136 protein-coding genes and 3 tRNA genes are annotated in these 169,869 nt (G+C 71.4%); 51 read left to right on the top strand and 88 right to left on the bottom strand.

The features are described from left to right. Positions 1-318 precede the first annotated feature (318 nt). Both ABZT47_RS31210 and ABZT47_RS31205 read right to left on the bottom strand, forming a co-directional pair. On the bottom strand, positions 319-672 hold the full coding sequence (locus ABZT47_RS31210) for a YciI family protein (RefSeq protein ID WP_354850029.1): 354 nt from the start codon (positions 670-672) through the stop codon (positions 319-321). A gap of 157 nt (positions 673-829) precedes the next feature. After that, entirely contained in the window at positions 830-1,159 is a 330-nt protein-coding gene (locus tag ABZT47_RS31205) for a hypothetical protein (RefSeq protein ID WP_354850010.1), read from the bottom strand. 139 nt (positions 1,160-1,298) lie between these two features. Between ABZT47_RS31205 and ABZT47_RS31200 the strand changes: the two genes are divergently transcribed. Further along, complete coding sequence (locus ABZT47_RS31200) at positions 1,299-1,799, top strand: carbonic anhydrase (protein WP_354850007.1); 501 nt, start codon at positions 1,299-1,301, stop codon at positions 1,797-1,799. Positions 1,800-1,949: 150 nt separating this feature from the next. Here the strand turns inward: ABZT47_RS31200 and ABZT47_RS31195 are convergent, their stop codons facing one another. Next, positions 1,950-4,022 (bottom strand): DNA topoisomerase IV subunit B, encoded by a 2,073-nt coding sequence (locus tag ABZT47_RS31195; protein ID WP_354850004.1) that lies wholly within the window; start codon positions 4,020-4,022, stop codon positions 1,950-1,952. A gap of 243 nt (positions 4,023-4,265) precedes the next feature. On the opposite strand from ABZT47_RS31195, the gene ABZT47_RS31190 reads away from it, so the two are divergent. Next, entirely contained in the window at positions 4,266-4,490 is a 225-nt protein-coding gene (locus ABZT47_RS31190) for a hypothetical protein (protein ID WP_354850001.1), read from the top strand. 140 nt (positions 4,491-4,630) lie between these two features. Here the strand turns inward: ABZT47_RS31190 and ABZT47_RS31185 are convergent, their stop codons facing one another. After that, entirely contained in the window at positions 4,631-5,359 is a 729-nt protein-coding gene (locus ABZT47_RS31185) for a GNAT family N-acetyltransferase (protein ID WP_354849998.1), read from the bottom strand. A 92-nt stretch (positions 5,360-5,451) separates the two neighbouring features. On the opposite strand from ABZT47_RS31185, the gene yaaA reads away from it, so the two are divergent. Further along, positions 5,452-6,216, top strand: a complete 765-nt coding sequence (gene yaaA / locus ABZT47_RS31180; RefSeq protein WP_354849995.1) for a peroxide stress protein YaaA — start codon at positions 5,452-5,454, stop codon at positions 6,214-6,216. Here the strand turns inward: yaaA and ABZT47_RS31175 are convergent. The 4 genes from ABZT47_RS31175 to ABZT47_RS31160 all read right to left on the bottom strand — a co-directional run bounded on the left by ABZT47_RS31175 (position 6,203) and on the right by ABZT47_RS31160 (position 11,594). Beyond that, positions 6,203-7,177 (bottom strand): hypothetical protein, encoded by a 975-nt coding sequence (locus ABZT47_RS31175; RefSeq protein ID WP_354849992.1) that lies wholly within the window; start codon positions 7,175-7,177, stop codon positions 6,203-6,205. The two genes, yaaA and ABZT47_RS31175, sit on opposite strands and share 14 nt — an antisense overlap. 130 nt (positions 7,178-7,307) lie before the next feature. Next, positions 7,308-9,026, bottom strand: a complete 1,719-nt coding sequence (locus ABZT47_RS31170) for an RNA polymerase sigma factor (RefSeq protein WP_354849989.1) — start codon at positions 9,024-9,026, stop codon at positions 7,308-7,310. 237 nt (positions 9,027-9,263) lie between these two features. Further along, the gene (locus tag ABZT47_RS31165; RefSeq protein ID WP_354849986.1) at positions 9,264-11,363 is read right to left on the bottom strand and encodes a SpoIIE family protein phosphatase; all 2,100 of its coding nucleotides are present in this window, start codon (positions 11,361-11,363) and stop codon (positions 9,264-9,266) included. 78 nt (positions 11,364-11,441) lie between these two features. After that, on the bottom strand, positions 11,442-11,594 hold the full coding sequence (locus tag ABZT47_RS31160; RefSeq protein ID WP_354849983.1) for a hypothetical protein: 153 nt from the start codon (positions 11,592-11,594) through the stop codon (positions 11,442-11,444). A gap of 431 nt (positions 11,595-12,025) precedes the next feature. On the opposite strand from ABZT47_RS31160, the gene ABZT47_RS31155 reads away from it, so the two are divergent. Together ABZT47_RS31155 and ABZT47_RS31150 are read left to right on the top strand one after the other, a co-directional pair. After that, positions 12,026-12,178 carry a hypothetical protein gene (locus tag ABZT47_RS31155; RefSeq protein ID WP_354849980.1) on the top strand — a complete coding sequence of 51 codons (153 nt, stop codon included), beginning with the start codon at positions 12,026-12,028 and terminating at the stop codon, positions 12,176-12,178. Positions 12,179-12,347: 169 nt separating this feature from the next. Further along, entirely contained in the window at positions 12,348-14,159 is a 1,812-nt protein-coding gene (locus tag ABZT47_RS31150; protein ID WP_354849977.1) for a hypothetical protein, read from the top strand. A 39-nt stretch (positions 14,160-14,198) separates the two neighbouring features. On the opposite strand, the gene ABZT47_RS31145 is transcribed toward ABZT47_RS31150, so the two are convergent. The 7 genes from ABZT47_RS31145 to ABZT47_RS31115 form a co-directional block, all read right to left on the bottom strand. Beyond that, on the bottom strand, positions 14,199-15,908 hold the full coding sequence (locus tag ABZT47_RS31145) for an ABC transporter family substrate-binding protein (RefSeq protein WP_354849974.1): 1,710 nt from the start codon (positions 15,906-15,908) through the stop codon (positions 14,199-14,201). 40 nt (positions 15,909-15,948) lie between these two features. Next, on the bottom strand, positions 15,949-18,054 hold the full coding sequence (locus ABZT47_RS31140) for an ABC transporter ATP-binding protein (protein ID WP_354850026.1): 2,106 nt from the start codon (positions 18,052-18,054) through the stop codon (positions 15,949-15,951). A gap of 206 nt (positions 18,055-18,260) precedes the next feature. Then, positions 18,261-19,175, bottom strand: a complete 915-nt coding sequence (locus ABZT47_RS31135) for an ABC transporter permease (RefSeq protein ID WP_354849972.1) — start codon at positions 19,173-19,175, stop codon at positions 18,261-18,263. Continuing rightward, the gene (locus ABZT47_RS31130; RefSeq protein WP_354849969.1) at positions 19,172-20,158 is read right to left on the bottom strand and encodes an ABC transporter permease; all 987 of its coding nucleotides are present in this window, start codon (positions 20,156-20,158) and stop codon (positions 19,172-19,174) included. The genes ABZT47_RS31135 and ABZT47_RS31130 overlap by 4 nt, the downstream gene beginning before the upstream one ends. A 220-nt stretch (positions 20,159-20,378) precedes the next feature. Then, positions 20,379-22,730, bottom strand: a complete 2,352-nt coding sequence (locus ABZT47_RS31125) for an AAA family ATPase (protein ID WP_354849967.1) — start codon at positions 22,728-22,730, stop codon at positions 20,379-20,381. A gap of 209 nt (positions 22,731-22,939) precedes the next feature. Next, a complete protein-coding gene (locus ABZT47_RS31120; RefSeq protein ID WP_354849964.1) occupies positions 22,940-23,374 on the bottom strand; it encodes a CBS domain-containing protein in 435 nt (144 codons plus the stop codon). A gap of 192 nt (positions 23,375-23,566) precedes the next feature. Continuing rightward, a complete protein-coding gene (locus ABZT47_RS31115) occupies positions 23,567-25,429 on the bottom strand; it encodes a hypothetical protein (RefSeq protein WP_354849962.1) in 1,863 nt (620 codons plus the stop codon). 401 nt (positions 25,430-25,830) lie between these two features. On the opposite strand from ABZT47_RS31115, the gene ABZT47_RS31110 reads away from it, so the two are divergent. From ABZT47_RS31110 to ABZT47_RS31100, 3 genes are all read left to right on the top strand, one after another. Continuing rightward, complete coding sequence (locus ABZT47_RS31110) at positions 25,831-27,342, top strand: MFS transporter (protein WP_354849959.1); 1,512 nt, start codon at positions 25,831-25,833, stop codon at positions 27,340-27,342. Positions 27,343-27,516: 174 nt separating this feature from the next. Further along, a complete protein-coding gene (locus ABZT47_RS31105) occupies positions 27,517-28,347 on the top strand; it encodes a DoxX family protein (protein WP_354849956.1) in 831 nt (276 codons plus the stop codon). 84 nt (positions 28,348-28,431) lie between these two features. Continuing rightward, positions 28,432-29,604: a low temperature requirement protein A gene (locus tag ABZT47_RS31100; RefSeq protein WP_354849953.1), complete on the top strand. Its 1,173-nt coding sequence runs from the start codon at positions 28,432-28,434 to the stop codon at positions 29,602-29,604. A 99-nt stretch (positions 29,605-29,703) separates the two neighbouring features. Here the strand turns inward: ABZT47_RS31100 and ABZT47_RS31095 are convergent, their stop codons facing one another. The 3 genes from ABZT47_RS31095 to ABZT47_RS31085 all read right to left on the bottom strand — a co-directional run bounded on the left by ABZT47_RS31095 (position 29,704) and on the right by ABZT47_RS31085 (position 35,022). Beyond that, positions 29,704-30,759, bottom strand: a complete 1,056-nt coding sequence (locus ABZT47_RS31095; RefSeq protein ID WP_354849951.1) for a LacI family DNA-binding transcriptional regulator — start codon at positions 30,757-30,759, stop codon at positions 29,704-29,706. Further along, complete coding sequence (locus tag ABZT47_RS31090; RefSeq protein WP_354849949.1) at positions 30,756-33,593, bottom strand: glycoside hydrolase family 3 C-terminal domain-containing protein; 2,838 nt, start codon at positions 33,591-33,593, stop codon at positions 30,756-30,758. Before ABZT47_RS31090 ends, ABZT47_RS31095 begins: the two co-directional genes overlap by 4 nt. 217 nt (positions 33,594-33,810) lie before the next feature. Further along, complete coding sequence (locus ABZT47_RS31085) at positions 33,811-35,022, bottom strand: ROK family transcriptional regulator (RefSeq protein WP_354849946.1); 1,212 nt, start codon at positions 35,020-35,022, stop codon at positions 33,811-33,813. Positions 35,023-35,337: 315 nt separating this feature from the next. On the opposite strand from ABZT47_RS31085, the gene ABZT47_RS31080 reads away from it, so the two are divergent. The 4 genes from ABZT47_RS31080 to ABZT47_RS31065 all read left to right on the top strand — a co-directional run bounded on the left by ABZT47_RS31080 (position 35,338) and on the right by ABZT47_RS31065 (position 40,731). Beyond that, a complete protein-coding gene (locus tag ABZT47_RS31080; RefSeq protein ID WP_354849943.1) occupies positions 35,338-37,050 on the top strand; it encodes an extracellular solute-binding protein in 1,713 nt (570 codons plus the stop codon). Between the two features lie 84 nt (positions 37,051-37,134). Continuing rightward, complete coding sequence (locus ABZT47_RS31075) at positions 37,135-38,190, top strand: ABC transporter permease subunit (protein WP_354849940.1); 1,056 nt, start codon at positions 37,135-37,137, stop codon at positions 38,188-38,190. Then, positions 38,187-39,092 (top strand): carbohydrate ABC transporter permease, encoded by a 906-nt coding sequence (locus ABZT47_RS31070; RefSeq protein ID WP_354849937.1) that lies wholly within the window; start codon positions 38,187-38,189, stop codon positions 39,090-39,092. Before ABZT47_RS31075 ends, ABZT47_RS31070 begins: the two co-directional genes overlap by 4 nt. Before the next feature lie 10 nt (positions 39,093-39,102). Then, complete coding sequence (locus tag ABZT47_RS31065) at positions 39,103-40,731, top strand: alkaline phosphatase family protein (protein WP_354849934.1); 1,629 nt, start codon at positions 39,103-39,105, stop codon at positions 40,729-40,731. Positions 40,732-40,782: 51 nt separating this feature from the next. Here ABZT47_RS31065 and ABZT47_RS31060 read toward each other — a convergent pair whose 3' ends face one another. Then, a complete protein-coding gene (locus tag ABZT47_RS31060; protein WP_354849931.1) occupies positions 40,783-41,031 on the bottom strand; it encodes a hypothetical protein in 249 nt (82 codons plus the stop codon). Positions 41,032-41,332: 301 nt separating this feature from the next. Between ABZT47_RS31060 and ABZT47_RS31055 the strand changes: the two genes are divergently transcribed. Then, the gene (locus ABZT47_RS31055; protein ID WP_354849928.1) at positions 41,333-43,393 is read left to right on the top strand and encodes a protein kinase; all 2,061 of its coding nucleotides are present in this window, start codon (positions 41,333-41,335) and stop codon (positions 43,391-43,393) included. Between the two features lie 5 nt (positions 43,394-43,398). Next, complete coding sequence (locus tag ABZT47_RS31050; RefSeq protein WP_354849925.1) at positions 43,399-45,459, top strand: protein kinase; 2,061 nt, start codon at positions 43,399-43,401, stop codon at positions 45,457-45,459. Between the two features lie 102 nt (positions 45,460-45,561). Here the strand turns inward: ABZT47_RS31050 and ABZT47_RS31045 are convergent, their stop codons facing one another. Together ABZT47_RS31045 and ABZT47_RS31040 are read right to left on the bottom strand one after the other, a co-directional pair. Next, positions 45,562-45,762, bottom strand: coding sequence for a DUF397 domain-containing protein (locus ABZT47_RS31045; protein ID WP_354849922.1), 201 nt, complete (start codon positions 45,760-45,762; stop codon positions 45,562-45,564). Further along, positions 45,753-46,583 carry a helix-turn-helix transcriptional regulator gene (locus ABZT47_RS31040; RefSeq protein ID WP_354849919.1) on the bottom strand — a complete coding sequence of 277 codons (831 nt, stop codon included), beginning with the start codon at positions 46,581-46,583 and terminating at the stop codon, positions 45,753-45,755. Before ABZT47_RS31040 ends, ABZT47_RS31045 begins: the two co-directional genes overlap by 10 nt. Before the next feature lie 345 nt (positions 46,584-46,928). On the opposite strand from ABZT47_RS31040, the gene ABZT47_RS31035 reads away from it, so the two are divergent. After that, a complete protein-coding gene (locus tag ABZT47_RS31035; protein WP_354849916.1) occupies positions 46,929-47,231 on the top strand; it encodes a hypothetical protein in 303 nt (100 codons plus the stop codon). A gap of 385 nt (positions 47,232-47,616) precedes the next feature. On the opposite strand, the gene ABZT47_RS31030 is transcribed toward ABZT47_RS31035, so the two are convergent. The 11 genes from ABZT47_RS31030 to ABZT47_RS30980 form a co-directional block, all read right to left on the bottom strand. Continuing rightward, positions 47,617-49,188: a fused response regulator/phosphatase gene (locus ABZT47_RS31030; RefSeq protein WP_354849913.1), complete on the bottom strand. Its 1,572-nt coding sequence runs from the start codon at positions 49,186-49,188 to the stop codon at positions 47,617-47,619. Beyond that, positions 49,181-50,851, bottom strand: a complete 1,671-nt coding sequence (locus ABZT47_RS31025) for an ATP-binding protein (protein ID WP_354849910.1) — start codon at positions 50,849-50,851, stop codon at positions 49,181-49,183. The genes ABZT47_RS31030 and ABZT47_RS31025 overlap by 8 nt, the downstream gene beginning before the upstream one ends. Continuing rightward, positions 50,848-51,843, bottom strand: a complete 996-nt coding sequence (locus ABZT47_RS31020) for an ATP-binding protein (RefSeq protein ID WP_354849907.1) — start codon at positions 51,841-51,843, stop codon at positions 50,848-50,850. The genes ABZT47_RS31025 and ABZT47_RS31020 overlap by 4 nt, the downstream gene beginning before the upstream one ends. Then, entirely contained in the window at positions 51,840-52,241 is a 402-nt protein-coding gene (locus ABZT47_RS31015) for an anti-sigma regulatory factor (protein ID WP_354849904.1), read from the bottom strand. The genes ABZT47_RS31020 and ABZT47_RS31015 overlap by 4 nt, the downstream gene beginning before the upstream one ends. Further along, positions 52,238-52,603: an STAS domain-containing protein gene (locus ABZT47_RS31010; protein ID WP_354849901.1), complete on the bottom strand. Its 366-nt coding sequence runs from the start codon at positions 52,601-52,603 to the stop codon at positions 52,238-52,240. Before ABZT47_RS31010 ends, ABZT47_RS31015 begins: the two co-directional genes overlap by 4 nt. After that, positions 52,603-53,439, bottom strand: coding sequence for an STAS domain-containing protein (locus ABZT47_RS31005; RefSeq protein WP_354849898.1), 837 nt, complete (start codon positions 53,437-53,439; stop codon positions 52,603-52,605). Before ABZT47_RS31005 ends, ABZT47_RS31010 begins: the two co-directional genes overlap by 1 nt. Positions 53,440-53,656: 217 nt before the next feature. Then, entirely contained in the window at positions 53,657-56,617 is a 2,961-nt protein-coding gene (locus ABZT47_RS31000; RefSeq protein WP_354849895.1) for a glycoside hydrolase family 3 C-terminal domain-containing protein, read from the bottom strand. Between the two features lie 51 nt (positions 56,618-56,668). Further along, positions 56,669-57,559 (bottom strand): carbohydrate ABC transporter permease, encoded by an 891-nt coding sequence (locus tag ABZT47_RS30995; RefSeq protein ID WP_354849892.1) that lies wholly within the window; start codon positions 57,557-57,559, stop codon positions 56,669-56,671. Then, the gene (locus ABZT47_RS30990) at positions 57,556-58,497 is read right to left on the bottom strand and encodes a sugar ABC transporter permease (RefSeq protein ID WP_354849889.1); all 942 of its coding nucleotides are present in this window, start codon (positions 58,495-58,497) and stop codon (positions 57,556-57,558) included. Before ABZT47_RS30990 ends, ABZT47_RS30995 begins: the two co-directional genes overlap by 4 nt. Before the next feature lie 115 nt (positions 58,498-58,612). Further along, entirely contained in the window at positions 58,613-59,932 is a 1,320-nt protein-coding gene (locus tag ABZT47_RS30985; protein WP_354849886.1) for an extracellular solute-binding protein, read from the bottom strand. Between the two features lie 18 nt (positions 59,933-59,950). After that, a complete protein-coding gene (locus ABZT47_RS30980) occupies positions 59,951-62,236 on the bottom strand; it encodes a TIM-barrel domain-containing protein (protein WP_354849883.1) in 2,286 nt (761 codons plus the stop codon). A gap of 588 nt (positions 62,237-62,824) precedes the next feature. Here ABZT47_RS30980 and ABZT47_RS30975 point away from each other — a divergent pair. The 5 genes from ABZT47_RS30975 (at position 62,825) to ABZT47_RS30955 (ending at position 67,915) form a co-directional block, all read left to right on the top strand. Next, complete coding sequence (locus ABZT47_RS30975) at positions 62,825-62,998, top strand: hypothetical protein (RefSeq protein WP_354849880.1); 174 nt, start codon at positions 62,825-62,827, stop codon at positions 62,996-62,998. 162 nt (positions 62,999-63,160) lie between these two features. Beyond that, complete coding sequence (locus ABZT47_RS30970; protein WP_354849878.1) at positions 63,161-63,571, top strand: hypothetical protein; 411 nt, start codon at positions 63,161-63,163, stop codon at positions 63,569-63,571. Positions 63,572-63,604: 33 nt separating this feature from the next. Next, complete coding sequence (locus ABZT47_RS30965; RefSeq protein ID WP_354849876.1) at positions 63,605-63,775, top strand: hypothetical protein; 171 nt, start codon at positions 63,605-63,607, stop codon at positions 63,773-63,775. A gap of 19 nt (positions 63,776-63,794) precedes the next feature. Then, positions 63,795-64,646 (top strand): cupin-like domain-containing protein, encoded by an 852-nt coding sequence (locus tag ABZT47_RS30960; RefSeq protein WP_354849873.1) that lies wholly within the window; start codon positions 63,795-63,797, stop codon positions 64,644-64,646. Further along, positions 64,589-67,915 (top strand): lantibiotic dehydratase, encoded by a 3,327-nt coding sequence (locus ABZT47_RS30955; protein WP_354849870.1) that lies wholly within the window; start codon positions 64,589-64,591, stop codon positions 67,913-67,915. Before ABZT47_RS30960 ends, ABZT47_RS30955 begins: the two co-directional genes overlap by 58 nt. On the opposite strand, the gene ABZT47_RS30950 is transcribed toward ABZT47_RS30955, so the two are convergent. Beyond that, entirely contained in the window at positions 67,863-68,519 is a 657-nt protein-coding gene (locus ABZT47_RS30950; RefSeq protein WP_354849867.1) for a class I SAM-dependent methyltransferase, read from the bottom strand. The two genes, ABZT47_RS30955 and ABZT47_RS30950, sit on opposite strands and share 53 nt — an antisense overlap. Before the next feature lie 150 nt (positions 68,520-68,669). Between ABZT47_RS30950 and ABZT47_RS30945 the strand changes: the two genes are divergently transcribed. Genes ABZT47_RS30945 through ABZT47_RS30925 form a run of 5 tightly spaced genes read left to right on the top strand, consistent with a single transcriptional unit; the run spans position 68,670 to position 74,753 of the window. Next, the gene (locus ABZT47_RS30945; RefSeq protein WP_354849865.1) at positions 68,670-70,643 is read left to right on the top strand and encodes a radical SAM protein; all 1,974 of its coding nucleotides are present in this window, start codon (positions 68,670-68,672) and stop codon (positions 70,641-70,643) included. A gap of 58 nt (positions 70,644-70,701) precedes the next feature. Continuing rightward, positions 70,702-70,893, top strand: a complete 192-nt coding sequence (locus ABZT47_RS30940) for a hypothetical protein (RefSeq protein WP_354849862.1) — start codon at positions 70,702-70,704, stop codon at positions 70,891-70,893. After that, positions 70,890-72,401 (top strand): hypothetical protein, encoded by a 1,512-nt coding sequence (locus ABZT47_RS30935; protein WP_354849859.1) that lies wholly within the window; start codon positions 70,890-70,892, stop codon positions 72,399-72,401. The genes ABZT47_RS30940 and ABZT47_RS30935 overlap by 4 nt, the downstream gene beginning before the upstream one ends. Positions 72,402-72,411: 10 nt before the next feature. Further along, entirely contained in the window at positions 72,412-74,481 is a 2,070-nt protein-coding gene (locus ABZT47_RS30930) for a prenyltransferase/squalene oxidase repeat-containing protein (RefSeq protein WP_354849856.1), read from the top strand. Further along, complete coding sequence (locus ABZT47_RS30925; RefSeq protein ID WP_354849853.1) at positions 74,481-74,753, top strand: ester cyclase; 273 nt, start codon at positions 74,481-74,483, stop codon at positions 74,751-74,753. Before ABZT47_RS30930 ends, ABZT47_RS30925 begins: the two co-directional genes overlap by 1 nt. 15 nt (positions 74,754-74,768) lie before the next feature. Here ABZT47_RS30925 and ABZT47_RS30920 read toward each other — a convergent pair whose 3' ends face one another. Both ABZT47_RS30920 and ABZT47_RS30915 read right to left on the bottom strand, forming a co-directional pair. Then, positions 74,769-75,569 carry an MBL fold metallo-hydrolase gene (locus ABZT47_RS30920; RefSeq protein WP_354849850.1) on the bottom strand — a complete coding sequence of 267 codons (801 nt, stop codon included), beginning with the start codon at positions 75,567-75,569 and terminating at the stop codon, positions 74,769-74,771. A gap of 245 nt (positions 75,570-75,814) precedes the next feature. Then, positions 75,815-76,333: a helix-turn-helix domain-containing protein gene (locus ABZT47_RS30915; protein WP_354849848.1), complete on the bottom strand. Its 519-nt coding sequence runs from the start codon at positions 76,331-76,333 to the stop codon at positions 75,815-75,817. Between the two features lie 79 nt (positions 76,334-76,412). On the opposite strand from ABZT47_RS30915, the gene ABZT47_RS30910 reads away from it, so the two are divergent. Then, a complete protein-coding gene (locus ABZT47_RS30910; protein WP_354849845.1) occupies positions 76,413-77,780 on the top strand; it encodes an MFS transporter in 1,368 nt (455 codons plus the stop codon). A gap of 17 nt (positions 77,781-77,797) precedes the next feature. Here the strand turns inward: ABZT47_RS30910 and ABZT47_RS30905 are convergent, their stop codons facing one another. After that, positions 77,798-78,271, bottom strand: a complete 474-nt coding sequence (locus ABZT47_RS30905; RefSeq protein ID WP_354849843.1) for an Lrp/AsnC family transcriptional regulator — start codon at positions 78,269-78,271, stop codon at positions 77,798-77,800. A 198-nt stretch (positions 78,272-78,469) separates the two neighbouring features. On the opposite strand from ABZT47_RS30905, the gene ABZT47_RS30900 reads away from it, so the two are divergent. The 4 genes from ABZT47_RS30900 to ABZT47_RS30885 are packed head-to-tail and all read left to right on the top strand — an operon-like array spanning position 78,470 to position 83,077. Next, positions 78,470-79,813: an amino acid permease gene (locus ABZT47_RS30900; protein ID WP_354849840.1), complete on the top strand. Its 1,344-nt coding sequence runs from the start codon at positions 78,470-78,472 to the stop codon at positions 79,811-79,813. Between the two features lie 48 nt (positions 79,814-79,861). After that, entirely contained in the window at positions 79,862-80,557 is a 696-nt protein-coding gene (locus ABZT47_RS30895) for a helix-turn-helix domain-containing protein (protein WP_354849837.1), read from the top strand. Further along, positions 80,550-81,470, top strand: a complete 921-nt coding sequence (locus ABZT47_RS30890) for an ABC transporter ATP-binding protein (protein ID WP_354849834.1) — start codon at positions 80,550-80,552, stop codon at positions 81,468-81,470. Before ABZT47_RS30895 ends, ABZT47_RS30890 begins: the two co-directional genes overlap by 8 nt. Continuing rightward, positions 81,467-83,077, top strand: coding sequence for an ABC transporter permease (locus ABZT47_RS30885; RefSeq protein ID WP_354849831.1), 1,611 nt, complete (start codon positions 81,467-81,469; stop codon positions 83,075-83,077). Before ABZT47_RS30890 ends, ABZT47_RS30885 begins: the two co-directional genes overlap by 4 nt. A gap of 49 nt (positions 83,078-83,126) precedes the next feature. Here ABZT47_RS30885 and ABZT47_RS30880 read toward each other — a convergent pair whose 3' ends face one another. From ABZT47_RS30880 to nrdR, 3 genes are all read right to left on the bottom strand, one after another. Further along, positions 83,127-84,059, bottom strand: coding sequence for a diacylglycerol kinase family protein (locus ABZT47_RS30880; protein WP_354849828.1), 933 nt, complete (start codon positions 84,057-84,059; stop codon positions 83,127-83,129). Between the two features lie 129 nt (positions 84,060-84,188). Beyond that, the gene (locus tag ABZT47_RS30875) at positions 84,189-87,047 is read right to left on the bottom strand and encodes a vitamin B12-dependent ribonucleotide reductase (RefSeq protein ID WP_354849825.1); all 2,859 of its coding nucleotides are present in this window, start codon (positions 87,045-87,047) and stop codon (positions 84,189-84,191) included. A gap of 122 nt (positions 87,048-87,169) precedes the next feature. Then, entirely contained in the window at positions 87,170-87,631 is a 462-nt protein-coding gene (gene nrdR, locus ABZT47_RS30870; RefSeq protein WP_354849823.1) for a transcriptional regulator NrdR, read from the bottom strand. A 638-nt stretch (positions 87,632-88,269) separates the two neighbouring features. On the opposite strand from nrdR, the gene lexA reads away from it, so the two are divergent. Beyond that, positions 88,270-88,986: a transcriptional repressor LexA gene (lexA, locus tag ABZT47_RS30865; protein WP_354850023.1), complete on the top strand. Its 717-nt coding sequence runs from the start codon at positions 88,270-88,272 to the stop codon at positions 88,984-88,986. Positions 88,987-89,094: 108 nt separating this feature from the next. Here the strand turns inward: lexA and leuS are convergent, their stop codons facing one another. After that, positions 89,095-91,560, bottom strand: a complete 2,466-nt coding sequence (leuS, locus tag ABZT47_RS30860) for a leucine--tRNA ligase (protein WP_354849820.1) — start codon at positions 91,558-91,560, stop codon at positions 89,095-89,097. A gap of 521 nt (positions 91,561-92,081) precedes the next feature. On the opposite strand from leuS, the gene ABZT47_RS30855 reads away from it, so the two are divergent. Then, on the top strand, positions 92,082-93,719 hold the full coding sequence (locus ABZT47_RS30855; RefSeq protein ID WP_354849817.1) for a hypothetical protein: 1,638 nt from the start codon (positions 92,082-92,084) through the stop codon (positions 93,717-93,719). A 15-nt stretch (positions 93,720-93,734) separates the two neighbouring features. Here ABZT47_RS30855 and ABZT47_RS30850 read toward each other — a convergent pair whose 3' ends face one another. From ABZT47_RS30850 to ABZT47_RS30835, 4 genes are all read right to left on the bottom strand, one after another. Beyond that, the gene (locus tag ABZT47_RS30850; protein WP_354849814.1) at positions 93,735-95,231 is read right to left on the bottom strand and encodes a hypothetical protein; all 1,497 of its coding nucleotides are present in this window, start codon (positions 95,229-95,231) and stop codon (positions 93,735-93,737) included. Between the two features lie 135 nt (positions 95,232-95,366). After that, positions 95,367-96,647 (bottom strand): cytochrome P450, encoded by a 1,281-nt coding sequence (locus tag ABZT47_RS30845; protein ID WP_354849812.1) that lies wholly within the window; start codon positions 96,645-96,647, stop codon positions 95,367-95,369. Positions 96,648-96,715: 68 nt separating this feature from the next. Further along, the gene (locus tag ABZT47_RS30840; RefSeq protein ID WP_354849809.1) at positions 96,716-97,975 is read right to left on the bottom strand and encodes a cytochrome P450; all 1,260 of its coding nucleotides are present in this window, start codon (positions 97,973-97,975) and stop codon (positions 96,716-96,718) included. A gap of 1 nt (position 97,976) precedes the next feature. Then, entirely contained in the window at positions 97,977-99,521 is a 1,545-nt protein-coding gene (locus ABZT47_RS30835; protein WP_354849807.1) for a GMC family oxidoreductase N-terminal domain-containing protein, read from the bottom strand. A 170-nt stretch (positions 99,522-99,691) separates the two neighbouring features. Between ABZT47_RS30835 and ABZT47_RS30830 the strand changes: the two genes are divergently transcribed. Together ABZT47_RS30830 and ABZT47_RS30825 are read left to right on the top strand one after the other, a co-directional pair. After that, positions 99,692-101,245: a long-chain fatty acid--CoA ligase gene (locus tag ABZT47_RS30830; protein ID WP_354849804.1), complete on the top strand. Its 1,554-nt coding sequence runs from the start codon at positions 99,692-99,694 to the stop codon at positions 101,243-101,245. A gap of 162 nt (positions 101,246-101,407) precedes the next feature. Further along, a complete protein-coding gene (locus ABZT47_RS30825; protein WP_354849801.1) occupies positions 101,408-102,718 on the top strand; it encodes a M14 family zinc carboxypeptidase in 1,311 nt (436 codons plus the stop codon). A 166-nt stretch (positions 102,719-102,884) separates the two neighbouring features. On the opposite strand, the gene ABZT47_RS30820 is transcribed toward ABZT47_RS30825, so the two are convergent. Beyond that, entirely contained in the window at positions 102,885-104,144 is a 1,260-nt protein-coding gene (locus tag ABZT47_RS30820; protein WP_354849798.1) for a cyclopropane-fatty-acyl-phospholipid synthase family protein, read from the bottom strand. A gap of 13 nt (positions 104,145-104,157) precedes the next feature. Continuing rightward, positions 104,158-105,507, bottom strand: a complete 1,350-nt coding sequence (locus ABZT47_RS30815) for an FAD-binding oxidoreductase (protein WP_354849795.1) — start codon at positions 105,505-105,507, stop codon at positions 104,158-104,160. 600 nt (positions 105,508-106,107) lie between these two features. Here ABZT47_RS30815 and ABZT47_RS30810 point away from each other — a divergent pair. After that, the gene (locus ABZT47_RS30810) at positions 106,108-107,205 is read left to right on the top strand and encodes a CaiB/BaiF CoA-transferase family protein (protein WP_354849793.1); all 1,098 of its coding nucleotides are present in this window, start codon (positions 106,108-106,110) and stop codon (positions 107,203-107,205) included. A 280-nt stretch (positions 107,206-107,485) separates the two neighbouring features. On the opposite strand, the gene ABZT47_RS30805 is transcribed toward ABZT47_RS30810, so the two are convergent. Further along, the gene (locus ABZT47_RS30805; RefSeq protein WP_354849790.1) at positions 107,486-107,992 is read right to left on the bottom strand and encodes an effector binding domain-containing protein; all 507 of its coding nucleotides are present in this window, start codon (positions 107,990-107,992) and stop codon (positions 107,486-107,488) included. 194 nt (positions 107,993-108,186) lie between these two features. Between ABZT47_RS30805 and ABZT47_RS30800 the strand changes: the two genes are divergently transcribed. From ABZT47_RS30800 to ABZT47_RS30780, 5 genes are all read left to right on the top strand, one after another. Beyond that, positions 108,187-109,626, top strand: coding sequence for a GuaB1 family IMP dehydrogenase-related protein (locus tag ABZT47_RS30800; RefSeq protein ID WP_354849787.1), 1,440 nt, complete (start codon positions 108,187-108,189; stop codon positions 109,624-109,626). A gap of 624 nt (positions 109,627-110,250) precedes the next feature. After that, entirely contained in the window at positions 110,251-111,441 is a 1,191-nt protein-coding gene (locus ABZT47_RS30795; protein ID WP_354849784.1) for a general stress protein, read from the top strand. A gap of 255 nt (positions 111,442-111,696) precedes the next feature. Then, a complete protein-coding gene (locus ABZT47_RS30790; RefSeq protein WP_354849782.1) occupies positions 111,697-112,071 on the top strand; it encodes an FKBP-type peptidyl-prolyl cis-trans isomerase in 375 nt (124 codons plus the stop codon). A 439-nt stretch (positions 112,072-112,510) separates the two neighbouring features. Further along, positions 112,511-114,046 (top strand): ATP-dependent DNA ligase, encoded by a 1,536-nt coding sequence (locus ABZT47_RS30785; protein ID WP_354849779.1) that lies wholly within the window; start codon positions 112,511-112,513, stop codon positions 114,044-114,046. 507 nt (positions 114,047-114,553) lie between these two features. After that, positions 114,554-115,396 carry a septal ring lytic transglycosylase RlpA family protein gene (locus ABZT47_RS30780; RefSeq protein WP_354850019.1) on the top strand — a complete coding sequence of 281 codons (843 nt, stop codon included), beginning with the start codon at positions 114,554-114,556 and terminating at the stop codon, positions 115,394-115,396. Between the two features lie 67 nt (positions 115,397-115,463). Here ABZT47_RS30780 and ABZT47_RS30775 read toward each other — a convergent pair whose 3' ends face one another. Then, positions 115,464-116,072, bottom strand: coding sequence for a DUF1707 and DUF4870 domain-containing protein (locus tag ABZT47_RS30775; protein WP_354849776.1), 609 nt, complete (start codon positions 116,070-116,072; stop codon positions 115,464-115,466). Positions 116,073-116,217: 145 nt separating this feature from the next. On the opposite strand from ABZT47_RS30775, the gene ABZT47_RS30770 reads away from it, so the two are divergent. Beyond that, positions 116,218-116,562: a hypothetical protein gene (locus tag ABZT47_RS30770; RefSeq protein ID WP_354849773.1), complete on the top strand. Its 345-nt coding sequence runs from the start codon at positions 116,218-116,220 to the stop codon at positions 116,560-116,562. A gap of 286 nt (positions 116,563-116,848) precedes the next feature. On the opposite strand, the gene ABZT47_RS30765 is transcribed toward ABZT47_RS30770, so the two are convergent. The 6 genes from ABZT47_RS30765 to ABZT47_RS30740 all read right to left on the bottom strand — a co-directional run bounded on the left by ABZT47_RS30765 (position 116,849) and on the right by ABZT47_RS30740 (position 123,475). Further along, entirely contained in the window at positions 116,849-117,931 is a 1,083-nt protein-coding gene (locus ABZT47_RS30765; protein WP_354849770.1) for a DUF4192 domain-containing protein, read from the bottom strand. Between the two features lie 388 nt (positions 117,932-118,319). Beyond that, a complete protein-coding gene (locus ABZT47_RS30760; protein ID WP_354849767.1) occupies positions 118,320-119,111 on the bottom strand; it encodes an EI24 domain-containing protein in 792 nt (263 codons plus the stop codon). Positions 119,112-119,151: 40 nt separating this feature from the next. After that, on the bottom strand, positions 119,152-119,781 hold the full coding sequence (locus ABZT47_RS30755) for a nucleoside triphosphate pyrophosphatase (protein ID WP_354849764.1): 630 nt from the start codon (positions 119,779-119,781) through the stop codon (positions 119,152-119,154). Between the two features lie 139 nt (positions 119,782-119,920). Beyond that, positions 119,921-121,042, bottom strand: a complete 1,122-nt coding sequence (locus ABZT47_RS30750; protein WP_354849762.1) for a hypothetical protein — start codon at positions 121,040-121,042, stop codon at positions 119,921-119,923. Between the two features lie 250 nt (positions 121,043-121,292). After that, positions 121,293-122,000, bottom strand: a complete 708-nt coding sequence (locus ABZT47_RS30745; protein WP_354849759.1) for a peptidyl-tRNA hydrolase — start codon at positions 121,998-122,000, stop codon at positions 121,293-121,295. 62 nt (positions 122,001-122,062) lie between these two features. Further along, a complete protein-coding gene (locus tag ABZT47_RS30740; RefSeq protein WP_354849756.1) occupies positions 122,063-123,475 on the bottom strand; it encodes an MFS transporter in 1,413 nt (470 codons plus the stop codon). Between the two features lie 72 nt (positions 123,476-123,547). On the opposite strand from ABZT47_RS30740, the gene ABZT47_RS30735 reads away from it, so the two are divergent. Further along, positions 123,548-124,531 carry a helix-turn-helix domain-containing protein gene (locus tag ABZT47_RS30735; RefSeq protein WP_354849754.1) on the top strand — a complete coding sequence of 328 codons (984 nt, stop codon included), beginning with the start codon at positions 123,548-123,550 and terminating at the stop codon, positions 124,529-124,531. Between the two features lie 108 nt (positions 124,532-124,639). Beyond that, complete coding sequence (locus ABZT47_RS30730) at positions 124,640-126,520, top strand: propionyl-CoA synthetase (protein ID WP_354849751.1); 1,881 nt, start codon at positions 124,640-124,642, stop codon at positions 126,518-126,520. Positions 126,521-126,689: 169 nt separating this feature from the next. Here ABZT47_RS30730 and ABZT47_RS30725 read toward each other — a convergent pair whose 3' ends face one another. The 12 genes from ABZT47_RS30725 to ABZT47_RS30670 all read right to left on the bottom strand — a co-directional run bounded on the left by ABZT47_RS30725 (position 126,690) and on the right by ABZT47_RS30670 (position 139,667). Continuing rightward, positions 126,690-128,099, bottom strand: coding sequence for an amino acid permease (locus ABZT47_RS30725; RefSeq protein WP_354849748.1), 1,410 nt, complete (start codon positions 128,097-128,099; stop codon positions 126,690-126,692). A 214-nt stretch (positions 128,100-128,313) separates the two neighbouring features. Then, a complete protein-coding gene (locus ABZT47_RS30720; protein ID WP_354849746.1) occupies positions 128,314-128,655 on the bottom strand; it encodes a hypothetical protein in 342 nt (113 codons plus the stop codon). Positions 128,656-128,764: 109 nt separating this feature from the next. Next, a complete protein-coding gene (locus ABZT47_RS30715; RefSeq protein WP_354849743.1) occupies positions 128,765-129,733 on the bottom strand; it encodes an amino acid ABC transporter substrate-binding protein in 969 nt (322 codons plus the stop codon). After that, positions 129,730-131,040: an MFS transporter gene (locus tag ABZT47_RS30710; RefSeq protein WP_354849740.1), complete on the bottom strand. Its 1,311-nt coding sequence runs from the start codon at positions 131,038-131,040 to the stop codon at positions 129,730-129,732. The genes ABZT47_RS30715 and ABZT47_RS30710 overlap by 4 nt, the downstream gene beginning before the upstream one ends. Before the next feature lie 30 nt (positions 131,041-131,070). Beyond that, a complete protein-coding gene (locus ABZT47_RS30705) occupies positions 131,071-132,357 on the bottom strand; it encodes an ATP-grasp domain-containing protein (protein WP_354849737.1) in 1,287 nt (428 codons plus the stop codon). Then, positions 132,357-133,613 (bottom strand): aminotransferase class V-fold PLP-dependent enzyme, encoded by a 1,257-nt coding sequence (locus tag ABZT47_RS30700; RefSeq protein WP_354849734.1) that lies wholly within the window; start codon positions 133,611-133,613, stop codon positions 132,357-132,359. The genes ABZT47_RS30705 and ABZT47_RS30700 overlap by 1 nt, the downstream gene beginning before the upstream one ends. Further along, the gene (locus ABZT47_RS30695) at positions 133,610-134,512 is read right to left on the bottom strand and encodes a tryptophan 2,3-dioxygenase family protein (RefSeq protein WP_354849732.1); all 903 of its coding nucleotides are present in this window, start codon (positions 134,510-134,512) and stop codon (positions 133,610-133,612) included. The genes ABZT47_RS30700 and ABZT47_RS30695 overlap by 4 nt, the downstream gene beginning before the upstream one ends. After that, complete coding sequence (locus ABZT47_RS30690; protein WP_354849729.1) at positions 134,509-135,156, bottom strand: DUF6875 domain-containing protein; 648 nt, start codon at positions 135,154-135,156, stop codon at positions 134,509-134,511. The genes ABZT47_RS30695 and ABZT47_RS30690 overlap by 4 nt, the downstream gene beginning before the upstream one ends. 82 nt (positions 135,157-135,238) lie before the next feature. Continuing rightward, positions 135,239-136,495: a diaminobutyrate--2-oxoglutarate transaminase gene (gene ectB, locus ABZT47_RS30685; protein ID WP_354849726.1), complete on the bottom strand. Its 1,257-nt coding sequence runs from the start codon at positions 136,493-136,495 to the stop codon at positions 135,239-135,241. Between the two features lie 84 nt (positions 136,496-136,579). Further along, positions 136,580-137,695 (bottom strand): hypothetical protein, encoded by a 1,116-nt coding sequence (locus tag ABZT47_RS30680; protein ID WP_354849723.1) that lies wholly within the window; start codon positions 137,693-137,695, stop codon positions 136,580-136,582. A gap of 192 nt (positions 137,696-137,887) precedes the next feature. Beyond that, positions 137,888-138,298: a hypothetical protein gene (locus ABZT47_RS30675; protein ID WP_354849720.1), complete on the bottom strand. Its 411-nt coding sequence runs from the start codon at positions 138,296-138,298 to the stop codon at positions 137,888-137,890. Between the two features lie 1,296 nt (positions 138,299-139,594). Continuing rightward, positions 139,595-139,667: transfer RNA gene (locus ABZT47_RS30670), tRNA-Ala, on the bottom strand. A gap of 401 nt (positions 139,668-140,068) precedes the next feature. On the opposite strand from ABZT47_RS30670, the gene ABZT47_RS30665 reads away from it, so the two are divergent. Then, positions 140,069-140,617 carry an EF-hand domain-containing protein gene (locus ABZT47_RS30665; protein WP_354849717.1) on the top strand — a complete coding sequence of 183 codons (549 nt, stop codon included), beginning with the start codon at positions 140,069-140,071 and terminating at the stop codon, positions 140,615-140,617. 108 nt (positions 140,618-140,725) lie between these two features. Here the strand turns inward: ABZT47_RS30665 and ABZT47_RS30660 are convergent, their stop codons facing one another. Further along, on the bottom strand, positions 140,726-142,270 hold the full coding sequence (locus ABZT47_RS30660) for a von Willebrand factor type A domain-containing protein (protein ID WP_354849714.1): 1,545 nt from the start codon (positions 142,268-142,270) through the stop codon (positions 140,726-140,728). Positions 142,271-142,435: 165 nt separating this feature from the next. After that, the gene (locus ABZT47_RS30655; RefSeq protein WP_354849711.1) at positions 142,436-143,089 is read right to left on the bottom strand and encodes a class I SAM-dependent methyltransferase; all 654 of its coding nucleotides are present in this window, start codon (positions 143,087-143,089) and stop codon (positions 142,436-142,438) included. A gap of 408 nt (positions 143,090-143,497) precedes the next feature. Here ABZT47_RS30655 and ABZT47_RS30650 point away from each other — a divergent pair, with 408 nt between their 5' ends. After that, positions 143,498-144,907 carry a cellulose binding domain-containing protein gene (locus ABZT47_RS30650; RefSeq protein WP_354849709.1) on the top strand — a complete coding sequence of 470 codons (1,410 nt, stop codon included), beginning with the start codon at positions 143,498-143,500 and terminating at the stop codon, positions 144,905-144,907. A 108-nt stretch (positions 144,908-145,015) separates the two neighbouring features. Here the strand turns inward: ABZT47_RS30650 and ABZT47_RS30645 are convergent, their stop codons facing one another. The 7 genes from ABZT47_RS30645 to ABZT47_RS30615 all read right to left on the bottom strand — a co-directional run bounded on the left by ABZT47_RS30645 (position 145,016) and on the right by ABZT47_RS30615 (position 151,834). Continuing rightward, on the bottom strand, positions 145,016-145,837 hold the full coding sequence (locus ABZT47_RS30645) for a GNAT family N-acetyltransferase (protein ID WP_354849706.1): 822 nt from the start codon (positions 145,835-145,837) through the stop codon (positions 145,016-145,018). A gap of 51 nt (positions 145,838-145,888) precedes the next feature. Then, positions 145,889-146,563 carry a UTRA domain-containing protein gene (locus ABZT47_RS30640; RefSeq protein WP_354849703.1) on the bottom strand — a complete coding sequence of 225 codons (675 nt, stop codon included), beginning with the start codon at positions 146,561-146,563 and terminating at the stop codon, positions 145,889-145,891. 106 nt (positions 146,564-146,669) lie between these two features. Next, positions 146,670-146,742: transfer RNA gene (locus ABZT47_RS30635), tRNA-Ala, on the bottom strand. Between the two features lie 191 nt (positions 146,743-146,933). Further along, positions 146,934-148,160, bottom strand: a complete 1,227-nt coding sequence (locus ABZT47_RS30630) for an MFS transporter (protein ID WP_354849701.1) — start codon at positions 148,158-148,160, stop codon at positions 146,934-146,936. Between the two features lie 202 nt (positions 148,161-148,362). Beyond that, positions 148,363-149,133 (bottom strand): SRPBCC family protein, encoded by a 771-nt coding sequence (locus tag ABZT47_RS30625; RefSeq protein WP_354849698.1) that lies wholly within the window; start codon positions 149,131-149,133, stop codon positions 148,363-148,365. Between the two features lie 181 nt (positions 149,134-149,314). Then, the gene (locus tag ABZT47_RS30620; RefSeq protein ID WP_354849696.1) at positions 149,315-150,181 is read right to left on the bottom strand and encodes a hypothetical protein; all 867 of its coding nucleotides are present in this window, start codon (positions 150,179-150,181) and stop codon (positions 149,315-149,317) included. Positions 150,182-150,547: 366 nt separating this feature from the next. Continuing rightward, positions 150,548-151,834 (bottom strand): MFS transporter, encoded by a 1,287-nt coding sequence (locus tag ABZT47_RS30615; protein WP_354849694.1) that lies wholly within the window; start codon positions 151,832-151,834, stop codon positions 150,548-150,550. Positions 151,835-151,933: 99 nt separating this feature from the next. Here ABZT47_RS30615 and ABZT47_RS30610 point away from each other — a divergent pair, with 99 nt between their 5' ends. Beyond that, positions 151,934-153,019: a helix-turn-helix domain-containing protein gene (locus tag ABZT47_RS30610; RefSeq protein ID WP_354849691.1), complete on the top strand. Its 1,086-nt coding sequence runs from the start codon at positions 151,934-151,936 to the stop codon at positions 153,017-153,019. Positions 153,020-153,073: 54 nt separating this feature from the next. On the opposite strand, the gene ABZT47_RS30605 is transcribed toward ABZT47_RS30610, so the two are convergent. Further along, entirely contained in the window at positions 153,074-154,000 is a 927-nt protein-coding gene (locus ABZT47_RS30605) for an alpha/beta hydrolase (protein WP_354849688.1), read from the bottom strand. A 152-nt stretch (positions 154,001-154,152) separates the two neighbouring features. Between ABZT47_RS30605 and ABZT47_RS30600 the strand changes: the two genes are divergently transcribed. Both ABZT47_RS30600 and ABZT47_RS30595 read left to right on the top strand, forming a co-directional pair. After that, on the top strand, positions 154,153-155,028 hold the full coding sequence (locus tag ABZT47_RS30600; RefSeq protein WP_354849685.1) for a helix-turn-helix transcriptional regulator: 876 nt from the start codon (positions 154,153-154,155) through the stop codon (positions 155,026-155,028). Next, a complete protein-coding gene (locus ABZT47_RS30595) occupies positions 154,940-155,494 on the top strand; it encodes a GntR family transcriptional regulator (RefSeq protein WP_354850016.1) in 555 nt (184 codons plus the stop codon). The genes ABZT47_RS30600 and ABZT47_RS30595 overlap by 89 nt, the downstream gene beginning before the upstream one ends. Positions 155,495-155,728: 234 nt before the next feature. Here ABZT47_RS30595 and ABZT47_RS30590 read toward each other — a convergent pair whose 3' ends face one another. From ABZT47_RS30590 to ABZT47_RS30575, 4 genes are all read right to left on the bottom strand, one after another. Next, complete coding sequence (locus ABZT47_RS30590) at positions 155,729-156,541, bottom strand: hypothetical protein (RefSeq protein ID WP_354849682.1); 813 nt, start codon at positions 156,539-156,541, stop codon at positions 155,729-155,731. 131 nt (positions 156,542-156,672) lie between these two features. Further along, positions 156,673-157,944, bottom strand: coding sequence for a D-arabinono-1,4-lactone oxidase (locus tag ABZT47_RS30585; protein ID WP_354849680.1), 1,272 nt, complete (start codon positions 157,942-157,944; stop codon positions 156,673-156,675). A gap of 195 nt (positions 157,945-158,139) precedes the next feature. Beyond that, positions 158,140-158,697 carry a GNAT family protein gene (locus tag ABZT47_RS30580; protein ID WP_354849677.1) on the bottom strand — a complete coding sequence of 186 codons (558 nt, stop codon included), beginning with the start codon at positions 158,695-158,697 and terminating at the stop codon, positions 158,140-158,142. A 117-nt stretch (positions 158,698-158,814) separates the two neighbouring features. After that, on the bottom strand, positions 158,815-159,732 hold the full coding sequence (locus ABZT47_RS30575; protein ID WP_354849674.1) for a LysR family transcriptional regulator: 918 nt from the start codon (positions 159,730-159,732) through the stop codon (positions 158,815-158,817). Between the two features lie 100 nt (positions 159,733-159,832). Here ABZT47_RS30575 and ABZT47_RS30570 point away from each other — a divergent pair, with 100 nt between their 5' ends. After that, the gene (locus ABZT47_RS30570) at positions 159,833-160,198 is read left to right on the top strand and encodes a nuclear transport factor 2 family protein (RefSeq protein WP_354849671.1); all 366 of its coding nucleotides are present in this window, start codon (positions 159,833-159,835) and stop codon (positions 160,196-160,198) included. Between the two features lie 35 nt (positions 160,199-160,233). Continuing rightward, positions 160,234-161,763 (top strand): MFS transporter, encoded by a 1,530-nt coding sequence (locus tag ABZT47_RS30565; RefSeq protein ID WP_354849668.1) that lies wholly within the window; start codon positions 160,234-160,236, stop codon positions 161,761-161,763. A gap of 84 nt (positions 161,764-161,847) precedes the next feature. Here ABZT47_RS30565 and ABZT47_RS30560 read toward each other — a convergent pair. From ABZT47_RS30560 to nadD, 4 genes are all read right to left on the bottom strand, one after another. Continuing rightward, a tRNA-Ala gene (locus ABZT47_RS30560) sits at positions 161,848-161,920 on the bottom strand. A gap of 124 nt (positions 161,921-162,044) precedes the next feature. Further along, on the bottom strand, positions 162,045-162,701 hold the full coding sequence (locus ABZT47_RS30555) for a histidine phosphatase family protein (RefSeq protein WP_354849665.1): 657 nt from the start codon (positions 162,699-162,701) through the stop codon (positions 162,045-162,047). Then, positions 162,694-163,101, bottom strand: a complete 408-nt coding sequence (gene rsfS / locus ABZT47_RS30550) for a ribosome silencing factor (protein ID WP_354849662.1) — start codon at positions 163,099-163,101, stop codon at positions 162,694-162,696. Before rsfS ends, ABZT47_RS30555 begins: the two co-directional genes overlap by 8 nt. 50 nt (positions 163,102-163,151) lie before the next feature. Further along, a complete protein-coding gene (gene nadD / locus ABZT47_RS30545) occupies positions 163,152-163,757 on the bottom strand; it encodes a nicotinate-nucleotide adenylyltransferase (protein ID WP_354849659.1) in 606 nt (201 codons plus the stop codon). Between the two features lie 141 nt (positions 163,758-163,898). Between nadD and ABZT47_RS30540 the strand changes: the two genes are divergently transcribed. Next, positions 163,899-164,915 carry a M48 family metallopeptidase gene (locus tag ABZT47_RS30540; RefSeq protein WP_354849656.1) on the top strand — a complete coding sequence of 339 codons (1,017 nt, stop codon included), beginning with the start codon at positions 163,899-163,901 and terminating at the stop codon, positions 164,913-164,915. A gap of 181 nt (positions 164,916-165,096) precedes the next feature. Here ABZT47_RS30540 and ABZT47_RS30535 read toward each other — a convergent pair whose 3' ends face one another. The 4 genes from ABZT47_RS30535 to proB all read right to left on the bottom strand — a co-directional run bounded on the left by ABZT47_RS30535 (position 165,097) and on the right by proB (position 169,865). Next, positions 165,097-167,010, bottom strand: a complete 1,914-nt coding sequence (locus ABZT47_RS30535) for a protein kinase (RefSeq protein WP_354849653.1) — start codon at positions 167,008-167,010, stop codon at positions 165,097-165,099. Between the two features lie 178 nt (positions 167,011-167,188). Then, positions 167,189-167,368, bottom strand: coding sequence for a hypothetical protein (locus ABZT47_RS30530; protein ID WP_354849650.1), 180 nt, complete (start codon positions 167,366-167,368; stop codon positions 167,189-167,191). Positions 167,369-167,479: 111 nt separating this feature from the next. Then, positions 167,480-168,763, bottom strand: a complete 1,284-nt coding sequence (locus ABZT47_RS30525) for a glutamate-5-semialdehyde dehydrogenase (protein WP_354849647.1) — start codon at positions 168,761-168,763, stop codon at positions 167,480-167,482. Next, positions 168,756-169,865: a glutamate 5-kinase gene (proB, locus tag ABZT47_RS30520; protein ID WP_354850013.1), complete on the bottom strand. Its 1,110-nt coding sequence runs from the start codon at positions 169,863-169,865 to the stop codon at positions 168,756-168,758. Before proB ends, ABZT47_RS30525 begins: the two co-directional genes overlap by 8 nt. Positions 169,866-169,869: the final 4 nt, after the last annotated feature.

The following is a 169,869-nucleotide window of genomic DNA, read 5'->3' as shown; positions in this document are numbered from 1 at the left end:
TATCGGTCAGCTTGATCTCCACCGCAGACGGCCCCGAAGACGACATGCGGCAATCATAGAAATTTAAGTGACGAATTTCAGGCGCATGACACTAGCACGCTGTCCACGAACGTTCACCGGTTCGGGCGCCGTAACAGGCGCCGGCATCGCCGTACCACGACCCGCCGACCCGGCGCCGATCACTACAGCCCGTGGCCGGGGATGGAGAGCCGCGCCCGGGGATCGTAGGCGGTCACCGCACCAGGTGCGGCCCGGGGTGGAGAGCCGCGCCCGGGGAACGTACGCGGTCACCGCACCAGCGGGCCGGGACGGGCGTCTTCAGGCCTCCGGCCCTGACTGGTGGACGACGGGCCGGACCTCCATGGCGAAGTATCGGGCGTCGGGCCAGCTCGCGGCGATCTCGACGGCGCGCTCGGGCGTCTCGCACTCGACGAGCAGGTAGCCGGCGAACTGCTCCTTGGCCTCGCTGAACGGCCCGTCGGTGATCGCCGGGACGCCGTCGCGGACGCGCACCGTCTTGCTCTGGGACGGGTCGGCCAAGGCCTCGCCGCGCAGCAGCTCGCCGGTCTCGGTCAGCTCCTTCATGATCGAGTCGACCGCGCCGAACAACGCCTCGCGGTCGGCCTCGGACAGCTCGTCGACGTAGCCGGGACGGTTATGGATCAACAGCATGTACTTCACGATCGGCTCCTTGCGGTGTGCGGCGACCCCTGCGGGGTCCGTCGTAAGGGAGTCGGAGCCGGCCCGGCCCGCTCTACGTCACCCTCGCGATTATCTTCCCGGACTTTCCCGGCGGCCCGTGCGGCCGCTCCCGCGCGAACGCCCGTGGTCAGGAGGGGGAGGGCGTGGCACCGGCCTTGGCCGCGACGGGGATGGCCGTCAGCAGCTCCCAGGGCTCGCCGTCGTGCCAGGAGTCGATGAGCCGGGCCACGGCCTCCTGCGGCTCGAACTCGCCGCAGCCGTACGCCCCGAAGCAGCCGGCCTCCTCCAGCGCGGCGATCAGCGGGTCGTCGTCGGGAAGGGACTGCGTGTAGGACGCGGCGTCGAGCAGGGCGAGCGCGCAGCGCGCGTTCCAGCCGCCGTCCCGGGCCTGCACCCGGTCGAGCCGCCACCTGGCCCGCGCGCGTAGATGGCCTGCGAGCGAATCGGTCGTCCCCACCACGAACCCTCTCCACGATCTTCACTAAGAGTGGGAACATCATCACCCATCGTGACGCGTGATCGTGGGATCTTTACGAACCCTCGTATCGGGCCCCCCGGAGGTATTCGCCGAACCGACATCCGGGAATATGGGCATCATGACGGAAGCCTTCGACGATCTGCTCACCGCCAACGAGGATTTCGCCAGATCCTTCCAGCAGGCGGACCTGACCGGTCAGGCCAGGCGCGGGCTGGCCGTGGTCACCTGCATGGACTCACGGATCGACCCGCTCAAGCTGCTCGGCCTGTCGGCCGGCGACGCCAAGATCCTGCGCAACGCCGGGGCGCGCGTGACCGAGGACGTCCTGCGGACGCTCGTGCTCGCGGTGTACCTGCTCGGGGTCGATCGCGTGCTGGTGATGCCGCACACCGACTGCCGGATGGCCAAGTCGACCGACGAGGACGTCCACGAGCTGATCAGCCGCCAGTACGGCGTGGACACCCGCAGCCTGGAGTTCCACACCGTCCCCGACCAGGACGCCGCGCTGCGGCGTGACATGGTGCGCATCCGCACCTACCCCTACCTGCCCGACCGCCTGGCCGTCGGCGGAGCGGTGTACGACGTCCACACCGGCAAGCTGATGCCGGTCGAACTCTGACCCCTGCCCGTACCGCCCGCATACCGTGAAGGCCGGGATCTCTCCCGGCCTTCACCTCATCAACGGCGATCTCGTGAGCGCCGGCGCCAGGCCGGCGCCCGCACGCCCTGAACGGCCTCACGCCCCGCCACCCCCGAGGAGCCGCAGGCGTCAGGCGTCGATGGCGTCGCGGTCGACCTCGGCGGCGCTGCTGACGATGAACTCGCGGCGGGGCGCCACGTCGCTGCCCATGAGCAGCGAGAAGATCTGCTCGGCCGCCTCGACGTCCTCGATGCGGACCCGGCGCAGGGTGCGGTGGCGCGGCTCCATGGTGGTCTCGGCCAGCTGGTCGGCGTCCATCTCGCCCAGGCCCTTGTAGCGCTGGATGGGGTCCTTCCAGCGCTTGCCCCGCCGATCGAGGTCGCGCAGGGTGCGGTGCAGCTCGGCGTCGGAGTAGGTGTAGAGGTACTTCTCCTTGCCCTTGCCCGGGTTGGTGATCTCGATGCGGTGCAGGGGCGGCACGGCGGCGAAGACGCGCCCGGCCTCGACCATCGGCCGCATGTAGCGGTGGAACAGCGTCAGCAGCAGGCAGCGGATGTGCGCGCCGTCCACGTCGGCGTCGGCCATGAGGATGACCTTGCCGTAGCGGGCGGCGTCGAGGTCGAAGCCCCGGCCGGAGCCGGCGCCGATCACCTGGATGATCGCGGCGCACTCGGCGTTCTTGAGCATGTCGGCCACCGAGGCCTTCTGCACGTTCAGGATCTTGCCGCGGATGGGCAGCAGCGCCTGGAACTCCGAGTCGCGGGCCGCGCGGGCGGTGCCGAGGGCGGAGTCGCCCTCGACGATGAACAGCTCGCTGCGGTCGACGTCGTCGCTGCGGCAGTCGACCAGCTTGGCGGGCAGCGCGGAGTTCTCCAGGGCGCTCTTGCGGCGCTGGTTGTCGCGGTGCTCGCGGGCGGCGATGCGGGCCTTGGCGGCCGCGACGATCTTCTCCAGGACGGCCCTGAGCTGGAGCTTGTTGGCCTTCCTGGTGCTGGCGAACAGCTCTTTGAGCTCCCGGGAGACCACGTGGGCGACGATGCGGCTCGCCGCGGAGGTGCCGAGGACCTCCTTGGTCTGGCCCTCGAACTGCGGCTCGGGCACGCGCACCGTGACCACGGCGGTGAGGCCCTCGAGGAGGTCCTCCTTGGTCACCGGGTCGTCGCCGTTCTTGAGCAGGCGGGTCTCTCTGAGCTGCTCGTTGATCGTGCGGTGCAGGGCGCGCTCGAACCCGCTGATGTGGGTGCCGCCCTTGGGCGTGGCGATGACGTTCACGAAGGAGCGCACGGTCGTCTCGTAGCCCTTGCCCCAGCGGACGGCGACGTCGACGGTCAGCTCGCGCTCGACCTCGGTGGAGGTCATGTGGCCCTGCTCGTCCAGCACGGGCACGGTCTCATGGAAGTGGCCGACGCCCTGCAGCCGCATGACGTCGCAGACGGCCTCGTCGCGGGCCAGGAACTCGGTGAACTCGGAGATGCCGCCGTCGAAGCGGAACTCCTCGTCCAGCGGCTCCTCGCCCCGGCTGTCGCGCACGGCGATGGTGAGGCCGGGGACCAGGAAGGCGGTCTGGCGGGCGCGGACGTGGATCTCGTCCAGCGAGACCTCGGCCTCGGGCAGGAAGATCTGCTTGTCGACCCACCAGCGCACGCGCGTGCCGGTGGCCTTGCGGCCCAGCGCGCCGCCGTCGCGCAGGCCGGACTTCTTCTTGAACTTGGCGCCCGGCCCCTCGCCGTCGAACACGCCGGGCACGCCGCGCCGGAAGCTGATCTCGTGGACGCGCCCGTCGCGGTCGACCTCGACGTCCAGCCGGGCGGACAGGGCGTTGACCACCGAGGCGCCGACGCCGTGCAGGCCGCCGGAGGCCGCGTAGGAGCCGCCGCCGAACTTGCCGCCCGCGTGGAGCTTGGTGTAGACGAGCTCGACGCCGGCCAGGCCGCTCTTGGGCTCTATGTCGACCGGGATGCCCCGGCCGTCGTCGCGGACCTCGATGGAGCCGTCGGGGAACAGCTCGACCTCGATGCGCTTGCAGTAGCCGGCGAGAGCCTCATCGACGGCGTTGTCCACGATCTCCCAGAGGCAGTGCATGAGACCGCGGCTGTCAGTGGACCCGATGTACATTCCGGGGCGCTTACGGACGGCCTCCAGGCCCTCCAGCACCGACAGATGACGGGCCGTGTAACCCGTCTCCGTGCTGACTGCGGTCACTCCCACTCCCACCGAGCATCGAACATGTGTGCGTAGCCTACCGTTTCCGATGGTCCACCGCGCCTAAGCGTGCCACCAACAGGGGGTTCTGCGTCAGACGGCGGCCGAATCACGTCACTTAACGAGACATTCTGCTCTCGGCGTATCCGTAAGGCGATTGGGAACGTCCGCATCGGGTTAGATGTTGAGCCAAGTGACTGACGCCAAATCCCCACGTCAGTGGGGTGAACGGAAAGGCGATACGTGACTGGAGCCCTCGCCCCCACCAAGCCGCTGACCGCCATCGACCGATGCGACCGGTGCGGCGCCCAGGCGTACATCCGCGCGTCCCTCCCCATGGGCGGGGAGCTACTGTTCTGCGCCCACCACGGGCGTCGGCACGTTGCGGCTCTGCGCGACAAGGGCGCCGACATCCAGGACGAGTCGGCGCGTCTCAGCGAAACCCCTACGAACACCAGCGAGCGGTGAGCCCAGGCCCGTCGCTCTGACCTAGATAACCGAGCACAACCTCATAACGGTGAACCGTGAACGCGGCGATCCGAGGAGGCGTCCCCCCGGACACCTCCTCGGCCTCGCCGCGTCGCGCTGTCAGGGCCCGCGCGCCGGTGCTACCTCACGCGATAGTGGTAACGCCCCGCCGGCGTGAAGCCCTCGGCGGCGTACATGGCCATTGCCGTGGTGTTGCGCCACAGGACGACCAGGTAGGCCCCGGTCGCCCCGCGAGCGCGTCCGTGCGCCAGCAGGCCGCGCAGCACGCCGCGCCCGAGGCCCCGCCGCCGGGCGGCGGGCACCGTCGCCATGCAGTAGATCCCCAGCATGCCGTCCTTGAGCACCGATCGGCCGACGGCGAGCGGCGCGCCATCCCCGTGCACGGCGGCGTAACTCGCGGGCACCCCGCGGACGATGCGCTCGGCGGTCGCGAGGCCCCTGTCGAACCTGCCGTCGACCTCCCACCAGGTGGTCAGCCAGCCGGGCCCGGGCTCATCCGTGATCGTCACCGGGTGGGCGGCCGGCGGGGTCGCACCGTCCAGTGGGGCGGTCATGTAGGCGGCCTCGTCCACCAGGCGGTAGCCGCGCCCGGCGAGGTGGCCGTCCAGCCATGACGGCGCGCGCGGGCCCACGGAGAACACGCACGGCAGCCCCCGGGCGGCGTAGAACCTCTCGGCCGCGTCGAGAGCCTTGTCCGGATCGTCCGGCTCTCCCCATGGCAGCACGGAGTTGGCGCGTTTGGTCACGCCGTCCGCCGCGCGCAGGATCCAGTCGCCGACCACCTCCTGGTGCGTCGCCGGCCAGGCATGGTGCACAAGAGCCTCGATGTCCGCACATTCCTCGTTCATCAGCGCAGACTCTAGCCGATCTTCCCGCCTCCCGGCCGGGCCGCAGGAGGCCGCGCGACCCGGCTGACCTGCGGAGGCTAGGATCGGGAGCCGTGCTCATCCTGCTGCCGCCCTCCGAGGGAAAGGCCGCCCGCGGCACCGGGCGCCCCCTGGACCTCGGCGCCCTGTCCTTCCCCGAGCTGACCTCGGCCCGCGAGAAGGCCCTCGACGCGCTCGACGCGCTGGTCAGTGGCCCGCAGGAGGAGGCGATGACGGTGCTCGGCCTGTCCCCCGGCCAGGCCGGCGAGCTGGGCAGGAACCTCGCCCTGCGCACCGCCCCCGCCCTGCCGGCCTCCAAGCTCTACACCGGCGTGCTGTACGACAATCTCGGCCTGGCGACGCTGGACGCCCGGGCGCGCCGGCGCGCCGGCAGCCGGATCATCGTGTTCTCGGGGCTGTGGGGCGCTCTACGGCTCGGCGACCGCGTGCCGCCCTACCGCCTGTCCATGGGCGTGCGGCTGCCTCCCCTGGGCGGCCTGGCGGCCCACTGGCGCCCGAGCCTGCGCGAGGCCCTGGACGGGGGGAAGGGCCTGATCGTCGATCTGCGGTCCTCGACCTACGCGCAGGCGTGGCAGCCCGGCTCGCGCGCGGTCACGGTGCGCGTGCTGCGCGAGTCGGGCGGGTCGCGCACGGTGGTCAGCCACATGGCCAAGGCCACGCGCGGCGCGGTCGCCCGCTCGCTGGTGGAGTCCGCCGCCGACCCGCGCACACCGGGCGAGCTGGCCGACCTGCTGACCGGCCTCGGGCACACCATCGAGCTGGGCGCCGCGCCCTCGCGGGGGCGGCCCTGGACCATGGACGTCGTTATCCGTTCGTGATCACATTCAGCCGCGAGCACGCCTTGTGGAACTCCCTGGCCGGGTCGCCCAGATGCGACCACGGCATGTCGCTGAAGCGGCCACCGGTGCGCGACAGGTGGCCCCTGGCGGGCCGGCGCATCTCCGCCAGGTAGAAGGCGGCCCCGAACGCGTTGTGCGCCTCCACGGCCCGCGGATGCGGCCGCGAGCCCCTGCCGTCGTGCCAGCGCCCGGACGCCGCGCTGATCTCCCGCTGCACGTCGAAGGTGCCCCACGCGCGCGACCGTCCCGAGCGCTCCCCCGCGACGTGCTCGAAGTGGGCCAGCGGCAGCAGGGCCCAGAGCGGGTCACCGACCGGCGCGAACCGCCCCGCGCCGCGGGCGAACTCGAACATCTCCTGGCTGGTGCCGCCCCACCCGGGCGACAGCGTCATCAGCCGGACGACGTGGGCGGCGTACAGCGAGGGATGACGGCGCCAGGCCTCGGCCCACAGGGAGTCCTTCTCCTCCCTCGGGCTCTCCAGGGCCAGCGCCATCCACAGCAGGCAGGTCCAGGGCACGGGGTCGCCCGGCAGCAGCTGGGCCGCCGCCAGCAGCGGGGCCCGCGCCGACTCCATCGCCTGGTGGAAGGTGCGCAGGCGGCCGGCCTGCACCGCCCGCGCCCGCACGTCGGGCTTGATCTCCCATGCCTCCTCGACGCGCGCGCGGCCGAGCCACAGCCACAGGTCGGGGTTGACCCGATCTCGCTCGAGCAGGGCCTCGATGCCGCCCGTGACTCCCACGGCGGCCTTGGCCAGCGCCTCCACGCGCAGCGCGCGCAACTCCGGATCCGCCCGGGTCGCGACCAGCGCGGGGATGGCGGGTTCCAGGAATCCACGTCCGAGAGCGGCCACCGCGTCGTCCAGCACGGTGTCCGCCCAGGGACGGCCTGCGATCAGTCGTGGCCCCCGAGCACGCGCCCGATCCACTTCGATCACACCCATGCCGCGTGAGCCTAGAAGCCGTCGAGACGTTGCTCACTACCGGCATGTTACGGATGCGTTAAGCACGCCTCACCGCATCCGGGCACAGAACGGCCCCCGCCCGGTGACCGGGCGGGGGCCGTTCGGCGGGTCAGTCGAGGTAGTCGCGCAGGACCTGCGAGCGCGACGGGTGGCGCAGCTTCGACATGGTCTTGGACTCGATCTGGCGGATGCGCTCGCGCGTCACCCCGTAGACCTTGCCGATCTCGTCCAGCGTCTTGGGCTGGCCGTCGGTCAGGCCGAACCGCATGGAGACCACGCCCGCCTCGCGCTCGGACAGCGTGTCGAGCACCGAGTGGAGCTGCTCCTGCAGCAGGGTGAAGCTCACCGCGTCCGCGGGGACGATCGCCTCGGAGTCCTCGATGAGGTCGCCGAACTCGCTGTCGCCCTCCTCGCCGAGGGGGGTGTGCAGGGAGATCGGCTCGCGCCCGTACTTCTGGACCTCGACGACCTTCTCAGGGGTCATGTCCAGCTCGCGGGCGAGCTCCTCGGGGGTGGGCTCGCGGCCGAGATCCTGCAGCATCTGCCGCTGGACCCGGGCCAGCTTGTTGATCACTTCGACCATGTGCACCGGAATGCGGATGGTGCGCGCCTGGTCGGCCATGGCGCGGGTGATCGCCTGGCGGATCCACCACGTGGCGTAGGTGGAGAACTTGTAGCCCTTGGTGTAGTCGAACTTCTCCACCGCGCGGATCAGGCCCAGGTTGCCCTCCTGGATGAGGTCCAGGAAGAGCATGCCGCGGCCGGTGTAGCGCTTGGCCAGCGAGACCACCAGGCGGAGGTTGGCCTCCAGCAGGTGGTTCTTGGCGCGGCGGCCGTCCTCGGCGATCCACTCGAGCTCGGCGCGGACGTCGACGGGCAGGCGCTCGCCGTCGTTGGCAAGCTGCTCCTCGGCGAACAGGCCGGCCTCGATGCGCTTGGCGAGCTCGACCTCCTGCTCGGCGTTCAGCAGGGGGACCTTGCCGATCTGCTTGAGGTAGTCCTTCACCGGGTCGGCGGTGGCCCCGGCGGCGGCGACCTGCGCGACCGGCGCGTCGTCGTCGTCATCGGAGAGGATCAGCACCTCGTCGTCGCTCTGGACCTCGGGGCCGGCCTTGGGCTCCTCTTCGACCTCGGCCTCCGGCTCGACCTCTACCTCGGCTTCCGCCTCGGTGTCGGCGTCGGCTTCCGCCTCGGGCTCGGCCTCGGCGTCCACCTCCACGTCGATGTCGAAGTCCTCCAGTTCGAGGTCGCCCTCGATGTCGAGGTCCTCGTCGTCCTCGGAGGCGACCTTGGGCTTGGTTTCGATCTTGGGCGATGGCGACGCGGGCACGGCGACCTCCGGCTTGGCCTTCTTGGCGAGGGCTGCAGGGGTTGCGACCTTGGCGGGAGCGTCAGGGGCGGGTGCGGCCTTCTTCGCCGGCGCGGCCTTCTTGGCCACGGGCTTCTTGGCGACCGGATTCTCACCGGTCGCCGCGGCCTCGCCCCCGGCACCGCTCACCACGGCCGTGACGGTATCGGGCTGCTCCTTGGCCGCCGCGGTGGCGGTCTTGGTCTTCTTGACGGGGGCGGCGGTGCGACGCTTGGCCGGGCCACGAGACTTCTTGGGCGCCGCCGAGTCCGCAGCGGTCACCACGACGGTCACACCCTCTTTGCTGAGGTTCCGCAGGAACACCGCGGCGTGCGACATCGGGATGTCCGCCTCCTCGAAGGCCTTGCGGACATCCTCAGACTCGAGGAAACCCTGCGAGCGCCCACGCTCGATGAGCCGCTGAATGACGGGCTCGTTCAGCTCAGACGGCTTCGAGCGAGTCGAACTTGCAGGCGACACGAACACCTCTCGAACGAACGCATGGTGAGAATGGACCCAGGTGCCCGCTAGGGGCTCTTGCTTCTTTTCGGTGGTGGGCCGTGCGAACCGCGACGTGCCTGTCCAGCATTGTGGCATGACCCCGCAGTCCATACGGCCGCCTCACAGCGGTTGCCCTCCACCCTAGGCCGACCGGAACAGTAGTGCGTACGGAAGCGGGTCACCGATACCCGAAAGCAACCCTTATGACTGTTTCATTCAGTCACTCTTTGTGGCGGCCGGCACGTGGACGGCGAGCACCGTGACGTCATCGTCCTGCTCATACCCCGCCAACATGCGATCCACCAGGAAGTCAAGCAACATGTGCGGATTTCCTAGGACTTCGGGGGGCGCTTCGGCCACCACCGACGAAAGTTCCGCGAGTCCCGCGTCCAGCCCGCGCTTGCGGTTCTCGACGAGCCCGTCGGAGTAGAGCACCGCGGTGTGCCCCGGCGGCACGCAGAACCGGAACTGCTTGCGGGTGGTGGGCCAGCCGAGCGGCGTGCCGGGCTCGCCGTCGGACAGCACGGCGGTGCCCTGCGGGGACACCAGCAGGGGCGGCGGGTGGCCGGCCAGCGCGAGGGTGCCCTCGCCGGTGGCGGGCTCGACGACCATGTACGCCAGGGTGGTGACCTGCTCTTCCTCCTCGGTGGCGTCGAAGACGCGGTCAAGGCCGGTGAGCACGGCCGCGGGCGGCGGGTTGGTGAGGGCCAGGGCGCGCATGGCGTTGCGGATGCGGCCCATGCCGGCCGCGGCCTTGACGCCCTTGCCCATGACGTCGCCGACGACGGCCGCGACCCGGGCGTCCTGCAGGACGAACGCGTCGTACCAGTCGCCGCCGACCTGGACGTGCCTGCTGCCGGAGCGGAACCGCTGGGCCAGCACCAGGCCGGGGATCACCGGCAGCCGGTCGGGCAGCAGGCTGCGCTGGAGGGTCTCGGCCGTGCGGTGCTCGCGCTCGAACAGCGTGGCGCGCTCGACCGCCAGGGCGCACTGCCCGGCCAGGGCCTCCAGGAAGACGCCGTCCTCCTGGGAGATCTTCTGCGGGCGGGTGAAGGCGAACCTGAGCGCGCCGAGGGCCCGCCCGGCGGCCAGAAGCGGAAGACCGACCCAGGCCCGCTCGTCGCTGCCGGCGAGGAACCCGTCGATGACCGCCTCGTCGGCGCCGGCCTCCACGAGCTGGGCCTTCAGGCTCTCGGGCGACTCGGCGAACACCGGCCTGCGGCTGTTGACGGCCATGGTCATCAGGCTGGACTGGGAGAGCGGGATCTCCTCGCCCGTGCCGCCCGGAACATCGGCCACGCCGCCGTTGTTGGTGAGCTTGAGCGCGGCCCGGTCGGTGTCGAGCAGCGCGACCGAGGACTTGTCGGCGGCCAGCGCGGTGCGGCCGACGTCGATGATGACCTGGACGACCTGCTCGACCGTGAGGGCCTCGGCGAGCTGGGCGGTGGCGCCCTGCAGGCGCGCGGTGCGCAGGGCGGCGGCGCCGAGCTGGTCGGTGAGCCGTCCCCGCATCTCCTCGGCCTCGCGCTGCGGCGTCACGTCGCTGTTGGCGCCCACCCACTCGACGACCCGGCCGTGCCGGATGATCGGGACGGCGCGCACCTCGAAGTGGCGGTAGCCGCTGGCCCGGGTGCGGACGCGGTAGCTCCACTCGAACAGCGTGCGGCCGCGCAGGGCCTCGCGCCAGGCCTCCTCGGCGGCCGGGCGGTCGTCGGGATGGACGGCCTCCAGCCAGCCGTAGGCGAGGTACTCCTCCAGGCTCTGGCCGGTGATGGCCCGCCACTGCGGGGCGTCGTCGACGACGGCCCCGGTGGGCGAGGCGATCCACACGAGCTGCTGCTGGGACTCCACCAGCGAGCGGTAGCGCTCCTCGCTGCGGCGCAGCTCCTCCTCGGCGAGCTGGCGCTCGGTGACGTCCACGCCGAACATCGCGACCCCGGCGAGCGCCCCCTTGTCGCCGTGGATCGGGTAGAACGACAGGCTCCAGTGGCGGAGCTCACCGGTGGCCGACATGCTGCGGTAGCGCTGGTCGTCGTGGACGACGGCGCGGTGCTCCTGGACGACCCTGCGCAGGGCGGCCTCGATGAGGGCCGACAGGTCGGCGGCGACGATCTCGGACGCCAACCGGCCGACGTGCTCCTCGGCGGCCACGCCGCTGGCGTCGGCGAAACTCTGGTTGACCCGCTGGATCCTGCCGGTGGCGTCGAAGAACGCGAAAGCGAACGGGGCCTCCGCCAGCAGGCCTGCGAACAGGGCGGGGTCTGAGATGTCCACACCCGACTCCCGGGGACGGGGCACGGAGGTTTCGGCGCTCATGGTCGGCACCTCCGTCGCGTGCCAGGGTCTCCCACGAGGCACATCTCCATAACTGTGATTGGTAGCGCGGAATCTGCACTACATCATCGGCGATGGGCACGCGCGGACGGAAGCCCCGGCCGCGATGCGGTCAACGCATCCTGTCAAAAACGCGCCGCGGTGTGCAGCAAGATCGGCCGACTTTCTCACCACGCGCATCGTGGCCTGGTCGGTCCGCAGCACCTCGGCCAAGCCTCCACCTCTCCGGCATCCGCGACCCTGACGGCGGCGCGAGGCGCCGCGACGGCACATGGCGCGCCCGGGACCGGACGCGTTTCGAAGACAGCTTCCCACAGGAGCGGCTCCGGGGTGCCCGATGTGCCGAACCCTTACGGCGACAGGGGTTGACACCATCGCGAGAAAGGGTGGAATGGGAACCGCACGCCCCCTCAGAGCACTGGTCCGGGGGATGGATGTCCCCCGGCTCATCGGAGGATGCGAAACCGCCCATGCCTGCTCTAGCAACGCGTTTCACCGAAGGGACCGCCGACCGGCGGGGGACCGGCTCACAGGCGACCGCACCGCGTGAGCCCCGTTCTCCCGCGTCGGGGGACGAAACGGCCGTCAGTGCCCGTCTCCAGGACGAGTTCCTCGGAGTGCCCGTCGAAGTCGTGGACCGCTGTGTGGAGGACGTCGAAGCGTGCGCCGCGCATCTCGGCGTCGATGTCACCACGGCCGTCGTCGAGCGCATCGCCCGCGAGCATCTGCTGGCGGTGGCGAGCTCGGTGCCGCTGACCGACCGCCCGCCGAGCGGCGCGCACGAGCCCCGCGGATGACCTTCGCCGGATCGGCGGGGTGACAACGCGGCCCTGACGGTAACAGCGGGGTCACCAGGGCGCGTTCCGTGCACCTTTCGGGCGCGGAATGCGAGAGGGTAAGGGCGTGAGCCGCCGACGACGACGAGACCCCCGGGGGACCCAGCCGCCGGACGACGTGTTCGCGGAAATGCTTACGGCGGCCCGCGAACTGCTCGCCGTCCGCAGTCCTCTGGACGCCGAGCTGATGGTCTCCGACATGCTGGGCGCTTGGTGGGGCCGCAGGCTGCGCCGGGGCGACGTGGAGGAGTTCCTCGGCGAGGGGCTGGTCGACTACGCCGCGAAGGCCGGCACGCCCGCCGCCCTCACATTGCTGGTCGCCGTCGCCTATCTCGGCACCGCCCGTCAGGCCGCCAAGGCCGAGGGCGCCGCGCTGGCGCTCATGGAGTCCGACGTCGCCCGGCCCCGCTGGGCCGAGCGCGTTGGAGCGGTCAAACCGCGCGGCTGTTACGTCTCCAGGGACGCCTACGGCGACCAGGACACCGTGGTGTGCACCTTCGCCTACCGCGGGGCCCCTCCGGCCTTCCAGGGCCGCGACAGCGCCGCCTCCGCCGTCTCCGCCCACGCCTCCTCCCACGGCGCCGCGGCCCCGGCCGGCTCGTCCCAGGGCACGGGCGCCGCCGCCCACGGGGCGTCCGCCGCCCAGAGCACGGGCGCCGCCGCCCAGGAGGCGCCCGCCGCGCAGGGGGCGCCGGCCACTCAGGAGACCGCCGCCCAGGAGGCCGCCGGCCGAGCGACGGCCGGCCAGGGGGCGGTCGCCTCCTCCGGCCAGGACGCCGCGACCGCGCCGCAGGCGCCGGCCCCTCCGGTGGAGCATCCCGAGGACGCCCACGCGCTGGTGGTGGTCGTCGACTACAACATGCGCGGCATGGCCCGCGACGCCTGGGTCTCCTCCCACGTGGACGAGCTGCTGCGCAAGGCCGCCGTCGAGGCCGCGGGCAACCCGATGCTGTCGTTCGAGGAGATCGAGCCGAAGCAGGCCAGGGCGCTGCTGGAGTTCGCGATGAAGGCCACCGCCGCGTCCCTGGGCCGCCGCAAGGGCCCGAAGCTCGTCAGCGACGGCTACAGCGCCTTCCACGCCTTCGCCAGGGCCCGCATCAAGGCGCTGCCCCCGGGCCGCAAGCGCCCCGCCCCGCTGCTCAGCGAGGCGCCCTACAGCCGCGACCGCCGGGCGATGCTGGCGGCGGAGTTCCTGGCCTCCGACGCCGCCGAGCACCTGTCGGACCCCTCGGCCGCCTCCCGGTGCGCCGACCACATCATCGACTACGGCTGCGACGAGGACTTCAACCGGCCGCTGCGGGTCAGCCCGACCAAGTGCGAGACCTTCCTGCTCGACTGGCTGCCGCGCAAGGTGCTGCTCAGCCCGGCCGAGCAGGAGGCCATGCCGCACGTCCTGCTGTCGTGGGTGCGCTTCGCCGCCGCCAGGACCGGCCTTCCCGAGGAGGGCGTGCGGGCGACGCTGGACGCCGTCTGGGAGGCCACGGGGCGCTTCACCGAGGCCTACCGCGACCCGACGACCTTCGGCCTGGACCGCTCCCTCGTGGAACGTCTCCTGCCCGACGGCGACCTTTCGGCCCTGGCGCGGCGGGCCTTCGCCTTCCCGTTCCTGGAGGGCACGCACGGCGACGTCGAGCTGTGGCGGCTGCGGCCCTCGGAGGACGCCGACCGCCGCATCCTGCTGGAGATCGACCACGCCGACGAGCGCGACCGTCCTGACTTCGCCGAGCACCTGGCCTGGCACGAGGAGATCGCCAAGCGGCTGTGGGACGGCGAGCCCAAGCAGCTGTGGGAGGCCGCGCAGCGCCTGCTCGACCTCGGGCACGACCGGCACGACGTGCTGCACGTCCTGATGGAGATCGCCGAGCGCATCGGCGACCACCCCGACGAGCTGGCCGCCGCCCTGGACGACATCGCCGACATCCCCGACGAACCGCCCGCCTGACCGGGGTGCGTCCCGGCCTCGGGAGCCGGGACGGGGCGATCAGCGCGTGAAGCCGATGTCGGCGTACCTGAGGGTGTAGAAGCCCGGGGCGCCGATGTTGGCCAGGGTCGCCTTGACCCCCCAGTTCTGGGGGCGCTGGTAGAGCGGCAGCACGTTGACCTCGCGCCAGATCAGCTTGTCGGCCTCGTTGGCGTCGCGGCGCGCCCGCACCGGGTTGAGGTCGGAGGACGCCCGGCGCATCGCCGCGTCGATCTCGGGGCTGCCCGACCTGCCGAAGTTGGCGTTCCAGCGCGCCTTGCCGTCGGAGGCCCTGGTGCGGTCGGCGTAGGTGGCGTAGCTGCTGGAGATCGGGAACGGCGTGCCGATGTAGGAGAACGGCGCGATGTCGAAGTTGCCGGGGATGACGTACTTGGAGAAGAAGTCGTCGCTCGGCACCGACTGGATGGTGACCGTGACCCCGATGCGGCGCAGCATGGCCTGGGCGAGCTCGGCCTCCGACTTGCTGAGCTGCAGCCCGGAGGGGATGACGAAGCGCACCGCGAGCTCCTTGCCGTCCTTGCGGCGGGTCGGGCTCGCCCTGCGCCAGCCCGCGGCGTCCAGCAGGCGCTCGGCCTTGGCCGGGTCGAAGGCGCCGAGTTCACCGGAGTTGTCCTGGTAGCCGACCTGGGTGTTCATGAACAGGTGGTTCTGCAGCGGCGTGCCCTTCCAGCCGAGGCCCTGCAGGTCGGACCGGGTGATCGCCGAGCGGTCCAGGCCGAGGACGATGGCCTGGCGCACCCGGGCGTCCGAAAGCGCGGGGCTCTCGGCGTTGAGGGTGAGGTGCCGGAAGTCGGGCCCGGCGGCCTGGCGGATGACCGCGCCCCTGGCCTGCGCCGCCCTGGCGAGGTCGGGCGCCGACGGGCCGACGTCGAAGACGTCCAGCTCACCGTTGGTGAACGCCCCGACGAGGGAGTCGGTGGCCAGCGACCGATAGATGATCTTGCCCAGCTTGGCGCGCCCGCCCCACCACCGGTCGTCGCGGACGATCGTGATCGTCTTGGCGGTCAGGTCGAACGCCTGGAACCTGAACGGCCCGGCGGTCACCGGCACGCGGTTCAGCCAGCCGGTGTTGAAGGCGTCCGGCGTCGCGTTGGCCGACTTCGGATACAGCGGCCAGAACAGCGACTGCCACTCCGAGAACGGCGTCTGGAAGGTGACCTGCACCTCGTAGTCGTCCTTGCCCCGCGCGACGCTCGCGATGTCCTGGTAGCCGGTCGTCGAGGCGACGTGGAAGTCGGGGTTGCGGCCGTTCATGGCCTTCCACTGGGCCTCGTAGTCCTGCCAGGTGATCGGCCGGCCGTCGGACCAGCGGGCCCGGCGGTTGAGGGTGTAGGTGACCACCTGGCGGGGGTTGGTCGCGGTGACCCGGGCGTCGGTGACGTAGTCGGTGTTCGGGGTGGGCGTGGCGTTCTCGTCGGCGCGGAAGGCGGCGGGCATGAGCGCGTCGACGACCTTCTTGACCTCGGCCAGGTTGCCGTCGACGTGGTTGATGTTCCACTGGGTGGGGAACTCGGTGAGCCCCCAGCGCAGGATGCCGCCGTCCTTCACCCGCTCGCGGGGCACCGGGTTGACGTCGAAGGCCTTCATGGACGCGGGCGCGCCCCCGGCGGCGCGGTGGCCGCCGTCCGCGCCGCCCCCGCAGGACGCGGCCGTGAGCGGCACGGCGACGGCCAGGGCGGCGGCCAGCGCCCGCCTGCGGACTGTTGTCACGTTTCCTCCCGATCTACAAGCTCTCGATACCGGCGCCGCCTCAGACGACGCCCAGCCTCTCCGCGTGGTGGCACGCGGCCCCGTGGTCGCCCTCCACCGGGCGGACCTCGGGCTCCTCCTCGACGCAGCGCGCCCGCGCCGGGCCGGCGAGGGTCGCGAACTTCGGGCAGCGGGTGCGGAACCGGCAGCCCGACGGGGGGTCGGCGGGACTGGGGAGGTCGCCTTCCAGCAGGATCCGGCGGCGCCGGCGCTCCTTGTCGGGGTCGGGGATGGGGACGGCGGACAGCAGGGCCTGGGTGTAGGGGTGCGCCGGGCTGCCGTAGACCCGCTCGACCCGGCCGATCTCGGCGATGCGGCCGAGGTACATGACTGCCACGCGGTCGGCGATGTGCCGGACGACGGCCAGGTCGTGGGCCACGAAGAGGTAGGACAGCCCGAGGCGCCGCCCGAGGCCGGACAGCAGGTTGAGCACCCCCGCCTGGACCGACACGTCCAGCGCGGACACCGGCTCGTCCAGCACGACCAGGCGGGGCGAAAGGGCCAGGGCGCGGGCGATGGCGACCCGCTGGCGCTGGCCGCCGGAGAAGTGCTGCGGGTAGCGGGCGGCGTCGGCGGGGTCGAGGCCGACGAGCCCGAGCAGGCGCCGCACCCGCGGGCCGGTGTCGCGGTGATCGTGGGTGACCAGCGGCTCGGCCACGATGTCGTGGACGGTCATGCGCGGGTCGAGGGAGGCCAGGGGATCCTGGAAGACGACCTGCAGGCGCCGCCGGACGGCCATGCGGTCGCGCGGGGTGAGCGTCGCGGTGTCGCGGCCGAACACCGCGACGCGGCCCGCCTCGGGACGGGACAGTTCGAGGATCTCCATCAGCGCCGTGGTCTTGCCGCAGCCGGACTCCCCCACCAGGCCGAGCGTCTCGCCCTCGCGGATGTCGAAGCCGATGCCGTCGACGGCCCGGACGGTGCCGACCCGGCGCCGGAACACGGCCCCCTTCATCAGAGGGTGGTGCTTGACCAGCCCGGCGACCTCCAGCACCGCGGCCCGCCCTTCTCGCGGCTCCGCCGGCGCGGCCTCGACGCGCGCGGGGGCGGCGTCGCCCGCCTCGGGCCGGGCGGCGGCCTTCACGAGCGGGGCGCCGGAGGTCCCGTCGAGGTCGCCGGAGCGGTGGCAGGCCGCGCGGTGCCCGGGGGCCACCTGCGCCGGCGCGGGCTCGCTCCGCGCGCACGCGGCGACCGCCATCGGGCAGCGCGGCTCGAACGGGCAGCCGGGCGGCAGCCGGGACGGGCAGGGCGGCGCGCCGTCGATCGGGGTGAGCGGCAGCCGCTCGCCCGCGTCGAGGCGCGGCACCGAGCCGAGCAGGCCGATGGTGTACGGCATGCGGGAGCGGTGGTAGACGTCGCGGACGGTACCGGACTCGGCCTCGCGCCCGGCGTACATGACCAGCACCCGGTCGGCGAAGCCGGCGACGACCCCGAGGTCGTGGGTGATCAGCACGATGGCGGCGCCGGTCTCGCGCTGGGCCTTCTTGAGGACCTCCAGCACCTGGGCCTGGATGGTGACGTCCAGGGCGGTGGTGGGCTCGTCGCAGATGACGACGTCGGGGTCGTTGGCGATCGCCATCGCGATCATCGCCCGCTGCCGCATGCCGCCGGAGAACTCGTGCGGGAACGCCCTGGCCCGCCGCCGGGGGTGGGGGATGCCCACCAGGTCGAGCAGCTCGACGGCCCGCTCGGCCGCCTGCCGGCGGCTCACCCGCTGGTGGACGCGCACGGCCTCGGCGATCTGGTCGCCCACGCGGTAGACGGGCGTCATGGCCGACAGCGGGTCCTGGAAGACCATCGAGATCGCCCGGCCCCGGTAGGCCGCCAGGCGCTTCTCGGGGACGCCGAGCAGCTCGCGGCCGTGCAGCAGCACCGAGCCGGACACCGTGGCGTGGCGGGGCAGCAGGCCCATCACCGCCAGGCAGGCGGCGGACTTGCCCGCGCCGGACTCCCCCACGATGCCCAGCACCTCGCCGGTCCGGACGTGGAACCCGACGCCGCGCACCGCCCGCACGCCGCCGAAGGCCACCTGGAGGTCGCGTACGCGCAGGACGGGGTCGTGCACGGCGGGCTCCGACTCGCCCGCCCGCGAGCCCGGGTCGTCCACGGCCGGCTCGTCCTCGCCCGCCTGGCCCGCCCGCTCGCGCAGGCTGGGCTCGGCGTCATCGGCGTCCCGCGCCCGCTCTCGCACGGCCGGCTCAGCGTCGCGCACGCCCCGCGCCCGCTCTCGCACGGCCGGCTCAGCGTCGCCCACGCCCCGCGCCTGCTCTCGCAGGGCGGACTCCGCGTCGCGCACGCCTCGCGCCCGCCCGCTCACGTGGACCTCCCCGCGCCGGGGTCGAACGCGTCGCGCAGCGAGTCGCCGACCAGGTTGACCGACAGGATCGTGATGATCAGCCCTCCGGCCGCGAACCAGAACGTCCAGGGCGCGTACAGCGCCGTCTTGGACCCGTCGGCGATGAGGCCTCCGAGGGAGACGTCAGGCGGCTGAACCCCGAACCCGAAGTAGGACAGACTCGTCTCGGTGAGGATGGCGGCGCTGACGTTCAGCGTCGCGTCCACGATCAGCAGAGACGCGAGGTTCGGCATGACGTGCCGGAAGATGATGGTGCGGGGCGGCACGCCCATGAACCGCGCCGCCTTGACGTACTCGCGTTCCTTGATCGTCTGGGTCATGCCGCGCACGATCTTGGAGGTGACCATCCACAGGAACAGCGCGAGCATGACGACGAAGAGCATCCACCGCCCGCCGGCGAACAGCGGCGACATGACCGCGAGCACCAGGAACGCGGGCAGCACCAGCAGCAGGTCGGCCACCCACATGAGCGTGCGGTCGGTCCAGCCGAGGAAGTAGCCGGCGAAGGAGCCGGCGACGGCCGCGAGGCCCGTCGAGAGCACGGCGACGAGCAGGCCGACGACCAGCGACTTCTGGGCGCCGCGCATGGTGACGGCGAACACGTCCGCGCCGGTCTGCAGGGTGCCGAACCAGTGGCCGGGCGAGGGCGGCTGCATGAAGGCCGAGAAGTCGAGCTCGCCGGCCGACCAGGGGCAGGCCAGCGGCCCGGCGAAGGCGAGCAGGAACATCGACGCCAGCAGCGCGAAGCCCGCGGCGCCCTGCCTGGTGCGGAAGAACCGCCCGGCCACCACCCGGCCCCGTGAGGGCGCGCGGACCCGCCCGGCCCCGGCCTCCCCCTCGGCGAACTCCTCCTCGCTCAGCGTGGTGGTCATCGGCCCACCCGCACCCGCGGGTCGAGGACGGCGTGCAGCACGTCGGAGGCCAGGGCGGCCAGCAGCACGGCCAGCGCCGCGAAGCAGCTGATCGCCGCGACGGTGTTGACGTCGTTGGTGCGGATGGAGGCCACGAGCTCCTCGCCCATGCCGTGCCAGCCGAACACCGACTCGGTGATGGTGGCGCCGACCAGCAGCGCGCCGAAGGTGAACGCGAAGTACGTCGCGGCGGGGATGAGGGCGGTGCGCAGGGCGTGCTTCACCAGGGCGGTGCGCCTGCGCAGCCCCTTGGCCATCGCCGTGCGGACGAAGTCGGCCTCCAGCACGTCGAGCATCATGTTGCGCTGGTAGCGGCTGTAGACGGCGACCTGGCCGACGGCGAGCGAGAGCGTCGGCAGGGCCAGGTGCTGAACCCGGTCGAGCAGCCCCGCGCCGGGGCCGCCCGCGAGGCCGGGCGTGGCCTCGCCGCTGACCAGGAACACCTGCGCGCCGAGGTGGTCGTTCAGCCAGATGGCGCCGATGATCAGCATGTTGGCGAGCACGACCGTGGGGATCGCGAGCACGGTGAAGGCGGCGATGGTGGACAGCCGGTCGAACCAGCCGTACTGCCCGACGGCCGCGGCGGCGCCGACGAGCACGCCGGCGACACTGCCGAGCAGCAGGCCGAGCACCACCAGCCGCAGCGTCACGCCGAGGCGCCGCCCGAGCTGGGCGCCGACCGGGTCGCCGTTCCAGGTGCGGCCGAGGTCGCCGTGCAGCACTCCCCCGGCCCAGGTGAGGTAACGCCGCAAGAGCGGGGTGCGGTCGTCGAGGTTCTGCGCGCGGAGCCGGGCGTCGATGACCGCGGCGGGCGGCCGGGGATTGCGGCCCTCGTAGTTGGACCGCGGGTCCAGCGCGACGGCGGCCAGCATGTACGCCAGGCTCGCGGCCACGGCGATCAGCACCACGTAGTTCACCAACCGGCGAAGCAGGAATCCCGCCATCGCCCCCCTTCCGCCGACTGCCCAGGCGTGCCGGATCGCGCACCGTGAGGGACGTTCCGCGTCCCTCCGTGCCCATCCTGCTACATCGCGTAACCATCTGGTGACAAGAAAGTCGTCAATCGGACCAGGTGTCGGCCGCGGGCCACGGCGGGCGAGCCGTCAGGACGGCGCGCGCGGCGGTGAACCAAGGACGCGGACCCCGCGGGCAGGCCCGCGGGGATCAGCGGTCGGCCAGCTCGTCGACGGCGGTGCGCACGTCGGCGCTGGTGATGGTGGTGAGCTCCTCGGCGCTGGCGGTGCCGCCGCGTCCCGCGAGGCGGACGTCGCGGCCCAGCGCGGCCCGCTCGAACAGCGAACGGGCGAAGCGGCCGTTGCCCAGACCGTCGATCAGGCCCTCGGCGCAGACCCACGCGAACACCTCGGCCAGGTCGCGCCGCGCGGAGTCGTCGAACCGGTCGCCCGACTCCTCCGCCAGCAGCGCCGCGATCTCGGTGAGCTCGGCCGCGCTGTAGGAGGGGAAGGTCACGCGCTGGTTGAACCTGCTGGCCAGGCCCGGGTTGGTGGCCAGGAGCCGCTCCATCTCGGAGGCGTATCCGGCCAGGATGACGACCAGCCGGTCGCGGTCGTCCTCGGCGCGCTTGAGCAGGGTCTGCACGGCCTCGGCGCCGAAGGCGTCGCCGCCCTGATAGCCGCTGTTGACCAGGCTGTAGGCCTCGTCGATGAACAGCACGCCGCCGAGCGCCCGGTCGACCAGCTCGTTGGTCTTGATCGCGGTGGCGCCGAGGTGCTGGCCGACCAGGTCGGCGCGGGAGGCCTCGACCACGTCGGGCCGCGAGAGCAGGCCGAGCGCGGCGAAGACGCGGCCGAGCACGCGGGCCACGGTGGTCTTGCCGGTGCCCGGCGGGCCGACGAACACGAAGTGCCGCATCTGCGGCGGCGCGGGCAGGCCCTGCTCCTGGCGCATGCGGGCGACGCGCAACTGCGCGGCGATGGCCCGCACCTGGCGCTTGACCGGCTCGAGGCCGGCCATGCGGTCGAGGTCGGCCAGGGCGTCGGCGAGGGTCGGCGTGGCCTGGTAGCCGCGGAACCGGGCGGTGATCTCGTTGAACGCCTTGGTGAGGTCGGCCGTGGTGGTGGTGAGGAGATCATCGCGGCTGGGCGAGCCGCCGGCCCCGACCACGCGCACGTCGCGGGCCTGCGCCGCCGCCTCGACCAGGCTGCGGGCGAAGCGGGCGTTGCCCAGTTCGTCGATCAGGCCGCGCCGGTGAACGTCCTCGAACAGCCCGTGCAGCGCCGCGGGGGCGTCGGCCTGCAGCCGCTCGCCCCGCCTGGCGCGCAGCAGCTCGACGATGCCGACCAGCTCGGCCGGCGAGTAGGTGGGGAAGTTGACGCGGGTGGAGAACCGGGACGACAGACCGGGGTTGGAGGCCAGGAAGGCGGACATCTCCTTGTCGTAGCCCGCCAGGATGATGATGAGCCGGTCGCGGTCGTCCTCGGCTCGCTTGAGCAGGGTCTGCACGGCCTCGGCGCCGAACCGGTCGTGCTGGCCCTCCCCGGAGTTGACCAGGCTGTAGGCCTCGTCGATGAACAGCACGCCGCCGAGTGCCCGGTCGATCAGCTCGTTGGTCTTGATCGCGGTGGCGCCGAGGTACTCGCCGACCAGGTCGGCGCGCTGGGCCTCGACGACGTAGGGGGTCTCGAGCAGGCCGAACGCGTAGAAGATCTTGGCGACCGTGCGGGCCACGGAGGTCTTGCCGGTGCCGGGCGGGCCGAGGAACACGAAGTGGCGCATGGGCTGCTCGGAGGCGTACCCCGCCTCGGCGCGCAGCCGCGAGGCCTCGATGGACGCCGCGATCGAGCGCACCTGCTCTTTGACCGGGTCGAGGCCGATCATGCTCTCGAGCTCGCCGAGGGCGTCGTCGACCGAGATCGGCGGCGGCGCCGAGCGCTCGGCGCCGCCGTCGCGCTCGGCCGCGCCGTCCCGCACGCGCTGGCGCGCCTGAGCAGGGGCCTCGGGGCGCGCCGCCGCCAGCCGCTTGCGCGCCTGCCCGGCCTGGACCAGGCGGTAGGCCAGCACGGCCACGGCGACGCCGTACGCCGCCCACGTGGCGGCGTCCGCCGAGAAGGTGGCCACGGCCAAACTCACGAGGGCGGCGGCGCCGAGGGCGGCCATGGTGGTGATCCACGGCGTCACCCACCTGATGAGGTGGGCCGCCACGCCGGTCAGCACGGCGAGCAGGACGAACAGGGTGGGCAGCAGGGAGTGCGGGCTGACGTACTCGGCGGCGACCATCATCAGGGACGACCACGCCACCACGACCAGGACGGTCGCGGCGGCGCGGGGATAGCGGAGCGTCAGCTCGCCGTAGCCGAGAAGTAACAGAGTGGTGGCGAAGGTGGAGAACGGCGACCAGCCGAGGAAGACGGCGAGGACCATGGCGCCTACGAGGACAGCGCCGAAGATGACCCGTCTCGTAGCACGGGAAAGCTGGAAATAACGGAGCCGGACGTGCTCGAACGCATCACGGGCCGCGGCGCGCCCCGCCGGCCGGGCCCTGTCGGAGTCCCGCATTTTGCCTCCCCGGTCGCCTCCCGGTTATACCGCACCGGGGCCCCGAGCGCGCGTCCCGCGCCGCGCCCGCCACGACGCGCCGCGTTCACGCCCCCGCACATGGCGGCGCGCCCCCGTCGGCGCGTCGCGGTGCTCGCGACGGCACGCCGGCGGAGGCGCGCGGGCGGTCTTCCGCCCGGCCGGGGCCGGGCGTTCTCGGGGCGGGGCGGTCAGGCTCCCGCGTAGAGGCGGTGCACGAACTCGGCGAGCTTGCTGTCGGGCAGTTCCTTCGCCAGGTCGGCCTCGCTGATCATCCCGACGATGCGGTGGTTCTCGATCACGGGCAGGCGCTTGATCTGGTGCTGCTCCATCTTCATCAGGGCTTCTTCGATGTCGCTGTCCGCGGACACCCACACCAGCCCGTGTGCCAGTTCGCCGGTCGTCGTCCGGTCGAGGTCCCTGCCCTCGGCGCAGCACTTCACCACGATGTCCCTGTCGGTGATGATGCCCTTGAGCCGGTCGTCTTCCCCGCAGATGGGCAGCGCGCCGACCGCGAGATCGCGCATCATCTGCGCGGCCGTGCGCAGGCTGTCGTGCTCGCCGACGCACTGGGCGCCCGGGTGCATGACGTCCTGAGCCCGCTTGTCGCTTTGCGGTGTGCTCATCGGTACCCCCGAAGGATGCTGGATTTCTACCTATAAGTAGGTATATGTCCAGATCTCGAGACCGTCCCAACCCTGCGCACGGGTAACTTAACGGAAACTTCGTCCCCCGCGAACACCCGGACGGCCCCGAGCCGGGCGGACGCCGACCACGCCCAGGAGGTCACAGCCCCTGCGGCGTCGGGGGGCCTGGGGTCACGGACGCCGAGGAGCGGGCCTGGCCTCGTGGCGGCCGGGGTACTCGCCCACCATGACGTGCTTGGGCGTCACCCGGAGCACGTTCTCGGCCGGGTCGGCCAGGGCGATGCCGCGCACCTCGGTCCAGAACCGCCGCCCGATCGGATCGGCCACGAAGACCGCCACCCGCGGGTCGCGCTCGGCCGCGGCCCAGGCGTCCTCGGCGGCGATCAGGCGCAGTTCCCCCGACCGGGTGACCGAGGTGACCGCCCCGACGGCGAGAGTGCGGGGGCCGCCCGCGTCGGTGTAGGACAACACGACGCCGCGGGAGTAGGTGAACGCCCGCCGCACCTCCGGGCTCAGCGCGACCGACGGGCCCGCGTCCCCGGGCAGGCGGGGGCCGCAGCCCTCGCACAGGATCAGCGAGGCCCGCCACGGCCCCGCCGACCCCCGCCACCACGCCCGCGCGGCCCGCGCCGCGAACGCGAGCACCACCACGACCAGCGCCGCGGCGACCGACCACCACGCCCACGCCCCGGCCGATGGCCGCAGGCCCAGGACGGGCACGGCTCCCGCCAGGACCAGGGCCGCGGACGCCGCGAGCAGGAACGCGAGCGCCACCGCCAGCCCCCGGTCCTCGCGCAGGATCTCCCTCAGGCGCGAGCGCAGGCCGCCGCGCCGGCGCACGTACAGCATGGCGATCGGCACGCATGCCCCGGCGAGCGCCGCGCGCGGCTCGGCCGCCACCGCGGGCAGCAGGGCGAGCAGGACCACCAGGAACCACAGGCGGGCGGCGATGATCCACAGGGTCACGTCCGTGTCGCGCCGGCCGACGCGCTCGGGGGGGACGGCGGTGAACTCGGCCAGCGCCCGCACGGGCCGGCCCTGCCAGGTCTCGGCGAACGCGCGCAGGCTGGTCACCGCCACCCCGTTGAACAGCACCAGCCCGAACAATCCCGCCCAGAAGCCACCGACGACGTCGTCCCAGCGGACCATCTCGGGCGCGCCGGCCGCCGCGACCAGGGGGACGACCTCGTCGGCGAGCGTCCACGCCGGCAGGGTGAGCAGCGCGGCGGCGTACGCGGCGACCGCGAGGACCGTCACCGACACCGCGACGCACAGCCACAGGTCGCGGGCGAGCATGCCCGGCACGTACCGCCACACCGTGATCTGGCGGGCCCGCCGCACGGTGAGGGCGGCCGCGAGGAGCAGCACCGCCGCGCCGCCGATGCGCGCCTGGTCGCGCAGGTCGTACCAGAAGGCGAGGACGGCGACGGCCGCGAGGCAGAGCGCCAGGAGCAGGCGCACCTGCCTGGCCCACAGCTCCAGGGCACGGCGGGCCAGGCCGGTCTCGCGGGGGTCGACGCTCCACACCGGGTCGTGGTGGTCGCGCGGGCGGCCCCAGCGCAGGTGGGCGAGCCCGAGGTTGACCCGCGCCCCGGGGTGCTCCTCCTCCCTCCGCAGCGCGGCGTGGTAGGCCGCGGCGGCCTGCCGGTGGTCGCCGCGCAGCAGGGCGAGGTCGCCGATCAGCACGTGCGGGTCGGGTTGCTCGGGGGCGAAGCGCACGGCGTGCTGGGCTTGGCTCCAGGCGTCGCGCCATCGGCCGGGGAGCCTGCGCAGCACTGAGCCGAGCCGTAGCCGTGCGGCCCAGGAGCCGGGTGCGAGCCGGACGGCGTCCTGAGCCGCTACGACCGCCTCGGAGTCGCGGCCGAGGCGTTCATGGGCGAGACTCACCAGCCGATGCCCCCACTCGCCGTCGGGGTCGCGCGCGACCGCCTCGCCGGCGGCCTCCAGCGCTCCCTCGGGCAGGTCGCGCGCCAGCCGGGCGACGGCGACGACGCACCAGGCGCGGGGATCGGAGCGATCTCGCGGGGATGGCACCGGTAAGGGATCTGACTCGCTGGCGTTCCCCACGCCGTCATGGTCCGTTGCGGATCACCGATTGCCTAGATGCCGGACATATACCTATAGCTCTCTAGAGAGGTCGGCGCCGCCCCACCTTGATCACCAACCCCAGGGGCACCTCCAGGGCGGAATGTCGCGAAGGTCGGCATAGTCCGATAGCCACCGTTTCACCGCGACCCGTTCAGCGACCGGCGGTCCAGGACGCGGTGAGTCAGGGCCATTGTCACAACCCGCTGAACTATCAACCGAGATGGCCTAAGCTGCCTCGCATGTTCTGCGGGCGAGAACCTTTCGGCTGATCAATGACCGTTCTGGGCACCCGGCCAGGGAGCCGCGTCAGAGGCACGACCATAGACCATCAGGCGAACCGGTGGTCGGTGCTCGCGTTGCTCTCTTTCAGCCTCCTGTTGATCGCCGTGGACGCCACGGTCCTGCACATCGCCGTCCCCGCCCTGACCGCAGCCCTGGAGCCGTCCGCGGTCGAGCTGCTGTGGATCATCGACGTGTACTCGCTGGTCGTCGCCCCGCTGCTGGTGACCTTCGGCACGCTCGGCGACAGGTACGGCAAGCGGCGGTTCGTGCTGGCCGGTTATGTCGTCTTCGGCGTGGCGTCGCTCGCGGCCGCCTTCTCGGGCGGCCCGCTCGCCCTGATCCTGTCGCGGGCGCTGCTCGGCGTCGGCGGCGCGATGATCATGCCCGCCACGCTCTCGATCATCCGGCAGGTGTTCACCGACCGCCGCGAGCGGGCCATCGCCCTCGGCGTCTGGAGCGCGGTCGCCGCCGGGGGCGCCGCCCTCGGCCCGCTGGTCGGAGGCGTCCTGGTCGAGCACTTCTGGTGGGGCGCGGTCTTCCTGATCAACGTCCCGCTGCTGGTGGTGGCGCTGCCGCTGGCCACGCGCCTGCTGCCCCGCTCCGACGGCGACCCCGGCCACGGCTGGGACGTGCCGAGCGCCGCGCTGTCCACACTGGGCGTGCTGTTCCTCGCCTTCGGGCTGAAGGAGCTGGGGCACGGCGGGACGGTCGGGACGGCCCCGGCGGTCGCCATCATGATCGCCGGCGTCGGGCTGCTGGTCTGGTTCACCGCGCGCCAGCGCCGTCTGGCCCGGCCGTTCCTGGACATCGGGCTGTTCTCCGAGCGCGGCTTCGCCATCGGCGTCCTGTGCGTGCTGCTGGCCGTCTTCTCCCTGGTCGGGCTCCAGCTGATGCTGGCGCAGTACCTCCAGCTCGTGCTCGGCGACAGCCCGCTGCGGGCGGGGGCCCGCATGCTCCCCCTCATGATCGCCGCCATCGCGGGCGGCCTGTGCGCGGCCCACCTGCTGCAGCGGTTCGGCCTGCGGGCCACCATGACGGGCGGCCTGGCCCTCGCCGGGCTGGCCCTGGCGCCGACCCTCCTCTGGGGGGCCGAACAACACCCGGTGATGCTCTGCGTGTGCTTCGCCGGCATCGGCTTCGGCGTGGAGGTCGCGCTGCTCGCCGCCTCCGACACGATCATGGCGTCCGCGCCGGAGTCACGCGCCGGCGGCGCGGCGGCGATCGAGGAGACCGCCTACGAGCTCGGCGCCGGGCTCGGGGTGGCCGTCCTCGGCACCGTCACCACCATCGTGTACGCGCCCGGCGTGGCCGCCGTGCCGGGGGTCGCGCCGGCGGCCATGGGCCAGGCCAGGGAGTCGCTGGCCTCGGCCGCGCACGTCGCCCGGGAGGTGGGCGGGCCCGCGGGCGACTCGCTCATGGACGGCGCCCGCGCGGCCTTCGTCACCGCCCTGCACTCCACGATCCTGGTGAGCGTCGCCCTGCTGGCGGTCACCGCGATCACCGCCCTGGTCCTGCTCCCCCGCCGTCCCTCTCGCTCCCCGGTCCCCGGCCCCGACCGCGAACGCATCCCCCTCTGACCCGGCCGGCCCGCGACCCGGCGACCGGCCCACGGCCCCGCCGTCCCGCGCCCCGTCCCGCGCCCGCTTCCGCGTTCCGTCCAGCCCGTCCGTGCGCCACTCCGGCGCGCATGTCGGGGGCGATACAGGGCAATTGTCTGTGCAACGCCGACCGACCCCAGGAGAATGGCTACCGTGAGACGAACCCTCCAGGATCTCGCCGCGCTGGCCGCCCGGCTGGGCGTCGGCGGCATCTTCTTCGCCAACGGCTGGCACAAGCTGGAGTTCGGGCTGACCGCCACCAGTGAGCAGTTCGCCCGGATGGACGCCCCGGCGCCGGGCCTGTGGGCCGCCACCACCATGCTCATCGAGCTCATCGGAGGAGCCCTCCTGGTCGCGGGCCTGGCCGTCCCGGCCTGCGGGCTCATACTCTTCGCCGAGGCGCTGGCCGTGTTCGTGCTGGTCAGCGGGGACACCGGCCTGCCGCTGACCGGCGGGGACATCAACCTCATCGTCGCTCTCGGCTCGGCGTCGGTGCTTCTCGCGGTCGTCGGAGCCGGGCGCCTGTCGGTCGACCACCTGGTCGTGATCCGCAGGCGCGAGGCCGAGGCCGCCGACGAGATGGCCGCCGACGCCGAGGCCGACCACGTCATCGCCTCCTGGCGCGAGACCGGGCGCCCCGCCTCGTCCTCCGGGGACGACCCCGCCCCCACCGCGTCCGGCACGGGCGGCGACGCGGGGGGCGCCAAGCAGGCCCCCGTCCAGCGCCCGGCCGTCAAGGACGCGAGCGCCAAGGGCCCGGTGACCTTCCCCGAAGGCCGTACCGGCGCCGGCGACACCGGCGGCACCCGCGACGCCGGCGGCGCCGGCGAGGTGACCGCGCCCCGCAAGGCCCGGCCGCGCCGCCCGGCCAAGCCCTCCGACGACGCCGAGGACATCACCACCGACGCCCCGTCCACCTCCACCAGAACCGACCGCCTGGTCGCGGGCGGCAGGAAGACCACCACTCCTTCCGACACCGACTAGCGTGACCGCGAACCTTAAGGGCGGATGATCAGCCTCGGGCGAACTCTGCGGCCATAAGAGGCGAATGGGGGCGAGGATGGGCGCATGCGCCTGCCCGGCTGGTTCGCCGAACGTGTCGAGCCCACCTCCCCCCATCAGGAGCTGCGCGTCTCCACGCTGGAGCTCTTCTTCGACCTGGTCTTCGTCTTCACCGTCACGCAGCTCACCACGCTGCTCGTCGACGGCTTCGCCCCGCAGGCCCCCGCGCAGACCGCGCACGGCGGTCCCGTCGAGGGCGCGGTGCGCGTGCTGCTGGTCTTCGGCGTCATCTGGTGGATGTACTCCGGATACGCCTGGCTGACCAACACCGTGCCGCCCGCCCGCCCTGCCCGGCGGGTGCTCATCCTGCTCGGCATGGCCGGATTCCTCATCATGGCACTGGCCATCCCCCGGGCCTTCGACGGCGGCGGGTGGGCCTTCGCGCTCGGCTACCTGATCATCGTGCTGGTCCACGCGGGCCTGTACCTCCAGGCGACCGCCTCGTTCGTCCGGGTCATCCCGTTCAACCTCGCGGCGACCGCACTGCTGTTCGCGGCCGGCCTCGCCGACGGCGTCCTGGTCTACCTGCTCTGGGCGGCGGCCATGGTGCTGCTGTGGGGCAGCCCGTACTTCATCGGGCAGAAGGGCTTCCCGCTGCACCCGGCGCACATCGTCGAGCGGCACGGGCTGCTGGTGATCGTGGCGCTCGGCGAGTCGGTGGTGGCCATCGGCATCGGCGCCCACGGCGAGGTGAGCCCGGCCCTGCTGGCCGCCGCCGCGCTGGGGCTCGCCCTGGCGGCGTGTCTGTGGTGGAGCTACTTCGGCGGCGAGGACGACGCCGCCGCCGAGCACGCGCTGGTACAGGCCGAGCCGGTGCGCCGCACCCGGCTCATCCTCGGCGCCTACTTCTACGCCCACATCCCGATGCTGCTCGGCATCGTCGGCGTCGCGGCTGGGGTGAAGAACGCGATCGGCCACCCGCTGGACCACCTGCACGCCGGCCCGGCGATCGCCCTGGCGGCGGGCGTGACGCTCTACCTGGCGGGCGACACGATGTACCGCCGGGTGCTCGCCCTGCCCGCGCGCCCGCTGCGCACGGTGGCGGCGGCCGTCGCGCCCCTCACCATCCCGCTCGGCCTGTGGTCCTCCATCGCCCAGCTCGCCACCCTGGTGCTCCTGCTGTCCTGCGCCCTGGCCGCCGAGCACACCGCCGCGTCCCGGCAGGCCGCCACCGGGTGAGCGGCCTGGGCGCGGTTCAGAGCGCGGGGTGGTCGGACGCCGCCGTCACGCCGGGCCGCGGTGCTCGCCGAGCGGGCCGCGGGCGGCGCGCACGGGCGGTCAGCCCTTCGTCGGTGCGGTCGCCGGGTTCGCGAGGAGCGGGACGGGACCGGGGGCCGTCGTGCTCTGGCGGATGGTGAGCCGAGGCGGCAGCAGGGTGGCGTCGGGGACGGCGCCGCCCTCCAGCTTGGCCATGAGCAGGCGGACGGCCTGGTGGCCGACGTCGGCCGCGGGGATGAGCACCGAGGTGAGCGGCGGGCTGGCCCGTTCTGCGACGTCGTCGGGGCAGATGGCGACGACCGAGACCTCCTCGGGCACCCGCCGGCCGAGCACCCGCAGCGCGCCCAGCACGTGGCCGACCGCGGCCTCGTTGTGCACCACGATGCCCGAGAGCCCGGGATGCTCCTCCAGCAGGGCCTTCACGGCCGCGCACACCTCGTCGAAGCTCTCTTCGCACGGCCGGGCGATCGCCGTCGCGCCGTGCTCGCGCCCGGCCTCGGCGAAGCCCTCCATGGTGCGCTCGGCGTAGCCGGTGCCGCGCTGGTAGACGACGTTCGGCGCGCCCAGCAGCGCGATCTCGCGGTGGCCGAGGGAGGCCAGGTGCTCGGCGCAGATCGCCCCTGCCTGTGCGAAGTCCAGGTCCACGCAGGTCAGCCCGGAGGCGTCGGCCGGGAAGCCGATGAGCACGCTCGGCTCCTCCAGCTCGCGCAGCAGCGGCACCCGGGGGTCGTGGATCTCCACGTCCATCAGCACCAGGCCGTCCACCAGCGCGCTCGCGGCGACCCGCCGCAGCCCGTCGGGCCCCTCGTCGGCGGTCATCAGCAGCACGTCGTGGTCGAACTGCCGGGCGGTGGTGACGACCGAGGTGGCGAACTGCATCAGGACGGGCAGGTGCATGCCGGCGCGCAGCGGCAGCACCAGCGCGATGACGTTGGACCGCTTGCTGGCCAGCGCCCTGGCGCCCGCGTTCGGGTGGTAGCCGAGCGCGCGGACGCTGCGCATGACGCGCTGGCTCGTCGTCGCCGAGATCGCGCGCTTGCCGCTGAGCACGTACGAGACGGTGCTCACGGCGACGCCGGCGTGCTTGGCGACGTCGGCGATGGTGACCGTTCTCAACGAGCGCTCCCCGTGGCCTGCCGGGTGAAGCGGAGCTCGCTCACCGTGACCCCCTCGTTCTCGAACACGACATAGAGATCATGCACTCCCGCCGCCCCGGCGAGGGGACAGGTGACCGTGGCCAGGTCGTATCTGTCCCGCGACGGCGCCACCGACACCGCGCCGATGACCTCGCCGTACAGCGGGTCGTCCAGCCGCAGCGTCAGCACGCCGCCCTCGGTGCTGGAGACGGCCAGCAGGCAGTCGGCGGCGCCGCCGGCGAAGTCGACCTCCCGGAAGGCGATCCACCCGCCGGGGTCGGTGCCCCGGACCGCGTCGCCGCCGGAGCGGGCGGCGTCGCACAGCACGATTCCGTCGTACTCGTCGTTGTCGGCCGCGTCCAGGGGGCGGGTGTAGGGGTCGCGGGCGGGGATGCGCTCGCCGGCCACCGTGAAGTGCGCGCACAGCCGGATGTCGCGCGCCGACGCGCCCACCTGGACCTTGTGCGGGGCCTCCTCGACCACGAACCTCCCCCGGGTGACGTCCCAGAACGCCAGGTCGGCGACGTCGACGGACAAGGTGAGGGTGCGGCTCTCCCCGGGCGCGAGCCGCACCCGCTCGAAGCCGCGCAGCTGGCGCAGCGGCTGCTTGACGCGCGAGCGCCGCTGGTGGGTGTAGAGCTGCACGACCTCGGTGCCGGGGCGCAGACCGACGTTGGTGACGGTCACCCGCACGTGCAGCACGTCGTCCGGCGCGAGGGCGGCCGAGGACAGGCGCAGGTCGGAGTAGGTGAACCGGGTGTAGCCGAGGCCGTGGCCGAACGGGTACAGCGGCGTGCCCCGGTAGTACAGGTACGTGGAGTCGGTGGCGATGATGTCGTAGTCGAACAGGTCGGGCAGCTCGCGGGCCGACCTGTACCACGTCTGGGTGAGCCTGCCGCCGGGGTCCTCGTCGCCGAACAGCACGTCGGCCAGGGCGTTGCCGTACTCCTGGCCGCCGTGGGCGGACCACAGGACGGCCGGCACGTTCTCCTGGGCCCAGGTGACCGCGAACGGGTAGCCGCTGCTGAGGACCAGCACCGTGCGGGGGTTGGCGGCGTGGACGGCGCGCAGCAGCGCCTCCTGCGCGGGCGGCAGGGCGAGGTCGGCGCGGTCCTCGGTCTCGCGGCCGTTGACCAGCGGGTGGTCGCCGAGCACGACGACGGCGACGTCGGCGGTGGCGGCCAGCTCGGCGGCGGCCTGGGCGCCGCTCTCGACCATTTCCAGGGTGAGCACGGCGGCCGTGTCGGGGTCGTCGGTGAGCCGCAGGACGCCGTCGGGCGCCAGCCCGACGTGGCGGCCGGTGGAGATGTGGCGCAGCGCCAGGGTGCCGCGGGGACGCTCGTCCAGCCGGAAGGTCTGGCGCACCTCCCAGCCGTTCGGGCCTGGCTGGTCGTTGACCAGCACGCCGTCGTCGCCGACCGACACGTACCTGCCGTTGGCGCAGGCCCGCAGCGCGTAGGCGCCGCCGCCCCAGTCGAACAGGTCGAACCAGGTGGCGCGGGCCTCGCCCGCCGGGGAGACGGCGAGCGGGCCGCCGGCGAAGTGCTCGGCGGCCGTGACGTGGCCTCCCGCCGCGTTGAGCGCGACCCGGTCGACGCCCTCGGCGAAGGCGGTGACGCACCGTTCGGCGAGCCCGGCGCGGGCGGTGACGGCGTAGGGCAGCGTGCCGCTGTACCAGTCCTCCATGAGCGTGTCGGCGAGCGGCCCGATGACCGCGACGCGCTCGGGGGCGCGCAGGGGCAGCAGGCCGTCGTTCTTCAGCAGGACGATGGACTGCGTGGCGGCCCGCCGGGCGAGGGCCTGGTGCCCGGCGCTGTTGACGATGTCCTCGGTGATGCCGTCGTAGGGGGTGGCGGGGTCGAACTCGCCGAGGCGGAGGCGGACGGCCAGCGCGCGGCGGACGGCGGTGTCCACGTCGTCCTCGGCGAGCAGCCCGCGCTCCAGCGCCTCGGTGATGTGGCCGAGCGTGGCGGCGGGCCGGTCGTCGTCCTGGGTGAAGCTGTCGGTGCCGGCCTTGATCGCCGCCGCGTAGGCCTGCGGCAGGTCGTCATGGTAGCCCTGCAGGCCGGCGAGGTTGCCGGGGGCGTAGGCGTCGCTGACCACCAGCAGGTCGTCGCGGGTCCAGGCGCGCACGACCTCGTTGATCAGCGGGCTGAGCATGGCCGGGCGGCCGTTGACCAGGTTGTAGGAGGGCATCAGCGAGACGGCGGCGCCGGCCTCGATCGCGGGGCGGAAGGCCCGCAGCTCATACTCGCGCAGCACGCGGGGCGGCAGGTTGCTGGAGGTGACGCAGCGGTCGGTCTCGTTGTTGTAGGCCAGGAAGTGCTTGAGCGTGGGGGCGGTCCTGAGCGTCGGATGGTCGCCGCGCAGGCCCCGGGAGAAGGCGGTCCCCATGACGCCGGTCAGCCATGGGTCCTCGGAGTAGCCCTCCTCGTTGCGGCCCCAGCGGGGGTCGCGCAGCGGGTTGACGACGGGCGCCCAGACGTTGAGGCCCGCGCCGGCGGGGTCCTTGTGGTGCATCGCCACCACCTCCTCGCCGGTGGCCGCGCCCACCTGGCGCACCAGGTCGGGGTCCCAGGTGCTGGCCAGTCCGATCGCCTGCGGGAAGACGGTCGCCGGGCCGAGCCAGGCGAGCCCGTGCAGGGCCTCGGTGCCGGTGCGGAAGGCCCCGACGCCGAGCCGGGGCACGGCCGCCTGGTACTGGTGCAGCAGGCCGATCTTCTCCTCCAGCGTGAGCCTGGCGAGCAGGTCGGCGACGCGCGCCTCGACCGGCAGGGCGGGATCGCGGAAGGTGCCTGACACCGGTTCGTTCATCTGGGACCGTCCTTCGCTCACCGAGGTGCGTTTCGAAGCGCTTCGACGCCGAGCGTCTCTGGTGGTCGAAGCGCTTCGACGCGGCCGGGACGTCCAGGCGTATCGAAGCGCTTCGACGGTGTGCACGAAGATTTCAGCAGCGTTACATCCGGGGTTCTCCTGAAGAGTGCCGCTTCGCGGCCTTTGGGTCAAGAGTCCGTCAAGAGTCCGTCGCGAGTCAGCCCTGGGCGGGCAGGCGGCCGGAGTCGACCGAGTCCAGCAGGCGGGCGGCCGCCCCGAGGGCCGCCGCCCCGTAGCCGAGGGTGGAGGCGACCAGGCGGGTGCCGCCGGCCTCCGGGGCGAAACTGCGGCGGGCGAACTCCTCGCGCGCGGCGGGCAGCACCCACGGCGCGAGGGCGATGTAGTAGCCGCCGAGGACGACCACCTCGGGGTTGAGCACGTTGGCGATGATCGCCACGCCCTTGCCCAGCTCGCCGCCGATGGTGGCCAGGGTGTCCAGCATGAGCGGGTCGCCTCCGCGGGCGAGCCGCACGACTTCCTCGATCTCGGGCTCCAGCTCGGCGGGCGCGGCGTCGGGGGCGGTGCGTTGGAGCACGGCCGTCATGCCGGCGACGGCCTCCAGGCAGCCGCGGCGCCCGCAGCGGCACTCGGCGCCCGAGGGGTCGATCTGGATGTGGCCGATCTCGCCGGTGAAGCCCTGGCCGCCGCGGCGCAGCCGGCCGTCCATGATGACGCCCGCGCCAACGCCGACCGCGCCGGTGAGGTAGACCAGATCCGCCGCCCCGCCGTGCGGGCCGAAGCGGTGCTCGGCGAGCGCGGCGAGGTTGGCGTCGTTGTCCACCAGCACGGGGAAGCCCGGGTCGCGCAGGGCCTTGGCAAGGTCGCCGGCCAGGTCGACGTCATGCCAGCCCAGGTTGGGCGCGATGCGCACCGAGCCGCCCACGTCGACCAGGCCCGGCACCGCGACCGTCAGGCCGAGCACCTGGCGGGCCTCCTTGCCCATGCGGCCGAGCACCCGCCGGGCCAGGGCGGCGACCGCGGCGACCGCCTGGTTCGGGGTGGCGGTCGCGCCGGGGAAGGACCGGCGCCACGACAGCAGCTCGGTGCCCGCCAGGTCGACGGCGACGGCGGTCAGGTAGTCGACGTTCACCTCGATGCCGATGGCGGCGTAGGGGGAGCCGTCCAGCACGAGCATGGTGGCCGGCCTGCCGACGCGGTTCTCGGTGAGGCCGGTCTCGCGCAGCAGCCGCCGGTCGATGAGGTCGGCGACCAGGCTGGACACCGTGGCCTTGTTGAGCCCGGTGGAGGCCGCGATGTCGGCCCGGGAGCAGGGCGCGTTCTCCCGCACGAACCGCAGCACGACCGCGAGGTTGGTGGCCCTGACGTCGGCGAAGTCCGCCGGCTGAGGCCCGGTGTGCGTATTGATCAAAATCAGCCCCGTTCCCGCTGAGCCCCGGTGGGCCCATCATGCCGCATCGTCGAGCCGCTGGTCATACCTCGCCCTCGCCCTCCCTCGCCGGCCGCCGTCACCAATCCGTGACCGGCGGCCCGGGGGAACGGCCGGGCCGTCCCTTGTGGCGCCCGGGCCCCTGGACTAATTTGTTTGGTCATCAGACGAACTAACTCTACCCCGGGGCCCGCCCCTCCCGACACCCTCGACCCTTCACACACCTGGCCCGACCTGAAGGAGCGCCGTTGACACCCCCGTATGAAGCGCCGCACACCCCCGCGAAGGGAGCCTCCGATGACATCTCCCACTGACGGCGCGAGCGCCGGCACCCATCCCAGCCGCCGGGGGTTCCTCGGCCTGGTCGGCCTCGGCGCGGCCTCGCTCGCCGGAGGCGGCCTCGTGGCCGGCTGCTCCACCCCCTCCGGGCGCAGGCCCGGCAGCGGCGGCGCCACCGCGGCGGCGGCCGACAAGCTGAAGTCGCTCACCCCGTCCTACGTGCCCTTCCAGGGCGTGAAGCCGGACGTCCCCGGCACCGTCTCCAACCTGCTCGGCGTGCCCGACGTCGGCGGCGGCTTCCTGAACTACCCCGCCACCCTGGCCGACGCCGTCCCCGGCACGGCCGGCAAGGGCGGCTCCTACAAGGCGATGACGCCGCTGTGGGGCCCTCCCCCGCCCGGACTGTCGGAGAACGCCTACTTCCAGGCGTGCAACGCCGACATCGGCGCGACCATCGACTTCCAGATCGCCGACGGGACCACCTACGTCGACAAGGTGACGGCCCGGCTCGCGGGCGGCGACATCCCCGACCTCATGGTCATCCCGCAGTGGGAGATCGAGAAGATGGCCGACTTCAACCGGGCCGTCGACCAGGCGTTCGAGGACCTCACCCCCTACCTGCAGGGCGACAAGGTCAAGGCCTACCCGATGCTGGCCAACCTGCCCAGCCCCGCGTGGGGCTTCTCGGTCTTCAACGGCAAGCTCATGGCGGTGCCCTTCCCGACCGACCCGTTCCCCCTCGCCCTGCTCTACCGCAAGGACATCTTCGACCAGCACTCCGACTGGAAGATGCCCACGACCGCCGACGAGCTGCTCGACCTGGGCAAGGCGATCACCGATCCCAAGGGCAAGCGCTGGGCGTTCGGCGACATCCACGAGATGGTGTGGCCCGTCTTCAAGGTCCCGCAGGAGTGGCGGCTGGAGGGCGGCAAGCTCGTCTACAAGTACGAGACGCCCGAGTGGGAGGCGTGCGTCGCCTTCATGCGCAAGCTCTTCCAGGAGGAGCTCATCCACCCGAACGTGGTCAGCGCCAACCGCGGCGCCAACGAGAAGGACCTGTTCGCCTCCGGCCAGATCGTCATCTACCGCGACGGCCTGGGCGCCTGGCACGAACTGCTGCAGCAGCACCGCGGCAAGAACCCGAAGTTCGCCATCGAGGCGATGCCGCTGTTCTCCCATGACGGCAGCACGCCGATCATGTACCACAACAAGCCGGCGGGGATCTTCACGTTCGTGAAGAAGGGCCTGGGAAAGGACAAGATCGCGGAGCTGCTGTCCGTCCTCAACTGGTGCGCCGCCCCGTTCGGCACCAAGGAGTACGAACTGGCGACCTACGGCGTGGAGGGCAAGCACTTCACCCGGGACGACAAGGGCGTGCCCCAGTTCACCGACCTCGGGCGCAAGGAGGCACAGCCGACCTACGTCTTCCTCGGCGGCAGGCCGATCGCCGCCGACTACGTGGCCTTCCCCGACGCCGTCCGGGGCAGCGTCGGATGGCAGAACGCGTCGTTCAAGTACATCGAGAAGACCCCGCTCGACGGCATCCGGGACCAGCGGCCGTCCCGGATGGCGGGCCTGCAGATCCCCACCGAGGACAAGTTCACCGACATCATGCGCGGGCGCCGGCCGGTGAGCGACGTCAAGCAGATCGTCGCCGAGTGGCGGCGCGACGGCGGGGACGAGGCGCGCGAGTTCTACATGAAGGTCCTGCGGGACAACGGCCGTGCGTAGCCGCCCGACGAGCATGGCGAGCGCGACGACCGTGCGCGACGTCCGAACGGGCCGGTCCCGGCCGGGCGGGCGAAGGCGGCCGGAGTGCTGAGAAAGGCCACGGAGACCGGCCCGGCGGGTGACCTGACCTCACCCGCCGGAACCGGCACCACTAACAATGTCCGCAACACCGCCTCCAAAGCAAGCCGGAACGGCAGGAAACCGGTCGGGGCCGGCGCCGATCCCGCCCGCAGGCCGTTGCCGAGCCGCCTCCGGCGGGACTGGCCGCTGCTGCTGATGACGTTCCCGGCGGCCGGACTGCTGCTGGTCTTCCACTACGTGCCGCTGCTCGGCAACGTCATCGCCTTCCAGGACTACTCGCCCTACGTCGGCTTCAAGGACAGCCCGTTCGTCGGGTTCAGCAACTTCCAGTGGCTGCTGGCCGACCAGAGCTTCTGGGACGCGACGCTGAACACGCTGAGCATCACCGCGTTCCAGCTCGTCTTCTACTTCCCCGTGCCCATCGCGCTGGCCATCCTGCTCGACAGCGTCGTGCGGCCCCGCCTGCGGCTGCTCATCCAGGGCATCGTCTACATGCCGCACTTCTTCTCCTGGGTGCTGGTCGTGACGCTGTTCCAGCAGATGTTCGGCGGGGCCGGGCTGATCTCGCAGATCCTGCGCGACCACGGGCACAAGGGCGTCGAGCTGATGACCAACCCCGACACCTTCCTGCTGCTGGTCACCGCGGAGACCGTCTGGAAGGACGCGGGCTGGGGAACGATCATCTTCCTGGCCGCGCTCGCCGCCATCGACCAGAACCTGTACGAGGCGGCGGCGGTGGACGGCGCGAGCCGCTGGAAGCGGATGTGGCACATCACGCTGCCCGGCCTGCGCCCGGTGATCATCCTGCTGCTGATCCTGCGCCTCGGCGAGGCGCTCAACGTGGGGTTCGAGCAGTTCTTCCTCCAGCGTGACGCGGTCGGCAGGGAGGCGGCCGAGGTTCTGGACACCTTCGTGTACTGGCGCACGCTGACCACCGGCGAGTGGAGCTACGGAGCGGCGGCGGGCCTGGTCAAGGGCCTGGTCGGGCTGCTGCTCATCCTGGTGGCCAACAAGGTGGCCCACCGATTCGGCGAGCAGGGGATCTACAAGCGATCATGACGACCACGACTTCGCGCCCGGCCTGGGACGAGGCGCCGCGCCTCGCCGGACGGCTGGCCAAGAACCTGACGCTCACGCTGATCGCGGCCTGCGTCGTCTTCCCGGTCTACATGGTGGTGCTGACCAGCCTGTCCACCCAGGAGACCGTCACCCGGGCCGGCGGGCTGGTGTGGGTCCCCGGCGAGCTGTCGTTCGCCGCCTACGGCGAGCTGTTCTCCGGCGGAGTGGTCACCCGCGCCGTCGTGGTCAGCCTGGCCGTCACCGCCGTCGGCACGGCGATCAGCCTGTCGGTGACCGTGCTGGCGGCCTACGGGCTGTCGCGGCCCGGCTCGCTGTTCCACCGCCCGCTGCTGTTCATGATCCTGCTGACGTTCCTGTTCGGGCCGGGGATGATCCCGAACTATCTGCTGGTCAGTTCGCTCGGGCTGATCGACAGCTACTGGTCGCTGATCCTGCCCGGGGCCGTGAGCGCGTTCAACCTGGTCGTGATGCGCGCGTTCTTCATGAACATCCCCGGCGAGATGACCGACAGCGCGCGCGTGGACGGGGCCGGCGAGTTCCGCATCCTGTGGCGCATCGTGCTGCCCGTCTCCAAGGGCGTCATCGCGGTCATCGGCCTGTTCTACGCGGTCGGCTACTGGAACTCCTTCTTCAACGCCGTGCTGTACCTCAACGACGCGAGCAAGTGGCCGCTGCAGGTCGTCCTGCGGCAGTACGTCCTGCAGGGGCAGTCGCTGATCGTCGGCCAGACCAGCGACACCATCGCCGGCCATCCCCTGCCGCCGAGCCTGGCCATCCAGATGTCGATCGTCACGGTCGCGCTGATTCCGGTGCTGTTCGTCTACCCGTTCGTGCAACGCCATTTCACCAAGGGAGTAATCATCGGCGCGGTCAAGGGGTGATGATGTGCGGATGCGAGCGAGAAGAAGACCTCTGACGGCCGCCGCCGCCTGCGGGTTGCTGGGCGCCCTGTCGCTGCCGGCCTGCGCGGCCGTGGCCGACGGCGGCCACGGCCGCCCGGAGCCGCACGTGATCGGCGGTTACCGCCACCTGGTCGTCATCTACGAGGAGAACCACAGCTTCGACAACCTGTACGGCGACTGGGGCCCGGTCGGCGGGCAGCGCGTGGACGGCCTCGGCCGGGACGCCGTCCGGGTCAGGCAGGTCGCCCAGGACGGCACTCCCTACCGCTGCCTGGCCCAGAACGACGTCAACCTCGCCACCCCTCCCCTGGAGGGCACCTGCCAGGACGCCGCGCACGGCGTGGCGGCCAGCCACTTCGCAAACCGGCCGTTCACCATCGACGACTACATCGGGCCCGAGGACAGGACCTGCCCTGCGCCGGGCGTGTCGGCCCCCAACGGCGTGCCGGAGGACGCCGACGGCGCCGAGCCCGGAGGCTGCACGCGCGACCTGGTGCACCGCTTCTACCAGGAGCAGTACCAGATCGACCACGGCCGGCAGGACCGCTACGTGACCGGCAGCGACGCCATCGGCCTCACCATGGGCGTCTACGACACCCGTGAGCTGCCCATCTGGAAGTACCTGCACTCGGCCGGCGCGCCCAAGTACGTGATCGCCGACCGCTTCTTCCAGGGCGCCTTCGGCGGCTCGTTCCTCAACCACCAGTGGCTGATCGCCGGCCGCGCGCCCGTCGACACCAGCGCGGGCCCGGGCGGGCCGGACGAGGGGCTGCACTCGGTGCTCGACGCCGCGGGGTTCCCCAACGCCGGCTACCCGCTGTACAAGCCGGCGACGGCGGTCAAGGACGCCCAGCTCACACAGGCGTGCGGGCCCACGGCCAACCCGGCGTTCGCCTGCGGCGACTACGCGGTCAACACCATCCAGCCGGCGAGCGCGCCGCACGGCGGCGGGGCGCGGCTTCCGCTCATCGACGACGCCGCGTACCCCAACATCGGCGACCGGCTCAGCGGCAAGGGCGTCAGCTGGGCCTGGTACTCCGGCGGCTGGGACGACGCGGAGGCCGGGCATCCGGGCCCGCTGTTCCAGTACCACCACCAGCCGTTCAACTACTTCGCGGCGTACGCGCCCGGGCAGCCCGGCCGCGCGCACCTGAAGGACGAGACGGCGTTCGTCGAGGCGGCCGAGGAGGGGACGCTCCCGGCGGTCAGCTTCGTCAAGCCGTACGGCGCGGAGAACGAGCACCCGGGCTACGCCAGCGAGCCGAACGGCAGCGACCACCTGGTGGACCTGCTCAAGACCGTCCAGAGCGGGCCGCAGGCCAAGGACACCCTGGTGGTCGTCACCTACGACGAGTTCGGCGGCCAGTGGGACCACGTCGCGCCGCCCGGCAGGGACGGCCGCACCCGCGGCGCCTCCGACCGGTTCGGGCCCGGCACCCGCATCCCCGCGCTGATCGTCGGCGGGTCGCTGCGGCACTCGGGCGTGGACCACACGGTCTACGACACCACTTCCATCATCGCCACGATCGAGCGAGGGCTGAAGCTGGCCCCGGTCGGCGTCCGTGACACCAAGGTCAACGACCTGACGGGCGCCCTGCGCGCCGCCGGCTCGCTGTGACCTCGGCGCCGGCCCTCTGGTGACACAGGGGGCCGGGCCACGGGCCGGTGGTCAGCGGGAGACGGCCCCGACGTGGTCGACCAGCTCGGAGATGCCCTTCTCGCGGGCGCAGTGGGCGCAGCAGTACCAGTGGCCGCTGGCCTCGACACCGTGGCCGATGATGCGGCACCCGCAGTGCTCGCACACGGGCGCCATGCCCTGGATGGCGCACTCGAAGCAGTCATAGGTGTGCACGCCGCCCTTGGCATGCACTTCGAAGCTCATCTCATAATCATTACCGCATACTTCGCATCTAGCCATGATCTTCCTTTCGAGTCGACTTTATCCCGAAGTACCCAGAAAGGACGCTCAATCCGCTAAGCCGGTCGATTCCGTACACACCTTTGATGCACTCCGGAAAGCCGGGCACCGGCCCGGACGGCGTGCCACATCGGGCCTCGCCGCCCGCCCACTCCCCGTCGCCGCCAGGCGCTCCCGCCCGACACCTAAGCGTGAGAGGCTGGTCAAAGTCCGGCAAAAGTGATGAGCACTCCCCCGCCATCGCTTTTCATCCGCATAATTGACGATCTACCGACGGACTTTCCCTAAGGAGAATCCCGACATGCCGGAGGCTTCGCCCCTCCTCACGGATGATCCACCCGATTTAGGCGGCTACCAGGTCCTCGGCCGGCTCGGCGAGGGGAGCAAGAGCACGGTCTACCTGGCGAAGGGGCCGGATGACGAGCACGTCGCGCTCAAGCTGCTGCACGCCGGCCTGACCGGCTCCGACCGGTTCCTCGCGAAGGTCGAGGAACTGCGGCAGGTGTCGGCCTTCTGCACGGCCCAGGTCATCGAGACCGGCCTGGCGGGCGAGCGGCCGTACGTGGTCAGCGAGTACATCGACGGGCCCACCCTCAGGCGGGCCGTCGAGCAGGACGGCCCGCTGCGCGGCCCGGCGCTGCACCGGCTGGCCATCGGCACCATGACCGCGCTCGTCGCCATCCACCAGGCCGGCATCGCCCATCGCGAGTTCGACCCCAGCAGCGTCCTGCTCGGCCCGGACGGCCCCCGGGTGATCGACTTCGGCATCGCCGAGGCCCTGGACGCCGGGGTCTCCAGCACGACGCGCTCGGTCGGCAGCCCGGCCTACCTCACCCCCGAACAGCTGGAGGGCTCGGCCGTCGGCGCCGCGTCCGACATGTTCGCCTGGGCCGCCACCATGCTTTTCGCCGCCTCCGGGCGCGACCCGTTCGACGCCGGCAGCATGTCCGCCACGATCAACAAGGTCCTGCGGGACGAGCCCGACCTCAGCGTCCTGGACGGCGACCTGCTCAGCCTGGTGGGCCAGTGCCTGTCCAAGGATCCCGTCCGCCGCCCCACCTCCGGCGAGGCCCTCCTCCGCCTGGTCGGCCACTCGCAGATCCTCGCCACGGCGGAATCGATCGCCGCGGCGCCCGGCGCGCCCTCCCCGCACGCGGCGGACGCGACGCCGGCGTGGCCCCCGGGCGACCTGCGTTCGGCGCCGCCCCCCGACCCGGCGTCCCGCGTGACGCTCCCTCCTCCAGGAAGGGGCGCTCGCCGGCGCCGCACCCTGCTGCTCGCCGCGGGCGCCGTCGCCATCGCCCTCGTCTCGGGCGGCGCGGTCTACGCGCTGGTTCCCCGCACGACCGTCACCACCGTCGCGCGCGCCACCCCGACGCCCGTGCCGGCGCCGTCCGCCTCGGTCATCCAGGCCTCGCCCAGCCCGCCGGGCCCGCCGACCAAGGACGTGACCCTCCCGGACACCAAGATCGAGCTGCACGAGAACCCGGCGGATCCGTTCCAGGTCAACGCCTACCTTCTCCAGAACATCGACGACAAAGTGCTGAGGAGCTACGCCCGCGACGCCGGCACCGACACCTTTCGCAAGATCGCCGAGAACGGCGAGTTCGGCGATCCGACCATCTCGCCGGACGGCGCCTGGATCGCGATCAACCCGATGCTGAAGTTCGCGGCCGGAAACTACGACAACGTCGTCTTCCTCAACCGCAGGACCGGCGAGAGATTCGTCGTCGACACCCTCAAGCAGCCGCTGCGCGGGCTGGCCGGCGTGTGGAGCAGGGACGGCAAGCGCTACCTGCTCACCTTCTACCACTTCACCGACAAGAAGGAGCAGCAGTACCCCGGTGGCTTCGTCGTGGTGGACGTGACCACCCGCAAGGCCACCGTCGTGATGACCGACGACCAACGGGACGGGTTAGGCAACTTCGACTGGAGCCCGGACGGCGCGTACGTCGTCGGCGCCTACGAGACCAAGGGCAAGCCGAGGTTCGGACTGCGCTTCCGCGACCTGAACGGCGACGTCGTGCGCACCCTGCCGTGGGTGAGCCAGATCCCCGGGGCGGGGCTCTTCTCCCCCTCCGGCGCCTCCTTCTACAGCTACTGCCCGGAGTCGGAGTCGACCAAGGACACCAGCATCTGCGTGTGGAACCTCGCCTCCGGCAACCGCACGGCCACCATCCCGGCCTGGACCAAGATGTCCATCCAGGGCTGGTGGGACGAGCACCACCTGGTCCTGTACGACCAGCGCAAGGCCGACAGGAAGCTCGTCGTCATCGACTTCCACGGCAAGACCACCCGCACGCTGGCCGAGATACCGAAGAAGGACGCCGAGGCGGTTCAGCTCCACTTCGGCCGGAAGTAGCGGGCATGAGTTCCACGGTCCCCCTGCGTCCCGGCGATCCGACCCGCGTCGGCGACTACGAGGTCACCGGTCGCATCGGTGAGGGCGGCCAGGGCTCGGTGTTCCTCGCCAGGACCCCCGCCGGCCAGTCCGTGGCGATCAAGGTGCTGCGGCCCGGCCCGGCGGGGCAGGACACCGCAGGGCCGGGTTCACCGGACCGGTTCCTGCGCGAGACCGAGATCCTGCGCCGGGTGGCCCCGTTCTGCACGGCCCAGGTCGTGGAGAGCGGCACCGCCGACGGCCGCCCGTACATCGTCAGCGAGTACATCGAGGGCCCCACCCTCCAGCAGGTCGTCGACGCCGAGGGCCCGCTGCGCACCACCCGCCTTCATCGACTGGCCGTCGGCACCCTCACCGCGCTCTCCGCGATCCACCGGGCCGGGGTGGTGCACCGCGACTTCAAGCCGAGCAACGTGCTGCTGGGCCGCGACGGTCCGCGGGTGATCGACTTCGGCATCGCCCGCGTGCTGGACACCTCGGCGACCGGCTCCGGCGCGATCGGCACGCCGCCGTACATGGCCCCCGAGCAACTGGAGGGCGGGCTCGTCGAGCCGCCCGCCGACCTGTTCGCGTGGGGATCGACGATGGTGTTCGCGGCCACCGGGCGTCCACCGTTCGGGATGGACTCGCTGCCGGCGGTCGTGAACCGCATCCTGCACCGCGAACCCGACCTCGGCGACCTCCAGGGCGACCTGGGCGACCTGATCGCCGACTGCCTGTCCAAGGACCCGGCCCGCCGCCCGGCCGCCCGCGACGCCCTGCTGCGCCTGCTCGGCGCCCAGGAACGGCCCGCCGGGACCGACCTGCTCTCCGCCGGCTCCGCCGTCGCCGCCGGCGCGACGCCGCCCCCGTCCCCTCCCGGCGAGACCTCCGCCCCATCCCCTCCCGTCGAGACGCCGGCCCCGGCCTCTCCCGGCGAGATCGTCACCGTGCCGGGCGCGGCCTCCGCCGGGCGCCCGGGGGTCGTGCGGCTCGCGGCGGGCGCGGTGGCGCTGGCGCTGCTGTCGGGGGGCGTCGTGTACCTGCTCGGCCGGACCGGCGACGCGGAGGGAGGCGGCCCGGCGAGCCCGTCCGCCGGCCCGGCCAAGGCCGTCGCGGAGGTCACCGCCGCACCGGGCCCGCCCACCTCGACCACGCGGCTGCCCGGTCTGAAGACCACGCTGCACGAGAACCCCGCCGACCCGGTCCGGATGTCCTCCTTCATGTACATCGGGGGTCAGTCGACGCAGAGCTACGAACGCGACCCCGTCTCGGGCCGCTTCACGGCCACCGGCCCCCTGCTCGAACCCGCGATGTCGCCCGACGGCAGGTGGACGGCCATGCTGCCCTGGCTGAAGGACCAGACACCGCAGCCGTACGACTTCGTCCGGCTGGTGGAGCGGGCGAGCGGGCGGGAGTTCGTCGTCCGGCTGACCGACAAGCGGCTGCAGAACTACAACCCCCAGTGGTCCTCCGACAGCCGCAGGCTGCTGCTGACCACCTACGACAATTCGTCCGGGGTCAGGAAGCCGGTCGGCTTCGCCATCGTGGACGTCGCCACGACCGCGGTGACACCGGCCACTCTCGACGCGGAGGGCGCGGACGGGGCGCCGGTCATGTGGGCCCAGGGCGAGAGGAGCGTCGCACTGCGCTATGGGCGGGGCCCGAGCGCCGGCCTGCGCTTCTACGACCTGCGCGGCAAAACCGTCCGCACCATCCCGGACGTGGGCGAGGCCTACGCCACGGAGAACGCCATCTCCCCCGCCGGCAAGTCGTTCGTCACCACCTGCCCCGATGTCTACGGCACCATGTGCGTCTGGGACACCGCGACGGGCCGCCGCCGCTACTCGTTCCCCGTGCCGAAGTCGTTTCTCACCATCGGGTGGTTCAACGACGCCTACGTGATGTACCAGGACACCTCGAAGAACCCCCAGCAGATCATCGTCGCCGACCTGAAGGGCAGGACCGCCCGCGTGCTCGCCGACATCCCGGCATCCGAGGACAACGGCAAACCCGGCACCTCCGTCCACCGCTTCACCAGACGCTAACCGGACCGGCACCACACCGGGCCGTGCGCCGGAGTTCCCGGCATCCCACCACTCAGGAGCCCCCGAGCACACGCGCCGGGGGCTCGGTCACTTCATGTGTCGTCAGACAGCGAACCGGCCCGCCTTGACGCCTTGGAGGAACGCCGCCCACCCGTCGTCCGCACACACGACAACAGGCCCGCGCACGTTCTTGGAGTCGCGCACGAGAACCGCCCCGGGGAGATTCGTCGCCACCTCCACGCACTCTCCCCCGTCGCTGCCGGAGAAACTCGACTTCCGGAACCGCGCACCGCTCAGGTCCATTTCTGCGTCACCACTTCCTCAATGATCTTGCAGGACAGGTGTTGCGGGTAAGCGTCACCTCGGACGGCGTCGAAGCAGTTGACCAGCTCGGCGATCGTGTTCCGGTCTGTTACCGTCCGGCCGGTGGGCTGTGATTCCACCCGAACCGTATACGGATTGCCCCGCATCTCCGCAATGGTGTACGCGCCGTTCAGGCTAGATAGCGCTTCCGCGCTATAGGGAACGATCTGGATGGTCACCTTGGTGTGCGTCGCGATCCCTACGAGGTGTTCCAATTGCTCGCGCATCACCACGGGTCCGCCGACCGGGCGGTGGAGGACCCCTTCATCGATCAGAGCGGTGACCGAGGGCGGGCTGTCCCGCTCGAGGATCGCCTTGCGCCGCATCCGGCCGATGACCCGCTGTTCCACCTCTTCGGAAGTGATCCCGGGCAGGCGTGATAGCACCCGGCGCGCGTACCCCTCGGTCTGCAGCAGACCTGGGATGAGAAGCGGGGCCCAGAAGCGGAGTGCGGTGGCTCTCTGCTCCTCTATCGCCCAGTCGCGGAAGTGGGCGGGGACGGGAGGCGGGGGCGGCCAGACCTCCAGGTAGAGGCGGCCCAGATCACCCTCCAGGCCGAAGACCTGGTCGCACAGCCCTGCGAAGTGCTCCGAGGGCCGGAACTTGCACGTCTCGACCATGGCGACGGCGCTGGTGGAGAAGCCGATGCGCCGTGCCAGCTGCTTCTGGGTGAGCCGCGCCGCCAGCCGGTGGCGGCGCAGCTCGTAGGCGAACCGCGCCCGAGGCGACTCCTCGGGATCGATGTCGATCATCTTGGTCATGAGGTCCCCTCGCGACACCTGGCCAGACCTGACTCACCGACCTCAGAGCAACTCTGAAGCCGTTGCGTAGTCGATTCGCTACCAACAGTAAAGGCAGCGCTCCAAGCTTGGGGCGAGAAATAGCGACTCCGTGGACGCATACGGAAAGTCACCGATATCGCGATGCGTCATCCCACCGACGACAACCGCCCACGACCGACGATCCACAAGCCCCGGGAAAGGGCAACGGACATCCGCTCTCAGCATTACCATCCGTTGACATGGCGATGACTACGTTAGGTGAACGACAGAGCACGGTGCGCTCGAGTACACTCCTGACAGAGCGTGGCGGACCGGAGGTGGGCTATGTCCGAGATAACGGTCGACGTGGACGATCAGGTCTTGACGGCAGCGGCACAAGCCCTGCAGACGTCTACCGAGAAGGACACCGTGAACGCCGCACTACGCGCAGCGGTCGAACATGGCGGCATGTCTCGTCCCGCTCCTCCCACCTCCGACGCCGACGATGCCTTCGATCACGCGTGGAACAGACTGGCGGAGATCGCGGAGTCCGGTGTATGGGACTGGATGTCCGACAAGAGAGCGTATCGCGGTGGCTACCCAGTACCTGATCGACTCGAGCGCCCTTTGGCGGATGATGCGCAATGAGGCCGTCCGCGAACAGTGGCATGAACAGACCAAAGCGAGATTGATCAGCCTCTGCCCACTCGTCGAGATCGAGATGTTCTTCGGCGTGCGATGTCCCCGCGAGCGTCGCGAATGGCTCGACCTGTTCCATGCGATGTTCGGCTGGGTCTTCATACCCGATCGCGTCTATGAGCGTGCCATCCGGACGCAAGAACTCATGATCGAGCTGGGCCAGCACCGATGCGCCAGCCCTGTGGACCTGTTGGTGGCGGCGGCCGGGGAGCTCAATGGTCTGACCATTTTGCACTACGACCGTGACTACGAGACCATCGCCAAGGTCACCGGACAACCAGTGGAATGGCTGGGCCCCTCCTGGATCCTTGAACTGACCTTGGGAGCGGCGGGGTCAGGGGTCGCGGCGGACCGCTACCAGGGCGACGTCGTCGGCGCGGGGGCCGAATCTGCGGGTGAGGCGGTCGCAGAAGTCGTTGAGGTCGTCGCCGATCGTCTCGGAGATGCCCCTGACGATCTCCAGGCCGTCGTCGAGCAGCATGGTGCGTTCCTCGACGAGCCCGTCGGTGAACAGCACGATGCTGTGCCCGGGGGCCAGGTGCAGCTTGTCGACACGGTAGACCTCGTCGGTCACCCCGAGCAGGAGGTTGCCGAACCCGTGGTAGTGGGCGGCCTCGCCGACCAGGAGCGGCGGAATGTGCCCGGCGTTGACCAGTTCGACCTCGCCGGTGGCGGGGTCGATGATGAGGATGCACACGGTGGCCGTCATGCCGGGGTGGTAGCGGCGCAGAACCTTGTTGAGCAGAGCCATGATCTCGCTCAGGTCGGTCGTGCCGATGATCGCGGCGTGCAGCGCGTGGCGGAGCTCGGCCATCACCGTCGCCGCGTACAGGGAGTGACCGACCACATCGCCGATCGCGACCAGCAGCCGCTCCCCCACCGGCAGGATCTCGTAGAAGTCACCGCCGACCTGGACGTTCTCGGCGGCCGGCTCGTAGCGCACGGCGAAGGCGATGCCCGGGACGTCGGGCAGGCGGGCCGGCAGCAGGCTGCGTTGCAGGGTGAGCGCGATGGTGTGCTCTTCGGTGTAGACGCGCAGGGCGTCGACGGCCAGAGCCAATGCCTGTCCGAGCTGCCGGAGCAGGTTGACCTCGTCGGGATCGAGGGGTGAGTGGGTACGGGTGCCCAGGTAGACCGAGGGCCTGCCCTGCTTGCTGCGGCACAGCATGCCGGACGCCGGAGCGGCCGGACCGGCGCCGGGCACGCCCGGCGGCCAGTCGGCGGGGTCGAGGACCACGGCCCGAACGCCCGCCTGGTCACCTGGTGCGATGCGCTCGAATCTCTCCAGCATGTCCGCGGGACCGTCATTGGCCACCGCCGTACCCCCCGCCCGGCCGTCGTACCACCGGACTCTGCCGTCCGGCGGGAGGGCCAGCACCTCCGCGTGGCGTTCCAGCATCTCACCGGCGCCCACGACGGCCACCTGCAACAGGTGGTCGAAGGTCTCCGCCTCGTTGATCTTCCGGGTCACCTCGGCGAGGAGCGCCAGGCGGGCGGCCATCTGCTCGGCCCGCTGCCGTGCCCGCGAGTAGCGCAGCGTCGCCTCGACCGTGGCCGTGAACTCCTGGGGTTCGACCGGTTCCGACAGGTAGACGTCGGCGCCGCGCTCCAGTCCCTCGGTGCGGTCGGCCGGCGTCACGGCCTTGCCCGATATCTGGATGACGGGGATGGAGGCGGTGGCCGGGTCGGCCTTGATCCGCTCGCAGACCTCGAAGCCGTCGATGTCGGGCAGCCGCACGTCCAGCACGACCAGCTCGGGCCGCAGCTCGGCGACCTTCGTGAGGGCCTCCTGCCCGCCCGCCGCCTCGTGCACCCGGTGGCCGGCCCGGCGCAGCCAGCTCGCGAGGATGTATCGCTTGGTCTGGGTGTCGTCGACGACCAGTACCGTGGCGGGCGCCTCATTCATGGTCGCCACCGATGGCGGCGTGAATGGCGGCGAGCAGTTTGTCCCTGCGCAGTCCCTGCTTGGACAGCACGGGGTGGGACGCGGAGGGCCGCGGGGGGTCGTTCGTCACAGTCACCACGGCCACACCACGGAGCAGGTCGTCGTCGGCCATGTGCTGCAGCAGGGCGGCGCCGTCCAGTCGGGGCATCAGCAGGTCGAGCAGGACCACGTCGGGCGGGTTGACCCGCATCAGCGCCAGGGCCTCGGCGCCGTCGCGCGCCTCGTCGATGTGCGCGGCGACTCCACTCAGCAGGCGCCTGGCCAGGGCGCGGAAATCCGCGTCGTCGTCGGCGATGAGCATCCGCCGCACCTCGGGCGGCTGCATCCGGTGCGGCAGCCGCAACGTCGCCGTGGTGCCCTCTCCGGGCCGGCTGCTCAGCTCCAGCGTGCCGCCGAGCGCCTCCGCCACCCTGCGCGCGTACGGCAGCCCGAGGCCGGTGCCTCTGACGGTGACCTGGATGGGGCCGGGGACCTGGAAGAACTCCTCGAACACCTTCTCCAGATGACCGGCGGCGATGCCGATGCCGGTGTCGGCGACGGTGAAGACGACTTCATCGGTCGAGGTGTCGAGGTGCGCCAGCAGCTTCACGGTACCGCGCTCGGTGAACTTCAGCGCGTTCGACACCAGGTTGCGCAGCACCCTGGTCAGCAGTACCTCGTCGACGAGCATCTCGTGGACGGAGTCGGCCACCTCGACGCTCAGTGTCACCTCGTGGGTCTCTTCGGAGGGGCGCAGCGTCATGGCGAGCTGTTCGGCGAGGGCGACCACGTCGATGACCGACGGTCGCGGCTCCAGCCGCCCGGCCTCGGCCTTGGCCATGTCCAGCAGTTCGTCCACCAGCTCGAGAAGCGTCTTGGCCGAGGACTCGATCAGGCGCACCTGGTGCGGCTGCTCCCCGGTGAGCGGGTCGCCGCCCGGTCCGGCCATCAGCCGGACCAGGCCGATGATGGAGTTCAGTGGCGTGCGCAGCTCGTGGCTGACGTTCGTCCAGAAGCGCTTTCTGGCCTCACCGGACTGGCGCAGCCGGCGCGACTTGTCGTCCAGTTCCGCATACAGCGCCACCACGCCGCGGTTGGTCTGGTCCAGTTCCGCCGACAGCTGGCTGTACAGCGCCATGACCCCCTGGTTGGTCTCCTGCAACTCCTCGTTGAGCCGCATGACCTCCTCCAGGGTGGCGGCCAGTTCCCGGTTGTGCTCGCGGAGCTCCTCCAGGGCGCCCGCCGGGGCGAGATGGGTGAGCCGGGCGCGCACGTCGTCCAGGTCGAGCGCGTGGATGCTGACCGGAAGCACCTTGGTCATGCGGATCCGGCCGCCGGCCGGGTCGAGGGTGACGTCGTCGAACAGGCGCCCGGCCAGTTTGACGCCTTCTGAGGCGCCGATGTCCGCGCCCAGGCGGTGGTCCACGGTGATGAGCAGTTCGCGCTCGCTCACGGAGAACAGGACGGTGGCCGCGGCGTGGACGTCGAACGCCTCCCGGCCGACCTCGCTCAGCGCGGTGGCCACCCTGATCTGGTCTTGCCCTTTGAGCCCCACCATCTCGGCGACCTCGCGCCCGAGCCGGCGGAGGGCGAACACGTCCTGCTGGTCGCCCAGCCGGATCCGGATCAGCTCGTGGTCGGTCATGAGGCGGCCTTCACCGTCACCACGCACGCGTCGTCCCTGCGGCTGCCGGCCTCGCGGAGCAGGGTCGCGCTGATGACCGAGGGCGACCGGGCGAAAAGGCCCGGCATGGTCGCCGGGTTCCAGCGGCTGGTCAGCCCGTCGGAGTGCAACACCACCGAGGCGCCGGCGGGCAGCGGATACTCGAACTGCCGTGGCCGCCTGCCGTGGTGGCCGGCGATGCCGGGAAGCGACACCATCCCCTGGCGTTGCGGGCCGTGGACGATCCAGCCGGCCACGTTGCCCAGCCCGGCGAAGGACACCTCGTCCCGGCCTACCCTGGCGATCGCGATCGCGCCGCCGCGGGTGTGGCCCAGGCCCCGGTGCACGCGTTCCAAAATCTCGGCGGGCGCCAGGTCCGGCATCTGCCGGAAGACGCGCATCGCCTCACGGGACGCCTCGGCGGCCAGGTAGCCGTGGCCGAGCCCGTCGCACAGGACCACGGTGGTCCCCGTGCCGGTCTCGACGGCGGCGAAGGAGTCGCCGCACACCGTTTCCTCCCCGATCGGCCGGGTCAGGCCGCTGGACCGCAACGGTGGCGGAGATGCGCCGTCCGCCCAGAAGTGCATCGTCAGCACGGTACCTTTGCCCGGCACGGAGTACACGTCGTGTCGCGAGGCGAGGCGGGACATGGCCCCGAGCCCGATGCCGAGCGTGCCCGCCGTGGAGTGGCCGTCGCGCAGCACCTGGGCGAAGTCGCTGATGCCGGGCCCCTTGTCGATGGCCACGAATTCGATCGCGGCCGCCGACTCCGGGTGCGCGCGGAGCAGGACGGTGCCCTCTGTCGCGTGCTTGACCAGGTTGGAGACCGCCTCGCTGACCGCGATCGCCATCTCCTCCGTGCGCACAGAGGAGAACCCGGCCGTCGCGGCGAGTGTGGTGGCCGTCTTCCGCAGGGCGCCGACGACGCTGCGGTCTTCGGCCCGGGTCCAGGTGTCTCCCGCGACGATGCTCATCTCGCCCACTTCGTCACCGTCACCACGGTGCCCACGCCGGGCGTGGAGGTGAGGTCGAACTCGTCCATCAGACGGCGCGACCCGGTGAGCCCGAGCCCCATGCCGCGGCCGGTGCTCCATCCTTCGGTGAGCGCGAGGTCGAGGTCGGGGATGCCGGGACCCTCGTCGCGGAAGGACAGGCGCAGGCCCTGCCGTGCGCCTTTGCTGACGATCTCGATGCGCGCCCAGCCGCCGCCGGCGTACACCAGCGCGTTGCGGGCGAGCTCACTCGCCGCGGTCACCACCTTGGTCTGGTCGACCAGGGACAGCCCTACATCGATAGCGGCGTTCCTGACATGCTGCCGCACCAGCACCACGTCGCTGTTACCGGTGATGGGCAACTCCCGCGGTTCGGTCACCGTGCGGGGTCCCAGACATGGTCCAAGAGCGCGATGCCCTTCTCCAGGTTGAGCGCAGTGCGCACCCCTCCCAGCGACAGGCCCAGTTCGACCAGCGTGATCGCCACCGCGGGGCGCATGCCGACCACGACCGTCTGCGCGTCCAGCATCCGCGCCACCCCGGCGATGGTCGCCAGCACGCGCCCGATGAAGGAGTCGACGATGTCCACGGCGGTGATGTCGATGATCACACCGTGCGCGCCCGTGCTGACCACCATGTCGGACAGATCCTCCTGCAGGGCCAGCACGCTCTGGTCCTCCAGGTCGATCTGGATGGTGACGATAAGAATGTCGCCGAGCTTGAGGATGGGGATGCGCTCCATCAGGACCTCTCTGCCCTGACCGAGATGCGCGCCGAACGGGGCGCGGTGACCTCGACCCCGCTGCGCCTCAGCGCGTGGGCCAGGGCGTCGGCCAGCGTCGCCTTGGTGACGATGTCTCCGAATTCGATGCCGAGCGTGACGATGGTGTTCGCGATCTGCGGGCTGATGCCGGAGATCGAGCACTCGGCGCCCATCAGGCGGGCCGCGGCCACGGTCTTGAGCAGGTGCTGGGCGACCTGGGTGTCGACCGCGGGGACGCCGGTGATGTCGATCACCGCGTGCTCCGAGCCGGTGTCCACCAGCATCTGGAGCAGCTTCTCCATCACCACCTGGGTGCGCGCGGAGTCGAGCGTGCCGATCAGCGGCACCCCGATGATGCCGTCCCACAGCTTCACCACCGGGGTCGACAGCTCCAGCAGTGCCTCCGCCTGGTCGCGGATGATCTTCTCCCGGGCCGCGGAGTAGGTCTCGAACGTGTACAGCCCGAGGTCGTCGACGAGTCTGGCGAACCAGATGTACGCGCGCAACGTCTCGGTGTCGCCGGTGGCCTCCACCACCTCGTACACCGCCTCCTTCAGCGCGAAGACCGCGCGCGAGGTCTCTGAGGGGGTGAGGCCCTGCCGTGCGCGGGCGCGGGAGAATTCGGCGAGCAGGCCGCGCACGTCACTGAAGTCCCCCTGGGGATCGGACAACGCCGCGCGAAACGCCACGTAGAGCTCGCGCAGCTCGTCCTCTGGTGTCTCCGCCATCTGCCGCCAGCGCTGGAGCACCTGAGCCTCGGCGGTGCCGAGGAGATCTTCCATGCGCTGCTGGGCCGCGGAATTCGAGGTGGTCAAAAAGACTCCTGTTGTGTCGCCCCAAGGAATACTCGTCGGTCAGCCTATTGGCCGCGTCCTTCGCCACATAAGTGCGCATCCCGTCACGGCACGGCGCAAAGAAAACAGCGAATCATCGACTCTAACCCAGGCCTGATCGTGCTGTGGCACCGGACGGCGGCACGGCGCCTCGCCATGACGGGCGAGGCGCCGTGCCTTCCTGCGGATCGTGTGCGGACTACTTGGTCAGGGTGAGGTCCTTGACGCGGAGGTCGCCGGTGAAGACGAGGTAGAGGTCGTGACGGCCGCCCGCCCTGGCGAGGGGCGTACGGGCGGTGGTGTAGGTGTACAGGCCGCCGGTGGCCGGCACCTGGAGGGTGCCGAGCGTCCTGCCGCTGGGCCCGTCGAGGCGCACCTCGATCTTCCCGGGGGCGGTGGCGGCTACGCCGGCGGTCAGGCCGGTGGCGCCGGTGCGCAGGTCGGCGTCCTTGAAGGCGATCCAGTCGCCGGTGGCCGTCCGGCCGACCGCGTCGCCCGCCGCCTTGGTCTCGTCGACCAGCTCGACGCCCGCGTAGTCGTCGAAGTCGGCGGCGCGGGTCGTCCTGAACAGGTCGCGGGGCGGGATCCTCTCCCCCGCGACGTCGAGCGTCGTGCGCTGGTGGACGGCGGCGGAGGAGCCGCCGACCATGACGTCGTGCCGGGCCTTCTCGACCGTCCACCTGCCGCGGGTGACGTCCCACAGGGCCAGGTCGGCGGCCTCGAACGACAGGGTGACGGCCTTGGTCTGCCCGGGCGCGAGGTGGACGCGCTGGAAGGCGCGCAGCTGCTTGACCGGCTGGGTCACCCGCGAGGTCGCCTGGTGGGTGTAGAGCTGCACCACCTCGTCCCCGGCCCGGCCGCCGGTGTTGGTGACCTTGACCGTCGCGGTGACCGTGCCGTCCGGCCGCGCCGTGCCGCTGTTGAGCTTCAGCCCCTGGTAGGCGAAGGTCGTGTAGCTGAGCCCGTGCCCGAAGGGGTACAGCGGGGAGCCCTTGTAGTACAGGTAGGTGTGGCCGGTCTTGGTGATGTCGTAGTCGAGGATGCTCGGCAGGCCGGCCTCCGACTTGTACCAAGTCTGGGTGAGCCGCCCGGCGGGGTTGACGTCACCGAAGATCACATCGGCCAGCGCGTGGCCGGTCTCGGCGCCGGCGTGGGTGGTCCACAGCAGCGAGCCGACCTGGTCCTGCACCTTGGGCATGGTCGTCGGGTAGCTGTCCTCGAGGACGACGACGGTGTTGGGGTTGGCCTTGGTGACGGCCGCGATGAGGTCCTGCTGGCTGTCGCCGAGCGCCAGCCCGGTGCGGTCGTGGTTCTCCCGCCCGGCGACGAACGGGTCGCTGCCCACCACGACGACGGCGGCGTCGGCGGCCTTGGCCTGCGCGGCCGCGGTCGCGGCGCCGCTGGTGAGGACCTCCTTGGCGAAGCGGGCGGCGTCGGCCTTGGCGCCCATCTTCAGCGTGCCGTCGGCGTCGATGGTCACGTACGGGTCCGCGGGCGACCACCAGCTCTCGTTGATCTCGTAGCCCACGTACTTGACGAGGTAGGCGCCGTCGGCCTGCTTCTCCAGCTTGAACTGCTGCTGGACGAACCAGCCGCCGGGGGTGTCGGAGTTGGCGAGGAAGGTGCCCCAGTTGCCGGTGAGCAGCTTGCCGTTGCCGGCGTTGCGCAGGGTGGTCACGCCGTCGGTCCAGTCGGTCAGGTCGAACTGCGAGGCGGCCGTCGGCGTCGTGTCGGAGACGGTGACCGCGGCGGAGTCTCCGGTCACGGTGATGTACTTGCCGGTCTTGACGTCCTTGAGGGCGACCCGGTCCGCGGCGTCGGCGCCGGTCACGGTGGCGCCGGCGCCGAGCCGCTCCTTGATGCCGTCCAGCGGGGTGACCTGGTAGGGCATCTTGCCGCCGTACCAGTCGCTGAGCAGGGTGTCGTGCAGCGGGCCGATGACGGCGACCTTCTTGGCGCGGGCGGGGTCGAGCGGCAGGGTCCTGCGGGAGTTCTTCAGCAGCACCATGGCCTTGCCGGCGGTCTCGCGGTTGAGCCGCTGGTTGGCCGGGCTGTTGACCACGTCCTTGGTGATGGAGCCGTAGGGGCCGCCGCCGGGGTCGAACTGGCCGAGCCGGAAGCGGATGGACAGGGCGTGCCGCACGGCGCGGTCGATGTCGGACTCGGCCAGCAGGCCCTTGGCGAGGGCGTCCTTGATCAACCCGGTCATCACGGCCGGTTTGTTGTCGTCCACGGTGAAGCTGTCGATGCCCGCCTTGAGGGCGGCCGCGAACGCCTCGGTCTCGTTGTCGAAGTAGTGCTCGGGGTCGGTGAGCGCGTGCGGCGCCCAGGCGTCGCTCACGTTGTACAGGGTCTTGTCCGTCCAGCTCCGCACCAGGCCGCCGAGGTCGGGGTTGACGGTGTTGGGCCGCCCGTTGACCAGGTTGTAGGACCCCATCACGCCGGTGGCCGCGTCGGCGGAGATCGCCGGCCTGAACGCCGCCTCGTCGTACTCGTGCTTCACCCTCGGCGGGAGGTTGGAGGAGGTGAGGCTGCGCTGGTACTCGTTGTTGTTGGCCAGATAGTGCTTCAGCACCGGGGCGGTCTTGAGGTGGAGCGGGTCGTCGCCGGACAGGCCCTTGCCGTAGGCGACCGAGATCGCGCCGGTCAGCAGCGGGTCCTCGGAGTAGCCCTCCTCGTTGCGGCCCCAGCGCGGGTCGCGCAGCAGGTTGACCACCGGCGCCCACACCTGGGTGCCCCAGGCGACCGGGTCGGCCGAGTTGTAGCCGCGCACCTCGTCGCCGACGGCCGAGCCGACCTTCTTGATCAGCTCGGGGTCCCAGGTGCTGGCCAGGCCGACGGCCTGAGGGAAGACCGTGCCGCTCGCGAAGGTCTGGCTCCAGCCGTTGGCGTCGTCGTTGGACCAGGCCACGCCGTGCAGGGCCTCGGTGCCGTTCTTGTGGTAGGGGACGCCGAGGCGCGGGATCGCGGCCTGCGACTGGTGCAGCAGCGAGATCTTCTCATCCAGCGTGAGACGGCCGAGCAGGTCGTCGACGCGCTGGTTGAGCGGCAGGGACGGGTCACGGAAGGGCGGGTCCTCGGCCGCCGCGGCGGGGGCCGCCAGCAGCGTGGTGAGCAGGCCGAGGACGGCCGCGAACAATAACGGTCGCCGGGGGGACATGGGGCGCCTCCAGGTCAGGTGGTGTGCGCGTTCGACAGGGGATTCAGCGGGTCATTTGACGGCGCCCACCGTGACGCCGCGGGTGAGCGTGCGCTGGAAGATCAGGAAGAAGGCGACGGCCGGGACGATGCCCAGCAGGGCCGAGGCGCTGCTCATGGTGGCGTCCATCATCTTCTCGCCCTGGAGCACGCCGAGCGCGACGGGCACGGTCTGGTTGTCGTTGGAGATCAGGAAGATCAGCGGCAGGAAGAACTCGTTCCAGGTCCAGATGAAGAAGAAGATCATCAGGACCGAGAGCGTGGGGCGGCTGATCGGCACGACGATGCGCCACAGGATGCGCCACCGGCTCGCGCCGTCCATGGCCGCCGCCTCGATGATCTCCTTGGGGAAGTCGCCGAGCACCGCCGACAGCAGGTAGGTGCCGAAGGCGCCCTGGACGACGGTGAAGATGATGATCACCGCGAGCCGGCTGTCGTACAGGCCGGCGGCCTTGGACAGGTAGTACAGCGGATAGGCCAGGGCCTCCTGCGGGAGGGTGTTGGCCACCAGGAACAGCACGAGGATCCACAGCCGGCCCCGCACCCGGCCGATGCCAAGGGCGTAGGCGTTGAGCACCGACAGCACCACGGCGAGCACCGCGACCGACGCGCTGATCACCAGGCTGTTGAGCAGCTTGCGCCCGAAGTCGACCCGGTTCCAGAACTCGATGATGCCGTCGAGGTAGAGACCGTGCGGCAGGCTGAGCGGCCCGCCGGAGGAGTACTCGGCCGGGCTCTTCACGGCGTTCAGCGTGACGATGGCGAACGGCAGGAGCATCACCACGGCGAGCACGGCCAGCGCGGCGAGCACCGCCCACCTGCCGGGCCCGGCCCCGGGGGCCCGGCCGCGCACGTGGCCCGCCCGTCCCGCGCGCGTGGCGCGGGGCACCGGGAGCGTGGTCATGACGAGCGCTCCTGGACGCGCAGGAACAGGAAGGTGACGACAACGATGATGATCGCCAGGACGGTGGCGATGGCCGAGCCGTAGCCGACGTTCGCCTTCTCGAAAAAGTTCTGGTAGCTGAAGTACGACGGCACCATCGTCGCCTTGCCCGGGCCGCCCCGGGTGAGCACGAAGATCGGCCCGAAGACCTTGAGCGCGGCGATGGTGCAGGTCAGCAGCACCACGAAGGTCTCGGGCCTGATCTGCGGCACGGTGATGTGCCAGAACCTGCGCCACCAGGACGCGCCGTCGATCTCCGCCGCCTCGTACAGCGCGGGGTCGACGCGCTGGAGCCCGGCCATGAAGATGACGACCGGGTAGCCGAGCTGGAACCAGACCATGACGGCCATGACGGTGGCCAGGGCCACGTCGGGGTCGCCCAGCCAGTTCTCGGCCAGGGCGCCGAGCCCGACCGCCTTGAGCACCTGGTTGAGCGCGCCGTAGGACGGGTGGAGCATCCAGCCCCACACGACGCCGGCGACCGCCACCGGCAGCACCTGGGGCAGGTAGTACGCCGCCCGCAGCGCGCTCGCCGTGCGGGGTCCGAAGCGCTTGCCGATGTAGTCGAACAGCGCGGCGGCCAGGATCAGGCCGGCGAAGGTGGGCAGGACCGCCATGGCGAGGATCAGCGCGACGTTGTGCTGGAAGGAGGCCCAGAAGGTCTCGTCCCGCAGCAGCCGCCGGTAGTTGTCGAGCCCGGTCCAGGTGGGCGTGCCGACGCCGCTCCAGCGGGTGAAGCTGGTGGCGACGTTCATCAGGAACGGCACGATGATGACCGCGAGGAAGAGAACCGCGCTGGGTACCAGGTAGACCCAGTACCCGGCGCTCCCGCGCGACCGCCGGACGGGCTCGGGCGTCCGGGCCCTCGCGGGCCGGGCCGCCGGAGCTTGTACTGCCATCTATTGCTCGGCCCCGGCCCCGCCGCCTGGTGGCGGCGGGGCGTGCCGTCCCTCCCCTACGTACACGATGTTCCGGTCTTCTCCGGCTTTGTCACGACTTGTTAGGGCGTGCGGGTCAGCCGCCGATGTCGGCGAGATTGTCGTTGTAGGGCTGCGCCAGCTCGTCCAGCACCTGCGCCGGCGTCTTGCCGCCGTTGATCAGCTCCTGGACGCCGGCGACCAGGACGTCGTAGTAGCCGGGCGCCGGCCAGTCGGGGTAGAAGGCCAGCCCGTCCTGGGTGGACAGCTTGTTGAAGTTCTCGATCAGTTCCTTGTTCTTCTCATCGGTGATCGCCGAGGGGTCGGCCGCCACCGGCACGCCGCCCGCGTTGCCGAGCTTGTTCTGGATGTCCTTGTTCATGGTGATGTCGATGAAGTCGTAGGCCAGGTCCTTGTTCTTGGACTTCTCCGGCACGACCCACAGGTTGCCGCTGGAGCCGGCGCTCATCTGGTTGCCCGGCCACAGGAAGCTGCCCCACTGGAACCCCTTGGCCTCGGTGGCCACCCGGCCGTACCACCAGCTGCCCGAGATCATGATCGGGAACTTGCCGGACATGAAGGCCGTGCCCATGTCCTCGGCCTTCAGCCCCGCCGAGTCCTTGGCGATGTAGCCCTTCTTCACCCAGTCGGCGAAGGTCGTGGCCGCGTAGGTCCATTCGGGGCCGTGGAAGTCGACCTTGCCCTTGTAGAGCTGGAAGGCGTCCACCCAGGGACGCTGCGCCTTGCTCAGCGCGAGCTGGTACACGATCTGCTGGGCGGGGTACTCGGCGCCGCCGAGCGAGATGGGCGTGACGCCGGCCTTGGCGAACTTGTCCAGCGCGGCGGTGAACTCCTCGAACGTCGTGGGCACCTTCACGCCCTGCTTGTCGAAGGCGTCCTTGTTGTAATAGACCATCACGTACTCGGCGTAGTTCGGGATGCCGAACCACTTGCCCGTCCCCATGATGCCGCGGTCGTCGTAGCGCGCCGTGGTCTGCAGGCTCGGGCTGAGCAGCTTGTCCCACCCGCGCTTGGCGACCTGCTCGCCGAGGTCGGTGAGCAGCCCCTGCTTGGACAGCAGGCCCGCGGTCGCGTTGCCCTTGTTGTACTCCATGATGTCGGGCGCCTGGTCGGACCCGAGGACCATGCTCGCGGTCTTCTGGATCTGCTCGAAGCCCTTCTCCTCCACCTTCACCTTCACGTTCGGGTGGCTCGCCTCGAACCGCTTGACGGCCTCGGCCCAGGCGACGCCCATGGCGCTGGTGGCTCCCTCGTAGTGCCACAGCGTCAGGGTCTTGGCCTCGTTCGAGCCGCCCCCGCCGCTCGTGCCACTCGTGCCCGAGGAACCCGATGAGCCGCAGGCGGCGAGTGTCAGCGCCGCCGCGACCAGCGCGGCGACGATCCCTGTCTTGGACATGGTGTTTCTCCAGTTGTGCTAGCCGACGACGACCGTGGCCGGGGCGCCGGCGACGGGGGCGATCTCGACGGTGGTGATCGGCAGGGGACCGGTGACGCCGACGCGCAGCACATCGCCGTCCCGGACGGTGGTGATCGTGGTGTCGCCGTCGACGTCCCTGATGATGGTGCTGCCCCCGCCGCCGTAGGCGACGACGGCGACATCGGTGAACGGGCCGTCGCCGACCGTGTCGCGGACCTCGGTCACCGGGATGAGGGCGCCGTGCCGGACGAACAGCGGGATCTGCTCCAGGGGCTTGGTGACGGTGATGTAGCGCCCGCCGCGGTGGACCTCGTGGGTCCAGTAGTCCACCCACTCACCCTGGGGCAGGTACACCTGCCGGGTGCCGTCGGCGGAGGTCATCGGGGCGACCAGCAGGTCGCGGCCGAGCAGGTACTCAAGGTCGGCCTGCCAGGCCACCGGGTCGCCGGGGTGGTCGACGCACAGCGCGCGCATCATCGGCGCGCCGGTGCGGGCCGCCTCGACCGCGGCCGAGTAGATGTAGGGCATGAGCCGGTAGCGCAGCCTGATCGCCTCGACCGCCAGGTGCTCCACCGCGGGGAACTCCCACGGCTCGCGGCTGGTGGTGCCGTGGAAGCGGACCAGCGGCGACAGCGCGCCGAACTGGGCCCACCGCACGTACAGGTCGTCGGAGGGGGTTCCGGTGAAGCCGCCGGCGTCGTGGCTCCAGAACGGGATGCCCGACAGGCCGTGCGACAGGCCGCCGCGGATGGTGCTGCCCATGGCGGGATAGGAGGTGTAGGTGTCCCCGCCCCACTGCGCCGAGTGCCGCTGGCCGCCCAGGAAGGACGAGCGCGCCCACACCATGCCGTGGCCGTTCACCTCGCGGGTGACGCCGGAGACGACGTCGTTGAACATCAGCGAGTAGACGTTGTGCAGCTCGGTGCCGCTCATGCCGTTGTGCGCCACCGCGTCGCTCGGGACGCCCTCGGCGAAGTCGGTCTTGAACAGCGCCACGCCCTGCCGCAGCAGCCCGCGCAGCAGGCCGGTGAACCACTCGACGGCCTCGGGGTTGGTGAGGTCGATGATGCCGCAGGCCGGGTACGAGCCGTGCCAGGAGTCCGCGACGTAGGTCTCACCGTCCTGGTCCTTCAGGAAGTACCCCTTGGCGGCGGCGTCGGGAAAGTCCGGGCTGAGGTGGGAGACGTAGGGGTTCATCCACAGGCAGGTCTCGAAGCCCTGCTCGCGCAGCGTGGCGAGCATGCCCTCGGGGTCGGGGAAGCTCTCGGCGTCCCACCGCAGGTCCGACCAGTGGCCGAGGGTCTGCCAGTAGCAGTCCAGGTGGAGCACGTCGCAGGGGATGCCGCGCTCGCGGATCTTCCTGGCCCGCGCCAGCACCCGCTCCTGGCTGTCCTTGAAGAAGCCCGAGGAGATCCAGCTGCCGAAGGCCCACTTGGGCGGCAGGGCCGGCGCGCAGGTCAGCGTGTCGTACCGGGCCAGGACCTCCGGGATCGACGGGCCGGCGATCAGGTAGTAGTCGATCAGGTCGTCCGGGACGACGATCTCGACACAGCTGTGCGTCGCGCGGCAGAGGTCGAACTCCACCGGCATGCCGCTGTCCACCAGCAGGCCGTAGCCGCGGCTGGAGACGAAGAATGGAACGTTCTTGTAGGAACGGTCGGACTCCGCGCCGAAGGCGTCGAAGTTCCACATCAGCGGGCGCTGGCCCCGCTTGTCGAGCGGGGTGAACTTCTCCCCGAATCCGCCGAAGTGCTCGTCCGGCTGGGCGACCAGGCTCTCCTGGTAGGCCACCGCCGCGCCCTCGACCAGGGACCGCCCGAACGGCAGCGTGCGCAGCCGGCCGCTGATGTCCACATGGCCGCGGTCCTGCTCGGTCAGCAGCCGCCCGTCGCCGTCGGTGAAGCGCAGGTGCCAGGGGTCCAGGGTGATCTCGGCGCGCACCGCGCCCGCGTCGACGACGACCCGGCCCTCGCCCGCCTCCACCCGCGCCCCGCCGAACCGGCCCGGGCGGACCATCTCGATCGCGCGCGCCGACCGGGTGCGCGCCGCGACGTCCTCCCCGAGCCGCACGCGGATCACGCCCTCGCCGGCCACCCCGACCTGGACGACCAGCACCTCCTCGGCGGAGGTGGAGGCCTTGAAGGTCACCCCGTCGCCGCCGGAGGCCATCACCTCGGCCCGGACGAGCGCGGAGAGCCCCTGCTCCCCCTGGGCGCGTACCGGCAGCTCCGGCGGATCGGCGCTGAAGTACTCGTGCGCGACCAGGGGGGGACGGTACGGCATTGCGGCGCTCCTGGCGGTCCGGGTGAAGACGACGCGAATTAGTTTGCCGACTATACGAACAAACGTCAACGCCATGCGCGCCGGTGGACGTCCCGTTGACAGCGCGGCGAACCTGTCCTTAGTTTGAGCACCGTACGAATTCACGGCGGCCCGCGACCGTAACCCGAGGAGAGGCCACCGACCGTCCGAGGGGCGTGCCCGGGCTCCGCCACGGCGGCGACCACAACCCCGAGCAGTGGCCCGAGGAGGTCTGGCCCAGGACGTCGCCCTCATGCGCGCGGCCGGGGTCAACCTGGTCACCTACATCCACCCGGGCGCCTCGCCGGGCGGGTGCAAGCGGGCGGCAACAGGATCGCAAGCGAGCGGAGGGATGGTTCTCCCAGAGACTCGGCCTCCATTGGAGGGAGAACGCGATGAGACGCGTCAGGATCGCCCGGCCCCGCCCCGGACACCGTCCCGAGACGATGATCCCTCTCGATCTGCGCTCGCCTTCCGGGCGTCCGCTGCCATACTAGAGATCTTTACAATAGTCTTACGCCGACCTCTGTAGACATCTCATGTAACGAGATCATCACGCCGGGGGGCTAGATGAGAAGGCTGGCCGTGGTGCCCGCGTACGTTCCGCGGCACAAGGTGCGCGACATCGGTTCGGCGCACCGTCGAAAGCCCGCGAACGAGAGCAAGGTCGTCCACCTGCAGGCCTACACCGGCCGCAACGTGATCCGCTTCCCCCGCCCCGGCGGCGGCACCCCCGCCGCCTGACGGGCGCGCCCTCATCGTCCCGCCGCGGGTATTCGCACGGGGTATTCGCACGGGGACGGAACGTGTCTATGCTGAGTGCCTAGAGCACAGGGGGCCAGGGATTCGCGGGGGCCCGCCCACCGAGGCATGACGCGATGAGTCGCGAGCACCAGGGAGGGCACCGTGATCGAGAACGACGAGTCACCGCCGGCCGCCTCCGCGGCGAACGCCCGCCGGGAGCTGCCGTTCACCGAGGGCTCGGTCTGGTCCATCCAGTTCGCCCAGACCAAGCCGGGCATGACCGCGGAATACCTGCGCAACCTGGGCGCCGGTTGGACACCGTTGATGGACGAGGCCAAGCGCGAGGGGCTGATCCTCGACTACCGCGTGCTGGTCGCTCCGCATGTCAATCGCGACGACTGGGATGTGATGCTCATGGTCGAGGTGCCGAACATGGCCGCCCTCGACGGATACCAGGCAAAGATGAACGACCTGGCCGGCCGGGTCATCACAGAGAACGCCAAGCAGGACTGCGCGCAGTTCCGCGAGCTGCTCGGCATGAAGCTGGTCCGCGAGATCACCCTGAGGAAATAGGCGTCGTCGGCCGAGACCGGAGGAGTTCGCGTCATGGACGCAGCATCTGAGACGACCACCCCCAAGAAGAGACTGGCGCTCAAGCGGGAGACCGTGCGCGATCTCAACGACCCGATACTCACCACGCAGGGGTGGAGCCTGTGGACCTGCGAAGAGACCGCCGACATGGGGCGGGGCGACGGCGGGGGCGAGCAGGGCGGGTGAGCGCCGGAACCGGCCGCGGATGCGCCTGAGGCCGATCCCGCGCGTCTCCCGGGGAGACTTCCGGCGGGCGCCGCTGGCCGGCCGTCCCCTGGTGGTCCTGGACAACACACCCGGCTGGCCCGCCTTCACCCGCTGGCACGAGGGATACCTGAGATCCGTGGCCGGCCACCGCGAGGTGGCCGTGCGCGAGACGAACGGGCCACCCCGCAACATCTTCCAGAACCTCGCCGAGGGCGGTCGCGTGCCGTTCGGCGACTACCTGGACTGGGTGGTCGAGACGGCGCGGGAGCTGGAAGGCATCGCCGGTCACTCCGGCGTCCGGGACATCACCCGCGCCGTCGCCGGCAGCGGGTTCGACGTCTCCTACTACCTGGACGCGAAGCTGGGCCAGTTGTCGCGGACGCTCCTCGCGGACGCGCCGGCCCCCGGCTGGTACCGCTCTCCCCCGGTGGACACCAACCTGTGGCTGGGCGTCCTCGGCACCTCCTCCGGGCTCCACTGCGACGTGACGCCCAACTGCAACGTGCAGGTGATCGGCCGAAAGCACTTCATCCTCTTCCCGCCCTCGCAGTCGCGACGGGTATATCGCATTCCACGCCTCACACATTGCCGGTTCGACCCCAACGACCCGGACTTCGGCCGCTTCCCGCTCGCGCGCCAAGCGTCGGGCTGGCAGTGCACGCTTTCGCCGGGCGAGTCGCTGCACATCCCGGTCGGCTGGTACCACCAGGTCACGGTGGTGTCGGCCTGGGCGCTGAACGTCAACTTCTTCTGGCGACGGCCGTTCCCGCAGGGCATCGCGACGCCGCCGCTGTGGCGGTTCCTGCTGCGGCGGGGGTGGGCGCGGGCGAGACGGCGGCGCGGGGAGTGAGGAGCGGGCGCGGGGAACCCACCTGGCAGGCGTCGGGCTTCTTCGTGCTCCGCACGCCCTGCCTCCCGCTCGACGCGCTGCTCGCGCTCGGCGAGGGCCTCGAAGGGGCGGCCCACTCGCATGAGGAGGCACTGCTGGACCGCGACCGCGCCCGCGTACTCGACAGGCTGCGCGCGCTGTGCCTGCGACCCGACGTGCGCGAAGCGCTCATGGTCGCGTCCCCGTCGCTGGAGCGGCGGCTGGACGACTGGGCCGGCGCCCCGGACGGCGCGCCCCGCGCCGGGCACAGCCTCCTGCGCTACGTCGCCCGCATGGCGGGACGCGCCACCCCGTTCGGGCTCTTCGCCGGCTGCTCGGTCGGGGTCGTCGGCGACGAGACCCGGCTGCGCCTCCCGGGAGGGGAGACCTACCGGCGCCACACCAGCCTGGACGTCCGCTACCTCGACGCCGTGGCGGAGGCCCTGCACCGTGATCCGGCCGTGCGGCGGCACCTCAGGTACACGCCCAATTCCAGCCTCTACCGGGTGGCCGGGCGGCTGAGGTACACCGAGGCGCGGCCGGCCGGCGCCGGGACGTCCTACCATCTGGTGGCCGTCGAGCCCTCCGCCCACCTGGACGCCGCGCTCGCGCGTGCGGCGGCGGGCGCGCTGCCCGGCGAGGTGGCCGGCGCCGTCCGCGCCGCCGTCCCCGAGGCCGGTCCCGATGAGGCGCTGGACTTCGTGGACGACCTGATCGGCGCCCAACTGCTGGTCTGCGAGCTGACCCCGGCGGTCTGCGGGCCGGAGCCGATCGACGAGGTCCTCGGCGGGCTGGCCGGCGCGGCCGGACCGCGCGCGGCGCGGGCCCGCGCCGTCCTGGGCAGGGCGCGTGCGATGCTCGCCGACCTCGACCGGTCGCCGCCCGGCGCCGCGCCGGAACGCTACCGCGAGGTCTCCGAGGCGCTCGACGCGCTGCCGATCGGGCCCGTGACCCCCGTCGCCTTCCACGTGGACCTGACCAAGCCGGCCGCCGTGGCGCTGGGGCGCGAGGTGGTCGCCGAGATCGAGCGCGGCGTGCGCGTCCTGCATCGCGTCAGCGGCGTGGGCCGGCGCACCGACCCCCTGGACCGGTTCCGCGAGGCGTTCGACCGCCGGTACGGCGGGCGAGAGGTGCCGCTCTGCGAGGCCCTGGACGAGGAGATCGGCATCGGATTCCCCGCCGCGGAAGCGCCCGGCGCGGCGCCGGCCCCGCTGCTGGACGGCCTGGCGTTCAGGCCCCCGCCGGACGTCGGCGCGGCGCGGTTCGGCCGCCGGGACGCGCTGCTGCTGCGCTGGCTGTCCGAAGCGGGACGCACCGGAGCGACCGAGATCGCCTTGGGTGGTGAGGAGCTGCGCGCCTTGCGGGAGGCCGGCGAGGAGGCGGCCGTCATGCCCGACTCCTTCGGCGTGATGGCCACGATCCTCGCGACCGGCGAGGAGGCCGTGGCCACGGGCCACTACCGGATCGTGCTGTCCGGCCCCGGCGGTCCGTCCGGAACGAACCTGATGGCCCGCTTCTGCCGCCGGGACGAGGAGCTGAGCCGCCACGTCCGGGCGCATCTGCGGGCCGAGGAGGCCCTGCGCCCCGACGCCGTCTTCGCGGAGGTCGCGCATCGCCCGCCGGGCACGGTGGGCAACGTCCTGGTCCGGCCCCATCTCAGGGACCACGAGATCGTCTATCTCGGGCGTTCCGCCGAGGCCGGGCGCCGGATCGCGCTCACCGACCTCGTGGTCGCCGTCACCGGCGAGCGGGTGGTGCTGCGCTCCCGCTCGCTCGGCCGCGAGGTCCTCCCCCGGCTGGCGACGGCACACCGCACCGGCGGGGCCGGCAACCTCGGCGTGTACCGCTTCTTGTGTGCCCTGCGAGGGCAGGGCGTGACGAGCGGGCTGTCCTTCTCCTTCGGGGCGCTGGAGGACGCGCCGTACCTGCCGCGGGTCACCGCCGGCCGGCTGGTGCTGTCACGGGCGCGCTGGAACCTGTCCGGCGGGCAACTGGCGGAGCTGGACGGGCCGACCGCGGCGGCGCGGTTCGCCGCCGTACAGCGGCTGCGCGCGCGCCTGCGCCTGCCGCGCTGGGTCGCCGTCGCCGACGGGGACCGGCGCCTGCCGGTCGACCTGGACAACGCGCTGTTCACCGAGATGGCCGCCGGCCTGCTGCGCGGTCGCTCCTCGGTCCGGATCGAGGAGGTGTTCTTCGGCTCGGACGAGGTGCCGGTGACCGGGCCCGAGGGCCGGTTCGCGCATGAGCTCGTCGTGCCATTCCTGCGCGTACGAGACCCGGCGACGCCCTCGCAGCCGAGCCCGGCGGCGAGGCCGGCCCGTCGCGGCGTCCCGCTCGGCGGGGTGGGGCCGGTCAGGCGAAGCTTCCCTCCCGGGTCCGAATGGCTCTACGCCAAGCTGTACACCGGGCCCGCGAGCGCGGACGCGGTGCTCCGGCGCGTCGTGCGCCCGGTCGTGCGCGACGCGGTGTCCGGCGGCGCGGCCGACCGCTGGTTCTTCGTCAGGTACGCCGATCCGGACCCGCACCTCCGCCTGCGCCTGCACGGCGACCCCGCCCGCCTGACGGGCGAGGTGCTGCCCGCGTTGCTCGGCGGCTGCGCGGCCCTCCACGCCGAAGGCATTCTGTGGCGCACCCAGCTGGACACCTACGAACGCGAGGTCGAGCGGTACGGCGGCCCCGAGGGGATCGTCCTGGCCGAGCGGCTGTTCCACGCGGACAGCGACGCCGCGCTCGACGCGGTCGGGACGGTCCCGGGCGACGCGGACGCGCGCTGGCGGCTGACACTGGCCGGTCTCGACCGGTTGCTCGGCGACCTCGGCCTGGACCTCACCGACCGGCTCGCCGTCGCCGGGGCGCTGCGCGACCGATTCGGCAGGGAGTTCCGGGTGGACGCCGCGTTCACGCACCGCCTCGGAGCGCGCTACCGCCGCGAGCGCGCGGCCCTTGAGACGCTGCTCGGGCCGGAGCCGCCCGCCGGCCCGCCGCCCTACGCGGCACGGTCTCGCGCGCTGGCCTCCGTGGCCGGCGACCTGGCGGCGTGCGCGGAGGCCGGCCGCCTCACCCGCCCACTCACCGCGCTCGCCGGCGGCTTCCTCCACATGCACGCCAACCGGATGCTGCCCTCAGCCGCCCGAGCCCAGGAGCTGGTCCTGTACGACTTCCTCGGTCGCTGGTACCGGTCGCGAGCGGGGCGGCGGGTCAACGGGGCCGGCGCAGCAGCAGCGCGTCCGGCCGCCGATGGTCCACGATGAATCCGGCGCCGAGGAACGGGCCGGCGTGGCGGGGGTTCAGGTAGACGACGTGGAATTCCCGGGGGGCGCGGTCGAGCGATTCGCGTATGCGGTCGACGACCGCGCTCATGGTGTCGGCGCCGAACGGGTTGAACAAGTACGCCACGGTGACCTCCGGGGGCACCTCGAAGGACGCGGCGTCGGCGCACGTGACCGACAACGCGCCCGGACGGCGGCGGCCGTATCTCGCGATGTTCGCGGTGGCGATCGCGCACAGTTCGGGTGATGATTCGACCCCGATCGCCGTGCCGAAGCCGTGTTCGGCGGCGAGCATGAGCGCCCGGCCCTTTCCCGCGCCGAAATCCACCAGGGCGCGGCCGTCCGCGGCGAACCCGGCCTGCCGCAGGATCTCCGCGAAGAGCAGCTGATTGGTGCCCTCGTGCGCGGTGGCGCGGCCGGGCGGCTCCATCGAGGTGTCCGTCCCGTGCCGCAGGTCGAACAGCACCTCGTGCAGGGCCAGCCGAGCCGTTCGGGCGACGCCGCGTCCACGGCGCGCGGCCGCGAACGAACGCGCGATCATCCACGCCTGACCCGCGAACCGGCGGATCATTGTGCGCCTTCCCATGGCCGTCCTGAATATCATTTCACCGTGCATTTCCACAAATCATCTCAATCCACCTAGAACGGATTGGCATGATCGACGCCGAAAAGACCCTGGACGGAAACAAAAGACGTCTCTAGACTCTGGGAATCTGCACTCTCAGCGGGGGTGCGCATGCGCATCGCGCTTGTGACCTGTTTCAATGCCGACTGGCACCACGGCAAGGTGCCCTCACCCTATGTTCCCCTCAATCTGCTCACTTTGGCGGCGCACGTGCGCGCGGCCGGGCACGAGCCCATCGTCGTGGACCAGACGCTCGCGCTTTTCGACGGCACGGCGACCGACGGCCCCGGTTTCCACCGGGACGTCGCCGGCTTCATCGCAGGCTTGAACCCGGACGTCGTCGGATTCACCACGATGTGCAATTCCTATCCGCAGACGCTGGCATTGGCCGGAGAATGCCATGATCTCCTGCCGGAAGCGAAGATCGTCCTCGGCGGCCCCCAGGCGAGCGTCGTGGACGTGGCCACGCTGACGGAGTTCACCTCGATCGACGCCGTCGTGCGCAACGAAGCCGACGTCTCCCTCAGCGCCATGCTCGGCGAACTGTCCGGCGACGGCGACCTGGGCCGCGTCCCCGGGGTGACGTGGCGGCGGCCCGACGGCACGGTCGTGCGCAACCCCGGCGCGCCGCTGCTCCAAGACCTGGACGACCTGCCCTACCCCGCGTACGACCTCTACCCTTTCGACCAGATCAGAGTGGGTCTGGCGCCGGTCGAGGCGGGGCGGGGCTGTCCCTACGGTTGCACGTTCTGTTCCACCAACGTCTATTTCAACCGGCGGCACCGCATCAAGTCGCCCGAGCGGCTGGTCACGGAGATGCGGTTCCTGCACCAGGCCCACGGGTTCTCCCGGTTCGATCTCGTGCACGACATGCTCACCGTCGACCGCCGCTGGGTGCGGCGGTTCTGTGAGGTGCTCCGCGAGGGCGGCGAGGGGTACTCCTGGGGGTGCAGCGCGCGCACCGACAGGGTGGACGACGCGTTGCTGTCGGAGATGGCGGACGCGGGGTGCATGGGGGTCTTCTTCGGCGTCGAGACCGGCGCCCAGCCGTTGCAGCCCTCCATCAAGAAGCGCCTGGACGTCTCCCATGTCCTTCCCGTCATCTCGTCCTGCGTCGACAACGGCATCTCCCCCACCGCGTCGTTCATCACAGGGTTCCCCGACGAGACGGTGACCGACGCGCTGGACTCCTTCGAGCTCGCGCTGGACGTTCTGGAGCTGTCGCACAAGACCTCGGCGCAGATGCACCTGCTGGCCCCGCTCACCGGCAGCCCGTTGCACGCCCAGCACCAGGACGACCTGCGGTTCGACGGGCACAGCTCGGACATCTCACTCTTCCTGCTGAATGAGGCCGAGATCACGCTCGTCCGCCGCCATCCGGCCATCTTCTCCAACTTCTACTTCATCCCCACCCCCCACCTCGACCGAGAGCTGGCCAAGGCGATCTCCGCCGCCACCTACACCTGCCCCCTGCTGTTCATCGCCTTACGGCACGCCGGCGCCGACCCGCGCCGCGTCCTGACCGGATGGACCGCGTGGCAGCGCCGCACCCTTTCCGGCGAGCAACGCGCGCAGGACTATTTCCTGTACCGTTTCGTGCTCGACCTGTGCGCCTACGTCAGGGCCGAACTGCTGCCCGAGCTGATCGACCGGGCCCCGTATCTCCCCGACCTCGTCGAGTACTTCGAGGTGCGTTACGCCCTCCAGCGCGGGCTCATCCCGCAGCCCACGGTCTTCCGCCGGTTCGACTGGGACGTGCGGGCGCTCAGCGAGTCGTTGCGCGGCGCCGGCGGCCCGCCCGACGCCAGGCCCGGCGCGCACGACCTGTTGTTCGTCGACCTGAAACTCGTGCGGCAGCGCGGTTACGTCTTCCTGGAAGCGAGCGTGCCACGGACGCCGAACCCGCTCGTACGGGCCGGCGACGTCCTGGAGATCCGCGACATTGCACGGCAGCTCGTCAGCCGGCCCCAGCTCGTCATCCGCAACCTCTCACAGCAAACAGGCTTCACCACCAGACACCACCTGGAGGAACGGCATCTCAGGGCGATGGGGCTCATCCCGGCGCAGGCCCCGAGCCCCGTGTAGCCAGGCGCCGATCACACGAAGCCGGGCCGCAGCGGAACACCAGACCGGAGGAAACGCGATGGACACCCCCGAGACGACCACGCCCTTCGACGAACTGCCCTTCGAGAAGCTGCCGTTCGACGAGCTGCCGCTCGAAGAACTGCCGATAGAGGGCCTCGGGCTCGTGGAGCTCGAGTCGCGCATGGAGGCGGAAGGGGAAGCGGGCGGCGTCGTCACCGTGGTCACGCAGATCGTCACGGCGCAGTGGTGACCGGTCGCCGGCCCGGGAACCCGGGCGCGGCGCCCGTCAAGCAGGAGACGCACGTCGGCTGGCAGGGTGACAACGTCCTGGTGCACGACGCGCGCCGCCCGATCACACGCCGGCTCCGGCGAGCGCTGAGCGTGGACGGCCTGCCCGCCGCCGGCGCCCCGCCCTCGGAACGTCGCATCGCGGCCGGCGTCGACACGCGCGGCTTCTCCACCTACCCGCTGCTGTTCTACGGCGCCTTCCCGAACGTCTCGCTGGCGGGGCTGCGCGCGCTGTGCACCTGCGGATCCCTCCTTTTCGATCACGTGCTGTGCCTGGACCAGTTGTGCGACCGCCCATCGCCGGACGATTCCGGGACGCTGCTGCTGAGCACCGCGCTGTACCGGGAGGCGCTCGGCATGCTGCACGAGCTGTTCCCCGCCGGCAGCCGCTTCTGGGCCTGCTTCGACCGCAACTACGAGCACTTCAGCCGGGCCATGCTCGCCGAGGGGGCACGCCATCGCGACCTGGTCACCCCCTACCCGCCGGACGACCTGGAGATGATCTACTCGGGGAAGTCGGCGGTCGCCAAGAGCTGCCTGGCCGCGCTCGCCGCGCTCGACGGGAACCAGCAGGCCATCGAGACCCTGGAGGCGTCGCACGACCTGTTCTACATCGGTTTCCAACTGGCCGACGACCTGGACGACTGGCGCGCGGACTACGAACGCCGCATGTACACCTACCCGCTGACGCGCGCCTTCCTGTCCGCCGGCTGGCAGGGCCGCGTCGAGTCGGGCGCCAGGCCGAGCGTGGAGGAGGTCGGCGACCTGCTCGCACGCTCGGGCGCGGCCGAGGAGACGCGGGCGCTCGCCCTCCGCTATCTGGCGCGGGCGCAGGCCGCCGCGTCCGGTCTGGAGGTGGACGGCTGGTCGGGGGCGATCAGGAACGCCCACCGGCGGATCAGCGAGATGCGCTTCGACGGGACACGGCCCGCCGAAGCGGACGGCCAGCCCGCGGTCGAACCGGCGCCCGAAGGCGGGGTCCGGATGCGCTGGAGCGGCGGGCGCGCGGCCGACGCCCCGATCGCCCGCACCTGGTATCCCTGGCTCGCCCCCGCGAGGGAGCCCCGTGTCACCGACCAGGACATCCTGCGCGAGCAGGCGGGAATCCTGGCCGAGGGCCAGGGCGTCCACTCGCTGCGCGAGGCGCTCTACGACGTCGGCCGTGCCGTCCACGCCTCACTGCGCGCCTTCCCCGGACGCGGCCTCGAAGCGCATCTCGGCGTGTCGGCGGCGGAACTGGCCTGGCTCCGGCGCCACGACGCCTGGCTCGACGGATTGCTGACCGACGACCTCGATGAGCCGCCAGAGCTGTGGACGCCCGCCGAGCGGAGTTCGGGATGGGCGCCCCCCGCCGTAGGCCGGTATCTCGGCTACCGGCTGATCTCCGACTGCTCCGGGGAACCGGCGGCGGCCGTGCCTCCCTCCATGGACGCCGTCTTCCGGCACCACCGCACCCGGTCGATCGCCTGAGGGGCCCGGGATGACGTTGCTCATGGTCGAGACGCGGCGCGCCGACGAGAGGTTCGGCGCGCTCTGGTCGGCCTGGCAGCGCGAGCAGGGCCGGCCCGGCGCCTTCGGGCGCCGCGGCGCCGAGGCGCTGTTCGACCACTTCCCCTTTCTGCTGTGGGAGCACTTCCCGGCGGTCACGCTGGGGGCCGCGCGCCGCGTCGGCCTGGCCGCCCGGGCGCACGGCATGGCCTCCGCGCTGCGGGACGCGTGCGCGCGCGGCGAAGACGAGACGTCCGGCGGCGGGAGCGCCCGCGCCTGGCTGCACGAACTCGCGCGGCGGCAGCTCGAGCCGCTCATCCCGCCGGGCGACCCGTACTGGCGGCTGCTCGCGGACGGCCCCGAACCCGCGGTGCTCCCTGCCTGGAGCCGCCTGCCGCACGCGACGGCAGCGGCCTTCGCCGCCTGCGGCGGCGACCCGGAGATCCTGCCACCGGTCCAGGAGTCACAGACGCACCTCTACGCCGGCCTGGTGCTCTACCGCGACTGCGTGCGGTGGAAGCGGGACTTCCTCAGCGGCCACCGCTCGGAGGTCGTCGACCGCGTGCTGGACGCGCTCGGCACGCCCGCGTTCGGCCCGCTCCCCGGCGTGCCCGGAGCCGGAGCGCTCCCGGCCACGCCCGGAGCCGACGCGCTTCCGGCCGCGCCCGGAGCCGGGGAACGCGAGGCGCGACTGACCGCCGCCGCCCGCGCCTTCCACTACGGCGGCATCGCCGAGAGCGCCCTGGACGCCGCGACCGAGCACCTCGCCCGTTCGATGGCCGCCGTCACCGACCTGCCCCCGGTCTCGTGGGCCGCCATGCTCGCCCGCCTGCACGGCGAGGTGCTCCGGCTCCGCTCCGACCTCGCCGAGACGCGCGCCCGTCACCTCGCCGCGGCACGCGGCCATACCACCGGCCCCCCGCGCCCCCGGACCGCCGCCCGCCTGGCCGACATGAGCGAGAAGGCGGTCCGCGCCGCCGTCGCCCACATGAGCGGGGAGCAGTACGCGGACGGCCACTGGGGCGACTTCCTGGTGCTGACCCAGCAGAGCACGTCCTGGGCGACCGGCTACGTCGGCTGGAACCTGGCCCGGGCCGGCGTCGGTGGACCCGTCCTGGACGCGGCCGCGCGATGGCTGGTCGAGAACCGCTCGCCCGGCGGAGCCTGGGGGTACAACGGCCACTGGCCCTTCGACATCGACTCCACCGCGAACGCACTGCTGTTCCTGGTCGACCGCCCCGGCGTCGACCGGGCGCTGCTGGAACCGGCGCTGGACCACCTGCTCGCCTCCCAGGCCCCCGATGGCGGCTTCACCACGGTCGACGACCTGGACGCCTGGCTCGTCCGGTTCCGCGCGCCGACCGACGACGCCCCGGGGTGGACGGCGGCGCATCCCTGCGTCACCGCGATGGTGGCGCTGCTGCTGAGCCGCGTCGACGGCGACCGGGCGAAGGCGGCGGCGGAGGCGGCGCTGACCTTCCTGCAGCGCGGCCAGCGTCCCGCGGGGTACTGGGACGCCTACTGGTGGGTGGGCGGGCTGTACACGACATGCCGCGCGGTCCAGGCGCTGTGCGCCGCCGGACGAGAGCTGCCGGGCACCGGCAGGACACTGGCCCGCGCGGCCGGATGGCTGCTGCGGAGCCGGCGGGCCGACGGCGGATGGTCCGGAGGCCACCGGGAGGGCAGCGGCGCGTTCCAGACCGCGCTCGCCGTGCAGGCCCTGTGCGCGCTGCGGGACGACCACCACGACCGCGACCACCACGACCGCGATGCCCTCGAACGCGCCGTGGCGGGCGGCGTCCGGTGGCTCGCCGAGCACCAGCTTCCGGACGGGAGCTGGCCGGCCGAGCCCATCCTGCGCGTTCCCCGGCCGGGTGTCATCGAACCGTGGCGAGGCGTCACCTGGACCGAGTCGATCCTCGGCCTCGACATCGTCGTGCCCGACTGGCGCCGCCTGTTCACCGGCGCGGCGGCCGTGCACGCGCTGCGTCAAGCCGCCGGCCCAGAGAGCGGCCCGGCGAGTCGGCCCACGCGAAAGCACGCGTTGAAAGGAGAAAGTTGATGTCAGAGCAGGCGACGCCGAAGAATCTCCCGGTGCGCATCCGCGCCACGGGCCCGGAGGAGGTGCGGCGGCTGACCGCCATGATCCGCCAGGCGCTCCCCGACGCCACGTTCTCCGTCCAGGAGCGGGTGGAGGACGAGAAGGGGTCGGTCGCGGTCGTGGTGACGGCCCGCGGCACGCACACCGGCCGGGTGGGGAACTACGCGCCGACCGGCGAGCCGGCGACGGTCGTCATCGTCTCCAGCCTCGCGACCCGCCCGAGAGCCGAGTAGCGCCCGGAGCGCGGGTCAGGGCGCGAGGGGGCGGGCGAGGGCGTCGGAGGTGAAGGGCTCGGGGTACGGCGAGCGGGCCAGCGCCTCGGCGCGGGTCAGCTCGCCCGCGGCGACGGCCCGGCACAGCCGGGCGACCTCGGCGAGCTCGTCCCGCTGCCGGGCGACGAACGCCGCGTCCACCGGCTCGCCGTGCCCGGGGACCACCGTGCGCGGGGCGAGCTCCAGCAGCCGGTCGAGCGCGGAGGGCCAGGTCTGCGGGAAGGCGTCCTCGAACGCCGGGGGCGCGCCCTGCTCGACCAGGTCGCCGGCGAACACCACGCCGCTGTCGGGCACGTGGACCACCAGGTCGTGACCGGTGTGCCCGGGGCCGGGGCCAGCCAGCCGCACCACCCGGCCGCCCAGGTCGAGCTCGGTCGCCGTCCCGGCCGCGTGATCGGGAAGGACGATGCGCGCGGCGGCCAGACGTCCGGCCGCCTCGGGGTCGCCTTGCTTGTGGTAGTGCTCCACCCAGGCCGAGCGCTGCGTCTCGCCGGTCGCGACCAGGTCGGCGCGGCAGCCACGGTGGGCCCAGACCGCGCACTGTCCGAAGGCCGCCGTGCCGAAGCAGTGGTCGAAGTGGGCGTGGGTGAGCGCGACCGACCACGGCAGGCCGGTGAGCTCGCGCACGGCCGCCGCGAAGGCCGCTCCCTGCGCCTCGTCGGCGCCGGTGTCGACCACCAGGCAGGCGCGGTCGCCGGCCACCAGGCCGAGGGTGAGGTCGAGCTCGTCATGGCGCCGCGCCCAGGCCCGGTCACCGACCTCGACCCACCGCCCCATCCGCGTCCTCCGCCCTCGACGACCGGCCCAGTCTAACGAGCGGGAAACGGGGACGACGGCGGCGAGCCCACGGCCGGACGCGGGACCACGATGGGGTCACGCCCGCGGCACGACCCGCGCCCACGCCGCGCCGCAGGTTCGGGCGTCCTGGCATTCCACGTGCTCGCGGGCACGGCGTGGGTACTGCGGTACGGCGGGCACGGTCCCCGGGCGTTCGGGTGTGCCCGGCCGCGGAACCGGCGGGGTCAGGGAAGGGGGGTGAGCATGCGGTGGGGGGTGCGCATCGCCACGGTGACGGGGTCTTCCCGGTCGTTCGGCAAGCCGGGGCCGGGACGCACTTCGACCTGGTCGGGCTCGGTGTGCGCGCCGCACGCGGTGCACGCGGCGTACCGGTCGAGCGGCGCATCACAGGGCTGGTGGAAGAACAGCCGCCACGGCTCGTTGGTGACGGCGTGCCGCTCGCCCCATCGTCCCAGCATGTAGACCGGCGGCCACAGCTCGCGCCCCGCGGCGGTGATCACGTACTCCTCGCGCGCGGGCGAGTCCTGGTAGCGCCGCTTGGTCAGCACTCCCGCCTCCACCAGCGTGTGCAGCCGCTGCGACAGCACGGCGCGGGGGATGTCGAGGTGGGCGAGGAAGTCGCCGTAGCGGCGCACGCCGTAGAGCGCGTCGCGCACGACCAGGAGGGTCCAGCGCTCGCCGAGCAGTTCCAGCGCCTTGGCAAGCGCGCAGTTCTGCCCGTCGTAGTTCTTGCCCAATGCCATGCCACCATCTTAGTTCATTGAACGAACCGAGCCGTGTTACTGTCGGTTCATTCATTGAACTAATGGGAAGGCCCCCGCCGTGTCCCTCACTGCCGTCACCGCGCCTCCGCGGTCAGGGAAGACGCCGCGTACGACGCTCGCCGTGGCGTGCGCCGCTCCCCTGCTGGCGCTGCTGAACTACACCGTGCCGATGGTCACGCTGCCCGAGACCGCCCAGGCCCTCGGCGCCGGGCCCACCGGCCCGGCCTGGATCCTCAACGCCGTCTCCCTGGGCCTTGCCGCGCTGCTGCTGGTGGCCGGGGCCATCGCCGACGACCACGGACGCAGGCGGACCTTCGTCGCCGGCACGGCCACGCTCGCCGCCGGGGGCGTCGTCGCCGCGCTCGCCCCCACCACGCTGGTGTTCGTCCTGGCCCGCCTGGTGCAGGGAGGCGCGAGCGCGGCCCTGCTCGCCGCCAGCCTCGGCATCATCGGGCACGCCTTCCCCGCCGGGCACGACCGCGTCCGTGCCACCGGCCTCTACGGGGCGATGCTCGGGCTCGGCGTCGCGCTCGGCCCGCTGGTGTCCGGGGTGCTCGCCACGGCGGCGAGCTGGCGCGGCGTCTACTGGACGGTCGCGCTGTCCGCCGCCGTGCTGGCGGTGGTGGCCCACCGGTCGCTGCCGGAGTCGCGCGCCGCCGAGCCGCGGCGGGTCGACGTCCCGGGTGTCGTCACGCTGAGCCTCGGCCTGGCCGCGCTGATCGCCGGGGTCATCGAAGGACGGCTCGGCTGGGGCAGGCCCGTCGTGCTGTGGGCCTTCGCCGCGGCCGTCGTGCTGCTGGCCGCCTTCGCCGTCATCGAGACCCGCCGCCGCGAGCCGATGCTCGACATGGGCCTGTTCCGCCGGCCGCCGTTCCTGGTGGCCACCGGCGGCGCGCTCGTCACCGGTTTCGCGCTGATCGGGCTGATGAGCTACCTGCCCACCGTGCTCCAGGTCACCCGGGGCATGACGCCGCTCGGCAGCGCCGCGCTGTTCAGCATCTGGTCGGGCCTGTCGTTCGTCGCCGCCCTGCAGGCCCGCAGGTTCCTCCCGCACGCCAGGGCCAGGCTCGCGCTCGGCCTGGCCTTGTCGGGCGTGGGCACGCCGGTGCTGCTCGGACTGGTCACCGGCTGGTCCTGGTGGAAGGTCGTGCTCGGCCTGGCCGTGTCGGGCGTCGGCAGCGGCCTGGTCAACGCCGCTCTCACCCACCTGGCGATCGAAAGCGTGCCGCAGCACCGGGTGAGCATGGGCTCGGGCGCCAACAACACCGCCCGCTACGTCGGGTCGTCGCTGGGCGTGGCGATGATCGCGGCCATCGTCGGCGGCCACGGGGCGGCCGGGGGCATCGACATCGGCATCGCCGTCTGCTCCGCCCTGATGCTGCTCACCGCCCTCGCCGTGGCGCTGGTGCGCACCCACCGGGCGTGAGGCGCCCCGCCGGGGGCTCAGTCGAGCGCCGGCGGGTCGGGAAGCCTGCTCAGGACCGTGTTGTGCAGGCGCTGGAAGACCATCGAGGTGCGAAAGCTCACGATCTCCTTGCGCTTGCTCAGCCGGTCGAGCAGGAACGCGTGCAGGTGGTCCAGATCTTGGGCCGTGACGTGCAGCAGGAAGTCGTCGCCCCCGGAGAGCACGAAGACGCTGAGCACCTCGGGCAGCCTGCCGACCGACTCCTTGAACGCCGTGATGACCGTGCGGCTCAGCGGGCGCACCTGCACCGACACCATCGCCTGGACGCCCCGGTTGAGCGCCCCGAGCTCGATGTCGGCGTGGTAGCCGCGGATCACCCCGCGCCGGGTGAGCGAGCGCACCCGTTCGAGGCAGGTCGAGGGGGCGATGCCGAGCTGACGGGCCAGCTCACGATTGGACTGCCGAGCGTCCGCCTGGAGCAGGCGGACTATCTCCGAATCAAGTTCGTCCACGAGCGGTATTCTGCCACCACTTCCGGCCGGACGTTCGATTGAGAGGCTCGCTAAACGGCCGTATGGCTAGCTTCGACGGTGTTCACCGACCGTCTGAAGGGATCCGCCATGCGACCTCCGACGAAGGCACCCCGTGGGACGTGCGACGGTCCCGCCGCCTTCCGCCAGCCGACGTGTGACCTCACCGGCCCTCCCCGGGTGGCTTCCGGCGATTCCCCCGGCTCCCGCCCTGGGACGCGCGAAAACCCCGCCGGCTCTCCCCCGGCTCCGGCCGCGCCACCCCGTACCGCCGCGCCGCGTGCGGGCGGGCACCGGCTGGGCCTCGGGCAGGGCACCGCGCTGCTGGTGGGCGCCGTGCTCGGGCCCGGCGTCCTGGCGCTGCCGCGTCTCGCGGCCGACGCGGCCGGCCCCGCCTCGGTCCTCGCGTGGGCCGGCCTGCTCGCGCTCAGCGTGCCCGTCGCCCTCACCTTCGCCGTGCTCGGCGCGCGCTTCCCCGGCGGCGGAGGCGTGGCGGCGTTCGCCGCGCGCGCGTTCGGCCCGGCGGCCTCCGTCGTCGTGGGCTGGTGGTTCTACTTCTCCATCCCGGTCGGCGTGCTGGCCGGCGCCCTCATCGGCGCGCAGTACGTCGGGGAGGTGCTCGGCCTCGGCTCCGGCGGCACGCCCGCGGTCGCGGTCATGCTGCTGACGGCCGCGTTCGCCGCCAACCACGCGGGGCTACGGGTGTCGGGACGGCTGCAACTGGTGCTCACCTGCCTGCTGGCGCTGCTGCTGGTCGTCGCGGTGCTGGTGGCCGCGCCGCACATCCGCGCGGCCGGCTTCACGCCCTTCGCCCCGCACGGCTGGGCGGGGGTCGGCCACGCGGCGGGCGTGCTGTTCTTCGCCTTCGTGGGCTGGGAGGCGGCGAGCCACCTGTCCGGCGACTTCGCCGACCCGCGCCGCGACCTTCCCCGCGCCACGGCGCTCACGCTCCTCGTCGCGGGCGTGCTGTACCTGGCCCTGGCCGTGACGACGGTGGGCGTGCTGGGCGCCGGGGCGGCCACGGCCGCCGTGCCGCTCGCGGCGTTGCTCGGGCACGGCCTCGGCCCCGCCGCGGGCCCGGCCGCCGCGGCGGCGGCCGTCCTGTTGTCCTTCGGGGCCGTCAACACCTACATCGCGGGCGCGGCCCGGCTCGGCGTGACGCTGGCCCGGGAGGGCGCGCTGCCGCGGCGTCTGGCGGCGGGCGCGGCGGCCGGCCGCGGCCTCGCGCTGCCCGCCGTCCTGACGGCGGGGTCGGTGGCGATCAGCGTGGCCTTCGCGCTGGATCTGGACACGCTCATGCGCGTCACCTCCGCGTGCCTGGCGGCGGTGACCTTCGCGGGCTGCGCCGCCGCGACCCGCCTGCTGAGCGGCCGCGGACGGTGGACGGCGGCGGTCGCGACGGTGTTCACCGTCGTCGTCCTGCTGTCCTGCGGCGCCTACCTCGCGGTCCCGGCCTGCCTGGCGGCCGTCGCGGCGCTGACCCGGCCAGGGGGGCGATGGACGACCGGCTATACGCGTGTGTAGTCTCATGCACAAGCGAGTAGGAAACTGCACTGAGAGATAGGAGAAGGCGTGACGGCGACCGGGCCGGACCATGAGGATCTGACCGCACGGGCCCGCATCCGAGAGGCGGCGCTGCGCCAGTTCGGGGAGCACGGGCTCGAACGGGCGACGATCCGGGGGATCGCCGCCGAGGCGGGCGTGTCCCCGGGGCTGGTGCGCCACCACTACGGCTCCAAACAGGGGCTGCGTGAGGCGTGTGACGATCACCTGGTCAAGATGGTCCGCCGGCTCAACGACCTGGCCAAGGACGACGTCTCCCGCGGCCAGATGGGCAGCGTGGCCGCCTCCCGCGCCGCGCTGAAGCCCTACCAGCGCTACATGGCCCGCGCCCTGTCCGAGGGGGCCGCCGCGGGGCTGTTCGACGAGATGGTCCGCCTGTCGGAGGAATGGCTCGCCGAGATCGACGCCAGACGGCCCGACCCTCCCAAGGTCGACCGCAAGGTCCGGGCCACGCTCGGCACCGCGATGGCGCTGGCGATCCCCGTCCTCTACGAGCACGTCTCCCGGGGGATGGGCGTGGACATGTTCAGCCCGGAAGGCGACCGGCTGCTCTCCCTGGCCATGGTCGACATCTATTCGCACCCCCTGATCAGCCCGGAGGAGGCCGCCGTCTACAACGACGCCCTCGACCGCACTCCCCTCCGGGCCACCCCAGCCGAGCGCGAAGGCGCGCCCGGCCGAGATGAGGAGCACCACGATGACTGACGCCATCTCGGCGTCCGGGCTCGTCAAGACCTTCGGGCCGACGCGGGCGCTGGACGGCCTCGACCTCACCGTCCGCACCGGTGAGGTGCACGGCTTCCTCGGGCCGAACGGCGCGGGGAAGAGCACCACGATCCGCGTCCTGCTCGGCATGATGCGCGCGGACGCGGGCACCGCGCGGCTGCTCGGCGGCGACCCGTGGGCCGAGGCGACCGAGCTGCACCGCAGGCTGGCCTACGTGCCGGGGGACGTCACGCTGTGGCCCCAGCTGTCCGGCGGCGAGGTCATCGACCTGCTCGGCCGCATGCGCGGCGGGCTGAACAAGCAGCGCCGGGCCGAGCTGCTGGAGCGCTTCGACCTCGACCCCCGCAAGAAGGGGCGCGCCTACTCCAAGGGCAACCGGCAGAAGGTCGCCCTGGTCGCCGCGCTGGCCTCCGACGTGGAGCTGCTGCTGCTCGACGAGCCGACCTCCGGGCTCGACCCGCTGATGGAGGAGGTGTTCCGGGACGCCATCCGCGAGGAGAAGCGCCGGGGCGACCGCACCGTGCTGCTGTCCAGCCACATCCTGGCCGAGGTCGAGGCGCTGTGCGACCGGCTCACCATCATCCGCGACGGCCGCGCCGTCGAGACCGGCACGCTGGACGACCTGCGCCACCTCACCCGCACCACCATCGACGCCGAGCTGACCGCCCCGGCCGACGGGCTGGCCGCCCTGCCCGGCGTGCACGACCTGCGCGCCGGCGAGGGCCGGGTGCGCTTCGACGTCGAGGCCGCCGCCCTCGAGCCGGTCCTGCGCGAGCTGGCCGCCGCCGGGGTGCGGAGCCTGGTCAGTCGCCCTCCGACGCTGGAGGAGCTGTTCCTGCGGCACTACGACAGGTCCGGCGCGGCGGCGGCCGAGGAGAAGGTGTCGCGATGAGAGAGCTGACGGGCGTGGGCGGGCTGATCCGCCTCATCCTGCGCCGCGACCGGGTGCTCACCCCGCTGTGGGTGCTGTTCGTCGGCCTGGTGCCGGTCTCCTACGTGGCCGCCATCGACGGCCTGTTCCCGACGGAGGCCGGGCGGCGGGCGTACGCGGCGGCCAGCGGGCACAACGGCGGGTTCGTCGCCCTGTACGGCCCGCTGCACGGTTCTAGCCTCGGCGAGCTCGTCGCCTGGCGGGCGGGCTTCATTCCCATCGTGATCGGGCTGTTCAGCATCCTGACCGTCATCCGGCACACCCGCACCGAGGAGGAGGCCGGCCGCCGCGAGCTGCTCGGCTCGACCGTGATGGGCCGGCACGCGGGACTGGCCGCCGCACTGGCCGTCACCATGGCCGCCGACCTGGTCCTCGGCGCGATCCTCGCGGGCGGCCTGGTCGGCCAGGGCCTGCCCGCCACCGGGTCGTGGGCGCTCGGACTCGGCTTCGCCGCCTGCGGGTGGGTCTACGCCGCGGTCGCCGCCGTGGCCGCGCAGCTGACCGGCGGCGCCGGCGGCGCGCGGGGCATCGCCATCGGCCTGCTCGGCGCCACCTTCGTCCTGCGTGTCACCGGCGACCTGAGCGGCCTGTCCAGCGACGGCACGCTCACGTGGGCCTCCTGGCTGTCGCCGATCGGCTGGGCGCACCGCGTGCGCCCGTACGCAGGCGAGACCTGGTGGCCTCTGGCCCTGGCCGCCGGCGTCGCCGCGCTGCTGGCCGCCGTGGCCGTCGCGCTGTCGGCGCGGCGCGACATCGGCGCCGGCCTGCTGCCCCAGCGCCTCGGCCCCGCCTCGGCGGGGGCGGGCCTGTGCTCGCCGCTCGGCCTGGCCTGGCGCCTGCACCGCTCCCTGCTGGCCGGCTGGACCGCGGGCTTCCTCGCGCTCGGCGTCGTGCTCGGCTACCTGGCCGCGGGCATCGGCGACCTGGTGCGGGACGCCCCCGCGATGAGCGACATCATGATCCGCATCGGCGGGGTCCGCGGGCTGGTCGACAGCTACTTCTCCGGCCTGGTGGCACTGTTCGGGCTGCTCGCCGCCGGGTACGCCATCCAGGCCACGCTCAGGGCGCGCGAGGAGGAGTCCTCCGGGCGGGCCGAGCCCGTGCTGGGCACCGCCGTGGGCCGGGTGCGGTGGGCCGCCGGCCATCTGGCCTTCTCGCTGCTCGGCCCGGCCGTGGCGCTGGCCGCCGCCGGGCTGGCCATGGGGCTGACCCACGGGCTCAACACCGGCGACGTCGGCCGCGAGCTGCCCCGGGTGCTCGGGGCCGCCATGGTGCAGCTCCCGGCGGTGTGGGTCCTCGGCGCGGTCGCGGTGCTGCTGTTCGGCCTGCTGCCCCGCCTCGCGGCGGTCAGCTGGGGAGCGCTGGCGATCTGCCTGCTGATCGGGCTGGTCGGCCCGGCCCTGCGGGTGGACGAACGACTGCTGGAGGTCTCGCCGTTCACCCACCTGCCGCGGCTTCCCGGCGGCCCGATGAACGTGACGCCGCTGCTGTGGCTCGCCGTCGTGGCAGCGGTGCTGGCCGGGGCCGGCCTCGCCGCCCTGCGCCGCCGCGACATCCCCGCCGCCTGAGCGCACAGAGAGGGCCGGCCCGCGACGGGACCGGCCCTCCCGCCGTCGGTCACGCCTGGACGGCGTCCTGGTCGCCTCCGGCGCCGGCGCCGACCGGTTCACGGACGGCGGGAACGCGGACCGTGAGCGCGTCCGGCGCGATGGAGGCCTTCAGCTCGGTGACCTCCTCACGGTCGCCGCCGTCCAGCTCGTACATCAGCGGGGCGCCGAAGGTGGCGCTGACCTTCCTGGCCCGGGTGATGCGGACGAAGGGCGACTCGTCGGAGCGGCCGGCGGTCATCTGGCCGAGCACCCGCGCCCACTGGATCGGCCCCTTGGCGGTGGAGACGCCCACCTCCAGCCATCCGTCGTCGGGACGGGCGTCGTCGAACGCCTCGATGCCGCCGGTGATCGTGCCGACGTTGCCGAGCAGCAGGCAGCTCGCGTCGCCCTCGAACCACGTCGTGCCGTCGATCTTGATGGTCATCGGCACCAGCGGCCCGCCGACGTGCCGCACGGCGGCGCTGATGTAGGCCAGGCGGCCGAGCCGGCCCTTGGCGTCCCGGTCGGAGTCGGCCATGATCTTGGCCTCGAACCCGGCGCCCGCCATGACCGCGAAGTGCTCCCCGTTGAGCACGCCGAGGTCCAGCTTCCGGTGCTCGCCGTGGAAGCCGATGCGCACGGCCTCCGGAAGGTCGATCGGGATGCCCATCTCGGTGGCGAACAGGTTGCCCGTCCCGGCGGGCAGGATCGCCATCGGCACCTCCGACCCGGCCATCACGTCGGCGCAGCGCTGCACCATGCCGTCGCCGCCCCACACGAACACCAGATCGGCCCCTTCCTTCAGGGCCTTGCGCACCTTCTTGGGCGCCTTCTTGCTCTTGGGCACCTCGTACCAGAGCAACTCGCCGACGTCCTGCTCGGTGATGAGCACGCGGAGCCGGTCCAGGCCCGCACCGAGCGTCTTCTTCCGATGAGCGATGACCGCGACCGTTGGAGACATGGTTTCCGACTACCCACCAGGGGCGGCTTATGCCCGCCGGACACCCGCGAGGGGAGCCGGTACGGGCCGGGGTTCCCTGGTGCACGCCGGTGGGCGGCTCTACGGCCGCCCACCGGCGTCACGACCCGGTCAGCTGCAGCCGCTGGTGCTGCCGCAGCCCTCGCAGACGTAGCAGCTTCCGGCCGGGCGCATGTTGGTGCCGCAGGTGAGGCACAGCGGCGCGTCCGCCGTGCGGCCCTGGTGGCTTTCGAGCGCCGCCGTGCCGTTGGCCCGGCTCGCCGGAGCCGCGGGCGCCTGCGCCGCCTCGGCCACCGGCCCGGCGGCCTCCGGCCTGTCCTCGATCGGCGCCGACTGCGCGAGCGCGGCGGTGTCGATGATGACCTCCTGGACCGCGGCCGGGTCCTCGCCGCGCTGCTGCGCCGCGCGCTCGGCCGCCGAGAACACCCCGAGGGCCGCCCGCTCCTCGTAGGGCAGGTGGTCCAGCGCCAGGCGGCGGAAGATGTAGTCGACCACCGAGGCGGCCATGCGCACGTCCGGGTCGTCGGTCATGCCCGCCGGCTCGAAGCGCATGTTGATGAACTTGCTGACATAGGTGTCCAGCGGGACCCCGTACTGCAGGCCCACCGAGATCGCCACCGAGAAGGCGTCCATGACGCCCGCGAGGGTCGAGCCCTGCTTGGACATCTTCAGGAAGACCTCGCCGAGGCCGTCGTCGGGGTAGGACGAGGCGGTCATGTAGCCCTTGGCGCCGCCGACCGTGAAGCGGGTGGTGCTGCTCGGCCGCTGGTTGGGCAGGCGGCGGCGCTTGGGCTTGGGCACCTCGATGATCTGCACGACCGGCTCGGCGGCCTTCTCGGTGACCTTCTCGTCGGCCTTCTTGGCGATCGACAGCGGCTGGCCGACCTTGCAGTTGTCCCGGTAGACCGCCAGGGCCTTCAGGCCGAGCCTCCAGCCCTCCAGGTAGACCTGCTCGATGTCCTCGACCGTGGCCGACTCGGGCAGGTTGACGGTCTTGGAGATCGCGCCCGAGAGGAACGGCTGAGTGGCCGCCATCATGCGGACGTGCCCCATGGGGGCGATGGCCCGCTCGCCCATGGCGCAGTCGAACACCTCGTAGTGCTCGGGCTTGAGCCCGGGGGCGTCCATGACGTGGCCGTGCTCGGCGATGTACTCGACGATGGCCTCGGCCTGCTCGGGCTGGTAGCCGAGCTGCTTGAGCGCGCGCGGGATGGTCTGGTTGACGATCTGCATCGAGCCGCCGCCGACGAGCTTCTTGAACTTCACCAGCGCCAGGTCCGGCTCGATGCCGGTGGTGTCGCAGTCCATCATCAGGCCGATGGTGCCGGTCGGGGCGAGCAGCGACGCCTGGGCGTTGCGGTAGCCGTTCTTCTCGCCCAGGCGCAGGCACTCCTGCCACTGCTTGGTCGCCTCGGCGAGGATCGGCCGGTCGAGGGCGTCCATGGCGCGAAGCGCGTCGCTCGCGGCGGCGTGCTTGCGCATGACCCGCTTGTGCGGCTCGGCGTTGCGCTGGTAGCCGTCGTAGGGGCCGACGATCGCGGCCAGTTCGGCGCTGCGGCGGTAGGACGCGCCGGTCATCAGGCTGGTGATGGCGCTGGCGACCGCCCGGCCGCCCTCGGAGTCGTAGGCGTGGCCGGTGGCCATCAGCAGCGCGCCGAGGTTGGCGTAGCCGATGCCGAGCTGGCGGTAGGCCCGCGTGGTCTCGGCGATCTTCTCGGTCGGGAAGTCGGCGAAGGTGATCGAGATGTCCATCGCCGTGATGATCAGCTCGGTCAGCTTGACGAACCGGTCGACGTCGAAGGTGTCGTCCTCGCGCAGGAACTTCAGCAGGTTGATGCTGGCCAGGTTGCACGAGGAGTTGTCCAGGTGGACGTACTCCGAGCAGGGGTTGGAGGCGGTGATGCGGCCGGTCTCGGGACAGGTGTGCCAGTCGTTGATGGTGTCGTCGTACTGCACGCCCGGGTCGGCGCACTCCCAGGCGGCCTGGGCCATCTTGCGGAACAGCCCCTTGGCGTCGATCTCCTCGATGACCTCGCCGCTCAGCCGGGCCCGCAGCCCGAACCGGCCGCCCGCCTCGACGGAGCGCATGAACTCGTCGGAGACCCGGACGGAGTTGTTGGCGTTCTGGTACTGGACCGAGACGATGTCCTTGCCGCCGAGGTCCATGTCGAAGCCGGCGTCGCGCAGCGCGCGGATCTTGTCCTCCTCGCGCGCCTTGGTCTCGATGAACTCCTCGATGTCGGGGTGGTCGACGTCCAGCACGACCATCTTGGCCGCCCGGCGGGTCGCGCCGCCGGACTTGATGGTGCCCGCCGAGGCGTCGGCGCCGCGCATGAACGACACCGGGCCGCTGGCCGTGCCGCCGCTGGACAGCAGCTCCTTGCTGGAGCGGATGCGGGAGAGGTTGACCCCCGAGCCGGACCCGCCCTTGAAGATCACCCCCTCCTCCTTGTACCACTCCAGGATCGACTCCATCTGGTCGTCGACCGACAGGATGAAACAAGCCGACACCTGCTGCGGAGAGGCGGTGCCGACGTTGAACCAGACGGGGGAGTTGAAGCTGAACACCTGGTGGATCAGGGCGTGCTTGAGCTCGTGGTCGAAGATCTCGGCGTCCTCGTCGGAGGCGAAGTAGCCGTTCTCGCGGCCGGTGCGGGTGTAGACCCCGACGACGCGGTCGACGAGCTGCCGCAGGCTCGTCTCGCGCTGCGGGGTGCCGACGGCGCCGCGGAAGTACTTGGTGGTGACGATGTTGGCCGCGTTGACCGACCAGGAGTCGGGGAACTCGACGCCCCGCTGCTCGAAGTTGATCGAGCCGTCCCGCCAGTTGGTCATGACGACGTCGCGGCGCTCCCAGCGCACCTGGTCGTACGGATGCACGCCGGGAGTGGTGTAGACGCGCTTGATCTTCAGGCCCTTGTGGGGCCGCTTGCCCCCGCGCCCCACTGAGCCGCTCACCGTCTCCGTCATGCTCTCCCCCTTCCGGGGCTCCGAGGAGCCCTCGTCTTGGAAACACATCGTCACGCCGCTGGCATCCCCCGGCGCCGGGGCAACATCTGGTCGTCGGGCCCCGCCGGGCCCGCGGTGGGCGATCAGCCTTCTCTGGCGGCTCGCGCCGACCTGAGCTGCTGGATCTCCTCTTCGAAGTCGGCGAGCGTCTCGAAGCCCCGGTAGACCGAGGCGAAACGCAGGTAGGCCACCTCGTCCAGTTCGCGCAGCGGCCCGAGGATCGCCAGCCCGACCTGGTGGGCGGGGATCTCGGCGGAGCCGGTGGCCCGGATGCTCTCTTCGACGCGCTGGCCGAGCTGCGCCAGCGAGTCCTCGCTGACGGGCCGCCCCTGGCAGGCCCGGCGGACGCCGGCGATCACCTTGTCCCGCGAGAAGGGCTCGGTCACGCCGCTGCGTTTGCCCACCATCAGCAACACCGTCTCCTGCGTGGTGAACCGGCGCCCGCACTCAGGGCAGGTGCGCCGCCGGCGGATCGCCGCGCCGTCCTCGGTGGAACGGCTGTCGATGACCCTGGTGTCCGGATGACGACAGAATGGACAATGCATGTCGCCTCCTTTTCTCGGCTCCCACCGGTCACAGGAGCACCGCCCCCGAAATCGCGGGAGCCCGGGACGTGCGTCCCGGTAAAAGCCGCCCTATGTTTGCGCATTCGCGGGACGCGCGAGAGGCCTTCGCGCGCGCATGCGAATAAGCTCGCGCACGCACTGCGGCCTGCCTTCAGCGCGCCGACGGAAACACAACCTATGGTGAACCACATCGGTGTAACTACTAGATGTTGTGGTCCAACCGTAGGAGTGACGCACCATGAACGCAAGTCGGAACCGCCGGTGCGCCGCGATCGGGCCCGCCATCAGGGCGAACGGCGGTGGAACCGGCGTGTCGCGGGGCACGCCCCCTCGTCCGCAACCAGGGCATCAGCCGTCACCCTGGCACCGCCGCCACGGTTGATCGACTTCGGCGCCCCTCCGGCATAAGATCGCGTGAGTCGAACACGATATCGATCGAACTCCCGTACGATGTCGTTCACCGGACGGTTCACCGAATGGGCGACTCTCGAACAACTGTTTGATGACGATCTTGAACAGGGTTATTGTCGCTGTGTGCGACACGAGCAATACGGATGGGGAGCCGGCCGGGCGGTTTGGCGTCAGAGGGCGTCCTTGGGGCGTCCGGCGAGGAGGACATTGTGAGCGAGCAGCAAGAGATCGGCACGGTCGTCAGCGATCTGGCGGTGCGCAGGCGTGACTCCCTTGGTCTCACCCCGCGGCAACGCAAGATCCTCGAGGTGATCCGTGACTCGGTCCAGCAGCGCGGGTATCCGCCGTCCATGCGCGAGATCGGCGAGGCCGTCCAGCTCACCAGCACCTCCAGTGTGTCCCACCAGTTGACCGCACTGCAGCGCAAGGGCTATCTCCGCCGTGACCCGCACCGTCCCCGCGCACTGGAGGTCCGCCTGCCCGGCGAGCCGGCGCTGTGGGTCGACCCCGTCGCGCCCGGCGAGGACGAACAGCTCGTGACCCGCCCGACGGCCGCGTTCGTCCCCCTGGTCGGCCGCATCGCCGCCGGTGGCCCCATCCTTGCCGAAGAGCGGGTCGAGGACGTCTTCGCCCTGCCCAAGCAGCTCGTCGGCGAGGGCACGCTGTTCCTGCTCCAGGTCGCCGGAGACTCGATGATCGACGTCGCCATCGCCGACGGCGACTGGGTGGTCGTGCGCCAGCAGCCGGTGGCCGACAACGGCGACATCGTCGCCGCCATGATCGACGGCGAGGCCACGGTGAAGACCTTCAAGCGCAAGGACGGCCACGTCTGGCTGGTGCCGCACAACGCCAACTACGACCCCATCCCCGGTGACGAGGCGACCGTCTTGGGCAAGGTCGTCGCGGTCCTGCGCAAGCTCTGACCGCCGCCCCCGCCTCTCGCGATTCCCCGTCCACGCCTGAGCGCTCACCTCTTCCGGTGAGCGCTCAGGCGTTTCGCATGCCGGCCCGGCCGGTGCACGCCCGGCGGGTCAGGGAACGATGTTGACGAGCTTGGGCGCCCGCACGATCACCTTGCGCGGCGCGCCGTCGAGGTAGGCCCGCACCTTCTCCGAGGCGAGCGCGAGCTCCTGCAGATCGGCCTCGGAGATCGTCGGCGCGACCTCCAGGCGGTCTCTGACCTTGCCCGCGACCTGCACGACGCAAGTGACCGACTCGCGCACCAGCAGGGCGGGGTCTGCGACCGGCCAGCCGCCGCGGACGATCGTCGGGCCGTGGCCCAGCCGCTCCCAGCCCTCCTCGGCCACGTACGGCGTGACCAGCGACAGCATGACGGCCAGCGCCTCGGCGGCCTCCCGCACGGCGGGGTCGGCCGCGCCGGGGCCCGCGTCGATGGCCCGGCGCGCGGCGGTGGTCAGTTCCATCATGCGGGCGATGGCCACGTTGAAGTGGTAGGACTCGATCAGCCGGGTGACCTCGTCGATGGCGCGGTGGGTGACCTTGCGCAGCTCCAGGTCGCCGGCGGCGGGGTCCACGCCCGGCGCGGAGGCCGCGCCGGCCTCGGCCATGACGCGGAACGCCCGGGCCAGGAACTTCTGCGAGGCGCCCGGCGAGACGGCCGCCCAGTCGATGTCGTCCTCCGGGGGACCGGCGAACAGCATCGTCAGACGGACCGCGTCCACGCCGAAGTTGTCGATCTGCTCGCCCAGGTCGACGCCGTTGCCCAGGGACTTGGACATGCCCTTGCCCTGGTTGATGACCTCGCCCTGGTTCAGCAGGCGCACGAACGGCTCGGTGAAGTCGACCATGCCCATGTCGTGCAGGACCTTGGTGAAGAACCGGGAGTACAGCAGGTGCAGCACGGCGTGCTCGGAGCCGCCGACGTACTGGTCGATCGGCCCCCAGCGGCGCACCTGCTCGACGTCGAACGGCCCGTCCTCGTAGTGCGGCGAGCAGTAGCGCAGGTAGTACCAGGAGGAGTCGACGAAGGTGTCCATCGTGTCGGTGTCGCGCTGGGCGGGGCCGCCGCACTTGGGGCACTCGACGTTGACCCACTCGGTGGCGCTCGCCAGCGGCGAGACCCCCTTGGGGGCCAGCGCCTCGCCGCGCAGGTCGGGCAGCGTGACCGGCAGCTGCTCGTCCGGGACGGGCACCTCGCCGCAGTCGGGGCAGTGGATGATCGGGATCGGCGTGCCCCAGAAGCGCTGGCGCGACAGCAGCCAGTCGCGCAGGCGGTAGTTCACCGCCGCGCGCCCGGCGTCGCGCTCGTCCAGCACCTCGATGATGCGGGCGATGGCCTCGGTCTTGGACAGGCCGTCCAGCGGCCCGGAGTTGACCAGCGTGCCCTCGCCGGGCGTGGCCACGCCGGTCTCGCCGGGGTCGGCCAGTCCGGTGTGCACGACGACCCGCACGGGCAGGTCGAACTTCAGCGCGAAGTCCAGGTCGCGCTGGTCGTGGGCGGGCACCGCCATGATCGCGCCGTGGCCATAGCCGGACAGCACGTAGTCGGCGGCCCACACCGGCAGGCGCTCGCCGTTGACCGGGTTGACGGCGTAGCGGCCCAGGAAGACGCCGGTCTTCTCCTTGTCGGTGGCCAGGCGCTCGATGTCGGTCAGCTTGGCGACCTGGGAGCGGTAGGCCGTGAGCTCCGGCAGCCGCTCGGGGTCGCACAGTTCCTCGGCCAGCGGCGCGTCGGCGGCGACCACGAAGAACGTCGCGCCGTACAGGGTGTCGGGACGGGTGGTGTAGACGGTGACCGGCTCGTCGCGGCCCTCGATGGCGAACCGGACGTCGGCGCCCTCGGAGCGGCCGATCCAGTTGCGCTGCATGGTCAGGATGCGCTCGGGCCAGCCGCCCAGCTGGTCCATGTCCTGCAGCAGCCGGTCGGCGTACTCGGTGATCTTGAAGTACCACTGGGTCAGCTCGCGGCGCACGACGTCGGCCCCGCACCGCTCACAGCGCCCGGCGACGACCTGCTCGTTCGCCAGCACCGTCTGGTCCTGGGGGCACCAGTTGACCAGGCCGCCCTTGCGGTAGGCCAGGCCGCGCTCGAAGAAGCGGTTGAACAGCCACTGGTTCCAGCGGTAGTACTCGGGGTCGCTGGTGTGCAGGCGCCGGGACCAGTCGAAGGAGATGCCGTACCTCTTGAACGAGGTGGCCTGGGTCTCGATGTTGGCGTAGGTCCACTCGGCGGGGTGGGCGTTGCGCTTGATCGCGGCGTTCTCGGCCGGCAGGCCGAAGGAGTCCCATCCGATGGGGTGCAGCACGTTGTCGCCGCGCTGGAGCCAGTAGCGCGCGACGACGTCGGCGATGGCGAAGACCTCGCCGTGCCCCATGTGGAGGTCGCCGGAGGGGTAGGGGAACATGTCGAGCAGGTACTTGCGCGGACGCGCGTCATCGGCGTCCTCGTTCGCGCGGAAGGCGTCCAGTTCCTCCCACCGGGCCTGCCACTTCTCCTGCAGCGCCTGCGGATCGTACTGCTCGTCACTCACGGCCATGTCCCTCGGATCGACTCAGCGCGGATGGCTGGACCAAAAAGAAACCCCTCGTGGGCACGAGGGGCAGCCGCGTCGACCGGTGTCTCAGCTCGGTCGGCGCGGCCCGCTAAGAAGCAGGGTCCTGCCACGCATAGCTCAAGGGTAGCGCAGCGGGCAATCGCTCTTCATGGCCTTCCGGCGGCACCCCTGATAACCCCGGGAAAACGGGCAGGCGGCGGACCAAAGGTGATAGATCCGTTGTGACCTCATATGTCCCTTTAGTTTACCCTTTTCGCGTGGCGAACTCGTATGAACCGGCACGTGGCCCCAATGTCGCGGAAGAGAGCCTGCCGATGCAGGACCCTCCGACCGACCCGACAGGCCTGCAGTTCAGGGGAGCTTTCTCGGATTCTCCTGCGGAGACCCCCGCTCCGCATGAGATCATGCCGAGCACCCCCAATCCGGGCATGATGTCGGGAGGTTCGCCAGCAATGGCTCCTGAGCAGTCCAGCCGGTCCACGCGACCCCCAGCGTGGCCGGAGATGCCGCCTCCTCCCCCTCCCCCATCGCCCTCGGTGTTCGACCCGGCGCCCTACGGCGGCCGCGCCGCCGACCCCCTCTCGCCCGGAGAGGGGCATCAGTACGGCGCCCCCGCCCCTCGCGACACCGCCACGCAGACGGCCTTCCCGCCTCCGCCGCCGCTCGCCGACCCGCCGTTCTCCCCCCAGCCCACCGGGCCCCAGCAGTACAACCCCCAGTCCACCGGACCGCAGTACACCTCTCAGCCCACGGGGCCGCAGCAGTACACCCCGCAGCCCGGCGCGCCGCAGCAGTACACTTCCCAGCCGACCGGGCCGCAGTACACCTCCCAGCCCTCCGGGCCGCAGTACACCCCGCATCCGACCGGGCCGCAGTACACCCCGCAGCCGACCGGGCCCCTGCCGCACGGCCCCTCGACCGGCCCGCAGCAGCCGCACACCCCGCACCCCGGCTCCGCTTCCGGGCCTCAGCGGCAGGCGGCCGCCGGTCCGCAGGCCTACGCCCCCGCCGGCGACCAGCGGTACACGCCTTCGCCCACCGGCCCGCAGGGGTACGCCCCCTCGCCGTCCGGTCCCCAGCAGGCGCCCGGCCGCCAGGCCCCGCCCGCGACCGGCCCGCTCCAGGCGCCGACGGGCGCGTACGTCCCGGCCGGCACCGAGACCACCATGCGGGTGCCCGGCCCGGCCGCGCCCGAGGCCCCGCCGGGACGTCGTCACGCCGCCCCGGACGACCCCGCCGACCCCTACAAGCCGTTCGTCACCGCCGGGCAGATCAGCGGGCCCAAGACCCCTCCCCCGGAGCGCCAGCAGGAGCTGTGGAACACCGTCTTCGGCGAGAACTACGACGCGATGGGCGAGGAGGGCGACGACGAGGCCGGCAACGGCAGGCGCGTATGGCTGCCGGCGCTGGTCGCCTCGGTCCTGGTCGCCCTGGTGGCGGCCCTGCTGTGGGCGTTCCTGGTGGGCCCGCTGAGCGGCTCGGGCGGGAACGGCTCCACCGCCTCCGGCGATCCCTCCCCCAAGAGCACCGCCAAGGCCTCCACCTCCGGCAAGGGGGGCACCGGCACCACCAAGCCGCAGTCGATCGGCCGGCTGCCCAGGTATCGCGGCCAGGCCTCGCCCCGCACGGGCATCCTCACCGACAAGGCCGCCGGCCTCAGCGTCGTGCGCCTCGGCGGGCCGTGGCGGCTGGACCTTCGCTCCCAGCACGTCCAGGAGACCTACGGCTACACCACGCGCCAGTACGTCGCCGCGGGCACCGACCCGGCGGGCAAGCCGCAGTTCGCGCACGTCATGACGGGCCGGCTTCCCGCGGCCCTGGCCTCGAAGTACGACGCGGCCAAGCCGGACGACCTGGCTCCGGTGATCAGTTCGGTGGCCTTCTCCGCGCGCAACAAGTTCTTCCCGGCGGGCAACAAGATCGTCAAGACCGCCGAGCAGAAGGTCGCCGCCGGCGGGCACCCAGCGCGCCTCGCCGCCTACCAGGTCATGGCGGGCGACGCCAAGACGACGCTGGTCGTCGCCGCGGTGAGCACGGGGGCCGATCTGCCGGTGATCGTCTACATGGCGGTGCCGGACGGCAAGAAGGAACTGCTGCCCGACGTCAACACCGTGTTCTCCTCGATCAGGCCGGCCTCCTGACGGCGAAGCCGGGCGTCACACCGACGACGGGTCCCCGGGTGAGTCGCCCGGACGCGCGGGTGCGGCAGATGGGGGTGTGCCAGGTCGGAAGAGGCCGGCGACGGCCGCGGCGAGGAGGGGCAACCCGGCCACCATTGCGGCGATCATGAGCCATGGCGTGTCGAAGCCCACCCGTGGCTCCGCCTCCCAGTCGGAGTCGCCCGTCATCGGCCACGCCAGGAGCAGGCCGATGACGCACCCGGCGGCGGCGCCCAGCACCGCGCCGAAGGCCGCGCCGAGCGCCGCGTGGCTCGCGATGAGCAGCCTCAGGGTCGTCCGGGAGCCGGCGCTGATGCGCAGCCGCACGCGTCTCGCCCGGGGGCCGGTGGCGGTCGTGGCGAGCGCGCCCCCGAGGGCGGCGAGGATCCCCGCCAAGGCGAAGACCCGCCAGGCGTTCGATGGCTGGAATCCCCGCTCGAGATGGGTGGGCTCGGCGCCGCTCAGCCGACGGTCGAGCCGCTCCTGTTCCACCGGCGAGACCCGGTGGTGTGTGGGGTCGATGATCAGTTCGTCCGGCTCCAGGTCATAGCCGAGGGCTCGAACGGCCTCCGCCGGCAGGAAGACGTTCTCCACCCGCGGGTCGGGGGCTCTGACGACGATCGCCGGAATGGTCATGTCCTTCGAGGTGTCGGTGCCGAAGGAGGTGAACCTGACCGACAGCCGGTCGACGGCCACCTCGTGCGCGGTGACGAGTACGGCCGAATTCGCGTCGTAGGGTGTCGAGGGGTCTCCCGTCAGATAGCGGAGCAGTGCCTGGTCACCGATGAGGGTGTCCAGGTCACCGATGAAGGTGTCGGGATGGCCGGTCCGGCCCTGCGCCACATCGACGATCGGCTCGACGGTGCCGCTGTCACCACGGAGGTCGCCGCGCTCCAGCGGGCGATCGACCTGCGTGATCGGCACTCCGGGCAACTCCTGCTGGACGGCCGTTCGCACGTTCGCCGGATCTTGGTCCGAGCGCAGCGGCACCAGGAGGGCGCCCGGCCGGCCACTCGGCTCGTACCACGCCCGGCCCTGGGCGTTCTCGGCGGCCGCGGCGATCATGAATGTAGTCGCGAAGGCCGTCGCGATGATGATCACGGCGACCGCCGGACCGGTTCTGGCGCGATGACCGGCCAGGTCGTGGGCCGCCGGCCGAATCGGCGCGGGCAGCCGCGCCGACCAGCGCCCGAGGATGCCGAGCAGCCACGAGATGAACGGTCCCAGACCGAGGACGAACAATGCACCGCCCATGATGACCGCCGCGGCGAACATGGCCAACCCGAAGTCGTCATAGATCGTGTCCTCGTGCGTGGACCACGCCCCCAGGGCCATCACCGTGCCACCGGCCGCCGACAGGGCCGCTCCCCAGAGCAGGTAGCTCCGGTCTACGCGGGTGTGCCGGCCGGGTGGAGCCGACTGCGCCGCGAGCACGATGGAGCCGCAGGCGAGCGCCGTTGAAATGCCCAGAAGCAGCAGGAGCCCAAGGATCACGAAAAAATCATAGATAGTTGGCTTTGCCCCGTCCTGAGGAATGGTGCGGTGTTCTCACGCCTTCGCGGCGTCTTTGGCGGGCTCTCCGGACGGCCGCCTTCCCTAGGAGCGGCCGCGTGCGGCGCGGCCGGGCGGTCAGAAGTCGCAGGGCAGGTGCTTGACGCCGTTGATGAAGCTGGAGAACAGCCGCTGGGGGCGGCCCGCCTCGATGCGCGGCACGCGGTGGAGCAGCTCGCGGAACATCAGGGTGATCTCGCGGCGGGCCAGGTGGGCGCCCAGGCAGAAGTGCGGGCCGGGGCCGCCGAAGCCGACGTGCGGGTTCGGGTCGCGGGTGATGTCGAACCGGTAGGGGTCGGCGAACACGGCGGCGTCCCGGTTGGCCGACCAGTAGTACAGCACCGTCTTCTCGCCCTTGTGGTAAGTCGTGCCGTTCAGCTCGATGTCACGGGTCACCTTGCGCCGCATGTAGTTCACCGGCGAGGCCAGCCGGACGATCTCCTCCACCGCCTTGGGCGCGTGGCCCTCGACATCGGTCAGCCAGCGCGCCTTCTCGGCGGGGTTGCGCGTGAGCAGCAGCAGGCCCTGCGAGATGGCGTTCCTGGTGGTCTCGTTGCCGGCCACGACGAGCAGGATGAAGAACGACCCGAGCTCCTGCATGGTGAGCCGCTCGCCGTCGACGTTGGCGTTGACCAGCGAGGAGGTGAGATCGCCCGTGGGGTTCTCGGCGCGGAAGGCGGCGAGGTCCTGCACGAGCTGCTGGAGCTCCATCCCCGCGGTGAGCAGGGCGCTGACGATCTCGTCCTGGTCGCCGGAGGGCACGTACTCGGGGTCGGAGGCGCCGAGGATGACGTTCGACCGGTCGAAGACGTACCCGTAGTCCTTCTCGGGGATGCCCATCATGTCGCAGATGATCTTCAGGGGCAGGCGGGCGGCCACCTCGGTGACGAAGTCGCAGCCGGGCCCCTTCTCCAGCAGCTCGTCCACGATGCGGGCGGCCGCGGCCTGCACGTCCTCCTCGAACTTCTGGATCATCTTCGGCGTGAAGGCCCGCGAGACGATGCGCCGCAGCCGGGCGTGCCGCGGGTCGTCCATGTTGATCATCGAGCCGAAGTACTCGGCGAACTCGGCGGGCATGTCGGCGATGTTGGTGGCGCCGCCCTCGCCCGAGCTGAACACCTCCGGGTTGCGGCTGATCGCCAGGACGTCGGCGTGCCGGACGATCGCGTGGTACCCCTCGCCCTGGGGCGCGAACGACAGCTCCGGCTCGGCGAAGAAGACCGGGGTCTCACGGCCGCGCAGCAGCTCGAAGGCGTGCTCGCGCTCGGCCATCGGCCGTGCCCAGAAGTCCCAGTCGGACAGGTCGATCTGGTCGTAGGAGGTGATCGGTCGGCGGCCGGGGGGTGTTTCCACGCTCATGCTTCCATGATTGAGAGAAGTGCTCACTTACGTCAAACCGCGCGCGATCTTCCAGCGGCCGCGGGCGCTCAGCGGGTCCGGTAGGACATGTGCTTGATGCCGTTGATGAAGTTGGACAGCAGGTAGTCCGGCTCGCCGGTGGCCCGGATGCCGGGCAGGCGGGTGAACAGCTCGCGGAACATCACCGTGATCTCCCGCCGGGCCAGGTGGGCGCCCAGGCAGTAGTGCGGGCCCGGGCCGCCGAAGCCGACGTGCGGGTTGGGGTCGCGGGTGATGTCGAAGACGTCGGGGTCGTCGAACACCGTCTCATCCCGGTTGGCCGAGTTGTAGAACAGCAGCACCTTGTCGCCCTTGGTGTAGTGCTGCCCGTTCATCTCGTGGTCGCGGGTCAGCGTGCGGCGGAACTGGATCACCGGGGTGGCGTGCCGCACGACCTCATCGACCGCGCCCGCGACGCGGGCGTCGAAGTCGCCCAGCAGCAGCTCGCGCTGGCCGGGATTGTCGGTGAACAGCTTCAGGCCGTGGGAGATGGCGTTGCGCGTGGTCTCGCTGCCGGCCACGACCAGCAGGATGAAGAACGACCCGAGTTCCTGGGAGGTCAGGTGCTCCTCGCCGTTGACCAGCATGCCGGTGAGGTCCTCGACGGGCACGCCCCGGCGCTCGCGTCCGAGCCGGCGGGCCAGCGCGCTGAGCTCGTGCCCGGCGCGCAGCAGCTTGGCCAGGCCCCGGGCGACGTTCCACCGGCTGATGTCGGGACGGATGCCGCTGTACTCGGCGTCGGCGTTGCCCAGGATGATGTTCGTGTTCCGGAACACCATTTCGTGATATTTCGCGGGAATGCCCATCATGTCGCAGATCACCTGCACGGGCAGGCGCGCGGCGATCTGCAGCACGAAGTCGCCCGGCCCCTCGGCGACGGCCCGGTCGACGATCTCACGGGCCGCCCGGGCGAGGTCCACCTCCATCTTCCGCAGGATCTTCGGAGTGAAGGCCCGGGAGACGATGCGCCGCAGCCGCGCGTGCGCCGGATCGTCCATATTGATCATCGAGCCGAAGTAGACGGCCAGCCACCTCGGCATGTCCGGGATGCTGTTGGCCGTGGGCTCGCTGCTGAACACCCCCGCCGCGCGGCTGGCCTCGGTGACGTCCGCGTGCCGCACCAGCGCGTAGTAGCCGGGCCCGTGCCCGATGAACGGGATCTTGTTCTCCCGGACGAACACCGGCCGCTCCAACTCCCGCAGCCGCCGGAACGCCTCCTCCCGACGGCGCGGCGGCAACCCCCAGAACGGGATCTCCGACAGGTCGACGCCGGTCAGGTCCGCGGTCATCTCACGCCCCGCGGATCAGGTCGGCCGCCCGCTCGGCGATCATGATGGTCGGGGCGTGGGTGTGGCCGCGGTTCAGCATCGGCATGACCGAGGCGTCCACCACGCGCAGCCCCGGCACGCCGATGACGCGCAGCGAGGGGTCCACCACCGCGTCGTCCTCGATGCCCATCTTGCAGGTGCCCGCCGGGTGGTACAGCGTCTCGGAGCGCTCGCGGACGTACCGGGCGAGCTCCTCGTCGGTCCGCGCGCCCTCGTAGGGCTTCATCGGCGCGCCGGCGTACGGCGCGAGCGCCGTCGTGGCGAACGCCTCCTGCGCCCTTCTCAGCCCGGCCACCATCCGGCGCACGTCGGCCTGCGCGGTCAGGTAGCGCGGGTCGATCACCACGTCCCGGCCGTCCAGGGTGATCCGCCCGCGGCTCTCGGGCTGGAGCAGGATGACGCCGATGGTGATCCCGTGCCCGGGCGGCGGGGTGAGCCCGTGGTCGACGAACGGCGCCGGGGCGAACAGCAGCTCGATGTCCGGGGCGGGCTCCTCGGGGGAGGTCCGGACGAAGGCCACCGCCTCTCCGACGTTGGAGGTCAGCAGGCCGTCGCGGCGCAGCAGGTAGCGGGCGAGGTTGCCGAGCGACTCGGCGCCGGCCAGGGTGACCGGCCGGGGGCACTCCAGCATGACCGCCGAGGCGAGGTGGTCCATCAGGTTGCGCCCGACTCCGGGCAGCTCGTGCCGCGGCTCGACCCCGGCGGCCCGCAGCGCGTCGGGGTCGCCGATGCCCGAGAGCATGAGCAGGTGCGGCGAGCCGATCGCCCCGGCCGACACGATGACCTCCTTGCCCGCGCTCACCCGGCGGCCCCCGCCGTACTCCACGCCCGTCGCCCGGCCGTCCTCGTCCAGCAGGAGGCGCTCGGCCTGCGCGGCGGTGAGCACGGTCAGGTTGGGGCGGCCCATCGCGGGCCGCAGGTAGGCGTCGGCGGCGCTCCAGCGGCGTCCCCGGTCCTGGGTGACCGGCGTCGGGGAGAAGCCCTCGTTGGAGGGGCCGTTGAGCTCCTCCAGGCGGGTGAGCCCCATCTCCTCGCAGGCGCGCAGGAACGCCTGGGTGGTCACGTTGGGGGCGCGCAGCTCGGAGATGTAGGTCGGGCCGTCGGTCCCGTACACCTCGCCGTGATTGGAGCCGACCCGCCGCTCCGAGCGCCGGAAGTACGGCAGGACCTCCTCGTAGGACCAGCCGGGCAGGTTCCAGCCGTCGTAGTCGGCCCGGTGACCGCGCACCCACATCTGGGCGTTCATCGACGAGGAGCCGCCCAAGGTCCTGCCGCGGGGCCAGTACAGTCTGCGCCCGCCCATCTCCTTCTGCTCGGCGGTGGTGAAGTCCCAGTCGTAGGGGGTCTTGAACAGCTTGGAGAAGGCGGCGGGCACGCGGATCTCGAACTTGCGGTCGGCCCCGCCGGCCTCCAGCAGCGCCACCCGCACCGAGGGGTCCGCCGAGAGCCGGTTGGCCAGGACGCAGCCGGCCGAGCCCGCTCCGACGATGACGTAGTCGTACTGCATGGGGGCCTCCGGGGGGACGTGATCGGCTCCCACCGTACTTACGCCCGCGCGCCGCCCCGCGTCCACGCTCGTTACCGGATAGTAGCTATCGGCTGGCAAGATGACGCCGACCCCCTGCGAGCGCCACCGCGCCGTACGCGCCGGGGCGCCGGCAGCACGAGGAGATCGCCATGCTCAACCTTTCCGTCATCCTGGAGGACAGCGCACGGGAGCGTCCCGACCGCACGGCCGTGGTGTTCGGAGACCTGCGCATGTCCTATGCCCTGGTGAACTCCCTGGCGGACCAGGTGGCGGGCCTGCTCGCCTCGCGGGGCATCGGCAGGGGCGACAAGGTCGCGCTCGCCTGCCCGAACCTGCCCTACTTCCCGATCGTCTACTTCGGCATCCTCAAGGCCGGCGCGACCGTCGTCCCGCTCAACGTGCTGCTCCAGGCCCGCGAGATCGCCTACCACCTGCGCGACTCGCGGGCCAAGGCGCTGTTCTGCTTCGAGGGCACCCCCGAACTGCCGCTCGGCCGGCGCGGCCACGAGGGGTTCCGCGAGGCGGTCGCCGAGGGCGGGCCCGACGCGGACGGGTTCTTCATCCTGCCCGCCACCCCGCTCGGCACCGAATCGGGCATCGAGGGCGTCCCGACCCTCTGGACGGCGCTGAGTGGGCTCCCCGGCCGGTTCGAGACCGTGGCCACCGCTCCGGAGGACACCGCCGTGATCCTCTACACCAGCGGCACCACAGGGCAGCCCAAGGGCGCCGAGCTCAGCCACCAGAACATGCTGCTGAACGCCGTGGTCTCCGACGAGATGTTCGAGCTGACCGGCGACGACGTCTTCCTGGCCGCCCTGCCGCTGTTCCACTCCTTCGGCCAGACCGTCATCATGAACGCCGGCTTCCGCCGCCGGGCCGCCCTGGTGATGGTGCCGCGCTTCGAGCCGGCCGCGGCGCTGGCGCTGATGCGCGAGGAGCGCGTGACCATGTTCGCGGGCGTGCCCACCATGTACTGGGCGATGCTCACCTCGGTGCACGCGGACGGCGCCGAAGTGCCCTCCACCCTGCGTACGGCGGCCTCGGGCGGCGCGTCGCTCCCCGTGGAGGTGCTCAAGGACTTCGCCAAGACCTTCGGCCTGCCGGTGATGGAAGGCTACGGGCTGTCGGAGACCTCTCCGGTGGCGAGCTTCAACCAGCGCGGCCGGCCCGCCAAGCCCGGGTCGATCGGCACCCCGGTCTGGGGTGTGGAGATGAAGCTGATCGACCCGGCGTGGAACACCGTCGAAGGCGAGGGGCCGGGCGAGATCGCGATCCGCGGGCACAACGTCATGAAGGGCTATCTCGGCCGGCCGGAGGCCACCGCCGAGGTGACGAAGGACGGCTGGTTCCGCACCGGGGACATCGCCACCCGCGACGCCGACGGCTACTACTTCATCATCGACCGCGTCAAGGACATGATCATCCGCGGCGGGTTCAACGTCTATCCGCGCGAGCTGGAAGAGGTGCTGATGACCCACGAGGCGGTCTCCCTGGCCGCCGTCGTCGGCGTCCCGCACGGCTCCCACGGCGAGGAGATCAAGGCGTACGTGATCCGCAGGCCGGGCGCGACCGTCACCGAGGACGAACTGCTCGCCTGGTGCAAGGAGAACATGGCGGCCTACAAGTACCCGCGGCTGGTGGAGTTCCGCGAGTCGTTCCCGATGACGGCCAGCGGCAAGATCCTCAAGCGCGAGCTGCGCTGACGGCCCCGGCCCGCCGGCGTCACGGGCATCGGCATCACGGGCATCGGGAGCACGGATCCCGGCCGCCGCAGAGCAGGGACTCCAGGCACGCGACCTCCCCAAATTCGGGCAAAACAACAAGGAGGCGGGTCGAAGGATCTCCCCTGAACTGGAGGCGATGCCATGGACGTCCGCGATCACATGCGGCGGGTCCCCGAACTGGACAGGTTTCCCAGCGTGGACGAGATGGGCGCCGAGCTGGACGAACTGGCCGCCCGCTACCCAGGCCTGGTACAGGTGCGCCGCATCGGCGCCTCACGCCTGGGCGAGCCGCTGCGGGCGCTCACCGTCGGCGACGGGGACCGCGACGCGCTCATCATCGGCGGCCCGCACCCCAACGAGCCGATCGGCTCGCTCACCGTCAGCCACCTGACCCGTCTGCTCTGCCAGGACGCCGCCCTGCGCGAAGGGCTCGGCTACCGCTGGCACCTGATCCCGTGCGTCGACCCCGACGGCGCCCGCCTCAACGAGGGCTGGTACGCCCGCCCCGGCGACCGGCGCCACTACGCCCGGCACTTTTACCGGCCCGCCTGGCGCGACCAGGTGGAGTGGACCTTCCCGATCTCCGGCGAGGGCTACGCGTTCGACCGCGCCCTCCCCGAGACCGAGGCGCTGATGCGGCTCATGGACCAGGTGCGGCCGGCCTTCGTCTACTCCCTGCACAACGGCGAGTACAGCGGCGCCTTCTTCTACCTCAACCACCACGACCCGGTCCTCGCCGCCCGGCTCACCGAACTGCCCGCCCTGGAGGGCATCCCGCTGCACCACGGCCAGCCCGAGCTGCCCGGCTCGGTCGCCATCGCCCCGGCCGTCTACCCCACCCCCGGCGGGCCGGGTCAGGCCAGGATCTTCGGCTCCGGCGGCGGCAGCGCCGACTACGCCGCGAGGTTCGGCGCGCTGCACCTGATCACCGAGTTGCCGTACTGGGCCGACGAGCGCGTCTGCGACCCCAGCCCAACGGCCACCTCCTACGGCGAGGTCATCAAGGCCGGGCTCGCCGAGCAACGCGAGGCCATCGACGTCCTCAGCGCGATCATGGCGGCGGTGCGGGCCGACCTCACCGTCCACTCGCCCTTCCGCCGCTCCGTCGAGGACATGCTCGACACCTACCGCAGGTTCGCCGACGTGTGGGAGGGCCTGCCCGGCGTCGAGCGCCCGGCGACCGTCGCCGAGCAGTTCGGCAACCGGCAGACTCTGCACATGCGCCGATTACGCTCCTGCGGGACCTTCCGCCGCATGCTGCACGCCGAGGTCGCCGCCGGCAACCTCACCCCCGCCATCCGGGCGCAGCGGGAGCGGCTGGGCGAGCTGTTCGACGCCTGGTACGCCGAGGCCGACGCCGAGTCGGGCGGACGGCCGATCGCCATCCGCAAGCTGGTCGCGGTCCAGCTCGCCGCCGGCCTCGTCGCCGCCGAACACCACGCCCGGCGCTGAGCGGTCACGCACTCCTCTGAGCCGTCCGGTCACGTGCGGAACCGTGGCACGTACGCCGCCGTGGCACGTACGCGGCCGGGCACGTGCTGGGAGAAGGCGGCGGCCCGCCCGGGCTCCTCAGGGGAGGCCGGACGGGCCGTCGTCACGTGATCGCGCCGGGCGCCGATCAGGGCCAGTCGAGCGCGGGCCGCAGCGGGACGCCCGACTCGCCCCGGTCGCCGAGCTTCACGCCGAGCACCTGGTGGAGCTGCACCTTGTTGCGCTCGAAGCCGACGATGCAGCCGGCCATGTAGAGCCGCCACACCCGCGCCGTGCCGGAGCCGACCTCCTCGACCGCCTCGTCCCAGTGGGCGTCGAGGTTGGCGCACCACTTCTCGAGGGTCTTGGCGTAGTGCTCGCGGAGGTTCTCCTCGTGCCGGATCTCGAAGCCGGTGTCCTCCATCTCGCGGACGAGATGACCCACCGACTCGAGCTCCCCGTCGGGGAAGACGTAGCGGTTGATGAAACCGCCCTTGTTGATCGTCCTCTCCTTGCCGGTCGGCCGGGTGATGCAGTGGTTGAGCAGCCGGCCGCCGGGCTTGAGCTTGCCGTACAGGAAGCCGAAGTAGCCGGGAAGCTGGTCCTTGCCGATGTGCTCGGTGAGGCCGATGGAGCTGACCGCGTCGAAGCCGGTCTCGGCGACGTCGCGGTAGTCCAGGTGGCGCACCTCGGCCAGCTCCGACAACCCCGCCTCGGCGATGGCCTTCTGCGCCCACTCGGCCTGCTGGCGCGACAGCGTGACCCCGAGGCCCTTGACCCCGTAGTGCTTGGCCGCGTGCATCACCATGCCGCCCCAGCCGCAGCCGACGTCCAGCAGACGCATGCCCGGCTTGAGGGCGAGCTTCTTGGCGACCAGGTCGAACTTGGCGAACTGCGCCTCCTCCAGCGAGGAGCCCTCCTCGGGGAAGGTCGCGCAGGTGTAAGCCATGGAGGGGCCGAGCACCCACTCGTAGAACCGGTTGGAGACGTCGTAGTGGTGGTGGATCGCCTCGGCGTCCCGCTGCTTGGCGTGGCGGCTGCCGAGCCTCGCCATGGCGCTGCGGCGGACCTCCTGCGGGGGCGGCGGCACCCGCATGAGCAGCGGCTTGACCCCCAGCGAACGCGCGACGGAGATCTTCTCCTTCACCGGCATGTCGTTGAGCGTGATCTGCGCCATCTCCGACAGCAGGGTGTACATGTCGCCGTGCACGTCGATGTGACCGGCGATGTAGGCCCTGGCAAGCCCCATCTCCCCTGGCGACTGCGCCAGGTAGGCCACCGCTATGGGCGACTTGACCTCGATGCGGACGGAAGCGCCCGACGGCCCGGCCTTGCTGCCGTCGTACGCCGCGAACTCGATGTTCGCGTCTGGCCCGACGATCTTCTCGAAGATCTGGGCGAGTGTCATGCGACCAACCTCCTCAACGCCCCCGTACGCATTTCTCATAGAGGTCGAGCAGCCGGGCGCCCGGGTCGTAGGCACGTTTGACCGGCCAGTAGGCGTCGCCGTTGTAGAGACGCCAGAACTCCTCACGGGGGTAGAACGATGTCGAGTACAGGGACTTGTGGCCGCCCAGGTCGTGCACGGAGTTCTCGATCAGCCGGTTGTGGTAACCGTCGGCCTGTCCGCGCGGGAGGGCGACCATGCCCCAGAACCCGAAGTTCACATAGAGCTTTCCCGGCTCCAGCGGGTACAGCGGCCACTCGCCGGTGGCCTTCAGCGGGCACATCCACACGGGCGTCATGCCCACCTTGCCGTGGAAGAACTCCAGGAAATCGGCGCCTCGCTCGACCGGGACCTCCACGTCCTGGATGACCGACTCCTGTACCGGGTTGCCGCGCCACCGGTCCACGCGGGCCGTCACGCCGTACCTCTGGTCGAGCCCGACCAGCTTGCGGTAGACGTCCGAGCGCAGGTAGCGCCGCGGCATCAGGGAGCGCACCAGCGGCTGCTGCACGCCGAAGGCCCGCGAGCACCAGAACCAGTCGGTGTCCCAGCGCCACAGGTAGTCGCGGACGGTCAGCCAGTCGCGGGTGCGGGTGCGGATCGACTGGTAGTAGATGCGCATGCCGGTGTAGTCCGAGGCGTACGGCGCGCGGTCGGCGAACTGGCCGACGGTGATGTACATCTCGCCCGGCTCGAAGAACGTGCCGTCGACGAAGTCGACCTTCTCCCCTTCGTAGTGGCCACTGTCGCAGATCTCCTGCATGGCCAGCATGCACTTGGCGGCGTCGGAGAAGGGGATGTGCGTGAGCCGCACGTACGGCTTGACCGGTAGCAGCTTGATGCGCAGCCTCAGCGCGTAGCCCAGGGTGCCGTAGGAGTTGGGGAAGGCGTGGAACAGATCGCTGTGCTCGTTGTCGTCCCTGGCCACCACGACGCGGCCGTCACCGGTGAGGATCTCCATCTCCTCGACCGACTCGTGCGGCAGCCCGTGGCGGAAGCTGGAGGACTCGATGCCGAGCCCGGTGACCGCGCCGCCCAGGGTGATCGTCTTGAGCTGCGGGACGACGTACGGCATGAGGCCGGCCGGGAGCGTGGCGTCCACCAGGCGCTCGTAGGTCGTCATGCCCTGGACCTCGGCGGTCCTGCTCTCCGGGTCCACCTGGATCACCTTGTCCAGGTCGCGCGCGGTGAGCTTGGCCGTCTTGCCCGGCTCACGGAACCGGAACAGGTTCGTGGTCGGCTTCGCCAGCCTCGGAGAGGCTCCGTCCGGGAGGGCGGTGTAGGACTCCCTGATCTGCTCCACAGCCGCTCGATGGGCTGTCATCTGGGCGGTCGTCCTCACCGTGCGATCTGGCATGCCACCACCCCCTATAACTAAGTGCGTGGAGATCGACGCTACGACGCTATCTCCTGTCTTGACCATCGACCAGAGTAGACACGTTAAACCCGCGCAAACTCCCGACCCCCCTTCAAAGCGTTGTGGCACAAGGGTTAGCGTCATGTTCGCAGGTGAGGGGCGGGGCGGTGGGAACCGTTCTCACCAAGCGTTTGCTTGCTACCGCGATGGGGACTATCGTCGGCATCGCACCCGAGGAGAACAGCGATGAGCACGAACGGCGCCCCGGACCCCCATAACCCCCCGGCACCGCACAACGCCCCCAAAACGCCCCCTCTTCCTGCCTCCACCACCTCGGCCGGAGCCGCCGACGACTCCCCTGCTCCTCCTGCTGCCGGCAGCCCCCAAGCCGCTACTCCCGAAGGATCCCCGGCCGCCCCGGAAAACGGCCCCACTCCTGCTCCCACCTCCGCCTCCGCGTCCGGCCCCGGCCCTATCTCCGCCTCCGCTTCTGGCCCTGCCTCCGCCTCCGCGCCCGGCCCGGCCCCCGCCTCCGGGAGCGGCTCTCAGGGCGGACCGCTCGCCGGGGTGCGCGTGCTGGAACTCGCAGGGCTCGCGCCCGGGCCCTTCGCGGGCATGATGCTGGCCGACCACGGCGCCGAGGTGCTCAGGGTCGACCGCGTCTCCACCGTCGCCAGGAGCGGCGACCGCCCCCGCCCCGACGTCATGGACCGCGGCAAGCGCACCATCGGCCTGGACCTGAAGTCCCCCGACGGCGTCGCCGCGTTCAAGCGGATGGCCGCGACCGCCGACGTCGTCATCGACGTCTTTCGCCCCGGCGTGGCCGAGCGCCTCGGCATCGGCCCCGCCGACCTGCACGCCGTCAACGAGCGGCTCGTGTACGGCCGCATGACCGGCTGGGGCCAGGACGGCCCGCTCGCGCCGACCGCCGGGCACGACATCGGCTACATCGCCATCGCCGGCGCCCTGTCGATGCTCGGCCGCGAGGGCGACAAGCCCACTCCCCCGATCAACATCCTCGGCGACTTCGCCGGCGGAGGCCTCATGCTCGCCTACGGGGTGGTGCTCGCCCTGTTCGAGCGCGAGCGCACCGGTCGCGGCAAGGTCATCGACGCCGCGATGGTCGACGGGGCCGCCTCCCTGTTCGCGATGTTCTACCACACCGCCCAGAGCGGCCTGTGGGGCCCGCGCGGCACCAACCTGCTCGACACCGGCGCCCCTATGTACGACACCTACGAGACCGCCGACGGCCGGTACCTCGCGGTCGGCGCGCTGGAGCCCGCCTTCTGGAACGAGATGGTCACCCGCATGGGCCTGACCGACCTGCCCGACCGGGACGACCGCGCCAACTGGCCGCGGATCCGCGAACGGCTCGCCGCCGCCTTCAGGTCAAGGACACGCGGCGAGTGGGAGGCCGTCTTCGAGGGCTCGGACGCGTGCGTCACGCCCGTCCTGGACATGGGCGAGGCGGCCCGGCACCCGCACAACCTCGCCCGCGGCTCGTTCGTCGAGGTCGGCGGCGTCACCCAGCCGGCGCCCGCGCCCCGCCTGCTCGGCAGCGGCCGCGGCGACCTGGCGCAGGCCACCCGGCTGCACGACCTCACCTCCTGGGGCCTGTCCGACGAGCACGCCAAAGCCCTCCGCGCAGCCGACGTCCTCGCCTGACCCTCACCGGCAGCGTCCTCGCCCAACCCTCGCTCCGGCGTCCCCACCTGAACCCGAACCGGTAGCGTCCCCGCCTGAACCCGAACCGGCAACGTCATCGCCGACACCTCGCCCCGGCGTCCTGACTGAACCGTTCCGCCTGCGTCCTGGCCGAACCGCTACCGCCCGCGTTCCGGTTGAACCGTTACCGCCGAACCGCTACCGCCGGGGTCCTCGCCTGTACCCTCGCCGGCGGTGTCCTCGCCCGCTTCGGTGACCACCGGCCCCGCGCGGGCTCGGCTCACGCCTGGGCGCGGGCCTGGTCCATGCCGGCGGGGACGGGAGTGTGGCCTGGCAGAACCGCCAGATACAGATCGACCCCGGCCCGGTGGTGGACCTCCAGGTCGGTGGTGAAGGCCCGCGCCGGCACCCCGCCCGACTCGGTGTGCCGCCACACCTGCTGCCAGGCCTCGATGAGCGACTGCGGCATCGGGCCGTGCGCCTCGACCTTGAGCGCCTGGACGCCGGGCACACGCACCGCCACCATGCCCTCGGGCAACCCGGCCGCCGTGCGCACCGCCACCCCGACGACCTGGGTGTAGGCGCCCTGATGATCGCTCTCGTAGTCGATCATCACCGCGTAGAGATTCTCGTCGATGCGCCCCGGAACGTGGGCGAACGCGCCCGGAGCACCGGCCCGTCCCCACAGGACCGGCAGCTGCGCCCGCGAAGGATCGGCCTCCGCCGCGTTGCTGGTGCGCACGGCGTACCCGACGACGAGCACCTCCGGTCTGTCAACGATGATCATAACGCCTCCCCACTCGAGGGCCCCCCGCCTGCCCATCGCATCGCGCGGTCAATGCGGCCGGACCGGCCGAAGCCGACACGATCATCGCGCACAGAGGAGTGGGCAGGGGTGCCCGGTCAGATCATGTCGCACGGAGCACCCAGCTGACCTGGGAAGTCCCATTGTTTACCATGAATCGCCTAGGCTGGACCAACGTGCGATTCCTCAACGATCAGGCGCCGATCTACGACCTGACCTACAGCGACGTCTTCATGGTCCCGTCACGCTCGGCCGTCGGCTCGCGCCTCGCCGTGGACCTCTCGACCCACGACGGCACGGGCACCACGATCCCCATCGTGGTGGCGAACATGACAGCGGTGGCCGGCCGGCGCATGGCCGAGACCATCGCCCGGCGCGGGGGCATCACCGTCATCCCGCAGGACATCCCCATCGACGTCGTCGCCGACGTGATCGACTTCGTGAAGAAGCGCGACCTGGTGCACGACACCCCCATCACCCTCACCGCGCACGAAACCGTCGGCGAAGCCCTCAACCTGCTGCCCAAGCGGGCGCACGGCGCGGTCGTCGTCGTCGACTGGGACAACCGGCCGATCGGCGTCGTCACCGAGGCCGACTGCCACGGTGTGGACATGTTCACCCAGCTCTCCCAGGTGATGTCGGGCTCACCGCTCACCATCCCGGCCGGCACCGACCCGCGGGCGGCGTTCGAACTGCTGCACAACGGACGCCACCGCCTCGCCCCCGTCGTCGACGGGGAGGGCCGACTGGTCGGCGTCCTCACCCGCACCGGCGCGCTGCGCGCCACGCTGTACGAGCCCGCGGTGGACTCCCAGGGCCGCCTGCGCGTCGCCGCCGCCGTCGGCATCAACGGCGACGTCGCCGCCAAGGCCAAGGAACTGGTGGACGCGGGCGTCGACTGCCTGGTCGTCGACACCGCCCACGGCCACCAGGAGAAGATGCTCTCGGCGCTGGCCGCGGTGCGCGCCCTCGACCCCGGCGTCCCCGTCGCCGCCGGCAACGTCGTCACCGCGGCGGGCGTGCGCGACCTGGTCCAGGCCGGCGCCGACATCGTCAAGGTGGGCGTCGGGCCGGGCGCCATGTGCACCACCCGCATGATGACCGGTGTGGGACGGCCGCAGTTCTCCGCCGTCCTCGAATGCGCGGCCGAGGCCCGCGGGCTCGGCAGGCACGTGTGGGCGGACGGCGGCGTGCGCCACCCGCGAGACGTGGCCCTCGCTCTGGCCGCCGGCGCGTCCAACGTCATGATCGGCTCGTGGTTCGCGGGCACGTACGAGTCGCCGGGCGACGCGCGCACCGACGCCGACGGCCGGCGGTACAAGGAGAACTTCGGCATGGCCTCGGCCCGGGCCGTACGGCTGCGCACCGCCGAAGACACCCCCTTCGACCGTGCCCGCAAAGCCGTCTTCGAGGAAGGCATCTCCACCTCCAGGATGTACCTGGACCCGGTGCGGCCGAGCGTCGAGGACCAGATCGACGCCATCGTCGCCGGTCTGCGCTCGTCGCTCACCTACGCCGGCGCCACCTCCCTGGAGGAGTTCCACGACCGCGCCGTCATCGGCATCCAGAGCTCCTCCGGCTACTCCGAAGGCATGCCCCTCCACCAAAGCTGGTAGCCCCACCCCAACTCGCGCCCACGCCCTCGCACACCCGCACAGTGCCACGGCCACGCGCACAAGGACGCACAAGGACGCACAAGGACACGACCACGCGCACGGGGACAAGGAAGCCCAGAACCCAGCGAGAGGCCCACCGGCCTCTCGCCCTCCGCGGACCTCCAAACCGTCCACCGTCCGCCGGGCACCGTCCGCCCATCCCGCCACCCATTGCCCGGGCGTCGGACAACGCACCCAACCCCCGTGCCCCGTTGGCTCGACGCCGGCCAACGCGCCGAGCTCCCGTCACCTGTGGGCTGCAGGCCTGAGGGCGCCGAGGCGGTGGGTCCTGCGTACGGCGAATCCGGCGCCCCCGCTACGGCGGCCAACCGGTCAGGGTGACGTTGGGACGCTGCCTGGTGTACCGCCGTAACTCGGCGCCGATTAAGGAGTACAGGGCGATGAGTGAGGGTTGGGGGTGATGGCGGTGGGGGTGACGCGGTGGGTGATCGGTCGGTGATCGGTGGACGGCGCGTGATGCCGCGGGAGGAGTCGTCATTGTCGGTGGTGACGGCAGAGTGATAAGTCGCCTTCGCCGGGTAGTCCGGGTCGGCAGGTACCCCCTAGCCGCGGAGGCGAGATCTCATGATCGGTTCGTCACCCGAGCTGGCCGCGCCGTCCGCCATCGACCGGCGACTCCTGGTCAGCTACGACAACTATCCCGCCGCGCAGCGCGCGGTGGACACCCTTTCCGACGCCGGATACCCCGTGCAGAACGTGGCCATCGTCGGCAACGACCTGCGACTGGAAGAGCTGGTCACGGGACGGCTCACCAATCCCCGCGCGGCCCTCTCCGGAGCCATCAGCGGAGCCGTCTTCGGCCTCGTCGTGGGCCTGTTCCTCGGGCTGTTCACCACGACGACCGCCTCGTTCTTCGCCCTTGTGGTGTGGGCGATCCTGTGGGGCGCCGTGATGGGCGCCGCCTTCGGGTTCGCCGGCCACGCATTCAAGGGCGGCACCCGCGACTTCACCTCGCGCAGCGCCATCGTGGCCGGCAGGTACGACGTCCTGGTGCCCGCCGCCGCGATGGAGGAGGCCCTGGCAGTGCTGGAGGGCGGGAACAAGCCCGCGGACACCGTGGTCGTCGCCCGGCCTCCGTCCAGCGGCCCTCTGCGCACCCCCGGCGCCTCCGGACCTGAGACCACCACCTCACGCCCCGAGAGGACCGGCGCCTCCAGCCCCGAGACGACGCCTGGGGCCACCGGCACGGCCCCTCCCACCTCCGACCCCTTCATCCCGACCACCGGGACGATCCTTCCCATCCCCGAGACGGTCCCTCCGGCGTCATCGGACGTGAACGTCCCCGCCGATGACCCCGCGACCGGCGAGCCCGCCGTCGAGTTCCCCGCCCAGCGTCCGGCGCCGGCCCCTGAGCCCGTTCTCCAGGTTGAGGACGAGGCCGGCCACGCCGGGTCCCCCGACCCCGCGCACGCCGACCCCTCCCAGGCGGACCCGACCTCCGCAGACGTCATCTCGTCGGACACCACCTCTTCCGGGACGGCGGAGTCGGCTTCCGGGACGGCGGAGTCGGCCATCGTGCCGCCCGCCACCAGCCGCGCGGAGGCGATGGAGGAGGCCACCATCGCCATCCCGCTCTCCGCCGTGCCGCGCACGTCCACCTCCGGACCTTCCACACCGGCCTCCGAGCCGTCCTCGCCCAAGGAGACCGACACCACTCCCACGGCCTCGGAGAACGCCGGCCTCGATGCCGAACCGGCCGACCAGGCCCCCGCGAGGAAGGCCGAGGAGAAGCCGAGCGACGTCCGCGCCCGGTAGCCCTCTCTCCGGCGAACCCCCCAACAGCCCACGGGCACGACCTCACGAGCCGGCCCGGCCGCGGACCCTCAGCCGAGGGTCCGCCGGCCCGGCCGGCTGTGGGCGGGTTCCGTACGGAAGCCCCCAAGGGATACGCCCTCGCCGTTCGCCGGCTCCCGGAACCCCGTAGAGTCGTGCGGTCGGCCCGACAAGGGCCGGCGATCGGTCCAGGCGCCCGTTCGGACAGGCGGAGCGCAACCTAACCAAGGAGAACACGTGGCACTCGAGAAGCCCGAGATCGACTTTCCGGAGGGCGACGCGCCGGCGGATCTCGAGATCGTAGACATCACCGTGGGCGACGGTGAGGAGGCCAAGCCGGGCCACATGGTGACGGTTCACTATGTCGGTGTGGCGTTCTCCACCGGCGAGGAGTTCGACGCGTCGTGGAACCGCGGCGACTCCTTCAACTTCCCGCTCGGCGCCGGCCGCGTCATCGCCGGATGGGACCAGGGTGTCGCCGGCATGCGCGTCGGCGGCCGTCGCAAGCTGGTCATCCCGCCGCACCTGGGCTACGGCAACCGCGGCGCGGGCAACGCCATCAAGCCGGGCGAGACGCTGATCTTCGTCGTCGACCTGCTCGGCGTCAGCTGACCCGACCCTCACGCCCGATGCCGATCGCCCCGAGTCGCGCCCGGCATCTTCACGCGGTGTCCACGAACGTTCACCACGCCGCCCGCCATACGGCACCCGCATCGCCGTGCCTTCCTACCGCCGCGGCGCCATCGGCGCACGTGTCCGGATGGGTGAAATGGCGGTGCTCCGCCGTGTGCGCGGGCGGGGCGGATGTGGCCATGAGCCACCACCGATGACTTACCGTATACAACGGGTGCCCGCACCGCCACCCCGACCCATCGGCGCACACGTCTCGGATGTGAAGGCGGGTGGTCGCCGCGCCAACTGCTCGGCCAGGGTGCCGGCACCTCGCGGCGTGGCAGGCAATACGTAGTCGTTTATCAGGACATTGAGCGTTTTGTCGGCCATGAGGGACGGCTGCCACCTGGGCGCGCGGGGGGCGGCGTGAACTGGCACGATGAGACGTGTGTTGCTCATCGACCTCGCGCGCACTTCTGCCTCCGTAGCAGCGGACTCGGCCCGCCTCGCCAAGATCGGACATATCGCCGAACTATTGAGCAGAGTGCGACCGGAAGAGGCCGAGATCGCCATCGCATATCTGTCCGGTGAGCTACCCCAGCGGCAGATCGGCGTGGGATGGCGCACCCTCCAGGACCTGCCCGAACCACGCCAGATCGCCAGCGCGAGCCTGACCCGCATCGACGACCTGCTCAGCCGCATCAAGGCGCAGAGCGGCCCGGGGTCCCAGGCCGCGCGCAAGGAGCTGGTCGGGGAGCTGTTCCGTTCGGTGACCCGCCAGGAGCAGTCGTTCCTGCTGCGCCTGCTGGCGGGCGAGCTGCGTCAGGGAGCCTTGAACGGGGTGATGGTCGAGGCGGTCGCCAAGGCGTCGGGCACGCCCGCGGCGGAGGTCCGGCGCGCCCTCACGCTGCGAGGATGGCTGCCCGCCGTAGGCGCCGCCGCGCTCACCGGCGGCGTGGAGGCGCTGCGCGCGTTCCACCTCGAGGTGGGCCGTCCCGTGTCGCCGATGCTGGCGCAGAGCGCGCCGAACATCCCCGCCGCCCTGGAGAAGCTCGGCGGGCTCGCGGCACTCGAATGGAAGCTCGACGGGATACGGGTGCAGGCCCACCGCTCCGGCTCGGACGTCAAGGTGTTCACCCGCACCCTGGACGAGATCACCGCGCAGGTCCCCGAGCTGATGGAGGCCGTGCTCGCGCTGCCCGTCGACGACATCGTGCTGGACGGCGAGGTCATCGCGCTGCGACCCGACGGCCGGCCCGAGCCGTTCCAGGTGACCGCCTCCCGGGTCACCAGCAAGATCGACACCGCCCGTCTGCGCGAGACCACGCCGCTGAGCGTGTTCTTCTTCGACGCCCTCCGCGTGGGCGGCGTCGACCTGCTCGACCTTCCTGACAGCGAGCGGCACGCGGCGCTCGCGCGGTCGGTGCCCGCCGAACTGATCACTCCGCGCCTGGTCACGTCCGATCCCGACGAGGGCATGGCCTTCTTCGCGGAGGTGGTCCGACGGGGACATGAGGGCGTCGTGGCCAAGTCCCCGAACACGCCGTACGCCGCCGGGCGACGCGGGGCCGGCTGGGTGAAGGTCAAGCCCCGCCACACCCTCGACCTGGTCGTGCTGGCCGCCGAATGGGGCCACGGCCGGCGCCAGGGCAAGCTCTCCAACCTCCATCTCGGCGCCAGGGACCCTCAGTCGGGCGACTTCGTGATGCTCGGCAAGACCTTCAAGGGCCTGACCGACGAGTTGCTCGCCTGGCAGACCGAGCGCTTCCTGGCTCTGGCTGACGGACCGAGCGACGAGTGGGTGGTCAAGGTGCGTCCCGAGATGGTGGTCGAAGTCGCCTTCGACGGCGTGCAGCGGTCGCCGAGGTACCCCGGCGGCATGGCGCTGCGCTTCGCCCGCGTGCTCCGCTACCGCCCGGACAAGCGCCCCGAAGACGCCGACACAGTGGACTCGGTCCGCGAACTCCTGTTCTGACCCTCACATCCTCACACCCTGTTCTAACCCCCGCACCTCCGCACCCTGTTCTGACCTCCCGAATCCCCGCATCCTGGTCTGAACCACCACGCCGCCCGCTCATCACGCCGGCGCTCATCACGCTGGCGACCACGCGTCCGCAGCCACTCCGATCACCACCCTGCTGCCGCCGGCCACCAGCCCCTCATGGCTTCCGAACCGGCCAGGTGTATGGGTGGCATGAGTTGGCCGGCCTTGAGCTGTTCCGCTCACGTATGGGGTTCGGGCAGATCGGCCGTGATCACGCTATGAGCATGGATGATCACTCTCCGAGTGACTTGCGTCACTTTGCAAGCGCTTTATCTCCCTTTACTCCCCGTTTGTCCCATATGGTGCTGCGAATTACGTAGTGGGCGGATCCCGCTCGCCGCGTACCGGGACGACGGCATGTCCCCCCATGCCGCGTGCGCTCCCCCGCGCCGTGTCCCGTGTCCTGTCCCCTATCTAGGACCGTGGTTCCCCTTGGGTATGCACGCCTCCCCCTCCCGCTGGTACGAGAAGAGCCTCTCCCGGTCACGCAAGGGCGCCGAGCGGCGCCGGACCTCGCTGGCCGTCCCCCTCACCACCACCATCGCCGTGACCGTCGTGATGACCGCCGCCCTGGTGAGCGGCTGGGTCTGGTTGAACGGCGCCGACCCCACGTCCACGACCATGAGCGCAGGCCTGCGTCCGGCGGCACCGGCCACCACCGCCGTGCCCACCACGGGTGCACCGGACAGCTCGGCCTCCCCATCCAGCTTCTCAGCATCACCGGACCCCTTCAGCGAGCTCACCTCGGCGGGCTCCGCACCGAACCCGCTCGCCCCTCCGGCGTCCGACGCCGGATCGCCGTCCCGGTCGGCCGAGGCCGAGAGTTCGGACGGCGCCGCCCCCACCAGCGCGGAGGGGAATGAGCACGCCGCCGGATCCGACACCACGACCAAGGCGGCGGCGACGGCCGATGACACCGCGAGCACCCCGAAGAAGCCCGCCGCGCCTGCCGAACCCGCCAAGAAGCGGACCGCCGCGAAGAAGCCCAAGGTGATCGCGTCGGGTCGGTGCGGGGCCTCGTACTACGACGAGGGACAGATGACGGCCAGCGGCGAGCGGTTCAACCCCAACGCGATGACGGCGGCCCACAAGACCCTCCCCATGGGCAGCCGCGTGCGCGTCACCAATCCGAACAACGGCAAGACCGTGACGGTGCGCATCAACGACCGCGGGCCGTATGTCGGCGGCCGTTGCCTGGATCTCTCGCGCGCGGCGTTCGACGCCATCGGCAACCTCGACACCGGCGCCATGAGCGTCGAGTACGCCGTCCTGGCCCGCTGACCACCCGGTCGCCACCTTCCCCCTCCCAGTCAGCCGATGGCGGGAAGGTGGGGACCGTGAAGGTGGGCTACTTGATGAGGCGAAGGGTCAGCGGGTAGCGGAACCGGTTGTCGTTGAGGGCCGCTGCCGCGCCGACGATGCCTAAGACGAAGGCCGCGATCCAGATGATCGGGACCAGGACGATCCCGATGATGGTGAACGGCAGCAGGATGGTGGCGCCGAGCACGGTGAGGTGGAAGTTCAGCGACTCGACCGCGTGCTGCCGGATGTAGGGCGAGTGGCGCCCACCGGTCAGCATCATGATCAGCGGGCCGATCACCGTCAGCCCGGCGAGCGGGAGCAGATGCCCGGCCGCGGCCCCCAGACGGTCGCTCCCCGTCAGCGGCATCGGATGGTGTGCCGGTGCGTGCGACCGTGGTTGCGGGATGCGGGGCATGGTCCACGAGGGATACAGGTCGCGCATGATCGGAGCGAGGTCGGCATGGGTGCGCGCGGTCATCGCCCGGTGCAGCCTGTCGTCGAACTCCTCCTTGTCGAGCCTGCCCTCCGCGTAGGCGGCGGTGACGTGCTCGACCACCTGATCTCGATCGTCGTTGGTGACCCGGAGCTGAGGGTGAGGAGGCGCCCCCCACCCTCCGGTGGACGGTGTCGCCGAAGATCTCACTACCCCTGCCATTAGTGGCCGTGCCTTTCCCGTAGAACGCGTCGTCTTTCCCATTCTTCGTCGCCGGCCGAAGCCGGTCTATCCGGAACAACCCCGACACGACCCCGATGTGGCCCGGAGGCACCCATTTGTGACCCGGGCCAGGTATACAAGGGATATGGGATGGCGAGATCGCTATGGGATTCGTCGGCTGCGCGGCACGAGGATCGCCAAGTTCGACCGCGAGGCCAACGACGGCGACATCGAGACGCTGATCGCCTTCGCGAAGTCCCGCCGGGGCGTGGAGTTCTACGTCGAGCCCGAGACCTTCGCCACCGACACCACAGCCGTCGCCGTCGCCCATGACGGCGAGTGGACGCGCCGCAGGGTCGGCTCTCCCGCGGTCATCATCAAGGTGGCCAGAAACCTCGCGCTTCCTGTGTACGACGTCCAGCTGACCGGATACCCGAACCGGATGCGGGCCTACAACGAGCGCCGCCGGACCGACCCCGCGCAGGACTGACAGCGAGCCCGCGAGCTTCCCCCTCAGGCACCGCCTCAAGCACCGCCCGATACCAACCCGCCACCGTCGGACATCCGCCACCTTGCACAAGGTTCCGCGTAGACGGCCGAGCCGAAGCCGGCGGTGGATGAGCCCGCCCGGCATGCAAGTGAGCGGTCCAGATGTGGCCGCCCACCCCGTGGGAAGTGGATGGTCCTTGTGCGGCTGCCCACCGCGTGCGAGTGGATGGTCCCATGTGGCCGCCCACCCCGTTCGAGTGGGTGGTCCGGATGCGGCTGCGCGGCGGTCATGGTGTGCGGAGGGTGTGGTCGTCGAGGAGTTCGAGCATGGGATGGAGCCACTCCATGCGCGGCGGCCCCATGCTCGCGTCGAGTTCCTCGGGGGTGGGCATGCGCTGCCGGAGGACCGCCGGGCTCACGAGCTGCTGCAGGCCCTGCGCGAGAAGGTTCGCCATCGAGTAGGACGGGTCCACGGCGAGCGCCCGCTCGACGGCTATGCCCGCGAGCGCCGAGTCGCCGCGGCGCCAGGCGGCGGCGCCCAGCAAGGAGGCGGCCGGCGGGACGAACGGAGCCTCCAGCCGGCGCGTGAGGTCGCCCCACAACGCGACATGGGTGTCCTGGGTGTCGTCGTCCATGAGCGTCCACGCCTCGTCGCGGACCCGGACCACGGACAGGTCGATGCCGAGCCGGGCGGCCTCGTGGTCGGGAAGCGGCCCGAGCCGGTGGAAGGCGTCGATGGACCGGCGGACCCGCTCCAGCCCTTCGGCGACGAACGCGGCGGGAGCCTCGCGCGGCTCCGCCACGGTGACGATCTTCGCCCGCACGTCCGCGGCCACGGAACGGGTGGCCTCACGCATGGTGACCCGGGCGGCTCCCGTGACCGGGACGATCGAGCGTCGCAGGCTCTCGCGGTCGGGCAGCGCCATGAGGCCGGCGAAGGTGGCCTGGGCGGCGACCTCCCCCGCGAGCGGGTCGTACGGCCGCCCCTCGGGCGGACAGCACTCGGCGCGGGTGCAGACGTAGGACCAGTAGCGTCCGTCGTCGGCGCGCAGCGCCTCGATGACGTTGACGCCGGCGACGGAGAGCAGCCGGCGGACCTCGTCCATGGCCGGTGTCACAAGCACGCCGTCGCCGTACCCGGCGAGGATGGTGTGCGTGACCCCCTCGCGCTGGAAGAGGGGGACGAGCCGGTCGAGTGCTCCGGGTGCGATCGGGAGATCCCAGCGCGTGGTGACGCGCAGCCGGCCGCGCGCTCCCCTCCCCGCGAAGGCGATGACCACGAGACTGTCCGCCGGGTGGAAGCCCAGGATGTAGGGCACGGCCCCGAGGATGTCGTCGGGGGAGGTGAGGAGGATCGGTGACGGCGTCATGCACGCGAGAATCGCCGACCCTCGACGTGGCCATTCGCGGGAATCCCGTCTCTGTGGACGAGCAACGGAACGCCGTTCGCGAGCATCGGGGATGGCGAATAGCGAAGGTACGCCTATATCGGCCGCTTATCTCACGCCATAGGTGGTTTTATCCGGCTGGGACGAACATCGCCTGTCACCGCATTAGGGGTGCATCGGGCTGCGGAGAAGCGCACGGCCTTGTCCACAGCCATCCCCGCGCGTCGAGAACCCCGCGGATCACGTGAGCGGGGATGACGGAAGGGGCCCGCGCGGCGTCGTACGACCCGGGACAGTGAGCCGGGGGGCCAAAGTGGCCCCCCGCTAGCGTCCGGTCGAGGGATGGACGCCCGCGGCCCGCGTACGCGGGTCAGGCTGTGCGGGGCGGCGGGGTGGATGAGAGGCGGGTGCGGACCAGGATGGTGGCGCCGGCGACCGCGGCGGGCATGGCGACGACCGCGCCCAGTGGGATCAGGAAGATCAGGAAGACCACCACGCCGAACCCGAGGGCGGCGGCCCGGTCGGCGCGCAGCAGCGCGAACCGCTGCTTGCGGCCGAACCCCCTGCGCTCCATGGCCAGCGCGGTCAGCTCCACCGAGAGGAAGAACCCCGACACCGCCGCGCCCAGCACCGGGACCACCGTCTGCCCGACCACCGGCACGAACCCCAGGACGAAGAGCGGGATGGTGAACATCAGCACGTACGCCAGCGTGATCAGGCTGTCGCGCACGGACCGGATGATGGACCTCCAGAGCGGGAGGTCGACGGCCTTGTCGACGCCCCCCATGTCGTGCTCGACCCGTTCGGAGAGCTTCTCGTAGAACGGCTCCCCTATGGCCAGCGTGGCGGCGGTGAAGGTGATGACCGACAGCACCAGGCCGAGGGCGAAGACCACGATGCCGAGCAGTGTGCGCACGGTGCCGCGGAGGGCCGGTTCCCAGTCGTCGGCGAACGGCGTGGCCCAGGCGGCGAGGTCTCCGGCGTAGGTGCCCAGGAGCACGAGCGCGACGACGTAGAGCACCAGCGCGATCAGCGCCGGGATGAGCCCGAAGACCCACTGCCCGGGGTGCCGCGCCACCCAGCCGAGGCCCTGGAAGAAGTACTTGACACCGTCGGCGAAGCCGCCGATCCCGCGGCGGGTGGGCTGCCCCATGCTGTTCATGCCCGGCAGGCTAACGCCTCCGGCCCACCCGATCGCAAGATCAGCTGAAAGATCCCTGTTTCCAGAGAGAAGTCACCTCAACGCCCAGTTGCCGGAAGAGGCGGCGGAGCAGGGGCAGCGATATGCCGAGCACGTTGCCATGGTCGCCCTCGATGCCCTCCACGAACCAGCCGCCGAGGCCGTCCAGCGTGAAGGCGCCCGCCACCCGCAACGGCTCTCCGCTGCCGGCGTAGGCCGCGACCTCGTCGTCGCCCGGCGTGCCGAAGCGCACCACCGTCGAGCCGACCTCGGCCGCCTCGGCGCCCGTGGCGGCGTCGATCACGCAGTGCCCGGTGAGTAGCCTGCCGGTGCGCCCGCGCATCGAGCGCCACCGCGCGATGGCGTCTTCGGCCGACGCCGGCTTGCCGTACGCGCGCCCGTCGAGTTCGAGCACGGAGTCGCAGCCGATCACCAGGCCCGTGGTCAGGCCCTTCGCGACCACCGACGCCTTGGCGCGGGCCAGGGTGAGGCTGAGCTCGGCGGGCGAGGCGGCGGTGACGGTCTCCTCGTCCACACCGCTCACGATCACCTTGGGGTCGAGCCCGGCGCTGCGCAGCAATGCGAGCCGAGCCGGTGAGGAGGACGCGAGAACGAGCTCCGCCTTGTCTTCCGCGTCTGCGATCTGCGTCATCTCATCCGATCTTCCGCGCCTGGGCTCTCCGTTACGCCTCCCGAGCCTAATGCGCTCCGCGAGCCGGGAGATCCGCCGCCTCAGTGCTCGACCGACCCCCGGTGGCACCGGCCACAGGACCACAGGACGCGGACCGCGGTCAGAGCGGCCGGATGCTGCTGATCAACGTGTTGATGTCGGCCCAGCGCTTCTTCTGCGCGTCGGGGATCGTGATGAAGACCATGGCCGGCTTCGCCGCCGGAACGTCGACCAGGGCGACGGCCGCGGTGGCCACGTGCTTCTTCCCGCCGGCCTTGTAGGTGACCCTGTAGCCGAGCAGCCAGCCCTCCCGCTTGCCCGCCTTGAAGCCCTGCGAGGCGGTCCACGTGATCTTGGAACCGTCGGGGTGGTAGTTCAGGGTCCAGCGGGCCGCCAGAAACGCGGTGTCCTTGAGCTCGTCCTGCACCGCGATCGGGACGGGGCAGGTCGCCAGCAGTCCGCGGTGCCCGGCTCCCTTCACGGCGGGGAGCACTCTGCGCGTGGCGAACGGCGAGGACTTGGTGAGCTTCCACTGCTTGACGAAGCGCGTGAAGGAGATGCCCGACCTGTTGTCCTTCACCCGTCCCTTGGCCGGCGCGCCGTGCCCGGGGTAGTTCGCGAGCCGGCGGTTCGCCGGAAGCGCGGGGACGCGCGGGTCGGCCTCGGCGTCGGCGAGGGCGCTCTTGCCGGGCTGCGGGGTGGCGACCGGCGTCGACCCGGCCCCGGCGGGCTCCGTCGTGACTCCCGGAGACGCCGATGTCCCAGCGGTCGCGGCGACCCCCGGCGACGCGGAGGCCCCCGGGGCGGCGGAGACGCCCGGATCCGCGGCGGATCCGGAGGCCGGCGCCGCCGCGGAGACGGACGTCCCCTCGAGGGGCGCTTGCGAGGTGGCGGGGGCGCCGGACGGTGGCGCGGCGCCCGTGCCCTGGACCGGCAGCGTGGACGGCGGCCCCGCCGGGGCCGGACCGGCGGCCGTCGGGGCGCCCTTGCCGAGGTCGGTGACGGAGAACGCCACGACGGCCGCCACGACGGCCACGGCCGCGACGACGCCGGCCAGCCCTCGGTAGATGACGCGCATCGGCAGGTCGCCCAACCGGGCGATCGGCGATCGGCGCTTGGCGGGTGGTGGCGGCGGAGGAGGCTCCTCGACGGTGATCTTCGGCAGCGGCGCGGTCGGCGCGTCGGCCGTTACGTACGCTGGGACGGCTTTTGTCCCGTAGTTCCCACCCACCCCATTTGGCACGTTGGGGAGCGTACGGCAATTCGCCGGACCATGCCCGAGTTCCCGATCACACTTCGGGAACGAGTCCCTACCGCATCGAGGTTTCCGTACGCCCTGACCTCCCCTTTCGCCCTCTGGTCAACGGCGCGGGAGAGCCGGTCACGCCACCGCGGCAAGCCCCCTACCAGCCGGTATGATCATGGAGCGACGGCTACCGCGACGGCTACCGCGACGGCTACCGCGACGGCTACCGCGACGGCTACCGCGACGGCTACCGCGACGGGTCGCGCAGCGGTCCCCAGCCGGCCGGGCGCAGGCCGCCGGCCCTCAGCCACGGCGCGTCCGCGACGACCGTTCGCGAGCCGGGCTCGATCTCGGTGAACCCGGCGTCGCGCACGACGGGAAGCCCGCTGTCCACCAGGGCGGCCCACCGCCAGGGCTCGGCCGTGCGCACGGTGACCGCCAGGCCGCCGGCGTGCCACGCGGCGCGGGCGGCCTCGCCGGTGCCCCACCAGGCGAGCTGGGCCGCGTGACCGGCCTGGGCCATGGCCTTGCCCGCCGACATGTCCAAAGACGGGTTGAACCACAGCACGACGCCGCCGGGCGGGGGCTGGGAGGGCGGCGCGGAGTCCACCAGGTCGGTGCCGGAGACCTGCAGGCGCGACAGCTCTTTGGGCCACGCGTCGAGCGGGATCGGCGGGTGCACCCGCACCTCGGCCGAGCGCAGCGTCACCGTGGCGCCCGGAAGCTCCTCGACCCGCCGCCACTCGGCGCCCCTGGCCCGGCGCACGACCTTCCTGATGCCGATGGTCTCCCACGCCTGGACGGACTCGGCCCACTCACCGCTCACCGCGCGCTCGTCGGTCAGCAGGGTGAGCACGGCCATCGCCGCCGCCTCGAGGGCGTCGGTGCGCTCGGGCGGCGTGGCACGCTCGATGCGGACGACTAGGGGGAGCACTCTCTGGTCTGGCGCGTTCACGCCCCCAAGGATCTCACCGCCCACCGACAGGCGAGCGCCGAGGCGCGAGACGGGCCGGGGGGTCAGGTAGCGGTGGCGGCGGGGACCGGTTCGACGGTGGGGGCCGCGCCGGAGGCGGACCCGCCCCTGCCGACGCGCAGCGACATGATCGCGGCCACGGCGCACAGCAGGCCTGCGCCGTACCAGGCCGCGTCGTAGTGGCCGAGGTGGTCGCGGGTGAGGCCCGCGGCGACCGCGGCGATGGCCGCGCCGACCTGATGAGAGGCGAAGACCCAGCCGAACACCACGCTGCCGTCCTTGCCGAAGAGCTTGCGGCACAGCGCCACGGTCGGCGGGACGGTGGCCACCCAGTCGAGGCCGTAGAAGATGATGAACACGAGCATGCTCGGCTCGGCCGTCGCGGCGAACAGGGGCGGCAGCACCAGCAGTGACGCGCCGCGCAGCGCGTAGTACGCCCCGAGCAGCACCCGCGAGTCGACCCGGTCGCTGAGCCAGCCGGAGAAGATCGTGCCCGCGATGTCGAAGACGCCGATGAGGGCGAGCAGGCCGGCGGCGGTGGTCTCGGCCATGCCGTGGTCGTGCGCGGCGGGGATGAAGTGCGTTCCGACCAGGCCGTTGGTGCTCGCGCCGCAGATGGCGAAGCCACCGGCGAGGTACCAGAACGAGCGGGTACGCGCGGCCGACCGCAGCACGCTGATCGCCCGCACCGCCGCGCCTCCCGGCCGCCCGGCCGTACGCGCGCCGCCGCCGCGGCCGGCCGTGTCACCCGCGGCCGGACCAGCGGCAGCGGAACCGGCCGGACCACCGGCCGCGGAACCGGCCGCAGGGGCCGCGGGGACGACCGCGGGTTCGGCGCCCAGAGCGGTCAGGCCGACGTCTTCGGGGCGGTCGCGCAGGAGGAGCCAGACCACCGGGACGACGGCGAGCGCCGCCACGGCCACCACCACGGCGGCCGTCCGCCAGCCCGGCCCCTCGGCCAGCCAGGCGAGCACGGGCAGGAAGATGAGCTGCCCCGTGGCGCCTCCGGCGGTCAGCACGCCGGTGACGACGCCGCGGTGCCGCACGAACCACCGGTCGGTGACCGTGGCGACGAAGGCCAGCGCCATCGAGCCGGTGCCGAGCCCGACCAGCACACCCCAGCACAGGATGAGCTGCCAACTGGAGGTCATGAAGACCGTGAGCCCGCTGCCGAGGGCCACCAGCAGCAGCGCGGAGGCGACCACGCGACGCATGCCGAGCCGGTCCATCAGAGCGGCGGCGAACGGCGCGGTCAGGCCGAACAGCATCAGGTTCACCGACACGGCCAGGGAGATGGTCCCCCGGGACCAGCCGAACTCGGTCTCGAGCGGGGTGATCAGCACTCCCGGTGTGGCGCGGAAGCCGGCGGCTCCGATGATGGCGACGAAGGCCACCGCCGCCACCGCCCAAGCCCGATGCGGCCACCGTCCGTGCCTCACGTCTTGCGTCAGCATCATGCCGACCATAGTGAGGTGTCCGATTCACCGGCCACGAGTGGCTTGACAGCCAACATGTGAAAGAATCCGGCCATGGTTCACCGCATCGCCGTCGTCGCCCTGGACGACTTCGCGACTCTGGACCTCGGCGTTCCCGGCCAGGTGTTCCGGGTCGCCGAGGACGCCGATGGCCGGCGGCTCTACGAGATCGTCACCTGCACCCCCGGCGGGCGCACGGTGCGCGGGCCCGCCGGGTTCAGCGTGATCCCCGACCACGACCTGTCGGTCCTGGCCACGGCGGACACCGTCATCGTCCCGGGCGTCCACAGCGGCTCCGCGTTCAGCGACGGCACGATCGGCGACGAACTGCGCGACGCGTTGCGCGGGGCCGCCCTCCGGTCGCGGCTGATGTCGATCTGCACGGGGGCGTTCGTGCTGGCCGCCGCCGGGTTGCTGGACGGCCGACCGGCCACGACGCACTGGAGGAGCGCCGAGCTGTTCCGCTCGCTGTACCCGCGGGTGCTGCTCGACCCCGACGTGCTGTTCATCGACGACGGCGACCTGCTGACCTCCGCCGGCGTCGCGGCGGGCATCGACCTGTGCCTGCACGTGATCCGCCGCGACCACGGCAGCGAGGTCGCCAACCGGGTGGCACGGCGCTGCGTCACCCCGCCGTGGCGCGAGGGCGGTCAGGCGCAGTACATCGAACGCCCGCTGCCGGCCGCCGGGGACGCCACCACCGCGCCCACCCGGGCGTGGATGCTGGACCGGCTCCAGGAGCCGCTTGACCTGGCCACCTTGGCCAAGCACGCCCGCATGAGCGTGCGCACCTTCACCCGCCGCTTCCGCGAGGAGACCGGGCTCAGCCCGGCACGATGGCTCATCAGGCAGCGGGTGGAGCGCGCCCGCCATCTGCTCGAGACGACCGAACTCCCGGTCGACCAGGTGGCGGTCCGGGCGGGCTTCGGCACGGCCGTCTCGCTGCGCCAGCACCTGCACGCGACGGTGGGCGTGGCCCCGCTGACCTACCGGCACACCTTCCGCGCGGAGGCCCCGGCGGCCTTCCGCTCCGCCTGACCCGGCCGGGCCCCTCGCCCCGTCACGCCGTCGGGCTGTTGCTCTGTCCTGAGACGGGGGGCTGAGTCATGATGGCGGTTCGGGCGATCGGTGAGGGAACGAGGAACCATGTCGTACGCGGACGCCTTCGCGATGAGCATCGACGATCCGGACGGGTTCTGGGGCCGGGCGGCCACGGCCGTGACCTGGGACCGCATCCCTGACATGACGCTGGACGCCGATGCGGCCCCGTTCTACCGGTGGTTCCCCGGCGGGGAGCTCAACACCTGCCACAACGCCCTGGACCGGCATGTGGCCGGCGGTCGCGGCGGGCAGGCGGCGCTGATCTACGACAGCCCGCTCACCGGGACCTCCCGCACCTACACCTACGCCGAACTGCTGGAGGAGGTGGCGCGGTTCGCCGGCGTGCTGCGCGGCCTCGGCGTCGGCAGAGGCGACCGGGTCGTCATCTACATGCCGATGGTGCCCGAGGCGGTCGTGGCCATGCTCGCCTGCGCCCGCCTCGGGGCCGTGCACTCGGTGGTGTTCGGCGGCTTCGCCCCGCGTGAGCTGGCCGTGCGCATCGACGACGCCCGGCCCGTGGTGGTCGTGTCCGCCTCCTGCGGCATCGAGCCGTCCCGCGTGGTGGAGTACAAGCCGATGCTCGACAGCGCGCTGGAGATGGCCGCGCACCGGCCCGCGCACTGCGTGATCCTCCAGCGCGAGCAGGCGCCCGCCACGCTGACGCCCGGCCGCGACATCGACTGGCGCGAGGCCATGGCCGCGGCCGAGCCGGCGGAGTGCGTGCCGGTGGCGGCGACCGACCCGCTCTACATCCTCTACACCAGCGGCACCACGGGGAAGCCGAAGGGCGTGGTGCGCGACAACGGCGGCCACGCGGTCGCGCTGCTGTGGAGCATGCGCAACGTGTACGCCATCGCGCCGGGCGAGGTCTTCTGGGCGGCCTCGGACGTGGGCTGGGTGGTCGGACACTCCTACATCGTGTACGCCCCGCTGCTGCTCGGCGCGACGACGGTGCTGTACGAGGGGAAGCCGGTGGGCACGCCGGACGCCGGGGCGTTCTGGCGGGTCATCTCCGACTACGGGGTGCGCGCCCTGTTCACCGCGCCGACGGCGTTCCGCGCCATCAAGAAGGTGGACCCGGAGGCGGCCTACCTGGCCAAGTACGACATCTCCTCGTTGCGGACGCTGTTCTTGGCGGGCGAGCGGCTGGACCCGGACACCTACCACTGGGCCACCGAGAAGCTCGGCGTGCCGGTGGTGGACCACTGGTGGCAGACCGAGACCGGCTGGGCCGTCGCCGCCAACCTGCGCGGCCTGGACCCGATGCCGATCAAGCCGGGGTCGCCCACGGTCGCGGTGCCCGGATACGACGTGCGCGTGCTCGACCCCGAGGGCCGGCCGTGCCCTCCGGGCGTGGACGGGGCGATCTGCGTGCGGCTGCCGCTTCCGCCGGGCACGCTGCCCACGCTCTGGCGGGACGACGAGCGCTACGTCGCCTCCTACCTGTCGGCCTACCCCGGGCATTACCTGACCGGCGACGGCGGGCACGTCGACGAGGACGGCTACCTGTACGTCATGGGGCGCACCGACGACGTGATCAACGTGGCCGGGCACCGTCTGTCCACCGGTTCGATGGAGGCCGTGCTGGCCGGCCATCCCGCCGTCGCCGAGTGCGCGGTGATCGGCGTGGCCGACGAGCTGAAGGGCCAGGTACCACGCGGCCTGGTCGTGCTCAAGAGCGGCGTCGAGGCCGACCCCGAGCGGCTGTGCGAGGACCTGGTGCGGCTGGTGCGCGACCAGATCGGGGCCGTGGCGGCGCTGAGGCGGGTGGACATCGTCCCGGGGCTGCCCAAGACGCGGTCGGGGAAGATCCTGCGCAAGACCATGCGCGGCATCGCCGACGGCGCCGACGAGCCCGTCCCCTCCACCATCGAGGACGCCTCGGTGCTCGACGCACTGCGCCCGGTGCTCCGCTCACCCTCCTGAGATCGAGCGGCGCCCGTGTGTGAAGCACGCGGCTCGCATTGAGGCGGGGCGAGGCGGGGCGGGGAGGCGGGCGGCCCGGCATCGGGCCCGGAGCGGCGAGATCCCGGCCGAACGAGGTGTCCGGCCGGGATCTCGGCCGCCTATGTCCCAACGGACGCTTCTCGCGAAATCAGGCACTGTCGACGAGACTGGTGTCGGATTCCCCTGCCGCCGGAGAGACTCGGCGGCGCACGAACAGTGCGTAGACGGCCGTGACCGTGAGGACGAACGGGACGCCGACGAAGCAGGCGAGCCGCATGTCGGGCACGGCGATCCCTGTGGCGAACACCGAGAGCAGGGCGAGCACGCCGAGTACGGGAAGTACGGGGCCGCCAGGCAGCCGGATGCTGGACCCGGGGGCCGGCCCCTTCCGGCGGAAGACGAGCAGCGTCACCAGGATGGTGATCCACGTGGCGATGATGCCGAAGCCGCCTGTGGCGAGCAGGATACCGAACGTCGCCCGGCCGGCGTAGGCGGCCAGGATGGCGGCGACGAGCAGGCCGACGGTGGATGCCAGGGTCGCCGTCCACGGCAGCCCGTGCCGATTGGCGCGGCTCAGCCGCCTGGGGGCGAAACCGTCATGTGCCAGCGAGTGCAGCATGCGCGCGGCGGCGTACAGGTTGGCGTTCGCCGCGGACAGCGCGGTGACGATGAGAACGAAGTTGGTGACGGTCGCGGCGGCGGGAATGTCGGCACTGGCGAAAGTGGCCACGAACGGGCTGCCGTCCAGACCGTGCACTCGGGACAGCTCGGTCCACGGCCGGATGGCCAGCATGAGCACGATCGACAACAGGTAGAACAGGGAGAGCCGGGTGATGACCGAGCGCGTCGCGGATCGCAGCGCCTCGCGGGGTTGCCTGGCCTCGGGTGCGCTGACGGCGACGACCTCGATACCGGCGAAGGCGACGACCACGATCGACATGACCAGCCACACCGCGCTCGGACCGTTCGGGAGAAAACCGCCGTGCGAGACCAGATTCCCGAAACCGGTGGCCGGCCGGCCGGGCAGTCCGAACAGGACGAGCACAAGACCGAGGAGAATGAAAACGCTGATCGCGAGCACCTTGATTCCGGCGAACACGGACTCGGCCATGCCGAAGAACCGGACATGGGTCAGGTTCACGAGGGTGAGCAGCAACGAGAAGACCGCGACGGACAGCCAGATCGGAACTTGCGGCCACCAGAAGTTCAGGTAGATGGCGGCGGCCACGACCTCGCTGCCGATGCCGACGACGAGCGAGAACCAGTAGGTCCACCGGACGGCGAATCCGGCCAGCGGTCCCAAAAATCGCCCGACGATGGCGCCGAACGAGCCCCGGACAGGCAACGCGCTGGTCATTTCCGCCAGCGCGATCGCCACGATCGCGGCGAGGACGGCGCCGGCGAGGTAACTGAGGATGACAGCGGGTCCTGCCACCGAAATCGAGGACCCGGCGCCGAGGAACAGTCCGGTGCCGATCGCCGAGCCGAGGCCGAGCATCGTCATCTGCCGCCTGGACAGTGATCGCGAGAGATCGGAATCAAGTGGGGTTTCGCTCATTCGGCGCTCCCGTGTGGCAGGTCTGCAAATGCGGCGATTCTGGCCTCTGCGAGCAGGTCCGCGTCTTGCGCCGAGCACGATTCAGACAAGAAGTGAAGCGTTCCGAGCGGATGGTCGCGTCACCGAAAGATCGCACAGGCGTTGGTCCTGCGGTCGCGGATTGGTGTGGCGCTGCGTCGAAGAGCGGCAGCAAGGGACGGGAAGGTTCTCTTTTTCAACTTCGCTGAGCCGGCAACGGGCCGGCTCGGCACAGTACTTCCGTATCATGGTCAACGGGGAATTCCCATTCGCCGAGAAGCATGCCGAGGTCGACCTGTGTGTCGCATTCTCCGGCGCACCGGCGGGCCATGGTCCGGGCCGAGTGGTCGCTCTGCCTGATCGAGGCCTCGAAATGGCTGATGCCACTCAATCGCGCGCGATCGATCAGGGTGTCCGGCATGCTGCGGGTGACGGAACCGCGGGCGTTGAACTCGTGATCGAATAATATCATCGGGTCGGCGGCCGGTCGATTCTGGATGCGACCTTCGGGGGCGCTGCCGTCATTTGCGCATTCCATTCATGTCGGTCCTCATACTCATACTCAGCCTTCGCCGAAGGCCGAGTACCCGGATCATCCTCGGCCCGCCGCAAGCTCATCGCACGAATGCGATCGTCGGGCGAATAGTTCACACAAGGGGCGGTGCGTACATCAGGCCGCCACGCAGCCACAATTCGTTGTAGCCACGAGGGACGCACAACCCGGAGGCATCCCCGAGGTTGCGTTCGTATATCTCGCCGTAGTTGCCGACTCCGCCGATTACGGCGGAGATCCACCTCGGATGTAATCCCGCCATTGCCGCCAGGCGGGACTGGCCCTTCACCAAGGGGAAGTCTTCGGCGGTCCCTTCACGTACCTGATGCGAGGTGATTCCGGCGGCCTCTGCGGCGATCAGCGCGAAGAGCACCCAGCGGACGACCTTCGCCCACTGCGGATCGTCGTCTCTGACCACCGGTCCCATCGGCTCCAAGGACACGCGCTCGGGCAGCACGATGTGGTCATTCGGCGCTTCGAGACGGGTGCGTTCTCCGGCCACGACCACGCCGTCCGCGGCGTAGCCGGCGACTTCGCCATCGATATAGGCGGCAAGAGCCGAAGCCGGAGAGGCATAGAGTTCGCAGCGCACGGTCAGGCCGCGAGGACCGAACCACGCGCGCAGCGCCTCTTCGCTGCTCGTGCCCTCGCACATTCCCAAGGTGTGCCCGTCCAGGTCGTCGGCCGAGGCGATGCCGCTGTCCCGTCGCACCAAGATGGCGCCTTCGTCATAACACGTGGTGAGAACGAAGGCGGCACCCGCGCCGAATTCGCGGCTGAACGTCCAGGTGGCGTTGCACGCGAGCAGGTCGATCACGCCGGAGGCCAGGGCAGGGATCCTGTCCTCCGGGTCGACCTCGGTGTACTCGGTCCGGCCGGGGTCGCCTAAGAGCGCGGCCGCGACGGCGCGGCCGGTGTCTACGTCCAAGCCGCGGCGGACTCCGGCGGCGTCGGTCCACGACAGGCCGCGGATACCGGTGCTGACGCCGAGCCGGAGGTATCCGCGGCGGCGGATGGCACCGACCGTCGGAGAGGGCGACACGGACGGGTGCGCCGCGGTCATGATGCGCCCGGTTTCGACTGGTGAGAAGAGGGCGAAGAATCCGGTACGGCCGCGGTCGTGATTCCGTGAGTGTTGCGGTAATGGTTCCTGGTGACCGCCGCTGCGGCGACCACCGCGCCGACGAGGGCGGCGGCCGTGCTGATCGCGTAGCCGGGACGTGCTCCGTAATGCTCCATCACCCAGCCGACCAATGGGCCGCTGATGGGAATCCCGCCCATATAGGCCAGGGTGTACACACCCATTACCCGACCGCGCATAGACGGGTCGCAAGTGCTCTGAACGACCGAGGTAGCGCTGGCGTGGACGACTACCCCAAGTGCCCCGGTGGGCACCATGAGGACGGCGAAGAACCACACCGAAGGGGAAGCGGCGGCTACGAGCTGGACCACGCAGAAGCCCAGCGCCGTCGCGAGGACGAGGGGCAGGTGTGCGCGCCGCAGCCAAGCCGCGCCCAGCGCTCCCGCGACCGACCCGACCGCGAGGTATGTCGTGAGCCAGCCAAAGGTTTCCGCGCCCGAATGAAAGATGTCGGAGGTGTAAACGGGGAGGACGAGCGCGAAGTTGAACGCGAAGGTGCCGAGGAACGCCATGAGGAAGATCGGCCAGAGCAACGCGGGATGCCCGTAGACATGTCGCAAGCCTTCGCGGATCTGACCGGGCGCTCGCGGCTCCGGCGAACGAGGATGCAGCTCCTCCGGCCGAAGAAGCCAGAGCGAAGCGATGACCACCACACAGGAAGCGGCTGTCAGGGCGAAGGCGGTCGAGGTGCCCCCCAATTGGATGAGGGCTCCGGAGATCGCCGGCCCCGCCAGGCTCGCCACCTGGAAGCAGGCCGAGTCCAGGCTGACCGCGTTGTGGAGGAGGTCCTTTCCGACCATTTCCGCGAGGAAGGACTGCCGGGCCGGCGTCTCCACTGCGCTGGCGATGCCCAAGAGAAAGGCCGCGATATAGACGTGCCATATCTCCGCGCGGTCGGCGTAGATGAGCAAAGCCAACCCGAGAGCGATCACACCCATCGCTGTTTGGGAGACCACCAGCAGGAGCCGACGGGGAAAACGGTCGGACAGGAGCCCGCTCCACAGACCGAACAGCAGAATGGGCAGGAGTTGCAACGCGGTGGTCACACCGAGCGCCGCGGCACTGCCGGTGAGCGAAATGACCAGCCAGTCTTGGGCGATGCGTTGAATCCAGACACCGATGCTGGAGACCAGCCGGCCGAAGGTGAACAACCGGTAGTTCCGCACGCGCAGCGCCCGGAACATTCCAGTCGTCCGCTCGGCCGGCGGTTGCTGAGCCGTGCTGTTCATTCGCTCGCCTCTGGTGTGCGCCATGCCGGGTCAGCCATTCGCCGAGGTGTCCACCCGCACCGCACTCGAGAACCAATTGCCCAGGTCGCGCAGCAGGGCTCGCGTTTCCAGTTCGTCCTCGCCTGTGACAACCGCGCGCGCCGCCCGAAAGAACGAGTCGTCATTCATGTTCCCCAACTGCTCGCCCACCTGTACCTCGACCTCGCCGAAAACGACGCCGGATTGTGCCCGCAGTTCCTCGGTGCTGGGAACCGACAGTAGCAGTCCCGGCGGCGCCTTCAAATGGACATCTCCGAAGCTCGCCGGATCCGGTACGACCGGCGTGGTCACTCCCGTGGGCAACCCGAGGACAATCCGGGCCCATTCATCGTGTATCGAGACGCCGAATTTTCGGAGAACGACCTCATCGGTCATTCCGCCGCCGACGCGGCCGCCGCATTCGCTGAACACCAGGTGGCCGTCCGGATGTTCGAAGGCTTCGAGGTGGAACACCCCGTCGCGGTGGCCGAGGGCCGGCAGCGCGCGCGCCGCAAGGTCTCGCGCTTGCGCATAGAGCGCGGGCTCGACGTCGGGATCCAGTACGACGGCAGCCGCGAGATCGCCTTCATGGATCTTGATGCAGTTCTGCAGGTAGCGGGAAATGCTGAGCAGAACCAGTTCGCCGTTCCTGATCGCTCCGTCCACCTGGATCTCGCCGCCGGGCACGAAGTCCTCTACCACCCAGGGGCCGAGCACCCCTGATTCCGCGCATTGCTTCGCCACCTGCTCCAGGTCCGCGGGCGAGCGTAGAAGGAAGGTGTCCTTGGCGCCGGACACGGCAGGCGGCTTGATCACTGCCGGGAATCTCGGCGGAGCCGCACTGAGATCATCAAGATGGTCAACGGCTCTGCACTGGGTGACGGGGATGCCGGCCCTTCTGACCAGGTCCTTCTGGACGAACTTGTCCCGCATGGAGACGACATGGTTCGGGGAGGGCGTGGATTTGCCTGCCACCATGGCTACGACCGAAGCGGAGTACAGGGTGTACTCGTCGTTGCCGCAGATGGCGGTGTAATCGGTCAAGCTGACACCGTCCCGGCGGAGCGCGCACAACACGTCCTCGCAATCGGTGGTGTCACGTACGACGACGACCCGGTCGACCGCCGGATGCTTCCTCACCGTGGCCGCGTCTTTCGCATTGACCACGCAGGTGACAGCGGCGCCGTGGGCCGCGAGGGCCGCTACCGACCGGGGGCGGTAATCGATGTAGAGAACCGAACACGCATCGGACATGGGGTTGTCTGCCAATCTCGTGTCTGCCGGCGGGTCGTCGGGCACTACCCGCCTCCGCCGAGGAATTCGTCGGTCACCATGCGGATGCGGTCCACGGCTTCGACAATGTCGGTGAACCGGGTGTTGAGCGGAGTGGCGGACAGCCGAAACAGATCCGGGGCCATATGGTCGATGGCCAGATCGGCACGGGAGACCAGGGGATGGATGCGAGACGCGTCGGCGTGCCGCAACGTGAGGTGTACGCCCCGCCGCCGGGCGTCCGGCGGGCTCGCAAGGGTGTAGCCGACCGGGAAGAGGTGCTCGGCCACCAGGTCCTGGAGCATCTCGGCAAGCGCCAATCCCTTGGCGCGCAGCGCGTCCATGCCGGCTTCGCCGATGAGGTCGACGCCCGCCGCCAACGCGGTCAGCGAGAGCACAGGGGGAAATCCTGTCTGGAAGCGGCGGACCGTCGGGTCGGGTTCGTAGGCCGGAAGCATCTCAAGCTGCTGACGATGCCCGAACCAGCCCTGAATCGGCTGTCGGAGCCGGTCCTGCAACGTGCGGCGTACGTAGAGGAAAGCCGGGGCGCCGGGGCCGCCGTACAGGTGTTTGTAGCCCGAGCCGACGGCCAGGTCCGCCTCGGTGTCCTCAAGTTCGATCGGCACGGCGCCTACCGCGTGGCTGAGGTCCCACAGCACCAGCGCACCCGCGTCATGCACTAACCGGTTGACTTCGGCCATGTCCAGCAATGCGCTGGAACGGTAGGAGACCAGCGAGAGCGACACGAGAGCGACGTTCTCGTCAAGTGCGGCACGCAGCGCGTCCAAGTCGAGACCCGTATCGGCATGAGCGGCCAGGGTGAGGACACTCATCCCATGGTCGGCCGCTACGCCGTCCAGGACGTAGCGGTCGGTGGGAAAGTTGTCGTCGGCGGTGATGATCGTGCCGCGTTCCGATCGGGCCCGTACCGCCGCGACGGCCAGCTTGTACAACTGAACGCTGGTGCATTCGCCCACCACAACTTCTCCGGGGCCGGCGCCCAAGGCGTGCTGCGCGATGCTGTCGCCGATGCGTTCGCCCAGGTCGAGCCATTGGGTGCGGGCTTCCGCGAGGTTGGATCCCCACTCTTCGTTGACCATGCGGGCGAGGCGATCGGCGGTGGCGGCGGGCAAGCGGCCCAGTGAACTGCCGTTGAGGTAGATGGTCCCGGGTCGCGCGGAAACGAAGCGGTCGCGCATGCGCGCGAGCACGTCCTCGGCATCCCGCCCGCGGGCTTCCTCCATGGCAGACGCGATGGTGCCGGCGAGCTGGCTGTCGGTCACAGGAGGCTCCTGGCGGTCCAGAGTTCGGGGAAGAACCGGTGTTCGGCAACACGACGCAACCAACCGGCGCCTTCGGTGCCGCCGGTGCCAGGTTTCCACCCGATGATTCGCTCAACGGTGAGCAGGTGGAGCGAGCGCCAGCGGGAGAATCCCTCGGCCACGTCCATCAGCGCCTCGGCGAGCTGAGGCAGCGGATCGGTGGCCGCTTTGCCCCGGTAGACCTCGGCCCAGGCGCGTTCCACGGCACTGTTCGGCTCGTACGGTTGGGAGAAGTCCCGGTCCAGAACGGACGGGGGCAGCGTTGCTCCGTGGCGAGCGAGCAGACGGAGCGCGGCGTCGTACACGCTGGGTTCGTGCAGCGCTCGCTGAACTTGTGCGTGCACGTGCGGTACCTGTCGGTGCGGCCGGGCCAGCGAGGCCACTTTGTTTCCCAACGCGTACTCGACCATCCGGTACATATAAGACTGGAGTCCGGACGCCGACCCCAAGACGTCACGAAAACCATTGAATTCGTTCGGCGTGAGCGTTGAGAGCACATTCCAGGTCTCGTTGAGCAGTTCGACGACCCGCCGCAGCCGCCGCAGGTTGGCCACGGCCTCGGGAACCGAGTCTCCGTCCAGCAACGCACGAGTCCGCTCGAGCTCCTCGTAGATCAGCTTGAACAGCAGCTCCTTGACCTGGCCCATGACGTAGAAGGTCAGCTCAGCGGGGGCGTCGGACCGCGGGCGCTGCAGCGAGAGGAGCACGTCGATGCTCTGGTAGTCGATATACGGAGTGCTGGCGCCGGTGAAGTCCGTGATCGGGTGACTCTCCGATTCCATCACTCGGACGTCGCGTTCGGCATCGCTGCTGATGCCTGGGTCCGTCTGGGCACCGCCGTTTCGGCCGGGGACGGTCATGATCGATCTCCCCACCGCTCTCGAGCCTGCGCGAATGCCTTCTTGAGCGCGGGATCCCGCACCTCGTCGTGTCGGTATCGAGCGGAGAATCGCTCCGAATAGGCAGCGAACCATTCAGCATCGGAGTCGAGGAACAGCACGTCATGCTGAGCCATGCGGCGCATCGCCAGCATGGGTACCGGGGATCGGGCCACCCGGAGAGCAGGATTGCGCACAGACCGTTCGTCGCACTCGGGATAGAACTGGGCGAACATCAGCCCGCGCCTCACCAAACCGGATTTGGCGAGCGCGTGTACGTCATCGAGTATGTGAAAGCGCTCCGGAGCGAGACCGTCGAGAACCACGACCATGGTGTGGAGTGTCCGGTTGCGGCTCGCCCACCGGCGGGCCTCGAAAGTGTCGGCCAGTAAATTTACCGACGCCACCAGGTCGTCAACGGTCGCCTCCGGTTCCACGGTCCAGGTTTCGAGCAGAAATGTATCGGCCTTCATCGCGGCTTGGACGAATGGGCACACCGCGCCGTCTCGGCCCAGTTGTTCATGGGGCTTCATCACGAACTGTTCTACCCACTCGCGTGCTGCCGCCAGATCGGCGGCCTCGCTCTTGCGATTTGTGGCGGATCTTACCGGTGGCTGCAGGGGCATGGAAACCTCCTCGAAGGCTTCGGCTGTTCGGCGAATACGTGCAGTGCGGCTGGAGTTGCCAGGCAGCGCCTCACGAGTCGTCTCACACGGACAAGACTGCCTCGGAGAACCGTGAAAGCCCTTCCTCGAGGACCTCGTCCTCTATGGTCAAGGGAGGCATGAGCTTCAGAACCTCGTCATGAGGCCCGGACCTCTCGAGCAGCAGGCCCGCTTCCAGGCAGCGCACCTGGATCTCGGCGGCGGATTCCGGCTTCAGGCACCTCAGCCCCTGCATCAAACCCCGGCCCTTGCGCAGCTGGCCGGTACGATGCTGCAACGAGTCGAGCACGGCTCCGACCGCTCGGGACTTCGATTCGATCGAGGCGGAAAAAGCGCCGTCCGACCAGAACTTGGCCACAGCCAGCCGTGCGGTGACAAATGCGTGGTTGTTTCCCCGGAACGTTCCGTTGTGCTCGCCGGCCTGCCACACGTCATGTTCCGGGCGTATGAGGACCGCGGCCAGCGGAATCCCGAACCCGGAAAGCGATTTGGCCAGGACCACGATGTCGGGGACGATCTCCGAGAACTCGAAGCTGAAGAAGCTGCCGGTCCTGCCGCATCCGGCCTGGACATCATCGACGATCAGCAATGCGCCGTGCCTGGTCGCGAGAGCCCTGAGCCGGCGCAGCCATTCGGCGGAGGCGCAGTTCAGCCCCCCCTCGCCCTGCACCGTCTCCACGATGATCGCGGCCGGCGGGTCAATTCCGCTCGAAGGGTCGGACAGCATCTGCTCGAGCCAGGGAAGAGTATCGACCTCCCTGCCGAAGTAGTCAGCATAAGGCGCGCGGGAGACTCCACTCAACGCGATGCCGGCGACGTTGCGGTGATGCTGATTGCCAGTTGCCGAGAGCGACCCGAGCGAGACGCCGTGGAAGCTGTTCGTGAACGCGACCACATTGACTCTGCCAGTTATCTTTCGCGCCAGCTTCAGTGCCGCCTCGACTGCGTTCGTTCCAGTCGGTCCGGTGAATTGGATCTTGTAGTCCAGACCGCGGGGCCGAAGTATCTTGTCGGCGAATTCCTTGATGAACGCACCTTTCGACTCCGAGTGAAAGTCCAACGACTGGGCGATGCCGTCGCCGGCTATGTACTCGATCAGAGCGTTCCGCATGTCCGGATCATTGTGGCCGTAGTTCAGCGCTCCACATCCGGAGAAGAAGTCGATGTACCGGGTGCCTGCGGAGGTGTGCACGTAGGCATTCGTCGCCTTGGTGAGTTCGTAGGGAATCAGGCGACAGTACGACCGGACTCGAGATTCGTGTTCTTCGTATAAGCTTCGCCGAACATCTGTGTTGCTCAAACGAAATACCCCCAATTACGCTGTGTCAGAGCGTCTGCGCGCCGCACCTGTTCGCCCGCTATGGGTACGGCTTCACGCGCTTGATCACTCGAAGTAGTTCTCCAGACCGCCTCTTCGCCTGGTGTCCAGAGTCGTACAATGGAAGCCGCCGCCCATCATCCGTGAATGGCGAAGCTTCAACGGCAGGACATCGATGCCCTGATCTTCGATCAGCTTGATCAGGGGAAGCTGATCCCGGTCCACGACCACGAGGTCGGGGCGCACGCTGAAGAGGTTCATGTCGATCCAGCCGCTGCCGATGGAGCGCGACAGGTAATCGCTGTCGAACCGGTCGGCGCCGGTCATCGGCGGACTGTAGATGATCTTCCATTTGTCGAAGATCGACGGCAGCATCTCTCGTGTTACTCGTTCCGGATTGCACAGCAGCAACCCCGGCCTCAGTGCCACCACGGAGGTGTCAATATGACTGCCGTGATAGTTGATCCGGCATACGTGAACCTTGAACTCGTCGCCCAGGATCGTCTGAAGCCATTGTGCGCCCAATTCGTTGCCGGTCGAGCTGACCAGATACAGAAGGTCCCGGCCGAACCGCAGTACGTTGGCGGCGTCGAAGACCGGCTCGTCCTCTCTGGGGATGGGAAGCTTGTGATCCACCTCGAAGAGAGTGTCCAGTAGCATCGGTTTCGGTGCGCTGAACCATTTGGCACCGGCCTTGAGGTACTCGATCAATATCTTGCGGTAACTGTACGCCTCAAGGAGGCGGCCACGGATGACGTTCGGCGTCTCGATGATCTGGTCGCCCAGGACTAAGAAGATGTCTCGCGGACAGTAATTGTAGTACCCCTTCGTGGACCAGAAGGGGGTGGATACGACCTCGTCGTGCGGCCAGGTGTCCGGCCTCTTGACAACGATATCGAGATCTTCCAGCGACTTGACCATCGCGGCAAGATCTTCTTCGGCTTCCTCGATGACCTGTTCCGGGAAAGCGCCGGCAGGAATTTCATCGACCGAGTAGCCGGCGAACTCCGCGAGATGTGTGCTCTTGTCGGGATGGGGCAGCCGTGCTCCGAGGGGGTTACCGACGATGACCTCCGCCAGCGGGTCCCATTCGTTGCAGCTCCATACACCCGAGAAGGCTTCATCTTCGGTGCTCGACGGAGAAGAATCCATCGACACCTCGCTGTGGGCGGTGTTGTTCATCGACGTTACTCCTAGTGGACATGGTTGTTTTGCGTGCATGTCGAGTAATCGGCCGAGTCATGGGCGGTCAATGACCGCTCAGACCGACTGGGACCCCCTGATTGGCGCGTGGATGCGGTCGCGCACCGCTGCGATCGGAGGCATCAACAGTGCCGCGGTCGCCAACGACGCGCGGCGCTGCCACCACCTGCGTCACGGGCCGCGGCGACTCGCCGCGTCTTCACCGTTAACGTGCGCACGCGCGCTGCCGGGAAGCAGTTCCCGGTGCTGGACGCTCAGGGCGTGGGGTTCTCTGGCGCGGTACACGTCGTCCAGATGATTTGCACCGTCACCCACGACGACGCCGGCGAGCGTCATGTCAAAATCGGCCGCGCGGTCATCTCCCCGTCGGTCGCCGACGTCATACCTTGCCGGATCGCCGTCTGGGTGCGCAGGCACCGGACCACCGGGAACGAGCTTTGCCAGGTCTGCGATGTCCGGCTTGATGAAGACCGCTTTCAGGCCCCCAACGCTGGTGGGCCGGAATTCATGGCCGCTCTGTGCGACACTGCGATCAGCATCCTGCGGCTCAGCCACGCCAACATCGCCGACGCGCTCCGACATCACGCTCGTCCCCCTCTGGCAAGTCACACTATTGCTGGACCGGTGAATGCGAGTCAGTCGAGACCCCGGCCAAGCCAGGCCTTGCATCGGTCGTGATAGGTCCATTCCAGGCGAAAACGTTCGATGGCGCCATTATTTCAGCATTGCCCCCAAGGCATCCCCCGTTATCGAACGCGAAGGCCGGCGAGGCACTTTAAGATTGCGCCCTCACCCGCTGTGTCATTTTTACACGACTATACGTGTAAGGCAACCCTCGACGGTGTTCCGGTCAAGCGATCTTGACCAGATGGAACGTAATAGGAGGTGAACGACGTCATCGCCATGGAGGTGCTTCTTGCGGTGGAAATGTTGAACGCTGGAAGGCTGAACACGCGGGCCCGGAAGTGCAAGCGCCGCCCCGCGTGCATGCGGTCAGGCCGGCCGAGTGCGGACCGTCACGCAGGCAAGCGAATGCGTGCTCAGTGCGCGGCACGAAAACGTTGCTCGTCGCCGCGGTGATGGTATTCGGCGGCCGAATCTTCGAACGGTCACCGACAACGCGGCACACGCATCCGTGCCATTTCCCCAGGTGTCCGGGCTGTTGTCGGATCTGCCGCGCAAGAACTGCCGGACTCTGGCGGAACAGGCCGGCGATGTCGACAAAGGCGCGCACCCTGTGGGGGTGCGGCGGCATCATGCGGGCACTGCCGTACGCCTCGAGAACACTCGCACCGGGTGGTTTCTACATATACCACGAACACCGGGCACCGTTGAACGACCGGGAGTTGTTTCTCCGGCCTCCTTGAACGACGACCCGGTGCGACCACCGCATCAGAACCGAGCGGGCCGAACATCGCCTTACGGGTGACCGAAATGCTCTTGGCCGAAACTCTAGGCGTAACGGGCGCACGAGGCTGGAGAGACAGCAGTGGACGGACCTATTCGGGCGCCGAATCCCCGATGGAGCGAGCCGTACAGAGAGAGGCTCATCCAAGCCGCCCTCAGGTTTCCGCGAGCCACCGGAGAGTCCACCGACGCTGCGACGACCGGCACGGCGCCTACTCAACAGAGCGATCTTCCAGGGTCTCTACATCGGAGACGGCCCGGCCACCGGCCACGACCTACGTGAACCCTTCGGACAACTCCACGCCCTTCAACACGAACGCGTCTCTGCGCCCACAAGCGCGACGACCACTCGGTCGCTGCGTGGAAGAAGCGGAAGGGCCACTCGCTCAGCGAATGGCCCTTCGACTTCCGGCGTTGCGCTCTTGCTCAAGAGCGTTGGCGCGGGCAAGGGTTCTAACAACAACCCTGAGGTGGAGCTATGGGGATTCGAACCCCAGACCTCCTCCATGCCATGGAGGCGCGCTACCAGCTGCGCCATAGCCCCTGGTCGCTCGGCGGACCTCCTTGCGGCGGCGCCGTGCCTCGCCAGTGTATCGGAATTCGCGACCCCGGCCGAACCGCCGGAGCGGGCACCGGCCGCTTCCGAACGACGCGCCGCCTCGCCGGCGGTCCGCCCAGCAGGCCCGCAGACGGCCGCGCACCCTCTGGCCTGCGGCGATGGTCACTCGCGAGTGAGACCAACACGGCTTGCAGCCAACCGATCGCCTAGGTGGAGCGGGTGGTTTCACGGCGGGACCACCGTCATGATCTGGCCGTCGACGATGGCCCCGCCCATCTCGGCACTCCAGGCAGGGACTCCCGGCCGGCAAGCCGACTCGCCTTGACAGCACCCCTTACCCAGGGTGACCATAAGTCGCCCTGCGTAATCGTCCGCGAGGAGCCGACATGCATCGCAGCCCCCACGCGCTCAACGCCGGATCCGCGTTCGACACCAGCGATGTCGATCAGGACGGCTACATCGACAAGGAGGACATGCGCCTCATCGGCCTGCACCTGGCCGACCGGCTCGGCCTGCCCGCCGACTCCCCCGCCCGCGCCGGCCTGCTGGCCGCCTACGCCCACGTCTGGGCCAACGTCGTGGCCGCGGTCGGCACCGACGACAACGGCCGCATCAGCCGGCAGCGGTACATCGAGTACGCCGTCTCCCCCACGCTCGACCGCACGCGGTTCATCGTGGCCATCGTCTGGCCCATCACCGACGCGCTGTGGGACGCGCTGGACGCCGACGGCGACCAGAGGCTCAGCATGCACGAGTACCTCCGCCTCTGGTCGGCCTACGACGTCGAGACGGCCGAGGCGCGCGAGGCGTTCATCCTGCTGGACACCGACGGCGACGGCCACCTCGGCAAGGACGAGTTCGCCCAGGCCATGTACGACTTCTACTTCAGTGACGATCCGCGCAAGGCCGCCATCCCGATCCTCGGCCGCTCCTGACCCCGCTCACCCGCCTGAATCCCGCTCGACCCGGCCGCATCCCTCGCCCGCCGGAACCCGGCTCACCCCGAATCCCCGTCATCCCGGCCATCCCGGCCTGGCTCGTGCTCATCGCAGTGAGCCGGCCCTGCGGATCAGTCCGGCCAGCTCGGTGACCATGGGGTCCTCGGTCGCCGCCGAGAGCCGCTCGGCGTGGTCCGCCAGCGTGCCGAGGTCCTCGGTGAACATCTCGTCCTCGGCGTGCCTGAGCCGCTGGGCGAACGCCGCGACCACCGCGTCCACCTGCAGCCGCGGCGCCGCCGTCTCCCACAGGCGGTCCGACAGCCCGCCCACCTCCAGCGCGCGGCTGGTCTCGGCGGGCTCGCGGGTGTCGGGGTCCTGCCAGCGAACCGTTGCCACGGCGAGCTGCCCCGAGGTTCCCGGGCGCAGGCGCACCGCGTACAGCGCGGTGACCGCGTGGCCGGGCCCGACCTCGCCGCCGTCCTTGGTGTCGTCGCGGAAGTCCTCCGCGGCGAGCGCCCGGTTGTCGTATCCGAGCAGCCGGTAGGACTCGACGGTGGCCGGGTTGAACGCCACCTGCGCCTTGGCGTCGCGGGCCCGCAGGTCGAGGTTCGCCGGCAGGCGCTCGACGAAGACCTCACGCGCCTCCTGCTGGGAGCCGACGTAGACGGCGGCGCCGTCGCCGTGGTCGGCGAGCTGCTCCATCAGCGTGTCGCCGTACTCGCGGCCGACGCCGACGCACAGCAGCGTGACGCGTCGCCCGGCGAACTCCTCGACCCGGTCGAGGATGCCCTGCCAGGTGGTGTCCCCGGTGTTGGCGAGGCCGTCGGACAGCAGGATGACCCGGTTGGTGGCGACCGGCCGGAAGGCGCGCGCCGCCTCCTCGTACCCGGTGACCAGCCCCGCCTGCAGGTCGGTCGATCCCTCGGTGGCGAGGGTGTCGATGGCGGCGTGCAGGTCGTGCCGCTCGCTCGCCGGGGTCATGGAGATGCGCACCCTGGCCTGGTCGCTGAAGGACACGATCGAGACCCGGTCGCCCGGGCCGAGCTGGTCCACCAGCGCGTGCAGGGCGTCGCGCACCAGGTCCAGCCGGCCGGGGTCGCCCATGGAGCCCGAGACGTCGACCACGAAGGTCAGGTTGGCGGGCCGGCGTGCGGCGGCGTCGGCGGTGCGGGTCTGCAGTCCGACCCGCAGCAGGGCGGTGCCTTCGGCGGCGCCCCTGGCCCCGTCGAGCCGGACCGCGAAGCCGTCCCCCGGCGGCTCGGGGTATCCCTGCCGGAAGGCGTTGACCCACTCCTCCGGCCGCACCTGCGCCGGGTCGGGCAGGCGTCCGGCGTTGATCGTGCCCCGCGCGTAGCCGTAGGAGGCGGTGTCGACGTCCAGCGCGAAGGTGGAGATCTTGTCCGGCGACTCGGCCTGTCCGGTGGGCGCCGGCGGCGCGGTCGCGCCGGGCTCGTCATTCGCGGCGGCGTTGCCCTGCCCGGACTGCCCGGATTGCCCGGACCGCCCGGACTCTCCGGACCCTTGCCCGGAGGTGGCGCCGCCGGGGCGGGACGGTTCGCGCGCCCCGGCGGTGTCGTTGGAGGTGCCGCCGCATGCTGAGACGAGCAGCACGAGCGCGGCCAGGACGCAGATGAGGATTCGTGACTTCACAGGAGGCCCCCTCTCGGTGTCACCTCCTACGACGGTCCCGCGGACGCCCGCGCCGGAGCCGTCACCCAAGCGACGGCGAACCGTGCCCGCCGCGTGACCACCCGGCGGCGGCCGGGCACCCGCGATCCACACGGCGGACCAGGAACGGACACCGCCGGTGGACGGTCAGAAGGTGTTCCTGCGGCAGTTCAGGAACAGCTGCATCTCCAGCGGCTCGTCCTCGGTCGCGGGGACGTAGGCCAGGTCCATCTGCTCGCGCACGCTGAACCCGGCCTCCTCGACGACGGCCCGCAATGCGTAGCGGGCGTAGCCGGTCATCCGCAGCCAGGTGTCCAGGACGCGGATCGGGGCGTCGTCGATGTCCATCTCGACCATGCCGATGGCCAGCCAGCCGCCGGGGACGAGCAGGTGGTGCAGGCGCAGCAGGGTGGCCATGATCTCGTCGCGCCGCAGCATCGACAGGGAGAAGTAGGCCACGACGGCGTCGAACCGGCCGAGGCCGTCGTCGATGTCCACGACGTCCAGCCGGCGCAGGTCGGCCTCGGGCACGTTCCCGGCGGCGAGGGCCAGCATGACCGGCGAGATGTCGATGCCGGTCACCTCGCAGCCGGCGTCCACCAGTTGCCTCGCCGTGGGCAGACCGGTGCCGCAGCCGACGTCGAGCACCCGCGCGCCCGGGCGGAGCTTGCGGAGAATCCATTCGGCGGAGGCGATCTGGCCCCCCTTGTAGGGGAACGCCTCGTCGTACCGAGCGCCGATGCGGTCGAACGCGTCCGCCTGCGCGGCCCGGTGCGCCGGACGTGAGCGTCTCGCAGTCATCCATTCCACCCAACACTGAGCCGTCAACTTGTTTCTCATTAGATAGAGTGCCAACACTATGTAAGTCAAGACTAGTCAGGACATGAGTTGATGCAGTTAATGTGACAATTGCCGCTCACAGCGCATTCAACGACTGTGCGACGCCGGCGGCCGGTTTCCGGCCCGGTCGAAGCCTTAATTCGCGCACGCCCTTCCCGGCCCTCCAACGGGCGCGACGGGTACGCCCCCGGCTCGAGGGGTGGTGGAAGTTTCAGCCGCGAACGCCGGGGTCAGGGCGGCGACCTGCGAAACCCTCCGCCGCCGCCGACCGGCGTTGTCCCGCGTTTCCGCGCCGACTTAGGGTGACCCCGCCCCGCGTGGGAAGCCGGGCCGGCCGGTGTGGCCGGGCGACGGCGTGAGGAGGCGGCGATGAGGATTGTGTTCCGCGCTCGACCGGCGGGAGCGGCACCCGGCGGCCGGAGGCGACCGTCCCGATCGCGCCTCGTCATCGCGGTGCTGCTGTCGGCCGTGGCCGTGTTCCAGCTCTCCGCGCGGGCGCTCGCGCTCGCCGATCCGCCCGCGCCGGTGACCGGCAACGCCACCTACTTCGACGCGCTGGGCGCCCCCTACGGCGGATGCGGGCTGCCGCAGTCGGTGCTGGAGAGTCAGGACTTCGTCGCGCTCAACGTGTACAACACCCCGGGCGACTACGGCTTCTACGCCCGCCCGCTGCCGCCCTCGATGGCCGACAAGATCGGCATGTGGGACAACGGCCGCAACTGCGGGCGCTGGGTGCAGGTCTCGATCGCCGACTACTGCACCGGAGTGAACGACGGCGCGCAGAGCCAGGCGTTCTGCCGCAACGGCTCGTGGGTGAGCGACGCCTACAACGGGGCCACGCTCACCATGCTGGTGGCCGACAGCTGCGGCGACACCAACGCCTGGTGCCGTGACGACCGCTACCACCTCGACCTCGCCAAGGACTCGATCAACAGGTTCGCCAAGAACGGCGCCCCGGTCGGAGACCTGTACCCCAACCACTGGAACAACCGGCACGTCACCTGGTCGTTCGTCCCCGCACCCGGGTACACCGGTGACATCCAGATCGGGTTCATCCAGGGCGCGCAGCGCTACTGGCCGGCGATAGCGGTGTCCCGCCTGCCGAACGGGCTGCACGGGGTGGAGTACCAGGTGGGCGGCGCCTGGCAGCAGGCCCAGATGAACGGCGACATGGGGCAGTCGTACATCATCGCCCCGACCGAGACCGGCGGGACGCGGTACCGGATCAGAGCGCGCGACGCCTCGGACGCGCCGGTCAACGCGGGCCGGGTGTACGAGTTCTCGCTGCCCTCGGCGTGCTCGCCCTGCGGCGCGGCCTACACCAAGGTCACCTACACCACCGACACCTCGACGCCCACGCCCACTCCCTCGGCCACGCCGACGCCGACGCCCACCGCGACGCCGACGCGCACGCCCACCCCCACCCCGTCGGCGACCCCGACGCCCACTCCTACGCCCACGCCGACGTCCTGCACGGCCCGGTACGCCACGCAGAGCCAGTGGCCGGGCGGGTTCACCGGGCAGATCTCGGTGACCAACGGCGGCCCGCCGCTGTCGGCCTGGACGATCACCTTCACCGTGCCGGCCGGCGTCACGGTCGCCTCGGGCTGGAACGGCACCTGGACGCAGTCGGGCAGCACGGTGACCGTGAAGAACACCTCGTGGAACGGATCGGTCGGCACCGGAGGGATCATCACGCTGGGCTTCAACGGCACCACCACGGGTTCCGCCGCCCCGGGCGCGACGGCGTTCACCCTCAACGGCTCTCCCTGCGCCTGACCACGCCCGCCGTCACCCGGACGCGCCCGCCGTCACATCGAACGGCGTGCGCGTCCGCGCGTCGCGTCCGGCGCCGCCCGCCGTCGCTCGCAGCGGCGGACAAGCACGTCACGACCGGGCGGCCAGCGTGATGGCGGCGTAGTCGGCGACCGGCTCGTAGCCGAGCGCCTGGTAGACGGAGTTCGACGTCGGATTGGCCAGGTCGGTGAACAGCAGCAGCAAGTCGGCCCCGGCCTCCTGTGCCACGCGGCTCGCGCCGTGGGTCACCACCGAGCCGTAGCCGCGCCTGCGGAACTCCGGCGGGGTGTACACCGGGCCGATGCGCGACATTCCGATGATCGGTCGCGAGAAGCCCGCCATGGCGACCGGCCGGCCGGCCTCCTCCGCCAGGACGAACTCGCCCTGGCCGACGCGGTGTTTGACCTGCGCCGCCGGGTCGTCGTGGCCGACCTCGGGCTCGGCCTCGGCGAGGAACTCGCGCATCCACTGGGTGATCAGCTCGACGTCGCGCTCGCCGGCGACGCGGGCGGCGCCCTCGCGCGACGGCGGGCGCAGGGCGCCCAGCCGGTAGAGCCGCATCGACACGCGGGCGGTCTCGGCGCGGCCGGACGCGGCGGCGAACGCCTCGGTCTGGCGCAGCGGCCCGTTGACGCCGGTGGCCTCGCGCTCGCGCAGCTCGCGGGCGAGCGGGGCCACGGTGTCGAGCGGGATGTCGCCGAGCAGCAGGGGACTCGGCGGGGTGTGGAGCATCGCCGCGCGCACCTCGCCGCCGGAGGTGAACCAGCCGAGCAGCGGATCGTCCTGCCACAGGCCGTGCCTCATGCGGCCGAGCACGGTCAGCGGGACCGTGTTGCGGACCGGATCGCGGCGCAGCCACGCCTCGGCCGCGCTCGGGAACTCGTCAAGGGACGCCGTGAACCTCCACACCATGCGGGACAGTGTGCCAACGAGCACCCCGATCGGGCGAGCCGTTTTCCCCGGTCAGAACTCGTCGGCGCCCGCGACCTGACGGACGGGGAACACATGGCGGGAGGCCGCGCACACGGTCTCGAGGACGTGGACGGGAGTGCCGCCGGTGGAGTACCCGGCCCGCAGGATGCGCACGACCCACTCCCCCGGCGGCAGGAGCAGCGTCTCGCGCTCGAAGGCGGTGGGCTCGCGGGCGATGAGCTCCTCCTCGGCGTGGCCGAAGCGGTGGCCGAGGGCCTCGATGCCCGCCTGCAGGCTGGGCAGGACGAAGCCCGGCGCGGCGAGCGGCGTGCCGCCGAACAGGTCGAGGCGGAAGTAGCTGGTGGCGATGCGCACGGGAACCTCGTCGGCCAGCAGCAGCTTGCGCCGCGCCAGCACCTCGGCGCCGGGCCGCACGCGCAGCGCCTCGGCGACGCGCTCACCCGCGGGCTCGGGGCCGACGTGGAGCATGCGCCGGTCGGCGCGGACGCCCTGCCGCTCGGCCTCGGCCACGAACAGGGAGGCCGACCCGCGGTCGGCGGGCTCGCTCGGCAGCGCACGGCGCACGACCACCTGGGGGACGCCCGCTTCGCGGTGATCGCCGGCCATGCCCGGAGCGGCCGCCTCACGGGGGTCGCCGCTCTCGCGGCTCTCGCCGGGGCCGCCGGACGCCTCGCGGCCCGCGCGCGCCGCCGCGTCGAGTTCCACGCGAATCGCCTTTCCGATGTCGGCCGTGGCCACAGGGCGCCGTCTCTGCGATCGACGGCCGCCCACCACGTCTCGGGCGGTGATGCCACGCCCGTGTAACGCCAGGTGGAGCTATGGGGATTCGAACCCCAGACCTCCTCCATGCCATGGAGGCGCGCTACCAGCTGCGCCATAGCCCCTTGCGATGCGCCGACAGTCTATCGGAACCCGGCGGGGCCCGTGTACGGAAGACCGCCGCCTCCGGCCGCGCGAGAGGCGGCCGTGGAGCGCAGGTCACGACATGGGGATGCCGACGCGTCGGGTAAGACCGTTGAGATGTTCGAGCGGAACCACCGCGTGCTTGCCGAGCGAGCCGGGTTCGCCGGCTCGGTCAGGCGGGCTCGTCCTCCAGGTAGCGGTCGCCCGCGGCGTACCAGCCGGTGAGGATGTGCGCCGCGACCACGGCGAACAGCAGCGTGAAGGGCAGCGTCCACCCGCCGGTGGCCGAGTACAGCATGCCCACGGCGAGCGGCCCGGCGCCGGCGATGAGGTAACCGACGCTCTGCGCGAAGGCCGACAGCGCCTGGGTCGCCTCCGCGGTGCGGGTGCGCAGGGCGAACAGCGTCAGGGCCAGCGGGAACGAGCCCATCGCCACGCCGGTCAGCATCACGAAGACCCACAGCGCCGAGACCGGCGCCCACAGCATGCCGCTCAGGCCGACGAGGTACAGCAGGCCGAGGCCGGCGACCATGGGACGGCGGCCGGTCACCCGTGCGGCCAGGACGGGCACGGCCAGCGAGACCGGGATGCCGAGCGCGGTGAAGACCGCCATGCTGAGCCCGGCCTGACTATCGGTGTATCCGCGGTCCTGCAGGAGCTGCGGCAGCCAGCCGAACATCACGTACGCCACCAGCGACTGGGTGCCGAAGTACCCGGTCACCGCCCAGGCCAGCCGGTTGCGCACCAGCGCCCGCGTCCCGGCCCTCTCTCGCCCGCTGAACCGCTCCGGCTCACTGCGCGACAGCGCAAGCCACGGAATGGCGGCCACAGCGGCGAGTGCCGCCCACACACCGAGGGCGACGTGCCAGTCGCCGGCGGCCCGTTCGATGGGGACCGTCGCGGCGGCGGCGAGCATGGTGCCGACGGCCAGTGCCGTCGCGTACACAGTGGTCATGGTGGCGGCGCGCTGCGGGAAGTGCCGCTTGATCAGCGCCGGGATCAGCACGTTGCCGATCGCGCCCCCCGAGAGCGCCACCACGCTCGCCGCGAGGAACACGACGCTGGAACCGGTCATGACCCGCGCGAGCAACCCGGTGCCGAGGAGCAGCAGCGCCCCCAGCAGCAGGCGGTGCTCGCCGAGGCGCCGCGCCAGCCAGGGCGTCACCGAGCCGAACACGGCGAAGCAGAGCACCGGCAGGGTGGTCAGCAGGCCGGCGACGACCCCGGACATGCCGAGAGCGCCGCTGACCTGGTCCAGGACCGGCCCCAGGCTGGTGACCGCGGTGCGCAGGTTGAGCGCCGCGAGCACCAGGCCAAGACCCACCAGCCATGACAGCCGTACCGGCGGCCGGCGGTGCGACGCGGCGGTGGCGGACGGGGCGGTGGTGAGCACGCTCATGGCGGGGACTGGTCTCCGTTGGTCGATCAATACATCGAATCATGGGATGACTGGATGTCATTGATGTTAACAGACCCACAGACTGTCCGCTTTGCCGGGGTGACACCCCCGCTATGGCCGCCCTTGGCATCATGTCGACGTGCCCGTCCGGCGGCATGAAGAAGGGGGCGGGCCGCCGCCCGCCCCCTTCTCCTCGCGCGCGTCAGCCCAGGCGCTCGGGGCGCTCGGGCGCCAGCGGCGGCTCCTCGTCCCAGCGAGGGGTGCCCTGCGGCGAGACCGGGCCGGTGCCCGGCGCGGGGAGCGGGGTCTCCGGCGGGTAGTCACGCTGGACCGGCTGCGGCGGCATCGGCTCGCCGTACGCGGCGCCCGTCCCCGCCATCGTGCCGGTGCCCGCCACCGGGTCGGCGCCCGTGGCCGTCCCGGCCGCCGGGGTCAGCCCGGGCCCGGCCGTGGTGCCGGTGCTCGGCATCACATCGGCGTCCGGCGCCGTGCGCGCCGCCGCCGCGGAGTCGTCGCCGATCGGCGAGGGCACCTCGCCGCGCCAGCCGCCGGTCTCGCGGCCCCGCGACTCGATGAACTGCTTGAAGCGCTCCAGGTCCCCGTGGACGCGCATGCGCACCAGCTGCAGCTTGTCTCCGACCGTCTCCACGACGCCCTCGGGCTCGAAGTCCATCCGGAGCATGACCCGGGTGCTCTCGGCGTCGAGCGGCTGGAAGGTCACCACGCCGCCCTGGCGGGGCTCATCCATGGACCGCCAGGCGACCACCTCGTCGGGGCGCTGTTCGGTGATCTCCGCCTCGAACTCACGGTGGACGCCGGCGACCTGGACGCTCCAGGCCAGGCGCGTGTCGTCGATCTGCTTGACCGACTCCACCCCTTCCATGAACTCGGGGAAGCTCTCGAACTGGGTCCACTGGTTGTAGGCCGTCCGGACGGGCACGGCCACGTCGACCGAATGCTCGATGGTGCTCATCGGCTTCCTCCCTTTTTGTGGGTTCGGAAACCTGCTCTGCCCATCAATGAAAGCGCTATTCGGACTTCGGTCCAGCAATACCGGGCCATGGGACGATCAACCACTGCACCAGGGGTGCCGGGCCGAAATTCCCCGGTCACCTCCGCCCGGCCGGTCGCCGGGCGGAGGTGACCGGGGGGAATCAGTGGCAGTTCACCAGCACGATGGATACGACCGTGCAGCGCACCTGGGCGGTGTCGTTGGCGGCCACCGGGTCGGTGGGGCTGGAGCTCGTGCGGGCGGCCGTGAAGGTGTAGGGCACGCCGATGTTCAGCAGCCCGACCGGCACCGAGAACTTCCTGGTCTGCGTGGCGCCCGGCGCGAGCGGGCCCACCGTGCAGTTGACCGCTCCCGAAACGGCGGCGCAGTCGCCGGGCGTGGCGCTGAGCCCGGGCGGCAGCGTCGTGGTGACCGTGGCCGTCTGCACCGTTCCGGGACCGTTGCCGGTGACGCCGACGGTGAACTCGATCTTCGGGACCAGCAGGGCGAGCTTGGGCGTCGCGGTCAGGCGCACGGCGGCGTCGGCCTCGTTCACGATGGTCAGGACCGGTCCGGTGACGATCTCGGAGGCGTAGTTCGAGCCGCCGAGCTGGCCCTGGAAGGTCTGGTCGCCGGCCGGCGCGTCGTCGGCGATGTCCAGGGTGAAGGCGACGGTCGCCGAGGCCCCGCCGGACAGCGCCCCGACCGGGGCCTGCACGCCGATGGGCCCGCCGGGGCCGGGAATGGTGGAGCACGGCCCGGCCGCGCCGTCGCATCCGGTCAGCACGGCGTAGGAGGGCAGGAGGCCGGGGGTGGTGAACAGCCTGGCGGTGGCGTTGAGCACCGTGAAGGCGTGGATGTTGGTGACCTTGACGGTGACCGTGACCGCGTCGCCGGTGTTGACCTGGGACGCCGACAGGGCCAGTTGCACCTCCGGCTCCTCGGCGGAGGCGGGGGTGGCGAACAGCGGGGACAGGACCATCGCGATGACCGTGAACGCGAGGGCCAGGAGGTGCCGGAGGGGTCTCATCGCAGCCTTTCCATCGAAGACCTGGACCATCCGACTATGGCCGTTCATAACCCCGCAGGAAGCGAATCGAGGTAATTATGTGACCACATATGGTGACCAATTGTGGACGCCTGCCACGGCCAACGCACCGCCGATCCCAAGCGTCCAACACATTCGCCCCGAAGCGGCCGAGTCACGGCAGCGGCCCGTCCACCCATGCGGCAGTGGTGAGCCCGAAGGCGCGGACACGCCGCAGGAGACGTTGACGAGGCTCACCGCGTTCATCGCCGACGACAAGGGCGAGGCGGGTAGCCGACGCCATCACTAGGTCGATCGCCCAAGCGCCCCGACGTGAGGTGCGCGAGAGGGAGCCGTCTGGGCCACCGATCAGCTGAGACCTTCCTCGAGCCATGCTTCACCTTCTTCCACGTCGCCGCCTACACCGGAGCGCGGGACGGGGAGCCGAACTGTGGCCGGGGACCGATCGTTCTCGGTGGCGACGGCGGAGGCGGACACGAGCGTCGCGGCGGCGAGGCCGCCCCAGAGTGCGGCCTCGCCGTGGGAGGCGAGAGCGGTGATGACCGCCGGGGAGACGGCGAGGCCGAACCCCGTGGAGAGCTGGAAGCGCGCGAGGGCACGTCCCAGGACAGGGGCCGGAGCGAGGGCGGTGACGAGCGCGGTGGCGCTACCGGCGTAGATGATCTCACCGATGGTGCAGACCACGGCCACCATGGCGACGGCCGGGGCGCCCCAGCCGCGTCCCAGCGAGGTGGCCGCGAGGAAGCCGAGGTAGGAAGCGGTGAGTACCACGCCTGCGAGGGCCAGCACGGTCCGCCGGGAGAAGCGGGACATCAGGACGGTGACCGGAACCTGCAGGGTGACCACCAGCACCGTGTTGGCCACGAAGACGGCTGACGACCATACGGGTGATGCGTGCAACCGGGTCACCAGGACCAGGGGGACCGCGACTTCGAAGATGTTGAGGCAGAAGACATAGACCACGTTGGCGGCCAGCAGCGCGCGCATGCGAGGAGCGGGCCCGTCGTCCCTGCCCCTGGGCGGGGTGGCAGCCGGATGAGCGTGCACGTGGACCGACCACGCCAAGGCCGCCGCAACGAGATAGGCGAGCCCGGTGACGGCTGCCAGCGCCTGCAACGCGGTGGTGCCGCCGGTCAGGCAGGCGGTGGCAAGGAGCGCCCCCGCCCCCAGGCCGGCGTTGCGCAGGGCACGGCCTCCCGCGAGAGCGGCGTCCCGCTCGCGGCCGTGGGCGACCGTGGCCACGAGGGCTGCGTGGGCGGCCGGCCATGCCTGGTTGCCGATGCCGAGGAAGAGCGCCGCCGCCGCGAACAGCCGGACGTGGCCCGCCGGGGCGGCCGGCAGCAGCGCCACACCCAGGACCCGCACCGACATCGACGCCGCCACGACCGTGCTGCGTGCGCCCCGGTCCAGCCATCGGCCGACCGCGGGCATGCACACCAGACCCATGACGGCGCCGACCGTCATGGCGATGCCGGTGGCCGACGCGGACAACCTCAGCACCGTCACCCCGTACAGCAGCAGAAAGGGCCGCAGCATGCCGGTGCCGAGCGCGTCCACGGCCAGGGCGACGGCATAGCGGGGGCCGCCGGAGGCACGGACGAGAGCGCGCGGCTGGATCTTCGTGGTGGTCGCCATGGCGCCAACGGTGCGTTCGGGCGCCGCGCTGGGCACGCCGGTTGACGGACACCGTCAATCGACGCGGCCGTCGGCCATCCGACCAGCGATGATGAGGGGATGACGTTGAGGATCGACATCAGCGGCCTGCCGTCCGGGCGACTGCGGTTCGCCGCCTCCCCGCTGGCCGAGCTGACCGCGATGCTCCACGTACTGGCCGAACCCGGGCATCATCCGCGGCTGGCCGCCTGGGCCGCGGACGTCTGGGCCGGGCTGCGGCCGGAGCTGGCCGAGCGGCTCAGGGAGGCGGAGTTCCTCTGGCGTTCCTCACGAGCCGACTTCCTGGTCCCCGCCCGGCCCCGGCCGAGCCTCGCCGAGGAGTTGGACGATGTGGACCGGATCGACGATGAGACCTACGTGACCGCCGCGCTCGTCACCACCTGCGGCAGCAACCGGGTCCGCTTCGGCGCGCCGTCGCCGCTCGCCGACGCGACGGCGCGCGAGCGGGCCCTGGACCTCGCCCAGGCCCGCGGCGCGCTCCAAGAGGCCTTCGCGGAACGGCTGCTCGCGGACCCGGCCGCCGTCCGGGCACGGGTGCGTCACACCCTCGAACAGTGCGCCGAGGCCTTCTTCGACGCCGCCTGGGCAGGCGTCGCCGTGCGACTGGCCACCGACCTGCGCCTGAAGCACGACCTGCTGAAGCGCCAGGGCATCGGGGCGGCACTCGCGTCGGTCTCCGGCGCGGTCACCCTGGCGCCGGACGGCGACCGCATCGTCGTGGACAAGTTGCAGGACAACGCGATCCCCGCCCACGGCACCGGGGTCACCTTCCTTCCCAGTGTCTTCGGCCATCCGCACCTGGTGGTGATCCACGCGCCCGGATGGCAGCCGGTGGTGCAGTACCCCGTGGCCGAGCCGATTCCATCGGAGCCGGTACCGCTGGAAACGGTCACGCTACGGCTGGAGGCACTCGCGCATCCGGTACGGCTGCGGCTGCTGCGCACCCTGGCCCGCGGCCCGCACACCACCGGCGAGCTGGCCCACGCCTGGGAACTCACACCCCCGGAGGTCTCCCGCCACCTCGCCGTCCTGCGCCGCGCGGGCCTGCTCACGGCCCGGCGGCACGGTCGTTACGTCCGCTACACCGTTAATCTGCCCGACCTGACGGCGTTGGGCGCCGACCTGCTGGCGGCCGTACTGCGCTGAGCAGCCCGCCACATCACGCGCCTCCACCACAGCCAGGCGGACGGTGCTGATGCGCTACGCCACCTGTACCAGGTGTTCACCGAAGAACCCGGCGATCCTCTCGACGGCGAGGTCCACGTACTGCTTGTTGTCATAGAGGTCAACGTGACTGGCGCCGTCCATCCAGTGGATCTCCTTGGGGCCGGTGGCCCGCTGGAAGGCTTCGACGCTCATCCACGACGTGACGGCACGGGAGCCGACGATCATGAGCAGCGGGCGGCGCCCGATCAGTGGGATCGGTGCGAAGGCGTCGAACGCCGCCATCTTGTCGATGCTGTCCCAGGTGAGGAAGCCCGCCGAACGGGGATGCCGGGCACGCTCGGTGCGGTAGTACTCGAAGCCCTCGGCACCGTGCTCTCCACCCAGCGCATACGCCTGTTCGGCGGTGTCGGGAAAAAGGGTCAGCACCGGCGGCTTCCCGCCCCGGGCCTCGACGGTGCGGGCGTGGGCCGCGGCGTCCAGCATGCCGAGGAACACGGCCGGGTCCTGGGAACCGTCGGCCCCCAAGCGGAACTGGCGCGCCACGTCCACGGCGCTGACGGTGGCGAGGGCCTTGACCCGGCGGTCACCCGCGGTGGCCGAGAGGGCGTACCCGCCGGAGGCGCAGATGCCGAGCAGGCCGATGCGGTCCGGATCGACGTCGCCCCGGCCGGTGAGGAAGGAGACGGCGGCCTTGAGGTCCTCGACGCGCTGCGCGGGGTCCTCCAGGCCGCGAGGTTCGCCGCCGCTCTCGCCTTGGTAGGCCGCGTCGTAGGCGAGCGCGGTGAACCCCCTTTCGGCCAGGAGCCGGGCGTAGAGGCCGGCAGCCTGCTCCTTCACACCGGTGCCGGGGTGGCCGACGACGATCGCCGGACGCGGCCCCTCGGGAGGGGTGTCGGGCATGTAGAGATGACCGGCGAGCGGGATGCCGGCGCTGTGGAAGGTGACGTCGATCTTCGCCATGGAACTCTCCGTTGAACGGTCAGCCGGCCCGGCACGGTGCCGGGCTCGTGTCCACGGTCGTCACAGTCCCGAGCAGGCGTAAGCGGCGAGTTCTTGCCTGGGAAAAACCCTGCCCCCTCACCCACACCGCTACAGGCTCGACAATGGAGGACATGAGCACCGTGTCCGGACCCGGCGAGCTGGGCGCCTTCCTCAAGGCTCGCCGGGCGCAGCTGGCCCCGCAGGACCTCGGCCTGCCCGAACAGGACTCCCGCCGCAAGGTCGCGGGGCTCCGCCGCGAGGAGGTCGCCCAACTCGCCGCGATCAGCGTCGACTACTACACGCGGCTGGAGCAGGGGCGGGTCAGAGCCTCCGCGTCGGTGCTCGCCACGCTGGCTCGGGCACTGCGCCTCGACGACGACCAGCAGCGATACCTGTATCAACTGGCCGGCAAATCCGACACGCGGCCCAGGAGGCGCCGGCCCCCGCAGCGCGTACGCCCCGCCATGCGACGCCTGCTCGGTCAGCTCACCAGAACCCCCGCCGTCGTCCTGGGCAAACGGCTGGACATCCTGGAATGGAACGCGGGCGCCGCAGCCCTGTACACGGACTTCTCACAGATCCCCGCGGGCCGGCGCAACTATCTGTACCTGCTGTTCACCGACCCGATCATGCGAGGCATGCACCTGGAGTGGGAGCACGATGCGCGCGACGCCGTCGCCGCTCTGCGCATGGAGTCCGCGGCCGATCCCGACGACCCCCAGCTCGCCCTGCTCGTCGGCGAGCTGTCCGTGCGGGACGCCGACTTCCGTACCTGGTGGGCGGAGCATCGCGTCAACAATGCCACGTATGGCACCAAGCGTTACCGGCATCCGCTGGTCGGTGATCTCACCCTCGACTGCGACACCTGGAGCAGCCCCGACGGCTCAGGACAGCGCCTGATGGTCCTCACCGCCGAGCCTGGTTCCCCATCCCACGACGCGCTGCTCATCCTCACCGCATGGGCGTCGAGTCAGCCGAGCGAGAACCTTCCTTCCACGCCACGATGATGTCCCGCCCAGCGGCGACGCCGCCGATCGGGCGCGAACAGGCCGAGCCGCGCCGCCGCGGCCCGATCCGCCGAGCAAGCCGGCCGCAGCGAAGATCGCACGCCCGGTTCCGCTGCGCGAGAGCGTTTTCGAGGCGCTTCTCGAGCTCATCATCAGCGGGTCCCTCCGCCCCGGCCGGCATCTCGCCGAAAGCGAGCTCGCCGAGATGCTGGGGGTCTCCCGTCAGCCGATCAGAGAGGCGCTCCAGCTCCTCAGCGGCGAGGGCTGGGTCGACCTGTTCCCCGGCCACGGCGCGTTCGTGCACGCCCTCACCGCCAAGGAGGCCGACCAGCTCCTGGCCGTCCGGACGCTCCTCGAAGCCGAGGCCGCGCGACTCGCGGCCCGCAACCACACCGAGGAGGAGCCCGCCCAGCCCCCGCCGAGCCGGCGCCGCCGGCGGCGGGCGCCCGCGTCGTTCGGAAGTTGACACAGATGTCACCCGCGGCTCGCTAAGAGGAAACATCGCCCGAGGAGATTGATCACGAGGGCGAAGTCGCTTGTCTCCACGGGAAAGCCGTGTGGCGGCGCGTCCGCCTCCGAGGCCGGGGACGCCTCGGGAGGGCGGCCGCGTCGCCACACGCCGATACCTCGCACAGTTGGTCTCCCAGGATTCAGCCGCCCGGCCCTCCCCGCCCCCGGGCCGGTGAAGGACCCTCGCGGGCTAGCGCGCCAGTGACAGCAGCAGCGCGCCGCCGATGGCGAACCCGTAGCCGGCGGCGGCCAGTGCGACGACCCGGGTGCGGCGCGGCTCGTCCCAGCGGGTGCGCCCCAGCAGCCAGGCCAGCGCCGGGAGCACCAGCACTCCGTGCAGGCTCACCCCGTGCACAGGCTTGAGGAAGCCGCCGACCTGGTAGGCCAGCTCAGGCCGGCCGGCGGCGACCAGGGTCATGCCACGGGCGATCATCGCGGCGCCCGAGGCCAGCCCGACGAGCAGGGTGAGGAACCCCGCGCGCAGCGCCAGTCGCATGCTCGCCGGCAGACCGGGGTCGCCGCGCAGGGCCTGGACCGAGAAGACGACCAGGACCGCCACCAGGATGACGCCCCCGGCCGCCAGCATCGTCGACACCAGGCCGTCCACGGTGGTCTCGCGGTTGAAGTGCGAGGGGACGTGCCGCCACGCCTGCAGGGTGATGCCGCCCACCTCGGCCGCACAGTCGGCGGCGAAGACCCCGAGCAGCACGGCACGAGGGCGCTGTCGCAGGCGCACGTACGAGGTCACCCAGGCGATCGTGATCAGGGTCAGCCCGAAGGACACGCCGAACGTCGCAGGCTTGCGCCAGGACACAGGCCCCTCCCAGGGACCGCCGAGGACGGCGAACACCCCGAGATGGAACACCCCCGCCGCCACCAGCACCACGCCCACGACGTGACAGAGGCGCTCGGCGGCAGGGGCGTCGTCCCAGTGGGCCGCCAGGACCGCGAGGCCCCGGCGGAGCGGCGAGGCCGGGCGGGCGCCCGCGGTGGCCGTGGTCATCACGGTTCCACCCTCCCGGCTGCCGCGGAGCCCCGCATCGTACGGCGGGCGACGCTCGCCGTACGACCACGGGAGTACCCTCAGCGAGATCGACGGGGACCTGCCGCCACGGCGCCCGTGGCGCGTGGCCGTCAGGAGGCGTCGAGAAGGTGGCGGGCGACGAAGTCGTTGGCGAACCTGCCGGTGGGGTCGTAGCGGCGGGCGAGCGCCTGGAAGTCGCCGAGGCGGGGGTAGCGCGACCGGAGCGTCTCAGGGTCGACGGTGAAGAGCTTGCCCCAGTGGGGGCGCGGGGCGTAGGGGGCCAGGCGGTCCTCGATGAGGCCGAGGACGGGCGTGACCGCGTCGGCGTCCTTGATCCAGGTGAAGTGGAAGGCCACGCTGTCGCGCTCGTGGAAGGGGCTGAGCCACTGCCGGTCGGCGGCGATGGTGCGGATCTCGGAGATCTGCAGCACGGGGGCGATGCGGTCGCTGATCGCCTCCAGGGCGTGCAGCGCTGCCACCGCGTCCCGGCGGGCGACCATGTACTCCGACTGCAGTTCCTCGCCGCTGCTCGGGGTGAAGTCGGGGCGGAAGTGCGGCAGCCGCTCGAACCACGGTCCGGGGACGCCCATCTGCTCGGTGCAGTGGACGGCCGGCATGCCGGGCACCGGGTGCCTGGGCCCGTCGGCCAGGGTGGCGCCCAACAGATCGGGGACGGGCGCGGGACCGGTGGCCTGGTCCAGGCGCTCCTTGACCCACACCTGGCCGATGCGCGAGGTGCGCCAGTCGGTGAACATGCTGACGCTGTAGGCGCGCGAGACCAGGTCCTCGAAGTGGTCGTCCAGCGCCTCGACGGGCAGCCCCTCGTAGACGTACTGCCGCACCTCGAAGGCGGGGACGATGTCGAGGGTCAGGCCGACGACGGCCCCGAGGGCGCCGAGCGCCACGACGGCGCCGTCGAACTCCTCCCCGTCCCGGTCGCGGCTCAGCGTCACCAGGTCGCCGTCGGCGGTGACCATCTTCACCGCCGACACGGCCGTCGCGAGGCTGCCGTTTCCGACGCCGGACCCGTGGGTCGCCGTGGCGCAGGAGCCGGCGACCGAGATGTGCGGCAGCGACGCCATGTTGGGGACCGCGTACCCCTTGTCGTGCAGGCGCCGCCCGAGCTCGGCGTACCGCACGCTGCCGGAGACGTGCACGGCCGCCGAGGCGGTGTCGATCTCCACGACCTGCGGCAGCCCGTCCAGCGAGACCAGGGCGCCCGGCGAGTCGGCGACGCGGTTGAACGAGTGCCCGCTTCCGAGCACCCGCACCTTGGCGCTTCCCGCGATCAGGCCGCGCAGCTCGTCCAGCGACGAGGGGGCGTCGAGACGCTCCGCCGCGAAAGTGATATTACGTGCCCAATTAGTCAGCTTCTGCGTCAACTGCGGCTTCCCTCGGCTTTCACGGCAAGTGCTCCATTTGACCGCTGAATGGCACTCTAGACGTAAGGAATCCATCCGGGGAGGCCGCCTGCCCGGCACGGCGTCGGCGCGCCCGCCGCGACGAGCGCCCGACGACCCCGGCCACGGCGGACGCGGCAGAGGCCGCCGGCCGGGCAGGAGTGCGGGAGCCGGGCGTCACGCGCCGCGGCGGGCGGCCCAGTCGGGAGCCAGGACGGACATCACGATCGCGTCGTGCCAGGCTCCGTCCCAGCGCAGCGCGTCGCGCAGCACGCCCTCCTCCACGAAGCCCGCCTTGCGGTAGACGTGCCGGGCCCGCTCGTTGAAGTCGAAGACCTCGAGCGAGACCCGGTGCAGCCCCACCGTGGCGAAGACGTGCGCGAGGACCAGCTCTATCGCCTCGGAGCCGTAGCCGCGGCCGAAGACCCGCGGCCCGGCCAGGGCGATGCGCATGCCGCAGGACAGGTTGTCGGCGTCCAGGTCGTTCAACACGATCTCACCGACGTAATCGCCCTCCTTGACGTCGCAGATGGCGAGGTCGAGCCGATTGTCCTGCTCACCGCGGGTGGAGTACCACTTCTCGATCGCCGCACGGGTGGGCTTCCCGTGCGAGCCCGTCAGGCGCACGGTCTCGGGATCGTTGACGAGTTCCCACAGGCCCTCGACGTGCTCGGGACCGGCCGGGCGAAGCACGACGCGCTCACCGGTCAACGTGGGCTTGCTGGCGAATGTCACCCGCCAGTGCTACCAGCCGCGCACCGGCCGGGACAACCGCTTTCGCGCCCGGCACGCCGCCCGGGCCGACTCGCGCCCGGCCCACCGCCGTGGCGGCCCCCGCCGGCCGCCCCTGTCTCAGCCGGCCCCGCCCGGCTCGCGGCCGGGCGCCCGCCCCCGGCCGGTCCCGAACGCTCGGTGGGCGTGCACCAGCAGCTCACGCGCCGCGGGACCGTGGGTGTCCTTCCACACCAGGGCGAGCAGGGCCGGTGTCTCGACGTCGTCGATGGGCAGCGCGGTGAGGTCCCGGTGACCGCCCACCATCGAGTCGCACAGGACGGCGACCCCCAGCCCGCGGCCGGCGAGGTCGGCGATGGCGTCGGCGGCGCTGGCCTGCAAGGCGATCAGCGGCCGGAGGTTCCGCGCCGCGCAGGCTTGGTCGAAGACCGTGCGCAGGCCGGTGCCGGGCGGCATGCAGATGATCGGCAGGTCCACCAGGTCGCGCAGCGTGACCCGGGGCAGGGACGTCAGGGGGTGGCCGGCCTGGACCACCGCGACGAGGCGCTCGCTGATGATCATGAGCGCGCCCAGCCCTTCGGGGGTGGCGGTCGCGGTGCCGATCAGGGCCAGGTCGACGGTGCCGGCGCGCACGCCCTCGACGAGCCGGTCGGAGTTGTCCTCCAGCAGCGAGATCTCCACGCCGGGATGCGCCCGGTGGAAGGCGGCGAGGGCGTCGAACAGGGGCGTGATGGTGCAGCCGATGACCATGCCGACCGTCAGCCGCCCCCGGATCAGGTCGGTCACCTCGCCGACCGCCTGACCGAGCGCCCCGGCGGCGGCGAGCGCCGCCCGGGCGTGCTCCAGCGCGGCCTTCCCCGCGACCGTGAGGGTGGCCGACCGCGCGGACCGGTCGAACAGCTCGGCGCCGAGCTCCCGTTCGAGCTGCCGGATCTGGGCGCTGACGCCGGACTGGCTGATGTGCACCCGCTCGGCGGCGCGGGTGAAGTTGCGCTCCTCGGCGACGGCGACGAAGTATTCCAGCTGCCGCAGTTCCATGACTGTTGATTCTAGCTTCTAGCAGATCCATCTGTTGGACTTCTGGTCGCGGTGCGCGCAACCTGGGACACGTCAGAGCCCGATGCCAGGAGGAAGATCCATGACGGAGTACGAGAAGGCCATGCGGCCGGAGGACGTCACCCGCTTGTTCGTCGAGCGCTCCAACGCCGGCGACGCGGCCGGGGTCGCCGCCCTCTACGAGGAGGAGGCGGTGCTGGCGTACCCGCCCGGCGGCCGGACGGCCGGCCGCGAGGCGATCCGCGCGCTGTGGGAGCAGGTGCTGGCGGGCCGCCCCCACTTCGAGCCGGAGGAGCCGCTGCCCACGCTGATCAGCGGCGACATCGCCCTCACCTCCACCGCGCCGAGGGACGGCGCCGGCGCACGCGCCCAGGTTCTGCGCCGCCGGCCCGACGGCAGCTGGCTCCGCCTCCTCGACCAGCCCGAATTCGTTCCCCTCTCCCGCTGAACCACCCTCGACACCACGAAGGAACAGGTATCGACATGCGCAAGTGGCTGCCGCTGATCACGGTCTGCCTGGGCACGTTCATGCTGCTGATCGACGTCACGATCGTGAACGTGGCCCTGCCGGACATGGTGGGCGACCTCGGCGCGTCGTTCGGGGCGCTGCAATGGGTCGTGGACGCCTACGCCCTCGCGCTGGCCGCGCTCCTGCTCGGCGCGGGGTCGATCGCCGATCTCGCCGGGCACCGCCGCGCCTACATCGCCGGGCTCGCCCTCTTCGCGATCTCGTCGGCCGCGTGCGGCCTGTCCCCCGGCACCGGCGTGCTGATCGCCGCCCGCACCGTGCAGGGCATCGGCGCGGCCGCCATGTTCGCCACCACGTTCGCGCTGCTCAACAGCGCCTACACCGGACGCGACCGCGGCAGCGCGTACGGCGTGTGGGGCGCGGTGGCGGGGGCCTCGGCCGCGGTGGGCCCGATCCTCGGCGGCCTGCTCACCGAGGGCGTCTCCTGGCGCTGGATCTTCTTCGTCAACCTGCCGGTCTGTGCCGTCGCGATCGTGCTCTGCGTCAGAGTGCTCGCCGGCGCGAACGCGCCCGCCCGAGGCCGGGTCGACGTCCTGGGCATCGCGAGCTTCAGCGCCGCGGCCGCCTGCGGCACCTACGCGCTGATCCGCGCGAACGAGGAGGGCTGGTCCGACGCCGCGGTCTGGTGGCTCCTGGTCCTGGCGGCGGCGTTGCTGGCCGTGTTCGCCGTCTTCGAGGCGCGCTCACGCCACCCGATGTTCGACCTGAGGCTGCTGCGCGACCGCTCGTTCGCGGGCGTCCTGCTCGCCGGAGCGCTGATGACGTTCGCGGCCTTCGCCCCCTTCACCTACACCTCGATCTGGCTGCAGTCGGTGCTCGGACTGACCCCCATCGGCGCGGGGCTCACCGGACTCCCGATGTCGGTCATGTCGTTCATCGTCTCGGCGCTGCTGGGACGGGCGCTGCACGGCCGGCGGCCGGACCTGGTGATCGGCGCGGGACTGCTGTTCGTCGGCCTCGGCTGCCTGCTCGCCGCCGCGCTCGTGCACGGTGCGGCCGGCTGGACGGCGCTGCTGCCCGGCTTCGCCGTGATCGGCGTCGGGGTCGGCCTGGCGACGCCGATCCTCGGCTCGGTGTCCATGTCGCTCGTTCCGCCCGAGCGGGGCGGAATGGCCGCCGGCGCGGTCAACACCACCCGCCAACTCGGCTTCGCCCTGGGCATCGCCGCCCTCGGCAGCGTCTTCGCCGCCCGCGCCCAGACCGGCCTGTCCGAGCACGGCCTCCCGCAGGCCGCCCGACTCGCCCGGGGCATCGCCGGCGGGCAGACGCCCGCGCTGCTGACCGCCGTGCCGCCCGCCGCGCGCCAGGCGCTGGACGGCGCGGCGCACGCCGCGGCCGTGTCGGGCGTCCAGGCCACCTACGCCGTAGGCGGGGCCGCCGGTGTCCTCGCCGGCCTGCTGGTGGTCGTGCTCATGCGGCCGGCCCGGCCGCCCGCCGCGCGTCAGGACGACCGGCCGCCCGTCGCGGAGCCGGCCCGCCGATAGGGCCCGGACGCGAAGATCCCGCCCGATCGTTGATCGGGCGGGATCTCGTCGCTTCCCTGGGACCGTCCTGAGGACGGGCCCCGGTGGAGCTATGGGGATTCGAACCCCAGACCTCCTCCATGCCATGGAGGCGCGCTACCAGCTGCGCCATAGCCCCTGGTCACCGCTCGGGGTGTTCCCCTTGCGGCGCTCGGAGAGCATATAGCGACAACCCCCCGTTGACCTAATCGACACCTTCCCGCCGCCCGGACGCCGCGCGCCGCCGCGACCGGGCCGCGCGGTCAGATGGCGGCCGGAGCCGAGTCGGGACGGTCGTCGCTGCTGATCGGCTCGGGGAGCGTGCCGGCGTTGTGCTCCAGCAGGCGCCAGCCCTTGCGGCCCTCCTGCAGGACGGACCAGGAACAGTTGCTCAGGCCGCCCAGGATGGACCACAGCTCCTCCGGCAGGCCGAGCAGCCGCGCCAGCCCCAGGCGGATCGCCGCGCCGTGGGAGGCGACGACGAGCAGGCCGCCCTCCTCCAGCCGGGCCACCCAGCGCCGGGTGGCGGCGGCCACGCGGTCGGCGACGTCGGTGACGGCCTCGCCGCCCGGCGCCTCCCACTCGGCGTACTCCACCGGCCAGCCCGCCGCGATCTCGGCGCGGGTGAGCCCCTCCCACTCGCCGCCGCCGCGCTCACGCAGGTCCTTGTCCACCAGGACGTCCAGCCCGGCGACCGTCCCGAGTGCGGCGGCGGTGTCCTGAGCCCGTCGCAGGTGCGAGGAGACGATCAGCGACGGGCGCAGCGACGCGAGCAGCGAGGCCGCCCGCTCGGCCTGGGCCACGCCGGTCTCGTCGAGCGGGATGTCGGTGTGCCCCTGGAAGCGCTGCTCGACGTTCCACAGCGTCTGGCCGTGGCGCCAGAACACGACGCGCCGGCCACCGCGCTTCCCCTCACTCACCTGCCGTCCCGCGGCCCCGCTGGGCCTGCACCCGCCGCACGCTCTCGGGCAGGGCGATGGACGGGCAGTCCTTCCACAGCCGCTCCAGGGCGTAGAAGGTGCGGTCCTCCTCGTGCTGCACGTGCACGACGATGTCCAGATAGTCCAGGAGCACCCAGCGCCCCTCCCGCTCGCCCTCGCGGCGGACGGGCTTGGCGTGGGCCTCGATGCGCAGCCGCTCCTCGATCTCGTCGACGATCGCGCGGACCTGACGGTCGTTGGAGGCGGAGCAGAGCACGAAGGCGTCGGTGATGACCAGCTGGTCGCTCACGTCATAGGCGATGATGTCGTCCGCCAGTTTCTCTGCCGCCGCCTCGGCGGCGAGCTGGACGAGCTGGCGGGATCTCTCGGATGCTGTCACGATGCGGCTTGTTCCTCCTGTGAAGGGTACGAGGTCCAGCATTCCCATTATCAGGATGCCCGGTAAAGCCCCCGCTTGTTGATGTACTGAACAATCCCGTCGGGGACCAGGTACCAGATCGGTTCCCCGGCGGCCACCCGCTGCCGGCACTCCGAGGAAGAGATCGCGAGCGCCGGGATCTCGACGAGGCTGACCTTTCCCTCCGGGAGGCCCGGGTCCTGCAGGAGATGGCCCGGACGAGTACAGCCTACGAAATGCGCCATCGTGAAGAGCTCATCGACGTCGCGCCAGCTCAGAATCTGCGCCAGCGCGTCGGCGCCGGTGATGAAGTACAGCTCGGCGCCCGGCTCGTACATGGCCGCGATGTCGCGCAGAGTGTCGATCGTGAACGTCGGCCCCGGACGGTCGACGTCGATGCGGCTCACCGAGAAGCGAGGGTTGGACGCGGTCGCGATGACCGTCATCAGATAGCGGTCCTCCGCCGCCGACACCGTCTGCTCGGCCTTCTGCCACGGCCGGCCGGTCGGGACGAACACCACCTCGTCCAGGTTGAAGTGATGGGCGACCTCGCTGGCCGCGACGAGGTGGCCATGGTGGATCGGGTCGAACGTCCCGCCCATGATGCCAAGCCGCCTGGTAGGGGCCCCATTTCTCATGCGAGGGACCCTAACGTGCCGCTCGGCCCCGCGGGGCTCCGGCCCCCCGGCGTCGCGGCGGCACGCCCGGGCGCCCCGCCGGGGCAGGAAGCATCTTCCTGGGCCGCGCGCGGGCATCCGCCCCGACGTAGCATGCCGACCATGACCACCTCCACCCCGGATCGCAACCGTATCCAGCTGCCCGGCATCAGTTCCCGGGCCTACGAGCATCCAGCCGACCGGTCGGCTCTCGTGGCGATGCGCTCCCTGTCGGGCTTCGACTCGGTGCTCAAGCGCATGTCCGGCCTGTTCAGCGAGCGCCGTCTGCGGCTGATGTTCCTCGGCTCCTCGGTGCGGGCCAGCGAAACCCAGTTCCGCGCCCTGTACGACATGGGCCGCGACAGCGCCTACATCCTCGACCTGCACCGCATCCCCGAGGTCTACGTCCAGCAGGACCCGCGGCCGAACGCCATGGCGGTCGGCTTCGACGACCCGTTCATCGTGGTCAACACGGGCCTGCTCGACCTGATGGACGAGGAGGAGCTGCGGTTCGTCATCGGGCACGAGACCTCGCACATCCTGTCCGGCCACGCCGTCTACGGCACGATGCTGGCGATCCTGACCCGCCTGGCCACCCGCGTGGCGTGGATCCCGCTCGGGTACATCGGGCTGCGCATCATCGTCACCGCCCTGGAGGAGTGGCACCGCAAGGCCGAGCTGTCGGCCGACCGCGGCGGCATGCTCTGCGGGCAGGACCCCGAGGCCGCCATGCGCGCCCTGATGAAGCTCGCCGGCGGCTCCCGCCTGCACGAGATGAACATCGAGGCCTTCCTGGACCAGGCCCGCGAGTACGACACCGCCGGGGACGTGCGTGACGGCCTGCTGAAGGTGCTCAACCTGCTGGGCTCCACCCACCCGTTCGCGGTGATGCGCGTGGCCGAGCTCGACCGGTGGCGGCGGGACGGCGAGTACGAGACCATCCTGTCCGGCGACTACCCCCGTCGCGAGGACGACGCCAACGCCAAGGTCTCCGAGGAGGTCAAGGCGGCCGCCCGCTCCTACCGCGAGTCGTGGGCGCAGTCCCAGGACCCGTTCATCGGCGTCCTGCGCGACGTCGCCGAGGGCGCGGTCAACGCCGGCGAGCGCATCTTCAACCGGTTCGCCCGCCGGGACAACTGACCGGCGCCCGCGGTCCACGGCTGGCGGGTGAGCCGGCCGCGACCGGTCAGCGGCATCGGCCGGCACGCCGTCGAGCTGCGCACGGGGGCGGACGCGGTGCGCGCCGCCGCAGCTCACGGCCTTTCGTCCCGGCCGGCGGCCCATCCTGACGGGCCCCGGCCCGCCGGGTGGCCCGGTGTCCTCAGAAGGCGTGCGGCAGCACCCAGGCCAGGACGCGGACGGCGGCGGCGCACACCGCGACGAAGCCGCCGAGGACGGCGAGCGCCCGCAGCCCTTCCCTGCGCAGGTCGGGCACGCGGACGCCGGCCCGCTCGACCTCGCTGCCGACGATGCCGCCGCACACGACGCCGAAGACCACCCCGGCCACGGTCATCGGGCCCGGCTGCGTCCACCACTCGCCCTCGATGCTCCCTCCGGCGGCCACCCAGAACGCCGAGGCGGCGATCGCGGAGGCGGGCACTCCCGGCCACACCGCCGCGCTGAGGATCGACCCGGTCAGGGTCACCGGGAAGCACACCACGCGCAGCGCTCCCCGCACTCTGGCCGACCTTCGGTTCCTGACCAGCCAGTGCCCGGTCCACCAGGCGCGGGCCAGCACGCACAGGGCCGCCGTGACGATGAACGTGGCCGGCGGCCAGATCACCGACACCACCACGCAGGGCACGGCCAGCATGGCCAGGACGATGAGCACGGCGCTGCCGGGCGGGGAGGAGATCGACGCGGCCGGCGCGGCGTCGGTCGCCAGCGCCGACTCCCTGACGTCGGCGGCGGCCCGCCGGACCCTGGCCATCGCCGTGGCCCCGCCGGCCCTGGTGCGGCGCTCGGCGGCCTCACCCCGCACCCGTCGCGTAGAAGCCTCGGCCTTCGCCCCGCGCTCCTGGCCGTCGGCCTTGGCCCGCCGACCGGCGTCGCCTTTACCCCGGCGCTCTACGGCGTCGGGCTTGGCCCGGCGGTCGGCGGCGGCGTCCGCCGCGGAGAGGCGAATCCGGGCGCGCTCCCCCGGCGTCTCCTCCTGAGCCCGGCTTGTGGCGGCGTCCTCGGGCCTGCTCCGGCCGCCCGCGGGACCATCGGCCTTCCCTCGGCCGGCGGCGGCGTCGGGCTTCGCCCGCCCGGCGGCCGAGCCGTCGGCCTTGGCCCGCACCACCGGCGGGCCGTCCGCCTTCGCGCGGACGGCCGCGGGACCCTCCGGCCGCGCGCGTGCGGCAGTGGCGCCCTCGGGCTTCGGCCGGGTGACCGGCGGCGCGTCGGCGGCCTTGGCCCGGGCGTTCGCCGCGCCGTCGGACCGGACGCGGCCCGCCGCCGGGTCGTCGTGCGCACCGCCCGCCGCGGGCGCCGTCGCGCGGGCCAGGCGAGCCAGCCGGTCCGACAGCAACGCGGCGGTCGGCCGCTTGGCCGGCTCGCGGTTCAGCGCGGCGCGCACCAGCGGCAGCAGGGAGCCGGGCACGCCCGCCAGGTCGGCCCGCCCGTTCAGGACGGCGTACATCTGCGCCTCGACGGTGCCGCGGCCGAACGTCGGGCGCCCGGTGGCCGCGAACGCGACCGTCGCCGCCCAGGAGTGGACGTCAGCGGGCTCGCCGACGGACTCCTCGGCGAACACCTCGGGGGCCGAGTATCCGGGCGTGCCGAGGAAGGTGCCGGTCATGGTGACCCGGGTGGCGTCCGACACCTGCGCGATGCCGAAGTCGATCAGCACGGGGCCGTCGGGGCCGAGCACCACGTTGGCCGGCTTGACGTCGCGGTGGACGACCCCCGCGGCGTGGATGATCGCGATCGCCGTGGCCAGCCCTCGGGCGAGGTCGACGAGCTGCGGACCCGACAGGGGGCCGCCCCGCCGCACCGCGTCGAGGAGGGTCTCCCCCTCGATGTGCTCCATGACCAGGTAGGGCCGGTCGCCGGACAGATCGGCGTCCAGCACGCGCGCGACGTAGGGGCTCTCGACCCGGCGCAGCGCGCGCACCTCGCGGTCGAGCCTTAATCGGGAGTCGGGATCGTCTCCGATGGGGTCACGCAGGATCTTGACGGCGACCTTCGCCCCGCGTCGGCCGATGGCGAGGTAGACCTCGCCCATGCCACCACGTCCGAGGCGCTCCACCATGGTGTACGGGCCGACTCTCCCGGGCCCGCCCACTCGCCGTCCACCCATAGGGAACGCCACCATAGCGCCCAACGACCCGCGCGCGTCGGCGACGCGCCGGAAGCGGTAGTTGAAGTTTGCTCGAATTCGCCGCGCGCCACAGACCACCATGAAGCCGTGGACCGCCATGAACCGGAGATCACCGGGAGGGCGAGGAGTCCTCCAGCAGGGTGTCCAGGCGGACGCGCGGCACCGTGGACAGCGCCTTCCTGCCGGTGCGCCGCCAGTTGACGTGACCGCGGCGCTCCAGCCACAGCATGATCTGGTCGGCCGCCGCCATGACCAGGGCGGCGTACCCGAGCGCGAAGACGAGACCCATGGCCACAGTCAACCGCCACCCAGGCGCGCTCACCCACGGCGACACGCCGAACACGTGAAGTCACCACAACATGGGGCGCCCACTGAGACGCCCAGTGCCGTCCGCGCCGGGTCAGGAACCGACGATCACGGTGCCCGCGGAGGTGCGCAGGTGGCCGTCGCCGGTGTAGACCCACTTGGTGGAGGTCAGCTCGGGCAGCCCCATCGGCCCCCGGGCGTGCAGCTTCTGCGTCGAGATGCCGATCTCGGCGCCGAATCCGAACTCGCCGCCGTCGGTGAACCGCGTGGAGGCGTTCACCGCCACCGCCGCCGAGTCGACCAGCGCCACGAACCGCCGCGCGGCCTTCTGCGAGCGGGTGACGATCGCGTCGGTGTGCGCCGACCCGTACCGCCGGATGTGCGCGACGGCGTCCTCGAGCGTGTCCACCACCGCGGCGGCGATGTCGAGCGAGAGGTACTCCTCCCCGAAGTCGTCCTCGTTGGCGGGCACGACGGCCTCGCCGTAGGCGGCGACCCGCTCGTCCCCGTGCACGGTGACGCCCTCCTGGGCCAGCCGCGCCAGGGCCGCCGGGACGAAGGCGTCGGCCACGGCCGCGTGCACCAGCAGCGTCTCGGCGGCGTTGCACACCGAGGGGCGCTGCACCTTGGCGTTGACCAGGATCTCCATGGCCAGGTCGAGGTCGGCGTCGGCGTCCACGTACACGTGGCAGTTGCCGACGCCGGTCTCGATCACCGGCACCGTGGACTCCTCCACCACAGAGTTGATCAGCGAGGCGCCGCCGCGCGGGATCAGGACGTCGACCAGCCCGCGGGCCCGCATCAGGTGCTTGACCGACTCGCGGGTGGTGCCCGGCACGAGCTGCACCGCCCCCGCCGGGACCTCGGTGCCCTTCAAAGCGTCCTGCATGACGCGCACCAGGGCGGTGTTGGAGTGGTAGGCGCTGGACGAGCCGCGCAGCAACACGGCGTTGCCGCTCTTGAGGCACAGCGCCGCCGCGTCGACGGTCACGTTGGGCCGGCCCTCGTAGATGATGCCGACGACGCCGAGCGGGACGCGGAGCTGCCGCAGCTCCAGGCCGTTCGGCAGCGTGTTCCCCCGGACCACCTCGCCGACCGGGTCGGGCAGGTCGGCCACCTCGCGCACCGCGCCGGCGATGTCCGCGACCCGCGCGGCGTTCAGCCGCAGGCGGTCGATCATGGTCTCGGTCGTGCCGCCCTCGCGCGCGGCGGCGACGTCCAGGGCGTTGGCCTCGACGATCTCGCCGACCCTGTCCACCAGGGCGTCGGCGACGGCATGCAGAGCGGCGTCCTTCGCGGCACGCGGAAGCGGCGCGAGCTCGGCGGCGGCCTCTCGGGCGGCGTGGGCGACCTTCAGGAAGTCATCGGCCTCAGACATGCCTCGCGCTCCTGCTCTCGGTGGTGGGGTCCAGTATGACGATGTCGTCGCGGTGGATCAGCTCTCGCTCGTACTCGGGGCCGAGAGTCGCGGCCAGCTCGCGCGTGGAACGCCCGAGCAGCTCGGGGATCTCCGCGGCGTCGAAGTTCACCAGCCCGCGCGCCACCGGCGTGCCGTGCGGGCTGTAGAGATCGACCGGGTCGCCGGCGCTGAAGTCGCCCTCGACGCGGGTCACCCCGGCGGGCAGCAGCGACTTGCGCCGGCCCACCACGGCCTCCACCGCGCCGGGATCCAGGTGCAGGCGGCCGCGCCCGGTCGTGGCGTGCGCCAGCCAGAGCAGACGGGTGCCGGGGTAGCGGCCGTCGGGCTGGAAGAAGGTGCCGACGTCCGCCCCGGCCAGGGCCTGGGCGGCGTGGGCGGCGGCGGTGAGCACGACCGGCACCCCCGCACCGGTGGCGATGCGCGCGGCCTCGACCTTGGTGATCATGCCGCCGGTGCCGACCCGGCCCGACCTGCCGAGCTCGACCCCTTCCAGGTCCGCCGCCCCCCGGACGTGCGGGATGCGGCGCGAACCCGGCTGGCGAGGGTCCCCGTCGTACAGGGCGTCCACGTCGGACAGCAGCACCAGCGCGTCGGCGTGGATGAGGTGGGCCACCAGGGCCGCGAGACGGTCGTTGTCGCCGAAGCGGATCTCGTCGGTGGCGACGGTGTCGTTCTCGTTGACCACCGGGACGATGCCGAGCTCCAGCAGCCGCAGCAGCGTGCGCTGGGCGTTGCGGTGGTGGGAGCGGCGCATCATGTCGTCGGCGGTGAGCAGCACCTGCCCGACGCGGCGGCCGTACCGGGCGAAGGAGGAGGTGTAGCGGGCGACCAGCACGCCTTGCCCGACCGAGGCGGCGGCCTGCTGGGTGGCCAGGTCGCGCGGGCGGGCGGACAGGCCGAGCGGGCCGAGGCCGGCCGCGATGGCGCCGGAGGACACCAGCACGATGTGGGCGCCGTGCTCGCCGCGCGCGGCGAGCACGTCGACCAGCGCGTCCAACCCGGGGACCGAGCTTGTTCCCAGCGGGGTCGTGAGGGTGGACGATCCCACCATAACCACCAAGAGG

The organism is Sphaerisporangium sp. NPDC005289 (assembly GCF_040607455.1).
GTDB classification, from domain to species: domain Bacteria; phylum Actinomycetota; class Actinomycetes; order Streptosporangiales; family Streptosporangiaceae; genus Sphaerisporangium; species Sphaerisporangium rhizosphaerae.
Note: the sequence above shows the minus strand (reverse complement) of the source record. Positions and strands in the feature narration are given on the sequence as shown.

Excerpts from the sequence above, each read along its gene's own strand:
- ABZT47_RS31210 (WP_354850029.1), bottom strand. The coding sequence starts at position 672 with ATGCTGTTGATCCATAACCGTCCCGGCTACGTCGACGAGCTGTCCGAG.
- ABZT47_RS31200 (WP_354850007.1), top strand. The coding sequence starts at position 1,299 with ATGACGGAAGCCTTCGACGATCTGCTCACCGCCAACGAGGATTTCGCC.
- ABZT47_RS31185 (WP_354849998.1), bottom strand. The coding sequence starts at position 5,359 with ATGAACGAGGAATGTGCGGACATCGAGGCTCTTGTGCACCATGCCTGG.
- ABZT47_RS31175 (WP_354849992.1), bottom strand. The coding sequence starts at position 7,177 with ATGGGTGTGATCGAAGTGGATCGGGCGCGTGCTCGGGGGCCACGACTG.
- ABZT47_RS31165 (WP_354849986.1), bottom strand. The coding sequence starts at position 11,363 with ATGAGCGCCGAAACCTCCGTGCCCCGTCCCCGGGAGTCGGGTGTGGAC.
- ABZT47_RS31150 (WP_354849977.1), top strand. The coding sequence starts at position 12,348 with ATGCTTACGGCGGCCCGCGAACTGCTCGCCGTCCGCAGTCCTCTGGAC.
- ABZT47_RS31135 (WP_354849972.1), bottom strand. The coding sequence starts at position 19,175 with ATGACCACCACGCTGAGCGAGGAGGAGTTCGCCGAGGGGGAGGCCGGG.
- ABZT47_RS31130 (WP_354849969.1), bottom strand. The coding sequence starts at position 20,158 with ATGGCGGGATTCCTGCTTCGCCGGTTGGTGAACTACGTGGTGCTGATC.
- ABZT47_RS31125 (WP_354849967.1), bottom strand. The coding sequence starts at position 22,730 with ATGCGGGACTCCGACAGGGCCCGGCCGGCGGGGCGCGCCGCGGCCCGT.
- ABZT47_RS31120 (WP_354849964.1), bottom strand. The coding sequence starts at position 23,374 with ATGAGCACACCGCAAAGCGACAAGCGGGCTCAGGACGTCATGCACCCG.
- ABZT47_RS31100 (WP_354849953.1), top strand. The coding sequence starts at position 28,432 with ATGCGCCTGCCCGGCTGGTTCGCCGAACGTGTCGAGCCCACCTCCCCC.
- ABZT47_RS31090 (WP_354849949.1), bottom strand. The coding sequence starts at position 33,593 with ATGAACGAACCGGTGTCAGGCACCTTCCGCGATCCCGCCCTGCCGGTC.
- ABZT47_RS31080 (WP_354849943.1), top strand. The coding sequence starts at position 35,338 with ATGACATCTCCCACTGACGGCGCGAGCGCCGGCACCCATCCCAGCCGC.
- ABZT47_RS31070 (WP_354849937.1), top strand. The coding sequence starts at position 38,187 with ATGACGACCACGACTTCGCGCCCGGCCTGGGACGAGGCGCCGCGCCTC.
- ABZT47_RS31065 (WP_354849934.1), top strand. The coding sequence starts at position 39,103 with ATGCGAGCGAGAAGAAGACCTCTGACGGCCGCCGCCGCCTGCGGGTTG.
- ABZT47_RS31060 (WP_354849931.1), bottom strand. The coding sequence starts at position 41,031 with ATGGCTAGATGCGAAGTATGCGGTAATGATTATGAGATGAGCTTCGAA.
- ABZT47_RS31055 (WP_354849928.1), top strand. The coding sequence starts at position 41,333 with ATGCCGGAGGCTTCGCCCCTCCTCACGGATGATCCACCCGATTTAGGC.
- ABZT47_RS31050 (WP_354849925.1), top strand. The coding sequence starts at position 43,399 with ATGAGTTCCACGGTCCCCCTGCGTCCCGGCGATCCGACCCGCGTCGGC.
- ABZT47_RS31045 (WP_354849922.1), bottom strand. The coding sequence starts at position 45,762 with ATGGACCTGAGCGGTGCGCGGTTCCGGAAGTCGAGTTTCTCCGGCAGC.
- ABZT47_RS31040 (WP_354849919.1), bottom strand. The coding sequence starts at position 46,583 with ATGACCAAGATGATCGACATCGATCCCGAGGAGTCGCCTCGGGCGCGG.
- ABZT47_RS31035 (WP_354849916.1), top strand. The coding sequence starts at position 46,929 with ATGTCCGAGATAACGGTCGACGTGGACGATCAGGTCTTGACGGCAGCG.
- ABZT47_RS31030 (WP_354849913.1), bottom strand. The coding sequence starts at position 49,188 with ATGAATGAGGCGCCCGCCACGGTACTGGTCGTCGACGACACCCAGACC.
- ABZT47_RS31025 (WP_354849910.1), bottom strand. The coding sequence starts at position 50,851 with ATGACCGACCACGAGCTGATCCGGATCCGGCTGGGCGACCAGCAGGAC.
- ABZT47_RS31020 (WP_354849907.1), bottom strand. The coding sequence starts at position 51,843 with ATGAGCATCGTCGCGGGAGACACCTGGACCCGGGCCGAAGACCGCAGC.
- ABZT47_RS31010 (WP_354849901.1), bottom strand. The coding sequence starts at position 52,603 with ATGGAGCGCATCCCCATCCTCAAGCTCGGCGACATTCTTATCGTCACC.
- ABZT47_RS31000 (WP_354849895.1), bottom strand. The coding sequence starts at position 56,617 with ATGTCCCCCCGGCGACCGTTATTGTTCGCGGCCGTCCTCGGCCTGCTC.
- ABZT47_RS30995 (WP_354849892.1), bottom strand. The coding sequence starts at position 57,559 with ATGACCACGCTCCCGGTGCCCCGCGCCACGCGCGCGGGACGGGCGGGC.
- ABZT47_RS30990 (WP_354849889.1), bottom strand. The coding sequence starts at position 58,497 with ATGGCAGTACAAGCTCCGGCGGCCCGGCCCGCGAGGGCCCGGACGCCC.
- ABZT47_RS30985 (WP_354849886.1), bottom strand. The coding sequence starts at position 59,932 with ATGTCCAAGACAGGGATCGTCGCCGCGCTGGTCGCGGCGGCGCTGACA.
- ABZT47_RS30980 (WP_354849883.1), bottom strand. The coding sequence starts at position 62,236 with ATGCCGTACCGTCCCCCCCTGGTCGCGCACGAGTACTTCAGCGCCGAT.
- ABZT47_RS30975 (WP_354849880.1), top strand. The coding sequence starts at position 62,825 with ATGAGAAGGCTGGCCGTGGTGCCCGCGTACGTTCCGCGGCACAAGGTG.
- ABZT47_RS30965 (WP_354849876.1), top strand. The coding sequence starts at position 63,605 with ATGGACGCAGCATCTGAGACGACCACCCCCAAGAAGAGACTGGCGCTC.
- ABZT47_RS30960 (WP_354849873.1), top strand. The coding sequence starts at position 63,795 with ATGCGCCTGAGGCCGATCCCGCGCGTCTCCCGGGGAGACTTCCGGCGG.
- ABZT47_RS30950 (WP_354849867.1), bottom strand. The coding sequence starts at position 68,519 with ATGGGAAGGCGCACAATGATCCGCCGGTTCGCGGGTCAGGCGTGGATG.
- ABZT47_RS30945 (WP_354849865.1), top strand. The coding sequence starts at position 68,670 with ATGCGCATCGCGCTTGTGACCTGTTTCAATGCCGACTGGCACCACGGC.
- ABZT47_RS30940 (WP_354849862.1), top strand. The coding sequence starts at position 70,702 with ATGGACACCCCCGAGACGACCACGCCCTTCGACGAACTGCCCTTCGAG.
- ABZT47_RS30930 (WP_354849856.1), top strand. The coding sequence starts at position 72,412 with ATGACGTTGCTCATGGTCGAGACGCGGCGCGCCGACGAGAGGTTCGGC.
- ABZT47_RS30925 (WP_354849853.1), top strand. The coding sequence starts at position 74,481 with ATGTCAGAGCAGGCGACGCCGAAGAATCTCCCGGTGCGCATCCGCGCC.
- ABZT47_RS30920 (WP_354849850.1), bottom strand. The coding sequence starts at position 75,569 with ATGGGGCGGTGGGTCGAGGTCGGTGACCGGGCCTGGGCGCGGCGCCAT.
- ABZT47_RS30915 (WP_354849848.1), bottom strand. The coding sequence starts at position 76,333 with ATGGCATTGGGCAAGAACTACGACGGGCAGAACTGCGCGCTTGCCAAG.
- ABZT47_RS30890 (WP_354849834.1), top strand. The coding sequence starts at position 80,550 with ATGACTGACGCCATCTCGGCGTCCGGGCTCGTCAAGACCTTCGGGCCG.
- ABZT47_RS30885 (WP_354849831.1), top strand. The coding sequence starts at position 81,467 with ATGAGAGAGCTGACGGGCGTGGGCGGGCTGATCCGCCTCATCCTGCGC.
- ABZT47_RS30880 (WP_354849828.1), bottom strand. The coding sequence starts at position 84,059 with ATGTCTCCAACGGTCGCGGTCATCGCTCATCGGAAGAAGACGCTCGGT.
- ABZT47_RS30875 (WP_354849825.1), bottom strand. The coding sequence starts at position 87,047 with ATGACGGAGACGGTGAGCGGCTCAGTGGGGCGCGGGGGCAAGCGGCCC.
- nrdR (WP_354849823.1), bottom strand. The coding sequence starts at position 87,631 with ATGCATTGTCCATTCTGTCGTCATCCGGACACCAGGGTCATCGACAGC.
- leuS (WP_354849820.1), bottom strand. The coding sequence starts at position 91,560 with ATGGCCGTGAGTGACGAGCAGTACGATCCGCAGGCGCTGCAGGAGAAG.
- ABZT47_RS30855 (WP_354849817.1), top strand. The coding sequence starts at position 92,082 with ATGCCGCCTCCTCCCCCTCCCCCATCGCCCTCGGTGTTCGACCCGGCG.
- ABZT47_RS30845 (WP_354849812.1), bottom strand. The coding sequence starts at position 96,647 with ATGAGCGTGGAAACACCCCCCGGCCGCCGACCGATCACCTCCTACGAC.
- ABZT47_RS30840 (WP_354849809.1), bottom strand. The coding sequence starts at position 97,975 with ATGACCGCGGACCTGACCGGCGTCGACCTGTCGGAGATCCCGTTCTGG.
- ABZT47_RS30835 (WP_354849807.1), bottom strand. The coding sequence starts at position 99,521 with ATGCAGTACGACTACGTCATCGTCGGAGCGGGCTCGGCCGGCTGCGTC.
- ABZT47_RS30830 (WP_354849804.1), top strand. The coding sequence starts at position 99,692 with ATGCTCAACCTTTCCGTCATCCTGGAGGACAGCGCACGGGAGCGTCCC.
- ABZT47_RS30825 (WP_354849801.1), top strand. The coding sequence starts at position 101,408 with ATGGACGTCCGCGATCACATGCGGCGGGTCCCCGAACTGGACAGGTTT.
- ABZT47_RS30820 (WP_354849798.1), bottom strand. The coding sequence starts at position 104,144 with ATGACACTCGCCCAGATCTTCGAGAAGATCGTCGGGCCAGACGCGAAC.
- ABZT47_RS30815 (WP_354849795.1), bottom strand. The coding sequence starts at position 105,507 with ATGACAGCCCATCGAGCGGCTGTGGAGCAGATCAGGGAGTCCTACACC.
- ABZT47_RS30805 (WP_354849790.1), bottom strand. The coding sequence starts at position 107,992 with ATGATCATCGTTGACAGACCGGAGGTGCTCGTCGTCGGGTACGCCGTG.
- ABZT47_RS30795 (WP_354849784.1), top strand. The coding sequence starts at position 110,251 with ATGATCGGTTCGTCACCCGAGCTGGCCGCGCCGTCCGCCATCGACCGG.
- ABZT47_RS30785 (WP_354849779.1), top strand. The coding sequence starts at position 112,511 with ATGAGACGTGTGTTGCTCATCGACCTCGCGCGCACTTCTGCCTCCGTA.
- ABZT47_RS30780 (WP_354850019.1), top strand. The coding sequence starts at position 114,554 with ATGCACGCCTCCCCCTCCCGCTGGTACGAGAAGAGCCTCTCCCGGTCA.
- ABZT47_RS30775 (WP_354849776.1), bottom strand. The coding sequence starts at position 116,072 with ATGGCAGGGGTAGTGAGATCTTCGGCGACACCGTCCACCGGAGGGTGG.
- ABZT47_RS30770 (WP_354849773.1), top strand. The coding sequence starts at position 116,218 with ATGGGATGGCGAGATCGCTATGGGATTCGTCGGCTGCGCGGCACGAGG.
- ABZT47_RS30765 (WP_354849770.1), bottom strand. The coding sequence starts at position 117,931 with ATGACGCCGTCACCGATCCTCCTCACCTCCCCCGACGACATCCTCGGG.
- ABZT47_RS30760 (WP_354849767.1), bottom strand. The coding sequence starts at position 119,111 with ATGAACAGCATGGGGCAGCCCACCCGCCGCGGGATCGGCGGCTTCGCC.
- ABZT47_RS30755 (WP_354849764.1), bottom strand. The coding sequence starts at position 119,781 with ATGACGCAGATCGCAGACGCGGAAGACAAGGCGGAGCTCGTTCTCGCG.
- ABZT47_RS30740 (WP_354849756.1), bottom strand. The coding sequence starts at position 123,475 with ATGATGCTGACGCAAGACGTGAGGCACGGACGGTGGCCGCATCGGGCT.
- ABZT47_RS30735 (WP_354849754.1), top strand. The coding sequence starts at position 123,548 with ATGGTTCACCGCATCGCCGTCGTCGCCCTGGACGACTTCGCGACTCTG.
- ABZT47_RS30730 (WP_354849751.1), top strand. The coding sequence starts at position 124,640 with ATGTCGTACGCGGACGCCTTCGCGATGAGCATCGACGATCCGGACGGG.
- ABZT47_RS30725 (WP_354849748.1), bottom strand. The coding sequence starts at position 128,099 with ATGAGCGAAACCCCACTTGATTCCGATCTCTCGCGATCACTGTCCAGG.
- ABZT47_RS30720 (WP_354849746.1), bottom strand. The coding sequence starts at position 128,655 with ATGGAATGCGCAAATGACGGCAGCGCCCCCGAAGGTCGCATCCAGAAT.
- ABZT47_RS30715 (WP_354849743.1), bottom strand. The coding sequence starts at position 129,733 with ATGACCGCGGCGCACCCGTCCGTGTCGCCCTCTCCGACGGTCGGTGCC.
- ABZT47_RS30710 (WP_354849740.1), bottom strand. The coding sequence starts at position 131,040 with ATGAACAGCACGGCTCAGCAACCGCCGGCCGAGCGGACGACTGGAATG.
- ABZT47_RS30695 (WP_354849732.1), bottom strand. The coding sequence starts at position 134,512 with ATGACCGTCCCCGGCCGAAACGGCGGTGCCCAGACGGACCCAGGCATC.
- ABZT47_RS30690 (WP_354849729.1), bottom strand. The coding sequence starts at position 135,156 with ATGCCCCTGCAGCCACCGGTAAGATCCGCCACAAATCGCAAGAGCGAG.
- ABZT47_RS30680 (WP_354849723.1), bottom strand. The coding sequence starts at position 137,695 with ATGAACAACACCGCCCACAGCGAGGTGTCGATGGATTCTTCTCCGTCG.
- ABZT47_RS30675 (WP_354849720.1), bottom strand. The coding sequence starts at position 138,298 with ATGTCGGAGCGCGTCGGCGATGTTGGCGTGGCTGAGCCGCAGGATGCT.
- ABZT47_RS30665 (WP_354849717.1), top strand. The coding sequence starts at position 140,069 with ATGCATCGCAGCCCCCACGCGCTCAACGCCGGATCCGCGTTCGACACC.
- ABZT47_RS30655 (WP_354849711.1), bottom strand. The coding sequence starts at position 143,089 with ATGACTGCGAGACGCTCACGTCCGGCGCACCGGGCCGCGCAGGCGGAC.
- ABZT47_RS30650 (WP_354849709.1), top strand. The coding sequence starts at position 143,498 with ATGAGGATTGTGTTCCGCGCTCGACCGGCGGGAGCGGCACCCGGCGGC.
- ABZT47_RS30645 (WP_354849706.1), bottom strand. The coding sequence starts at position 145,837 with ATGGTGTGGAGGTTCACGGCGTCCCTTGACGAGTTCCCGAGCGCGGCC.
- ABZT47_RS30630 (WP_354849701.1), bottom strand. The coding sequence starts at position 148,160 with ATGAGCGTGCTCACCACCGCCCCGTCCGCCACCGCCGCGTCGCACCGC.
- ABZT47_RS30625 (WP_354849698.1), bottom strand. The coding sequence starts at position 149,133 with ATGAGCACCATCGAGCATTCGGTCGACGTGGCCGTGCCCGTCCGGACG.
- ABZT47_RS30620 (WP_354849696.1), bottom strand. The coding sequence starts at position 150,181 with ATGAGACCCCTCCGGCACCTCCTGGCCCTCGCGTTCACGGTCATCGCG.
- ABZT47_RS30615 (WP_354849694.1), bottom strand. The coding sequence starts at position 151,834 with ATGGCGACCACCACGAAGATCCAGCCGCGCGCTCTCGTCCGTGCCTCC.
- ABZT47_RS30610 (WP_354849691.1), top strand. The coding sequence starts at position 151,934 with ATGACGTTGAGGATCGACATCAGCGGCCTGCCGTCCGGGCGACTGCGG.
- ABZT47_RS30605 (WP_354849688.1), bottom strand. The coding sequence starts at position 154,000 with ATGGCGAAGATCGACGTCACCTTCCACAGCGCCGGCATCCCGCTCGCC.
- ABZT47_RS30600 (WP_354849685.1), top strand. The coding sequence starts at position 154,153 with ATGAGCACCGTGTCCGGACCCGGCGAGCTGGGCGCCTTCCTCAAGGCT.
- ABZT47_RS30590 (WP_354849682.1), bottom strand. The coding sequence starts at position 156,541 with ATGACCACGGCCACCGCGGGCGCCCGCCCGGCCTCGCCGCTCCGCCGG.
- ABZT47_RS30575 (WP_354849674.1), bottom strand. The coding sequence starts at position 159,732 with ATGGAACTGCGGCAGCTGGAATACTTCGTCGCCGTCGCCGAGGAGCGC.
- ABZT47_RS30570 (WP_354849671.1), top strand. The coding sequence starts at position 159,833 with ATGACGGAGTACGAGAAGGCCATGCGGCCGGAGGACGTCACCCGCTTG.
- ABZT47_RS30565 (WP_354849668.1), top strand. The coding sequence starts at position 160,234 with ATGCGCAAGTGGCTGCCGCTGATCACGGTCTGCCTGGGCACGTTCATG.
- nadD (WP_354849659.1), bottom strand. The coding sequence starts at position 163,757 with ATGAGAAATGGGGCCCCTACCAGGCGGCTTGGCATCATGGGCGGGACG.
- ABZT47_RS30540 (WP_354849656.1), top strand. The coding sequence starts at position 163,899 with ATGACCACCTCCACCCCGGATCGCAACCGTATCCAGCTGCCCGGCATC.
- ABZT47_RS30535 (WP_354849653.1), bottom strand. The coding sequence starts at position 167,010 with ATGGTGGAGCGCCTCGGACGTGGTGGCATGGGCGAGGTCTACCTCGCC.
- ABZT47_RS30530 (WP_354849650.1), bottom strand. The coding sequence starts at position 167,368 with ATGGGTCTCGTCTTCGCGCTCGGGTACGCCGCCCTGGTCATGGCGGCG.
- ABZT47_RS30525 (WP_354849647.1), bottom strand. The coding sequence starts at position 168,763 with ATGTCTGAGGCCGATGACTTCCTGAAGGTCGCCCACGCCGCCCGAGAG.